Annotated in this window: 228 protein-coding genes, 7 tRNA genes and 1 pseudogene (2 of these 236 only partly in view); 134 read left to right on the forward strand and 102 right to left on the reverse strand. The window is 38.1% G+C overall.

Features of this window, described 5'->3' with window-relative positions:
* Both C4F49_RS16550 and C4F49_RS16555 read right to left on the reverse strand, forming a co-directional pair.
* Positions 1-632: the 5' portion of a cyclic GMP-AMP synthase DncV-like nucleotidyltransferase gene (locus tag C4F49_RS16550; RefSeq protein ID WP_196936946.1), read on the reverse strand. Its footprint begins 367 nt before the window's first position; 632 of the gene's 999 nt are visible here — the first part of the coding sequence; its start codon is at positions 630-632; its stop codon lies off the left edge, out of view.
* Between the two features lie 9 nt (positions 633-641).
* Positions 642-1,265: a Cap15 family cyclic dinucleotide receptor domain-containing protein gene (locus C4F49_RS16555; RefSeq protein ID WP_196936947.1), complete on the reverse strand. Its 624-nt coding sequence runs from the start codon at positions 1,263-1,265 to the stop codon at positions 642-644.
* Between the two features lie 156 nt (positions 1,266-1,421).
* Here C4F49_RS16555 and C4F49_RS16560 point away from each other — a divergent pair, with 156 nt between their 5' ends.
* Both C4F49_RS16560 and C4F49_RS16565 read left to right on the forward strand, forming a co-directional pair.
* Entirely contained in the window at positions 1,422-1,760 is a 339-nt protein-coding gene (locus C4F49_RS16560) for a helix-turn-helix domain-containing protein (protein WP_196936948.1), read from the forward strand.
* A 7-nt stretch (positions 1,761-1,767) separates the two neighbouring features.
* On the forward strand, positions 1,768-2,334 hold the full coding sequence (locus C4F49_RS16565; protein WP_196936949.1) for an ImmA/IrrE family metallo-endopeptidase: 567 nt from the start codon (positions 1,768-1,770) through the stop codon (positions 2,332-2,334).
* A gap of 869 nt (positions 2,335-3,203) precedes the next feature.
* Here C4F49_RS16565 and C4F49_RS16570 read toward each other — a convergent pair.
* From C4F49_RS16570 to C4F49_RS16595, 6 genes are all read right to left on the reverse strand, one after another.
* The gene (locus C4F49_RS16570; RefSeq protein WP_196936950.1) at positions 3,204-4,448 is read right to left on the reverse strand and encodes a sulfate adenylyltransferase subunit 1; all 1,245 of its coding nucleotides are present in this window, start codon (positions 4,446-4,448) and stop codon (positions 3,204-3,206) included.
* A gap of 69 nt (positions 4,449-4,517) precedes the next feature.
* Entirely contained in the window at positions 4,518-5,408 is an 891-nt protein-coding gene (cysD, locus tag C4F49_RS16575) for a sulfate adenylyltransferase subunit CysD (protein WP_196936951.1), read from the reverse strand.
* 9 nt (positions 5,409-5,417) lie between these two features.
* Positions 5,418-6,119 (reverse strand): phosphoadenylyl-sulfate reductase, encoded by a 702-nt coding sequence (locus C4F49_RS16580; RefSeq protein WP_196936952.1) that lies wholly within the window; start codon positions 6,117-6,119, stop codon positions 5,418-5,420.
* Positions 6,103-6,696, reverse strand: coding sequence for a precorrin-2 dehydrogenase/sirohydrochlorin ferrochelatase family protein (locus C4F49_RS16585; RefSeq protein WP_196936953.1), 594 nt, complete (start codon positions 6,694-6,696; stop codon positions 6,103-6,105). Before C4F49_RS16585 ends, C4F49_RS16580 begins: the two co-directional genes overlap by 17 nt.
* Positions 6,696-7,460 (reverse strand): uroporphyrinogen-III C-methyltransferase, encoded by a 765-nt coding sequence (gene cobA, locus C4F49_RS16590; RefSeq protein WP_196936954.1) that lies wholly within the window; start codon positions 7,458-7,460, stop codon positions 6,696-6,698. Before cobA ends, C4F49_RS16585 begins: the two co-directional genes overlap by 1 nt.
* A 9-nt stretch (positions 7,461-7,469) precedes the next feature.
* Positions 7,470-9,575 carry a HEPN domain-containing protein gene (locus C4F49_RS16595; protein ID WP_196936955.1) on the reverse strand — a complete coding sequence of 702 codons (2,106 nt, stop codon included), beginning with the start codon at positions 9,573-9,575 and terminating at the stop codon, positions 7,470-7,472.
* Between the two features lie 208 nt (positions 9,576-9,783).
* On the opposite strand from C4F49_RS16595, the gene C4F49_RS16600 reads away from it, so the two are divergent.
* Genes C4F49_RS16600 through C4F49_RS16615 form a run of 4 tightly spaced genes read left to right on the forward strand, consistent with a single transcriptional unit; the run spans position 9,784 to position 13,209 of the window.
* Positions 9,784-10,704 carry a PstS family phosphate ABC transporter substrate-binding protein gene (locus C4F49_RS16600; RefSeq protein ID WP_231388347.1) on the forward strand — a complete coding sequence of 307 codons (921 nt, stop codon included), beginning with the start codon at positions 9,784-9,786 and terminating at the stop codon, positions 10,702-10,704.
* Complete coding sequence (gene pstC, locus C4F49_RS16605) at positions 10,704-11,591, forward strand: phosphate ABC transporter permease subunit PstC (protein WP_231388348.1); 888 nt, start codon at positions 10,704-10,706, stop codon at positions 11,589-11,591. Before C4F49_RS16600 ends, pstC begins: the two co-directional genes overlap by 1 nt.
* Positions 11,591-12,445, forward strand: coding sequence for a PstA family ABC transporter permease (locus tag C4F49_RS16610; protein WP_196936957.1), 855 nt, complete (start codon positions 11,591-11,593; stop codon positions 12,443-12,445). Before pstC ends, C4F49_RS16610 begins: the two co-directional genes overlap by 1 nt.
* Positions 12,400-13,209, forward strand: a complete 810-nt coding sequence (locus C4F49_RS16615; protein ID WP_196936958.1) for a phosphate ABC transporter ATP-binding protein — start codon at positions 12,400-12,402, stop codon at positions 13,207-13,209. The genes C4F49_RS16610 and C4F49_RS16615 overlap by 46 nt, the downstream gene beginning before the upstream one ends.
* Positions 13,210-13,247: 38 nt before the next feature.
* Here C4F49_RS16615 and C4F49_RS16620 read toward each other — a convergent pair whose 3' ends face one another.
* The 3 genes from C4F49_RS16620 to C4F49_RS16630 all read right to left on the reverse strand — a co-directional run bounded on the left by C4F49_RS16620 (position 13,248) and on the right by C4F49_RS16630 (position 14,789).
* Positions 13,248-13,751: a hypothetical protein gene (locus tag C4F49_RS16620; protein ID WP_196936959.1), complete on the reverse strand. Its 504-nt coding sequence runs from the start codon at positions 13,749-13,751 to the stop codon at positions 13,248-13,250.
* Positions 13,752-13,849: 98 nt separating this feature from the next.
* Entirely contained in the window at positions 13,850-14,041 is a 192-nt protein-coding gene (gene rpsU / locus C4F49_RS16625) for a 30S ribosomal protein S21 (protein ID WP_196936960.1), read from the reverse strand.
* Between the two features lie 118 nt (positions 14,042-14,159).
* Positions 14,160-14,789 (reverse strand): HAD family hydrolase, encoded by a 630-nt coding sequence (locus C4F49_RS16630; RefSeq protein WP_196936961.1) that lies wholly within the window; start codon positions 14,787-14,789, stop codon positions 14,160-14,162.
* An 88-nt stretch (positions 14,790-14,877) separates the two neighbouring features.
* Between C4F49_RS16630 and C4F49_RS16635 the strand changes: the two genes are divergently transcribed.
* Positions 14,878-14,951 (forward strand) — tRNA-Ile (locus C4F49_RS16635).
* Between the two features lie 160 nt (positions 14,952-15,111).
* On the opposite strand, the gene C4F49_RS16640 is transcribed toward C4F49_RS16635, so the two are convergent.
* From C4F49_RS16640 to C4F49_RS16655, 4 genes are all read right to left on the reverse strand, one after another.
* Positions 15,112-15,939 carry a hypothetical protein gene (locus tag C4F49_RS16640; protein ID WP_196936962.1) on the reverse strand — a complete coding sequence of 276 codons (828 nt, stop codon included), beginning with the start codon at positions 15,937-15,939 and terminating at the stop codon, positions 15,112-15,114.
* 76 nt (positions 15,940-16,015) lie between these two features.
* Positions 16,016-16,531 (reverse strand): hypothetical protein, encoded by a 516-nt coding sequence (locus C4F49_RS16645; protein ID WP_196936963.1) that lies wholly within the window; start codon positions 16,529-16,531, stop codon positions 16,016-16,018.
* A gap of 208 nt (positions 16,532-16,739) precedes the next feature.
* On the reverse strand, positions 16,740-17,198 hold the full coding sequence (locus C4F49_RS16650) for a metallophosphoesterase family protein (protein WP_196936964.1): 459 nt from the start codon (positions 17,196-17,198) through the stop codon (positions 16,740-16,742).
* Positions 17,199-17,511: 313 nt separating this feature from the next.
* Positions 17,512-20,043, reverse strand: coding sequence for a tetratricopeptide repeat protein (locus tag C4F49_RS16655; protein ID WP_196936965.1), 2,532 nt, complete (start codon positions 20,041-20,043; stop codon positions 17,512-17,514).
* Positions 20,044-20,592: 549 nt separating this feature from the next.
* Between C4F49_RS16655 and C4F49_RS16660 the strand changes: the two genes are divergently transcribed.
* On the forward strand, positions 20,593-21,111 hold the full coding sequence (locus C4F49_RS16660; protein ID WP_196936966.1) for an AAA family ATPase: 519 nt from the start codon (positions 20,593-20,595) through the stop codon (positions 21,109-21,111).
* 196 nt (positions 21,112-21,307) lie between these two features.
* Here C4F49_RS16660 and C4F49_RS16665 read toward each other — a convergent pair whose 3' ends face one another.
* From C4F49_RS16665 to C4F49_RS16675, 3 genes are all read right to left on the reverse strand, one after another.
* Positions 21,308-21,709 (reverse strand): type II toxin-antitoxin system VapC family toxin, encoded by a 402-nt coding sequence (locus C4F49_RS16665; RefSeq protein WP_196936967.1) that lies wholly within the window; start codon positions 21,707-21,709, stop codon positions 21,308-21,310.
* On the reverse strand, positions 21,691-21,939 hold the full coding sequence (locus C4F49_RS16670) for a hypothetical protein (RefSeq protein WP_196936968.1): 249 nt from the start codon (positions 21,937-21,939) through the stop codon (positions 21,691-21,693). Before C4F49_RS16670 ends, C4F49_RS16665 begins: the two co-directional genes overlap by 19 nt.
* 87 nt (positions 21,940-22,026) lie before the next feature.
* Positions 22,027-23,331 (reverse strand): dicarboxylate/amino acid:cation symporter, encoded by a 1,305-nt coding sequence (locus tag C4F49_RS16675; protein ID WP_196936969.1) that lies wholly within the window; start codon positions 23,329-23,331, stop codon positions 22,027-22,029.
* A 126-nt stretch (positions 23,332-23,457) separates the two neighbouring features.
* On the opposite strand from C4F49_RS16675, the gene C4F49_RS16680 reads away from it, so the two are divergent.
* A complete protein-coding gene (locus C4F49_RS16680) occupies positions 23,458-23,991 on the forward strand; it encodes a hypothetical protein (RefSeq protein WP_196936970.1) in 534 nt (177 codons plus the stop codon).
* Positions 23,992-24,027: 36 nt separating this feature from the next.
* On the opposite strand, the gene C4F49_RS16685 is transcribed toward C4F49_RS16680, so the two are convergent.
* Entirely contained in the window at positions 24,028-24,588 is a 561-nt protein-coding gene (locus C4F49_RS16685; protein WP_196936971.1) for a DUF4230 domain-containing protein, read from the reverse strand.
* Positions 24,589-25,711: 1,123 nt separating this feature from the next.
* On the opposite strand from C4F49_RS16685, the gene C4F49_RS16690 reads away from it, so the two are divergent.
* Entirely contained in the window at positions 25,712-25,915 is a 204-nt protein-coding gene (locus C4F49_RS16690) for a hypothetical protein (RefSeq protein WP_196936972.1), read from the forward strand.
* 217 nt (positions 25,916-26,132) lie between these two features.
* Here the strand turns inward: C4F49_RS16690 and C4F49_RS16695 are convergent, their stop codons facing one another.
* Positions 26,133-27,623, reverse strand: a complete 1,491-nt coding sequence (locus C4F49_RS16695; RefSeq protein WP_196936973.1) for a succinate CoA transferase — start codon at positions 27,621-27,623, stop codon at positions 26,133-26,135.
* A gap of 296 nt (positions 27,624-27,919) precedes the next feature.
* On the opposite strand from C4F49_RS16695, the gene C4F49_RS16700 reads away from it, so the two are divergent.
* The gene (locus C4F49_RS16700) at positions 27,920-28,549 is read left to right on the forward strand and encodes a hypothetical protein (protein ID WP_196936974.1); all 630 of its coding nucleotides are present in this window, start codon (positions 27,920-27,922) and stop codon (positions 28,547-28,549) included.
* A 65-nt stretch (positions 28,550-28,614) separates the two neighbouring features.
* Here C4F49_RS16700 and C4F49_RS16705 read toward each other — a convergent pair whose 3' ends face one another.
* Both C4F49_RS16705 and C4F49_RS16710 read right to left on the reverse strand, forming a co-directional pair.
* Positions 28,615-29,391: a TIGR03915 family putative DNA repair protein gene (locus tag C4F49_RS16705; protein ID WP_196936975.1), complete on the reverse strand. Its 777-nt coding sequence runs from the start codon at positions 29,389-29,391 to the stop codon at positions 28,615-28,617.
* Positions 29,392-30,645, reverse strand: coding sequence for a putative DNA modification/repair radical SAM protein (locus tag C4F49_RS16710; protein ID WP_196936976.1), 1,254 nt, complete (start codon positions 30,643-30,645; stop codon positions 29,392-29,394). It abuts the gene before it with no gap.
* A 358-nt stretch (positions 30,646-31,003) separates the two neighbouring features.
* Between C4F49_RS16710 and C4F49_RS16715 the strand changes: the two genes are divergently transcribed.
* Entirely contained in the window at positions 31,004-33,193 is a 2,190-nt protein-coding gene (locus C4F49_RS16715; protein WP_196936977.1) for a glutamine synthetase III family protein, read from the forward strand.
* 53 nt (positions 33,194-33,246) lie between these two features.
* On the opposite strand, the gene C4F49_RS16720 is transcribed toward C4F49_RS16715, so the two are convergent.
* Positions 33,247-33,963, reverse strand: coding sequence for a class I SAM-dependent methyltransferase (locus C4F49_RS16720; protein ID WP_196936978.1), 717 nt, complete (start codon positions 33,961-33,963; stop codon positions 33,247-33,249).
* A gap of 76 nt (positions 33,964-34,039) precedes the next feature.
* Between C4F49_RS16720 and C4F49_RS16725 the strand changes: the two genes are divergently transcribed.
* The 9 genes from C4F49_RS16725 to C4F49_RS16765 all read left to right on the forward strand — a co-directional run bounded on the left by C4F49_RS16725 (position 34,040) and on the right by C4F49_RS16765 (position 42,188).
* Positions 34,040-34,876 (forward strand): MBL fold metallo-hydrolase, encoded by an 837-nt coding sequence (locus tag C4F49_RS16725; RefSeq protein WP_196936979.1) that lies wholly within the window; start codon positions 34,040-34,042, stop codon positions 34,874-34,876.
* A gap of 63 nt (positions 34,877-34,939) precedes the next feature.
* A complete protein-coding gene (locus C4F49_RS16730) occupies positions 34,940-35,656 on the forward strand; it encodes a YARHG domain-containing protein (protein ID WP_196936980.1) in 717 nt (238 codons plus the stop codon).
* Between the two features lie 48 nt (positions 35,657-35,704).
* Positions 35,705-36,664: a DUF2157 domain-containing protein gene (locus C4F49_RS16735; protein WP_196936981.1), complete on the forward strand. Its 960-nt coding sequence runs from the start codon at positions 35,705-35,707 to the stop codon at positions 36,662-36,664.
* A complete protein-coding gene (locus tag C4F49_RS16740; protein WP_196936982.1) occupies positions 36,654-37,721 on the forward strand; it encodes a DUF4401 domain-containing protein in 1,068 nt (355 codons plus the stop codon). The genes C4F49_RS16735 and C4F49_RS16740 overlap by 11 nt, the downstream gene beginning before the upstream one ends.
* On the forward strand, positions 37,714-38,202 hold the full coding sequence (locus tag C4F49_RS16745; RefSeq protein ID WP_196936983.1) for a GDYXXLXY domain-containing protein: 489 nt from the start codon (positions 37,714-37,716) through the stop codon (positions 38,200-38,202). Before C4F49_RS16740 ends, C4F49_RS16745 begins: the two co-directional genes overlap by 8 nt.
* Before the next feature lie 122 nt (positions 38,203-38,324).
* Complete coding sequence (locus tag C4F49_RS16750) at positions 38,325-38,993, forward strand: NAD-dependent epimerase/dehydratase family protein (protein WP_196936984.1); 669 nt, start codon at positions 38,325-38,327, stop codon at positions 38,991-38,993.
* Positions 38,994-39,000: 7 nt separating this feature from the next.
* Complete coding sequence (locus C4F49_RS16755; protein WP_196936985.1) at positions 39,001-40,038, forward strand: bestrophin family protein; 1,038 nt, start codon at positions 39,001-39,003, stop codon at positions 40,036-40,038.
* Between the two features lie 139 nt (positions 40,039-40,177).
* Positions 40,178-41,380 carry a porin gene (locus C4F49_RS16760; protein ID WP_231388349.1) on the forward strand — a complete coding sequence of 401 codons (1,203 nt, stop codon included), beginning with the start codon at positions 40,178-40,180 and terminating at the stop codon, positions 41,378-41,380.
* A 28-nt stretch (positions 41,381-41,408) separates the two neighbouring features.
* On the forward strand, positions 41,409-42,188 hold the full coding sequence (locus C4F49_RS16765) for a hypothetical protein (protein WP_196936986.1): 780 nt from the start codon (positions 41,409-41,411) through the stop codon (positions 42,186-42,188).
* Positions 42,189-42,240: 52 nt separating this feature from the next.
* Here C4F49_RS16765 and C4F49_RS16770 read toward each other — a convergent pair whose 3' ends face one another.
* Together C4F49_RS16770 and C4F49_RS16775 are read right to left on the reverse strand one after the other, a co-directional pair.
* Positions 42,241-42,687: a KTSC domain-containing protein gene (locus C4F49_RS16770; protein WP_196936987.1), complete on the reverse strand. Its 447-nt coding sequence runs from the start codon at positions 42,685-42,687 to the stop codon at positions 42,241-42,243.
* Between the two features lie 71 nt (positions 42,688-42,758).
* Entirely contained in the window at positions 42,759-43,403 is a 645-nt protein-coding gene (locus C4F49_RS16775; RefSeq protein ID WP_196936988.1) for a TetR/AcrR family transcriptional regulator, read from the reverse strand.
* Between the two features lie 163 nt (positions 43,404-43,566).
* Here C4F49_RS16775 and C4F49_RS16780 point away from each other — a divergent pair, with 163 nt between their 5' ends.
* Positions 43,567-44,676: a hypothetical protein gene (locus C4F49_RS16780; RefSeq protein ID WP_196936989.1), complete on the forward strand. Its 1,110-nt coding sequence runs from the start codon at positions 43,567-43,569 to the stop codon at positions 44,674-44,676.
* Positions 44,677-44,760: 84 nt separating this feature from the next.
* On the opposite strand, the gene C4F49_RS16785 is transcribed toward C4F49_RS16780, so the two are convergent.
* The 4 genes from C4F49_RS16785 to C4F49_RS16800 all read right to left on the reverse strand — a co-directional run bounded on the left by C4F49_RS16785 (position 44,761) and on the right by C4F49_RS16800 (position 48,280).
* A complete protein-coding gene (locus C4F49_RS16785) occupies positions 44,761-46,422 on the reverse strand; it encodes a hypothetical protein (RefSeq protein WP_196936990.1) in 1,662 nt (553 codons plus the stop codon).
* 22 nt (positions 46,423-46,444) lie between these two features.
* On the reverse strand, positions 46,445-46,612 hold the full coding sequence (locus C4F49_RS16790) for a hypothetical protein (protein WP_196936991.1): 168 nt from the start codon (positions 46,610-46,612) through the stop codon (positions 46,445-46,447).
* 668 nt (positions 46,613-47,280) lie between these two features.
* A complete protein-coding gene (locus C4F49_RS16795) occupies positions 47,281-47,697 on the reverse strand; it encodes an NUDIX hydrolase (protein WP_196936992.1) in 417 nt (138 codons plus the stop codon).
* Position 47,698: 1 nt separating this feature from the next.
* A complete protein-coding gene (locus C4F49_RS16800) occupies positions 47,699-48,280 on the reverse strand; it encodes an LOG family protein (protein ID WP_196936993.1) in 582 nt (193 codons plus the stop codon).
* A gap of 594 nt (positions 48,281-48,874) precedes the next feature.
* Between C4F49_RS16800 and C4F49_RS16805 the strand changes: the two genes are divergently transcribed.
* The 5 genes from C4F49_RS16805 (at position 48,875) to C4F49_RS16825 (ending at position 55,854) form a co-directional block, all read left to right on the forward strand.
* Positions 48,875-50,131, forward strand: a complete 1,257-nt coding sequence (locus tag C4F49_RS16805; RefSeq protein WP_196936994.1) for an MFS transporter — start codon at positions 48,875-48,877, stop codon at positions 50,129-50,131.
* Positions 50,132-50,144: 13 nt separating this feature from the next.
* Entirely contained in the window at positions 50,145-50,771 is a 627-nt protein-coding gene (locus C4F49_RS16810) for a hypothetical protein (RefSeq protein WP_196936995.1), read from the forward strand.
* An 84-nt stretch (positions 50,772-50,855) separates the two neighbouring features.
* Positions 50,856-51,467, forward strand: coding sequence for a hypothetical protein (locus C4F49_RS16815; RefSeq protein ID WP_196936996.1), 612 nt, complete (start codon positions 50,856-50,858; stop codon positions 51,465-51,467).
* A 149-nt stretch (positions 51,468-51,616) separates the two neighbouring features.
* On the forward strand, positions 51,617-52,996 hold the full coding sequence (locus C4F49_RS16820; protein ID WP_196936997.1) for an exonuclease domain-containing protein: 1,380 nt from the start codon (positions 51,617-51,619) through the stop codon (positions 52,994-52,996).
* A gap of 1,811 nt (positions 52,997-54,807) precedes the next feature.
* Positions 54,808-55,854, forward strand: coding sequence for a DNA topoisomerase IB (locus tag C4F49_RS16825; RefSeq protein WP_196936998.1), 1,047 nt, complete (start codon positions 54,808-54,810; stop codon positions 55,852-55,854).
* A 145-nt stretch (positions 55,855-55,999) separates the two neighbouring features.
* Here C4F49_RS16825 and C4F49_RS16830 read toward each other — a convergent pair whose 3' ends face one another.
* Positions 56,000-56,656, reverse strand: a complete 657-nt coding sequence (locus C4F49_RS16830) for a response regulator transcription factor (RefSeq protein WP_196936999.1) — start codon at positions 56,654-56,656, stop codon at positions 56,000-56,002.
* Between the two features lie 693 nt (positions 56,657-57,349).
* On the opposite strand from C4F49_RS16830, the gene C4F49_RS16835 reads away from it, so the two are divergent.
* From C4F49_RS16835 to C4F49_RS16865, 7 genes are all read left to right on the forward strand, one after another.
* Positions 57,350-57,652 carry a hypothetical protein gene (locus C4F49_RS16835; RefSeq protein ID WP_196937000.1) on the forward strand — a complete coding sequence of 101 codons (303 nt, stop codon included), beginning with the start codon at positions 57,350-57,352 and terminating at the stop codon, positions 57,650-57,652.
* A gap of 246 nt (positions 57,653-57,898) precedes the next feature.
* On the forward strand, positions 57,899-58,372 hold the full coding sequence (locus C4F49_RS16840) for an RNA polymerase sigma factor (RefSeq protein ID WP_196937001.1): 474 nt from the start codon (positions 57,899-57,901) through the stop codon (positions 58,370-58,372).
* 66 nt (positions 58,373-58,438) lie between these two features.
* Positions 58,439-59,065, forward strand: a complete 627-nt coding sequence (locus C4F49_RS16845) for a hypothetical protein (protein ID WP_196937002.1) — start codon at positions 58,439-58,441, stop codon at positions 59,063-59,065.
* A 69-nt stretch (positions 59,066-59,134) separates the two neighbouring features.
* On the forward strand, positions 59,135-59,635 hold the full coding sequence (locus tag C4F49_RS16850) for a hypothetical protein (protein ID WP_196937003.1): 501 nt from the start codon (positions 59,135-59,137) through the stop codon (positions 59,633-59,635).
* A gap of 159 nt (positions 59,636-59,794) precedes the next feature.
* Complete coding sequence (gene sbnA, locus C4F49_RS16855) at positions 59,795-60,778, forward strand: 2,3-diaminopropionate biosynthesis protein SbnA (RefSeq protein ID WP_196937004.1); 984 nt, start codon at positions 59,795-59,797, stop codon at positions 60,776-60,778.
* Positions 60,775-62,595, forward strand: coding sequence for an FAD/NAD(P)-binding protein (locus C4F49_RS16860; protein ID WP_196937005.1), 1,821 nt, complete (start codon positions 60,775-60,777; stop codon positions 62,593-62,595). Before sbnA ends, C4F49_RS16860 begins: the two co-directional genes overlap by 4 nt.
* An 18-nt stretch (positions 62,596-62,613) precedes the next feature.
* Positions 62,614-64,056 (forward strand): type III PLP-dependent enzyme domain-containing protein, encoded by a 1,443-nt coding sequence (locus C4F49_RS16865; protein ID WP_196937006.1) that lies wholly within the window; start codon positions 62,614-62,616, stop codon positions 64,054-64,056.
* Positions 64,057-64,300: 244 nt separating this feature from the next.
* Here C4F49_RS16865 and C4F49_RS16870 read toward each other — a convergent pair whose 3' ends face one another.
* Positions 64,301-65,014 carry a DsbA family oxidoreductase gene (locus C4F49_RS16870; RefSeq protein WP_196937007.1) on the reverse strand — a complete coding sequence of 238 codons (714 nt, stop codon included), beginning with the start codon at positions 65,012-65,014 and terminating at the stop codon, positions 64,301-64,303.
* A gap of 103 nt (positions 65,015-65,117) precedes the next feature.
* Here C4F49_RS16870 and C4F49_RS16875 point away from each other — a divergent pair, with 103 nt between their 5' ends.
* Positions 65,118-65,564: an SPFH domain-containing protein gene (locus C4F49_RS16875; RefSeq protein WP_231388350.1), complete on the forward strand. Its 447-nt coding sequence runs from the start codon at positions 65,118-65,120 to the stop codon at positions 65,562-65,564.
* A 68-nt stretch (positions 65,565-65,632) separates the two neighbouring features.
* Here the strand turns inward: C4F49_RS16875 and C4F49_RS16880 are convergent, their stop codons facing one another.
* Positions 65,633-66,742: a glycoside hydrolase family protein gene (locus C4F49_RS16880; RefSeq protein ID WP_196937008.1), complete on the reverse strand. Its 1,110-nt coding sequence runs from the start codon at positions 66,740-66,742 to the stop codon at positions 65,633-65,635.
* A 266-nt stretch (positions 66,743-67,008) separates the two neighbouring features.
* On the opposite strand from C4F49_RS16880, the gene C4F49_RS16885 reads away from it, so the two are divergent.
* The gene (locus tag C4F49_RS16885) at positions 67,009-67,797 is read left to right on the forward strand and encodes a PhzF family phenazine biosynthesis protein (protein ID WP_196937009.1); all 789 of its coding nucleotides are present in this window, start codon (positions 67,009-67,011) and stop codon (positions 67,795-67,797) included.
* 64 nt (positions 67,798-67,861) lie between these two features.
* Here the strand turns inward: C4F49_RS16885 and C4F49_RS16890 are convergent, their stop codons facing one another.
* Positions 67,862-68,737 (reverse strand): DUF808 domain-containing protein, encoded by an 876-nt coding sequence (locus C4F49_RS16890; protein WP_196937010.1) that lies wholly within the window; start codon positions 68,735-68,737, stop codon positions 67,862-67,864.
* A 395-nt stretch (positions 68,738-69,132) separates the two neighbouring features.
* Here C4F49_RS16890 and C4F49_RS16895 point away from each other — a divergent pair, with 395 nt between their 5' ends.
* The 11 genes from C4F49_RS16895 to C4F49_RS16945 all read left to right on the forward strand — a co-directional run bounded on the left by C4F49_RS16895 (position 69,133) and on the right by C4F49_RS16945 (position 78,855).
* Positions 69,133-69,804, forward strand: a complete 672-nt coding sequence (locus tag C4F49_RS16895; protein WP_196937011.1) for a YiiX family permuted papain-like enzyme — start codon at positions 69,133-69,135, stop codon at positions 69,802-69,804.
* A gap of 270 nt (positions 69,805-70,074) precedes the next feature.
* On the forward strand, positions 70,075-70,536 hold the full coding sequence (locus C4F49_RS16900) for a hypothetical protein (protein ID WP_196937012.1): 462 nt from the start codon (positions 70,075-70,077) through the stop codon (positions 70,534-70,536).
* Positions 70,537-70,777: 241 nt separating this feature from the next.
* The gene (locus C4F49_RS16905) at positions 70,778-71,461 is read left to right on the forward strand and encodes a hypothetical protein (protein WP_196937013.1); all 684 of its coding nucleotides are present in this window, start codon (positions 70,778-70,780) and stop codon (positions 71,459-71,461) included.
* A gap of 110 nt (positions 71,462-71,571) precedes the next feature.
* Positions 71,572-72,279, forward strand: coding sequence for an SIMPL domain-containing protein (locus tag C4F49_RS16910; RefSeq protein WP_196937014.1), 708 nt, complete (start codon positions 71,572-71,574; stop codon positions 72,277-72,279).
* A gap of 97 nt (positions 72,280-72,376) precedes the next feature.
* Positions 72,377-73,993, forward strand: coding sequence for a DUF4139 domain-containing protein (locus tag C4F49_RS16915; protein ID WP_196937015.1), 1,617 nt, complete (start codon positions 72,377-72,379; stop codon positions 73,991-73,993).
* A gap of 132 nt (positions 73,994-74,125) precedes the next feature.
* Complete coding sequence (locus tag C4F49_RS16920; protein WP_196937016.1) at positions 74,126-74,692, forward strand: DUF4256 domain-containing protein; 567 nt, start codon at positions 74,126-74,128, stop codon at positions 74,690-74,692.
* 34 nt (positions 74,693-74,726) lie between these two features.
* Positions 74,727-75,257 (forward strand): hypothetical protein, encoded by a 531-nt coding sequence (locus C4F49_RS16925; RefSeq protein WP_196937017.1) that lies wholly within the window; start codon positions 74,727-74,729, stop codon positions 75,255-75,257.
* An 8-nt stretch (positions 75,258-75,265) separates the two neighbouring features.
* Entirely contained in the window at positions 75,266-76,048 is a 783-nt protein-coding gene (locus C4F49_RS16930; RefSeq protein ID WP_196937018.1) for a hypothetical protein, read from the forward strand.
* Between the two features lie 41 nt (positions 76,049-76,089).
* On the forward strand, positions 76,090-76,971 hold the full coding sequence (locus tag C4F49_RS16935; RefSeq protein ID WP_196937019.1) for a tetratricopeptide repeat protein: 882 nt from the start codon (positions 76,090-76,092) through the stop codon (positions 76,969-76,971).
* A gap of 126 nt (positions 76,972-77,097) precedes the next feature.
* Entirely contained in the window at positions 77,098-78,255 is a 1,158-nt protein-coding gene (locus tag C4F49_RS16940; protein ID WP_196937020.1) for a vWA domain-containing protein, read from the forward strand.
* Positions 78,256-78,348: 93 nt separating this feature from the next.
* Positions 78,349-78,855, forward strand: coding sequence for a GNAT family N-acetyltransferase (locus C4F49_RS16945; RefSeq protein WP_196937021.1), 507 nt, complete (start codon positions 78,349-78,351; stop codon positions 78,853-78,855).
* 16 nt (positions 78,856-78,871) lie between these two features.
* Here the strand turns inward: C4F49_RS16945 and C4F49_RS16950 are convergent, their stop codons facing one another.
* Positions 78,872-79,924: an acyltransferase family protein gene (locus C4F49_RS16950; RefSeq protein WP_196937022.1), complete on the reverse strand. Its 1,053-nt coding sequence runs from the start codon at positions 79,922-79,924 to the stop codon at positions 78,872-78,874.
* A gap of 313 nt (positions 79,925-80,237) precedes the next feature.
* Between C4F49_RS16950 and C4F49_RS16955 the strand changes: the two genes are divergently transcribed.
* Positions 80,238-81,125, forward strand: coding sequence for an SPFH domain-containing protein (locus tag C4F49_RS16955; RefSeq protein ID WP_196937023.1), 888 nt, complete (start codon positions 80,238-80,240; stop codon positions 81,123-81,125).
* Between the two features lie 10 nt (positions 81,126-81,135).
* Positions 81,136-81,327 (forward strand): type II toxin-antitoxin system antitoxin, encoded by a 192-nt coding sequence (locus C4F49_RS16960; protein ID WP_196937024.1) that lies wholly within the window; start codon positions 81,136-81,138, stop codon positions 81,325-81,327.
* Between the two features lie 239 nt (positions 81,328-81,566).
* Here C4F49_RS16960 and C4F49_RS16965 read toward each other — a convergent pair whose 3' ends face one another.
* The 3 genes from C4F49_RS16965 to C4F49_RS16975 all read right to left on the reverse strand — a co-directional run bounded on the left by C4F49_RS16965 (position 81,567) and on the right by C4F49_RS16975 (position 83,828).
* Positions 81,567-82,484: an NAD(P)/FAD-dependent oxidoreductase gene (locus tag C4F49_RS16965; protein ID WP_196937025.1), complete on the reverse strand. Its 918-nt coding sequence runs from the start codon at positions 82,482-82,484 to the stop codon at positions 81,567-81,569.
* 134 nt (positions 82,485-82,618) lie between these two features.
* Positions 82,619-83,155: a MepB family protein gene (locus tag C4F49_RS16970; protein WP_196937026.1), complete on the reverse strand. Its 537-nt coding sequence runs from the start codon at positions 83,153-83,155 to the stop codon at positions 82,619-82,621.
* Position 83,156: 1 nt separating this feature from the next.
* Positions 83,157-83,828 carry a class I SAM-dependent methyltransferase gene (locus C4F49_RS16975; RefSeq protein ID WP_196937027.1) on the reverse strand — a complete coding sequence of 224 codons (672 nt, stop codon included), beginning with the start codon at positions 83,826-83,828 and terminating at the stop codon, positions 83,157-83,159.
* A gap of 215 nt (positions 83,829-84,043) precedes the next feature.
* Between C4F49_RS16975 and C4F49_RS16980 the strand changes: the two genes are divergently transcribed.
* Together C4F49_RS16980 and C4F49_RS16985 are read left to right on the forward strand one after the other, a co-directional pair.
* Positions 84,044-85,366 (forward strand): LamG-like jellyroll fold domain-containing protein, encoded by a 1,323-nt coding sequence (locus C4F49_RS16980; protein ID WP_196937028.1) that lies wholly within the window; start codon positions 84,044-84,046, stop codon positions 85,364-85,366.
* Between the two features lie 11 nt (positions 85,367-85,377).
* Positions 85,378-86,901, forward strand: coding sequence for a glycoside hydrolase family 76 protein (locus C4F49_RS16985; protein WP_196937029.1), 1,524 nt, complete (start codon positions 85,378-85,380; stop codon positions 86,899-86,901).
* Positions 86,902-87,277: 376 nt separating this feature from the next.
* Here the strand turns inward: C4F49_RS16985 and C4F49_RS16990 are convergent, their stop codons facing one another.
* The 8 genes from C4F49_RS16990 to fbaA form a co-directional block, all read right to left on the reverse strand.
* Positions 87,278-89,566 carry a GH92 family glycosyl hydrolase gene (locus C4F49_RS16990; RefSeq protein ID WP_231388351.1) on the reverse strand — a complete coding sequence of 763 codons (2,289 nt, stop codon included), beginning with the start codon at positions 89,564-89,566 and terminating at the stop codon, positions 87,278-87,280.
* Between the two features lie 66 nt (positions 89,567-89,632).
* A complete protein-coding gene (locus C4F49_RS16995) occupies positions 89,633-90,607 on the reverse strand; it encodes an NAD(P)H-quinone oxidoreductase (protein ID WP_196937030.1) in 975 nt (324 codons plus the stop codon).
* A 1-nt stretch (position 90,608) separates the two neighbouring features.
* A complete protein-coding gene (locus C4F49_RS17000) occupies positions 90,609-93,284 on the reverse strand; it encodes an outer membrane beta-barrel protein (RefSeq protein WP_231388352.1) in 2,676 nt (891 codons plus the stop codon).
* A 202-nt stretch (positions 93,285-93,486) separates the two neighbouring features.
* Positions 93,487-94,014, reverse strand: a complete 528-nt coding sequence (locus tag C4F49_RS17005) for a ferritin (RefSeq protein ID WP_196937031.1) — start codon at positions 94,012-94,014, stop codon at positions 93,487-93,489.
* 171 nt (positions 94,015-94,185) lie between these two features.
* Entirely contained in the window at positions 94,186-94,554 is a 369-nt protein-coding gene (locus C4F49_RS17010; protein WP_196937032.1) for a DUF6686 family protein, read from the reverse strand.
* A 128-nt stretch (positions 94,555-94,682) separates the two neighbouring features.
* Positions 94,683-95,024: a ribosome hibernation-promoting factor, HPF/YfiA family gene (hpf, locus tag C4F49_RS17015; protein WP_196937033.1), complete on the reverse strand. Its 342-nt coding sequence runs from the start codon at positions 95,022-95,024 to the stop codon at positions 94,683-94,685.
* A gap of 15 nt (positions 95,025-95,039) precedes the next feature.
* Positions 95,040-95,960: a tyrosine-type recombinase/integrase gene (locus C4F49_RS17020; RefSeq protein WP_231388353.1), complete on the reverse strand. Its 921-nt coding sequence runs from the start codon at positions 95,958-95,960 to the stop codon at positions 95,040-95,042.
* A 72-nt stretch (positions 95,961-96,032) separates the two neighbouring features.
* Positions 96,033-97,112 carry a class II fructose-bisphosphate aldolase gene (gene fbaA, locus C4F49_RS17025; RefSeq protein WP_196937034.1) on the reverse strand — a complete coding sequence of 360 codons (1,080 nt, stop codon included), beginning with the start codon at positions 97,110-97,112 and terminating at the stop codon, positions 96,033-96,035.
* 211 nt (positions 97,113-97,323) lie between these two features.
* On the opposite strand from fbaA, the gene C4F49_RS17030 reads away from it, so the two are divergent.
* The 5 genes from C4F49_RS17030 to C4F49_RS17050 all read left to right on the forward strand — a co-directional run bounded on the left by C4F49_RS17030 (position 97,324) and on the right by C4F49_RS17050 (position 101,511).
* Positions 97,324-97,671 (forward strand): Spx/MgsR family RNA polymerase-binding regulatory protein, encoded by a 348-nt coding sequence (locus C4F49_RS17030; RefSeq protein WP_196937035.1) that lies wholly within the window; start codon positions 97,324-97,326, stop codon positions 97,669-97,671.
* Position 97,672: 1 nt separating this feature from the next.
* Positions 97,673-99,628, forward strand: a complete 1,956-nt coding sequence (locus tag C4F49_RS17035; RefSeq protein ID WP_196937036.1) for a M1 family metallopeptidase — start codon at positions 97,673-97,675, stop codon at positions 99,626-99,628.
* A 12-nt stretch (positions 99,629-99,640) separates the two neighbouring features.
* Positions 99,641-100,339, forward strand: a complete 699-nt coding sequence (locus C4F49_RS17040; protein WP_196937037.1) for a hypothetical protein — start codon at positions 99,641-99,643, stop codon at positions 100,337-100,339.
* 105 nt (positions 100,340-100,444) lie between these two features.
* Positions 100,445-100,861, forward strand: a complete 417-nt coding sequence (locus C4F49_RS17045; RefSeq protein WP_196937038.1) for an Rrf2 family transcriptional regulator — start codon at positions 100,445-100,447, stop codon at positions 100,859-100,861.
* 2 nt (positions 100,862-100,863) lie between these two features.
* On the forward strand, positions 100,864-101,511 hold the full coding sequence (locus tag C4F49_RS17050; RefSeq protein WP_196937039.1) for an NAD(P)-dependent oxidoreductase: 648 nt from the start codon (positions 100,864-100,866) through the stop codon (positions 101,509-101,511).
* A gap of 59 nt (positions 101,512-101,570) precedes the next feature.
* On the opposite strand, the gene C4F49_RS17055 is transcribed toward C4F49_RS17050, so the two are convergent.
* Positions 101,571-102,371, reverse strand: a complete 801-nt coding sequence (locus C4F49_RS17055; RefSeq protein ID WP_196937040.1) for a GNAT family N-acetyltransferase — start codon at positions 102,369-102,371, stop codon at positions 101,571-101,573.
* Between the two features lie 153 nt (positions 102,372-102,524).
* Here C4F49_RS17055 and C4F49_RS17060 point away from each other — a divergent pair, with 153 nt between their 5' ends.
* From C4F49_RS17060 to C4F49_RS17070, 3 genes are read left to right on the forward strand one after another with little or no spacing between them, the layout of a single operon-like run.
* Complete coding sequence (locus tag C4F49_RS17060) at positions 102,525-103,049, forward strand: GNAT family N-acetyltransferase (protein WP_196937041.1); 525 nt, start codon at positions 102,525-102,527, stop codon at positions 103,047-103,049.
* Positions 103,046-103,699, forward strand: a complete 654-nt coding sequence (locus tag C4F49_RS17065) for a TatD family hydrolase (RefSeq protein WP_196937042.1) — start codon at positions 103,046-103,048, stop codon at positions 103,697-103,699. The genes C4F49_RS17060 and C4F49_RS17065 overlap by 4 nt, the downstream gene beginning before the upstream one ends.
* Positions 103,696-104,418, forward strand: coding sequence for a tRNA threonylcarbamoyladenosine dehydratase (locus C4F49_RS17070; RefSeq protein WP_196937043.1), 723 nt, complete (start codon positions 103,696-103,698; stop codon positions 104,416-104,418). Before C4F49_RS17065 ends, C4F49_RS17070 begins: the two co-directional genes overlap by 4 nt.
* Positions 104,419-104,477: 59 nt before the next feature.
* Here C4F49_RS17070 and C4F49_RS17075 read toward each other — a convergent pair whose 3' ends face one another.
* Both C4F49_RS17075 and C4F49_RS17080 read right to left on the reverse strand, forming a co-directional pair.
* Positions 104,478-105,347, reverse strand: coding sequence for a collagen-like triple helix repeat-containing protein (locus C4F49_RS17075; RefSeq protein ID WP_196937044.1), 870 nt, complete (start codon positions 105,345-105,347; stop codon positions 104,478-104,480).
* A gap of 260 nt (positions 105,348-105,607) precedes the next feature.
* Positions 105,608-106,078 carry a DinB family protein gene (locus C4F49_RS17080; protein ID WP_196937045.1) on the reverse strand — a complete coding sequence of 157 codons (471 nt, stop codon included), beginning with the start codon at positions 106,076-106,078 and terminating at the stop codon, positions 105,608-105,610.
* 919 nt (positions 106,079-106,997) lie between these two features.
* On the opposite strand from C4F49_RS17080, the gene C4F49_RS17085 reads away from it, so the two are divergent.
* The 7 genes from C4F49_RS17085 (at position 106,998) to C4F49_RS17115 (ending at position 114,217) form a co-directional block, all read left to right on the forward strand.
* Positions 106,998-107,630, forward strand: a complete 633-nt coding sequence (locus C4F49_RS17085; RefSeq protein ID WP_196937046.1) for a hypothetical protein — start codon at positions 106,998-107,000, stop codon at positions 107,628-107,630.
* A gap of 276 nt (positions 107,631-107,906) precedes the next feature.
* A complete protein-coding gene (locus tag C4F49_RS17090) occupies positions 107,907-109,994 on the forward strand; it encodes a M48 family metalloprotease (protein ID WP_196937047.1) in 2,088 nt (695 codons plus the stop codon).
* Positions 109,995-110,003: 9 nt separating this feature from the next.
* The gene (locus tag C4F49_RS17095) at positions 110,004-110,447 is read left to right on the forward strand and encodes a hypothetical protein (protein ID WP_196937048.1); all 444 of its coding nucleotides are present in this window, start codon (positions 110,004-110,006) and stop codon (positions 110,445-110,447) included.
* Between the two features lie 189 nt (positions 110,448-110,636).
* Positions 110,637-111,515 carry a carbon-nitrogen hydrolase gene (locus C4F49_RS17100; RefSeq protein ID WP_196937049.1) on the forward strand — a complete coding sequence of 293 codons (879 nt, stop codon included), beginning with the start codon at positions 110,637-110,639 and terminating at the stop codon, positions 111,513-111,515.
* 75 nt (positions 111,516-111,590) lie between these two features.
* Positions 111,591-112,670 carry an agmatine deiminase family protein gene (locus C4F49_RS17105; protein ID WP_196937050.1) on the forward strand — a complete coding sequence of 360 codons (1,080 nt, stop codon included), beginning with the start codon at positions 111,591-111,593 and terminating at the stop codon, positions 112,668-112,670.
* A gap of 27 nt (positions 112,671-112,697) precedes the next feature.
* Entirely contained in the window at positions 112,698-113,900 is a 1,203-nt protein-coding gene (locus tag C4F49_RS17110) for a porin (protein ID WP_196937051.1), read from the forward strand.
* Between the two features lie 20 nt (positions 113,901-113,920).
* A complete protein-coding gene (locus tag C4F49_RS17115; protein WP_196937052.1) occupies positions 113,921-114,217 on the forward strand; it encodes a DUF202 domain-containing protein in 297 nt (98 codons plus the stop codon).
* 74 nt (positions 114,218-114,291) lie between these two features.
* Here C4F49_RS17115 and C4F49_RS17120 read toward each other — a convergent pair whose 3' ends face one another.
* Genes C4F49_RS17120 through C4F49_RS17130 form a run of 3 tightly spaced genes read right to left on the reverse strand, consistent with a single transcriptional unit; the run spans position 114,292 to position 116,619 of the window.
* Positions 114,292-115,278 carry a DUF4097 family beta strand repeat-containing protein gene (locus tag C4F49_RS17120; protein ID WP_196937053.1) on the reverse strand — a complete coding sequence of 329 codons (987 nt, stop codon included), beginning with the start codon at positions 115,276-115,278 and terminating at the stop codon, positions 114,292-114,294.
* Positions 115,279-115,298: 20 nt separating this feature from the next.
* Complete coding sequence (locus tag C4F49_RS17125; RefSeq protein WP_196937054.1) at positions 115,299-116,069, reverse strand: HEAT repeat domain-containing protein; 771 nt, start codon at positions 116,067-116,069, stop codon at positions 115,299-115,301.
* Positions 116,059-116,619, reverse strand: a complete 561-nt coding sequence (locus C4F49_RS17130) for an RNA polymerase sigma factor (RefSeq protein ID WP_196937055.1) — start codon at positions 116,617-116,619, stop codon at positions 116,059-116,061. Before C4F49_RS17130 ends, C4F49_RS17125 begins: the two co-directional genes overlap by 11 nt.
* Before the next feature lie 277 nt (positions 116,620-116,896).
* Between C4F49_RS17130 and C4F49_RS17135 the strand changes: the two genes are divergently transcribed.
* Both C4F49_RS17135 and C4F49_RS17140 read left to right on the forward strand, forming a co-directional pair.
* Positions 116,897-118,012, forward strand: coding sequence for a TlpA disulfide reductase family protein (locus tag C4F49_RS17135; protein ID WP_196937056.1), 1,116 nt, complete (start codon positions 116,897-116,899; stop codon positions 118,010-118,012).
* A gap of 110 nt (positions 118,013-118,122) precedes the next feature.
* On the forward strand, positions 118,123-118,548 hold the full coding sequence (locus tag C4F49_RS17140; RefSeq protein WP_196937057.1) for a DoxX family protein: 426 nt from the start codon (positions 118,123-118,125) through the stop codon (positions 118,546-118,548).
* 44 nt (positions 118,549-118,592) lie between these two features.
* Here C4F49_RS17140 and C4F49_RS17145 read toward each other — a convergent pair whose 3' ends face one another.
* The 5 genes from C4F49_RS17145 to C4F49_RS17165 all read right to left on the reverse strand — a co-directional run bounded on the left by C4F49_RS17145 (position 118,593) and on the right by C4F49_RS17165 (position 124,166).
* Positions 118,593-118,997 carry a DoxX family protein gene (locus C4F49_RS17145; protein ID WP_196937058.1) on the reverse strand — a complete coding sequence of 135 codons (405 nt, stop codon included), beginning with the start codon at positions 118,995-118,997 and terminating at the stop codon, positions 118,593-118,595.
* Positions 118,998-119,033: 36 nt separating this feature from the next.
* Positions 119,034-120,026, reverse strand: coding sequence for a 1-acyl-sn-glycerol-3-phosphate acyltransferase (locus tag C4F49_RS17150; protein WP_196937059.1), 993 nt, complete (start codon positions 120,024-120,026; stop codon positions 119,034-119,036).
* A gap of 87 nt (positions 120,027-120,113) precedes the next feature.
* On the reverse strand, positions 120,114-121,319 hold the full coding sequence (locus tag C4F49_RS17155; RefSeq protein WP_196937060.1) for a hypothetical protein: 1,206 nt from the start codon (positions 121,317-121,319) through the stop codon (positions 120,114-120,116).
* Positions 121,320-121,547: 228 nt separating this feature from the next.
* Positions 121,548-123,332, reverse strand: a complete 1,785-nt coding sequence (locus C4F49_RS17160) for an ABC transporter ATP-binding protein (protein ID WP_196937061.1) — start codon at positions 123,330-123,332, stop codon at positions 121,548-121,550.
* Positions 123,333-123,494: 162 nt separating this feature from the next.
* Positions 123,495-124,166, reverse strand: a complete 672-nt coding sequence (locus tag C4F49_RS17165; RefSeq protein WP_196937062.1) for a tetratricopeptide repeat protein — start codon at positions 124,164-124,166, stop codon at positions 123,495-123,497.
* A 316-nt stretch (positions 124,167-124,482) separates the two neighbouring features.
* Here C4F49_RS17165 and lon point away from each other — a divergent pair, with 316 nt between their 5' ends.
* The 3 genes from lon (at position 124,483) to C4F49_RS17180 (ending at position 128,949) form a co-directional block, all read left to right on the forward strand.
* Positions 124,483-126,942 carry an endopeptidase La gene (gene lon, locus C4F49_RS17170; RefSeq protein WP_196937063.1) on the forward strand — a complete coding sequence of 820 codons (2,460 nt, stop codon included), beginning with the start codon at positions 124,483-124,485 and terminating at the stop codon, positions 126,940-126,942.
* A gap of 211 nt (positions 126,943-127,153) precedes the next feature.
* Positions 127,154-128,155 (forward strand): LLM class flavin-dependent oxidoreductase, encoded by a 1,002-nt coding sequence (locus C4F49_RS17175; protein ID WP_196937064.1) that lies wholly within the window; start codon positions 127,154-127,156, stop codon positions 128,153-128,155.
* On the forward strand, positions 128,152-128,949 hold the full coding sequence (locus tag C4F49_RS17180) for an integrin alpha (RefSeq protein WP_196937065.1): 798 nt from the start codon (positions 128,152-128,154) through the stop codon (positions 128,947-128,949). The genes C4F49_RS17175 and C4F49_RS17180 overlap by 4 nt, the downstream gene beginning before the upstream one ends.
* A 105-nt stretch (positions 128,950-129,054) precedes the next feature.
* On the opposite strand, the gene trxB is transcribed toward C4F49_RS17180, so the two are convergent.
* The 8 genes from trxB to C4F49_RS17215 form a co-directional block, all read right to left on the reverse strand.
* On the reverse strand, positions 129,055-130,023 hold the full coding sequence (gene trxB, locus C4F49_RS17185; RefSeq protein WP_196937066.1) for a thioredoxin-disulfide reductase: 969 nt from the start codon (positions 130,021-130,023) through the stop codon (positions 129,055-129,057).
* 21 nt (positions 130,024-130,044) lie between these two features.
* Complete coding sequence (locus tag C4F49_RS17190) at positions 130,045-130,983, reverse strand: 3'-5' exonuclease (protein ID WP_196937067.1); 939 nt, start codon at positions 130,981-130,983, stop codon at positions 130,045-130,047.
* Between the two features lie 186 nt (positions 130,984-131,169).
* Positions 131,170-132,366: an enoyl-ACP reductase FabV gene (fabV, locus tag C4F49_RS17195; RefSeq protein WP_196937068.1), complete on the reverse strand. Its 1,197-nt coding sequence runs from the start codon at positions 132,364-132,366 to the stop codon at positions 131,170-131,172.
* Positions 132,367-132,537: 171 nt separating this feature from the next.
* Complete coding sequence (locus C4F49_RS17200) at positions 132,538-133,641, reverse strand: formylglycine-generating enzyme family protein (protein ID WP_196937069.1); 1,104 nt, start codon at positions 133,639-133,641, stop codon at positions 132,538-132,540.
* A 35-nt stretch (positions 133,642-133,676) separates the two neighbouring features.
* Positions 133,677-134,789, reverse strand: coding sequence for a sulfatase/phosphatase domain-containing protein (locus C4F49_RS17205; RefSeq protein ID WP_231388354.1), 1,113 nt, complete (start codon positions 134,787-134,789; stop codon positions 133,677-133,679).
* Positions 134,782-135,381: a sulfatase-like hydrolase/transferase gene (locus tag C4F49_RS18055; RefSeq protein WP_231388355.1), complete on the reverse strand. Its 600-nt coding sequence runs from the start codon at positions 135,379-135,381 to the stop codon at positions 134,782-134,784. Before C4F49_RS18055 ends, C4F49_RS17205 begins: the two co-directional genes overlap by 8 nt.
* A gap of 477 nt (positions 135,382-135,858) precedes the next feature.
* Positions 135,859-136,953, reverse strand: coding sequence for a hypothetical protein (locus C4F49_RS17210; protein ID WP_196937070.1), 1,095 nt, complete (start codon positions 136,951-136,953; stop codon positions 135,859-135,861).
* A gap of 11 nt (positions 136,954-136,964) precedes the next feature.
* Positions 136,965-137,765: a sigma factor-like helix-turn-helix DNA-binding protein gene (locus C4F49_RS17215; RefSeq protein ID WP_196937071.1), complete on the reverse strand. Its 801-nt coding sequence runs from the start codon at positions 137,763-137,765 to the stop codon at positions 136,965-136,967.
* Between the two features lie 478 nt (positions 137,766-138,243).
* On the opposite strand from C4F49_RS17215, the gene C4F49_RS17220 reads away from it, so the two are divergent.
* The 5 genes from C4F49_RS17220 (at position 138,244) to smc (ending at position 146,630) form a co-directional block, all read left to right on the forward strand.
* Positions 138,244-138,714, forward strand: a complete 471-nt coding sequence (locus C4F49_RS17220; protein WP_196937072.1) for a helix-turn-helix domain-containing protein — start codon at positions 138,244-138,246, stop codon at positions 138,712-138,714.
* 636 nt (positions 138,715-139,350) lie between these two features.
* The gene (locus C4F49_RS17225; RefSeq protein WP_196937073.1) at positions 139,351-140,292 is read left to right on the forward strand and encodes a polymorphic toxin type 23 domain-containing protein; all 942 of its coding nucleotides are present in this window, start codon (positions 139,351-139,353) and stop codon (positions 140,290-140,292) included.
* Positions 140,293-140,368: 76 nt separating this feature from the next.
* Positions 140,369-141,022, forward strand: a complete 654-nt coding sequence (locus tag C4F49_RS17230) for a hypothetical protein (protein WP_196937074.1) — start codon at positions 140,369-140,371, stop codon at positions 141,020-141,022.
* 695 nt (positions 141,023-141,717) lie between these two features.
* Complete coding sequence (locus tag C4F49_RS17235) at positions 141,718-142,422, forward strand: DUF4397 domain-containing protein (RefSeq protein WP_196937075.1); 705 nt, start codon at positions 141,718-141,720, stop codon at positions 142,420-142,422.
* A 671-nt stretch (positions 142,423-143,093) separates the two neighbouring features.
* The gene (smc, locus tag C4F49_RS17240; RefSeq protein WP_196937076.1) at positions 143,094-146,630 is read left to right on the forward strand and encodes a chromosome segregation protein SMC; all 3,537 of its coding nucleotides are present in this window, start codon (positions 143,094-143,096) and stop codon (positions 146,628-146,630) included.
* Here the strand turns inward: smc and C4F49_RS17245 are convergent.
* Both C4F49_RS17245 and C4F49_RS17250 read right to left on the reverse strand, forming a co-directional pair.
* Complete coding sequence (locus C4F49_RS17245) at positions 146,627-147,445, reverse strand: polysaccharide deacetylase family protein (protein WP_231388356.1); 819 nt, start codon at positions 147,443-147,445, stop codon at positions 146,627-146,629. The two genes, smc and C4F49_RS17245, sit on opposite strands and share 4 nt — an antisense overlap.
* A gap of 309 nt (positions 147,446-147,754) precedes the next feature.
* Positions 147,755-148,162 carry a hypothetical protein gene (locus C4F49_RS17250; protein WP_196937078.1) on the reverse strand — a complete coding sequence of 136 codons (408 nt, stop codon included), beginning with the start codon at positions 148,160-148,162 and terminating at the stop codon, positions 147,755-147,757.
* Between the two features lie 454 nt (positions 148,163-148,616).
* Here C4F49_RS17250 and C4F49_RS17255 point away from each other — a divergent pair, with 454 nt between their 5' ends.
* Complete coding sequence (locus C4F49_RS17255; protein WP_196937079.1) at positions 148,617-149,081, forward strand: GNAT family N-acetyltransferase; 465 nt, start codon at positions 148,617-148,619, stop codon at positions 149,079-149,081.
* 71 nt (positions 149,082-149,152) lie between these two features.
* Here the strand turns inward: C4F49_RS17255 and C4F49_RS17260 are convergent.
* Positions 149,153-149,225, reverse strand: a tRNA-Thr gene (locus tag C4F49_RS17260).
* A 255-nt stretch (positions 149,226-149,480) separates the two neighbouring features.
* Between C4F49_RS17260 and clpB the strand changes: the two genes are divergently transcribed.
* A complete protein-coding gene (gene clpB, locus C4F49_RS17265; protein WP_196937080.1) occupies positions 149,481-152,099 on the forward strand; it encodes an ATP-dependent chaperone ClpB in 2,619 nt (872 codons plus the stop codon).
* A gap of 868 nt (positions 152,100-152,967) precedes the next feature.
* On the opposite strand, the gene C4F49_RS17270 is transcribed toward clpB, so the two are convergent.
* Together C4F49_RS17270 and C4F49_RS17275 are read right to left on the reverse strand one after the other, a co-directional pair.
* On the reverse strand, positions 152,968-153,822 hold the full coding sequence (locus tag C4F49_RS17270; RefSeq protein ID WP_196937081.1) for a flavin reductase family protein: 855 nt from the start codon (positions 153,820-153,822) through the stop codon (positions 152,968-152,970).
* Between the two features lie 57 nt (positions 153,823-153,879).
* Complete coding sequence (locus C4F49_RS17275; RefSeq protein WP_196937082.1) at positions 153,880-154,860, reverse strand: fumarylacetoacetate hydrolase family protein; 981 nt, start codon at positions 154,858-154,860, stop codon at positions 153,880-153,882.
* A gap of 398 nt (positions 154,861-155,258) precedes the next feature.
* Between C4F49_RS17275 and C4F49_RS17280 the strand changes: the two genes are divergently transcribed.
* Genes C4F49_RS17280 through C4F49_RS17290 form a run of 3 tightly spaced genes read left to right on the forward strand, consistent with a single transcriptional unit; the run spans position 155,259 to position 158,868 of the window.
* Positions 155,259-156,416: a homogentisate 1,2-dioxygenase gene (locus C4F49_RS17280; RefSeq protein WP_196937083.1), complete on the forward strand. Its 1,158-nt coding sequence runs from the start codon at positions 155,259-155,261 to the stop codon at positions 156,414-156,416.
* Between the two features lie 59 nt (positions 156,417-156,475).
* The gene (gene hppD / locus C4F49_RS17285; RefSeq protein WP_196937084.1) at positions 156,476-157,603 is read left to right on the forward strand and encodes a 4-hydroxyphenylpyruvate dioxygenase; all 1,128 of its coding nucleotides are present in this window, start codon (positions 156,476-156,478) and stop codon (positions 157,601-157,603) included.
* Between the two features lie 5 nt (positions 157,604-157,608).
* On the forward strand, positions 157,609-158,868 hold the full coding sequence (locus C4F49_RS17290; RefSeq protein ID WP_231388357.1) for a Glu/Leu/Phe/Val dehydrogenase dimerization domain-containing protein: 1,260 nt from the start codon (positions 157,609-157,611) through the stop codon (positions 158,866-158,868).
* Between the two features lie 77 nt (positions 158,869-158,945).
* Here the strand turns inward: C4F49_RS17290 and C4F49_RS17295 are convergent, their stop codons facing one another.
* From C4F49_RS17295 to C4F49_RS17310, 4 genes are all read right to left on the reverse strand, one after another.
* On the reverse strand, positions 158,946-159,533 hold the full coding sequence (locus tag C4F49_RS17295) for a hypothetical protein (protein ID WP_196937085.1): 588 nt from the start codon (positions 159,531-159,533) through the stop codon (positions 158,946-158,948).
* A gap of 92 nt (positions 159,534-159,625) precedes the next feature.
* Positions 159,626-159,967: a hypothetical protein gene (locus tag C4F49_RS17300; protein ID WP_196937086.1), complete on the reverse strand. Its 342-nt coding sequence runs from the start codon at positions 159,965-159,967 to the stop codon at positions 159,626-159,628.
* 11 nt (positions 159,968-159,978) lie between these two features.
* On the reverse strand, positions 159,979-160,494 hold the full coding sequence (locus C4F49_RS17305; RefSeq protein WP_196937087.1) for a hypothetical protein: 516 nt from the start codon (positions 160,492-160,494) through the stop codon (positions 159,979-159,981).
* A gap of 66 nt (positions 160,495-160,560) precedes the next feature.
* Complete coding sequence (locus tag C4F49_RS17310; RefSeq protein ID WP_196937088.1) at positions 160,561-161,181, reverse strand: NAD(P)H-dependent oxidoreductase; 621 nt, start codon at positions 161,179-161,181, stop codon at positions 160,561-160,563.
* A gap of 187 nt (positions 161,182-161,368) precedes the next feature.
* Between C4F49_RS17310 and C4F49_RS17315 the strand changes: the two genes are divergently transcribed.
* Both C4F49_RS17315 and trxA read left to right on the forward strand, forming a co-directional pair.
* The gene (locus tag C4F49_RS17315) at positions 161,369-162,217 is read left to right on the forward strand and encodes a glycoside hydrolase family 25 protein (protein WP_196937089.1); all 849 of its coding nucleotides are present in this window, start codon (positions 161,369-161,371) and stop codon (positions 162,215-162,217) included.
* A 33-nt stretch (positions 162,218-162,250) separates the two neighbouring features.
* A complete protein-coding gene (gene trxA, locus C4F49_RS17320) occupies positions 162,251-162,550 on the forward strand; it encodes a thioredoxin (RefSeq protein WP_196937090.1) in 300 nt (99 codons plus the stop codon).
* On the opposite strand, the gene C4F49_RS17325 is transcribed toward trxA, so the two are convergent.
* Both C4F49_RS17325 and C4F49_RS17330 read right to left on the reverse strand, forming a co-directional pair.
* Entirely contained in the window at positions 162,547-163,872 is a 1,326-nt protein-coding gene (locus C4F49_RS17325) for a hemolysin family protein (RefSeq protein ID WP_196937091.1), read from the reverse strand. The two genes, trxA and C4F49_RS17325, sit on opposite strands and share 4 nt — an antisense overlap.
* 88 nt (positions 163,873-163,960) lie before the next feature.
* A complete protein-coding gene (locus C4F49_RS17330) occupies positions 163,961-165,304 on the reverse strand; it encodes a Gfo/Idh/MocA family protein (protein WP_196937092.1) in 1,344 nt (447 codons plus the stop codon).
* Between the two features lie 239 nt (positions 165,305-165,543).
* Here C4F49_RS17330 and C4F49_RS17335 point away from each other — a divergent pair, with 239 nt between their 5' ends.
* The 6 genes from C4F49_RS17335 to C4F49_RS17360 all read left to right on the forward strand — a co-directional run bounded on the left by C4F49_RS17335 (position 165,544) and on the right by C4F49_RS17360 (position 169,619).
* Entirely contained in the window at positions 165,544-166,656 is a 1,113-nt protein-coding gene (locus tag C4F49_RS17335) for a phosphotransferase enzyme family protein (RefSeq protein ID WP_196937093.1), read from the forward strand.
* A gap of 15 nt (positions 166,657-166,671) precedes the next feature.
* Complete coding sequence (locus C4F49_RS17340; protein WP_196937094.1) at positions 166,672-167,316, forward strand: carbohydrate-binding family 9-like protein; 645 nt, start codon at positions 166,672-166,674, stop codon at positions 167,314-167,316.
* A gap of 272 nt (positions 167,317-167,588) precedes the next feature.
* The gene (locus C4F49_RS17345) at positions 167,589-168,179 is read left to right on the forward strand and encodes an outer membrane beta-barrel protein (RefSeq protein WP_196937095.1); all 591 of its coding nucleotides are present in this window, start codon (positions 167,589-167,591) and stop codon (positions 168,177-168,179) included.
* A gap of 165 nt (positions 168,180-168,344) precedes the next feature.
* Complete coding sequence (locus tag C4F49_RS17350) at positions 168,345-168,935, forward strand: outer membrane beta-barrel protein (RefSeq protein WP_196937096.1); 591 nt, start codon at positions 168,345-168,347, stop codon at positions 168,933-168,935.
* Between the two features lie 68 nt (positions 168,936-169,003).
* Entirely contained in the window at positions 169,004-169,411 is a 408-nt protein-coding gene (locus C4F49_RS17355) for a hypothetical protein (RefSeq protein ID WP_196937097.1), read from the forward strand.
* Complete coding sequence (locus tag C4F49_RS17360; RefSeq protein ID WP_196937098.1) at positions 169,395-169,619, forward strand: hypothetical protein; 225 nt, start codon at positions 169,395-169,397, stop codon at positions 169,617-169,619. The genes C4F49_RS17355 and C4F49_RS17360 overlap by 17 nt, the downstream gene beginning before the upstream one ends.
* A 149-nt stretch (positions 169,620-169,768) precedes the next feature.
* On the opposite strand, the gene C4F49_RS17365 is transcribed toward C4F49_RS17360, so the two are convergent.
* Genes C4F49_RS17365 through pdxH form a run of 3 tightly spaced genes read right to left on the reverse strand, consistent with a single transcriptional unit; the run spans position 169,769 to position 172,102 of the window.
* On the reverse strand, positions 169,769-170,956 hold the full coding sequence (locus C4F49_RS17365) for an NADH-quinone oxidoreductase subunit D (RefSeq protein WP_196937099.1): 1,188 nt from the start codon (positions 170,954-170,956) through the stop codon (positions 169,769-169,771).
* Positions 170,953-171,444, reverse strand: coding sequence for an NADH-quinone oxidoreductase subunit C (locus C4F49_RS17370; RefSeq protein WP_196937100.1), 492 nt, complete (start codon positions 171,442-171,444; stop codon positions 170,953-170,955). Before C4F49_RS17370 ends, C4F49_RS17365 begins: the two co-directional genes overlap by 4 nt.
* A 1-nt stretch (position 171,445) precedes the next feature.
* The gene (gene pdxH, locus C4F49_RS17375) at positions 171,446-172,102 is read right to left on the reverse strand and encodes a pyridoxamine 5'-phosphate oxidase (protein ID WP_196937101.1); all 657 of its coding nucleotides are present in this window, start codon (positions 172,100-172,102) and stop codon (positions 171,446-171,448) included.
* A gap of 121 nt (positions 172,103-172,223) precedes the next feature.
* Here pdxH and C4F49_RS17380 point away from each other — a divergent pair, with 121 nt between their 5' ends.
* Complete coding sequence (locus C4F49_RS17380; protein ID WP_196937102.1) at positions 172,224-172,790, forward strand: YqgE/AlgH family protein; 567 nt, start codon at positions 172,224-172,226, stop codon at positions 172,788-172,790.
* 73 nt (positions 172,791-172,863) lie between these two features.
* On the opposite strand, the gene C4F49_RS17385 is transcribed toward C4F49_RS17380, so the two are convergent.
* Positions 172,864-172,937, reverse strand: a tRNA-Arg gene (locus C4F49_RS17385).
* 178 nt (positions 172,938-173,115) lie between these two features.
* Between C4F49_RS17385 and C4F49_RS17390 the strand changes: the two genes are divergently transcribed.
* The 4 genes from C4F49_RS17390 (at position 173,116) to C4F49_RS17405 (ending at position 176,110) form a co-directional block, all read left to right on the forward strand.
* Positions 173,116-173,640 (forward strand): YceI family protein, encoded by a 525-nt coding sequence (locus C4F49_RS17390; protein ID WP_196937103.1) that lies wholly within the window; start codon positions 173,116-173,118, stop codon positions 173,638-173,640.
* Between the two features lie 92 nt (positions 173,641-173,732).
* Positions 173,733-173,817 (forward strand) — tRNA-Ser (locus tag C4F49_RS17395).
* Positions 173,818-174,569: 752 nt separating this feature from the next.
* Positions 174,570-174,654 (forward strand) — tRNA-Ser (locus C4F49_RS17400).
* Positions 174,655-175,093: 439 nt separating this feature from the next.
* Positions 175,094-176,110 carry a hypothetical protein gene (locus tag C4F49_RS17405; RefSeq protein WP_196937104.1) on the forward strand — a complete coding sequence of 339 codons (1,017 nt, stop codon included), beginning with the start codon at positions 175,094-175,096 and terminating at the stop codon, positions 176,108-176,110.
* Positions 176,111-176,265: 155 nt separating this feature from the next.
* Here C4F49_RS17405 and C4F49_RS17410 read toward each other — a convergent pair whose 3' ends face one another.
* Both C4F49_RS17410 and C4F49_RS17415 read right to left on the reverse strand, forming a co-directional pair.
* Positions 176,266-176,517, reverse strand: a complete 252-nt coding sequence (locus C4F49_RS17410; protein WP_196937105.1) for a hypothetical protein — start codon at positions 176,515-176,517, stop codon at positions 176,266-176,268.
* Between the two features lie 266 nt (positions 176,518-176,783).
* The gene (locus C4F49_RS17415; protein ID WP_196937106.1) at positions 176,784-177,023 is read right to left on the reverse strand and encodes a hypothetical protein; all 240 of its coding nucleotides are present in this window, start codon (positions 177,021-177,023) and stop codon (positions 176,784-176,786) included.
* Positions 177,024-177,635: 612 nt separating this feature from the next.
* Between C4F49_RS17415 and dcm the strand changes: the two are divergent.
* Together dcm and C4F49_RS17430 are read left to right on the forward strand one after the other, a co-directional pair.
* A pseudogene (dcm, locus tag C4F49_RS17420) lies at positions 177,636-178,532 on the forward strand (DNA (cytosine-5-)-methyltransferase).
* A gap of 130 nt (positions 178,533-178,662) precedes the next feature.
* Complete coding sequence (locus C4F49_RS17430; protein ID WP_196937108.1) at positions 178,663-179,142, forward strand: very short patch repair endonuclease; 480 nt, start codon at positions 178,663-178,665, stop codon at positions 179,140-179,142.
* Between the two features lie 223 nt (positions 179,143-179,365).
* Here C4F49_RS17430 and C4F49_RS17435 read toward each other — a convergent pair whose 3' ends face one another.
* The 4 genes from C4F49_RS17435 to C4F49_RS17450 all read right to left on the reverse strand — a co-directional run bounded on the left by C4F49_RS17435 (position 179,366) and on the right by C4F49_RS17450 (position 182,199).
* A complete protein-coding gene (locus tag C4F49_RS17435; protein ID WP_196937109.1) occupies positions 179,366-179,923 on the reverse strand; it encodes a hypothetical protein in 558 nt (185 codons plus the stop codon).
* A 268-nt stretch (positions 179,924-180,191) separates the two neighbouring features.
* Entirely contained in the window at positions 180,192-180,836 is a 645-nt protein-coding gene (locus tag C4F49_RS17440; protein WP_196937110.1) for a hypothetical protein, read from the reverse strand.
* 238 nt (positions 180,837-181,074) lie between these two features.
* Positions 181,075-181,752, reverse strand: coding sequence for an SMI1/KNR4 family protein (locus C4F49_RS17445; RefSeq protein ID WP_196937111.1), 678 nt, complete (start codon positions 181,750-181,752; stop codon positions 181,075-181,077).
* A 24-nt stretch (positions 181,753-181,776) separates the two neighbouring features.
* Positions 181,777-182,199 (reverse strand): VOC family protein, encoded by a 423-nt coding sequence (locus tag C4F49_RS17450; protein ID WP_196937112.1) that lies wholly within the window; start codon positions 182,197-182,199, stop codon positions 181,777-181,779.
* 827 nt (positions 182,200-183,026) lie between these two features.
* Between C4F49_RS17450 and C4F49_RS17455 the strand changes: the two genes are divergently transcribed.
* The 12 genes from C4F49_RS17455 (at position 183,027) to C4F49_RS17510 (ending at position 193,974) form a co-directional block, all read left to right on the forward strand.
* Positions 183,027-184,331 carry a hypothetical protein gene (locus C4F49_RS17455; RefSeq protein ID WP_196937113.1) on the forward strand — a complete coding sequence of 435 codons (1,305 nt, stop codon included), beginning with the start codon at positions 183,027-183,029 and terminating at the stop codon, positions 184,329-184,331.
* Positions 184,332-184,338: 7 nt separating this feature from the next.
* On the forward strand, positions 184,339-185,649 hold the full coding sequence (locus C4F49_RS17460; RefSeq protein WP_196937114.1) for a hypothetical protein: 1,311 nt from the start codon (positions 184,339-184,341) through the stop codon (positions 185,647-185,649).
* A gap of 18 nt (positions 185,650-185,667) precedes the next feature.
* Entirely contained in the window at positions 185,668-186,681 is a 1,014-nt protein-coding gene (locus C4F49_RS17465; protein ID WP_196937115.1) for an SPFH domain-containing protein, read from the forward strand.
* Between the two features lie 4 nt (positions 186,682-186,685).
* Complete coding sequence (locus tag C4F49_RS17470) at positions 186,686-186,925, forward strand: hypothetical protein (RefSeq protein ID WP_196937116.1); 240 nt, start codon at positions 186,686-186,688, stop codon at positions 186,923-186,925.
* A gap of 157 nt (positions 186,926-187,082) precedes the next feature.
* On the forward strand, positions 187,083-188,396 hold the full coding sequence (locus tag C4F49_RS17475) for a DEAD/DEAH box helicase (protein ID WP_196937117.1): 1,314 nt from the start codon (positions 187,083-187,085) through the stop codon (positions 188,394-188,396).
* Positions 188,397-188,687: 291 nt separating this feature from the next.
* Positions 188,688-190,451 (forward strand): hypothetical protein, encoded by a 1,764-nt coding sequence (locus tag C4F49_RS17480; RefSeq protein WP_196937118.1) that lies wholly within the window; start codon positions 188,688-188,690, stop codon positions 190,449-190,451.
* A gap of 72 nt (positions 190,452-190,523) precedes the next feature.
* Entirely contained in the window at positions 190,524-191,315 is a 792-nt protein-coding gene (locus C4F49_RS17485; RefSeq protein WP_196937119.1) for a response regulator, read from the forward strand.
* The gene (locus C4F49_RS17490; protein WP_196937120.1) at positions 191,284-191,688 is read left to right on the forward strand and encodes a hypothetical protein; all 405 of its coding nucleotides are present in this window, start codon (positions 191,284-191,286) and stop codon (positions 191,686-191,688) included. Before C4F49_RS17485 ends, C4F49_RS17490 begins: the two co-directional genes overlap by 32 nt.
* Positions 191,585-192,475 (forward strand): sensor histidine kinase, encoded by an 891-nt coding sequence (locus C4F49_RS17495; RefSeq protein WP_196937121.1) that lies wholly within the window; start codon positions 191,585-191,587, stop codon positions 192,473-192,475. Before C4F49_RS17490 ends, C4F49_RS17495 begins: the two co-directional genes overlap by 104 nt.
* Before the next feature lie 371 nt (positions 192,476-192,846).
* Positions 192,847-193,167, forward strand: a complete 321-nt coding sequence (locus C4F49_RS17500; protein WP_196937122.1) for a PIN domain-containing protein — start codon at positions 192,847-192,849, stop codon at positions 193,165-193,167.
* Complete coding sequence (locus tag C4F49_RS17505) at positions 193,157-193,321, forward strand: hypothetical protein (protein WP_196937123.1); 165 nt, start codon at positions 193,157-193,159, stop codon at positions 193,319-193,321. The genes C4F49_RS17500 and C4F49_RS17505 overlap by 11 nt, the downstream gene beginning before the upstream one ends.
* A gap of 119 nt (positions 193,322-193,440) precedes the next feature.
* The gene (locus tag C4F49_RS17510; protein WP_196937124.1) at positions 193,441-193,974 is read left to right on the forward strand and encodes an O-acetyl-ADP-ribose deacetylase; all 534 of its coding nucleotides are present in this window, start codon (positions 193,441-193,443) and stop codon (positions 193,972-193,974) included.
* 253 nt (positions 193,975-194,227) lie between these two features.
* Here C4F49_RS17510 and C4F49_RS17515 read toward each other — a convergent pair whose 3' ends face one another.
* Both C4F49_RS17515 and C4F49_RS17520 read right to left on the reverse strand, forming a co-directional pair.
* Complete coding sequence (locus tag C4F49_RS17515) at positions 194,228-194,668, reverse strand: type II toxin-antitoxin system VapC family toxin (protein ID WP_196937125.1); 441 nt, start codon at positions 194,666-194,668, stop codon at positions 194,228-194,230.
* The gene (locus C4F49_RS17520) at positions 194,658-194,912 is read right to left on the reverse strand and encodes a DUF6364 family protein (protein ID WP_196937126.1); all 255 of its coding nucleotides are present in this window, start codon (positions 194,910-194,912) and stop codon (positions 194,658-194,660) included. The genes C4F49_RS17515 and C4F49_RS17520 overlap by 11 nt, the downstream gene beginning before the upstream one ends.
* 164 nt (positions 194,913-195,076) lie before the next feature.
* Between C4F49_RS17520 and C4F49_RS18060 the strand changes: the two genes are divergently transcribed.
* The 7 genes from C4F49_RS18060 (at position 195,077) to C4F49_RS17550 (ending at position 198,281) form a co-directional block, all read left to right on the forward strand.
* The gene (locus tag C4F49_RS18060; protein ID WP_231388382.1) at positions 195,077-195,385 is read left to right on the forward strand and encodes a hypothetical protein; all 309 of its coding nucleotides are present in this window, start codon (positions 195,077-195,079) and stop codon (positions 195,383-195,385) included.
* The gene (locus C4F49_RS17525; protein ID WP_231388380.1) at positions 195,303-195,476 is read left to right on the forward strand and encodes an outer membrane beta-barrel protein; all 174 of its coding nucleotides are present in this window, start codon (positions 195,303-195,305) and stop codon (positions 195,474-195,476) included. The genes C4F49_RS18060 and C4F49_RS17525 overlap by 83 nt, the downstream gene beginning before the upstream one ends.
* A gap of 29 nt (positions 195,477-195,505) precedes the next feature.
* Positions 195,506-196,264 (forward strand): phosphatase PAP2 family protein, encoded by a 759-nt coding sequence (locus C4F49_RS17530; RefSeq protein WP_231388359.1) that lies wholly within the window; start codon positions 195,506-195,508, stop codon positions 196,262-196,264.
* Positions 196,265-196,275: 11 nt separating this feature from the next.
* Positions 196,276-196,692, forward strand: coding sequence for an EamA family transporter (locus tag C4F49_RS17535; protein ID WP_196937129.1), 417 nt, complete (start codon positions 196,276-196,278; stop codon positions 196,690-196,692).
* Between the two features lie 102 nt (positions 196,693-196,794).
* The gene (locus tag C4F49_RS17540) at positions 196,795-197,118 is read left to right on the forward strand and encodes an ArsR/SmtB family transcription factor (RefSeq protein ID WP_196937130.1); all 324 of its coding nucleotides are present in this window, start codon (positions 196,795-196,797) and stop codon (positions 197,116-197,118) included.
* 52 nt (positions 197,119-197,170) lie between these two features.
* On the forward strand, positions 197,171-197,641 hold the full coding sequence (locus C4F49_RS17545) for a DUF6428 family protein (RefSeq protein ID WP_196937131.1): 471 nt from the start codon (positions 197,171-197,173) through the stop codon (positions 197,639-197,641).
* Between the two features lie 10 nt (positions 197,642-197,651).
* The gene (locus tag C4F49_RS17550) at positions 197,652-198,281 is read left to right on the forward strand and encodes an arsenate-mycothiol transferase ArsC (RefSeq protein WP_196937132.1); all 630 of its coding nucleotides are present in this window, start codon (positions 197,652-197,654) and stop codon (positions 198,279-198,281) included.
* A gap of 6 nt (positions 198,282-198,287) precedes the next feature.
* Here C4F49_RS17550 and C4F49_RS17555 read toward each other — a convergent pair whose 3' ends face one another.
* From C4F49_RS17555 to htpG, 7 genes are all read right to left on the reverse strand, one after another.
* Positions 198,288-199,316: a threonine aldolase family protein gene (locus tag C4F49_RS17555; protein ID WP_196937133.1), complete on the reverse strand. Its 1,029-nt coding sequence runs from the start codon at positions 199,314-199,316 to the stop codon at positions 198,288-198,290.
* Between the two features lie 437 nt (positions 199,317-199,753).
* On the reverse strand, positions 199,754-200,188 hold the full coding sequence (locus tag C4F49_RS18065; protein ID WP_231388360.1) for a hypothetical protein: 435 nt from the start codon (positions 200,186-200,188) through the stop codon (positions 199,754-199,756).
* Between the two features lie 254 nt (positions 200,189-200,442).
* Complete coding sequence (locus C4F49_RS17560) at positions 200,443-200,925, reverse strand: hypothetical protein (protein ID WP_196937134.1); 483 nt, start codon at positions 200,923-200,925, stop codon at positions 200,443-200,445.
* Positions 200,918-201,367 carry a helix-turn-helix domain-containing protein gene (locus C4F49_RS17565; protein ID WP_196937135.1) on the reverse strand — a complete coding sequence of 150 codons (450 nt, stop codon included), beginning with the start codon at positions 201,365-201,367 and terminating at the stop codon, positions 200,918-200,920. The genes C4F49_RS17560 and C4F49_RS17565 overlap by 8 nt, the downstream gene beginning before the upstream one ends.
* Complete coding sequence (locus C4F49_RS17570; RefSeq protein WP_196937136.1) at positions 201,357-201,683, reverse strand: hypothetical protein; 327 nt, start codon at positions 201,681-201,683, stop codon at positions 201,357-201,359. The genes C4F49_RS17565 and C4F49_RS17570 overlap by 11 nt, the downstream gene beginning before the upstream one ends.
* Positions 201,684-202,034: 351 nt before the next feature.
* A tRNA-His gene (locus C4F49_RS17575) sits at positions 202,035-202,108 on the reverse strand.
* A gap of 109 nt (positions 202,109-202,217) precedes the next feature.
* A complete protein-coding gene (gene htpG / locus C4F49_RS17580; RefSeq protein WP_196937137.1) occupies positions 202,218-204,104 on the reverse strand; it encodes a molecular chaperone HtpG in 1,887 nt (628 codons plus the stop codon).
* Positions 204,105-204,434: 330 nt separating this feature from the next.
* On the opposite strand from htpG, the gene C4F49_RS17585 reads away from it, so the two are divergent.
* The 4 genes from C4F49_RS17585 (at position 204,435) to C4F49_RS17600 (ending at position 207,148) form a co-directional block, all read left to right on the forward strand.
* Positions 204,435-204,698 (forward strand): 5-oxoprolinase, encoded by a 264-nt coding sequence (locus tag C4F49_RS17585; protein ID WP_196937138.1) that lies wholly within the window; start codon positions 204,435-204,437, stop codon positions 204,696-204,698.
* Positions 204,699-204,900: 202 nt separating this feature from the next.
* Positions 204,901-205,848 (forward strand): DUF3667 domain-containing protein, encoded by a 948-nt coding sequence (locus tag C4F49_RS17590; RefSeq protein WP_231388361.1) that lies wholly within the window; start codon positions 204,901-204,903, stop codon positions 205,846-205,848.
* Positions 205,849-205,960: 112 nt separating this feature from the next.
* Complete coding sequence (gene map / locus C4F49_RS17595; RefSeq protein WP_196937140.1) at positions 205,961-206,725, forward strand: type I methionyl aminopeptidase; 765 nt, start codon at positions 205,961-205,963, stop codon at positions 206,723-206,725.
* A 24-nt stretch (positions 206,726-206,749) separates the two neighbouring features.
* On the forward strand, positions 206,750-207,148 hold the full coding sequence (locus C4F49_RS17600; RefSeq protein WP_196937141.1) for a DUF1801 domain-containing protein: 399 nt from the start codon (positions 206,750-206,752) through the stop codon (positions 207,146-207,148).
* A 68-nt stretch (positions 207,149-207,216) separates the two neighbouring features.
* On the opposite strand, the gene C4F49_RS17605 is transcribed toward C4F49_RS17600, so the two are convergent.
* Entirely contained in the window at positions 207,217-210,081 is a 2,865-nt protein-coding gene (locus C4F49_RS17605) for a M16 family metallopeptidase (RefSeq protein WP_196937142.1), read from the reverse strand.
* Positions 210,082-210,186: 105 nt separating this feature from the next.
* On the opposite strand from C4F49_RS17605, the gene xerD reads away from it, so the two are divergent.
* From xerD to C4F49_RS17630, 5 genes are all read left to right on the forward strand, one after another.
* On the forward strand, positions 210,187-211,080 hold the full coding sequence (xerD, locus tag C4F49_RS17610; RefSeq protein WP_196937311.1) for a site-specific tyrosine recombinase XerD: 894 nt from the start codon (positions 210,187-210,189) through the stop codon (positions 211,078-211,080).
* 53 nt (positions 211,081-211,133) lie between these two features.
* Positions 211,134-211,481, forward strand: coding sequence for a hypothetical protein (locus C4F49_RS17615; RefSeq protein ID WP_196937143.1), 348 nt, complete (start codon positions 211,134-211,136; stop codon positions 211,479-211,481).
* 47 nt (positions 211,482-211,528) lie between these two features.
* Positions 211,529-213,865 carry a TonB-dependent receptor gene (locus tag C4F49_RS17620; protein WP_196937144.1) on the forward strand — a complete coding sequence of 779 codons (2,337 nt, stop codon included), beginning with the start codon at positions 211,529-211,531 and terminating at the stop codon, positions 213,863-213,865.
* An 11-nt stretch (positions 213,866-213,876) separates the two neighbouring features.
* Entirely contained in the window at positions 213,877-214,503 is a 627-nt protein-coding gene (locus C4F49_RS17625) for a hypothetical protein (RefSeq protein ID WP_196937145.1), read from the forward strand.
* A gap of 68 nt (positions 214,504-214,571) precedes the next feature.
* A tRNA-Arg gene (locus C4F49_RS17630) sits at positions 214,572-214,643 on the forward strand.
* Between the two features lie 75 nt (positions 214,644-214,718).
* Here the strand turns inward: C4F49_RS17630 and C4F49_RS18070 are convergent.
* The 5 genes from C4F49_RS18070 to C4F49_RS17650 all read right to left on the reverse strand — a co-directional run bounded on the left by C4F49_RS18070 (position 214,719) and on the right by C4F49_RS17650 (position 218,596).
* Entirely contained in the window at positions 214,719-215,090 is a 372-nt protein-coding gene (locus C4F49_RS18070; protein WP_231388362.1) for a hypothetical protein, read from the reverse strand.
* A gap of 39 nt (positions 215,091-215,129) precedes the next feature.
* Positions 215,130-216,299, reverse strand: a complete 1,170-nt coding sequence (locus tag C4F49_RS17635) for a recombinase family protein (protein WP_231388363.1) — start codon at positions 216,297-216,299, stop codon at positions 215,130-215,132.
* Between the two features lie 26 nt (positions 216,300-216,325).
* Positions 216,326-216,496, reverse strand: coding sequence for a hypothetical protein (locus C4F49_RS17640; protein WP_231388364.1), 171 nt, complete (start codon positions 216,494-216,496; stop codon positions 216,326-216,328).
* Between the two features lie 195 nt (positions 216,497-216,691).
* On the reverse strand, positions 216,692-217,534 hold the full coding sequence (locus tag C4F49_RS17645; RefSeq protein ID WP_196937146.1) for an RteC domain-containing protein: 843 nt from the start codon (positions 217,532-217,534) through the stop codon (positions 216,692-216,694).
* 81 nt (positions 217,535-217,615) lie between these two features.
* A complete protein-coding gene (locus C4F49_RS17650; RefSeq protein WP_196937147.1) occupies positions 217,616-218,596 on the reverse strand; it encodes a hypothetical protein in 981 nt (326 codons plus the stop codon).
* A gap of 251 nt (positions 218,597-218,847) precedes the next feature.
* On the opposite strand from C4F49_RS17650, the gene C4F49_RS17655 reads away from it, so the two are divergent.
* The 7 genes from C4F49_RS17655 to C4F49_RS17680 all read left to right on the forward strand — a co-directional run bounded on the left by C4F49_RS17655 (position 218,848) and on the right by C4F49_RS17680 (position 225,559).
* Complete coding sequence (locus C4F49_RS17655) at positions 218,848-219,801, forward strand: AvrD family protein (RefSeq protein ID WP_196937148.1); 954 nt, start codon at positions 218,848-218,850, stop codon at positions 219,799-219,801.
* Positions 219,798-220,499: an ATP/GTP-binding protein gene (locus C4F49_RS17660; protein ID WP_196937149.1), complete on the forward strand. Its 702-nt coding sequence runs from the start codon at positions 219,798-219,800 to the stop codon at positions 220,497-220,499. The genes C4F49_RS17655 and C4F49_RS17660 overlap by 4 nt, the downstream gene beginning before the upstream one ends.
* Before the next feature lie 241 nt (positions 220,500-220,740).
* Positions 220,741-221,514, forward strand: coding sequence for a helix-turn-helix transcriptional regulator (locus tag C4F49_RS17665; RefSeq protein WP_196937150.1), 774 nt, complete (start codon positions 220,741-220,743; stop codon positions 221,512-221,514).
* Positions 221,515-221,842: 328 nt separating this feature from the next.
* The gene (locus C4F49_RS17670; RefSeq protein WP_196937151.1) at positions 221,843-222,136 is read left to right on the forward strand and encodes a helix-turn-helix domain-containing protein; all 294 of its coding nucleotides are present in this window, start codon (positions 221,843-221,845) and stop codon (positions 222,134-222,136) included.
* Positions 222,137-222,349: 213 nt separating this feature from the next.
* Positions 222,350-223,093 carry a DUF3945 domain-containing protein gene (locus C4F49_RS17675; protein WP_231388365.1) on the forward strand — a complete coding sequence of 248 codons (744 nt, stop codon included), beginning with the start codon at positions 222,350-222,352 and terminating at the stop codon, positions 223,091-223,093.
* A gap of 39 nt (positions 223,094-223,132) precedes the next feature.
* Positions 223,133-223,414: a hypothetical protein gene (locus tag C4F49_RS18220; protein ID WP_231388366.1), complete on the forward strand. Its 282-nt coding sequence runs from the start codon at positions 223,133-223,135 to the stop codon at positions 223,412-223,414.
* A gap of 57 nt (positions 223,415-223,471) precedes the next feature.
* Positions 223,472-225,559, forward strand: a complete 2,088-nt coding sequence (locus tag C4F49_RS17680; RefSeq protein WP_196937152.1) for a type IA DNA topoisomerase — start codon at positions 223,472-223,474, stop codon at positions 225,557-225,559.
* Positions 225,560-225,606: 47 nt separating this feature from the next.
* On the opposite strand, the gene C4F49_RS17685 is transcribed toward C4F49_RS17680, so the two are convergent.
* Positions 225,607-225,966: a VOC family protein gene (locus tag C4F49_RS17685; RefSeq protein WP_196937153.1), complete on the reverse strand. Its 360-nt coding sequence runs from the start codon at positions 225,964-225,966 to the stop codon at positions 225,607-225,609.
* Positions 225,967-226,692: 726 nt separating this feature from the next.
* Here C4F49_RS17685 and C4F49_RS17690 point away from each other — a divergent pair.
* A complete protein-coding gene (locus C4F49_RS17690; RefSeq protein ID WP_196937154.1) occupies positions 226,693-227,802 on the forward strand; it encodes an FG-GAP repeat domain-containing protein in 1,110 nt (369 codons plus the stop codon).
* Between the two features lie 266 nt (positions 227,803-228,068).
* On the opposite strand, the gene C4F49_RS17695 is transcribed toward C4F49_RS17690, so the two are convergent.
* The gene (locus tag C4F49_RS17695) at positions 228,069-229,871 is read right to left on the reverse strand and encodes a hypothetical protein (RefSeq protein WP_196937155.1); all 1,803 of its coding nucleotides are present in this window, start codon (positions 229,869-229,871) and stop codon (positions 228,069-228,071) included.
* Between the two features lie 235 nt (positions 229,872-230,106).
* Between C4F49_RS17695 and C4F49_RS17700 the strand changes: the two genes are divergently transcribed.
* Together C4F49_RS17700 and C4F49_RS17705 are read left to right on the forward strand one after the other, a co-directional pair.
* On the forward strand, positions 230,107-230,415 hold the full coding sequence (locus tag C4F49_RS17700) for a DUF4870 domain-containing protein (protein WP_196937156.1): 309 nt from the start codon (positions 230,107-230,109) through the stop codon (positions 230,413-230,415).
* Positions 230,416-230,434: 19 nt separating this feature from the next.
* Positions 230,435-230,686: the 5' end (the start) of a hypothetical protein gene (locus C4F49_RS17705; protein ID WP_196937157.1), read on the forward strand. 816 nt of this gene lie beyond the right edge of the window; the window shows 252 of its 1,068 coding nt (coding positions 1-252); its start codon is at positions 230,435-230,437; the stop codon falls past the right edge of the window.

Consider the following 230,686-nt stretch of genomic DNA (forward strand, 5'->3'; position numbering starts at 1 on the left):
ATTATCATACCAGTTGGCATTGACTTATTTTCATTATCGAATTCCCTTTTATCAATCCATCCTTTACCATAACGTGCCAGCCTTCTCAATTGTGGATTTGCTTCTGTTTTTGCGTTAAACCATTCAGTAAAAGCTCTAGGATCACTATCTGTCCAACCGTGTTTTTTATGGGCTAACTCTGGTATGTCTCCCGCTTTGTAATAAATGGGTTGATCTATATTATGACCATCCGCAAAAAGTGTTCTTATACACGTATTTTTATCGATAGGGTCTTTATCTGTGTGTCCTTTTACCGCTTCATACACCCACTGATGATAAGTAGCAGGTGTTGGCCTTTCATTAGCTTCCTTATCACCTTCGAAATAGATTCCATCATCAACATCATAATAAAGAACTGTTTTTTCTTCATTATTTTCTACTATTTTTCTGGGAATAGGATTAATGATTGTATCCATTGCCATCGAACCTTGTCCGCTAAATTTAGGTTTAGGTTCGTTGGGTTTATTATCCTTAAACCAATTTCTGACTTTATTCCTTAACTCTTTACGAGAAGCTTTTAACTTTTTTCTTCTTGAATCAGTCAACCTGATCTCTTCATTATAACTTTTAAAATGGGTATTACAATTTGCCATAATCTTAATTTATTTTTCGTGACACAAATCTTTGTTTATATATTTTAAATCAATTTTTCCTTTCGTTTGAAAAGGCATCCGCTCCGTATAATATTTGCCAACAAGATGTTTTCCTTCACCGTTCTCAATCAGCTTCAAAACTTCTGTGCCATAATGAGGGCAAAAGTCCAACTCATAATTTCCTTCATTCAGGTAGTTATAAATAATTGAGAAAGTGCCGTCTTTTTCTTTGAATATACTGGCTTCGATACTGGTGGATTTTGAGGATAGTTGACCATCCGAAAGTCTTGTCCATGAATTTATTACAATGTCGGAACCATTTTGATGTATTACTTTAATGTGTTGCATTTTATCTGTAACTACTTCACATTCTTCATTTCTGTATTCATAGAGGAGAGTGCCTTCATAACGACCTGAAAAATCAGGAACCGAGTACATCCAACAAAAAGGCTTTTTGTTCCATAAATAACTGTTTACAATACCGAAAATGCTACCGATGACAGCAAATACGGATATTGAAACGCCCCAATGGTATTGTATGTATTTATTAGCGGAAAATAATGCTAAAGCTAGTATAGCACACATAAATATAAATGCACTTGGCTTTAAATATCTTAAGTTAAATTTTTCCATTTAGTCATTTTTTGAGTTTTAAATACTGTATTTCAAACATTAATATTATATTTGTTGCATGAAAGAAACAATGTCTATTAATGTTGCACCAAAGATACGAAAAAATTTTAAACGTTTCACAAGTGAAACAGTGTTTAATTAATAAAACTTTTCAACATGCAATCAACACTTAATACAGAGTTATTAGGAAGTATGCTAAAAAACAAAAGGGATAAAAGAGGCTTGAGAGCGGTTGCGGAAGAAATAGGCGAGGTGAGTGCTGCAACACTTTCAAGAATTGAGCAGGGCAAACTCCCGGATGTAGATACCTTTATCCGAATTTGTAAATGGCTGGATGTTCCAACAGATACTTTTATTAACGATAAAAAGGATACTAAAAAGGAAGTTAGTACTAAAGACAAAGTCGTAGCACATCTTAGAGCTGATAGAGAGCTAAGTAAAGATACTGTCAATATGCTGATTAAAATGATAGATATGGCTTATAATTCTAAATGATTTTTACTTGGCGAAAAAGAGTATTTTCAAACGAGGTTTTAAAGCTAATGCCGAACGTATGGCTAAGCAATACAGAGAAGAATTAAGTATTCATCCCTGCGCTCCTTTATGTGCCTTTAAGCTTGCAAGCCATCTGAATATTCCTGTATATAATGCTACTGAATTTCTTAATTCTCCCGAAGATTTAAAGCTGTTATCGAATAATTGTGAATGGAGTGCCCTCACTATGACTACAAAATCAAATAACAGGATAATTATTCATAATGAATTTCATTCTGAAATGAGGCAACAAAGTAATATAATGCATGAGCTTGCTCATATCATCTGTGATCATCAACATAATCAAGTAGAATATGCTTTTGATATCCCATTCGGCATGAGAGAGTTTAATGAGTTACAAGAGGAAGAAGCAAAGTACTTGGGGGCAACACTGCAATTAGCTACTCCTGGTTTACTTTGGGCTAATAAAAGAAATATGACCCACGAAGAAATCTCACAACATTTTAATGCAAGTCAAGAAATGGTAACTTACCGTTTGAATGTCACTGGAATAAATAGACGGCGATATGCGTAATAGCAGCAAATAGTCCAGAAGATAATAATAACCTGCAATATATGTTGTGCTGTTGAATGGGCAGCAACCCCCTATAATGATTAAAGAATCAATTACAATATAGTTTCGCTAATCAAATTGCTATTTTTTCAATATATGTATTAAGGGAGCCAAGTCTTCACTGGTGAAATATCTTCTTAGCCTTAGGAATTGAATATTTTTCAATTCTTTCGGAACTTTCGTGAAGTCAATATCTCCAATTGAAACAGCTGTTTATGGACGAACGAGAACCAATATTTTACCTGATACCGTCCATTGTGTGGCGTACACCAGATGAATTATTTACTATTCCAAAAAATACGATCCTAAGATTGGAGGAGAAATATTGGTTCGAAAATATTATGTTAAATGATTTTTTGGTTCTTTTGCATCAGGGTAAAAAAAACAAATAAACAAATCCGTGAGCGCCAGCATAGAAAAATGCGAAATAAAAGCCTGATAAGGCACATAAGCATTTTTTGTATGCCATCGAATACCACGAAATAAAAATTTTCTTTTTTGTGCGGTGGAAAAAAACTAAATTGTCTTATAATTTATATTATGTTAAATAGAATCTTTCGGTTGTTCAATTCTGTCCTATTTCAAGCATCTAAAATCGAATAAATATAGAGCAATCAGATTTGATTAAAACGGCCATAGCTTAGCGATAAGCTCTAAGATAAATGCGACCAGAGCTTTCAAAAGCTCAATGAAAAACATAATCATATAATCTACAGTTAAATAATTTTGATTTTATGCTATAATATTACACAGAATCTTGGACTATAAAACTATAAATTAAAAAAGCCTGCAAATATTGCAAGCTTCTCCGATTATATGTATTAAAAAAATTAAACTTCCTGTTCCAGCCAAACTGCACCAACAGTGATGTTTGTGCGCGGATCAATCACAATGGCTTGCGCATTTTCAGGGAAATCGCTATCGGAATCAAAAACAATTTCTTCAGCTGATTTCAATGTGATTTTGCCAATATCATTCAGGTTAATTGAATCATCAATAATATGTTCTTGCGAATGAATATCGTATTTAAAATGTATGTTCTGAATCTTGATCTTGGAAACCTTGCTGTGATTTTGCAGTAAATAAGCTTGATTTGTATCCAATGGCTTTTGATCGAACCAGCAAATGTGCGCATCGATCTCTCGTGATGTTTTCGCTGGTGAATTTGCGCTCACCAATAAATCGCCTCTTGAAATATCGACTTGATCGCTCAAATGAATAATTACAGATTGTCCATTTTCAGCCTGTAATAGACTGTCTTGATTCAGTTCGATTGCTTTTATTGTAGTCTTTACACCGCTTGGCAAAACCAGTACCTCTTCCCCTATCTGCAATCCGTCACCGATTACGCGTCCCGCATATCCTCTATAGTCGGGTAAATCATCCGTTTGCGGACGGACAACCCATTGTACAGGAAAGCGCCAAGGCTGTGACTTTTTATCATCTAATGAAATATTCTCTAGATAATCCAGCAGAGAATCTCCCGTGTACCAATCCATGTGTTTTGACGGATTAACAATATTATCGCCACGTAAGGCGGAAACTGGAATAAAGTCTACATCAGTTAACCCTAATTTGCCAGCTAACTTCAAATAGTCCGCTTGAATAGCCAAATAAGCATTTTCTTGATAATCAACCATATCCATCTTATTGACGCAAACCAATACTTTATTCATTGAAAGCAGTTTCGCCAAAAAAGAATGCCTTTTGGTTTGTTCGATAACGCCCTTGCGTGCATCAATCAAAATAATGATCAAATCTGAATTTGATGCGCCAGTGACCATATTTCTTGTATACTGAATATGTCCAGGAGCATCCGCGATAATAAACTTGCGCTTATCCGTTTGAAAATATTTATAAGCTACGTCAATCGTTATGCCTTGCTCCCGCTCTGCTTTCAGTCCATCCGTCAGAATGGCTAGATCGACAGTGCCATCATTATTTTTGCGGTTTGCTTTCTGAATAGCTTCCAATTGATCATCCAAAATCGAATTTGTATCGTATAATAAACGACCGATTAGTGTACTTTTCCCGTCATCCACTGATCCCGCTGTTATGAATTTTAATAGATTCATGTATATAAATTTTGTAGCCTACTTAATTAATTTACCCAAAGCTTACAGCCTATTGCTTACCGCCTACAGCTAAAAATACCCCTGCTTTTTACGGTCTTCCATCGCCGCTTCAGAAACCTTATCATCCAATCGCGCACCGCGCTCACTGACCGTTGATACTCGGATTTCTTCGATAATATCATCCAGTTCAGTAGCTTCCGAATCTACAGAAGCAGTACAGGTCATATCTCCTACTGTTCTGAAACGCACTGATTTAAACGCTAATTTATCTTCTTGGTCAATGCTTAAAAATGGTGTCGAAGCCATCCATTGTCCATTTCGCAAAACCACTTCGCGTTCGTGGCTGAAGTAAATGCTTGGCAACGCTATTTTCTCTCTTTTTATGTAATTCCATACATCCAATTCTGTCCAATTTGAAATTGGGAAAACACGTACATTTTCACCTTTGTGAATGCGTCCATTTAAAATGTTCCACAATTCAGGGCGCTGTCTTTTCGGATCCCATTGTCCGAAATCATCACGGACAGAAAAAATGCGCTCTTTTGCCCTAGCTTTTTCTTCATCTCTTCTGGCTCCGCCAATGCAGGCATCAAAACCATATTTTTCGATGGTTTCCAATAAAGTGACCGTCTGCAAGGCGTTACGGCTAGCATTTTTACCTTTTTGCTCCACAACTTTTCCTTGATCGATGCTGTCTTGAACTAGACCGACAATCAATTTTTCGCCTAATTCTTCCACTAACTGATCGCGGTAGGCAATTGTTTCCGGAAAATTATGCCCAGTATCGATATGAACCAATGGGAAAGGAAATTTCCCTGGACGAAATGCTTTTTTTGCTAAATGAACTAAGGTTATCGAATCTTTTCCTCCCGAAAACAACAAGGCTGGATTTTCAAACTGCCCCGCTACTTCCCTTAAAATATAAATTGCTTCTGCTTCTAAATGATCTAAATAATCCATCTACGCTTCTTAATTTTTTGTAACACTATGTAATCCACACTCTTTTTTGCTCTTATCTTCCCACCACCAACGGCCGGCGCGAAAATCATCGCCCTCCTGAACCGCTCTTGTACAAGGCTGGCAACCGATACTCGGAAAACCTTTATCATGCAACGGATTATAAGGAATAAAATTTTCTTTGATAAAATCAACGACATCCTGATAGGTCCAGTAAAACAACGGATGGATTTTTATCAACTGATTCACTTCATCCCATTCTACCTGATGCATATCTTCGCGATTTTCGGATTGATCCGCTCTGATTCCCGTAATCCAAACGCTGTATCCTTGAATCGCACGTTTTAACGGCTCAATTTTTCGGATATAACAACATTCTTTTCGGTTCTCTACAGATTCATAAAAACTCGAAGGCCCTTTTGTTGTCACCAATTTTTCGACAGACTGGGTATTCGGATAATATGTCTTGATCGGCAATTTGTATTTATCCAACGTACGATTCCAAACATAATAGGTCTCTGGAAATAAACGTCCGGTTTCCAGCGTGAAAATATCAGCATGCGTATTTACGCGAGAGAGCAAATCCGTAATGACCTGATCCTCTATACCAAACGATGTAGAAAACACAGCCTTATTCGCGAATTTATTTTCGACGTATTGCAAAATTGCTAAAGCATCCAATCCCTCGACGTCTTGTCTAATCTGCTCGATCATATCCTGAATGACTTAATAATTCTTTTGTATGCTCATTGAGCACTTTTACTTTATGTTGAAAATCGCCTTTAAGCGAGTTCCGTAATTCTTGCATTAATTCCAATGTATCGTCCAATTCCTCTGGCAAAACCTCATTCAGCAATTCTTTTAATCGCTTCGCAATGGTCGGTGATTTTCCATTGGTCGAAATTCCAATTTTCAAATTCCCTTTTTGTACGACTGACCCTAAATAAAAGTCGCATAGTGCAGGCGTATCCGCTACGTTCAATAAAATATGCTGTTCGCTCGCCAATCTTCGGATTTGTTGATTTAAAAAATCATTGTTGCTTGCCAGAATGATTAAATCGATTCCATAAATATCTTTTGATTTAAATGTCCGCTTTATAAACTCAATATGCGAATGTTTTTTTATAAAATCATCAAAAGCTGGAATACTATGTTCTGCAACTACCTTAATTTTTGCCTTCGGCGAATTCTTAATCATTGCCTCCAATTTTTCCAAACCAACAGCTCCAGCTCCAACCAACAAGGTTTGGATCTGATCTAATTTGACATATATAGGAAACAATTCGTTCATTAAATCGAAAATGATTTGATTTCGTCTTTCAACAAGTTGAAATGTTGATGTTTCTTCACCACTTCGCCCAAGACAATAATCGCTGGCATCGAAAGGCGTTTTTTCTCGACTTCTTCTAAAATACTTGCAACAGTGCCCAATGCAATGCGTTCGTTTGGCAACGAGCCATTTTGAATGACCGCAATCGGCAAATCTTCTTTGCCATTTTCTTTATACAAAGAAACGATTTGAGAAAGTTTGGCGTAACCCATTAATACAACCACCGTTGCATTGGTTTGAACGGCTTTTTGCAAATCAGATGATAGTTCGCCCGATGAAGTCGAGCCTGTAATTACCCAAAAACTCTCGCTGATTCCACGATAAGTCAATGGAATTTGCTGTAATCCAGTCAATCCTGTAGACGATGAAATTCCTGGAATGCTCGAGGTAGAAATCCCGTATTGTCTAACGAAATCCAATTCTTCGCCCCCGCGACCAAAAACAAATGGATCGCCACCTTTCAACCGAACAACATGACCATGCGTCAAGGCATAATCCACTAATAATTTATTGATTTGGTCTTGTGAAGTCGATAGCGCTTCGGCACGTTTGCCGACATAAATTTTAGTACAAGATTTTTTTGCTTGCTCCAATAATTCTTCGTTGACTAATGCGTCATATAAAATAACATCGGCCGATTGAATGGCTTTAAGGCCTTTCAACGTAATTAGATCCGGATCGCCAGGACCCGCACCAACCAATGTTACATGTGCTGTTGTTTTCATTGTCATCACTTAATTTGATAATCTAATTTCTTCCCTTCTATTCAATGCTTCGTAATAAAAAGCTTTTGACTGTGTGATATAGCTTTTGGCAAACTCCTCTTCAGGCTCATATTTATTGATCTGCAATACACGATCTGAAAAACTTGTCGGAAATTCAAAAGTCTGTGTTGTTACAAATTGTGCGTCAAATTCTTGAATAACGGCACTTTGTGTGCTTACATTGATGCCTTTGTCCAATAACAAAGCTTTAGCGCCCCAAACGAATGAGCTGTAAGCATGATAAATCGCATCGGCATATTGTCCTTTTTCGAAGGCCAAATCTGCCCAATCCAATTTCTCTTCAGCTTCTAACAATAAGGTTGCTACTAAATCGATGACCACGCCAGCACATTCGCCCACACCGATTGCGGTAGCAAAAGTTTCCTGATGTCCCCAATCGACAAACTCATCATCTGTCAAGGTCGTTAAATCTGCCAAAGGCTTTAATTTCTGATAGAAATAATCTTTAGTCTGACGGTCATAATACGCATGAAATGTTTCATCTGCTAACCGATTGACTTTATAATCGCGCAACAAAACATCAATAACCTGAAGAACACGTTTTGTAGGTACTTTAATAATGCGTTCCGCCACACGTCCGTAGCCATTTCCTAAAGTGCCACCGGCTAACATCACTTGCGCCGCAGGCAATACCTTCCCATTCGCTTTTACCGAACTTCCATGAAAACCTATATGTGCCAAACCGTGCTGTCCGCAAGAATTCATGCATCCCGAAATCTTGATTTTCAGGTTCTGTTCGTAAATAAATTCCTCATGAAACTCATGAATGTATGTTTCAATTACACGAGCCATTTCGGTACTGTTGGAAATCCCCAAGTTACAGGTGTCTGTTCCAGGGCAGGTTGTCACATCCGATGTGCTTTCGAAACCTGGAGAAGCTAGACCCAAAGCTGTCAAGGCATTAAAAATATGAACCAACGAATCTTCACGCACATATTTTAACAACAAACCTTGATTTTGTGTAATGCGCAATTCATCTGCAACATGGTCTTTAATTGCATCAATTAATAACCTTGCTTTTTCCGTCGATAAATCTCCAGTCAATACTTTTACAAATACACCGTAAAATCCTTCTTGTTTTTGAGAAAATACATTGGTATTTCTCCATAAAACATAAGCTAATCCATCAATCGGTTCAGCTGAAGGATGTACAATCGCTAATGGAGGTTCGGGCTGAACAATCAAGTCGCGATCAACAAAATGTAATTTCGTTTTATTAGCAATTTTTTCCTGTTCGATTAAGTTCAGAACTTCTTCTAAACCGATTTTTTGAATCAGGTATTTGAATCTCGCTTTATTTCTATTGTTGCGCTCGCCATGACGGTCGAATACGCGCAAAGTTGTTTCTGTAAACGGCAATAATTCTTCTTCAGGAAGGAAATCATTGATTGGCGTAGCCACAAATGGTTGCGCTCCTAATCCACCGCCAATCATCACTTTGAACCCTCGGCGCTCTACCCCATTTTCGATTTTGACTTTAGGGATAAATCCCAAATCATGGATGTAGCTCATCGCAGTATCTTTATCGCTGGATGAAAAGGACATTTTAAATTTACGTCCCATCTCTGCGCACACTGGGTTACGCAATAAATACGCAAATAAAGCTTGCGCATAAGGTGCAACATCGAATGGTTCTTCCGGATCAATTCCAGCAGTCGGCGAAGCGGTAATGTTTCGAACTGTGTTTCCGCAAGCTTCGCGCAAAGTAATATCATCTTCCGCTAGTTTCGCCCACAATTCTGGGGTTTTATCTAAACTGACGTAATGGATTTGTATATCTTGACGAGTCGTTAAATGCAGGTTTTTGCTTGCGTATTCATCTGAAATATCCGCAATTTTCAATAATTGTTTGAACGTTACTTTTCCAAAAGGCAATTTTATGCGTACCATCTGTACGCCGGGCTGACGCTGGCCATACACTCCCCTAGCCAAACGCAGGGACCTGAATTTTTCATCAGGAATAGTACCTTGCTGAAAAGCACGAATCTTTTGCTCTAATTCAATTATTTCTTGTTCAACAAGAGGATTTTCTAATTCTGTACGAAAACTTTGCATTATCTCAATTTATTACCTTTCCAAAAACAAATAGCTCAATATCTATAGAACTAGTATGACTTTACAAATTTATAAAAAAATATGAACTAACTATATAAAGTCTATAATATTACTATATATTTGTGCTATAAATTTTAATTCAACGGTAAAATTGGTCATCGCGAAACGTAAAACAATACTAATCTGTAGTTTATATCTTCTCTTTAATTTGGGATGCGCTCCTAAGGTAAAGGAAAGTTACGATGAGAAGGAAGGATATGCGGGTAGTATTTCCGTTTCTGGAGCTTTTGCCCTCTACCCTTTGGTCATTTTGTGGAGTGAAGATTTCAAAAAATTAAACCCAAAAGTGCGCTTTAATATTTCAGCAGGTGGCGCAGGAAAAGGCATAGCGGATGTGTTGACCAACATGGTGGACATAGGTTTAGTGTCGCGGGATTTGCATGTTCAGGAAACCGAGCGAGGTGCATTTCCAATCGTTGTGGCAAAGGATGCCGTAATCGCCACCATCAATAGCGAACATCCAAATATTCAATTAATCAAAGAACGAGGATTAAAGCGTCAAGAGTTTATCGATTTGTTTATTAATCAAAAATATAAAAACTGGAACGACCTAGACAGCCGGTTTATAAAGCAGCCTGTAGAGGTTTTCGTTCGTTCCGATGCTGCTGGCGCAGCTGAAACTTGGGCGAAATACCTTGGTCAAAGCCAGGAAGATTTAAAAGGGATCGGAATTTTTGGTGATCCAGGTTTGGCCCAGTCCATCAAAGACAACAAGCTGGCGATTGGATTTAACAACATCAATTACGTCTATGATATCGTCAATAAAAAAACAAGCGCAAACATTACAGTTGTGCCTTTGGATATTAATGAAAATGGGAAAATTGACGCTGAAGAAAACTTTTACGATCATTTGGATTCATTGGTCAATGCCGTTTCCAAAAAAGTGTATCCTTCGCCCCCATCGCGAGATTTGCTTTTTGTGATCCAGAAAGATAATTCAAGTCCATTGGTGAAAGCTTTTATTGCTTTTGTCTTGGAGAAACAGCAACAGGCTATTCTATTGCCAAATGGTTATGTGCCATTGAATGAGGAAATAAAAAACAAGGAATTAGAGAAATTATCGAAATAATGAGTTGGCGTTTACTTAAAGATTTTCTATTTAAAAAAAGTGCAGCGGTTTTCTTGGCGGTAAGCCTTTCGGTTGTGCTATTGATTTTTGTTGGTTTGGGATACAAATCCCTTCCGCTTCTTCAAAGTGAATCAATAATCAATATTTTGACACAAAGTGTGTGGTCGCCTTTGAAAGGAAATTTTGGATTTCTTCCTTTTATTATGGGAACGATCTGGGTAACGTTTATTGCATTGATTATTGCCGTTCCATTATGCTTATTGGCATCAGCCTATTTGGCAGAATACGCTTCAGATCGATTGAAAAATTTTGTGCTTCCGCTGGTCAATGTATTAGCGGCAATTCCGCCTGTCTTATTCGGCGTTTGGGGAATCTTATTCGTTGTGCCGATTTTAAGCGATTACATCGGCCCAGCATTTGGCATTACGAGTTCGGGCTATTCTGTTTTTGCAGGTGGCATTGTATTGGCGGTCATGATTTTTCCAATCATGATCAGCATTATGGTCGAGGTTTTGAAAACCATCCCAGAAGAACTAAAAGCGGCTTCGCTTTCATTAGGAGCGACAAAATGGGAAACCATAAAAAAAGTAGTTTTCGTCAAAGCTAAGCCAGGAATATTCGCAGCGGTTGTGCTTGCGATATCCAGAGCATTCGGCGAGACGATAGCGGTATTGATGGTCTGTGGCAATATTCCTCAGATTCCAAAAGGTTTGTTCGATGCCGGATATCCATTGCCCGCATTAATTGCCAATAACTTCGGAGAAATGATGTCTATTCCATTGTATGATTCAGCATTGATGTTCGCGGCCTTGCTCCTGTTCGTTATTATTTTTGGATTCAACTTTTTGTCACGCGTTATTTTAAACAGATTGGAGGAGAAAGCATAATGGCATCGATAAAAACACGTTTACGCAGGGAGAAAATTGCTAAAATCATGATGCAGTTATCAGGCATTCTGATTACAGGTTCCTTGTTCTTTATCGTCGGAACGATTTTATTTAAAGGATTTCCTTACCTGACTTGGGAAATGATCAGTCAAGTTCCGCAAGGCGGATTTTACATCGGTAAAGAAGGCGGTATTTTAAATGCGATTATTGGTTCTTTGTACCTGGGCTTGGCCTCGACTTTTTTGGCTGCATTGATTGGTTTGCCAGTTGCGATTTATTTAAACATCTATGTCAAATCCGGTTCGTTTCTAGCACGCTCTTCTAAACTGCTGTTCGACGTTCTGTTTGGCGTTCCGTCGATTGTTTATGGCGCCATTGCCTTTAGCATTATGATTTGGATGGGGATTCGGGCGTCGTTATTAGGCGGAATTATTACGGTCACTTTATTGACGATTCCAATCGTTGTCCGCACAATCGATGAATTACTGAAAACGATTCCAGTTGATTTAAAACATGTAACGCAATCCTTAGGTGCCACAAAATGGGAAGTGGCTAAAATCTTATTGCTTCATATCAAACCAGGAATTTTCACGGCTTTATTATTGGCTTTCGGCCGCGCGATTGGAGATGTGGCGGGCGTATTATTAACCGCAGGTTTCAGCGATAACATCCCCAAATACTTAGATGAGCCGGCTGCAACATTGCCTTTGGCCATCTTTTTTCAGCTAAGCAGCCCCATCCCTGAAGTTCAGGGAAGAGCCTATGCTTCTGCTTTAATTTTAACATTGATCATTTTAATTATCGTGATATGCACACATTATCTAGCATCGAAACAAAGAAAACACAAAATATAGTTATGCCGAGCATTCCGCATATACGCATTGAGAATCTAAATGTGACGATCGATGGAAGGCATATTTTGAAAAATATTAATCTTGATATTCCGAATAATTCAATCACATCGATTATCGGGCCATCGGGCTGTGGAAAAACGACTTTGCTGAAAACATTAAACCGATTGGTCGATGATGCCAAAGGTGTGGAAGTCAATGGTTCGGTTTTGGTGAATGGCGAAGATATTTATGGTAAAGATGCTGAAGTAACCCATATCCGCAAGCAGATGGGCTTGCTGTCGCAAAAACCTTTTCCTTTGCCGATGTCTATTTTTGATAATGTGGCTTATGGCCCAAGGATTCATGGAACTCGCAATAAAAAAGTCTTGAACAGCATTGTAGAATTGCAATTGCGAAATGTCGGCTTGTGGGACGAAGTGAAAGACCGTTTGCATGCGTCTGCGACGCAATTGTCTATCGGACAGCAACAGCGCCTATGTTTGGCCAGAGGTTTGGCCGTGGAGCCCGAGATTATCTTAGGTGACGAATCAACGTCGGCTTTGGATCCTATCTCCACACAGACTATCGAGAATTTGTTGGTGGAACTAAAAGATCGATACACCATTGTGCTGGTTACGCATATTCTTCGTCAAGCAAGACGCGTGTCGGATTACATTGTGTTTGTGTATAATGGCGAAATTGTTGAATTTGGAAAGTCGGAAGATATTCTATTGAATCCACAGCATGAGCTGACACAGCAGTACGTCAAAGGTTTTATCGCATAATCAAACCAATCAATTCCATCTAAGGTCCAAATAACTGATCATAAATCGATGGGTTTGTAAGACGACGATGCGATAAGGTATCGATTAATTTTATTTCCCTGACGGAATACCAATTCTTCCCGGTTTACGGAATGTCCTGTATATCGAGATCCATTTCCTAAATACCATTCGCAACTCTTCAAAAACTGAACTTGTTGTTGGATTAACTTTTGCTTCCCATTTTCATCGATGCGATAATAGCCATCAGCTTCTTTCAATACAGAAAATGAATATAGGTTATTCACAAATGAACCAGTATAAACCAAGGAGATCTGAGCAGATTCTCCATTCCGCAAGAGCGAAATAAGCGTAGCTGATCCGTAATCTGTACACACAAAAGGATCGCTGTAAAAGGGATAAGGATTTACACGGAGCAATTCTGGAATACCCGTTATCGATGTATATGGATTGACTAAGGATGTCTTGTTGGATGCAATCTCCGATTGATTATTCTGGCAAGCCAAAAAATAGAAGGAGAAGAAAACAAGCAATAGGCTTTTCATGATTTACGTTTTATAAAATCAAGATGCAGATAGGAATTGGAATCCATAAAAAAAACCATTCCGGAAAGGAATGGTTTTATATAGTTTAAACGTGGAAATTAAACAGTCTCTTGGTTTAATCCTTGTTTGTAGATTGCTTTCTTAACCTGGATACGACGAGTAACAGATTTTTTCTCGTAAGCTTGACGTGAACGAAGTTCTCTCAAAACACCAGTTTTTTCGTATTTCTTCTTGAAGCGTTTTAACGCTCTATCCAACGATTCTCCTTCTTTTACATTAACGATAATCATGCTTGCTATATACCTCCTTTCGTAGCCCTTTAAATTGTGAGTGACAAAGGTACGGTATTAATTCAAAATTCAAAAGTAAAAATTCAAAAATATGAAGTCAGAATTCAAAGAACGTTAGTTATAATTCAAGTTTCTTTATAATCGCAGCTAAATCTTCTGTTTCTGTACATAAAGCCGTTTGAAATCCCATTGCTTCGGCACTTGCCAAATGCTGAGGCGAGTCATCGATAAATAAAGTTTCTTCTGGTACTATATGCTGTTCGTCAATTACTTGCTGAAAAATGGCCGGATCGGGTTTCCGTTTTCCCATCAGGTGAGAATAATAGGCTTTCTCAAAAAACACAGAATTGTCGGGAACGCCGTACGTATCTTGAATATGCTTCATGCAAAATTCATAATGCAAGGCGTTGTTGTTGCTTAATAAAAACAGGCGGTACTTTTCCTTTAACTGAAGCAACAATTCATGCTTTCCTTCGGGCACGCCGATCAATAAGGAGTTCCAAGCCTGATCGATTTGCTCATCGCTAAGGTCTTGCCGATGAGCCTTGTCCCTCACCCCCTGCCGGAATGCAGCAATGCTTATTTCGCCACGATCGAAAGCATCAAATAAAGAATCTTGTCCATGATGCGCAAAAAAATCATCTACATTTGTGATTCCTAGCGCGATAAAGGATTGGCGCACCGTAGGAAAGTCAATCATAAAGATTACATTGCCATAATCGAGGATAATATTTTTAATCTTTTGCATCTAAAAATTTTGTTTTCTCGCCGTAAATATCGATAATTGCATCGTCAAAAGGGAATATCCAATTGCTTTTTGACAAAATAAAATAACCGCGCCTATAGCTCAGTCGGTTAGAGTAGAAGACTCATAATCTTTTGGTCCCTGGTTCGAGCCCAGGTGGGCGCACTAAAAACCCCTGTAAGTTTTGAACTTGCAGGGGTTTGTTTTTTTAACGCACTATAAGGGGGCTGGATTGTAACAATGAAATCTACTTTCAATATCAAAAGTTATCAGGATTAGTTTTTCATCTGTATCAGAAATCGATTGTGAGTTACCAAAACCAAGACTACAAATTCACGATTGTTTTGAGTAATTCAAGTTTCTCATCCGATATTTTCAATGGAGAGAAACTATATTCTGCATTACTACCATCGTTATTAGAATAATATCCTGTATAAAACCATATTTCCTTAAATGGTGTTTCGGCTATGTAGTCATCCAATTTTTCAAAAGCACGTAATAAATCATTCAATTCGTATGTCACTGTTCTGTTGTCTATAATTAACGTTACATTTTCCTTGTTTGAATGTTTTTTGTTAATTTTTTTTTGAACAGCTTGTTTGATGATGTTATCTAGTTCATTTACTTTTTCATCTATTCTACTAGTGAAAATCAATCCCTTTCTATTAAAATAAGGGTTTGCAACAAAATCATCACTTTTCGTTCCTACTGATTTATAAAAAGCTATCTTTTCATTTAAGATTTCATTCGGGAAATTAAATGTAATTTTTTCTAATTCATGTAAAGTAATTTCTTCCTTATACAAGTTGGTGGCTAACCTTTCTTCATATTTTCGCTTTCTAAATTGCTCTTCGTTTTCAGCTATTGAAGTAATTTCAATATTTAAATTTTCAGAATTACTTAGTTCCCATTCAAAGTCCCAAGGGTTATCTCTACCGATCAAATTTGCTCCAATATCCTCCTTCACAAACCAATGTACATATCTGCTTAAAAAATGATTTGAAATAATCTCTTCTCTAAGCTGGATATCTGGCACGGAAAGTATAATACGTTCGACAGAAGTCCCATCGCGATTAATTAATATAAATCTTTGAAAATTATTTTTATCCTCAAGTCTTTTTCTTGGATTTAGGTCAGTAGATATAGAAGTCATGGTCTTAAGTTTTATAACTTTTAAATTTCTATGTTGTCAGAGTTTTTAAAAAATTATTTGCTTTCACTTTGCTAAGCTACTTGTGTATTGTTTCAATCACTTTTGACACATCGTTAATTAATTCTGCACAGTTTCTTAAAAATTTTTCATCTACTCTAATCAAAAGTATTACTTCATCGATATCTCCTTCATCAAAAAAGCTATTTTCATCACTTTTGATTGTAAAAGGTAAATTCTCACATTCTGCTAATAATTTTTCATAGCTTTTTCCCCTACCGTGTTTAAGTACATTTATTGCTAGCTTAAAATAACTAAAACGTGAAGTAAGATTTGCATTACCGTTATATTCTAATAGTTTTAATACTTCTTTAAAACCATCGGTACAATTTAGTCGCCTTTGTAATTCTGCATCGAAAAGTGAAAACATACCAGTTGCAATAATGGCTTTTTGCAAATTTATCATTTGTAGGGTCCTTACAGAACTAGTTGTCGCATTTTCCTCTAGAGGTCGTAATAAGTTATCCCTCTCATTATTTAGAGCATTTATTGTAAAATCTATGCTGTTGTAAATTAATTCATGGTAATCGTGCACAATAATGTTTTATCTAATTTGTTTAAAACTCTAATTCCGTAAAATTATTTATTTAAGTGAGTTAAAGCGGTTTATTGTGGTTTAAAGATAATGAAAGTTCGTGAAAATAAATCGAATTATCTGGTTAGTAATATTTAAAAACGCTAAAGGATGAAAATGCCTGCAATTAAAATTGGTTGAAATCGAATCAATCTGTATATTGATAATATTATGTGTAAAAATCTGATATAGATATGTTTAAAAAAATAGCGGATCGAAAATCTAAAATTACTGGCTTATTCTTCATCTCATACCAGTCATCCAATACGCTAATATTGACAAAAGAGGTTTCTCCCTTCGTAAAACTACCGTAATCCTCGTGTATATGACCAAAAATATGGTATTGGTGTTTCACTTGAAAGACTCGTAAAAGTAATTCCTCACATCCAGTTCGCTTTCCGTAAACGGTTTCGTCCAAAAGGCCAAAAGGAGGGCCATGTGTAATCAACACATCTGTATCATTTGGAATCAAGTCCCAATGTTTCTTAATTTCACTACCCCGATTACGGTTAAATGCCCAATTGTTGAACAACGGTGTAATGGGTGAACCCCAAAATTTGACACCATTTATATCAATACTAGAATCATTCAAGTAAACAATTCCATCAGGGATTACGCTAGATATCATATCAGAATCAGCCTGTTCAAAGAAGAAATCATGATTTCATGCAACAAATATTTTGTGTGTATGCGTTTGTTCCGCAAACAATTCCAAAAAATCAATAAACTGTTCTTTTGTACCACCTCGAGTAACATCACCAGTGTGAATAAGAACATCTCCATGAGGAATTTTAAGTTTCGATGCTTACAGTCAGTATTTGAAATAGCTACAATTTGCATGTCCAAATATATTGACATGCAGTTTAGACAATAGTTAATTCAGCTTTCAATCCAAACAGTATACCTATTTCAAATCTAATAAGATTAAACCTTCGTTACTATTATTTCAATTTCTTCAAACGTTCTTTTGCTGAAGGTATAATATCATCATCTTCTGCATAATTTTCAATAACACTTTCCAAGGTCTTCTTTGCTTGAAGCGCATCTCCTTTGCGCGCATAGGTGTCTGAAAGAAGGATAAAGCTCTTTGCCACCCAATAATCATGTGAGTCCATATTTTCGATCACATCAAAGGCCGACTTCTGCGCTTTGTCGTACTCCTTGTTTTCATATTGCAATGTCCCCACAAGGTACCTTGCCTCGGCGCTGTATTCCGAATTGCTTTTTAACGCCGCCAAGTTCAAATCCTTTATCGCGCTTGCCGAATTTCCTTTCTTTTGTAGGGCTTTAGCGCTGTACAAGTACGCTGCTGCAATTGCATCGTCAGATGCCTTATCGTAATTCCTAATCAATTTCACATAGTTCTCCATCTGTTCAAAGTCACCAATTTCGAAATAGCAGATCATCAGGTTAGTTACTGCGTAGCCATAGTTATCTTTATAATCCGCATTGATTTCTATCTTTTTGAGATGCACAATGGCTTCGTTGTATTTCTTCAAGTCCAGGTATAAGGTTGCAACCGTTAACAGGGTTTTCTCCGTATACTGGCTTGTCCAATCGTTCAGGATAATGTTCAGGTCGTGAAGTGCTTCCTCTGGATGCCCCGTATGGTATAAGCTCACTCCTCGGATAAAGCGAGCATATTTTTCCTGTCTGGCTTTCGGAAATTTATCAAAATACGCGTTGATTGCCTCGACTGCTGGACCGTATTGCCCTCTGGAAAATAAGGTGCGCCCTGCCTGAAAAGCCAAGTTATCCTGCTCTGCAGGACTCAGGTCGGTGATGTTGGTGCTAGTGGCGTACTGAATATAACTCGTTGCGTCACCTTGATCTAGGTAGATATTTTCAATGGAGCTTAGTGCTTGCGACGCTTCATTGGTTGTGGCATATTCGCTCACCACTTTCTGGAAGGTAGCCAGCGCAGCTTCGTTATCATTTTTATTGTACTGAACAAGCCCGATCGTCATAAGCGCCCTCGGCACATAGCTGCTGCGAGGGTATTTTTCGATCATTTGTTGTAGTCCCTTAATGGCGGCATCGTAATCCCCTGTAGTGAAATATAGATACGGGATCTCAAACGCTACATCGTCCGCATAGTTCGACTTCGGAAATTGCTTAACAACAGCCGTCAACGTCTTAAGTTTAGCTTCATGGTTTCCCTGTAAGCCCTGAATAATACCGTGCTGGAACAATGCGTAATCCTGATTGGGGGCTTTGCTTTTAATCAGCTGGTCATAATAGTCGTTTGCTCGACTATAATTTCGCAAAGACAAATGCGAATCGCCTAAACGAGCGATCACATCGAAACGTATATTTTCATCCAACGCACTTTCTTCAGATACCAAAAAGCGTTCGAAATACTCGGCTGCCACGCTATATTTGTTGCTGCGGAATGCAGCATAGGCTAAGGCGTAGTTCGCATAATTGTATACACTGGTGTTTCGTGCGGCCGGCGACTGAAGGAACTTGGAAAAGTTGTCCACCGCCTCAGCGTACTTGCGCACCTCATACATAGCTTCCGCTTTCCAATACGTGGCCAACACTGCCATTTCGGTATCAAACGGGAATTTTTCAGATCGCATAAACATGGATATGCTGTTTTCGAAAGCGCGTTCGTTATAAAACTCCAATCCGCGGTAATACGTTATCTTTTGGTAAAAAACATCTTCTTTACGCTCCCTGTTGGGGAATGATTCCAACAAGTATACTGCTGCTTGAAAATTGCTGGTCCCCGATAAGACCTCAACCATTCGTGTTTCTGTCGTTTCAGATTTCTTATCATCGGGATTAGTAGCTGCATTTTTAAATGCCAAGTACTCTTCAAGTGGCTTCAAAGCACTTTCGACCGAGTCCAATTCAAATAAGATTTTTGCATAATTATACAACCCATCCGCTTTAACTTCTTGATCGAAATTCATTTTGGATGCATTATAAAATGCAGTTCGCGCAGCTTGCTTATCCCCGTTCTTTAGGGCAATGTAACCCAAACCAATATTCGAACTTTGATAAAAGGCATCCGAACCCTTCACTTGTTGAAAGATCGAAGCCGCTCTTTCGTATTCACCCGCGCGAAAGGCCAAAACAGCAATTCTATTGTTGTCGATATTGCTGCGCAAAGCGTTAGGGTATCTTTCCGGCAATGGACTATGGAAAGGCTCTTTATATGTATTCCTTGAAAAATACATGCTGGCAGCGATGTGACGCAGCTCGATTTCCAGTGTTTTTCGGTCGATTTTCATCTCCGGGCTTCGGCGGACCTTTACGGCATCGGCCAGTACCGGACGATATTCTATCACAACATTCACGGAATCCATCACTCCTGATTGCGTTCCATTCCATTGCTTATTAACTTGTTGCTTCTTTTCCTCCTGTTTTTCATCTTCCTGAGCCTGTGCGATTACCAGAAAAAGTGAAAAAATCACCGTAGATACAGGTTTCACATAATTACAAACCATCATTCTTTTTAACATCATTGTTCCTTCCTATTTCTGACCTTTTCCAACTATACATTGTGGTTGGAAAATAATAAAAACATTATTTTCTCCCCAGCAAATGCTGTTCAAAGCTAAAAAATTCCAATCAGTATTGGGTAAATTGTTAGGCAAATTGAGAGCCAATTCAGTAATCCTTATGTATAAATTATGCTACAATCTTAAAACAGGTTTGTTTTCATCTAATCGTTATACTAGGTTGGTATATCAGAAAGGCTGTTTTTTGAAAATTCTTAATTTAATAAATTTAAAGAAATTAAGCTTAGGATCAGTGGTTCGGTCTAAAATCCAAATCAGTAACAAGTCTATCGGGATATAAAAGAAAATCGTGAAAATCTCTTTTAGGAGATCGCTTATATGACGTACAAAATTTGGACAAAGCGGAATTTAGGCTCAGAAAACAACAATTTCGTCCTTTTCCTGATGTCAAAAAGAAGAATAGTAGTATTATCAAATGTTGATAGAGAAAGGATTTCAGTTTATAAAGGAATTACCCCTAAATTTAGATTAAATTTTTAGTTGAATTAACCAATGAAAATAGCCATCACAGCAACCCACAGAGTTGGAAAGACAAGCTTAGCAGAAAGTCTCGTGGAGATTTTGCCGGAATACCAAATACAGCCTGAGCCTTATTACCAATTGGAAGAATCTGGGATCTTGTTTTCTGAAAGTCCAACTATAACTGATTTCCTTTTGCAATTGGACTATGCTATTGAACAATGCCACACAGACAATCAAAATATAATTTTTGATCGATGTCCTCTCGATCTGCTGGCTTATATCCATGCTTTGGACAAGACAAAAAACATTCAATTCCTGTATAATCAAGTCGAAAATGCATTGAAACAAATCGAATTCCTGATTTTTATTCCGATAGAATCTCCAGATTTAATCGGTTGCCCAGCATCTGCTTACCCCATTTTAAGAAAGCAGGTAAATGATATTTTAGAAGAATGGATTTGCGATTTTGATATCGAATTCATTCAAGTAAATGGAACAATCAAAAATAGAATTGATCAGGTATTGAAACGAATTAAAAAAGTTGTTTGAATTGCTGGCAACTATCTATTCTATTTACTTAATCCCCAAAGCTTTTATTATTTTTTTTTCTCAAGTAGTTCATCTTAATTATTCCCACCTGTAACTTAAGGGAAGCTTAATGTTATGTCTTTGAAATCGGCTGAAAAAAATGGCTATAAGTTAATGACTTTCCAGCGTTCTTGACATCAGATTAAAGGAATACAGACTAATTAAAGTTGTAGAGATTTAAGCCCTCTATAAACTTAAAATCTCGCAAATTGTAAGTAAATAGTTTTAGATTCGTTTCTAATGATGTAGCAGCAATCATTGCATCGGGGATTGTTAGTCCGTGCGAAAGATGATAAGTAGTTAATAATTCGATTGCGCGAAGTGTTATTTGGGGGCTTAATAAAATCGTATCTAACCGCTTTAATTTTTTCTGAATTTTTTGAAAATGCTCTTTGTTATGGGTGCCCTTAATTAATTCCATTTTGCTAACTCCAGAGATTAGAATGTTTTCAATCCCAATCTGGTTTATCTTAACTTCAGTTTGAGAATGAAACTTCTTATTTCCATCGAATAGCTCAATAATTACATCGGTGTCGCAGATTATTTTCTCCGTTTCCATGCTGATTCTCTTATTGACTTAGCATCCATATTTTCTTCTGTGAAAATATTGTTTAATTCCTCTATATCGACTTTCGGATCTCCCTTTTGAATTGGTACTCCTTCGATATGGTAAACTTCAGCATCTTCCATTTCTTTAGAATCTAAAATGGTAAAACCCAAGTAATCACTCAAAGCACTCAACACTTTTAAAGTCTTTTTATTTTTGAATTTTATAACTGCTTTGTGCATAACAATTTAATTGCTTATCAAATATATTAAATTTTTGTAAATTCAAAAAGCTTATAATCAGTGAATAAAAAGCATTCTACATACCAACTACACATTCCCAATCTCAATTCCTTTGGGATTTAAAGTTTCTTCAAGCTGTTGTTTATCTAGCTGTCCTTCCCAATTCGCGACAACAATCGTTGCGACAGCATTACCGACTAAATTCGTTAGGGCTCTGCATTCGGACATAAAGCGGTCGATGCCTAAGATCAAGGTCATTCCTGCGATCGGAACTTCGGGCACGACAGCTAAGGTTGCTGCCAGCGTAATAAATCCGGCACCCGATACGCCTGCCGCTCCTTTCGAACTTAGCATGGCGACCAAGAGCAAAACGACTTGTTGCTGAATGCTCAAATCAATATTGCAAGCTTGCGCAATAAACAAAGCGGCCATCGTCATATAGATATTCGTGCCATCGAGGTTAAAGGAATAGCCTGTCGGAATAACCAAGCCAACAACGCTTTTCTCACAGCCTGCCTTTTCCATTTTCTGCATTAAGGAAGGCAAAGCCGCTTCGGAAGAACTGGTGCCTAAAACCAATAGCAATTCATCTTTGATATAAGCTAATAACTTAAAAATGCTAAAGCCGTTATACCGTGCAACCGCTCCCAGAACCACAATAACAAATAAAATTGATGTGCCGTAGAATGTGATTACAAGCAAGGCGAGATTCGCAATGGATTCAATCCCGTATTTTCCAATGGTAAATGCCATTGCACCAAATGCACCGATCGGCGCAAGTTTCATTAATAATTCAACAATCTTAAATACAGGAAATGTCAATGCCTGAAAAAAGTCAATCACGGGTTTGCTGTTATCGGAAGTCAAAGCCAAACCTATACCAAACAGAATGGCGGCAAATAACACTTGCAGGATATTATCACCGGTCAGTGGACTCACCAATGTTTTCGGGATAATATTCATAAAGAAATTGAGCAAAGAGGAATTCTCGGCATCCGAAACATATTTAGCAACTTGGTTTTGATCTAGGCTTGCCGGATCAATATTCAACCCAGCACCCGGCTGTACCACATTGCTGACAACCATCCCGATAATCAGCGCTAAGGTGGAAAAAGTAAGAAAATAAATAAACGATTTCCCTGCTACCCTACCTACTTTCTTGAGATCGCTCATGCCAGCGATTCCCAGCGAGACTGTCAGGAAAATAACCGGAGCAATAATCATTTTGACCAAATGAATAAATCCATCGCCCAAAGGTTTCATCATTTCTCCGATATTCGGATAAAAATAACCAAGAGCTATACCGACGATAATCGCGAAAATAACCTGAACATATAAAATCTGATAAAACTTCTTTGCCTGCTGAGGTTTTGTGTCTACATGGATTTGCATAAATACGGTTTATGTTCTAAATATAACTTTTTGGAATTAGATGGCAAATTCTTGTTCATGATTTAAGCTTGATTCGGAAAATGAGTATCTTTGGTAACGAAAAAAATAAATTTGAAACAAAACCACATGCTGTCTATTCATAATTCTAAACTTATTCTTCTGTTCGTTCTTTGTACATTTTTTCAGCCTGATACATCTGTTGCTTATGCGCAGGATTCACGTGCCTACCAAGTGGATCGGGATAGCGATTTTGGGCGGACTTTTCAAAGCTCGGATTTAACGGAAGTAAAGTTTTTCGAAATTTATGGTGCTATGGCAACCACCGGCTTGATGTACGAGAAATTCGGGAAATGGGATCAGGCGGATTTAGTGCAGAAAAAATACCCCTTGTTTACTTGGACGTTCGTGAAGTTATTTGAGCATAGCGATGAAAAGTTCACAGTCTATACCTATGGGATGGAAACCGAGGATGATTATTATTCTTCGATCTTTATTGAGAATATGGATGGAGAAGACATGTTGGGAGACGAAAGCTACCGAGATGAGTTTATTGACTTATTCGATGGCAAATTAGATAAAGAAACGGATAATGATCAATTCTTTGAAGAATATTGGCGATTTAGCAATCCGAAACGTTACAAAGAATTGTATGGAGAATAGGGATTTAATAAGAATTAAACCCCTATAAATAATTTGTTAATCAAATGTGATGCGCACATTTGTAAATCCCAAACCTTCAATTATCGGTTTTAACACATTAGAAGCATTTGCTTTAGTCTGATTCAGGATATCAGATTTCTTTACTTCGGCAGTAACTTCACGTTCTGCGGCTTTGTAGGCTTCATCCACTAAATCCGCTTCGCGGAAAAATGCCATTTTTGTATCGTATACTTTTGAGTTCTTGTGATCTATCTTCACATAACAAATTTCTGGCTGAGGGAGATTTAAAATCACGGTATCCTCTTCGATTTTTAGATCTGTTGAGGTAAATTTTGCCAAATCAATACAACCGACCGCTTCTGCTTTGACAATCAAAAGCACACTGGCTTCTGGCAAGTAATCCGTTTTGTTGATGTGTTCAATGACATCGCTGATTTGATAACGCACCAATTCTAATTTTCCAATCGCTTCAATCTTTTCGACCATCAATTGATGTTTGCTTTCGACTGACGTATTGATGCTGAACTTCTGAGCAAGGAAAAAATATCCTGCGACCAGAATAATTAACCAAGGGAGAATACGTAAAACTATTTTCATATCGTTAAATTATGTACTTGTACTTCTTTGTAAATCAATTATTAATCCATTTACCCTAATTTCAATAATTTTGTTACAGCCAATCGATCAAATACGATTTAAATATCTTCGGGAACTAGATAAACTGACAAAACGTCTGTCTTCTAAAGCATAAGCTACAAATTCAAAATGAAAATAAAAATTTAATAAAGGATATAACAATATTGCATACATCTTAATTCCTTTAAAAATGCTGAAAAAAGCTCTCTATGATTGGTTTTGAAATAACCGTTAAAGCCTGGTAGAGGCTAAATATTTGTAGACAATACAATTGAAAATTAAATGCGTGCCGTAGGTACGCAATCGAATCAATGAATTTATAGTTTGTCGCGTACCTACGACACGCTTCTAATATTGGAAATCTTTTTCTACAAACATGTTGCTCCTACGGAGCAATCCTTCTCCCTAAGCCCAAATCTAAATACTATATACTAGCTACTAATTACTCAAAACGTATTCTTGAATTTCCCTCTGTGTCTTTTGTGCCTTCTCAGCGTCTTCTGCGGTTCTTTTTGGAAAGGCTGTAACGCGGAGTTTCACAGAGTGAGGCGCAGAGTTTCGCAGAGCTAATCCCCCTAACCCCCGAAGGGGGAATTAATTTAGAAAGACTTTCTAGCTTTTCAAACCTTGCTCTGTGTCTTTTGTGCCTTCTCAGCGTCTTCTGCGGTTCTTTTTGGAAAGGCTTTAACGCGTAGTTTCGCAGAGTTTCTCAGAGCTAAATCCCCCAACCCCCCGAAGGGGATCTTCAAAGTAAAAAGTAAAAATTCAAAAACCTTTCCGCGCCTTAGTTTTTCGCTGGTGCGCGTTTGGTGTGTGCTTATTCTCCCTAAGCCTAAATCTAAATACTATATACTAACTACTATATACTATATAAGACAATACAATAAACAAAATAAAAATATAAACTATTGTTTTTTAACAAATTAAATCATTCAACTAAAGTCAAATAGCAATTAAATCATGATAATTGTCATAAAAAAAGTCACTTTTTCATGATTCTTCGACGACTTCTCATAAATCTTCGACGACTTCTCATGAATCTTCGACGACTTTTCATAAATCTTCGACGACTTTTTATGAATCTTTGACGACTTCTCATAAATCTTCGACGACTTTTCATAATTCTTCGACGACTTCTCATGAATCTTCGACGACTTTTCATGATTCTTCGACGACTTCTTATGATTCTTCGACGACTTTTCATAATTCTTTGACGACTTCTTATGATTCGTCGACGATCATTTATCATCTATTGATCGCTTATAATGACTTGTTGGGGAGGGATTAAGGCTAGTTGTTGAAGGATTTCAAACTAACATTGAGAACTAATCGAGAATGTAAATCCTTTTATCCAAAGTTCGACATCTCCCTTAGGAAGATATCGAACAATAGTTTTCCAAGTGAAAATTCAAAAGCAAAAAGTAAAAAAGCTTTTCTGTTTGTCAATTAGATTACGGTTTAGTGCCTTCTGCTGATAGCGAAATGGCATAATAACCCGTATCAACCTACTTTTTCATCGTCCCCTTTTCTGCTAGGCGCAGATGCCAACTAAATGCTTCTTCCAGCAAATGGGGTGTATGTCCTCCCCTTTCTTTCGCACGGTCAAAATAAGACTGCAATTCTTGCCTAAAGTCTGGATGAACACAGTTGTCAATAATTTTCTGGGCACGTTCTCTAGGCGCTAGACCTCTTAAATCGGCTAAACCAATGTCCGTCACCAAAATATCGACATCATGTTCGGTATGGTCGACATGCGAAACCATTGGCAACACATGGGATATGGTATTTCCTTTGGAAGACGCTTGGGTTACAAAAATGCTTAAGTAAGCATTCCTTGCAAAATCACCTGAGCCCCCAATTCCATTCATGATTTTTGTGCCGGAAATATGGGTCGAGTTGACATTTCCGTAGATATCAAATTCGATAGCCGTATTGATGGCAATAATTCCCAATCGGCGGATCAGGCCTGGCGTATTCGAAATATTCTGAGGCCTTAATACAATTTTGTCCCTATACTTTGCCAGGTTATTGAATACACGGTCATAGCATTCGGCTGAAACCGTGATGGACGAAGCGGAAGCAAAACTCAAAATTCCTGAATCAATCAAATCAAACGTACTATCCTGCAACACTTCGGAAAACATCGTCAAATCGTAGAAATTGCTGTGTTTAAATCCTGAAAGAACCGCATTCGCAACCTTGCCAATTCCCGCCTGCAGCGGCAATAAGCGGTCGCTTAAATGGCCGAGCTGTACTTCATTCTCAAAAAAATGAAGAATATGCTTCGCAATGGATTCCGTTTTAGGATCCGTTTCGGCAATATCTGCTGGGCTATCCTGAATATTTGTGAATACGATACCGACGACTTTCGAAGGATCTAATGGAATGGATCGCCTTCCGATTTTGTTCCAAGGCGCAACGATTGGAATAACATTTCGATGAGGATAATTCTCTGCTTGATAAATATCATGGATTCCAAAAACCTCTTCGGGCACGGCTGTATTGATTTCAATAATTACTTGTTTGGCCAAGGCGGCGAAGGTTACCGAATTTCCGACCGACGTTGTCGGCACAATATTTCCATCGCGATCAATGTATGCAGCTTCTATGACAGCTAAATCCACAGAAGGCAAATTTTTATTGTGCAACAATTCCGCACTTTCGCTTAAATGCTGATCGATAAACAATACTTCTCCAGCATTGATTTTCTCCCGAAGAACCCGGTCAACTTGGAAAGGCATGCGTTTGTACAATGCGCCTGCGGCAGCAAGTTTTCCGTCTGTATCATGTCCTAAAGACGCTCCCGTCATCAATGTGATTTTGATAGGCTCTTGTTTTGCCCGTTCCGCAAAGGCTGGAAGAACGACTTTGCTATCGCCGGCTTTGGTAAATCCCGAAGAACCGACAACCATACCGTCTTCGAAAAACAATGCCGCTTCTTGTGCAGTGATGACTTTGTCTTGCAAGGGCGCAAACTTGATTCTTGATAAATCCATATGAGGTTCGTTTGTTATCGTTCGTTTAGATAAGTAAAATAGCAAAGCTAATAAATAAGCGTTGATTAAAATGCATGCCTATCCTATTCAATTAAAATAATTGCTTTAAAATAGATTTCGGCTTTAAAATATTCGAAGCATCGCCGTAGGCAATGAATGATTCTATTTATTAAGCAATAGCTTATAGCTTGATTAGCTTTTAATTAAATCTATTGTCATAAATAAGTCAGTCGACCAACAAACAATATGCTGTACATTTTAGTTATATGTATATGTTTTACTAAAAAATCGATTTTATGAAATACATTGCACTTAGTTTATTGCTTATTCCTTTTGTATTCCTTACTTCCTGCCAGTCCAATCAAACAGCCAAAACCGCTGGTACAGAATCGGACCTAACGGAGGTGAATTTTGGACAAGCAAGTGATACAGCTTTAGTTGATTTAACATTCGATATTATAGAAGATACGAAAACAGATTCAACGCATATTTACACGGTTCAGGCATTGAATAACAGCGAAACTGTAGGATTTCAGATTGAAATTGATGCCAACATTCCGGCAGGTACGGGAACTACTTCCGACGTTATTCTAAAGGACACGCTAATTGCAAATGCGATTACTTTCCGTTCCATCGGAGAAAATAGCAATGCTTTACTGGATGCTTTGGCAACCCGTTTTGGATTGACTCCGTCAAAATCTTTTGCTACTCAGGCTGTGCATGCTTCTGTATTTCCATTAAATACTGAAGTCGCCATTTTGGATAATTTGGGTGAATATAGTTTTCAGCTATATTTTCCAGAGGCCGAAAATACGTATGCGCCAATGCTGAATCTGAAAATCAATACGAATGACAACAAATTGGAATTAAAAGAAGTGGATGCCGAAAATAGAGCGAAATTGATTGAGCTATTTTCTCAGCAATAAGCAGATAAATCCTTAACTAATAATGGAGCTACATAAACCTTAGATCCATTAGTAGTTAAATAGCATTATTTATCCAATTCCTTTTCATTTAAATGTTTCCAATAGCGACGCGGAACATGTTGCAAATGCAATTTCATGTTTTTCCGTTCCTTGATATTGACTGCATTGAAATACCTTTTCCATAAATCGCTGTATAAATCTTCCTGTTCCTCCCATTGAATCGCAATCGTTTTATTTGAAATATTGACATCTTCGGTGAATGAAAATTCTTGAATGGATTCCAAATCGTAGGATAAGCCGTATTTTCGCTTACCGTCATAAATCATCCAATGCTGGTCGGCATAACGGTCTTTAAAATGCTTGCGGATTAAGGGCAAGACATCAAAATCAGGTTCAACCAAAGCGAAATAGATTCCATTATTCAATTTTTGAAAACGGATAAAAGCTTTCATGCGATGGCGTTCCCGAGAGACCGATTTAACAATCTGTTTTACCTCCAATACATCTTCATGGCCATAATTCAATCGGCTATTCTTATCCTGATTGAGGTAATAAACTGCTGTTTTTAAAATTAACAAAGGCGCATGGGGCAATTCCGAAAGAAAAACATGCCATAATTCGGTCAGTCCCTCCTTGCCTACTTTCGCTTCGAGCCCTTTCGCTACGCGATTTGCTTTTTCACTGTCAGAAGTGACTTGATGGGGCGAAGCAAATAAGGATAAATTTGCAAAATCCTGGTTCGAAGTAATAGACTCAACCTGTAATTTATAATCGAAATAGTCGAAAATGCAACAAAGCATTCCTTCCCAAGTTCCGTCGTATAATAAAATCCGAGAATTCATTTAGAATAAACTTAATTGAGATGTCGATTGCTTCAAATATTTACTTTGTGAGGAAGCTAAAATATAATGTTTGATTAAATCGGATTGCTTATCCGCAAAAACTTGCTGAAATCCGGCGCAGTTGATAAAATATTTTGCTCTATTCACAGCTACGCCTAATTTTTGGAGATTATCCAAACGCAATCCTCCAAACTTCCGAGCAGCCACTATTTTCTTTGCTGAATTTACGCCAATTCCCGGAACACGCAAAATCATTGCATAATCTGCTCGGTTGATATCTACTGGAAAAGAAGCCATATTTCGTAAAGCCCAGCCAAGTTTGGGGTCTATATCCAAATCCAAAGTCGGATGTGCTGTGTTCACGATTTCGTTTGCTTGATATCCGTAAAAGCGCATTAGCCAATCTGTTTGATACAAGCGATTTTCACGCACCATAGGAACGGCAGTTCCTAATGCAGGCAAGCGGTTATCATTTGAAATCGGAACATATCCCGAATAATAAACCCGCTTAAGATTAAAGTTTTTGTAGAAATATTGAGCCGTATTGACAATATGCTGGTCTGTTTCGCCACTGGCGCCAACAATCATTTGGGTACTCTGTCCTGCCGGAACAAATTTAGGAGTCGATTTAAAGATTTTTTTCTCCTCTTTGGTCTGAATAATGGTTTTCTTCAGATAATCCATTGGCTCAATCATATCTTTCCGGTTTTTTTCCGGAGCTAATAATTTCAAGCCCTCTTCGGTTGGGATTTCCAAATTAACGCTCAATCGATCGGCATATAATCCCGCTTCGTGCAATAAGTCATCAGAAGCTCCGGGAATCGTTTTAAGATGGATGTATCCATTGAAATTATGTTCTGTGCGAAGTTTTTTGGCAATCAACACCAAGCGTTCCATCGTATAATCGGAATTTTTGAAAATTCCAGAACTTAAGAACAATCCTTCAATGTAATTCCTTCTGTAAAAGTTAATCGTTAGATCAACGACTTCTTGGACGGTAAAAGCGGCACGTTTCACATCGTTGCTTTTGCGCGAAACGCAATAGGCACAATCGAAAATGCAATGATTTGTCAATAAGATTTTTAGGAGCGATACGCATCGTCCGTCTTCCGTGTAGGAATGACAGATTCCAGCACCTGTATTTCCTAATCCTTTGTCTTTGTTTTGCCTATTGCTTCCACTTGAACTACAAGAAACATCGTATTTCGCAGCATCGGCAAGAATTTCCAACTTATCCTTAATTCTATCTGACATAACGCTAATTTGATTAGCAAATATACTAATATATTTAGTAAAACTAAAATTTTTATATGAAGCCTTATTATTTTATAGCGTTGATAAAAAGATAAAACCTTTGATTAAGCAAATCGAATGGTTCAAATAGAAATTTGTCGAATTTATGTTTTGTTACGTTTAGTTACTTTAAAAGCTTTATCGGAATTAGAAATGCTGATTTTATGATATTATGTGAAGAAAAACGAAAATGTGAAGATTATTTGTGAGATAACCCTGTATTTTTATGCAAATTTTTAAAAAAATTAATCGTTTTATTATAAATAATATTTATTTTTACGACTATATATCAAAAACAACTAAAATAATCTATAAAAAAATGTCAAGTTTACGGTTTAAAGCAGTAGAAGTAGCTTCTAATAGGCACCAACAAGAAGAAGTCAAAGTAGTTTCTCAAAAATCAACATCCATTTATTGCAAGAATGTATTCACCATTGCAAAAATGAGAGATTATTTACCAAAAAACACCTATAGAGAGCTTGTTCGAACCATCGATGAAGGTACGCAGATCACTAGAGATTTAGCTGAGTACATTTCTCAGGCAATGAAAAATTGGGCTTTAGGTCATGGCGTAACTCATTATACGCACTGGTTTCAACCATTAACTGGAGCAACTGCGGAGAAACATGATGCATTCTTTGAGCCTGATGAAAACAATGAAGCTATTGAAAAATTCAGTGCTGAATCGTTAGTTCAACAAGAGCCAGATGCTTCATCATTTCCAAATGGTGGTATCCGCAATACATTTGAAGCTCGCGGTTACACAGCTTGGGATCCTTCCTCTCCTGCTTTTATCTTCGAAACAGGTTCTGGCAAAACATTGTGTATTCCTACTGTTTTTGTATCCTATACTGGAGAATCTTTAGATTACAAAGCTCCTTTGCTAAAAGCTATTAGTGCAGTTGATAAAGCAGCAACAGATGTTGCACAATATTTCGACAAATCCATTACTAAAGTAAATGCATCATTAGGTATCGAGCAAGAATATTTCTTGGTTGATCTTTCTTTATACTATGCTCGTCCGGATCTTCAATCTACAGGAAGAACTTTGTTCGGACATATTTCTGCAAAAGGACAGCAATTAGAAGATCATTATTTCGGAGCAATCCCTGAACGTGTTTTAGCGTACATGGTTGATTTGGAAAATGAAGCTTTGAAATTAGGTATTCCTTTAAAAACTCGCCACAACGAAGTTGCGCCTTCTCAATTTGAATGTGCGCCAATGTACGAAGAAATCAATTTAGCGATCGATCACAACCAATTGTTGATGAATTTGATGGAGCAAATTGCACTTCGCCACAACTTTAAGATTTTATTGCACGAAAAACCATATTCTGGTGTTAACGGTTCTGGTAAACACAACAACTGGTCGTTAATCACAAACACAGGCGTTAATTTATTGTCTCCAGGAAAAACTCCTAAAAATAATTTAATGTTCTTAACCTTTTTCGTAAACACGATTAAAGCGGTTTATGAAAATGCAGATTTATTACGTGCGTCGATTGCAAGTCACAGTAATGATCACCGTTTAGGCGCTAACGAAGCTCCTCCAGCGATTATCTCTATCTTCTTAGGTTCTCAATTGGATGAAATCTTAGAAGAAGTTGAATCGGCTCGTGTGGCGAAGAAAGTGAAAGCAGAAGCAAATCTATGGCATGGCATTCCAAAAATTCCTGAATTGAAATTGGATAACACAGATAGAAACAGAACTTCTCCATTCGCATTTACAGGAAATAAGTTTGAATTCAGAGCGGTAGGTTCTTCTTCAAATTCAGCTTTGCCAATGACTATTTTAAATACAATCGTTGCTGCGCAATTAATTGAATTTAAAGCTGAAGTTGATAAGCAAATCAAAAAAGGAACGAAAAAAGACCTTGCTCTTTTAAACGTTATCCGCAAATACATCAAAGAATCGAAAGCGATCCGTTTTGAAGGAAATGGATATAGCGAAGAATGGGAAATCGAAGCAGCGGCTAGAGGTTTATCAAATGTAAAATCAACTCCTAAAGCTTTGGACGTTTACGTAAAACCTGAGTCTTTAGAATTGTTTGAGAAATTAGGTATTTACTCTAAACGTGAGTCGGAAGCTCGCCACGAAATCTTGTTAGAGAACTTCTACAAAAAATTACAGATTGAGGCGCGTGTTATTGGAGAAATCGTTAGCTGTCAGATCGCTCCTGTATGTTTCGAATACCAAAATGAATTGATTGAAAACGTAAGAGGATTGAAAGATCTAGGCTTAAGCAAAGAAGCATATAGCTCTCAATTAAACTTAGTAGAACGTATTTCAAAACATACGAATACAGTTCTAGAAAAAGCTGAAGAAATGCGTCAGGCTCGTAAAAAAGCAAATACAATCGACGATGTTCGCGAAAGATCGATTGCATATGACGAAATTGTAAAACCTTATTTTGATGAAATCCGTTACCACGTCAACAAATTGGAAAAAATTGTTGATGATCAACGCTGGCCTTTACCAAAATTAAGAGAGTTACTATTTATTCACTAAGCTGAATAAAAATACATGAGCTAAGCTGTACTAATTTTTTAGTACAGCTTTTTTTATGATTTGAAGCCAACGAATGATGCAAAGCAAAGGTTCTTATGCAAGACGTCAACATGATGAAAGCCTGTTTTTTCCAATAAGTTCAATTGATAGATCAAACTTCTAGGCGAATCTTCTTTTTCAATATAATCGAATACATGATCCCGATAATTTTCATCTTTTAGTCCTTTCAGATAATCGCCATACTTTTCATTATAAACAAAATCTTGCAATCGGCTATTTTCTTGCTGGATCAAATCAAATATCCAGATGCTTCCTCCCGGCTTTAGTATTTTGTAGAATTTCTGAAATGCATTTTCCCAATCTTGGTCATTTCGAAGGTGATGAAGAACAGCCGTCGCGATAATCACATCAAAGGATTCATCCGCGAAATCAGCAGTTCTAAAGTCACCTTTCACCAATCGAACAGTACCGCTATTTATTGCTTCTATTCGCTCTTTTGCGCGATCGAGCATGGGCTGGCTTAAATCCACCAACGTGATTTCTAGCGGCGAATGAAAACGAAGCAGATTGACATCGTAATTGCCTGCTCCGCAACCGATATCAAGAACGGCGTTTAAATCAGGATATACTTTTGAAATGGCTTCACAGATCAGGTCCATATTTAATTTGGCATCCAACGTTGTCTGCTGGCCAGTATCTAAATTTGAAAAACGTTCTACATCTTGATCAAAACGAGATTCAATTTCTGCTAAACTGGATTTTTCTTTCATTATTCTAAATATTTATTTACCTTAAAAAGGTACAATTAATAATGCTTAAAAAAAATAGCCTTTAAAATCAATCGAGATGAAACTTTATAGCTTAGAAACGGGATTTTTTAAATTAGATGGAGGCGCGATGTTTGGTGTTGTTCCGAAATCCATTTGGCAACGAACCAATCCAGCTGATGCCAATAACCTCTGCACTTGGGGAAATCGCTTGTTGCTGATTGAAGACGGAAAGCGCTTGACCTTAATTGATACGTCGCTTGGCGATAAACAGGATGAGAAGTTTTTCGGACATTATTATCGACATGGAGAAGCAACGTTAGATAGTTCATTAGCAAAATATGGTTTTCATCGCAATGACATAACGGACGTGATCTTGACACATTTGCATTTCGACCATTGTGGTGGAGCAATCGTTCGCAATCGCGAAAAGCTAGTTCCAGCCTTTCCAAACGCAACCTACTGGAGCAATGAAAAACATTGGCATTGGGCAGTGAATCCGAATCCAAGAGAAAAAGCTTCGTTTCTAAAAGAAAATATACTTCCCATTCAAGAAAGTGGACAGCTAAAATTTATTGTAGAAGGAGAGAAATTTTCCGACTTGATTGACATTCGCTACGCGAACGGCCACACAGAATCCATGATGTTGCCACAAATTGAGTATAAAGGAAAAACAATTCTGTATGCTGCAGACCTGTTGCCTTCAGTCGGACATATTCCTCTGCCCTATGTGATGAGTTACGATGTGCGTCCATTGGTCACGATGGAAGAGCGGAAGAGCTATTGGACAGAATTCGTAGAAAAAGAATACGTAATTTTCTTTGAGCATGATCCTGTCAATGAATGCTGCACTTTGCAGCAGACGGAAAAAGGAATCCGTTTGAAGGAAACATTTAGGTTCAGTGATATCGCCTAAGTCGTTCCGAATGATTTAATTATACGCAATGTTTCGTACATTTAAATTAATAACAAAGTTAACATGTACAAAGCAGTCATCTTATTTATTCTATTTGCAGCTTACTGCCAAGCACAATCGTTGAAAGATTGTTCAAGCTGTTCAACCGAGATCATTAAACCTGCCCAACTAATAGGTTCGAGCATCGATGAGATTCGAATGTTGACCAATGAGATTTTTGCCAAAAATGGGCATCAGTTTGAAAATCCTCGCATACAAGAATTTTTCGAACAGGATCCAAACTATAAATCTTTAGGTGATAATAACAAGGTGACTTTTAACGCTATTGAAAAGCAAAACATTAAGCTTTTTCAAGAAACAACAACATCTCTGAAAGCAGCGCGCCAAGAACTTACCACTCAGCTCGAGAAGTTTAAAAACAATGTTCTTGGAGATGAACTAGTTGAATTAAAAAATTCATTTAATTTCAGCTATGAAGAAGGTGAACAGCACTATTTAAAAGATGTGGTCAGCAGGCTCGATTTGGACGATATCAATTATTATAAAAACACAGGCTTGCAAAAGGTTCTTGTGGATAATGGTTTTGTGAAGATTGTCTATGAACTGCGTATAGAAAACAACCAGATTCATCTAACTTACAACCACATGGCTCATTCAGAAATTATAAAGGATTTTGATGAATTTACAGATTATCATTCCGAAAATGAATTTACGTATAATTGGCAGTTTGAATTTGTAAATAATCAATTGAAGTTTGTCCGATTTGTTGTTGCTGGATAAAAATTATCCCGAAGTTTAATAAACTTCAGGAAGATAAAAATATAAGAAATGAATAAAATCCAACGTGAAGATCTATCTATCGTCAGGCAGCACAGCAACCTGAACGAAAAAGAAATTGAATCCATTCTTGAAGAATCTATTTATGCGAAAAAGGATGATTGGCAAAAATTTCTTCGCCTGTTTTTTATTGTATTGGGAATTGGATTTACCATAGCGGGTATCATCTTCTTTTTTGCATATAACTGGGCTGATTTAAACAAATTTGTGAAGCTCGGTCTTACGCAAGGTTTGCTGATCGTGACTACCCTATTCGCAATTTATCCTAAACTGAATACTCAGCTAAGGAAAATAATATTAACCGCTGCGTCTGTGCTTGTCGGAGTTTTATTTGCGGTTTTCGGACAGATTTATCAAACAGGTGCGAATGCCTATGATTTCTTTTTAGCTTGGACTTTGTTTATCACTCTTTGGGTTATTGTTGGGAATTATGCAACCTTGTATTTACTTTATTTAGCATTGATTAATACAACGCTGTATTTGTATGCTGATCAAGTCGCACAAGATTGGTCCTTTATATTCTTGTTCACCCTTTTGTTCTTGGTGAATACAACGGCATTGATGGCTGCCATCATTCTTCCTCAAAACAAGAAACACAAAATATTGCCAACATGGTTTTTGAATATCGTAGCGCTCGCAGCCATATCATTCGCAACAATTGCACTGGCGTACGGCATCGTTGATGGAAATTTGTTATCCATACTGCCTTTAGCTGTTTTTGTCAGCATTGCCTATTCGGTCGGCATTCGATATGGCCTTCAGATCAAAAGCGGATTCTATCTTTCGGCTATTCCTTTTAGTGTCATCATTATCTTATCTTCCTTGTTATTCAGGATATCAGATGATGAATTCATGTTTTTTATCAATGGCCTATTTATTATTGGAGGAGTAACTTTAGTTGTGACAAACTTAATCCGTCTGCAAAAGAAATGGAGGAAAAATGAAAACTAGAGAAGAGATCGATGAAATCTTATCAACGATCCAAGCGACATCTAGCAGAACGCTGCAATTTGATGAAGAAGCGATTTATGCAGAATATCAAAGAGATAAGGATGATCAATCGTTGTCCATAAAAATAATGACAATCCTTGGCGGAATTCTAGCCTGCATCTCGTTCGTCGGCTTTATTTTAATAGCTGGCTTATATGATTCCGAAATGGGCATGTTGCTTTTTGGAGGAATTTGTCTTGTTGCTTCGCTATTAGTCAGCAAATCTTCTGACAAAATCATTCTCGATACCATCGGCATTTCAGCATTTATTATCGGTTTTGTATTGATTGGAATAGGATTGTCTGGAATGGACGTTGATAAGAACTTGATCATCCTAAGTATCTTGCTTACAAGTTTGGCGACCTTTAGTCTAAGCAGGAATTACATCTTGACCTTTCTTTCGACATTAGTGATTAATGGAAGCATTTTGTTTTTCTGCATTCTGAATGATGAGGTTGTTTTGGTGCAAGCCTATTTATCCTTGTTAGCTGCAGGTATAGCCTTCATCTTCCTAAATGAGGCGAAATGCCTAGCTGCATCGCCAGCAATTTCTAAGCGTTATGAGCCTGTACGGATAGCCTCTTTGTTTTCTATTATTTGTGTCAGCTTATTTTTAAGCATTAATGGATTAGAAGAAATCGCTCAGAAATACATTATTGCATCTTCGGTATTTATCATCATCGTTATTCTTTATGTCATGTCGATTGTACTGAAAAAATTAAGCATTAACGATCAAAGCGGCAAATTGACAATTTATGGGTTAACCATTTTACTGCTCTTACCTACCCTCTTGTATCCTGCGATTTCAGGCGCATTTTTAATGATTCTATTGAGTTTTATGGTTTCATACCGGACTGGATTTTTCTTAGGAATTATTTCGTTCATCTATTTCATTGGTCAATATTATTACGATCTGAATTTCACCTTGCTAACAAAATCCATTTTGTTGTTTTGTTCTGGAATACTGTTTCTGTTGCTTTATTATTTTACCTCAAAAAAATCTTCAAAAAATGGCTAAGTATATCGGACTGATCATATTGGGAAATCTAATTCTTCTATTGATTTATTTTAATACATCGATTGCAAAGAAAGAAAAGATTCTGGATGACGGACAGCTTGTTTTATTGAATTTGGCACCTGTTGATCCGCGATCATTGATGCAAGGCGATTATATGGCTTTGCGCTATTCGATTGGAATGCTAGATTATAATGATTCAATTCCGAAGCGCGGATACATTGTTGTTACGCTGGATTCAACAGCTGTTGCCGACAGAGTACGTTTTCAAGAAGATCAAACGCCACTGAAATCTGGAGAGCAATTAATCGAATACAATGCACTGAACTCATGGAATGTTCATATCGGGGCTGAATCTTATTTCTTCGAAGAAGGACAGGCTGAAAAATATGAGAAGGCAGCATATGGAGGATTAAAAATCGATAAACACGGGAATAGTATTTTAATAGGCCTGTATGATGACAATAAGCAGTTAATTCAATAAAATCTGTACTTCTATACGTAATAAGTAAGCAATTCGATCGGTATTCTCTATTTGAATAAAAATAATTACTCTATAATAAAATCTTTCAAAAATTGATTAATTTGGCTGTGTAAAAAACACCTATGCAGTTAAAAGTTATAATCACAGGAAGCACCGGAATGGTCGGCGAAGGAGTTTTGCTTACTTGCCTTAATGACCCCCAAGTTTCGGAAGTTTTGCTGATTAATCGAAGACATTTAGATCGCAACCATCCAAAATTAAAAGAACTGCTTATTTCTGATTTCACCAAAATCAATGAACATGCCGAAGAGCTAAAAGGCTACGACGGATGTTTTTATTGCGCTGGAATTAGTTCGGTTGGCGTTTCGGAAGAAGATTTTACGAAAGCTACCTATAATACAACCGTTTCATTTGCTGAGCAGCTTGCTTCCATAAACCCACAGTTGGTTTTTACATATGTTTCTGGAAGCGGAACAGATAGTTCGGAAAATAGAAAAGTCATGTGGGCGAGAGTGAAAGGACGAACAGAAAACGTGTTGATGCGATTGCCATTTAAAGCGGTTTACAATTTCCGTCCAGGCGTCATGAAAATCGTCAAAGGACAGAAAAACACCAAAGGTTTTTTAAAAGTGATTTCAGGACTATATCCACTCTGGAATCTTCTCTTTCCAAAATTTAGCTGCACATTGGAAGATGTTGGCAAAGCCATGATTCATGCCGTCACAAACGGATATCCAAAACCAATAATTGAAGTAACCGATATTAAAATCTTAGCACAGAAAAACTCTTAGAAAAAGTATGTTAGTAAAAAAGAATGTCACATTTAAAGGATTGATGAGATTTGCAGGTCATCATTTGGTTTGGTTGACCCTGTGGGCCGTCATTGTTGCAAGCCTATATTATTTCACTGATTTTGGAGAATTTACCATACCTTGGGTTCCACTTTCTGTGATCGGTACCGCCGTTGCTTTTTATGTAGGTTTTAAAAACAATCAAGCCTACGACCGCTTATGGGAAGCCCGCAAAATCTGGGGCGCGATTGTAAACAGCAGTAGATCTTGGTCTACAATGGTGAAAAACTTTGTAGGAGATAATTTTACTGATGAATCTATTTCTAAAGAAGAACTTCTTCAGATCAAACTTTCCTTAATTTTTAGACATATTGCTTGGCTTTACACCTTGAGAAGCCAATTGTTATTAAGTACGCAATGGGAACATGCGAGTTTAAGGGGAACCTTTGGAAAATTCGCTCGGTTACAACAATCAAAAAACGGCGTGGGATTGTTCAATGATCAATTCGAGCATTTTAAAATGGAAAGATACTTATCCAATGACGAAATTGAAGATCTTAAGAGATTTGATAATCCAGCTACACAACTGATTGATAAACAAACAGAAGCTTTATCGACGCTAAGGCAGCAAAACCTAATCAACGACTTCCGTCAGGTCACTATGCAGAATACGTTGAATGATTTTTATAACCACCAAGGCATGGCCGAACGAATAAAGAAATTCCCCTTGCCACGCCAATATGGAAATATCACTTTTATTTTCGTCTGTGTATTTATCTTCATGTTGCCTTTTGGCATTGTTTCTGAATTTAGCAAAATCGGTGATTGGGGAATTTGGTTATCCATTCCCTTTGTCGTTATTGTTGGGTGGATGTTTGTCTGTATGGAACTTGTGGGCGATTATTCAGAAAATCCTTTCGAAGGTCTTCCTAACGATGTGCCAATGTTATCCATCTGCAGAACCATTGAAATTGATTTGCTTCAAATGATCGGTGAACAAGACATTCCAAAACCTATTCAAGTTCAAAGAGGAATATTGATGTAACCTTTTGTAAATTTTACATAGACAAACTCTTTTTTAAGGCCTCATGAGGCCTTTACTGTTTTTAGCTAGCTTAGTAATCCATATCTTTAAGAGTCACAATAATCTATTGAATATAATTAAACCGACATCATAGCGATTAATGAAAAATTTTATTACGTCCTTAGGAATAATCTGTTTTTGCACGACAGGTTATGCGGATTCTGACGAAAAGAGAAAATATACTAAAATAAATGTAACCAGTATGCAGCAAGATAGTATTATCCAAAGTCCAGCTAAAGCTAAGCTGTTCAATATGGATGTGATGCTTCGTGCGGGATTTCAAGCGGATAGCATGGGGTCTGACAACCCAATGAATCGTATGCATTTGGATGAAGCGCGAGTGGTCTTGCACGGAGATTATAACGACCGTCTCTCCTACCGAGTTCGTTTCAGATTAAATAGTTCATTTGGACGAACAAGCCAGGATAATGCGTCACGTGCATTGGACCATGCTTTTATCCGCTATAAATTTGGAAAGCAAAATGATTGGGCTGTAACGCTTGGAAAGCAAAGTGCGATGGTAGGAAGTTACGAGTTTGAGAATAATCCTATTTATGAGTACAAGTTTTCGGATTATGTCGGCAGTGTGTTAAATCTATTTGTCGTGGCAGGAACGCTTTCTTATACCGTAAATAACAACCATGCTGTGCATGCACAAGTATACAATACAACCAACGACAGATTTGGAGATCATTTGCAAAATAATGGCTTTCAAGCAGGAAGTCTCCAAGCTTCGGCAACGCCGATGGGTGCCTATTTTACATGGACCGGAAATTTCATGGAGCGAAAGCTTCAGACAAAATGGTCGTATAACAGCTCGCAATTTGCGAAAAGCCATACTAATCAAAGCATCTCTTTGGCGAATAAATTTAAAACGAATAAGCAAACTATTTATCTGGATCTTCAGCACACGAATTTAGCTGTAGATCATGCAATGCTCGCTTCTTCTGTCATCAATACGTTTTACGGAAATACAGGCGAGAATAACACTTTAAGTGAAGATGTCGTTTATCAATCAGCTATTTTGCGTTATGATCAATTTTTAACTAAAACTTGGGAAATTGCACTGAAAGGTGCATACGAAACAGCCAGTCAACAAAACAACGAAGAGTTAGGGAATAACTTCAGAACAAATTATACCTATTTTGCTGCTTTGCAATATAAACCTTATCAGAACCAAGACCTTCGCTTTTTTGCTGGTTATGTAGGCAATTCTACGAAGTTCGCTTCTGTATTGGAAAGAGAAAATCAGCAGTTTAACCGTTTGACGTTTGGAGCGTATTTTACTATTCCTGTTCTGTAAAATGAATTTATCTTAGACCGGTCTTACTATGTCCAAAACACGTTTATTTGCTTTTCTTTTTTGTTTGTGCTCATGCTCATCGACTAGCAGTTTGGATGCAGTAAAACTACCCATTACAGAGAATAAGGTAGGAATAGGTTTGCTTCACCTCAATGTCTCAGAAACTATTAGGCTATATACAACTGATACAGCCAGCAATCCCTACGATAGCATCAGCTTTCGTCGTATTGAATCCGGATCGAACAAAGGGAAGCTAGACTTTAAAACGACAAGATTGGGAAATAGACTTAAGCCGTATATTCTTTCGGAAGGCGATTCGGATGCAGATGGCGAAGATCATCGCAATATGGGACTTATTCATTTTGTTCCAGAGCTAACTTTCAGAGTAATTGAACAAACTGCTGCAGGTTTTACAATCCTTATCAACGAGGAAACATTTGAAACTAGTTTTATAAGCATTGATCCCGAAAATGATTTAAGAAAGAACAATAATTCAGACGAGCTATTTTTTAATCCTAATTTTATCGATTCGAAAATTAGTTCTTGGTTCTATTATGAATCATGGGAACAGGCGATAAAACGTGCTTGGTATATTGATTATGAAGACGAAAAGCTATTTGATCAGCCATTCGGAACGAACCTGAAAACCGATGTTGACTTACATCAGGCTGATAGCGTAGCAGGAAATTGGATAAGGGTTATTGACCCCCATAAACGAGGTCAGAAAAATGCGCCACACGGTTGGGTTCAATGGAGAGATACCGACAAAATCCTTGTCCACATCGTCCTAAATGGTGGATATGAATAATGTTAAAAGAACCAATATGCAAAAAAATATTGGTTCTTTCTTAACAAACAGATTAAGCTGTTTCAGTAACCTTTACCACATTACGATATGGGAAAGAGTTACAAATATGGCGACGTGCAAATCTTCCTGGAGAATCTGCATTTACGAATTTAGTGTAGATCGCTCTTGGAACATCGAAGTATTCGTATGAGCTGCCATCAAAAAACTGAATATTCAAAACCGATTGTTTGTATTCAAAATCAAGAATGTTTGAATTGGTAATCGTATTGGTATATGCTTCAGTGTTTAATGCATGCGTTTCAGGAGAAATGCTTACCAAAAAGTGATATGCTTCGATAATTTCTTTGCTTTTTACTTCGGCAACAGCCTTCTCTTCTTCAACCTGAAATTTATCAGGGTGATATTCTTTCATCATGTTACGATAAATGGTTTTTAGTGAGGACAACTCAACCGCTTTATCAACATTTAAAAGTTTTCTATAATCAACTATTTTTTTCATTTGGCGCAAAGGTACGATTTATAAGCTTTTGATTTTTAGAAAAGTTGCATTGATTCCAATCAAATTGAAATCTACTTCACTTGTTTAAAACAAAGTCCCAATAGTTTCTCTAAACTCCTCTTCACCCGGTCTTTGTCTTCTTGTTTTTGGAGATCTAGTTCACAAAAAGTTCCTCCTGTGGAATTCGTATGTAAAATCAAATAATATACACCAGCGAGCAAAATAGCATAACTAGCACGCAAATCGATATCAGATTTTTCAAAAAAAGGATCAGTAAGTTTAAAGTATTCGGTACTTATTAATTCTCTTTCATAGCTTAATTTTTTGATAAAATCATTCTCTTCGGACAATCCCCACACCAATATCTTCTGTGCTTCAACATTGCTGTCTAAATAATCCATTAGCTGAATTAGGAAATTTTTAGCTACAGATTCACCGAAATCTTCAAACTGATTTGGTATTTCATTTAATTTTTCATCCACTTCCGATTGAGACCAAAAATCACGCTGACGAAAATAGCTGGCAATCAGCTCATCCAAATTCCCGTAATAGCGATATATTAATTTTTTGTCAACTCCAGCAACTTTTGCAATTCGGTTGATACCTAATTTTGTATAACCGTCTTCCAAAATTATCTTCCCTACTGCGTCAATCAGACCTTTCTTTGTTTTTTCTTTGTTACGAATGGGTCCTTCAATGGTTTTTGGTATCGTCATATTTTATTTTAATTGGGTTCGAAATATTGCCTGTGCTTTTTTATAAAGCAATTTAACTATTTTCTTTCATTTTTTAACTAATAAAAAAGTTTTATGTCACCACTTTTATTAAAAACTAATAATAATTTCGCAGAATTTTTAATTTAATATTAAAGCCTCTAACATGCAATTCATTATCAAAAACGTTTGTTATCTAATAACTGCACTGATGGGGATGCTATTTGGATCTTGTAGCACAAGAAATTCTCCTGAACCATCGATTACTGATCAAGTGGAACCCAACAATACAGATTATTCTACTTATGATTTTGAAGAAATTGTTGCACTAAGCCTTCGCACGATTACGGACACCTTATGGGATAGCAAAAAGGATTCGATTATAGGATTTCAAGTAGAGAAATCGGCAAATCATGGCTTTATGTATCCAATAACAGCTGTGCATGAGAAACCGCTAATGAATTCATTTGTCTCACTTAAAGATTTGCCGGAATTGGAAGTTGCCAATTATGTTGAACAATCGAAATCAAAAGTTGAGTATTTAAATTTTTTGATGTATGATTGGAATCTGTTTGAAGTAAGTTCAATCTCTTCATGGGATGATTTAAGTAAGCAGGTTGAAAATCTGAGTGAGTCTATGAAAAATAGGAACATATTGGCTCACAAAGATTATACTTATAAATTCCAAAGTTATGAAAATCTGAAGTTACTTTTTGAAGAAAATGTCGATATCCGAGCGCTGTTTGCTATTTCTGAATCAGATTATCATAAATTGAAAAAAAGTGGCTGGTTACATTACAGTGAAAGAGAAACAATAACGATTCGTTCAAGGCTAAACGACCAATATAACTTTAATCCCTACTTTTCCTTAGAACAAATTAATCAATTAAAGATTGCTCGCGTATCAGAACTAAACTACGGAAAGATTGCTTATATGGTTTTGGACGCTGCTGAAAGTACAAATGCATTGGTGAATAAATTGTCATACAATCAAATGGCGCATTTAGATGAGGCGGAAATAGCAGAACTTAATACAGCTGATGTGCATTTCTTTTTTAGAGGATATACTGAGGAAGAAATCAATAACGTGCAATCCTTCAAAACTACTGCAGAAAAAATAGATGCCTATTTAACGCTGGCCGTTCGCAATTTCTCTCAGGCTACATTCGATTATGAACGTATGGGAGTTCCAATATCATTTAAGCTTTCGCAGCACAGTCAGACTACAGACAAATTAAGTAAACTCAATTATACAACGAAGGTTGATTTTAAGTAATTATTTCAATAAATTATCCAAATAACAAAAGGCTTTCTTTTGGTATTTAGAAGAAAGCCTTTTAAATAAAAATTGTATTATAGACTATGGATTTACTTTAACACATCTTACTTGGAAAGCTTCTTCTTTCAAAGCAGTTACAAAATCGAACGTATCCACATTACCAAATTGAACCGCTTTGTAAGCTGTTGAAGACTTAATTAAATAATATCCAAAACCGAATTCTCCAGGGCTTGTATGATTACTTCTAATAGCCCCACCATAAGTAAAGAACATATAACTATATCGGTTAGTTCCAGGATCCAGTTGAGTGCCAAGAAACATGCCAGAACTTGTGCTATTCGTACCGTCGTACGTAGCGACAAAACGAACTGGAGAATTGATGTTAGGGCCGGCATGTCCAGATATTCTGCTCGCAGTAGATTCTTTGATAGACATCAATTCTGTTTCGGTAGGCAAACGCCATGAATTTAAAGGAAGCACTTTTGAACAAGGGTCTCCAGAAGATCCATTAATAGTATTATTGGGTGTTATATTTGCGATATCAAGTCTTTTAGGCTTTGTATAGTTAGGAAAAAAGTAACTACCATAATCTGCCTGTGTTGTAGCGAAACTATACGAATCATTTGACCGATTGTATATCAAATTTCCAGGAGAAAATGCCTGGCCGCCACCACCGTTACTACCACTTCCGAAGCTCGTTAAATTCATTGTTAATACGTAGCGTCTTCCTGGTTTTAAAGAAATATTAGGAACTTGAACGTTATATTTTGTCATTCCTTTAATTGTAATATGTGGAAACGATAATGTACTAGTCGAAGATCCATTATTACAAACCATTATTGAATCGCTTACTACCTTCGATAAAGACAGGTTTGGGAATGATACTACACTTCCAGACGGTGTAGGATCTCCACTCCAAGTACCACCTTTTGCAAGATAATTTATGCTGCCATTATTTAATTTGATTTCTGGTACATTAAAATGTGGTTTAACATTAGCTGTTGCAGCAGTAACATCGCCTATCGCCGACGCATTTATGGTTGTTGTAATCTGGCTAAAGCTATGTTTCAACAAGACAGCTAAATCATTGACTCCGGCACTAACGGTCATGTTTTCTTTAATAAAATACATAAAATCAACATTTCCATTAACTGGTAAAATAGCACTGTTTAAACTCGCTGTTGGAGCAGCAGGGACAGACTCTTTGCTTCTAATTGAATATACAACAAAAGTATATTTTTGATTAGGAGCTAATGTGATTCCATTAGTTGGCTTAGCAGTTCCAACTACGTACTCGTAATTATTTAAGTAGTTTCCAGCACTGTTATAAACTACAACTCTATATTTAACACCTGCTTCAAGAAGCCATTTTACAGGACCTGTTGTTGTGGTCGAAGCAATTTTATTTAACTTTGAATTGCTAGAATTTACTGAGTTGCGCTGTTCAGTAATTGTAATCTGCACAGAGTGCGAATCATCGAAAGGAACTTCTAAATTTTGAACAACATCATCGCTAGTGTTTATTGCTTGTGTGCTCGCTAGCTTAGCAGGGTTTGTACTTGCAATTGAACCATTGCTCTCTGTTTGAGTTTCTATGCCATCTATTGAGATACGTACTATAGCATCTTCATTGCTTTCATTTACTATTTTTTCATCCTGACAAGAGAACAAACACGTAATCAATGCGATTACCCATATGTAATTTCTATTGAACATTACTTTATTTATTGATTGAATTTTCATGGTCTAGATTTAATAAGATTAATTACCAAGCAGCATCTCTATCGTCAGTGACGATACTGTCCCATTGATGCTCTACACCACCTTCATTCGCGGTAGGATATTGTGTGGTCGAACCGGCCGCAATTCCTTGTTCAAGTTCAATCAACATCACTTCGAAAGTTGGTTTTTGGTATTGGCGTAAATGCTTCATTTTATTGCTGTTATTCTAATAGATTAATCCTAATTATAAGTCAATAAGATTCCAGTGCCAATAAATTGGCCTTTTTTGAAACTTAGAGAAAGTTAAGTTGGAATATTATAGTATTTGATTACTATTTGGTTCAGGATGACTCAACGTTTTAGCGATTGAGATTCTTTATATTTTCAAATTAACGATGCGAAGATATAGCAATAGATGATAGAAAAATAGTATTGCAATCGTTTGTTTTCCTAATTGTCGATGTTACGCCACATATGTAGATGTTACGCCACATAAATCTTAATAAAGATTAAATTCTATCGTAAAATCTATCGAAAATAGCTCCATTAATCCGTTTTTAGTAAGATGTAGGAGCTATCATTTTTATGCGTGAAGTGTGTGGATAAAGGCTATTTGGCCCTGCCTAGCCTAATCGGTTTTAGAAGAGAGATCTTTTTATTTGGAGCTTATTATTGGACTAGAACTAGAGATTGTAATGCTATTAAATTCATATGCAAAAATGTCGCTCTAAAGATAAACCCTAGACGCGACAAAGCATTACACAATATTGTATGCAGTATTACTAGTTATAATTGAGGGATTTTATTCTGAAAAACTACTCGGTTTAGGATGCAGTGTTTTAGATTGTATCTCTACTAAAAGATCTCGTTTACTATTCTTTACAACAACTTGTCATTTTGTAAATTTTCAAAAACTTTTAGGACACCCACGACTTGAGCTGGTTCTTGAAGATAAGTCTCCAGATCAAAATATTTCAGTTCGCCAATTTCATTGCTTGCTTTGAACTCTTCTTCTAAATTATAAAGAAAGCAGTCTTGTTGCATCGTAATGTGCTCGGGTTCCCCATAAGCTGGAGCCGAAACATGGCAATAGTATTTTAATCCATCAGGTTTCAGTTCTACATTTAATTCTTCCAAAACTTCGCGCTGAACAGATTGCAATGCCGTTTCACCGATATCTACTTTACCGCCGGGTAAATACCATGCGTTCTTATTGATGCTGTACGCCAATAGAATTTTTTTGTCCTTAATGGCTATTAAGCCAGCCGTTGGCAGATGTATTTTTTCTATCTTCATATTAAACTTCTTCTTTTTCGATCCATTTACCAATAGTTGGTGCTTGGTAATTATTCATTTTATCCAAAAGATTTTCAATCGAGTCGCTTACCAAAAGCATTTCTTGATTGACTTGTTTTAAGAATCCTTTATCAACCATATTTTGTATCAATAACAAAAGATCATTGTAGAATCCATTGGTATTTAACAAGCCGATTGGTTTTTGATGCAAACCCAATTGAGCCCATGTCAACATTTCGAAAAGCTCTTCCAATGTACCAAAACCACCCGGAAGCGCAATCACTCCATCAGACAAAGCGTCCATTTTTGTCTTCCGCTCATGCATGGTGTCTACTAAGATAAGCTCAGTCAATTGATCGTGTGCTATTTCTTTTCCTTTCAAAAAATGAGGCAACACACCAATTACTTCCCCGCCATATTGCAGCGCACCATTTGCCACAGTTCCCATCAAGCCAATAATCGCGCCCCCATAAACCAATCCGATATTTTTTTTAGCTAATAACTTGCCTAATTCGTAGGCTTGTTCTTCATATACTTTATCAGTACCAAAGCTAGACCCACAAAAAACAGTAATACGTTTCATACACATCAGTTTCTTTAATAAACTTCGCAAAGATAGTCAATCTGAAAATGCTTAACTGAAAATTTTAAAGAGTTCTATGTTATCATTATATGAAATAGTAATGTAATCTACTTAAAGTGATTGCATAGATACCTTCATTTTAATTTTAGTATAGCTTCTCCATATTGGATCAATAACTGAATATGTTAGTTTTTCTTAAGGTGACTTTTTAGAAAATCATTCTTTTTCTTTCAGGATATCAGTACGTTGTCCTTAAATCCTTATTACAAATATAATATGGTGTGTTTTAATTTTAAAACCAAAAAATAATATATTTAAATGTTTACAATATTATGACAGTAATTTTGTGGATGCTTATAAAATTTTTATATGAATTTTAGATCTGCATGTAGAATTAAGTTTAATCAAAAGTTAATTAATTTTGAAATAACAATTAATCCGTTTAAATAAGGTTAAGGTTAACTGTTATTTTTTTGGATTTGTCTTATTTAGTTTTCGGTAAGCTATCCATGAATTTGATTTAGCCGCTAAATAATTTTAATTTCTATGGAAAAAATTATTAATTTAATCGCTTCATTATAAACCATTCATCAGATGACAGATAGCTTGACTAACCAACAAAAGCTGAAGTACCTATTTAGTCTACCCGTAATCGTTGCTGCACTAGGCTACTTTGTCGATATTTACGACCTGCTCCTATTTGGTATTGTCCGAATCCCGAGCCTGATCGATCTGGGATTGAATCCTGACACAACTGGGATCAGTATTCTGAACTGGCAGATGTTCGGTCTGTTGCTCGGTGGCATTCTGTGGGGTGTGCTCGGTGATAAAAAAGGTCGGCTTTCGGTCTTGTTCGGTTCGATCATCACCTATTCTTTAGCCAACATTGCCTGCGGTTTCCTACCCTATATTGATTCTCCATACATTGCTGAAATTTATATGGCGCTGCGATTTATTGCTGGCATTGGCTTAGCAGGTGAATTGGGCGCTGGGATAACCTTGGTTTCGGAATCGTTGCCTAAGGAACTGCGCGCCATCGGTACATCATTGGTTGCGGGCTTTGGTTTGCTGGGTGCGGTTGTCGCTAACTTTACGGTCGAACTGAGCGGAAGCTGGCATATTGCTTATTGGATTGGCGGGGCGATGGGCATTGCGCTATTGCTGCTGCGTGTAGGTGTGGTGGAGTCTGGTATTTACAAAGATGTTTCTAAGAACACCGCCATCAACAAAGGCAGTATCCTATTATTTTTTAACAACAAAGAACGCTTCATAAAATACATGAAATGCATAGCTATCGGACTTCCGACTTGGTTCTGTATTGGCATCTTGGCTATGTTGGGCAATGAGATTGGAAAAGCGCATGGTTTGACCGAAGACATCAAGCCTGGATTGGCAATTATGTGGGCTTATGTCGGACTTTCTGCTGGCGATTTTCTGACTGGATTTTTAAGCCATTGGTTTAAATCTAGAAAGAAAGCCATTTTATACATGATGATTTTCACTTTGGTTGGCGTTGCCGTGATGTTGTTTACGCCGATACAATCAGCTAATTGGTATTATTTCTACTGTGTATGGGTCGGTCTTGGTGCGGGTTATTGGGCGATGTTTGTGACTGTTGGCGCTGAACAGTTCGGAACGAATATCCGAGCAACAGCCGCGACGACAGTTCCTAATTTTGTGCGCGGATTCGTTGTGGTCATGACGCTTATGTATGAATTTATGCGAGATGCGAGCCACTCTGTGATTATTGGCGCAGCAGTTGTGGCTTTGGTTTGTTTCTTTCTTGGGATTTATTCGGTTATGACTATCCCAGAAACACATGGCCGGGATTTAGATTTTATTGAAGAATAAAAATAAACTTACGATGAGCATACTTTCTCGACTCGCTTCTTCGCTGAATAGAAAAGATGAAATTCCGAATCAGGAGCTCGCAAAGGAAATCATTGCGCAGCAGAATAAAGATGCTGTGAAGGAATTGATGGATAATCTGTCGAATAAGAACAAGGATATCCAGAGCGATTGCATTAAGGCGCTTTATGAAATCGGGGCTGTTGACCCATCACTGATTGCTGGTTACACTCCCGAATTTGTCGCATTGCTCAGCAGTAAAAATAACCGCTTACAATGGGGGGCGATGACGGCGCTGCATGCTATCGCAACGGTTAAGCCCGCGGTTATTTATCATGCATTGCCCCAAATCATTGCGGCAGCGGATAAAGGGTCGGTGATTACAAACGATCAATGTGTTGCAATTTTGGTTCAGCTGGCTTCAGTTCCAGCCTATGCTGATGATGCCTTTCAATTGCTGATCGAACGGCTTAAAAAATCTCCGACGAACCAATTGTCAATGTATGCTGAACAGATCTTTCCAATCGTTAGCGATTCCAATCGGCAGTTATTTGCGGAGACGCTTGCGTCCAGACTCCCAGAAGTTGAGAAAGAGAGCAAACAAAAACGAATAGAAAAAGTTATAAGAAAATGTAATCGCTAGATAGCTTCCGAAATTAATTCGAATCTGATTAAGCTATTTTTTGTATTATCATAAATTATCAGTGACCTGAATAACGAACGAACAATGAAACGATTACTAGTAAGAATTATACGGAACGCCAACTTTGTCGTGCTGATTGCGCTAATTTTCCTTTTGGTCCATGCTTGTCAGAATGCCAAAAAAAACAGGCATGCGAACGTGGTTGAAGAAGTTGAAACAGCTGATAAAATACAAGAAGCTACTTCCGCAAATCCTGATATCAAGCTCAAAGACTGCGAAATCAATGAGGCATATATGCAACTTCGTTTTCCATTGGCTCCTGCCCTTTCCGAACAAGAATTCGATGCGCTGGACTTTGGGCGTATCGAAGAGCTCAATCGCCTGCAGCATGAAGTCCCTGTTAAAATCATCGACACCTTACAATCCAGTATCAATCAACATGTTATTCTCGTCGCGTATCAAACAGATGGCGAAAGGTCTGCTTTCCTTGTCAACCTAAATAATCAACATAAAACTGAGCAATTTGAGCAGGTATATTACGAAGATTATGTGGAGTATATCTCCAACACATATACGCGCATCGCAGATAATAAAATCAACGTCACCGTCGAAACTTTTGACGAAAACCAAAAGACCACGACCTTTACAAAAGTATTTGCTTATAAAAATGGATTGTTCAGTTCGGCGATTAACTAATACCTAGATTTCCCTCTATAGGGCTTTTGGCCTCTCCACTTCTAGCGATTGGCATTTCATTCCGCCCCGCGAAAAATCCTTTATCTTACGAAAATCATATTTCCGCGATTTCATTTTGAAAACTAATATTTTTAGTATTATATTTGTTTATGCATGAGAATAAACAATTTGCGATAGTCGATATTGAAACGACCGGTGGGTATGCTGGCGGTAGCCGAATGACAGAAATTGCTATCTATATCCACAATGGAAAGAAGGTCATCGATAGTTATCAGACGCTATTGAACCCACAGCAGTTTATTCCCTTTCATATTCAGTCCTTGACCGGAATCAGCAATGAGATGGTCGAAGATGCGCCCTTGTTTCAGGATGTAGCGGCCAAAATATTTGATTTATTGGATGAGCGCATCTTTGTTGCGCACAACGTCAACTTTGATTATTCCTTTGTTCATGCACAATTGAAGGATGCGGGTTTTGACTGGAAAGCGCCGAAATTATGTACGGTGCGTTTGGCCAGAAAGTTTTTCTCCGGCCTTCCATCCTACAGCCTTGGAAAGCTATGCAACTCACTGAATATTAAATTAGAAAACCGCCATCGCGCTGCGGGAGATGCCGAAGCAACGGTAGTGCTTTTCGAAAAAATCTTAAAACAGGATAAAGACGATTTTATTTCACAATCGACCAAAGTAAAATCCAAAGAACAGCGGTTGCCGAACCACATCGAAGAAGAAGTTTTTGAGCGATTGCCAACTTCGGCCGGCATCTATATTTTCTTAAATCAGCAAGGCAAAATTATTTACGTCGGTAAAGCCATTAACATTAAGAAACGCGTGCTTGGGCATTTTACGGGAAATAATTCGACGCTTAGGCGCCAACAGTTTCTCAAAGAAATCTATAGCATCGATTACCAAGAATCAGGCACGGAGCTAATGGCTTTTCTGATGGAATGTCATTACATCAAGAAACATTGGCCCCGATACAATGCTGCCCTCAAAAAGTATGATCCGAAATATGGCTTAGTATTTTATGAGGATCAGAATGGTTATTATCGCTTAAGCATCTGCAAAGTCAACAAGAATACGCCTGCCATTTATTATTTCAACCAAGTTTCGGAATCGACGACCTTCCTGCGAAACCTAATCAATGACTACGAGCTCAACAGCCAGCTTTGTTCATATTTCCAATCTGCAGCTACGCCGTTGATCGAACGCATCCGCCTGCAGAACGACCAGCTTCCTGAGCTGGAAAGCTACAATCAAAAAGTCCAGAAAGCCATCAATGCGCTTGAAGAAAATAAATCTTCCTACGTCATCCTTGATAAAGGGCGCAATCAGCAAGAGAAAAGCTACATCTATGTCAAGGACAATAAAATCCATGCGCTTGGTTTTATTGCGAATGATATGGACTCCACGGATATGGAGAACCTGGTGAAGCAAGAAGACCTTGTCAGCAGCAATTATTACATGCTGAACCTGGCAAGCAGCTATGCCCTACGCTTTCCGCATTTGATTTTGCGCGTAGCGAATTAACTAGCTGCAGTTTATTATCCTTAACATGGCAGTCGAATACAAATATTGAGCAAAGCGAGGTATCTAATATCGAGAATCTTCGTTTTATTCAAATTGACAGATTTAATACTGGCTAAGCCATATAGATTATGCTTCGTAGGAGCTACAGCTTTGTAGCAAGATTAATTGAAAAATATATGCGTGCCTTAGGCACGCTCCTTTTGGAAAAGGATTGTACCTACGGTACAGAATATTTCGCAGGGATGCTTGCTACAAAGTGGTTGTGCTCAGGACAGATTGACTGGAAATTCTATTGTTTTTGAACTTGCTCCGTAGGAGCAAAATGGTTGTAGCAAAGGAATGCGCAATAAAAGCAGCGTGCCGTAGGTACGCAACAATTTATTTTTAAGCTATATGAATCTTTTCGATTGGGTTGCGTACCTAGGGCACGCATTAAATCTCTTACGTATTTCTACAAACATTCAGCCTCTGACGAGGCTTTAAAAGAGAGTATAATCCGAACTTTATTCTTTGTTTCACTTACTTTACTTCCTGTAGGTCTTATGCAACAAAACATCAATCAGCAAAAAATTGTCGTCCTATTCCAAAAGTTTTGTGAACAAAATTTAGCTCCTACCAATGACAGATTTAATACTGGCTAAGCCATATAGATAGTGCTCCATAGGGGCTACCGCTTTGTAGCGAGATTAATTGAAAAATATATGCGTGCCGTAGGTACGCTCCTTTTGGAAAAGGATTGTACCTATGGCGCAAAAGATTTCGCCGGGATGTTTGCTACAAAGCGGTTGTGCTTAGGACAGATTGACTGGAAATTCTATTGTTTTTGAACTTGCTCCGTAGGAGCAAAATGGTTGTAGCAAAGGAATGCGCAATAAAAGCAGCGTGCCGTAGGTACGCAACAATTTATTTTTAAGCTCTATACATCTTTTCGATTGGGTTGCGTACCTACGGCACGCATTAAATCTCTTACGTATTTCTACAAACATTCAGCCTCTAACGAGCTTAAAAGAAAGTGTAATCCAACCTCTATTCTTTGTTCCACACACTTTACTATCTGCAGTTCTTATGCAACAAAACAACAATCAGCCAAACATTGTCATCCTATTCCAAAGGTTTGTGAACAAAATTTAGCTCCTACCAATGACAGATTTAATACTGGCTAAGCCATATTGATAGTGCTCCGTAGGAGCTACCGATTTGTAGCAAGATTAATTGAAAAATATATGCGTGCCGTAGGTACGCTCCTTTTGGAAAAGGATTGTACCTACGGTACAAAAGATTTCGCCGGGATGTTTGCTACAAAGCGGTTGTGCTTAGGACAGATTGACTGGAAATTCTATTGTTTTTGAACTTGCTCCGTAGGAGCAAAATGGTTGTAGCAAAGGAATGCGCAATAAAAGCAGCGTGCCGTAGGTACGCAACAATTTATTTTTAAGCTCTATACATCTTTTCGATTGGGTTGCGTACCTACGGCACGCATTTAATTCTCTTACCTATTTCTGCTAACATTCAGCCTCTAACGAGGCTTTAAAAGAGAGTATAATCCGAACTTTATTCTTTGTTCCACATACTTTACTATCTGCAGGTCTTATGCAACAAAACATCAATCAGCCAAACATCAAGTAAATAAAATTTGATATCTTCCTAAGGAACACGATTCCACATAAGACTTTTGTCGGAGGATTTTTCTCTAGAATACGAACAAAGAAACTAAAATACCTAGGGTAAATAAATTTGAAGCGCTATATGAAGTAGCCAAACAATATGCAGATCCAATTTGTTTTATAGCTAAATCTAATGCGATTAAATTTATGCAGAAACCTGAAATACCATCACAGCTTGCGACTGATATGAAACTTCATTATGTATCAGGAAAGGAAAATGGCTATAGCCGAAGCTTAAAGGGCGGCAAATTCTGTTATCACCTAAATAAAAACCTGGTGAAGGACGTTGAAGTAATTCAACGGATCCATGCGCTGGTTATTCCCCCGGCTTGGACAGATGTTTGGATATGCCGTTGGAAAAATGGACATATTCAGGCAACAGGAATCGATGCAAGGGGGCGTAAACAATATCGATATCATAGCGAATGGGCATCCAGACGAAACCTCACAAAGTTCGACCGGCTAGAAGGATTTGCTAATAAGTTAGGCCTACTGAAGAAACAACTAGCTATAGATCTTCGGAAAAGACAATTTAGCAAAGAAAAGGTATGCGCCATTGCAGTCGATACAGTCAGCAAAACATTTATCCGTGTTGGCAATAAAGCCTACGAACGAGAATATGGTTCTTTTGGCTTGACGACGTTGAAAAATGCACATGTGAATATTGAAAGCAACAAGATATTCTTTAAGTTTAAAGGTAAAAAGGGCGTGATGCAAAAGATTTACCTGAAAGAATCTAAGACCGCCAAGCTATTGAAGAATGTCAAAGAGATTCCGGGACAGAAACTTTTCCAATATTATGATGCGGATGGCTCGGTACAGCAATTGGATTCGGGAGATATCAATGCCTACCTAAAAGACAGCATGCATGATGACTATACCTGCAAAGATTTCCGCACTTGGGCCGGATGTTTGCTCTGCCTCATGGTCATGAGCCGTGACCCATTTCCGGAGACGGCTACTGAACGTAAAAAAGAATTGGTTAGCATCATCGATCAGGTTGCCGAACGTTTAGGAAATACGCGGACAGTTACCCGAAACTATTACATTCACCCAGCCCTTCAAGAACGCTATCTTGATGGGAGCTTAGCCGAATTGATCAAGAAACTGAATAAAAAACAAGAGCATGAGCTCCCAGGCACACACACCGAAAAGGCGTTTGTGAGTTTTCTAAAGTCATTGAAAAAGAGCTAATTTGCTATAAAAATTAAGGAGTAGAATTGAGTATCTCTCGAAAGAAAGTATGATTTCTTTCCATTTAGACCATAAACTACAAAGGGTGAAAATCAAGTTTCGATTTTCACCCTTTGTTTGTACCATCATTAGGATGGTTTATAGCTTACGATATCAAGCCTTGCTTAACAGCAAACTTGATCAATGATGCCGAATTTTTAACGCCAATTTTATCAATTAGATTTTGGCGATGCCCTTCAACGGTGCGTTTACTTAAAAACATCTTATCCGCAATTTCTAAATTCGTGTATCCATCACTGATGTATTGCAACACTTCCATTTCACGGTCACTGATGTCATAATTCTTATCGCCTTGATTAATCGGATTTTGAAAGAATGGATTATTGCGAAGCTTGTCCAAAACAATCTTAGTCATTTCCCCACAAAGGTAAATGCCTCCTTTATGAATGTGATTGATTGCAAAATGAAGTTCATCATAGCCAACGCTTTTTATCAGGTAGCCTTTCACTCCTTTTTCAAAAGCATATAGCACGTTGTAGTTTTCATTTAACATACTGAGAATGATGACTTTTACCGATGGGTAATTCTGGCTTAATTCTACAGCCAATTCAATACCTTCCTTCCCTGGCATATTGACATCGGTGATAATGATATCCGGTATGACGTTATTTTCCAAATAGCTTAATACCTCTCTCCCATTGCTCGCTTCTGCGACAACCCGCAAACTTTCTTGAGATTCTAAAAGCAATTTGATTCCATTGCGGATAATCGAATGTTCTTCAACCAAAATTATCTTAATCATAGAGATTTAATTATACTTTGTATCATTATATTGATAATCTTTATTTCACACCAATTGAATCCCTTTCAATATGGTTTTATTCACCTATTTTGTAATTCAACATTTACTCGACGCTCAGCATTAAAACTTTAAATCAATTAGTCATCGATTTTTAGCTTATGAATAACCACTAAGAAACAGTTCTCAAAGTTTTATCGACATATAACAAAACCTGTTGAGGCAATACGAAACTTTCCCCTTGTCAACAATTTGAAGATTCGCTTAATCCAACTAATAAAATAAATGTTAATGATCATCCATTAGTTTAGGTAAGTCTTGAAAATTTTCTCTAACGTCCTGTAATCTACGTCAAAAATATTTCTAGCCGTTTGTTTTAACTTCAATGAATAATCGAGCAACCAAAATTACAAATTAAAGTCATTAAAAAGCTGTTGAACCCCTTCAAACGTCAATTTGCGTGTTTATACTCTCGGTTTAGGATGTTAATACGCCAACGCTACGTATTAGAACGCTTAATTGACCTATTTGTTTTCAACTGCAAGCATATCAAGAATATATAGGCACTTTCTATGTTCAGATGCCAAAGCCAACATAAGCACATTGAATTTCGTATTTATTCCGACAATCAGGTATTTGCACATCTAACTAAAATGATATCAACTTGTTATTACTCCACAAACAAATACGATTACCATGAAAACAACAGAAGTCCAAGCTACAGAAAGACAAGGTTTGATTGTAGCAATTAGTTTGCAGATTGTCGATTCGCCGACCGAGAGAGATGACAACGAATTGCCCGAAGAAAATGATATTCCTCTGGAAGAAGACGAAGAAGACCCGTTTACAGAACCATCTCCTGACATAGATGAGATTGACCCTGATGATGAAGATGGAATTGATGTAGATTTTCCAGATGACGAGGATCGTATCGACAGAGACCCTACAGTTCAGCCCGGAACAGACCCAATGAAAACGGATAATTCACAGATTATCTAATCTTTTTGCTTCACATAGGGAGACACAAAGCGCTTCCTATTTGAAAGTAAAATATAGTTTCTATTATCGCTGAATCGGAATCTACAGCACAATAAGATGCTATTCGCAAGCAATGTCTAGTCTCCGTAAGGCCTAAAAATGTAAGTATAAACAACAATTATGATGTAGAAAATACTCGTTTCATAATTCTCCTAAAGAATGTGCATAGTTATTGCGAATGCATTTTCACACCTAAACCAGAGAAACATGTCAAGCAAAGAATTAAACAGCGGTCTACTTCCTAAAGCCTTCGTTTTAACGGATTTAATCTTGAAACCTAGCATGGGTTTGCATGGAGTCGGACATTTTTTTAGGAAGATAATGAATAGCCTAAATCATTCTTTAGGCAAATCATTGGCTATAGCAAAAAACCTAAGCAATGACCGCGGGTACGAGCACCCCTCCTATTTTTTGGCTAACATTAATCAATCTTCATCGAAGCAAAATACTCAGGAACCTACGCCCGACGATAACGAAGCGTATGGACAACCGCAAATAGCAAAAAATATACTAAAGGCTTTGGAAGATTTGCCTAAGGAACAATATGATATTTTCTTAGACTATACAAGCGGTCTTAAGTATTGGGAAATTGCCGCGACCTATCACATGTCGACAGCAAAAGTGAAGTCACAAATCCTTCTAATCCGAAAGGGTTTAGAGGAAAAATGTCTATTAGATTAGGAAAATCAATAGCAACCTAAAACCTTTTTAACACATTAGTGGTTATCTATATAGCAGGATTAGTTTATGAACAGCAACATTCCAAAACAAATCGAAGGTAATCAAGTGGATTGCCGCGAATCAATTCAACTTCCGTCGCTTTATGAAGCGGAGCAATTCTACCGTGAAACAAGGAGCCGTTTGCTGGATGTCAATAATTGGCATCGCATCACAAAATCTCCATCGGCTAAATTCTGCATTATCGATGAGTTGGAGACCAAACATTACCGTCAGGTCAGGATAAATGATTTCATACGGATCGATATTCCGGGACCGGGACTTCCTTCGGCTGGAGGATTCGACTGGGTTCAGGTTGAGCAAATTGATGAGGAGAAAAAAACGGATTGGCAACGGATCACGCTGACCTTGCGCCCTTGCGCAGACCCGACCAATGACAACCCGGATACCGCCCATTTTTATAAGAAAATCTCTACCTCTACGCTTGTTGTTGAACAGAAAGCAACTGACATCAATCTTCATTTTGCTGGGCGCAATGAAGTTATCAATAAAGACAATGAACAGTTCAGCGACAACTTTAGAAATTTCCTGATTGGCCTATTTGCTAAGATGGGCATTTCATTCCCTCAATGGAAAGCATTGATCCAAGGCTTGATTGAACCAGCATGCGAAGAATATGAAGCTGATGAGTTATAAATACACAAAACGAAATTAGAAATGAACCAGCTATAGCATGCTCCTTTCTTCAACCCAAACCCGCATAACATGACATACTTATACCATACCTTGCTTTTCCTGATGACCTATTCAGTCACTATCGCTCAGCCTAATTTAGAGCGGTTGAGAATCGCATATCCTATTGCTTCGCAAGATGCAGAAGCTTGTAAGAAAGAATTGGATGCATTGGATGCAAAGAAAACTTCTGGTATTGAATTGGCTTATCATGCGGCATACTACATGGTTTATGCAAAACATCTTTCTTCGCCATTAAGCAAATTAAATACATTCAAGAAGGGAAAAACGTTGATGGACGAAGCCATTCGGCAGACGAATAAGAGCGAAGAAGTTCATTTCTTGCGCTTAACTATTCAAACGCATGCACCTTCGATCTTGGGATACGATAAAGACATTAAGCAAGATCTTAACATTATCCTTGCAAAGTGGGATGCTATTCCGGAAGGAAACCTCAAGAAAAATATGAAAGACTTTCTGTCACAGAATAAAAATCTATTGACAGACGAGCAGGCACAGAAAATCAAGACTTAAAAACCTCTAGGAAAGTTAAGACATCCATTCTTGAAAACCCAAGAATAGAAGATTATTATGCCATTGTTTTTAATAAATAAGTTTGAACTAAAATCATTAACAGAGCATAAAAACTATTTTCTTTTGAACTTGTTTAATGCTAACAGCTAATTTGATAACATGATAAAAGTAGACAGAGCAGTTGATGGGGTCTTGTCTCTAATTGGGAACACGCCTTTGGTAAATCTGAAGAATATCTTTGCGGCCTATAACTTTGATTTATATGGGAAGATGGAAATGCAAAATCCAGGAGGCAGCATCAAGGATCGCACCTCCTATCGCATAATCTCTCAGGCGCTCAACGAAGGTAAGATTAACGCGGACACCGTGATTATTGAATCGACCTCTGGAAACATGGGCATAGGCTTGGCGCAGATTTGCCTCCATTATGGATTGAAACTGATTTTAGTAGTCGATCCACATATCAATAAGCAAGCGAGGCAACTCGTGGAGACTTACGGAGCTGAATTCGTGATGGTCGATGAGCATGATGGAAAGGGAGGTTACCTCAACACACGCTTGAAGATGGTCGATCTGTTGTTAAAAAGATATCCAAACAGTTTTAACCCGGATCAGTACCACAATAAAAACAACCCTTTGGCGCATGCGGAAACGGTACGGGAAATAAACCAGTCATTGGGCTTTTTTCCAGACTACATTTTTGTTCCTACAAGCACCTGTGGCACGTTGATGGGTATCGCCCAAGAGTATAGGCGCTTGAATGCGGACACGAAGATCATCGCTGTGGATTCTGTGGGCTCGGTAATTTTTGATCAGAAACCACAAGTTCGGAATATCCCTGGAATGGGATCTAGCCGAAGTTCAGACTTTCTTGACCAGCGCTTGATCCATGATGTGATCCATGTCTCTGATGAAGAAACAATAATGGGCTGTCATCAGTTGCTCAATAAAGAATGTATACTCGCTGGAGGATCCTCTGGCGCGACAATAAAGGCTATTGAAAAATACACCGATAAAATAAATCCTAACTCAACAATAATTAGTATATTGAGTGATAGAGGCGAACGTTATCTCGATACCATCTATTCAAAAAGCTGGATCAACGAAACCTTCGGCAAAACTTTATCAATTACCAACATATGATTTGGACCTCAGAACACATTGACTCTTCCTGCTTACAAAATTCTAAGGCCTTACAAAACTTAACAAAAACAAGTAAAGATTTAGCGGCCGAGGAAAAAGATGCACATTATATTGCTATCATCGGTGGCGGTCCAAAAGGATTTTATGCCTTAGAACGCTTGATAGCTAATCTGCGAAAGGGCGATCTAAAGAAAAAGGTTATCGTGCATTGGTTCAATAACAATTCTTCATTTGGAGCTGGACAGAATTATCACATCGATCAGCCGAATTATCTGCTGATCAATTACTGCATTGGAAATATCACCTGCTGGGAAGATCCTGATCCATTGAAGTTTATCGACGTATATACGAACCTAACGGAATGGATCAATAATAATAAGAAGGTGCATTTTGATGCTGATCCAGAAGATTTCTCTTCCCGTGAGCTAGTCGGAAACTATTTGATGAACGCGGTCTTTGAGACGGTTCATTATGACATTCCAAACCTTGAGATCCATTTAATCAAATCGTACATTACTGATCTGAATAAAAGAAATACTCATTACGTTTTGTATTCAGATGGAGAACAGCTGTTGTATGGTTACGAATCGATTTTGTTAGCCACAGGACATGCATACAGCAATCGTTCTGCGAAGCTGCACGAACATTCGATAAACAGTAGCTTTTCTTATTTTCCTTCGGCCTACCCTATTCGGCAGCTGGATCAAATACCAGCAGAAGCTGAAGTCGCGGTCATGGGAATCGGTCTTACTTTTATTGATGTGATGTTGCAGCTTACTGAAGGCCGAGGTGGCAAGTTCATCTATAATAACAAGGAACTTGAATACATTCCGTCAGGAAATGAATGCATTATCTATCCTTTTTCGAGGAATAATTTACCGATGATGCCTCGCAATGCTATTCTGGAGCACACAAAATATCAGCTTAAATACATGACCGATGAATGGGTTGCAGGGTTGAAAGCAGAGAATAGGCAAATCGATTTTGAAAAGGATATTCTGCCGGTTTACAATCAAGAAATTCGCTATGCGTATTATAAATTGTTTTTCCGGGACGAAGCTTTGACAGATGATGAGTTATGGACTAAAATCGAACAACGGGATGAAAGTATCCGTTTGAATATCAGCCGATTTTTAAATCCGCAAATGTATCATCGCACCAACGATAATGAAGATTATAGCGCCTTTATATTTGATGTCAGCAATTTCGTGCTAACTGAAGTTGGGCACGGGGAATTAAAGAGCAAACTGGCCGCGGCTGCTGGTGCTTGCCGCGAAGGCTTGCTCCAAATCGGCAAACTCTATCATTTCGACGGCTTTCTTCCTGCTTCGCAGGAAAAATTTGATCGCGACTGGTACAGTTCTCTTTCGAGAATGAGCTTTGGTCCGCCGCTGATCAATAGCCAAAAGCTGTTTGCATTGATTAAGGCGAACATCATCCGATTCAAATTCGAGGAAGCGCCAGAACTTTCATTGACTGACAGCGGTATTCGCTTATCTACGCCGAAAGCATCCCATGATTTTGCTTACTACATCGACGCACGCATTGCCAAAGGCAGTATAAAAAAAGGAAATAATCCGTTGTACAAAAACCTGTACGAACGGTCGATTATTGAAGAGCGCTTCAATGGCAATTATGCGACCGATGCGATCGCAATTACGCCTGAAGGAAAATTGAAGGACAAAGAAGACTGGGTTCTCACGTTATACGGAACACCAACAGAGGGCAATGTGCTCGACAACGATTCCTTATCGCGCAAAACACATAATTTTGGAAATCTCTGGGCGAAGGAGACTTCTGACTTAGTTAAAAATTAACACAATAAATCCTGTAACATGAAAGCATATACACATTATCCGCTAACGCCTTTGATTCATAAATGGGTAACAGGACTTACTGAAGAACGAAACTTGCTGTTTGAAGCCATTGAACAGTATCAATCGCCAATCAATATTCAGCACACAAAACCCTTTAAAGAAAATATTAAAGGGTATATAGAAGTGTTCGAAAAATATGGACTGGATTACAAAATCTTCTTTGCCCGCAAGGCGAATAAGTCAAGGTGCTTTGTACGCAAAGCAGCCAAATTGAATCAAGGTGTAGACACGGCAAGCTATCGAGAACTGGCGCAAGCATTAGAACTTGGACTGAATAAAGAACATTTGATCAGTACGGCTGCAGTTAAGAATAAAAAACTGATCAGTCTTTGCGTAGCGAATCATATTCCGATTATTATTGATAACCTGGACGAATGCAAACTGATACAAGCTGTTTCGGAAGAATTAAATGCCAACGCAACGGTGATCGTTCGCTTATCTGGATTTCAATATGTAGGAAATACGCTTCCTACACGTTTTGGATTTCATCTAGGCGAAGCCACAGAATTTATTGAAAGCTCATTCGGCGAAGCCGGAATATTTAATCGCTTAACCTATTCGGGCCTGCATTTTCATTTAAATGGTTATTCCATTTCGCAGCGCGGTGAATGTTTGTTGCAATCCATTAAGCTGATTGATTCCTTAAATGAAAAAGGAATAGAAACAAAGAGCTTAGATTTTGGAGGTGGCATCCTAATGAATTATTTGCAGGACAAAAATCAATACGCTGCTTTTATGCAAGGACTAAAAGCTTCGGTTTTGCACCAAATTCCAGCCATTACGTACCAACATGATCCGCTGGGAATGGTTATTCTGGAAGGAACTATTTATGGAGAACCGACGGTATATCCTTATTATAATGAGGTAAATAAAGCATCTTTCTTAGATGAGGTATTGAATTATAAAAATGATCAAGGTCAGCCTATTCATGAATTGATAAAGGTTAGAAACCTGCAAATCAGAATTGAACCCGGAAGAAGTGCGCTTGATCAAGCTGGAATTACAGTAGCCAAAGTTGCCTTTCGGAGAAAGGATACCGATGGCGAATGGTTATTTGGATTGGAAATGAACCGCACGCAATTAAAAAGTGGCAGTTCTGATTTTCTGTTAGATCCAATCCATGTTCCAAAATTCAAATCAGAAAATCCAGAGAAGACGTACGGTTATTTAGTTGGCGCCTATTGTCTGGAACAAGAGCAATTGCTAAAGCGAAAAATCGAATTTGATCAGTTTCCCGAAGTCGGAGATCTGATCGTATTTGTCAATACTGCTGGCTATATGATGCATTTTTATGAATCTGAAGCCCATTTATTTGAACTTGCTGAGAACTTAGTGTACCACAGCGATTCACATACCTTTACTTTGGATGAAGAAACCAAAGCATTGTCTCAAGAAACTTAATGCAAAGTTAACAGGATGTTGATGTATAAATTACATCAACATCCTATATTTGAATAACATAAATAAAAAAGAAAATGATTAAAGACTTTGAACTTATTATTCCAGAATTCATCAATGAATTATTGGAATTGACATTCGACGGAGACGATCTACTAGTTATTGAAGACTAAGACCTCCAAATTTTAAATTCACTTAAAGCTGCTTAAACATGAACATGTTTAAGTTTTTTTTGCGCTACGAAATATTAGTCGCAGCCATCAGGCCCACAGCTTTCTCCTTCGATTATCGTTAAAGACGGTTGTTTCTTCTTCCATTCCGTAAACGTTTTATGCAACGTATCTTCAAAAACTTGTGCTTCCTGCGCTCCTGAAATTGCGTATTTACGATCAAAAACAAAGAACGGAACGCCCCTCACTCCAATCTGCTGGGATTCCAGAATATCTTCCTTTACAGCATCTGCATATGTGTTTTCAGCTAATGCCTTCAGCAAATCTTCTTTATTCAAGCCCAACTCTTCAGCCATAGTTGCTAAGACTTCGACATCGTCAATATTTTTGCCTTCTGTAAAATAAGCTTTAAACAACAGCTCTTCAGCTTCATTCTGTTTGCCAGAAGCTTTTGCAAAATGAGAAAAAGCATGCGCTTGGAATGAATTGGCAACAACAGCTTGTTTGAAATTAAACTCAAGCCCGACTTTTGAAGCCATATCGCTTACGTATTGATTCATCTCTTCGGCTTGCTCGGTAGAAATGCCTTTATGTTTTGCTAAAAATTCGGCTGTGCTGATTGTAGTATCTGTAACGAGATTCGGGTTCAGCTGATAACTCTTCCATTCGATAGCCACTTGCTCGCGATCTGGAAAATCGGCCAATGCTTGTTCTATCTTGCGTTTACCTATATAACAAAACGGGCACATCACATCTGACCATACCTCGATTTTTAGTTGATTTTTTTGCATAATCTTATTTAAAACATAAAATTAACAATCCTTTGAACAACAGTTTAATTCTTCCTTCTTTTTGACATATAAAACATAATTCCCAAATTTCGGAATAACGGATTTGAGGAAATCCTTGAAAAAGCCAATCCATTTCAGTATTTTTAGAACTATCTATCACTTTATTAACAATACCATGAACGCAAAAGGAACTCTTATTTTAGTTGGATTGGCGGCAGTCATCATTCTCGGATTAATGTTTGGTTTACCAGTTTATTCCGTGTGGCAGCAAGAGATGTCAGGAAAAGCGCGTTTAGCTGAGGCAACGCATTCACGTCAGATCTTGGTGGAACAAGCAAGAGCAGAAAAGGAAGCAGCTGTATTGCAAGCAGACGCCATCAAGATTATGGGCGAAGCAGCTCAGAAATATCCAGAGTATCGTAAACAGGAATTTATAGGCGCTTTCGGCGAAGCTTTGAAAGCAGGGACAATCAGTCAGATTATCTATGTGCCGACCGAAGCCAGCATTCCGATCGTTGAAGCTAGCAGAACGATTCCAGGCATCGAATAAAATCGCATTTACCCTAAAGAAATCCGTTTTGATCACAGTCAAAACGGATTTTTAATTCTTTATACTGGTTACTTCAATGGAATAACCATATTCCAAGTACGGTCAAACTCATAAGGACGGCTACCTGAACCTGTTGCCGCAAAAAAGTGCGTCGCTTTTCCATTTTCAAAAAGAAGGAAGGGACGTTCGAAATTCGCTTGCACAGTAGTCGATCCATCATCCCAAAGAATTGTTTTCGAATAAGCTTTTGCTTTTGACAAATCCCATGTGATTCCGTCTTTTGAAGTGCCATGGATCCCTCCGCCCTCTTCTCCGCAAATGTGTCCAAAACGGTCTTTCATAATTAATTCATAATGGTCTTTGTTGTACCAGACAAAAGGATCTTCCACATCATTATCCATCTGCCCGTCACTATGAAACTGAAACAAAGGTTCGTCGGATAAGCGCTCATAAGGTCCTTTAAAAGATTTTGCCATCGCGGCGCCCAGCATCAATGGCGGATCATAGTTTTTTGGCGAAGATTTATACATCAGATAAACCTTTCCGTTAGGAAGAACTACTGGCGAAGGATTCGACGTAATGGATGTGTCCCATTTTCCTGGACGAGGTTCGATAATAGGTTTCTCACTTCGTTCCCAAGGTCCGTAGATAGATTTTGACCAAGCCATTCCAACGCGTTTATTCATCCAATATTTTTGCGCAAGGCCAGTCGCCCACACATCTTGTTCTGGAGTCGGCACTTCATCATGCCTCGCCCCAAAGTAATAGAGCACATAGTATTCGCCAGATTTTACAATCCGTGCATTGTGTGTGGCATATCCGTCGAAAAATGCATTTCCACGAGCCGGCAACACCACCTCCGCAAATTCGTAAGGACCTGCAGGAGTTTTAGATACAGCCCGCACAATCTGGGAATTCGTTACCCAATTTCCAAAACCATAGTCTTTCGACCAGCGTGACGCAAACATGTGATACAATCCATCTTCGCCTTTGATAACCGACGGGTCCCAAACCCAATAATCATCCATAGCAAAACCGCCATTTTTCGGAGCGGGCAACATGCGTTCTAATAGATTGAATTTTTCAGGCATTGGAATACGGACAGATTTGGGATCAATCATGCTCACACCGATTCCGGCAGAAAACAGCTTAATAAAATCTCTTCGTGATGAACTCATATTTCTTTTCGGTTTATGTTAGTCTAGCAATGTCTATGCATTGATTGGACTAAAATAGACTTTTAAAATGATTTAAGACGGTATATCACAATTAATTTACATCAAAGTTTTATGCCGAGTTAATGCGCATCACCACAAATTAGTTTAACTTTTCAATCAAGTGTATTTGCAAAATCATGGTCTTTTCTTCGTCTGCATTTGATATTGCAAGGCAATCCGATTAATTTAGAAAAATAAGAATGGCATTCATTTTACACAAATAGCACATGAAACAAAAACTATATCAGGTAGACGCCTTTACGGATCGGGTTTTCTCAGGTAATCCAGCGGCAGTCTGTCCGCTTATGGAGTGGCTGGACGACAGCATTCTACAGAAAATTGCCATGGAAAACAATCTAGCGGAGACGGCTTTTTATGTGAAAGAAAACGATCGTTTTCAGATTCGCTGGTTCACTCCTGAGGTAGAAGTTGATCTTTGCGGTCACGCAACTTTAGCTTCGGCATTTGTTCTTTTCAATCTAGAAAATTACCAAGAAGAGGTTATTCAGTTTTATTCTCCAAGAAGTGGCGATTTAATGGTAAGCAAAAAAGAAGATATGCTTACGCTTAATTTTCCTGCTGATTACTATAAAGAAACAGCGCTAGCTGAAAGTCTTTTAGCCTGTTTTACAGCTAAACCTTTGGTTGCTTATAAAGGAAAAACAGATTATTTAGTCGAATTTGAGAATGAACAACTGATCCGTGAATTAAAGCCCAATTTAACAGCAATCGCAAAATTAGATGCTCGCGGATTAATTGTAACCGCGAAAGGAGAAGAAGTCGATTTTGTTTCACGCTTTTTCGGTCCGCAAGTTGGTGTCAACGAAGACCCAGTTACAGGTTCTGCACATACAACGCTAATTCCTTATTGGGCAAAGAAATTGCAAAAGAATTCCTTGACTGCCATTCAATGTTCGGCTCGTTCTGGTTATTTACTAGGAGAATATTTGGGCGACCGGGTAGAGATTAGCGGTAAATGTGTGCTGTATCTCAGCGGAGAATTATATTTAGATTAGCATTTACACAAAAAAAATAGGTTTCTAATTTTTAGTAGAAACCTATTTTCAGAACTTAATTATATTAAGTCGTCTTTTTAGACGGAAGCATTTTTTTTATTAAAGTCACCACAGCGACCACTGCTAATCCCATTATCAATCCTAAAGCGAATTCTTTCAGCATTGAAGGAATTTGAGGAAATAAGTGGTGGAAATAATCAATATTATGAGAAAAAATACCACCCGAAACCAATAGAAGCGCAATTGTTCCAACTACGGCCAGCACCTTAATCACTATAGGCAAGGATTTAACTAAGCCATGTCCTAGTTTAGAAACCACACCTTTGTCGTTCGAACGTTTAATAAGTCGATATCCCAAATCGTCCATTCGAACGATTAAAGCAACAATTCCATACACACCTACCGTAGCAATAATCGCAACGACAGAAACTGTGAGAACCTGAGTCATGAAATCATCGCTAGATGTAATCGCACTGTTCAAGGCAATAATGACAATTTCTACCGAAAGGATAAAATCGGTCATGATAGCTGATTTTATTTTCGCTTTCTCGGCATCAACGCCTTCTTCAGCGACTTTCTGAATAACCTCTTCGCCTTTTTTCTCCCTATGAAATATAAATTCAATGATTTTCTCAACCCCTTCGTAAGCCAAAAACAGACCACCTGCAATCAATATGTATTGTATGATTACCGAAAAATAAGCATTCAATAACAAGGCTATGGGCACAATGATCAATTTATTAATAAATGATCCTTTTGTTATTTGCCAAAGAACGGGTAATTCACGAGACTCTAAAAAGCCAGTAGCTTTCTCTGCGTTAACCGCTAAATCATCTCCTAGAATTCCAGCAGTTTTGCGCGTAGCAATTTTACTTGCCATTGCTACATCGTCCATCAACGCTGCGATATCATCAAAAATTGCAAAAATACCTGATGCCATATATTAATTTTCTAATCTTATTTTTTCTGTGAATGTATGATTTTATCATGAAATTTTGATTAAAAAATAATAAAATTTAACCTAAAATTATTTTGGCAAGTCGCTTTTGCAAATGTGTCCCATTTTGATTTAAATACCGAATCTAGATGTTTCGCAAAAATTTCAAGATCATTCAAACCCTAACTGATTTAATTGCCAATATTTCGCCAGAGGAACTTACTTCAATCTGAAGGGATATCTGGAATTTAAGTGTTTCGGGAGGTATACCGTTTCGATTAAAATAATCTTCGAAAATTGGAAATAAAATATTTAACTATAATTTAACTCTATCAAATATCAGATTTGTATTATCTTTAATTGTTATTACATAGATTCCAATTAATCATTTGAACGCAATGAAAAGAAGCAGCATAGTATTTATTTTATTAGCTTTAATTACTTTCAAAAGTTTTGGAGCTGGTTCGATTACTGAATCCGCAAGCTCTATAAGATATTTAATTTCGACGACCAAAATTGACGAGAGCAAACTAAAAGAAGGTGATTTAATCTTTCATGAGTCGGTATCTGAATTCAGCACAGCCATTCAGCTGGCCACCAATTCGATTTATTCGCATTGTGGAATCTTGGTCAAAGAAAACAATCGTTTTTATGTGCTCGAAGCGATTCAGCCTGTCGGAAAGACATTGCTCGCTGATTGGATTGCTCGAGGAAAAGACGGAAAATACGTTATTAAAAGACTAAAAGAAGCCGAGCAACTATTGACCGTACCTATGCTTAATAAAATAAAAGAAGTTGGTAAATCATTTGAAGGCAAGGATTATGACTCTTGGTTTGCCTGGTCTGACTCAAAAATCTATTGCTCAGAATTGATTTGGAAAATCTATAAGCGCGCCGCAAATATAGAAATCGGGAAACTTGAGAAGTTGAAGGATTTCGATTTCTCTAGCGATCTGGCAAAAAAGTATGTCAAATTGCTGTACGGAGATAATTTACCAAAAAATGAAACCGTGATTTCCCCCATCTCCATGTTCAACAGCGATCTTTTATATACCATTAGCAAAAATTAGGCTCTTCAAGAATAAATACTTCATTTACTTCTAGTTCTGCATTTATCCAAATGCAGCAGTATCACTACATTAAAGCTAATGTGGAGATGAAACTGGACTAATTTTAGAAATTAATAATAAATTAAATATTGTATATTTTAGGATTAAAAACTTACAATAGATTAACATAAGTTTAACGTATTGTTGTTTGTAATTAGTTAAATTAGAACTAGAAAACGGAAAAGCCGAACACCGTTCTAAAAAGTAGGCAAACACTATAAACTTAGTACAATGTCACAAAAATTATCAGAGTCATTAGCCTCATTATCTCAAAAAGCAAAAAGTGTAGAGGATAAAATCGCACATGCATCATCAGAAAATAAGCAAAAAATTGATGCAGAAATTGCAGAAGTAAAAGCAAAGGCTGAAGCAAAGCAAAACGAATTCGTCGCAAAGGCAGATGCTGCAAAAGCGAATGCAGATGCAAAATATAATGAAGGTAAGGACGCATTTCAAGAAAAGATTGCCCAGCTAAAAGCACAGGCAGCCGCAAAAAAAGTAGAAAGAGAAATTAAAAAAGCATACAACGAACACAACCGAGAAGTGAAATCTGCGGAAGCGGATTACGAAAATGCGGTAGCATATGCTGAAAATTCGATTGATTGGGCAATTATTGCCCTAAATGAAGTTGAAGAAGCTACATTAGAAGCTATAAGTGCAAAGCTGACACTTGAAGCTATAAAAAATTCTTAATAGTTCTTATAGGAGAATCGATTCTATATTCAGAACTAAAAAAATGTTGTTATAAAACATTTTTTTTTAAAAAAGCTGGGACAATTTAATCTTTCATTTGTCTTGGTATTGATTGGGTTTTATTTGAAGGCTGTGTTTTTTTCTGACTACATCCAACGGTAGTCAGAAAACACATCCTCAACTTGTAAAAAAATCAAACCTGCACCTATTAAAACCTGACCCAAATTCAGTATACTTGTTTATGATTAAACTAAGCCTGATTTCATTCATTTTCATTTTGTTGAACTCCAGCATTCTCGCGCAAGAAATTCCCGTTCCAGAAAATTATTCCATTATTCAATCGGCAAAAGGCGATTTAGATAAAGATGGGCAGGATGAGTTAGTAGTAGCCTACGAAACAAAGATTAATAGACAAACCGAAGAAAGTACTCCTCGCGAGTTGATCATCTATAAACTCGTGGATAAGCAATGGACTATTTTGGAAAAATCAAAAAATGCGCTTTATGGAAATCGCGATGGGGGCATGATGGGCGATCCATTTGGTCAGCTAGCAATTAAAGATGGCATATTGTTGATCGATCAGAATGGAGGCAGCAGCTGGAAATGGGGACACACCGATAAATATCGTTATCAAAATGGCGCCTTTATTCTGATCGGATATACAAGTGTATCTGGAAAGCCTTGCGAATATTGGACGAATATAGATTTTAACTTATCAACTGGTGAGCTTGTTATCGAAAAAGAATACGAAAAATGCACAGATGCCGACCAAGAAATCTACAAAACAGAGAATGAAACTTTCTTTAAAAAAGGGCTGAAAATCAATCTCCAAAACAGAAATGAAAAGGAAGTTAAAATCGTAAGTCCAAAATATCGACATGAGATTTACATAGCCATTAAATTGGTCAATGAGTTTGGCGAATAAATTTCCGACAAAATTATGGAAAACAGCATTCCATTGCATCAACCTTACATATGCCTAAAAATTAGTAACAATTAAGGCAGCACTGTTCATTTATCGTTAAACTTAAAAAAATGAAAACCTTAACAACTATTTTATCCGCTCTTATTTTGTTTTCCTCTTGCTCATCAAATGTGGACGAAAGCAAACGCATCCGAGTTTCGGGAGAAGGAAAAGTCAGAATGATGCCTGATATAGTCACATTGACTTTAAGTGTTGAATTTACAGAACCAAGAATGGTGGATGCTGTCAGAAAAACGCAGGAAACCGTCGATTCGGTATTGGTTATTCTGGCAAGGTTTGGAAATAAGGAAACTGATATCAAGACGAGCAGCATATCGGCGAATAAAGCGTATCGCTATGTCAATAACAGCAATCAATTCGCTGGCTATGAATCGAGACAGACCATTGACTTTGTGCTAAATGATTTGACCAAATTCACTGAATTGACTGGTAAATTATTGGAAACCAAAATCAACAGCATTTCACAAATACAGTTTAACCATTCGAAAGCAGATAGTCTGTTTAGAGAAGCCGACTTATTGGCTTATGACGATGCTTTTAAATCCGCCAATAAATTAACGGCAAGAGCTGATGTCAAATTGGGAAAATTATTATTTATTTCGAATAACAACACAACCAGCGAGAATCCGCAAGATTATTATTCACGAAGCAGTATCGATACCTATGGAAAAGGTTACGGCGGCCGTGGGTTTACGATTTCTCCTGAAGTAATTGAATTTAAACGAAATATAATTACAGAATTTGAGATTTCAAATTAGCTTTTTTCCATTTCTTTCATCCTTGATCATCTGGTTAATTTTGTACATTAGATTTTCAATGCATATCAATTTAGTATTTACAATTAACTGATCAACAATGAATAAATTCAATTTCTTTTGCATAGCTCTTTTGTTAATTGCTGGACAATCCTTTGCTCAAAAACCGATTTACACACAAGCGAAAGTAAATGCGGTCAATGTGTACCGCAATTCAGCTGAATTGCAGAATACAGTTAGTTTTTCTGCACCTAAAGGTGTTTCGGAAATCGTAATTGGGAATATCTCTCAGGAAATTGACCAAAAAACATTACAAATTGCGGTCAGCGATAAGCACACAACAATATTATCTTCTCAATTTACCGAGGATTACGCTTCAGATTTTGATATGGATTTAAGCAGTCCTCAGCTAAAACAAGTCAAAGACAGCATTACGATTGTTGAAAATTTGATAACAAAATCAACGATTGAATTGGACGCGAATACGAAAGCATTAGAGTTGTTGGATAAAAATCAGACGGTACTTGTCGGAAGTTCATCATCTTCGGTACAGCAGTTAACTTTGCTGACAGAATTTTACACAAATAAACGGATTGAACTTTCCACTAAAATTGAATCGATCAAAAAGAATGGGGAAGAATTACAGAAAAAATTAAACCGCTTAAAAAGCAGTTTAAAGATTAATGCAGAAGAGGAATTTGCAAATGGCGTCCTTGTTTTAAAAATAATGAACAACACCGCGTCGAACACGCAGCTTTCGATCAATTATCTTGCATTGAACGTTTCCTGGCAACCCTTTTACGAGATTAAAGGAAATAAAATATCCGAGCCTCTGGATGTTCTCTTTAAAGCGTCGGTGAAGCAAGCAACGGGTTTAGATTGGAAAGGCGTCAGCCTGACGCTGATAAATGGCTTCGCATCAAAAAACAACAGTGCACCGGTAGTTGAGCCTTGGTTCTTATATCCGCAGTCGAACCAAATGCTTGATGAAGTAGTTGTAGTTGCTGAAAGAGAACGAGCAAATAGCAGTAAATCTATCTCATCAAACCTGAGCGGAAGGGCTGCAGGTATGACAGTGAGTTCGGCAGGATTTGAGATTAATTCAAATGAACTTAATGTGAGCTACTCTGTGGATATTCCCTACGATGTTTTATCCAATAATCAAGATCATTTGATAACGCTTTACCAGCAGCAGATTCCTGTCGAATACTCTTATTTCTCTGCGCCAAATTATTCAACAGAAGCGTATCTGTTGGCCAAGATCAAAGATTTTAGCCAGTACGGATTTGTAACAGCCAACGCGAGCATTGTTTTTGAAAACATGTATGTCGGTGAAACGCAAATCAATCCAAATCAAACTGATAATGAACTAAATATTACACTAGGAAACGAGCGCAGGATCAGCATAAAGCGAGAAAATGTTCAAGATAAATCCGGGGAAAAATTCCTTTCTTCCTTCAGAGAGAAAACCGTCACCTATGATTTGGTGCTGCGCAACAATAAAAAAGAAAATATTTCGATTGAAATTCAAGACCGTATTCCATTGAGCACAGATAATTCCGTAAAAGTGGAATTACTAGAACATAGCAATGCAAAAGTGGATGCTGAAAAAGGATTCCTAAACTGGAAAGTTAGCCTCGCTCCTTCTGAAACAAAAAAAATCAGAGTGAGCTATAAAGTTCGCTCACCGAAAGACATGATCATCAACGGATTTTGAGGTGATCAAATAGCAAGAAATACCGATTTACTTTATACGTCATTTTAAATCGACTAGGTTTTGTAATTTAGGTTTGAATTATATTTTATAATTTTAAAGGGCAATAATTTATAAAATTTGTAAACTTTCGTTATGGCAAAATCCCAAAATAAACTTTCTGCAGAGCAGCAAGAAGAATTATTAAATACGTTGATGGCTCGTTTTGAAAAAAACAAGAACCGTCATCCGAATGCTGATTGGAAAAAGCTAAAAGATAAACTAGATGCTAATCCAGATAAATTATGGGTTTTGCATGAAATGGAAATTACGGGTGGCGAACCTGATGTTGTTGCTTATGACAAGAAATCAGATGAATACCTATTCTTCGATTGTGCTACAGAAAGTCCAAAAGGCCGTCGAAGCCTATGTTATGACCGTCAGGCTTGGGAAGCCCGCAAAGCAGATAAACCTCAAAATACAGCCGTCGATCTGGCCAGAACAATCGGCATTGACTTGCTCGACGAAGAGCAGTATCGCTATTTACAAAGTCTTGGCGATTTTGATTTGAAGACGTCCAGCTGGCTAAAAACGCCAGATGCAATCCGCAAACTCAAAGGGGCGATTTTTGGTGATAAACGTTATGACCATATTTTTATTTATCACAATGGAGCCGAATCCTACTATGCTGCGAGAGGCTTTCGTGGAAGTGTAAAGGTTTGATTGATTAACTAAATAGCTCAATAATTCTATTCGCATGAAAAGATTTTTACTTATACTCCTATTCTTAGGATTCTTAAACCATGTATTTGCTCAAAATTCGTCAGAATCCAAAACTGGTTTGCAGAATTTAAAGCCATTAGTAATTGTTGATGGCGTCAAAAAAAGCATAGAAGATCTTGAAATGTATCAAGCAGATTCTATCGCTACCATAACAGTTTACAAAGATTCAATAGCGCTTAAGCTTTATGGAAATGAGGGTGAAAATGGGGTGCTCGATATTAAGACGAAGGCATTCGTAAGAAGTTTTCTTGTAAGTCTGTTTAAAAAATCCTCGTCTGCATATGATAGTTTGTACACAAAAAACAGTGGAGATCATCAATTTGCTTACATTTCAAATGGCGTACCGGTAACGGAAAATTATTTAGGAAATCTCTCTGAAGTGGATGAAGATTCTTTAGATAAAATTGAAATAATTTCGAAAGAAGACCTTGCTTCAACCTATTCAATCGCGGATAAAGAATTTGGTATATTACTGTTTTGGACAGAACCTCAAAAATCAAAGTAGAATTGTATATGAAACTTCATAATTTCCTTCAAATTCTTTTTGCCCTGCTAATCTCTCAAGCTAGTTATGCGCAAAGCAGTGCAAACTCTAACATCCAAACCGATTTAAAGGATTGGTTTTCTGCAGGGACCGTTCTAGCAAATGTTGCAGAATATACCCCAACGAATCGACAACTTGAATTAACTGAGAAAATAAAAACTGCATTGAACGATAATTTAGATTGGTATTATAGTTATATCAAGGATGTTCCTCCAGTAGAACCAATGCCTTATCATGAAAATATCGGGTTATCTTTAGAAGAATATACTGAGTTTTTAGAATTAGGTAGTTCTAAAAATACATTCTCACGTTCATCTGAAAATCTTGAAATAGTATTATCCGATGGTATAATTCGTTTTGACTCACAAAACAAAATGGAAATACTTGATTCGATTCAGATTGACTTGAATAAAAACATAGTTTCTCTCGGCAAAATTAGAATACCATTTAAACAAACTGTTGATGTATCTTCAGAAGACAATTTTTTTAATAGCAAATGGTCTGGCTATTCTTGGGGTTTAGAAGAGCCTGACGGCTTAGAAGCTATGGGTTTGGAGGATTTGCTATCTGCTCACATCAAATCATACAATATATCCATAGGCAAAATAGAAAAAACAGGGCAAATATTGATTAATTTAAATTTTAAAGAAATCAATCAAGGTGAAAAATTAATGGATATAAGTCTTCCTATTTTTTTGATAAGAGATAAGGCCAATAGGCTTGAAGTCATTGATATACAAATAGCTATTTAATTAAACATTCGATAAACACACGATTTTTTCCGCATACTTACATGAAAGCATACATTCTCCTTCAAATTCTTTTTACCCTGCTAATCTCTCAAGCTAGTTATGCGCAAAATCAAAATAATGCTGAACTTCAAAAAATGGCTGATGAGGATCAGAAAGCAAGAGGCTCAGCAACTATCGATTGGAGTGTATTGAATCGAGAAGACAGCATTCGTCGCGAGAATGTATATGCTTTTTACAGAGAAAACAAAGTCATCACTGCTCAAGATTATTTCAATGCAGGCGTCGTTATGCAACATGGAAATGATACCGTCGCTTCGTCCCTAGCGGTAAGCAGTTTTAAAAGAGCATTGGAATTGGATTCCAATCTAAATCGATGGTGGTATGCTGCAGCTGTTGACCGAGATTTGATGCGACGCAATGAACCACAGATTTACGGTACCCAATTTATAAAAACTAGTGCAGACGGAAAATGGGAATTGTATAAAATGGATGCGACAAAAATTTCTGATGCTGAAAGGCTGTATTATAAGGTCGGAACCTATGCCGAGCAAAAAGAAAAAGAACGGAAAATGAATCTGAAATCCATTAACCAATTCTTTGCCCAAAGCAACAACATCGACGAAACCATCCAATTGATTCAGCAAGAATTTAAAAAACAGCAAGCTGCAGACTATAGCGTTGATGAAGCGGATATTAACAATTTTGGCTACCAGTTAATGAATAATAAGAAGCTTGAGGAAGCTTTAAAGATTTTTAAGCTAAATACAGAATTGTATCCTAAAGGATATAATACTTTTGACAGCTATGGAGAATGCTTACTTATCCTCGGTAAAAAAGATGAAGCTAAGAAAGCTTATGAAAAATCATTGGTATTAAACCCAGAGAACAATAACGCAAAAAAAGTGCTTCAAGAACTCGAATAATCAATCTAAAAAATCGACTCAGAAATATAAATCTGAATTATATATGCAGTGCTTGTCGCGGAAAGAAAATTTCATACGTTTTACTCGATAATTGATTATTACATTAAACTAGTAAAACCAAACCTTATGAAATTAACCAGTGTATTAGGCGCAGTCTTTTTCGCATGTCTAGCATTCACAAGTTGTGACAAACACGGCGACGATTCTCCCGAACTTTCAGCTGAATACTTGGGCGATAGCAACAATGGCGGTTCCGGAGACAATCAGCCAGGAGTAATTACGGCTGGAGAATGGAATGATTTGAATAATTGGAAATTTTGGGAATCCATTATCAGTTCAGAGGATTTCAAAGATTTTCCTGCTTATTGGTCATTTTTTAATACCAATAGAATTTCTGTCAACATCACAAGCGATGGAACTAAGCCAGTTATCAACGCTGTCGTTCAATTAAAAAATAACGGGACAACCTTATTCACAGCACGAACGGATAATTTCGGCAATGCTGAATTATGGCCAAATCTTCTTCAAAGCAACAATGAGTTAGATTTCTCAAAATTGTCTATTCAAGTAAATAATGGTGCTAAGATAGTGACAACGGTTAAGCCTTATAGTCAAGAAGTGAATAAAATCATCATGCCCGAAACGGCAGTAGATAATAAAATTGAAATTTCGTTTGTTGTTGACGCAACCGGTTCCATGGGCGATGAATTAGAATATTTGAAAACTGAATTATTGGATGTTATTTCAAGAGTAAAGACGGCCAATCCAAAGGCGAGCGTATACACTTCGTCGGTTTTCTATCGAGACGCGGGTGATGATTATGTAACTCGAGTTTCTGGATTCACGAATGACAATAGAATAACGACTAATTTTATCGCTGGCCAATCGGCCGCTGGCGGCGGAGACACACCAGAAGCCGTTCATTCCGCATTGGATAAAGCCTTGAATGAATTGCAATGGTCAACGAATGCCAGAACAAGGTTGCTGTTCTTGTTGTTAGATGCTCCGCCTCATTACCAACCGGAAATTATTCAGGATTTACATCGCTCAATCGGAAAAGCAACCGAAAAAGGAATCAAAATCATTCCAATTGCCGCCAGCGGAATTGATAAGAAAACTGAATTTCTGATGAGATTCTTTTCCTTAACGACAAACGGAACCTATGTGTTTATTACGAATCATAGCGGAGTCGGGAACGAACATTTGGAACCTACTGTTGGTCAATATGAAGTTGAATTCTTAAATAATTTAATGGTTCGACTAATCAATAAATATGCGCAATAAGACTGTTTAAAGAATTTTGAAGAAATACATTTCAACTATTTCTTCAAAATTCTATATTTGCACGCCGGTACCACAAGGCAGGCATTTGATAAAATGATTCGTTTAACATATAGAAATGCAATCCAAAGCGATTTGGCTAAAATCGTTGAGATTTACAATTCCACTATCCCTTCGAGATTAGTTACTGCAGATGTAGAGCCTGTTGCTGTAAGCGACAGACAGCGCTGGTTTGATGAACATAATGCAGAAAAGCGTCCGCTTTGGGTTGCTGAAAATCAGGAAAACCAAATCGTCGGCTGGATAAGCTTTCAATCTTTTTACGGAAGGCCAGCTTATGATGCGACAGTAGAAATCAGCATTTACCTCGATGAAGATTTTAGAGGTCAGGGATTGGGGAAGACGATGTTATCGTATTCAATCGAACAGGCAAAAGAGATGGGCATAAAAACTTTGCTAGGATTTATTTTCGCTCACAATCAAGCAAGTATTAGGCTTTTCAAATCCTTTGGATTTGAAGATTGGGCCCTCCTACCTAACATCGCGCTTCTTGACGGCCAAGAAAAAAGTTTAATGATCTTAGGAAAAAGAATCAGTATATAATTGATTGCAAAATCGATCAAACAGATCGCTTCGCGTTTAAATACTTTCGTAGCGGCAAATCATAAAATCGAAATGCGAAGTAAGCCAATGATATTAAGAGTATAACTCCTATAACTACTACGCCTATAAGAGTAATTCCCGATGGCGCATAGCTTGCATAGTATCCCCCGAAAAGCCACATCACGCAATAATGAGTCGTGTACAATGGATAGGAAATATTTCCAGAAAATTCACATATCGATTTCAGGCTTTGGGATATTAAGGTTCCCGCGCCTAAGGAAACCAATAAAGGGAAATAGAATAGCACAATCAGCAATTCCGTCGCCCAACTCCATTCGTTGTATGGAAGAATAAAAGCCAATACAAGCAAGACACTCAATCCAATAAATCCAAGTTTGTTTTGGATAATCCAATTAAAACGGAACAGAATCATCCCAGCAGTAAAGGAATAGAGCACGCGTGCGCCTCCATGCCAAAAAGTTTCGCCATTCCAACCTCCTAGAAGATTACCTGAACTATAACTGACGTAGGCTAAAATTCCGGATGCGATTAGCAGTAGAGCCATCAAGCTATATCTTGATAACCTAAAAAGGACCAAAACATAAAATATATTAATCACATATTCCCAAAACAGCGACCATGCTGGTGCATTCAGGCTAAAAAGATTGAAATAACGCTCTTCCATTACTGGGTATGGAATCATTAAGATTGAAGCCATAAAAATCACAAACTTCTCTCCAAATGAATAGCTTGCTTGATAGCTAGCAATAGGGTCGAAAAGAAAGGCAAACAATCCCAATAGGCTACCTAACACAACCAGCGGATGCAAGCGTATCAAGCGTCCGACCAGAAAATCTCCTATGCCCATATTCGCTATTCGATTTTGATAAGCATAAGCAATTACAACACCAGACAAGCAGAAGAAAAAATCCACCGCTAAAAATCCATGTGCGATAAAATTATCTGCCAAATCAGGAAAAATTATTTCTGCAAAATGAAAAATTAGAACTGCTAGAGCGGCCACCCCTCTCAATCCATCCAAAACAACAAAATGTTTCTTTGAAGACATTATTAGTAATTAATATATAGTATTTAGAATTGCTTGGTAAGATAGGGAAGATTATGGATTTTCAAAAACCAAACTATTGATGGGATCTATAGATAATAAGTAATTCCTAGCAAACATATAGTCAACCTCACTTATCATGGGATTTCACAACAGCTACAAACTAGAATTATGTATATAATTTTCTAAGCAATTGCGATGCTTGTACTTACCTAGAACTTTTGTCGGTCGATTAACCGATTTTTTTTAATCTTATTTTGAAATTCGAAAAAATAACATATCTTTATGATATCAATTTAATATCAAAATTTATATTATGAAAACTGAAAAAATCTTAAATCCTTTATCGGGATATCTAGCATTGGTTTTGTGCTTGGTTCTTTTTTGCGCTTCTGTTTATTTTTGTATAAATGGGGTTCAAGAAATAGAGAACAATCAAAATTTCACCTACATTATCCTTTCGGCTTTGTGCTTTATTGCGTTTGTTTTCTTTATCAAGGGCTTGATGATTATTCAGCCAAATCATTCCAGGGTATTGAACTTTTTCGGAAAATATGTAGGTTCGGTAAAAGACAACGGTTTGTTTTTTATCAATCCGCTTTATTCTTCCCAAAAGATTTCTCTACGATCTGAAAACCTTCAAGGCCAAACATTGAAAGTAAATGATAAAATGGGTAACCCAATTGAAATTGCTGTCGTCATTGTCTGGAAAGTTGGTGACACTTATAAAGCTGCATATGATGTTGAGCGCTACACGGAATTTGTCAGAATGCAAAGCGAGGCCGCTGTTAGGCACTTAGCAATGAGTTTTCCTTATGACAATTTGGAAGATGAGCATGCAACGATTACATTAAGAGAAGGCGGAGAAAAAATCAACTCCATTCTGGAACAAGAGCTGACGGATCGACTTGTTAAAGCTGGAATTATAATCCAAGAAGCTAGAATTTCCCATTTGGCTTATGCGTCAGAAATTGCTGGAGCGATGCTTCAGAGACAGCAAGCGACAGCGATTGTTGCTGCGCGTGCAAAGATCGTTGAAGGCGCTGTTGGAATGGTTGACATGGCATTAAAAAAGCTATCGGCCGATAACATTGTTGAATTAGACGATGAACGCAAAGCAGCAATGGTCACCAATTTGATGGTCGTACTTTGTGGTGAAAAATCAGCACAGCCGGTATTGAACACAGGAACTTTATACAACTAAAATTGAAGCAATGAGTGATAAAGAAACTCAAAAAACTTCAGGCAAGAAAAATTTCGTTTTGCGCATTGATGAACAGACATTCAAACTTTTGGAAGCCTGGGCGAACGATGAATTTCGCAGTGTTAATGGACAAATTGAATATCTTCTAAATGAGTCTTTAGCGAAATCTGGGAGAAAGAAAAAAGAGAAGCCAAAGAAATAATATTCGAATCGATGATTTCGATCATCTAACGCGAAACATTCACAGGAACGCTCTTCGTAGTATTGAGTTTACTGATGAATAGCGACAAGCTGTGCATCTCAGAAATTGTTGGCTGAGTGATTTTGGATATGGAACAGATTCAAGGCATGAAGGGTTATTCTTTTCTAAAGCCAAATTTTAAATAAAAAAGACGCTGGATTTCTCCAGCGTCTTAAAACAAAACAAATTATAACATCAACTTATTTTACGCGATTAAAAGATTCTTCGGCTAACTTGCTATTCACACTCGCGCCCGCAAAATTCCCCGTGTAAACTGCATTCGCGACCGAACGCATAGGATTCGAATTGTCTCCACAAGCAAAAACACCTTCTACTGACGTTTCTTGCATTGGACTAACTTCTACGAAACCATTTTTCGAAAAGGTACAGCCGAGTTGCTCAGGAATAGCTGAATGTTGTTTAAATGGCAATCGAGCGTATAGTGCTTTCAGTTTATGTTCTTGTCCATCAGCTAATTGTACAGAATTTAGATATCCGTTTTGATGGTTGATTTTCTTTATCGGAGTTTCGATGACGGCAATTCCTTTTTGATTGAATACAACTTTTTGTTCTTCAGTAAATAAAGCAGGACCATTCGTAAAAATGCTCAACTTATTTGTCAGTTGACTTAATAACTTTACGTAATGCATTGCTTCTTCCCCATTCGCAAAAATTCCGGTAGCTTCATTTCTAAATTCGTAACCATGACAATACGGACAATGAATAACTGAAATTCCCCAGGATGAAGAAAATCCATCGATGTCTGGCATTTGGTCTTTTATTCCAGAAGAAATTATAAGCTTTTTCGTGCTGAAGGTTTGATTATTTTTTGTGCGGACAGTAAAACCTGTATCGGTCTTTGAAGCTTCTGTTGCGAAATCCTCTAAAAAATCGATAGTCTTGTATTGGCGGACTTGATCAAATGCTTTCTTGTAAATATTTGCTGGAGTTTCTCCATCTTGAGTTAAAAAATTATGTGAATGCGGTGTCTGTTGGTTACAAGGCGAACCTGCATCAATGACCAAAACATTTCTTAAGGAACGGCCTAAAGCCATCGCAGCGGATAAACCTGCGTAGCTCCCCCCTATTATAATGACTTCATATTCTTTATTTAACATCGATTTAGTTCTAGTTTACTGCCTATTATTAATTTCTTTGAACCAAAGCTACTAAATAAATCGCAATTGCAATAAAGTTGCAATAAATAAAATCGTAGATTTACTTTATCATTACATTTTAGTAAAATGCAATACTAACTGGAATGGATATTGGGCTTAGGTTCAAATAAATGACTGAACTGATTGACTTCTATCGTAGGGTGAATCTGAACAAAATTGGGCAACTGCCATTTTTGGGTTTTTACGGCTTGCTTATTTGTTGGGCAATCCCATATTGGATACAATCGAAAACCTCGCTTTCCTTTTTTGTTTGGATTTGACACAATAGCATGTTCTATCAAACAGCTTTTAGAGAAAATAAATTGTGCAAACTTACCTTCATTCCGACAGGAAATAATCAAAAAGTCAAATGCATCGTTTTGATGAAAAGGTACGGTAATTCCAAGCGAATTTCTTTTCCAGCAAGTTACAAACTGCCCTACTTTCGTAGGAGTTATTTTAGAAGTCCGATAGGTTATTTTCCGATCATCGAGGTTAAATGTAGCGGCATGGTATTCCCTACTCTCTTTTTGAATCTTAAAATTATTCAAGTCGAGATTGAGTTTAGCATAAAGCTGTGCGTTGGCTAGTTTCAATTCTTCAAACCAGTCATTCCTTGAATCTGATGGCATATTAGTTCTGATTTTTTGAGAGAAGAAACACTGTATACATTCTCTGTACCTGTTCTCCCGTCTTGCTTTTTACCCATTCTGAATAATCCGTAACCGACACGGTATTAAATTCTGTTTGATTCAGCAAATTTTCCACGCTAGACGAATCGTATAACTGAAATCCATGTTCCGTAAAAGGCAATGAGGCCATAAACTCCTTTTGAGCAAAAACCAATGCGAACAAACCATTTGTACCAAGTACCCGGTAAATCTCCTTTAAAAACGAAAGTGGTTCCTGCCAAAAATATAGTGTATTAACAGTAAATATCTTTGAAAAACTATTCTCATTAAATGGAATTTGATTGCCATCGAATAATTGAAAATCGATTTTATAATCTTCGAACAATTCATTATTCATATCAATAGCTTGTTGCTGCATGGTGTCGGAAATTTCTAATCCGGTATATCGGAGTTTATCAGCTTTGCTCAATAACACTTTTAAATGTCCGCAGTTTCCATGTCCAAGTTCGAGAATTCGATCCTCGGATGCCAAATTAAGGGATTCGATAGCCGATAAAGTCATTCCAATATTGGTTTCGTTCATCATCTGACCAATCTCAATTCCCTTCTCACCTTGCGGACGTGCTAATTGCGAAGCAATAGCTTGAAGTTTTTCTTTAGATTGATTATCCATGAAGTAAATTTAGCTTAAATGAAAGCTATATTCCAAATTTACCTATCAAAACAGAGAGTCCGCATGCCTGCATAAAAATGTGTATGATGTCCAATTTTCAATTTCTATAATGCTATTTATCAAATTTTTACCCAAGCATTTCGTATTTTATTTTTTTTATGATATATTAGCTAAATCGTTTTATAAACTTAATAAACCAAACTACTAAAAATTTTATGAGATCCTATTCCATTTTTCGATGGTTAGTGCCTATTTGCTTATTTTTGGGCGTTACCCTAAATTCTTGTTCAGAAAAGTCTGACCCTATTCCTAACCTCGTCTTAGAAAAACAAACTGTTCAACTCAAACCCGGCGAAACGGTCAGCATAAAAATTCAGTCCGGAGGCAATACTTATAAAGCCATCTCTTCCAATCCAGAACTTTTAAAAGCGAGTATTACTAACGATGAAGTCGTTTTAGAGGCTGGAGAAATCGACGGTGATGCAGAAGCTAAAGTCTATATTTCAGACGCAAACTATAACCGAGTAGAAATAGAGGTTACAATTAGTTCTTATGAACAACTCGTAGTAAATAAAAGCAATCTTACTATTTCTCAGATTCTGTTTAAGGATACCCTAACAGTGTCGCATGGTGAAGCGCCTTACAAAGTAACGATTAACGAACCCAGTTTGGTCGACTTGACTCATGCAGGTAACAAAATTTATCTAACAGCGAGGGCGCAAGGATCTGGGATAATTCAGATTACAGATGCAAAGAGCAAGATTGTTGACGTAGCCCTCAAGGTGGAAGCGCCAAGGAAGTCTATGAATTTCTCCGACAGATATTTTGGACACGCAAACTTTGGAGACATTGCGGTAGTTGACCAGTCAGTCAAAAAACTGACTCAAGCTACTTTTGAGATGACCTGCAACCTGCAGGGCTATCGCGGTTTGCAAACGTTTATGGGTTTAGAAGGAAACCTTATAATCCGAGGAAAGAATGACGATTACCGGGAGACGCATCCTATTGAGATTGCAGGTCTGGGTGATAAAATCATGTTGGAAACGGCAAGTAGCTTTAAATTAAACACTTGGATGAACCTTGCATTGGTATTCGACGGAACAAAAACCGAACTCAACCAAAAATACAGGTTGTTCATCGACGGATTAGAGCAAACGTTGATTGTCAGACGTTCCGAAGCTAGCCACCAGACGATTGATCTGACTTCCAGCAATGATGGCGGTAGGTTTGAGATCGGAAGGGCTAACGGGCAAGAGTGGCGTGCGTTAAGAGGGATGGTTTCTGAAGCTAGAATCTGGACGGTTGCACGAACTGCGGAGCAGCTCAAAAATGAATCGTGTTCGTTGTCCGAAGATAAACCTGTAGGTCTTTTGGCGAAATGGGATTTTTCAATCGGCACCGATAGCAACCTGATTCCGGACAGCAACAAAGGTAAATACAAAACAGATTTGATAATTTCCAACACTAAGGCAGAAGGGTCTTACCTTGCGGTCAATGCACCCATAAGTATTTTTTCTGCTTTCAATTGTCCATTTTAACGAAAATAGCTATGAAACCACAAACTATAAAAATCAACCTTATCGCTTTTCTATTCCTCTTATTTAACGCTGCTTGTTCAAAAAATACCGAGACTCCGGTCGACGATATGCCGAACAGTATTGAGGCTGTTTCCAATGTTGCCGTCAGAACCCTGTCAGAAATAAATACGATCGAAATCAGCTGGAAAAACCCCGACGATGCGATGCTGGACAAGATAGAATTCATTTTGGAGCAAGCAGACGGGAAAGGAAATAGAAATGTTCAATTATTGGATGGCAAAGTCGCTGAAGTCGGGAAGATTGTTGTACAGCTAAGCAACAGCTCCGAGCACACAGTCAGCATAACCGCTTTAAATAAAGCTGGTATACGATCTGAAAAAGTAAGCAAATCCATTATCGGACAAAAATTAATGAGTTGGCTGCCTCGTGCCGATACCCTAATGAAGGCTTTGGTAAAAAATTATTTAGATGGAAAGCCTAGAGACATTTGGTCTTCTAATTTTCCACAGTCGAGCGGATATTGGGATGGTGCGGCAGTAATTTGGGGCCATGGAGGAGCATTCTCAGGATATACAACATTTAAAAAAGCAAGTTATACAATTCCTAGCTATAAGAAAGATGTTGAGCAGTTATACGACAACCGATTACTTATCGGAATCGACAAATTCAGAAACAAGCGTGACGGTGGCCCTGAGGCTTATGCGGTTTATCCAGGTGAAGGTGACGAGCGCTTCTACGATGATAACATCTGGGTGGGTTTGGATATGGTCCATTTATACGAGCTAACAAAAGACAGCAAATACTTGGATCGGGCAAAAATCGTTTGGCAGTTTGTGCTATCTGGAGCCGATGATGTAATGGGTGGTGGCGTTTATTGGAAGGAAGGACAAAAATCAAAACATACTTGCTCTACGTTTCCAGCGGCAGTATTAGGATTGACACTTTACAATGCGACGGGAGACAGCAAATACCTAGATCAAGCAAAAGATTGGTACGATTGGGGCATTCGAGTTTTCCAAGATCCTAATGATTATCTGTTTTACGACAACGTACGCCTTTCCGACGAGAACAACCCAAACTCTGCTTTGGTGACGGATAGAACCAAATTCAGTTACAATACGGGTCAACCATTGCAAGCAGCCTCTCTATTATATTCGATAACGAAAGAAACAAAATATTTAACTGCAGCACAACAAATGGCTAAAGCAGCTTATGGACGTTGGTTTGTTCCATTCCGTTCCTATTTGTTAAATGAGTCGTTTCAAATACTGGAACCTGGCCATGTGTGGTTTCAGGCAATCATGATGCGTGGATTCGTAGAACTTTATTTGTTAGATAATAACCGCGAATACATCAATGCATACGAGAAGACCTTGAACCATGCTTGGTTATCCCCAGCACGGAACAAATCTTCTAACCTAATTAATGAAAACTTCAAAGGAGTCACGACGCAGACGTCTTGGGAATTGATTCATCAAGGTGCTATTTTGGAAATGTTGTCTCAACTAGCGCTGCTGGAAATCGAAGAAAAATAATATTCCTCCGATATAAATATGTATTTAAAGGAGCTGCCCGAAATAAGGGTTCAGCTCCTTTTTCAATTTAGAAATAGTTATTTAATGAGCAGTAAAATGTTAGGTTAGATTATCTGAATAGTTTCCAGCGTGAAAGGTTGATACCTGCGAATCAGTTAATATCTCAACAGTCAGTGTTTGAGCCGTCTGTTATTTGGTTAGACACCGTAATACACGCGTTTTTCAATAACGCTATTCGTACGCGGAAATTCGAAATTTCGTATACGATTTTACTCCTCGCCGAGCATGCTAATAAAACAACAACCCCTATGTATTGCACATCGGGGTTGTTTTAGGAGACTTTACAACGCCTCGTATTCAATTAGTTGAGAACTTCTTATTGCGTACTCAAAGAGAATGGCAAATCACCTTTAGAAACACCTCTGTTCTTATTCGGCGTATTTGACATATCAAAAACGATATTCGTTCCTTTTATTAACTCGCTGTGGTTAATAAAGTTTTTGGTGTAATTTTTACCATTCCATTTCATGGCTTGAATGTATCTGTTTTCATCCGAATTATTGTTCGATTGAATCGTTACCTTCTTACCATTTGATAAATGCAACGTTGCTTTTTTAAACAATGGAGAACCTACAATGTATTCATCTGTCGCTGGAGTTACTGGATAAAACCCTATCGCAGAAAAAACATACCAAGCCGAAGTTTGTCCATTATCTTCATCACCGCAATAGCCATCTGGGTTAGGAGAATACATTCTGTTCATTGTTTCACGAAGCCAATATTGTGCTTTCCAAGGCGCACCAACATAATTGTACAGGTAAATCATGTGCTGGATAGGTTGGTTTCCATGAGCATATTGACCCATGTTTGCAATCTGCATTTCACGGATTTCATGTATTGGGAACCCGTAATAAGAATCATCAAAAATCGGAGGTAAAGAAAATACCGAATCCAACTTGATTTCCATTGCTTTGTGTCCACCCATTAACTTAGCTAGTCCTTCAATATCTTGGAAAACAGACCAGCTGTAATGCCAGCTATTTCCTTCAGTAAATGCATCGCCCCATTTGAATGGATTAAATGGAGATTGGAATTTTCCATCCTGGTTCTTGCCGCGCATCAATCCAGTTGATGGATCAAAAAGTTTTTGATAATTGTATGATCTGTTTTTGTAGAACGTCTGATCTTCTTCGGATTTTCCTAATGATTTAGCCAATTGATAAATTGCAAAATCATCGTATGCATATTCTAACGTACGAGCTGCGTTTTCATTGATTTTCACATCATACGGAACGTAACCCAGCTCATTGTAATACGAAGCTCCAGCGCGACCTACGGCCGTTAATGGGCCTGCATTATTTGCCCCATGCTTCACTGCTTCATATAATGTTTCAATATCTTTTGAACGGATGCCTTTAATCCACGCGTCGGCTACTACAGAAGCGGAATTATTTCCAACCATGACATTGCGCAATCCAGGGCTTGCCCATTCTGGCAACCAGCCACTTTCACGGTAAGCATTTGCCAATCCTTCTTGCATTTTGACGCTGACTTCAGGATACATTAGATTTAAGAACGGAAACAAAGACCTAAATGTGTCCCAAAATCCTGTATCTGTAAACATGTAGCCAGGCAAAACCTTTCCATTGTATGGAGAATAATGCATCACTTGTCCATTCGCATCAATTTCATAGAACATTCTTGGGAACAACAATGAACGATAAAGACTTGAATAAAACGTGCGGATTTGATCTACAGTACCGCCTTCAATTTCAACTTTTTTCAATTCTGTATTCCAGATTTCTTCGCCTTTAGCAACGCGCTCATCGAAATTAGTTCCATCCAATTCTTTTAAATTAAGTTCTGCCTGCTCCGGGCTGATAAATGAGGAAGCAACTTTAACTAATACTTGGTCTTTATTGTTGGCAATCTGAAATCCTACTAAAGCTCCAACATGGTCTGCTTTAATTACGTAGCGATCAGCTGTCAGAACCGAGTCTGCAAAAGTAGATACATTCGCAAAAGGCTTGTCAAATTTCAAGACAAAATAGTTCTTGAAATTATCAGGCACGCCACCGCTGTTTTTTGTGGTGTAACCAATGATTTTTTGTTCGCTAGGAATAACTTCAACATAAGAACCTTTATCGAAAGCATCTAATAAAACGTAGGCTTCATTTGTTTTCGGGAAAGTCAGCCTAAAATACGCCGCTCTTTCCGTTGGTGTAATTTCCGTAGTCACATCATAATCAGCTAAATAAACCGAATAGTAATGAGGTTTTGCAACTTCCGCTTTGTGCGAAAAATAACTTGCTCGTTTGTCTTGATCAAATTCTTTTTTGCCCACCATCGGCATGATAGAAAACTGTCCGTAATCATTCATCCATGGCGAAGGTTGATGTGTTTGTTTGAAACCTCTTAACTTTTCAGCAGTGTAGGTATACATCCATCCATCACCCATTTTACCGGTCTGAGGACTCCAGAAATTCATTCCCCAAGGCATTGCAATGGCAGGATAGGTATTTCCGTTTGAAAGTAAATAAGTGGATTGTGTTCCGACTAATGTGCTTACATAGTCAATTGGTTTTCCAATTTTTTCAATAATTTGTGCTTGAGATGTGAATATGGTTATACACAAAATCAAGGACATCATCTTTTTTAAGTTCATATTCTCGAAGGTTATAAGAACTTCGAAAATAACAGAATTTATTGATAAAACAAGTGCTAAAAGTATTTAGCACAAAATTTTTACAGCTAATTTGCCATAAACATTCCCCTCTTCCATCATGCGATGCGCCTCGCCAACTTCGTTTATCAAAAACGTTTTGTAAAGTTGAGGAACAAATTTCTTGCTTTCAACCAACGGTAAAACATGCGCGATGATCTCTTGAGTCAATGCGGATTTAAAATCCAGAGAACGAGCGCGCAACGTACTTCCTGAAATGAGAATCCTCTTTTGCATCAATTTTATGATATTTAATTCCACCTTATTGCCCATTGATGCATTAATGTAAATCAACCGCCCATCAGGCTCTAATAAATTGATGTTTTTAGCGAAGTATTCACCCCCTAATGCATCCAAAATTAAAGTAATCTCAGCTGCATTTAATTCTAATTCAAAATCATTTTCCTTATAGTTGATAGCAACCTCAGCACCTAATTCCATACAGTATTCTTGCTTCTCCTCAGAGCTCACGGTCGTAAAAACTTTAGCGCCAAACAAATTCGCCAATTGAATTGCAGTCGAACCAATCCCCCCTGCACCCCCATGAACCAAAAAATGATCTGACGCCGTCAATCCTCCCCGCTGAAAAACATTATACCATACCGTATAAATAGTCTCTGGCAATATACAAGCTTCTTCAAATGAAATGGATGTAGGCTTAGGGATACATAAGCTCGCTGAAACAACAGCGTATTCTGCATATCCACCACCGCTCAATAATGAAAAAACTTCATCTCCAACCGAAACTTCAGTTACGTTATGGCCGATTTCCACCACTGTACCTGAAATCTCTAAGCCAGGAATATCTTGGACAGTTCCCTCAGGCGCATTGTATTTGCCCATTCGCTGAAACACGTCAGGTCTATTGATTCCGGCAGCATGCACGCGAATCAAGACTTCATGATCCGCGTAGGTCGGAATAGCACGTTCTTGGACTTCTAGTACTTCGGGATCGCCAAACTTGGATATGACTACTGCTTTCATCTTATTTTTTTGGGAATTTTTGCAAACGCATATTTAGCGTAACCATAAAATAGCGGCCTAAACGGTTATTTCTTGCTTCATACAAATCGTTGCCTATGTATTCGGTATAGATTCCAATGTTCTTATTCTGATCCAATAAATCAAATCCTTGAAAACGAAGAAGTGCCATTTTATTCTGTAAAAATGTAAATTCTATATAGGCGTTGATGATTGTAGGGTTTACATTCAGTACATCAGAATCATACCCAGAATAAAAACGCTGGGAAGTTTCCGCTCCAATGGTTACGTAATCATTCAAGTAGCCCTTTGTTCCAAGACTTAGCAGGTAAGAATGCGTTGTGATTGAGCTTTTTGCTGGTTGCTGATAAACTGCATTATTTACAAAATAATTTGTCGCGAAAACAGTTTCTAGATGCTGATCGTAATTATACCTAAGCTGAAGTGTATGTGAAGATAAAATCTGCTGCGTACTTGTTTTATAGGAATTTACAAACGAAGGATAATTGTAGTAATCAACATTTCCATTCAAGTCCAATTGAAAATTATCATTGATAAACGGCGAATTAAAAACGTAAAATCCTTTGACATCATAATAGCCATCCGTGTTTCGATAAGTCGTACTTTGAACAACACCATCCGCACTCTTGTCGGTTACGATTTTATTCCTGATAAAATTATACGCCAAGTTTGCCTCTAAGTATTGCGACTTACTGGATATGGACTTCCGAAATGTAGTTGATATTTTATTGACAAATTCGGCTTTCAATTCCGGATTTCCGATAATAATGTTCCTTGAATTGGAATTATCAATAATCGGAAGAATGTACAGAAAGTTAGGCTCGTTATTTTGTCCTTGATAATTAATCTGCCAATCGAATTCATCGTTGAACCTGTACTTCATCATCGCTGAAGGAATCAGATTGATATTGTTGTACGTATACGTCGAGTCCCCATAATTCGGAAGCTTTCCAGTCAATGTCAAAGGCTGTACTCCAAAACCGATATTGACCCTAAATTTATTGTTCGGCTCGTATTGATAATTCAACGATGTTTTATTGCTGCTGTACAGGTAATTATAGTTAACACCTAAAGAATCGATAACGAATGTCGAATCTAATACAGTATGAATATAAGGTTGCTGAACCTGTCGGAATGAATTGATTTGATTGACATCAATGTTATACGCTAATTCCAGCAAACTATGCTCAAAGAAAGGCTCTACGTAAGAGAAAGAAGCCTTTGCCGTATTCGTTTCATTTTTGCTAATAACAAACTGACGCTGATTAAAATGAGAAATTGAAGGAATGGCCGTCGCCGAGTCAATGATGATATTTTCTTCCAAAATCTGGTCGTTGGTCCGGAACGAATTTGCATTCACATTCAAATTAGCCACCAATTTACGTTTTGGCTTATTGAAATGCTTAGAATAGAAAACATTCAGCTCCGCATTGGGATTATTGGTGATCGTACTGTCTAAATAATTTCCCTTGTTGGTAATCGTTCTATTTTGTAAATCCGTGTTTTTCTCGCTGTTTGCTTTCGAATAGCTATATGACAAGATTGGAGATATTTTTAAGATATCTTTATTTTTAAAGCGCGTATCAAATTCTAAATTTATGCGATGCTGAAAATCATTCGTCTTATTGACATATTCATCTTTCGTCAAAATCTTATAGCCATAATAATAAGAAGTCAGCTGTGAATTTCCTTCGGTCACGTTATTTCTATTGATGAAATTATACCCCCCGCTGACATTGGTATTGTCGGATAATTTATCCGAAAAACTAAATCCCAGAGCTTTTGTGTTATTCAGTCCATCGGTCGGATCCGAATAGTCTCCAATATCATTCATCGAACTCTCCCTTCCTCCTACACCATTTGGAGAACCATACGTAAATAAACTCGTGTTCGTGTTATTGATCGACCCTACAACAGAAAATTCTTGCCCATCGTTAAACTTATTGATCCCCACGCTTCCAATAAAACGGCTGCTTGTACCGCCTCCGGCTGTCATCTGACCAAATAAGATGCGCTTGCTGTCTTCCTTTAAGACAATGTTAATAATCTTCTCAGGTTCATTTGTTTTAATGCCGCTTTGCTCAGAAAAATCCCCGTAGGTATCAATAACCTGAATGTACTTAATGAAATCAGTTGGCAAATTACGCGTGGCTGTGATCACGTCACCGCCAAAAAACTTTTTACCGTCGACTTTTACTGAAGTAATTATTTTGCCATTCGAATATACCGAACCATCGCGCATAACCTGAAAACCCATTTGCTTTAATGACTCTTCTAGAAGCGAATTTTTCCGAAAGGAATAGGCAGCAAGATTATATTGAGTCGTATCGTCTTTGTAGATAATCGGAATAATCTTCGTGACTTTTACTTCGGGAATGTAAGATGTCTGAGGCATTAATCTGACGGTCGGGACTAATATGTTCGACAGACCATCGAAATTAGGAATGTTCTTAGTTGCAATCTGGTAACTGATCATGGAATAAGACAAACGCAGATCTTTGCCTCGCACATTCTTAAACGAATAGGTTCCTAATGCGTTCGTAGCGATAGTAAACGTGTCAAGCGTACTCGTAAGGCGTATATTCACACCTTTCAATGCAACTCCAGAGGAATCGGTAACCATACCGGAAATATCTTTATTTATCGACTGTGCATTCACATTTAGATTCAATGTTAAATTGAAAATGCAAGTAATAAATAGCAATATGAAAATCTTTTGCACTAAAATACGCTGCGTTAAAATTAAATCGACATAAGTCTTTATCGTAAGATAAGATATAAACGAGAAATTCTGAAATTTATGTACAAAAAAACGGGTTATTTTTAATAACCCGTTTTCTGATATATTTTAAGGATAAAGATTATTCTCCGTCGAAAGCAACTTTAACTAAATGTCTGTCAATCTCCCAACGACCTGTACCGTCTTCACCGATCACATCAAATAATTCAAGGATTCTACGAGCCACATATTCCTCTTCCACCTGCTCACTCAAAAACCATTGTAAGAAATTAAATGTTACGAAGTCTTTCGTGCGTACACATTGATCCGCAATGTTGTTGAATTGTTGCGTAACAAACATTTCTTGCTCTAAAGTTTGCTCGAATACACCTCTAAATGATTCGAAATCAACTGGGATGTTGCTGATCTCAGGAGAAATCGCGCGTCCACCTCTATTGCTTACATAGTTGAATAATTTAAGCATGTGCTCACGTTCTTCATCAGATTGCTTTGCAAAGAATTTCGCCGAATTATCTAATCCTTGATCATCACACCAAGCAGACATTGCTAAATACAATGCTGAAGAGTGAGCTTCAACTTTAATCTGTGCATTCAATATATTTTCGATTTCTTCAGCTAAAGAAGATTTCATTTTTAATAAATCTTTCATATTCTATTTTTTTACGGTTCTATTTAAAATAACAATATATATCCGATATTGTTTATACAAAGATACGTCAGTAGGAAAGAAAATGTGTAATCTATTTGTAATACAAATTCAGTCTAAATTAGCCTTTCGAAAGAATAACCTATTTAGAATCAGTATTATTACAAAGAAGAATTAGGAGAGTACGGAAACACGTCCGCGAAGCAAACATTGCTTCACTTGGCTGTTCAATTCGATCATAAATTTAGCGCCAGCAAGCACTTCTTTCAATTGCAAGATTTCATGAACGTTCAGAACAAAACATCTTTCGGAACGGAACGGCATGATGATTTCGAAATCAAATGTTCTGCCGGAGTTGCTTAGCATGTTTTCGATATCGATTTGATCAATCCTCTTCTTGAACAGAAGAAAATCATTTACTTTAAATGAAGTTGTTGTCTCTTTAAATTCTAACCAGTAGCAGTTTTTACGGCTGCATTGATACACACCGCCATGCTCTGTTTCAAAAACCTCTTCAACGCTCGCTAAAGGACAAATTATCATGGATTGTTCTTTTGATCTTAATTTGGAACAAATCTAATTATTATTAAGATTGATTCCAAATTAATTTAAAAAATTTAGGGTCAACTTTTCAGTTGACCCTAAGCCTAGATGTAAACTAGTATTATTTATTATAATTCATTCACGTCTGGAAGTAATTCTTTATGGTTGCTTGCGTTTGTTCTAGTCTTTGTCTTGTGTTTGTTAATCTGTCTTCGAATCGATTCAATGGCTGTATCTGTCGCTTCTTCAAAACTTTTCGCCTGGGCCTTCGCAAAAAGTTGATTTCCTGGAATATTAAATTTCAATTCAACAATTTTATTCGCTTCGTCGTCGACATTTTCTAATCGCAAATAACAAGCGCCTTCAATAATGTTGTCTAAAAATTGTTCCAATTTGTCTGCTCTTTTTTTGATAAAATCAACTAATTTTTGATCAGCATCAAATTTGATAGATTGCACAGTAATATTCATTTTTCCTCCTTTTTTTTAAGCTTTTGGATGAGCTTGTTTATAAATAGATTTTAAACGTTCTGCTGAATTATGGGTATAGACTTGCGTCGATGATAATCCAGCGTGACCTAGTAATTCTTTGATCGCATTTAAATCCGCACCATTGTCAAGCAATGAGGTTGCGAAAGTATGCCTTAATACATGAGGACTCTTTTTATTTTGCGATGTAATCAAAGTTAGATATTTCTTTACTATTCGATAAATTAATTTCGGGTAAGCGTCCTTACCTTCTTTTGTAACGATGAAACGGCTCGCTTTGTTTTGTAAAAGTTGATCTTTTTTTAAACATTGGTAAAGGTCGATCTCATGAACTAAGGTTTTATGCAAAGGAACAAACCGTTGCTTATTCCCTTTTCCCAAGATAAGAATTTTCTTATTATAAAAATCAATATCTTCATCTTTTATTTTTATTAATTCAGCCAAGCGAATTCCAGTTCCGAAAAGCAACTCTAAAACAATAAAATCTCTTTTCTCTTCGAACTCATTCGAAACCAAGTTTAGCTCTTCAAAATTATCCAATAAATTCACCAGCTTGTCTTTCTCGATAAGCGTTGGCAGTTTCTTCGGAACTTTTAGTGCTTTTATCAAACTCAACGGATTCGCTTTAACGAGCTGTTCGCGTTGCAGGTATTTAAAGTATCCTCTCAACGCCGATATCGATCGGTTAATGGATACAGCCAGTTTGCCGCTTTCCTTTTGCTGCGCAAAATAATGGCGCATAAACCGATAATCAACGGCGGCTAAAGCGACTCCTTCCCTATCCATAAACGCATGAAAATTTTGCAATTCCTTTTCATACGCTACAGATGTATGAACGGAATACTTTTTTTCATGGTTTAGAAAATTCAAAAAATCGCTGTAAGGCATATGCTCTAGTTGTGGAATAAATATAAGCATATCTACATAGACAAAAAAAAACTTGCACCATAATAGTGCAAGTTTTCTAAAAATATATTCTTTGTATGCTAATTACAATTTGCTATTTGCATCAATTGCATTTAGTTCTTCAAAAGCTTGTGTTAAGCGAGCTACAAAAGCTTCTTCGCCACTTCTTAACCAAACACGAGGGTCATAGTATTTCTTGTTTGGAGAATCTTCGCCTTGAGGATTTCCAATTTGAGATTGTAAGAAATCATGGTTTTTAGCTTCATAAGCACGAACGCCATCCCAGAATGCCCATTGCATGTCGGTATCAATATTCATTTTGATCGCACCGTAAGAAATCGCTTCTTTGATTTCTTCTGGAGCCGAACCAGATCCACCATGGAATACAAAATTAACTGGCTTAGCCGCTGTTAAATTGAATTTCTCACGGATATATTCTTGAGAGTTATGTAAAATTACAGGTTGTAATTTAACGTTTCCTGGTTTGTAGACACCGTGAACATTACCAAAAGCTGCTGCTACTGTGAATTTATCAGAAACTTTAGATAACTCTTCAAAAGCATAAGCTACTTCTTCAGGCTGTGTATATAGTTTTGAACTATCTACATCCGAATTATCAACGCCATCTTCTTCACCGCCAGTCACTCCTAATTCGATTTCAATCGTCATTCCAAGAGGTTTCATTCTTGCTAAATACTTCGCTGAGATTTCAATGTTTTCTTCTAAAGGCTCTTCAGAAAGGTCAAGCATATGCGATGAAAACAATGGTTTTCCATGTTGTGCAAAGAACTTCTCGCCAGCATCTAATAAACCATCAATCCAAGGCAACAATTTCTTAGCAGCATGATCCGTGTGCAGAATAACCGCAACACCATAATGCTCTGCTAATAAATGTACATGATGAGCAGCGGAAACTGCACCCAAGATACAAGCTTTTAAACCATCATTGTTTAACGTCTTTCCAGCATAAAATTGGGCACCACCATTTGATAATTGGATAATCACTGGTGAATTTACTGCTTTAGCCGTTTCTAATACTGCATTAATGGAATTGGTTCCAATAACATTTACTGCAGGAATAGCAAACTGATGCTCATTTGCTATCTCAAATAACTCTTGCACTTGATCCCCTGTCAAAACACCTTTAAAATCTTTTAGGCTCATACTATTTTATTAAAATTTAAATATTCTATATTAATTAGTTAAAGTTAGGGATAATTTTTTAAAAATGAACATCTATAGTGTATTTATTACACTATGGAACGGCTCTGAAAGCGCTATAATCGGCTCTCGCTAAATAATAAATAGCTTTTAAGCTAATAATTCCTAGAAAAACAATTATATTAATATCTTTATATTCAAAATTAATTACGCAATGATACAGGTTTACGGCATAAAAAATTGTTCAACAGTCAAGAAAGCATTAAATTGGCTAGAAGATAAAAAACTAGACTATCAGTTCCACGATTATAAAAAGGAGCCGGCAACTTTAACAAAACTACAAGAATGGGAAAAATCAGTTTCCTGGGAAGTTTTAGTTAATAAAAAAGGAACTACCTGGAGAAAATTTAGCAAAGACGAACAAGCAGCGGTTACAGATGCCAAAACTGCAAACGAAGCTTTGCTAGCGAATAATAGCTTAATCAAAAGACCAGTTTTAGAAATCGACAAGCAACTTATTGTAGGTTTTAACGAGGAAGAATATTTACAAAAACTAACATAACATGAGGGTAAACGCATACATTACTTTAGTTCTTTTTTTGTTCACTATACCGTACGCATCAAAAGCACAGACAGAAAAACCGAAGTCCATCTACAATTACATCGAAGCATTTAACCCTCAATTCTACACGTCGAATGGGTCTGTCTATCGCTCCGCAAGCGGAAAACCTGGTCATGAATACTGGCAAAATGCCGTTAACTACAGCATCAAGGCTTCTTTAAATGATCAGACAGATGAAATTAAAGGAACTGTTCAGATTGACTACACCAATAATAGTCCAGATGAATTAAAATTTATTTGGTTGCAATTGGATCAAAACCTGTTCAATCCGAAGTCAATCGGCCAAGCCGTAGTTCCATTGGAGAACAGCCGTTACGGCGATGCCAATTCGGAATTTAATGGAGGCTACACAATCAGTTCAGCAAAATTTAGCGACGGTCAAGCAATCAGCTATACAATAAATGACACTAGAATGCGCGTGGATTTACCGCAAGCATTGGCTGCCAAAGGTGGTAAAGTCAGCTTTACAATCGATTACAGCTACATTGTTCCGAAAGAAGGCGCAGATCGTACAGGAATTTTAGATACGGAGAATGGCAAGATTTATGCAATCGCTCAATGGTATCCACGTGTAAGTGTTTACGATGATGTGTTAGGATGGAATAATTTGCCTTATTCTGGACCTGGCGAATTTTACTGTGAGTACGGCGATTTTAATGTAGAAATCACAGCACCTGCAAACCACATTGTGGTTATGGGTGGAGAGCTTTTGAATCCGAAAGAAGTCTACACAACAGAACAGTTCAACAGACTGCAACAGGCTAAATCAAGTGATAAAACGGTGATGATCCGTTCTTTAGAGGAAGTGACACAGGCGAGTTCTAGACCGAATAAAAAAGAACTGACTTGGAAGTTTTCATTGAAGAATGCCCGCGACATCGCATGGGCATCGTCCAAAGCATTCATTCTAGATGCAGCGAAGATTAATCTTCCAAGTGGCGCGGTTTCTTTAGCTATGTCAGCTTATCCAAAGGAAAGCAATGGCGGAAATGCCTGGGAACGTTCGACAGAATACACCAAAGCTTCAATTGAATACTATTCAACTAAATGGTTTGAATACCCTTATCCTGTGGCTGTGAATGTTGCAGCGAATGTGGGCGGTATGGAGTATCCAGGAATTTCGTTCTGCGGATTCAAAGCGAAAGCAGGAAGTCTTTGGGGCGTTACCGATCATGAATTTGGCCACAACTGGTTCCCAATGATTGTTGGAAGCAACGAACGCCTGCACGCATGGATGGATGAAGGTTTCAACACGTTCATCAATGAACTATCGACGGAAGCATTTAATAAAGGAGAATACGTCAGAAGAATGGGAAGCCGCAACAACATGGCGCGTGCATTTGCCAATCCGACGTTGGAACCGATTATTTCTACACCACAGAACATGAAAGAACGCAACATTGGGGTACTTGCCTATTACAAACCGGGATTTGGATTGCGCTTGCTGCGCGATCAGGTGATCGGTGCCGAACGTTTCGACGCGGCATTTAAAAGTTATGTGCATCAATGGGCATACAAACATCCTACACCGGATGATTTTTTCAGAACAATCGAGAATGAAACTGGCGAAAACTTAAATTGGTTTTGGAGAGGCTGGTTCAAATACAACTGGTTGCTAGACCAATCGATCGACTCGGTGGATTACATTGACCTTGACCCTAAAAACGGCGCAAGAATAACCATCAGTAATTTACAGAAACTACCGATGCCTGTTGTGATTGAAGCTACAATGGAGTCAGGAAAAAAAATTCGTAAAAAACTGCCTGTTGAAATTTGGGAACGGAATACTTCTTTTAAATTTGTGTTAGAAAGTGATGAAAAGTTAGTCAAAGTCGTTATCGATCCGGATAATGTTTTCCCTGACATAAATCCTGAAAATAATACTTGGGGAAATTAAGTTAATAAGTATATGAAGAAAGATTATAAGCTAATTAAATTATTAGGTCTGCTGACCGTTTTGATGATCGGTTCGATAAGCTATTCCAATGCCCAAACAATTAAAGGAATAGTGCATGAACTCGAAAGCAGCCAGCGGATCAGAAGTGTGACCGTCAAAAATCTTCGGACAAATCAGGAAGTGGATACCGATCAGGAAGGCCAATTTCAGCTTGATGGTAAAATCAATGACTACCTGGAATTCAAATCCCCCGGCTATCAAACGGACACCGCCTTTTATTATGAAGAAGCGATCGTGCGTGTGTATTTGATCCGGGAAGACAATACCATTGTGATCAATGAGGTTTTGGTAACGCGCCTTACGGACAGTCGCCTGAATGTGGAAATTGAAAAAGCGAAACGTGAAGGCCAAGCCATAGACGTCAGTCAACAGCAAGGTGGGTTCCGCCTATCGCCTTCCCGCCTATTCGGCAAAAAAGGAAAACATGCGCGCAGCAATTTAGACCTGTTGCTTCTAGAACGTGAAAACCGCATGATCGACCGTAAGTTTACCAATCAACTGATTGCATCGCTTACGCCCCTGACAGAAACTGAAATCCCGCTTTTCAGAGAGCTTCATCGTCCAACATTGGATTTTATACAAAAAGCATCCCCTCAGGATTTGCAATTGTATATCATTGACGCTTATAAAAAATATAAAGAAGACAATTAATTTTTTTGACACAATGTAATCGTTGTGTCAATTTGGCTTAAACTGTAACATAAATTATTACAGTAACTTTATTCTCCCTACATTTGGACATTGATAAAGTAAGATATGGTATTCTCTAATTTAGAATTTGCAACGCTCGTACACATTATGTTGCTGCTGTACACGGAAAAAGAATCAGAAGACTGGTTGACATCCGACTACATCGCAGGCAGCGTCGGTGTGAATGCTGCTGTCGTTCGCCGGGAAATAAAAAAACTTAAGCAGGCCGGGCTTGTTGTAAGTAAAGAAGGAAAGAACGGCGGTGTAAAAATCATTCCTGACTCGGAGATCGACCTAGCAAAAATTTACCTAGCTAATGTTTCGGACAAGGAAGAAAAATACAACAATACCAATCCTAAATGTGCTGTTGGGGGTTCTATAAACGAACTCCTTGAAGAAATTTATCAGCAGACAGACTTAGAAGTTATTCAGTCTCTTCAAAAAATCAAATTAAGTTCCATGTACAAAAATTTAAAAAAATAGATATGAAAGTAGCATTAGTAGGCTCGACCGGCTTTGTTGGTCAAGCCATTTTAAAAGAATTAACAGATAGAAACCACGAAGTTACTGCCATCGCCCGCGATGTCACTAAACTAAAAGACCTTCCAAACGTTATCGCGATCCAAGCAGATGTGAATGATGTGAATGCATTGTCTAGTGCATTAAAAGGAAGCGACGCCGTAGTCAATGCATTTAATCCGGGATGGACGAATCCAAACCTGTATGAAGATTTTACAAAAGGAAGCCGTTCTATTTTAGAGGCGGTAAAGGAATCAGGCGTGAAACGCTACGTTGTGATTGGCGGTGCTGGAAGTTTGTATATTGGCGACAAGCAATTGATTGAGGACGAAAACTTTCCTAAAGCGATTAAGCCAGGTGCTTTGGCGGCGACTGAATATTTAGAAGTGATCAAGCGCGAAGATGAATTGGATTGGACATTCTTTAGTCCTTCTATCGAGATGAGTCCTGAAACTTCTGGAAAAAGAACCGGCAAATACCGAACAGGTTTGGAGAATCCAGTATTTAACGATGAGGGCCGCTCGGTAATTTCTGTCGAAGATTTAGCGGTTGCTATCGTTGACGAATTGGAAAATAACAAATTCGTTCAGAAAAGATTCACAGCAGGTTATTAATACAAGAAACTCCCGAGAGAAACTTTTCGGGAGTTTTTTTATAATCAGCGTCGCTGACCTTATCCCACATTCCCTCCTATCCGATTGTACATATTTTCAAATTTAACCTGCCTTTCAGTGCCTAACGCCATTCGCTTTGCGATATGATATTCCTTGTAGCCATTGGCATATAAAAAATCCAAAGCTACCTTATTTTCTTTCGGAAAAACAACCGTATCCAGCGATTTCAGATGAAGTTTTAAAAGTTCAACTCCCGCTTTGGGATGCGATGCAATGACGAGTCCCTTTCCTAATGTAGGCAGATAAAATCCCCTAACCTGCTCCTCTTCAACATACACAAACCCCGACTGCAGGTGATTTTGCAATTCGGATATACGATCCTCCCCACTGCTTTCTCTATCAAGCGCCAGAATTGCTTCTTTAAACTGTTCAGCATAGGGATGTATATAGTTGCCATTAAGAACAAGACCTGGGAGCTTCACATCTTTAAAGAAATAATATACTGTTGTCGTTTGAAAACCAACCTTTTCATAGACTGGTGCACCTAAATCTGTCGCTACCAAGTTAATAGTTTTGCATTGATGCGCATAGGCAATATCGATCAAGCTGTTAGTAATCAGCTTCCCAATCCCTTTTCCGCGGCTTTGGGAATGAACTATAATATGTCCTAACCATGCCGTATCGCCATGGACAATTGTCGACCCAACGCCGACAAGTTTACCCTCATCCAATACTTGGATCGGGAATGAATAAGCAGACCCTACATAGGAAAGAAAATGAGGTTTTATGTCATCCCATTCTTCTTGCTGCAAATCCTCAAGCGCTGGAATATCTTCTTCAAGAAATACTTTAATTTCCATACAAAATTCGTTCAAATACGGTACAAGATTGAAGCTTCAATATCCATACAATTTCATGAAAAACAAAATGGATAGGCCGAGAAATAGAAGAATTGACATCGGGATGAATGAGTTGGCATTTGTTAAAATCGGAAATGTCATTAACTTCGTAGTATGGCACATGCAGCAACTATCGAGCAAAGTACAATGGATGATCTGAAAGATATTTTCCATTTATACGATTTGGCTACGGCCTACCAGAAGACTCACATCAGCAATGGCTGGCCTTCTTTTAAAGAGGAAATGGTTGTCCAAGAAATAAACAAAGGTTATCAATATAAATTTGTCGCCGATGGACAGACGGCTTGCGTATTTGCCATTGCGTTGCATGATCCAGATATTTGGTTTGAGAAAGACGAAGACCCTGCTCTCTACATCCATCGCATTGCGACGCATCCGGATTATCGAGGCCAGCATTTTGTAAAGCAAATCGTCGAATGGGCAACTGATTTCGCCGTTGCGAACAAACTGCAATTTATCCGGATGGACACCACAGCCGGAAATCCCAAACTAATTGCCTATTACCAAAGCTGTGGGTTTGACTATCTCGGCGACGTAAAGCTGGGTTTGTCAGAAAACCTTCCAGCACATTATCAGAACGCGAGCATGTCCCTATTCGAAATTAAGGTCAACTTATGATCCCTTACGTCGACTGCCATACCCATCAATTTTACGAACCTTCGGATTCGGTCATTTCGATGCGCAACTGCATAGTGTCTACGGATTATTTTCAAAATCAGCTTTGCTCAGTCGGAATACATCCTTGGTATATCGATCAAGATTATGAAAATCAATTGAGCACACTTCGTAAATATGCCGCTAAAGAGAATGTGCTTGCTATTGGGGAATGCGGGCTGGACAAACTTTCTTCTGCACCGTGGGAAAAACAAGCCAAAGCTTTTCAAGATCAAATTGATCTTGCGAATGCCTTATCCAAACCATTGATCTTACATACAGTCCGAGCTTATCAAGAAACTGTCGAACAACTGCAAAATCAGAAACTGATCAGCAGGGTAGTTTTTCACGGCTTCAATAAACATGCACAGCTTGGCTATTCTCTCGTTGAAAAAGGTTATTTCTTAAACCTTGGTGCAGACATGTTGAAGGGCAACCTAACAGAACTAATCCATGATATCCCATTGACGTCTTTGTTTCTAGAAACAGATGATAAAAATATTTCAATACAAGAGATTTATACTTATTTTTGCGCCGTTCGAAAAATTAACGTCGAAACGTTAAAACAACAGCTTTACACAAATTTTTGTACTGTATTTAAATATTCAAAATGAAGGATTTATCGTGGCTATCTAGGACTGAAGCGTTGGTCGGCAGAGATGCTTTAGAAAAGTTAGCGCAATCGCATGTGATGGTTTTAGGCTTAGGTGGCGTTGGATCGTTTGCTGCTGAATTTATCTGTCGTTCGGGAGTCGGAAAGATGACGATCATAGACGGTGATACGGTAGACCCAACGAATAGAAACCGACAGTTGCCGGCTCTAGCGACCAATCATGGTGTTTCCAAAGCGAAGATTATGGAAGAACGCTTGAAAGCGATCAATCCAGAATTGGACCTGACCATTATTGAAGATTTTATTATCCCAGAAAAAATTCCTGCACTGCTAGATCTTCGCCCAGATTATTGCATTGAAGCTATTGATAGCATTACTCCGAAATTATTCTTTATCAGATTGGCTCTGGAAGCCAAAGTTCCTTTTGTGAGTTCGATGGGCGCCGGTGGCAAAATGGATCCTACGAAAATCAGGATTGAAGATATCAGCAAGTCTTACAACTGTAAATTAGCGCATCACGTGCGCAAGAAACTCCGCAAACATAACATCCGCAAAGGGTTCAAAGTAGCATTCTCAACAGAAACACCCAATAAAGACTCTTTGTTATATACCGATGGTAGCAATTTTAAAAAATCGGCTTATGGTACGATGTCTTATCTTCCGGCGGCCTTTGGTGGCGCCATCGCCTCTGTAGCGATCAGGGAGTTAATAGAAAACTAACCATCGGATTAAAAGGTTCAACTGCGGGAAAACCGAGATTTTCCCGCAGTTGAAAACTCTTATTCAAATTTGCTCAATTCTTGTTCTACTAAGCCCATATTGTTCAAATCAATCTGTTTTGCTTTCATTTTAGCAACGACAGCTCCTGGAACAATTACATAGCGGTATGAAATTCCTGTAGATAAGGATATGGAGTTTGATCCGTCATGTGTAAATCGTTGAACGACAATCTCCTGATTCTTTAGGTGATAAGCAATCGTACTTGCTTTGCCTGCCGCAAACGAAGTGTATGGCAATTGAAACGTACCTCCTCCAAAGTTTAAATACATTAGAACTACCGAACTATTCATCGTAGTAGCCGTGACTCTAGGTGCGTAAATATGTCCGACACGTTGCAGCGTTCCATCAATTGTACTATCTCTAAAATTTCTTGCCAATTGCCATCCGCTGTAAATTACGTTTGCAGTACCCGTAGCACCTCTCAAATTCACCGCAGTTCCCCAACCAGCCGCGGTTTTAGGACCATAAAAAAGGTAGTTATTGGTTTGAAAATAGAAATCACCTACTGCCCCTATCGTTGTTGCGGGGACAACATTCCCGCTTAATATCTTGGATCCGCTCGCGCCAGCATTGCCAGTCGCTCCTCGTAGGCTTACGCCAGTTCCCCAACCATCACTCGTTTTTGGACCATACAGCAAGGAAGTACTTGTACGGAAATAATAATCTCCATTCTTACCGATAGATGCTGTCGGAACTGCTGTACCGCTGTAGATAATCGACCCGTCATCTCCATTTGCTCCGGCAAGCCCCCGCTCGCCTTGTGCTCCTTTGTCGCCTTGAAGGCCTTGCGGTCCTTGATCTCCCTTTTTGCAGGATGTTAAATAGATAGCTACTATAGCTATGTAAATAAGTATACGTTGTGCTTTCATAATTCTTAACTATTAATCTTCATATTTTAATTTGATTAAAACTACCAGTAAACTAAATAGGTATTCGCCTGACTTAGTGTATCACCAGTTTGAATGAGCGAATCAGGAAGATGAGTGAGAGAAGGTTAGCGAGGATTATTAGCCAACGGTTAAAATTAGCCTAAGAACTTTTGTTTTAAGAAATAAAAACTGCAGACTATTTTGTTTCAAGCAACAAATAGTCTGCAGTGTTACGATAAGAATCGATTGGAATGCTTAGCTTATCTTTCCCAGAAGAAAGGTGGCTCAATGCCCAATGAACGAAGGTAAACAGTGCCTTGTCCTCGATGATGTATTTCGTTATCTATGAAATACATAATGTTATGGATCACAGGAAACTCATATTGTCCGAACAAGTTAAATGATTCATGGAAACGCTCGATTGGAATCTGATTATATAGGTCGATCAATTCAGGCGTATTAGCATCCCATTCTTTTAATAGATCTTCTTTAGTATGCAAATCTAAGTTATGGTTGTAAGGCTCCATCGATTTCGTGACGATGCCATTTAATCCTGGAACATCGATGCTGATCAATTCTTTGACTAGATCGGCGAATGTGCGCATACCACCAATAGAATACTCAAATAATTCTTTTTCAGGGAATGCTTCAATTACTCGTCTAGTCAATCGGCGATGGCCTAACCAATGCTCAAGGATCTCTTCTTTCGATAATACGTTTTGTGTGCTCATGTCTTTATTGTTTTTATTGCTAAATCTTATACAACAAATGTCGCTCCATCAAATGACAACCTTGTGTCACGCTAAAAATTGCTATAAACTTTTTTTTTGATGCCATGGCAATGCTATACTGGAGCAAAAAAAACAACATAGATAGTAGACAACATAAAGCCTCATAAGGAAAGGCGAAATCTGCAATCTCGCTACAACGTATTTAAATGCATATTTCTTCTTGTTTACAGCAAATTTGCTAGATGTTTATTCTGATTTCCTACAAGTTGTGTGCGACCTCCTATAAGTTAGACGTGAACTCATACAAGATGGATGTAAACTCCTATAAGTTGGAAGTGAACTCCTATAAGTTGGACGTGAACTCCTACAAGTTGGACGTGAACTCCTGCAAGTTGGACGCGAACTCCTACAAGTTGTGCACAAGTTGCTACTAGTTGCACGCGAGATCCTATAAGTTTATGACGATCTACTGGAACTTGCATTGCACTTTCTACCCAAGATACAAGAACTAATCTTAGCAGTTAAAGTCATGCGGAACAGTTTTGAGCTATTTAATTACAAATTTATTCGATGAAAATTACATGCTATATTTTTTCTTGTTACAATTCGAGGCATAAAGCCTATCATTCTTAAAATTTTTAAAAGTTTTTTGGGAGAAATTAGTATTAATCGCTGTGAAAATATTTTCACAGTTTTCAACATAAAAGAAATTTGATATTTCGATAAATAAAAATATTATAGTAAATAGATAAACCGTAGAATCAATTTTTACTTTACTGAAAACAAGAGATTTAGCTCTATAAATATTATTTTTTATTTCACTTTATTTATCTTATAAATTAGCATGATTAATTAATTTTTGCATACACTAACATGTAGCTGGTATATGCATTTTGTCAAACTTTAAATACAATAAATTATGAAAGCTACAAATGCATACAAGAAATACTCGTATCCGAAATTCGGTGAGTTTATGGTTAATACAATCAAGAAACAATCAGAAAACAAAATCTTCGAAAATGAATGGCCTAGAATGGCTCAACTAAAGCCGATTTGCGATCGCTACTTGGCTCTAATGGATGAAATTAAAAACAACAGGAAGCCAGAATCTGAAACACTGCGGGATGATGTTCGCACCGAGGCACATGAAGTGCTAAAGAAGAATGTGAATGCCGTAAATGGAATCGCTGATGGTGATGAAGCGATACTGATTGCTTCGAACTTGCCTTATACCAAAGTTGGGTCAGGAAAAGCAATCCATCTTGTTCCAGTGACTGAATACTTGGTGAAATATACGAGTGAAGTAGGCACTTATAATATCAAGTTCAAAGCACAGCACTCTATGAAACTGGTTTCTGTTTTTTTTACTACCGAAAATCCTTTCGTCAATGAAAAGGTAACTTGGGCGAGAGAAGATTATTTCAAAAGCAGTATCGTATTCAGGTCAGGGCTGACTTCGGGCAGGGTGTTTATCAAACTTGTCTTAAAAGGAAGTCTCGGTGATACGATTGAAACACCGATCCTAGAGTTCGCTGTCACCAAAATTATGTAATTGATAGTTCAATACGGTAAATAGGTGAATGAAGGGACTAGGCTCCCAGCCAATGTCCCTTCTCTTACTAGAAAAGTCTGCGTTCAAAGAGTCCCTCCTCTTGTATCGCGTGCTCAATAGCACGCCTTTTTCCAAATCATTGGGCACCAAAATAAAAAATCGAAAATTTGCATACAGCTATTTCAAAAAATAACAGACAATTGTATATTTGAATTCAAAGATTTTCGAAGAGAAAGTAACCATTATTAATTGTAAGTATATTTTATACCCGATTTCGTGAAAACAGCAGTCAAACTGTCTCCCGAGTTTAGATCTCAAACGACAAAAGCGATAACGTCCATCGTTATCTTTGCGCTAACTTATGGGCTTATTTTAGGATTAGCCATGGTACTTACAGGTTTATGCGTGTATTTTGCCATTCAGATTGTAATTTTGAAACCAACCTTTGTTACCGCAGGATTAGGTATTGGCTTAGCCAGTCTGGGTGTGCTGGTCCTTGTTTTTCTGATCAAATTTATTTTCAAATCCAACAAGTTCGATCGCTCCCACCTACAGGAAGTAACGCGCGAACAGCAGCCTCGCCTTTTTGCGATGATCGAAGATATTGTCGGCAAAGTCGAAACTGATTTCCCTAAAAAAGTCTATCTATCGCAGGACGTGAATGCTTCGGTATTCTATGATTCTAGTTTTTGGAGCATGATCCTTCCAGTTCGCAAAAACCTCCAAATCGGTTTAGGGTTAGTCAATACCGTTACAGAGAGCGAGCTAAAAGCGATACTATCGCATGAATTTGGACATTTCTCCCAGAAAACGATGAAGGTTGGAAGTTATGTGTACTACGTTAACCACGCCATTTACAACATGTTGTACGACAATGAATCGTATGAAACCATGATGGCAAATTGGTATAATGCAAGTGGCTATTTTTCATTTTTTGTTATCGCTGCGCTAAAAATAGTTCAGGGCATTCAATGGATACTGCGGAAACTCTATACGCAGATCAATAAGCATTATCTCGGATTATCTCGAGAAATGGAATTTCATGCCGATGAGATCGCGGCAACAGTTACGGGCTATGAACCGCTTAAAGAATCCCTATTGCGTTTGCCTCTAGCAGATTTATCCTTGAACAATGCATTGAATTTCTATGCTTCGGAAACCGAAGATCCAATTAAAACAGCAAATATCTATCAAGAACAGCAGTTCATTATGAATTTTCTGGCCGAACGAGATAAGTTGCCTATTATCCAACAGATCCCGATGGTAACGCTGGAAGATTCCAAGAAATTTAATAAATCCAAATTGCAGATCAAAGATCAATGGGCTTCCCATCCTAGTACAGAGGATCGCATCCTGCGCATGGAACAGACCCAGCTGCATGCAGAAGACGCTGCGAAACAACGAGCCGATCAACTCTTTGAACAGCTGGAAATTCTACAACAGCAATTCACGGCACGCAGTTTTGAACAGATTGACGCCGAAAATAAAGCCAAGCTAATCTCCTTTGATGAATTTAAAGAAAAGTACGTGATTGACTTTAATAAAAATAGTTTTCCAGTTGTGTATAATTCGTATTATGACAACAAAACGGTTACCCAAGTTGATATTCATGAGCCTATGCGTGTTGAAGCGACTATCGAGGAACTATTCTCCGATGCTAAAGTCAATCTAGTGTATGAAGAGTATGCAATTAAGATGGACATCGGTACGCTAAAACAAATCGCGGAAGGAAAATCTGAGCTCAAAACCTTTGATTATGACGGCATCAAATATGCTATTGAGCAGAGCGAAGAAGTAGCTAATAAATTAGCCGAACAATTGCCTTTGTTGGAGAAGGAGATTATAGCCAATGACACCGCGATTTACTGGAAGTTTAAACAGATCGAATCGGAACAGCAGAGAGAACCCCAGCTGGAACGGCTCTATACGGATATGATGGACTACGATGCCGGCTTTGAAACCAAATATAGCATCTATATCGACCTGCTCAATGGGTTGAACTTTCTCAACACCACGACAGAATACCAACAGATCAAAGAAAATCTTCAAAACTTAAAGCCACTGGAGGAATCTTTTAAGACAGAACTAAAAAAAGTGATGGATGGCAATGCAAACTATTCCATAGTCAATAAAGATATACATGACATTTTCGAAAAATACCTTGAGGGAAATTATACCTACTTCGACGAGACGATTTATCTAGATAATGAATTGAATTCATTTTTCCATTGCCTGCATAATTACGCCTATAGCTTAAGTATTTTACGCTTTCAGCTTAAGAAGAAGGCATTGGATTATCAAGAGTCGTTGATCAATAACGAACATCCCATCTCAGAGCAGCATATTGCGCAGCAAAATTTATAATAAAACGTTATGAAAATTATTCTTGTTATCTGCCTGTACTTAGGTACAGCTCTTCCTTCTTTCGGACAAATGATCCTCTCGGCAAAAGGTGTCAATCCGGAGAATGTATGCAAACCTGGGAATGTGTATTTCTTAGCTGAAAAGCGAGCTAAGCCGCTTGTAGCAATTGATTCGATTGGATTGCGGATAAATAAAGCTGTTCAATTTGCTAAAGAGAATCCCACTTTTGCTGCTACAGCTTCCATCCAATGTGCCGTAAATTGCAATGGCGAACTTGGAGGAGGTTTTCATGTCGTGACGTCTACTGCAAATCAGGCATTAGACGCTGCCCTTATGGAATTTCTTAAAAGCGTCAAAACTTGGTCACCGGGATACTTAAAGAAGAAGAAGGTCGACAGCTGGTACATGTGGCAACTGGAAATTAAAGATGGGCAAATCCTTATTTTAAACTAATGCATTCAAGCAGGTATAAGTATTTAACATGCTGCTGAATACCGACAACTGATTTCTAATAAGCAAGCTATGTCATATATGCTGTACCTGCATAAAATTAATTTTCGCTTAACATTCATATCTTTTGGGAATCGCTATATCTCAATCAATAATCTTATCTTTGTGTTTTGAAAATTTGACAGATTAGACATGAGTAAAGTAAAAGTTGGTTTGGTTCAAATGTCTTGCGTAAAGGATAAGACAGAAAATTTGAACAAAGCGATTACAAAAGTAAGAGAAGCCGCTGCAAAAGGTGCACAGATCGTGTGTCTGCAAGAGCTGTTTACTTCGCTGTATTTTTGTGATGTAGAAGATTATGACAATTTTGATTTGGCAGAAGCCATTCCAGGCCCATCTACGGATGCGCTATCGGTGGTTGCTAAGGAATTAGGTGTCGTGATTATCGCTTCTTTATTTGAAAAACGTGCACAAGGTTTATACCACAATACCACAGCTGTGCTTAATGCAGACGGTACGTATTTGGGCAAATACCGCAAAATGCATATTCCGGATGATCCTGCGTTTTATGAGAAATTCTATTTCACGCCGGGCGACCTAGGCTATAAAGTATTTGACACCAAATTCGGAAAGATCGGCATTCTGATCTGCTGGGATCAATGGTATCCTGAAGCTTCGAGAATCACGGCATTGAAAGGTGCTGAAATTCTTTTTTACCCAACGGCAATTGGTTGGGCGACGGATCAGGATGAAGAGACCAATGCGGATCAATATGGCGCATGGCAAACCATTCAACGTTCACATGCTGTCGCAAATGGCGTTCCTGTCGTATCCGTAAACCGTGTCGGCTTTGAGCAAGATGGCGCAATGAAATTCTGGGGTGGCAGTTTTGTGGCCAATGCGCAGGGAAAATTATTATACCTAGCTTCGCATGAAAAGGAAGAAGTAGAAGTGGTTGAATTGGACTTGAACCAAACGGATTATTTCCGCAAACACTGGCCATTCTTGCGCGATCGAAGGATCGATTCGTATGCGCCGATCACCAAGCGCTTTATTGATGATGAAAACTAACAGCGTTCTATAGAAAATTGAATAAGCTATGCTTTTAGATTTTGCTAAAAGCATAGTTTTTTATTTTAGTACCTAATGAAATTACATAAAGAATACCGAGCGTCAGATTTCAGCGAAACCCCAAAGGACTTGGGCTATTATTTTCCTGCCGAATGGGCAGAACAGGTTGCGCTATGGCTTAGCTGGCCACACAAAGAGGAATCTTGGCCAGGCAAGATCGAAAGCATTTATAAGCCTTACTCCCTTTTTATCAAGGCAGTGGCCAAGGATCAGCTGGTTCGCATCAATGTGAAAGACCAAGCGATGCAAGATGTAGCGATCAAGCATCTGCAAGCGGCCGAAGCCAATATGGACCATGTGGAATTCTTCTTTTTTCCGACCAATGATGCTTGGTGCCGTGACCATGGGCCTGCTTTTCTGTTGCACAAAGAGAAAACAGAGAAAGCAGTCATTGATTGGGGCTACAATGCTTGGGGAGATAAATACCCGCCCTATGATCTGGACGATGTGATCCCAACGAAAATTGCGCAGCATTTTGATCTTCCGCTGTTTACGCCAGACCTTGTTATGGAAGGCGGATCGGTTGAATTCAATGGCGCAGGTACGGTATTGACTACGACGGCTTGTCTATTGAACAAGAACCGCAATCCGCACTTGACCAAAGAACAGATCGAGCAATACCTCCTATCCTACTATGGACAGGAACAAGTGCTGTGGCTGGGCGATGGAATTGTTGGCGATGATACCGATGGGCATATAGATGACATTACCCGTTTTGTGAATGAAGATACCGTGGTGACAGTGGTAGAAAGCAATCCTTTGGACGAAAATTACATGCTCCTTCAGGAAAACTTACATACCTTGCGCAGCTTCAGGTTACCTGACGGAAGGCCGTTGAACATTATCAAACTGCCAATGCCCTCACCTGTAATTCATGAGGACACACGCTTGCCGGCATCTTACGCCAACTTCTATATTGCGAATAAAGTCGTGGTCGTACCTGTTTTTAATGATGTGAATGATCAGGTTGCGTTGGATATCCTAAAGGAATGTTTTCCAGATAGAGAAGTGATCGGCATCGATTCTGTAGATATTATTTGGGGACTTGGAAGCTTTCATTGTCTAAGCCAGCAAGAACCTGCGATTATCCGTTAAACTATAAAAGAATTTTTAGAAAGAACTATGAAAAGAAAATTAGGCATCGTACTGACATGTTTGTTGTACGCTGTATTTGGTTCGGAAGCTGAGGCTCAGGAACGTGACGACCGCGCTACGATCGTGAACTTTAAAGGTATTCAATACACGAGCAAAGACTCGTTGTTTTACACAAACTTTAGGTTCCGTATGCAGAACCGGCTTAAGTATACCGACGTGCTAGATGAGGTTTCCAATGGTTCTTGGGAAGCGCGGATCCGCAGGCTTCGGATGCGGATGGACGGATATATCTACACGCCGAGAATAAGTTATACGATCCAGCTAGCATTTACACGTGGCGATCAGGATTTTGACGATACCGGTATTCCAAACATTGTGCGCGATGCGGTGATGTTCTTTAACTTCACTGATGACTTTTATATCTCATTCGGACAGAATAAGTTGCCAGGTAACAGGCAACGTGTTAATTCATCAGGATCTTTGCAGTTTGCTGAACGATCACTGGTGAATGCGGCCTTTAATATTGACCGTGATTTTGGCCTTTCGGCCAATTACAGTAAAGAAGTAGGCGGTGTAGCATTCACAGCTAAGGCTGCGGTTTCGACCGGTGAAGGACGTGTGGCTGAACCAACAGACAACGGCTTAGCATATACGGGTCGCGTCGAGTTTTTACCTTTTGGAAACTTTACGAATGACGGCGACTATTCGGAAGGCGATCTGGAACGCGAAGAGCGCCCGAAATTGTCCATCGGAGCAGGCTATAGTTTAAATGAAAACACGACGCGTTCAGGCGGTCAGACCGGGAAGTTTATTGTCGACCCGATTACGTTAAGAACAGCTTTTGCAGATGCAATCTTTAAGTATCAGGGATTTGCTTATCAGGCGGAATACATGTCTCGGGATGTGGATAATGCACTCGTGACAATCGATGATGATGATCTTTCAGATGGTTTCGCATTTAAAGGCTGGGGGTTGAATCAGCAGACTTCCTACCTCCTTAATAAAGGCTACGAAGTCGCTGCGCGCTATACCTTAGTAAAACCAAATGAAGAAATCCGCGATTTTGAAAGACAGACGGAAGTCATTGAATTGGGCTTAACGAAATATATGAAAGCGCATCGCTTAAAGTTTCAGCTCAACGGAAACTATACATTTAAAGAAGGTGAGTTTAACAATGCGAACCAGAAAGCTGCTTGGGGCGGAACGTTGCAGGTGGAGCTAGGGATTTAAGCATACTAATTCGGAAGTATATGGGTAAAGAATTAATCTTACGTGAAAAATTGGCTATCGAGCGTACGCACATGGCTAATCAAACTACTTTTTTATCCTACCTAAGAACGGCCATGTATTTTTTTGTTGCCGGATTGACGATAGATAGTTTCTTTCCTATTTATTCAAGCCATTTGTTGCTGATCCTTTTCTTTTGCATTTCGATATTTCTATTGCTTTTTGGAGGCTATAGTTTTTATAAGAACAGAAAATGGATCAATAGAAACAAGATACATATCGGCGAGTATAAATCAGAATTTGAGGATAGCAATCGGTAATGTATTCACTAACCACAAATAAAAAAATCCCCTTTGAACAGATGCTCAAAGGGGATTGCTTATTAATTGGAATGTTATTTCTTATCTCTCAAATAGATTTTGCCATAAGTGGATTTAAGGATGATATGCTCTCCTCCACCATTTAATTTTCCTACGATTTTGTTTTCGCCAAAGGGCGAACCAAAACTAATAGGCAAGTTTTCAAGAGCAGCTGAGATAGTTTCATTAATATCTACATTGAAATTTGGAGGAAGCGTTGCTGCGGGCACTCCAGAACTAGCTAATGCAGAATCTAAATTAACAACTACTTTTTCAACACCGTCAGTCGAACGCTTATTCGTTCTATTGATTACGATATTGCGCTGATTGATTTTTCTAGTTGTATCAGCCTCTTGGTGAATAATATCAATATTTAATTTTTCTGACGCCAACAAAGAACCATAGGTCGTGCTTAAATTTAAATCCGTTTTTGACTGAGCGGGAATGCTGATGTCTACAAAACCATAAACCGTCACCAAAGATAATGGACCTTTAATCTTATCATCCAATGTCGCTTCGATATTGCCGTATAAGTTGCTGATGTTAGACGGACCAGTGATGTTTTCTAATTTGATATTGTCGTATTGGACAACGGCATTGATCTCCGTACTTAAGTTTTTAATCAAAATCGTCCCATCCCCATTGCCATAATTGAGGCCCTTGTTTTTGATCGATATTTTGACATTCTTAGGCAGTTTGATAAAGATTTTCTTTGCATTAAGCGGATCCAAACGTTTAAGTTCTGTTGTTTGATTGTCGATGTCTTTGACGTTTAATCCAAGCCCCGTATTATCTGTACCTCGGGAATTAAGCGTACGCAATCCATCTGCGCGTTCATCTTCTTCGACGCTGTCTTTTTCTACGCTCAAGACAATTTCATTACCGCCATAAGATTCGATTTCTACGGCATTGATATTCTCCAGTTGAAGTGTTCCCGCGTTTTTGTTGATTCGATACGTCTTTTGTGCGAAGGCTGATGTACAAAACAATAGCCCTGCGAGTACTAGTTGTATAATTTTCATGTTTCTTATTTTAAAATTAATTATAGTTGATGCGATGTATTTTGCGCTAGCGCTAGATAAGCTGCCTCTTGAACAGGTCTGGCCGTTTCCTGATCTTCGACAAGCGAGTAAAGTATCGCATTGATATTTGGGTTATTTAAACTCTCTGTCATTCGGATAATTTCCATCTGAACGATTGGATCGCGTTGATCGAGTAATGCATTTTTAATAGCAGATTGTACATTTGTCCGATCCGCATATGAGCTTAAGATTTCTAAAGCTGCCAAACGGACATTTCCATTCTCATCATGAGCAAGCTGTTCGCAAAGCCCATTGATCAGGCGATTATTTAGATCTGAACGTTCACCGATCTTTAGCACACCGTTCAGGCGTTCGGAAGAAGATTCATTATGCAAACTTGCTAATAGGTAATCTGTCTCGGTTGAGCGTTTCGGCTGGTTTGATTTAGCATGTTCCACAGCCAAAGCTTGATGATAGGCATTTGCTGCAGGCTGATCGACCTCAGGGCTAACGTTATTGTACTGTGAAGGTGCCATTTCTGCGACAAATGTTTTCGCATGATCCAGCTCGCCCAACTGTTCCTTATTTTGCATAAAGATCCAAGCAAATGTTCCGATCAAGAAAAGCATGGCTGCAACAGCGAAATACCGATTATTTAGTTTCCGAACCTTCGCTTTTTTGCGCTGTTCCATTTTTTCCTTGACTACGTCAAATGAAAAGCTTGGCACATGCCCATCTTCAAATGAAGCTTTATTTTCTTTTATAAATTCTTTAAAATGATCACGTTCCATAATACATCCTCTCTTTCAGTGATTCAACAATTTTCTTTTTTGCCCGATGGTACTGACTGCGTACCGTTCCGGGACTTAGCCCTAATTCTTTGGCAATCTCGTCTTGCGACATATCTTCAAATAAATGCAAAGAGATAATGGTTCTATACCCATCGGGCAATGCACTTATTGCTTTTTTAATATCTTCTACTTTATTCGCAAATAAAACTTCCTCTTCCATTGGATCTTCATCCTCGATCGATTCAGCATTTGCTTCATCCACAAAAACAAGTTTCCGTTTCCTAAGAAAACTGATGCTCCTGTTGATGGCGATTCGTTTGACCCAACCTCCGAACGTAGCCCTGTTCTTTAAATCGCCCAGCTGTTCGAATGCGATGCAGAATGATTCCTGAACAATATCTTCGGCCTCAGCCGTATCTGTAAGAATACGATTTACTGCATAATACACTTGCTTCGCATGTGCATGATAGAGCATTGCGTAAGCATGTTCATCTTTGTTAATGCAACGCTCGATCAGTATATCTTCTTGTATGGCCAATTGTAAGGTCAATTTTTTTGTTTCTGTTTACTATTAAGTCGAAGGAATTCGGGTTTTGTTGCATGAGATGAAAAATAAATTTTATTTTTTTTATCCCGACCCATAAATTCCTGCTCGTTTGCATCAAATTTACATACAATCGGGTGTAGAATAGGAATGGCTCGAAAGAAATAATCGCAAACACACACTAGAAAACAGGCTGCATGAAGCTTGGATTTATGCAGTAAAAATGAATGTTGAAAAGCTATGCGTATCTTTAACCTTGATTTTAGTATTAAATCCGACGCTGATGAAAATAAATATAGCCCTACTCCTGCTCTCTTTTATGTGCATAGTCCATACGCATGCACAGACATTTGTTATCAATGGAAATGGAAAAAAATTCAACGATCAGGATATTATTTACCTGACCTATTCGAAAGATGGGAAACAGCTCTTGGATTCAACTTATGTGAAAAATAAAACATTTCGTTTTGAGGGAACGATTGATCAGCCAATCAAAGCAAGCCTGTATCGCAATGAAAATCCTTTCTTGATTGACATATCTACAGACTCAAAGTCGATTTACCTAGAAGAAGGTACAATAGAAATTATTGCTAACAAAAGTTTGAATGATGCGCGTGCGAAAGGAACCTTGTTGAACGCCGATTTAGAACGCTTGAATAAGCAGACCCGTTATAACCGTTTGAATAGTGCGCGCGCCTCAAAGGAATATGAAGATCAGGCAGATCTGCCGGCAAGCGAGGAAAAAACACAATTAAGCCGGGAAGCAGCAGCTGCATATGACCGATACGTATTGGATCAATTGGCCTTTGCAGAAAAAAACCCGACATCAATCGTTAGTCTAGATATTTTAGTAAACGCAACAAAAATGAGCAAATACGCGGATCAAATTGCTTTAATTTACACTAAAATTCCAACGGAAGTTCAGCAGAGCGAAAGAGGTCAATTGATTGCGGCCAATCTAGAAAAAGCGAAGAAAACTTTAGTTGGCGATCCTGCTCCATGGTTTATGATTCCTGATCTGGAAGGAAATGGAGTAGCGTTACAGGATTTCAAAGGAAAGTATATTCTGATCGACTTTTGGGCATCTTGGTGCCTTCCCTGCCGGGAAGAAAATCCGAACTTAATCCATGTTTATAATAGGTACAAAGACAAAGGTTTGGTGATCATCGGAATTTCATTGGATACCAAACGAGAGGATTTGATCAAAGCAATTGAAGAGGATAAGCTTCCATGGTTGCAACTCGCCGATTTTCAAGGAAATTTGAGTGCCGTTCGATATGATTATGGAATCAATACCATTCCAGCCAATGTGTTGATTGGACCAGACATGCGTATACTCGCAAAGGATTTGAAAGGACAAGATCTGCAAGATCGATTGAAAGAAATTTTCGGAGACTAAATTGCAGATTAAGTGTTCTGTAACTAAAAATTAAAGATTATTATTTTAAAATAAGCTTGACCATTTGAATAGTTTATTCCGTAAATTTATTGTGATAAATCAAAATAATTATGAGAACAAATGAAACAAATCGGGTAATTCATATCAGTTTGTGGTTTACTCAACTATTATTAGCAAGCTTTTTTATTATCGCCGGAATTTCAAAGCTAACCATGTCCATCGACGACTTAAGTGCACAGATTGAATGGGTAAAACTGGTTCCGAGCCAATTGGTAATCACCATAGGGATCTGCGAAACTCTTGGCGGTCTAGGACTGATCTTGCCATCTGTCACGCGTATCTCTCCAATCTTAACTCCAGTCGCTGCAATCTGTTTAGCATTTATGATGATTCTAGCAATGATTTTCCACGTGATTTATAAAGAATACAGTGGGATTTTCCTTAACGTTATTATAGCTGCGTTATGTATTTTTATTGCTTGGGGTCGTTATGGCGAATATTCTATTGATCCGAAAACAGGCAAAGCTGATATCTAGAGTTGCTTAATAATAAGCGATCTCTCGGAGTAGTGAGAAGAAATTTATCGTCTTTTTTTATTCCAGAACCCTGTACTCCAAAGCGCCAAAAATATTAAGACCGGCTGAAAGAAAAGCCGGATTAAACGAATACGGTCATTGTCTAAGCCAAATGCATCAATCCCTTCGACATATTGATTGATGTTTCCTGGAAAGATAAGCACATAGAATATAGCTAATGCAATTCCGATTTCGCGACGTTTTTTTGTGTAGAAAAGCAAAAGCAATCCAAGCGTGATCTCAACAAATCCTGAAGCTAAGACCACAAAATCTTTGTCAATAGGTAACCAAACAGGTACTTGGGCTTGAAAATCATCTCTCAAGAAACTAAGATGTCCCATTCCGGCAAAGACCATAAACAGAGCTAGACCAATACGAGTAAGATTCTGAGCTGTGGATGTTGTTCTCATAGCTGATAGTTTTAAGGTTTACTTAAGGACAAATAGCTAATCGTTTTGTTTTTCTTTGGTAACAAAATAATTTTTCCGAATAACTTCAAAATCCTCTTCTGTCTTGATACGCTGCGCTTTAACCATGCAGTAAGATGTGAATGGCAATACTAAAAACACAAATAATCCCCACATAAAGCCAAAGAAACCACCGATCAGCAAACTGAATAATAGAACGACCAAAGGATAACTAAATAGCAAACTTCCAAACAACAAAGAATCAAAGAAAATCGTTCCTTCGGTTTTTTTGCGAATATAATCGCGCCATAGGCGGTAATACCAAAACTGAGTATAATAACCGATTTTTGCTGGAATCCAAAGAAACTTCTGTAAATCAGGTGGGTTTTCTTTTGGAACTAATGGCTGAACTAACATGTTTGCTGTAAGTTCCTCGCGAACTTTCTGTAGCACAGCTGTCATCTGGACAACATGATCTTCGATGTAATCTGTCGGGTCAATTGGAGGCAGTGCTTGAATAGCAACAGCTTTAGGCACGAAAGAAAAAGAACTGTATGATAGCGCAAAAGGCTGTATTTGAAGTGCAACCTCTTTTTTATAGCACATTTCCATTAAGCGATCACAGCCTTCCGGCATAAATTTGTGCAATGTGTATTGATTATGCGAACGTCCTTCAGGAAAAATCAGGATGTGCTTTCCATCTTTCAGCAAACGTGTACATTCTTCGTAAGTAAATGCATTGCGAACCGCTGCATCATCAACATCATTTTTCTTATAGATTGGAAGCATAAACAGGCTTCGCAATAGCCAATTGTTTACGGGCTTTTCAAACAGGTCGCCCCTAGTTAGAAATCTAATTTCTCCAGGAGCATGCACGGCAATAATAAGTGCATCGAAAAAAGAATTCGGATGATTGGCGACAATAAGCGAGGGTGTTTTTTCCTGAATAAGTTCCAGCTGTTCAGTCCTCAAATCGGTTATATACCACTGAAGCCCAAATTTAACAAACGATTTCACTAAAGAATAGAACATACATTTACTTTTGTTAACTTATTATAATGTTACATATTATCTGCTTAATGTCCAAAAAAGAATTAGTTAAATGGGCTAAAAATTCTTTTAAAGAGATTCGTAGTATGTTGTTCTAAATATATCAATTGTTTCCCAATATTTATCTTTAACGAAATCATAATCTATAGCTAAGGGATTTCCTACAACATCTTTTACGTTTTGAAACGTATAGGCTGCCAGCGCGACATCCTTACAGGCAAACGAGAAGACTTTTGTTTCTGAATAATCTCCTGAGACGTCATTAATAACCCTTTCGTCTAAAAAAATGCAATTAGTATCTATTGTCAATAGGTTTTTAAAATACGTCTTGACGAGGTTTGTTTGATAAAGAGCCAACTTCTTATCCGTTTCAGAATGATCGACGTGATTATAATACATATTAAATGATCCAATCCACGGATATGCAAATCGATTTTCATAAGTAAACACTTTTACATCGACAAAATCCTCAGTTAGATTACCTTCCAACAGCTCACCGCGGAACACATACCAATCTTTATCATCGGAAGGAATAAAAACTTCCTTCGTGTCTTTTGTCAAGTAATCTTTATACCTATAATTTAGGAAAGCCTCAATTTTGGTTAGAGGAAGGAGTGTTTGCTTTACATACCGAGGGTCTTGGAATTTTAATTTATCAATCTTAAGCAATAGATCCCGTTCACCAATATAAGCGCATAAATATTGTGTCAAAACCATTTGTACAGTATCCAAATAATCATCCTGATTAACAGCTTGATGTCTACCTCCTTCATGGTATGTATTCGATTTCATCGATTTTTTGTTTGCTGTTTTCCCGATCAGTTTATGAACAAAGACAAGTTCGACTAAATCGGGGTATTCTGGATTGTCCTTTTCATAGAAAAATAGCGTATCCATATCGATGAGCACCTCATCGAATTTATAATGCATGCTAAACCCATTGGGATGAGGATCTAAAGCTCTGAATGTGAAATATGCGGATTCCGGTGCTCGAACGATAAATCCTTCAAGAAATGCATATGCGACAGTAGATAGATTTCCGAAAAAAAACCATTCAAACTTGTCACCTTGCTTTTCTGAGTGAACATTTATAGAAATCCTAAAGTTCTCAAAAACATCAGTAAATCGCCTATCTGGATAATCTTTTGAATTGCGGTTTTTAGTGATGAGATCGGTGTACAATTGCTTCTCGTTCGCCTTGAACCAACTCCAGATTAGCTTATAATAGGCATTATAAACGTTTGATTTTCTTTTGTAGGACCGTTGTGTTTTCATAATAAATTAGTTTTTGTTATGAATCTTTCATCATACTAATTCATCAAACGAATTATAAACAATCGTGGCGCGGCATCCTTGCCGACCTGTTTTGAAAAGAAAAATATCTAAATCCAATTCTGGATAACATGACCGATTGTGCTGATTTTCATAGTATAAGATTCTTCGTTGTATAAATTTAAAGAATTTTACAGAACAACGAATAATTTATAAGAAAAAAATAAATAGTTAATCTAAATTCATCGAATGCGTAATCTTTTGAATATTCAGGCTATTCGCCATTGCTGAAAATATTTTATGATATACGCCATGCAAAGCATACAGATCTTCATGCGAACCATCCTCTACAACCTCGCCCTTTTCCATGACCAAGATATGTTCTGCGTCAATAATCTGAGAAATGCTATGCGAAACCGTGATGACCGTACGTCCGACCTTTATGGCATCTAAGCTATTTTTAATTTGTTCCGTTGCAATGGCATCCAAATTTGCTGTGGGTTCATCCAAGAAAATAATTGGAGGATTTTTTAAAAACATTCTGGCTATTGCAATGCGTTGTTGCTGTCCTCCGGACAATAAATTCGCTTGCGAATCATATCCATTCGGAAGTTCCATAATCTGTTCGTGAATAAAAGCTTGTTCTGCTGCAGCAATGATTTGTTCATCGGTTGCATTGACCTTTCCATAACGGATATTTTCAGCGATGCTTCCTTTGAAAATGTGATTTTTCTGCAAAACTAAACCTACATGTTCTCTTAAAAAAGCGGTATTGTACTCCCTTAAATCTACTCCATCCAAAAGAATCTGGCCTTTCGAAGCGTCATAAAACTTATCCAGCAAATTAATGACCGTGCTTTTTCCGGCACCTGAGAGACCAACCAAAGCGGTATTTTCATTTGGACAAATTGTCATCGAAACATTTCGTAAGGCTTCATGTCCATTCGGGTACGAGAATGACACATTTTTCAATTCAATAAGCCCTGTAATGGATTCAGGAATATAATTTCCGCTTGGCTCGATTTGATCATCCGCTTCTAAAATCTCAAAGAAACTTTCTGAATAAATCAACGCATCATTGACCTCATCATAGATTCGATGCAATTGACGGATAGGTGCTGACACATTATTGAACAACATAATGTGAAACATAATTGCTCCCAAAGTCATCTGCTCGTTCAAAACAAAATAAGCGGTCAGCACAATCACGATCACGACGCCGATTTGCTCAATGAAAGATTTAATGCTTTCAAAAACAAAACTTGTTTTTCGAGTTGCCAATTGATTTTCCGTCATGTCATATTGGATCTTCTGATGGCGTTCAGCTTCTTCTTTTTCCCGAGCAAAGGATTTAATGACTGTTATGGAATCAATCAGATTGATCAGTTGGTTGTTCTTGTTTTCCCGATAGCTCCGCATGTTTCGTCTAAAACCGCTTAACTTTTTAGCCTGTATCTGAGAAACATAAAAATAGATGGGAATAATAAAAAGTCCGACCAATCCAACATAGAAGTTGGCGATAAACATACAGACTAGCGCGACAATTGCATTCGCGAACAAAGGCAAAATGTCAATAAAGAAATTCTGTACCAAACGGGTTAAGCTGCTAATCCCTGCATCAATCCTCGTCTGCAATTTGCCAGACTCATTTTCGGTCGATGTAAAAAAGGCCATTTTATAAGTCAGTATGCGATTGACTATTGCTTGCGAAAAATCGCGCGCAATCATGATCCTTAATTTCTCTCCATAGAATTTCTGTCCAAACTGCACAATGGAATACACGATTTCTTTACCTAAAAGCACCGCCGAAATAACCGACAACAGGTACAACCCTTCTCGAAGCGGCGTCTTTGCGACCAGCAAATCAGAAATCGAATCGACCGTATATTTTAGGATAAATGCGTTAACCTGAGCAGCGAATGAACCGATAACAGTTAAGACAAGCGTGTAGAATATTAGGTTTTGATAAGGTTTTGCAAACGGTCTTATTTTTTTAAAAAGTTGTTTAATCGTCATGTGTGCGGATTTCGGGAAACTTCAATGCAATTTTAAAGATTAAACAAGATAAAGATTAATTGGTTTGTGTAAGAATTTGATTGTGATAAAGTAGATTTATGAACAGATAAAAAAAGTGGAGCCTTTCGAGCTCCACTTTCCGATTATATATTTGATTTTTAATTATTTCAAATTATCTCTATATACTTTCGCTTTTTTCAATTCTGTCTGAATATCTTTTCTTGAAGAATCGTACGTCAAGACTTTCTCGTAATCTGCAACGGCTTTGTTGTATGCCTCTGTAGCAGTCGCTTTGTTGTAGTTGTCTGTTCCAGAAGTTCCCAAAAGAATTCCTAAATCACGGTAAGCAACAGCACGGTTCTGGTATAATTTTGCATCATTTGCATTGATGGCAATTGCTTTTGTGTAATCAGCAACCACAGAATTCAACAATTCCTCACGTTGAGAAGTGCTTAATTTACTTTCTTTGCTTACTGCAATTGTATTATTCGCTTTTGCTTTGTAATAATAAGCTGAAGTATTTTTTGGGTCTAAGCTAATTACTTTGTTAAAAGTCTCAATCGACTTTTTATAGTCCCCGCTTTGAAATTGTGAATAACCCAATAAATATACAACATTTGGATCTTTTCCTTCAGCAGGTAAAGCTTTCTCTAAATAAGAAGCTGCATTTTTGAAATCACCTTCCAATAATGCTTTCTGTCCCATGCGCACATTTGGATTGCTGTGCTCATCTTGTGTTTGTGCTTGCGCAACATAAGTAAATGCTGATAAAGCAAAAACGGCTAAACCTACTTTGATAGATTTTAATGGAACATGGAATACATTAATTTTCATATTATTTTTCGTTATGTATAGTATTTATTAACTCAATAGAGTAAAAATGTAGCAAATAGTTTAATGAAGCAATAGATAGTTATAAACATTTCCACATTTTCCACTTATTTCATTTTCGAAACGACTAAATTCATCTTCCTTAAAATGTCATAAGCTGAAAACAATCTGCCTTTTTTACATGTATTACCTGTAACTTAGCATAAATTATACCAAGTTTAAAGCTTGGCATCCTGCTTGCACCTACTGATAGTATTCACTAACGCATTAAATAGAAAAAAAAGTTCTGACAACATGGCGGAATTTTAAAATATAATATATGAGCAAAAAAGAACCATTCGATTTTAATATAGGTCTACCCGTGATTAATGAAGATACTGAATTTTTTCCTTTACTAAGCCAACAAGATGAAGATGAAATGAGTAACGCTGATCTTCCAGAAACATTGGCAATATTACCTTTGCGCAATACTGTTTTGTTTCCGGGTGTTGTTATTCCCATTACGGTTGGCCGCGATAAATCAATCAAATTAGTTAAAGAGGCCTATAAAGGCAGCGATGTTATTGGTGTCGTTTCGCAGACGAATATGTCTATTGAAGATCCATCGTTTGACGAATTGCATAAAATAGGTACTGTAGCAAGTGTGATTAAGGTTCTTCAGATGCCTGATGGCAATACAACCGTGATTATTCAAGGTATGCAACGTTTTAAATTGATTGAGTTAATCGAAACGGAACCTTATATCAAAGCTAAAGTTGAGCGTTTTGTGGAATTGAAGCCCAAAACAAACAGTAAAGAATTTAAAGCCTTAATTTCTTCTATCAAAGAATTGGCTTTGCAGATCATTAATCTCTCTCCTAACCTTCCCAGCGAAGCAGGGATTGCGATTAAGAACATTGAAAGCCCAACATTTTTGGTCAATTTCATTTCTTCAAACCTTGCATTGGACACTGAATCCAAACAGAATCTGTTGGAAACAAAAGATTTTGTAAAACGTGCGAAAATGTTGTTAGAGCATTTGACAACAGAAATTCAGATGCTGGAATTGAAGAATCAAATCCAGAATAAAGTACGCGTTGATTTGGATAAACAACAGCGGGACTATTTCTTAAATCAGCAATTGAAAACCATTCAAGAGGAATTGGGCGGTAACTCACCTGATCTAGAAATTGAAGAACTGAATCTTCGTGCGAAATCCAAAAAATGGCCCGAGGACGTTAATAAACATTTCACCAAAGAGCTTGAAAAATTAATGCGGATAAATCCTGCGGCAGCAGATTATTCGATTCAATTAAATTACCTCGAGCTTTTATTGGATTTGCCTTGGCGTCATTATACGAAAGACAATTTCGATCTAAACCGAGCAGTTAAGATTTTGGATAAAGACCACTATGGCCTTGATAAAGTAAAGCAGCGCATTATTGAATATTTGGCAGTATTGAAGCTAAAGAATGATATGAAAGCGCCCATCCTTTGCCTTGTCGGCCCTCCGGGAGTTGGTAAAACTTCATTGGGAAAATCCATTGCGAAAGCCTTAGGAAGAAAATACACGCGCATGGCTTTAGGCGGTATTCATGACGAAGCGGAAATCCGAGGACATCGGAAAACATACATCGGCGCGATGCCGGGACGGATTATTCAGTCAATTAAAAAAGCTGGTTCATCGAATCCAGTTTTTGTATTGGATGAAATCGATAAAATCGGAAGTGATTTTAAAGGCGATCCTTCATCAGCATTGTTGGAAGTATTGGATCCGGAGCAAAACACCAACTTTTATGATCATTATGTCGAAATGGAATATGATTTATCGAAAGTCATGTTTATTGCGACAGCGAATTCATTAAACAGTATACAGCCTGCCCTGCTTGACCGTATGGAAATCATCGAGGTCAACGGATACACTATTGAAGAGAAAATCGAGATTGCTAAAAAACATTTACTTCCAAAGCAACGTGAAATGCATGGCTTAAAAGTAAAAGATGTTGCACTGAAACCAAAGGTTACGGAAAAAATAATCGAGGAATATACACGTGAGTCAGGTGTTCGTGGTTTAGAAAAACGGATAGGTTCAATCGTTCGCGGAATCGCAACGCGTATTGTGATGGAGAAACCATACAATGCTTCGGTTACAGAAGCAGATGTAGAGGAAATCTTAGGAGCTCCGATTTTCGATAAGGATTTATACGAGAACAACGAAGTTGCCGGAATCGTTACGGGTCTGGCTTGGACTTCGGTTGGCGGTGATATTCTATTTATCGAATCGAGTTTAAGTCCCGGAAAAGGAAAATTAATGCTTACCGGAAATTTAGGTGATGTGATGAAAGAATCGGCGTCAATTGCAATGGCTTATTTACGTTCGAACTCAGAGCTTTTCGGAATTGACTACAAGCTGTTTGACCAATGGGATGTAAACATTCACGTTCCAGCGGGTGCAACTCCAAAGGATGGTCCTTCCGCAGGTATTACGATGCTAACTGCTTTGACATCCTTATTCACGCAGCGCAAAGTCAAAGAAAAATTGGCCATGACAGGTGAGATTACCTTACGTGGACGTGTGCTTCCCGTTGGCGGAATTAAAGAAAAAATTCTAGCGGCAAAACGTGCGAACATTAAGGAAATTATCTTGAGCAAATCCAATAAAAAAGATATTTTAGAAATTAAGGAAGATTATATCAAAGATTTAAAATTTCATTACGTGTCTGAAATGTCAGAAGTTATTGAACTGGCCTTATTAGATAAAAAAGTGAAAAACGCTAAGAACTTAGTCGTTGTCGCTTAATAATTTTTTAATTGAAATAGAGTTTATGAAAGAGCCGAAAGGCTCTTTTTTTATTCTTATACTTTCAAAGATACAAATACGATATTACTCCAAATAATCACAAATTTCTAATATAATATTCCTGTCAAAACAATAATCAAGGGTTTTAGACAAAGCGAATCTAACATTCCGATTACATTCCCTTTAAGACCGCTTACTACCTTTGTTTTATATGGGATTATTGAAAATATCGACACTTGAATTAGCGAATGTTGTCAAAGGGGGAACAACATTGGATGCCATCAACCGTTCAGTAGAATCAGCTCAAGTTTCAGAACAATTGGGTTACGAACGTATCTGGTTTGCGGAGCATCATAATATGGAACACATTGCGAGTAGCGCCACATCGGTTTTGATTGGGCACGTCGCTGGAAAAACGAAATCTATACGGATTGGTTCGGGTGGAATTATGCTTCCCAACCATGCGCCCTTGGTTATTGCAGAACAGTTTGGAACTTTAGAAGCGATGTATCCAAATCGCATCGATTTGGGTTTAGGCCGCGCACCCGGAACTGACCAATTAACAGCAATGGCTTTGCGACGCAACAATTTAAATACATCTTTTTATTTTAAAGACGATGTACAAGCTTTGCAGCAGTACTTTCATTCAGATAATGCAATAAGCAAAGTTCGGGCACACCCAGGTGAAGGATTGGATATTCCAATTTATATTTTGGGCTCGAGTACCGATAGCGCCTATTTAGCTGCTGAATTGGGGCTGCCTTATGCTTTCGCTGCTCATTTTGCTCCCGCAATGCTTGAACAGGCCGTACAGATTTATAAAACGCATTTTAAACCCTCCGAACAGCTTGCGGAACCCTACATGATCGTGTGTGTCAATGTTGTGGCAGCGGAAACTACCGAAGAAGCGGAAGTATTGGCTACCAGTCTATTCAATATGTTTGCTGGCATCATTACCAATGTTCGCCGGCCACTTTCCCCTCCTACCGAAAAACCGATTTATCATGGTATTCCAGAAATCGAACGTGCGGTAGACCAGATGGTTTCGTGTACTTTTATGGGCGATAAAGCTAAAATCACTGAGGAATTGGGTACATTTGCTAAAACGTTGGGCATTGATGAAATTATGACAACAAATTATATCTACGATTCATCCAAACGTTTGAAATCTTTTGAAATCATTGCGGAAGCAGTACAAGAAATCAACAAATGAACAAAAGCCATGTAATATGCGGTATCCTTATCTTATTTAGTTTCGTTGCTTGTAATCCTTTTGAAGATAAAAAGGGGAAGGAACAAGATGACGTGTCGCAAGACAGCCTGACCACAGAAACGGCGGCAGCTATCTATCAATTCAACAAAGATTCTATCGCTGAACATCAATTATTTATGATTGATGTGTTTAGGGTTTTTGATGATGAGAAAAAGCCTCAAGATATCATCAACAATTCTTGGCTCGATTTGCACACAAAGGATAATAAATATTACTTGGATTCTTTAGATTATTCAATTGAAATGGCTGGTGAGGATGCTTGTTCTGGATACCCATTGCAAGAGGTAAAGTCCAATCGGAACAGCCTATTGTTTATGAATATTCCAAGTTTGCATAAGGGCGAAGTCGAAACGATTTTTAGCATGTCGAAGGTAATGTGTCCCAATGAATCATACAGTTTCCAGTTTAATAACAATGGTTACGAATTGAAAGCTACGGGCGAGATTTCCCTTCAGCAGAATTATGTAGACGATTTCGGAAAACAGGTCCAGTACTGTGAATCAACTGATTATTCGTTAGCGATTTACATGAACGGAAAGCTACAGAATAGAATTTTAGACAACGAGACATTTGACCAAACTACCGTCTCGTTGGTTTTCGTTGGGGATTTAGATAAAGACGGTTACGCTGATTTTATTATTTCTGCTCCTAGACATTATGAAGAACAACGCTATCTTCTAATACTTTCCTCAGATAATAAAATTTATGAAGCTTACAATTCGTTTGATTGTTAGTTCGTAACTGCCAAATGTGATATCAGTCAAGCTTCTAAAAACATTAAAAAAAAGAAATCCTGAAACGTTATGTTTCAGGATTTCTTTTTACAATAAGAATTGCTGTTAATTTTCTACAACATCTTCTTTCGCCATTAAATAGCGTTCGGCTTCAAGAGCAGCCATACAGCCAGTTCCCGCCGCCGTAATTGCTTGACGGAATACATGGTCCTGCACATCGCCACATGCGAATACTCCTGGGATATTTGTTGCTGTGCTATCTGCTTTTGTAATTAAATAACCGGTTTCATCCATATCCAAAAATCCTTTGAATAAATCTGTGTTTGGTTTGTGTCCGATGGCCACAAAAAATCCTTCGACGTTCAAGACCTTTTCTTCTCCTGTCACATTATTTCTCACACGAACTCCTTGGACAACTTGACCATCACCAACGATTTCTTCCGTTTCTGTATTGTAATGGATTTCAATATTTGGTGTATTCAACACACGGTGAACCATCGCTTTAGAAGCTCTGAATTCATCGCGGCGAACCAACATATGCACTTTACTTGCTAATTTCGCTAAGTAAGTAGCTTCTTCTGCTGCCGTATCCCCTGCTCCTACGATTGCGACATCTTGGTTTTTAAAGAAAAAACCATCACATACCGCGCAAGCGGAAACACCAAATCCATTGTATTTCTCTTCGGAAGGCAAACCTAACCATTTCGCGGTAGCGCCCGTCGCAATAATTACCGTATCTGCTGACACTGTTTTGATGCCGTCGATTTCCACTTTATGAACGCCTCCATCTGTAGAGAAATCTACTTTAGTTGCGTATCCAAAACGTACATCCGTACCAAAGCGTTCCGCTTGTGCACGTAAATCTTCCATCATTACCGGACCGGTAATTCCTTTCGGATAGCCAGGAAAATTATCTACTTCTGTTGTTTGCGTCAATTGACCTCCCGGAACGATTCCAGTATATACGATGGGTTTCATATCTGCACGAGCAGCATAAATTGCTGCTGTGTATCCTGCAGGACCTGACCCGATAATCAGGCATTGTATGTGTTCAATTTCTTGTTCTGTATGCATAAAATTGTGTATTCTATTCGATTAATTGCCAAACTTACCTTGTAACTGCTGAAGCATGTCGTTGGTAATAGGCTTTGCTTCTTCTTTCTTTTGTTGAAAAGATTTTTTAGCATCCTTCTTTTCATCGGATGTATTGATTGGTTTTTGAGCTCTTTTGGCATTGCGGTGTTCGTTCCAGATATCTTCCAAAACCTTTTTTGTATACAAAGGAAAATCACCGTTCTGCATCCAAGCATAATAACTTGGTTCTACATCAAATACATCAGTTACTTTTTTACCTTTATGTTTACCAAAGTTAATGGTTGCATCTCCATCAGCATCATATACTAAACGACCTGCAAAATCAACTGGTTTGCTCATGTTTGTAAACTGATGCAATGCTTCCACATCATTTACTACCGGCTTGGTAATATTGCCTTGCTTATCTTCAAAATCTACCTGCTCGTATTTATCTAACTGTGCTTTTAAAACCTCGTAGGTCGCTCTAACATCCGCTTCAGCTTGATGTGCATTCGTTAGGTCTGTTTCACAATAAAACTTATACGCTGCTTTTAATGTACGTTGTTCCATCTGATGGAAAATATTCTGCACATCCACAAAGGACCTTCCTGCTAAGGTAAAATCAATTTTTGCGCGCAAAAATTCTTCCATTAACATCGGAACATCAAATTTATTGGAGTTGTATCCGGCTAAGTCGGCATCGCCGATAAAAACGGCAACTTCAGCACCAATTTCCTGAAACGTTGGTAAATCTTTGACATCTTCATCATAAATTCCATGGAACATCGATGATTCTGCAGGAATTGGAATTCCAGGATTTACTTTAGCGGTGAACACCAATTCTTCTCCACCAGGCATCACTTTCAAAATAGCGATTTCAACAATTTTATCGATGGCAATATTGACCCCTGTCGTTTCTAAGTCGAAAAATGCTAATGGTCTTTTAAGATTTAATTTCATTCAATAATTTAATTGATATTCTATGCAAAGTTACATAATTAAAGATGTTGCGCAAAGCCATTGAGATGCTCTATTCTTAGCTTAACGTCATATTTATTTTGCAGAAATCGATTGAATACCTGTAAAAAGAAAGAGGCTGTTTTTCTTAAAATCAAAAAACAGCCTCAATAGTAAGATATGTTGGAATTAACCGATACTCGGTACGCCAACTAATTCATTTGTATCGGCATTGTAGTCAATTCCATTGAAATTGAATCCAAATAAATGAAAGAATTCATCTCTGTATCCTTTGATGTCCGATATCTCTTCTAAGTTTTCTGTTGTAGCTTGTGCCCAAAGTTTGGAAACTTCTTCCTGCACGTCTGCTCTCATTTCCCAATCGTCTACGCGGATACGTCCTTCGCTATCCAATTGAACTTCACCTTCCGTGTACAAACGGTCGGTAAATAAACGCTGCATCTGTTCGATTGTTCCTTCGTGAATGCCTTTTTCTTTCATGACTTTGTACAACAAAGAAATGTATAAAGGAACTACTGGAATTGCGGAACTTGATTGCGTAACCAACGCTTTGTTAACAGACACGTAGGCTTTTCCATGTAGGTCTTTTAATAAATCATCCAATACAGGAACCGTATTCTGCAAATCTTCTTTCGCACGGCCGATTGTTCCGTTATGGTAAATTGGGTAAGTCAATTCTGGGCCAATGTATGAATAGGCAACCGTTTTCACGCCTTCCGCCAATACACCAGCTGCTTTCAAATCTTCTAACCAGAATTTCCAATCTTCGCCACCCATTACGGCAATGGTGTTCGCGATGTCTTCTTCATTCTCCACCGGAGCGATTGAAATATCAGAAACTACGCCGGTATGAAAATCGACAGTTTTATCCGTGAAAGGCTGACCAATAGGTTTTAAAACCGATGAATAAGCTACGCCTGTTTTTGGATGCGTTCTTCTTGGCGAAGCCAATGAATACACCACTAAATCAACTTGGCCTAAATCTTTTTTGATTAAATCAATGGTTTGTTTTTTTATTTCGTCAGAAAATGCGTCACCATTAATACTGGCAGCGTATAATCCAGCATCTTTCGCTGCTGCTTCAAATGCGGCTGTATTATACCATCCCGCAGTACCCGTTTTACCTTCAGCTGCAGGTTTTTCAAAAAACACACCTACCGTAGCTGCGTCTGAACCAAAAGCTGTTGCTATGCGTGAGGAAAGTCCAAATCCTGTAGAAGCGCCGATTACCAATACCTTTTTAGGGCCATTAGCAATTTTACCTTTTGATTTTACATAATCGATTTGGTCTTGAACGTTTTTTGCCGTTCCTTCAGGATGAGCAGTTAAACAGATAAAACCTCTTGTTCTTGGTTGGATAATCATTTTGTAATATAAATAAGTACTTGATTCTTTACTTTAATAATTTATGCAAATTAACTAAAAATAATAGATAATATTGGATTAGGCGTAAAATTGATAAACTAAATTCAGTATAATAACATGCTCCGAACATGAATAGCAACCCATAATTTTTTACTTTTTAATTTTTAATTTTTACTTCCCCACCTCCATCACACATCGAAAACCGGTATGCTGGCTTCCGGTATCTGGAGAGGCTTTCATCCGAGCGGCAACGCGATAACCGCTGCAATAGGACGAATGGCATAAGAACGAACCACCTCGCAAGACACGCTTGGCTAAATTCGGCTCGTCAGGGTCATATCCCTGATTCGGTCCAGAGGGATTCGTAGCAATTGCTTCATCGAAATTCTGATAGTAATTCGCGTCATACCAGTCGGAGCACCATTCCCACACATTGCCAGCCATATCGTATAGTCCATAGCCATTTGCTTCAAAACTTTTCGCCGGCGCTAAGGTTTCGTAGGCGTCCCAGATTGTATTTTTTATCGGAAAAGTTCCTTGCCAAGTGTTCGCCTTGGCTTTTCCAGCTTCTGTTTCTTCCATGCCCCATGTAAACGGCTGTCCGTCCAAACCGCCCCGTGCCGCGAATTCCCATTCTGCTTCTGTAGGCAATCGTTTTCCTGCCCATTTTGCATATGCATTCGCATCATCCCAAGAAACATGCACGACAGGAAAATTGTCTTTTCCTTCAATGCTGCTGCCTTCGCCTTCCGGCTGACGCCAATTTGCATTCTTTTTCCATACCCACCAGCTTTGGTAATTCTGCATGGAAACCATTTCCTTCGGGGAAGTAAAAACCAACGAAGACGCAACCAAAAGACTATCATGTGGTTTCGGAGTTCCTGCCGGAAATTGAAGTTTAATTTCTTCCCAATCGGGAGCGACTTCTGCCGTGGTCACATAGCCTGTCGCTTTAACAAATGCAGCGAACTGTGCATTGGTTACTTCAGTTTCGTCGATGTAAAAGTCTGACAGTTCAACGGAGTGTGTCGGATACTCATCGCGTCTGCCCTGATTATCTGAAGAACCCATTTTGTAGATACCGCCCTTGATAAATTTCATTCCTTTACTAGAGGGTTCGGCGCTTATCACAGATTGATTCGCATTTGTTTTCAAACTGGCGAAACGGTCGGGAATCGACTCCTGACAACAGCTCATTAACTCTTGCGCGGGTTTTTCCTGCGCTTCGCTACCTGTAGTTAGGATAAGATATATGCTGATTAATATGCTTTTCATTTAGATAAGATGTTACGGCTCAATGCAGTCCTTTTCTATAGTTGTTTGTTAAAAATCGCAGCCGCTTCTTTATCCTGATACTGGTCAATCAGGCCCTTTAATTTTTCTTTTAAGTCTTTGGTGACAGCTTGATACGCCTGGTTTCCAAATACGTTGTGAATCTCTTGCGGGTCTTTTTCCAAATCATACAGTTCCCACGTTTCTTGTCCTTTGTAAAAGCGGATTAATTTATAGCGTTCCGTTGTCACACCAAAATGCGGAGAAACGCGATGTGGCTGTGGAAATTCATAATAATGGTAATACGAAGCCTCGCGGGTTTTAACGTTCTTTCCATTTGCTTTCAGCAACGGCAAAAAGGATTGGCCTTGTATGTCTTTTGGAACAGACAATCCAGCGATTTCCAGTAAAGTTGGTGCCCAATCGATATTCAGCACATGCTGATTTAAAACCGTTCCTGACTCCACAACGCCTGGATAGCGAATTACAAATGGCGTTTTAATCGACTCTTGGTACATAAAGCGCTTGTCAAACCAACCATGTTCGCCTAAATAAAAGCCTTGGTCAGAACCATAGATAACGATGGTATTTTCTTCCAAACCATTTGCTTTCAGGTAATCTAAAATTCGTCCGATATTGCGGTCCAGTGCATTGGCTGTCGCCAAATAATCTTTCAAATAGCGTTGGTATTTCCATTCCACGAGCGCTTTTCCAGTCAATTTCTTATCATCAAACTCCTTTGAAATCTTTTCATAGTATGCTTTAAATTTTGCTTTCTGCTCGGGATTCAAACGAATAAACATCCCCCGCAGAAAATACGCATCCAACCGAGCTTCTTGTGCTTTCGTTAATTCCTTATCGCCATACCATCGTTTCTGAAGTTCGCTTCGCTGTTTCTGGATATTCTCATCCGATAATTCAAAGTCCGCATGGATTTTAAGGTCTTCCAGCAGGCGCATGGTCTTATCGATTGTCATGTCTTGGTCTGCCGCCGCTAAGCGCCCATCATAGGAATCATAAAATGTCTCCGGAATCGGAAAATCTAGATGGTCGTAAGCACCCAAATCCTGTATATCCGGAAACCATTCGCGATGCGTAGCCTTCTCCCCGACGACCAAAAAGAAAGGCTTGTCTTTATCCCGATTATCCAAAAAAGAAAGGCTTGTCTTTATCCCGATTATCCAAAAAAGAAGTCGCCAGATCCGTAATGATATTTGTCACATACCCTTCTATCCGCGCTGTGTCGTTCTGCTGATTAATAAATTCAGGATTGTAATAATGACCCTGCCCCGGAAGCACCTGCCAATAATCAAAAGCATCTCCAGGCAGCGAACCCAAATGCCATTTCCCGATCCAAGCGGTTTGATAATCTGCTTGCTTCAGCAAACGGCTAAACAAAGGCTGTTCCACATTAAACTTTTCTTCATTGGCAATATAGCCATTCAAATGGCTGTATTTCCCGGTCAATAGATTTGCACGGCTCGGCCCACAGATCGAATTTGTTACCAAAAAATTGGAAAACAACGCGCCTTCTTTTGCAATCCGGTCAATGTTTGGTGTCTGCGCTAGCTTGTTACCGTAGGCACCGATCGCTTGATAAGCATGGTCATCCGAAAAAATAAAAACAATATTGGGCTTTTGCGGATCCTTTGACTGCGCATTTGCCGAAAGCAGCAAACTCGACGCACTGAGCAATAAAAGCGAGCAAACGAAAGATTTATTATATAGGAAGGTCAGATTCATTTTGAATGGATATGTTTATCAAAGATAATAAAAAGTAAAAAGTAAAAATTCAAAAGTAAAAAGTAAAAAAACTTTCTGAGTGTTAGACTCCGCTAGCGCACGCGTTTCAAAGTAAAAAGTCAAAAGTAAAAAGTAAAAAGTAAAAAAATCTTTCTGAGTGTTAGACGCCAGCTAGCGCACGCGTTTCAAAGTAAAAAGTCAAAAGTAAAAAGTAAAAAAATCTTTCTGAGTGTTAGACGCCAGCTAGCACACGCGTTAATTCCCTTAGCCCCCGAAGGGGGAATTAATCCGGAAAGACTATTCAGCCTCCGCTAGCGCACGCGTTTCGCGTGTGCTTTCTCTGACCCCCAACTCCGCGAAACTCCGAGCCTCCTCCGCGCCACTCCGTGGGACAACTTTCAAATATACCATACGCCAATAAAACCCTTCTTCACTGTTCCCTCTTTCGGGGGCTAGGGGAAACCCTTGCTCCCTTCATCATTCAACAATAACATAAATACCAGCGCGTTCAGCCTTATATTTGATCTTTTCAATCAACCCATAATAGCTCCAGTTACGTAGCAAAAACTCGTCTTCTTTAGCAATTTTTTCCTTAGCGCTCTGGTTCAGCAATAGCAACGTGCCCGCTTCAGATTTCACACAGATATCAATCAGCCTCCGGCTATACAAATGCAGCCTGCTGTCAACATAGCGCCATTCCATTTTCTTAAAATGCGACAGGCATTCCAGCTTCTTCTTGCGTCCACGACCCCCCTTATTAAATGTGCAAGCCTTCTGAAAGCGTCCCCTTGCAGCCTGTATGGACATTCGGCGGTAAAGAAACTCTTCTTTACTCCCGATTTGATGGTATTCCTTCCCTATACATACTGTTATCGGATATTCCATCGAAAGCGATGCCTCGGCGATAATGTGTTCGCTAAGTTTATGCTTTTCCTTGGGCAACTCCAAAGTCAATAGCAGGAATATCTTCCCTTTTACAATCTTGATAGCACTTGTACAGATTTTAATCTGTCCGACCAACGCCTTTTGCAACAGAACCTTTTTGTCGGAGCAATCTTTTCCGAGGTAAGTACGAAAGGGAATTTTAAAAAGCACCAGCTTGAAATTATGCCCCTTTTCGTCATTCTTCAGTTTCACCTGATCGCCCGGAAATGGAATCGGTAAGTCCTGTTTATAGCATTTTAACGATTTCTCCCCTTTCCAGTAAGAAATTCGCTCAGCCGCGAACACCCTGTTCAACGTCATATTCATCGATGATATAATTTTTGACGGCAATTTTCCTTTAAAATAAAGGGATAGAATGCGGTAAGTGGTATTGAGTTTCGATGAGGTAAATATGCCATCCGGATCCTTTTTAAAATCGGCCAATTTTACCTTGACATCATCCCGCAGATAGATCAGGTCTTTGATCCGCTCTTGTATATAATGATGAGACATCACCATATTGGAGCCGCGGTAGACCAAGTCGCGCCAGTCAAATAACTGCTGGTAGTAAGCCAGGCGTTTCTCTTTGTCATTGCAATCCAGATGCAACTGAATTTTTCGCGATAAAATAATAGTATCCTTTTCCATACGCTTCGTTTTTATGCCCTTTTCTTGATTTTCTTGATTTTGCTGTGCGCTTGCACAAAGATCGTTTTGACAGCGGAGCAATGTAGCCCTAAGGCTTCAGAAATCTGCTCGAATGACCATTGCAGCTCATAGCGCATGCGGAAAATTTCCTCCTGTTGTTTATCAAGTGTGCCCTGGAGTACAATCCCCGGAGGCTGGCTCAACAGATTCATTTTCTGAACACTAAAGAACACCGACCGCAAAGTCTCTATCGTTTTTTCGACCTGCAGGCCGACTTCGTATTCGGAAATACCTCCCAAATAGTAAGCGATTCGCTCGTAGTTAAAACTATAGTGAAGACAGAGTTTGATAAACAATTGCTGCTGCTGGCCGAGGCTTGGCAGTAAACTGTTGAGCTTATCGAGCTGTTGCTGTTTTTCCTGCTCCAATTCTTCGCTGTAAATCAGATCCGATTCTTCGTCGTCAGCTGGGTCAATGCCAAGCACAGAATGCTGAAACTCTTGCAGCGCATCCAAACTCAACAAGCTTCGGTAGAACCGATTACCAGACTTTGAATAAAATGCCTGTATCGATACATTGACCTGTAATTTTAAAAAGCTTAAAATATCGCTAGCATCTTTCACCTGTTGCCGGCATAGCCACAAACGCAATAGCGCTTCCTGGGCGATACTTGCCGCCGCACAATCGTCTTTGGTCGCGCGCAACGTTTTAGCGAAAAGATAAGCGTAAAAGCGCTGGTAGAAAAAAGCCAATCCCCTTTCGTCTCCCTCCCGAAGAAAAGAAACGTGTTTTTCCGTCTGCTGCTGGTACATAGTTTTGTTCATAGGTCACCCTTCGTCATGCGCCTAAACAGACCCCGGCAGGCTAGCGGATTTTGTGGAAACCGAGATCCCGTGTTAGGCGAAATATTGCGCCGAATAAATCCTTTTGCTATGGAGATTGAACGAATTAAATATTAGTGTGCAAGCAATAAAACGAGATTGGCAACCCAATGTTAAGCGATAAATTTGTGGTACCGCCAAGGAACGATGTGTATTTTTAAATTAAAAATTTGGCGAGTGAATGCATCCTCACCTTAAGGCGCCACATGTAGCCCCATAGTATTATCATGCTGCCAAAGAAAGGCCCGCGATTTCAATCAATGCTCCATAACTCAAAGAACATTCAGCTATTGCTGTTGGTCACAATAATCCGTAACTTTAGACCAAAGTTATTTCATTATATTTTATTTTTGGATACGGTATCTTACCGATTTACCGGTAAAAAACCAGTCCATAATTTTCGTTGGTTATGAATACTATTTTTAAAGAAAAAAACGACAACATGCACATCGGCCACAACATCAAACGTATCCGAGAAATCCAGGGAATCAAACAAGAAGCGTTTGGACAGCTTTGTCGCAACAAGTATTCGCAACAACGGATTTCGGACTTTGAAAATATGGTTGCGCTAGACGAACCGCTTTTGGACGAATTAGCCACAGCATTAGGCGTAACGCCTGAATTCGTTAAATCGTTTAAAGAGGAAAATGTAATTTATAACATTCAGAATAATAGCAATACTTTTAACGACAACGCTATTGACCAAAGCCATAGCCAACATACGCAACCGACCTTTAACTCCGACGGTTCGGACAAGTTGCTTGCTCTATTAGAGAAATTTATGGAAGACGACCGCGCAAAAACACAGTCCATTTCAGACCTCAGCAAAGCCGTATTGGACTTAAGCAATGAGGTTAAAAAGCTAAAGGAAGGAAAATAGCTATACGGGATCCGGCTTATGCTCTTCCTTTATAATTTTTTGGAATCTCTTCGTAAGAAAAACTCAAAGCTTTTCGCTTAAAGCAATCTTGAATTTTTACTTTTGAATTTATAACCCGTCATTCCGAACTCGTTTCGGAATCTCACATCATTTACCGCCGCAATCATTGCTCCTCACTCCTTCTTACGGCCTAAAGTATTTTTACTTTTGAATTTATAAACCGTTATTCCGACCCACCAGTTGAAGCACCACCCTTTTTTGAATTTTTACTTTTGAATTTATTAACCGTCATTCCGAACTCGTTTCGGAATCTCACTTCACTTGCCCACAAGTCCTTACTCTTTGCGTCTTATTTCCTTCGCTAGCGCACGCGTGTCGCGTGTGCTTTTCCCAATCCCTAGCTCCGCGAAACTCCGTCCATCCTCCGCGATACTTTGCGGAACAGATTTCAAAAATACCTTATGCCAATATTCCCCTTCGGGGCTAGGGGAATCCTTACTCCTTGCTCTTTATTCCTTACTCTCTAAAAACATAACCTCCATCACCCTCATCACAGAATCAGTAGCCCCTGTTGAAAAAAAAAAACACATACCGAATTAGATTATTTAGTAAATTTGATACATCCAATTATTGCATATGAAATTATTCTTTGTCCTTTCCATTATTTTGGCTGGATTAAAACATGCTAATGCTCAAATTTACAAGAACGTTGACAATTTGTATCAGTATGGTGTTTCAAGTTCCATAACAATCGGACTTAAATTTGGTAAAGATGTAAAAATCACAAACAGCTTTTATAGCTACGGAAGTGTAAATTTTGCTGGAAGCATCAATCCCGATTACGCTGGAATTGTAGGGCAAATTGGGGTCAGTGCGACATATAATTTTCTATCGAGTAAAATTGGATCATTCTCCTCACAAATACATTCCAATATACAACCAGTACTTTCTCCAAACAAAGCCAACAAAAGGGAAGATTTTGCAGCTTACAATCAACCATTTTATGGCTTAGCAAATCTGTCCTATCCAGCAGTGAAAAATGTCTATCCAACATCTGTATCTTTAGGAACTGGCTTCATCTGCTTGCTGTCCGAGCCAATGACTATTAAAAGAAAAACACAACAAGTAGGCTCCATTTATTTAAAATTCGGTCACGTTCACGTTTTTTATCAGAATGATGGAGTTTTGTTCAAATTTATGATCGATGGGAAAGATCGTTGGTATACCTCAAGCGTGTTAATAGCTTGGCACTCCAATAAAGAGAATGTAGAAGTGAATAATGCAATCTTCGCCTACAATCGGTTTACTGGCTATTCGCCCAGTAGCTATGAGATTGCTGGAGCTTTAAATAATAATCTAGTGGTTTACGACGATCCCGAACAAACTGCTTTTAATTTAGATTATACAAGGTTTGGGATCGGGTTAAAAAGTAATCAGCAGATTAATTTCAATTTGCTAAACTTTAAATATAAAGGTTTTCAAGGTCAAAAACTGGTTCATCACTTAAGAAATTTTCCTTATCATCCAGACAACTCAAGATCGCACGTTAGTATAGAAACAGGAATAAGAACAAAATAAATTAAAAGCTGTAAGCACTATGAAAACATTATTATTTTTCCTTCCTTATCTTATACTTTTTTTATCTAGTTGTTCAGTGTATACAATACCCTTTGACAGAAAAGAAGACCTTGTCAACTACAAAATTCTAGACACGTTGAATTTTAATGATTTCACATTTTATGCACGCGATGAATTTTATACTTATCTTGGACAACAGCGTCAAACCAAAGTCGGCATTCACTACCTACTAATTGAAAAATCAAACGACTCTTCGCATCGCGTACTTAGTATGGCCCCTATAAAGCCTTTTAGATCAAGATTAAATGCTCCGCAATATGAAAGTAATTTTGATAAGGTAAATTCAGACACTGTGGACCTAGCGAGTTTCATAGTCTTCCAAATGGGCATCTTAAAAGATAATCAAATCGAGTTCTTAAATAATCGAAAAAAGAGAACAAGCCCACCAACTTATTACATCGACACGACAAATACTAATCTTCTTATCAACGAAATAAGTACTGAAAAAACAGGTCGAGTCCAATTAAATAATCATTTTAAAAAAGGAGTTAATTTCCGTAAAATTAACCAAAACGTCATCATCACATTAAATCCTAGAAAGAATTGCGACATTTCCGTTTGGGCTGTCGATAATGAATTTTATGTTACAGATCAGAATATTTTGTTCCAATTTTTATTAAAAACATGTGACAACTATAACTATTTCTCCTTCAAACGCTATCAGGATTAGTCAACAATCCTCGCTCCTTATTCATTACTCTTTAATCCTAAAACATAGCCTCCGTAACTTCCATCACCCTCATCACCCAAACATGAGAATCCCCCTTTCACTCAGATTGACAAACCTACAATCCCTATTTCTTAATCTTTACTCCTTTATCCCAACCCATCGCTAGCGCACGCGTCTCGCGTGTGCTTACTCATCAGTAATCCGCGGAACCAATTTTCAAAAATACCTCCCGCCTATAAACCCATATCAATCCTCCTCACTGTTCCCACTTCGGGGGCTTAGAGTGACAATTCCTTCGAGGGCTAGGGGGAATCCTTGCTCCTTATTCTTTGTTCCTTAATCCAGTTACGGTTTAAAGTCCAGCTCCGCGAAACTCTGTGCCTCCTCCGCGCCACTCCGCGGTCAACCTTTTCAAAATTTAAGACCGCAGAATCCACATAGAAGCCACAAAAGACGCAGATTTCCTTAGTCCCGCTTACAGCCTAAAGCCTAAAGCCTATAGCTACTTAACCCCAATTCAATTGTTCCCCCTTCGGGGGCTAGGGGGAATCCTTACTCTTTGCTCCTTACTCCCTAAAACCCTCATCACCCATTTTCACCGCCTACAGCCTTTTAAATTTTTACTTAAAAAACTGTAGCACCTTCTCCCTTTCCCTCGTATTAGTAGTATTGTTAGAATAAATTATAAAAATGCTATGAAGATAACTACACTTAAACCCCTACTATTTTTAACGCTAGGTATAACCCTTTTTACCAGCTGTTTAAAAGACGACGGAGAATACATCACTCCACCCGTAGCCGCATTCACGATGATCAATGGATACGTCGAAGAACCCGGAGTAATTTACAGAGTACATCAAAATGGATACAACGATCCGCTTTTTCGGTTAAACTATAAATCATACCTAAAAAACACATTGCTGTATGCAGGATCAAGACAATTAAGCATCTATTCCGGAGTCAACAATGCCAAAATCGTTGATACAGTCTATACATTCAAAGACAGCACCTCCTATTCAGGATTTGTATACGGATTGCCAGGCGATGCCAAATTCATTGTCAGCGAAGACAAATCCATTGCCGATTTAGGAGACAATGCAGGACTGCGTTTCTTCCATTTAGCCGACGGAGTTGATGACGTCAACATCACGATTGGAAATGAAACATCACCAGTATTTACAAGAACCGAACAACAAGACAGCACAAACATCGCTACAAATCAAGTATTCGTTGCCAAAGCCAGCGGAAGCACAACCATCGTAGCCAAAAACGCAGCAGGAACAGAAATCGCCCGCCGCGAAAACTACGACCTAAAACCAGGACGCTACTACTCCATCATCCTGATCGGCGACGCAACAAGCACCGAACTGCCTTTGTACATCGGACTGATCGAATACTAAAACAAAATAATCACTATAGCAAAAGGCTTCTCCGGAAGCCTTTTTTTGTATACATCCCCCTTACCCCCAAAGGGGGAATAAATAGCTCATCGCTTACAGCCTAAAACTAATTAGGCCTTTTTGAATTTTTACTTTTGAATTTTGAATTGGACAAGTTCCGCAGAGCCATCCTGAATCCCTGATAAAAGCGGATTTGCAATCCGCAACAGCCCTAAAAACCATCACCTCCATAACCCCCATCACCATCATCACTTAAATAATAGAATCCTTGCTCCTTACTCTTTCCCCCTTATTCCCACTTACAGCCCAGCTCCGCGAAACTCCGTGTCTTCTCTGCGCCACTCCGCGGTCAACCTTTCCATAAAAAAGACCACTAAGAAGACACATAGACACCTTGCCTTTTTAATCTTTTTACTTTCCATGATTGTTCCCCCTTCGGGGGATAGGGGGATATGCCACTCCGCGGTCAACCTTTCCATAAAAAAGACCACTAAGAAGACACATAGACACCTTGCTCTTTATTAACCTTTTTACTTTCCACAATTGTTCCCCCTTCGGGAGCTAGGGGGATAATCCCTTCGGGGCTATTGGGAACAACGCTTACAGCTTACCGCCTAAAGCCTACCGCTTTTTTACTTTTGAATTTTCCTTATCTTTACCCTAACATCACGATGCAGCTAAATAAGTTGGAAATAAAAGGCTTTAAAAGTTTTGGCGACAAAGTCACCATTAACTTCAACGAAGGCATTACCGCCATCGTAGGGCCTAACGGTTGCGGAAAATCCAACGTCGTCGATGCCATCCGCTGGGTTTTAGGCGAACAGAGCACCCGCATGCTCCGGTCAGAGAAGATGGAAAACATCATCTTCAATGGAACAAAAAACCGCAAAGCATCCAATTTGGCAGAAGTCTCCCTATCCTTTGACAACACCAAAAACATACTCCCGACCGAATTCACTTCCGTAACGATTACCCGCAAGCTATACCGTTCTGGCGAAAGCGAATACCGCCTAAATGATGTCAAATGCAGGCTCAAGGACATTACCGACCTATTTTTAGACACAGGCATCGGGGCAGATTCCTATTCGATAATCGAGCTCAAGATGATTGATGAAATCATCAACAACAAAGACAATTCCCGCCGCAACCTCTTCGAAGAAGCATCAGGAGTGTCGAAGTACAAAGTCCGCAAGAAGCAGACATTGAGCAAGCTAAGAGATACCGAAGCCGATCTATCGCGGATTGAAGACCTCTTGTACGAAATCAACAAGAACTTAAAAAGCTTGGAAAACCAAGCCAAAAAAGCCGAGCGATACAGCCAGGTCAAGGAACAATACAAAGAAAAAAGCATCCTGCTGACGCGGCATAAGCTAGTAGATTTTCAGGAAAAACTGCAGCACATCGAACAGCGTGAGCAAAAGCAAAAAGATAAACTTAGCACGTTTCAAGCAACGATTGGACAAGATGAAGCATCCCTGCAGAAGCTGAAATTAGATTTGATAGCTAAAGAAAAAAACCTGTCTGTGCAGCAGAAAGCGACCAATGAGCATATCCATCGGATACGGACTTATGAATCCGAAAAGAAGATAAAGAACGAACAAATGCGCCACTTGGAGGAACGTTCGGCAAAAGTTCAAGAAGAGATAAAGAACGATAGCCAACAGCTCAACCATGTGCAGTACAACCTCAAAAGGTTGCTCGAAGAAAGTTTTATTGAAGAAGAAAAATTACAGAACAGCACCGCTGGCTTTGAAGTCCTGAAAAGCGAACTGGAGGAATTGCGCCTGCAGCAACATAGCGCAAAAGCCAAAGTCGATGCCGCTGCACAGCAGGCAAAAGACAAGCAACAGCAGGTCTATGCTGTCGAAAAGGAACTCACCATCTTAGATATTCAAAAGCAGGCTTTAAAACAAGAATCCGAGCGAGCGATCAATGATTCCAAGTCCCGAGAAACCGAGCTTACGCATTTCACCGCTAAAGTAGATGAGTTGGCAGAACAGCTGGCGACACAGGAAGATTTGCTAACTAGCCTACAGGAACAGGAAACAGATTTAGAAAGCAAAAGACTAAGCCTCACTGCCGAGCTGAATGAGCTAAAGGAATTGTTGACCAAAGAAAGCCGAACGGTTGATGCAAAGCAAAATGAATACAGCCTGACGAAATCACTGGTTGATAACCTCGAAGGGTTTCCTGAATCCATCCGTTTTCTAAAAAAGAATGCCGGCTGGAAGACCGCTTATCCCCTATTTTCAGATATCCTTTTCTGCGAAGAAGAATACCGAATAGCCATCGAAAATTACCTCGAACCGATAATGAATCATTACGTGGTCGATACCTATCAAGATGCGATTCAAGCAATCGACTTGTTAAGAGATGCTTCACGTGGAAAAGCTCATTTCTTTGTCTTAGAGCCAATTACCGAACAGCATGTGGAACAACAGATTAATAAGGATTTAATTCCAGCCTTAGCTGTAGTCTCTTTCGATAGCAAATACAAAAACCTTTGCGAGCTTCTATTACAGAAGGTATTCATCAGTTCGGAAACACAGCTAGCCACTGTACTTTCCAAAGAGAGTGCGACGGATCATGTTATCCTACAAGCGAAAGGAAATTTCACGGTCAATCATGTAAGCGTCAGCGGCGGTTCGATCGGTCTATTCGAAGGAAAGCGCATCGGACGAGCTAAAAATCTTGAAATCCTAGCCAAAGAAATCCAGAAACTCAACCAGCAGATTGAGCATAAAAATGAACAAGCTGTCCTATTGGCAAATAACTTGGAAACGCTTAAGGCTGCGTCCAGAAAAGCAGAAATCGAAGAATTGACTTTGTTGATTAACCGAATAAACAGCGAATACATTGCGATTAAAACCAAGCAAGAACAGTACCTCGGTTTTATGGCGGAGAATAAATCCCGTAAGGAAGCCATCGAATCTAAACTGCTGGATCTAGAACATTCCCTGTCGGAAAATTTCCCCTTGCTCGAATCCCACAAGCGCGCATTTGCGGAACAGCAACTTGTGCTAACCGAACTGCAGGAAAATTATTCTGTGCTTGCAGAAGATGTGGTAGAGAAGTCGAATACCTACAACCAGACCAACATTGCGCAGCACCAACAACAAAATAAAGTCTCTTCAATCCAAAAGGACATCGAATACCGAGAGGCACAGCAGCAAACTTTTGAAGATAGGCTCGAAAAGAACAACAAAGAACTAAAGGTTCTGCAAGCTGAAATGCAGGATGCTTTGCAATTTGTCGACTTGAATGATGTCGAACTGCTTGATTTATATAGCCTAAAAGAAACCTTGGAGCAAGGGCTCAAAGATTTAGAGGAAGAATACCACGAAGAAAAGAAACGTGCGATCGACCTAGAAAGTAATATCCTCGATTTCAGAAAAGAAAAGGATGCTTTAGCTGAGGAAACCGAACTCTTGCGTGATGAGAAAACGAACTTAAAAATCGAGCTTAATGCACTGAAAGAACGCCTATCTGTAGAATTTTCGCTGGATATCGAAGTGTTGCTGACGGAAATGGAAGAAGAACTGACTGGTGATTTCCAACAGATTAAAGCAGAATGCGATGCACTCAAGCGCAGGCTAGATGAATTCGGAAACATCAATCCGATGGCCAAAGAGGCTTATGATGAAATTCTCGAACGCTTCAACTTTATCCAAAAGGAAAAAGACGACCTGATCAGTGCGAAGAACTCCCTGCTGACCACCATTCAAGAAATTGACGAAACAGCCAACCACAAGTTCATGGAATCGTTTAATATTGTTCGCACAAATTTTATTGAGGTATTTAGGTCTTTATTTAATGAGGAAGACAGCTGCGATATTATCCTGAGCGATCCTAAAAACCCTTTGGAATCCGATATCGATATTATGGCGAGGCCAAAAGGAAAGCGTCCTTTATCGATCAATCAGCTTTCTGGTGGTGAGAAAACATTGACATCCACTGCCCTATTATTTTCTTTGTACCTACTGAAGCCAGCGCCATTCTGTATCTTCGATGAAGTCGATGCACCCTTGGACGACACCAACATCGATAAGTTCAACAACATTATCCGCAAATTCTCTGGCCAATCTCAATTTATTGTGGTGTCCCATAACAAACGCACAATTGCCAGCACTGATATCATCTACGGAGTCACCATGGTCGAACAAGGCGTGTCGCGTGTAGTTGCTGTGGATCTAAGAGATGTCGCTTAATACTTGAACGGATAATCCCGCATAAATTCAAACGTATAATCTTTATGCTGCTGCAAACTATCCAGCAAAGCACTAAGCTGTTTCTGTCCTAATTTATTTTGGAACATATCATCATGCATCAACAGAACAACGTTATTTGGGAATAACGAACTCTTATTATTCATATAATTCTTAATGCGCGTATACACTTGGTCAACAGTCTGAACAGGTTTTCCGGTCACGCCATTAATGCGCCATTCCACATCCCATCCATAGATTTTATAACCATGGCTATAAAGCATATCTGCAGTAGAACCGCCAGTCGAAAGGTCAACACGTCGTATATCATCAAAATACCAGATATTACGTCCCGGCATGCGGACAATCTTATACTTCAATTCTAAATCCTTCTCATTGCGGTCGAAATCCTCAAAAGCGCTCTGTGGATTGCTGTAGAAAAACTGAAACCGATTATTTGCATGGGTAAAGCTATGGTTATAGCAGTCAACCAACGGATTGTTATAATAAATCTGGTAAGATTTATTCAAATGCTTACTCATGTGTGCATGTTTGCCAATCAAAAATGCATTTATTTTTATATTTCTAGCCGTGATAATTGAATCGATTGCTCGGCTTCCGATCAAAGGGCCGTCGTCAAATGTCAAATAAATATGTTTTGGCTTAGTATCCAATACCCGTCGCAACGAATCAGTTATTTTCCGATTAGTTAAAACCAGAGGCTTTTTCGGCACCGTATCCTTAACCGCAACGATACGTAGCGAATCTGAATCTTTTGGAAGGATCGGCAGTGCATCTAACGCAGAATCAATAGTCAAAGGGTCAATAACAACAACAGGCTGCTCTGTTGGAGTATCGATTTCATTACTCGTTTTAGTTTGCTTATTTGTAGTGGTTTGTGGTTGACATGAAACAAATATGAAAAGAAAAACTATACACTTGGTGAGTATTCTGCACTGATTATGACTGCTGCCCATTTGAAATAAAAATCCCTAATTAATTTCTGCAAAAATAGGTAATAATTTAACAAAACAAGTTAAAGTTTTTAATTTGTTTTTAAAAAGAAAGAGAGCACACGAATAGGCGTGCACCCTCTTGCTAGTAATGATTTAGGCTCTACAAACTTTCTACTTTTTCTTGCTTTTCTTTGTGTTTTTCTTTTTGTCTTTTATGCTAACTTGACTGCGGTCTTTCGCGTATTTTGAATACTTTGCTTTGTCCGACGCATGGCTATTCCAAGGATTTTTATTGTTCATGACAACTTTGTAAGTTTTGTTCATGTCCACATTCGCATAGCGGCTCGGTAATTTGGACTTGTGCACCCAGGCATTATTTTCCCAATATACGTAGCGCTTATTGACAACGTCGAAATAAACATCGATCTCAGGCAAATAATAATACTCCACATAATCATAACCTGAAGGCCCCCAATCTGGCTGAATATTCAAGTTGACACTCACTGCTACTTGCGCCTTTGCTGGCGTCACGAAGGAGATTATACCTAGTATAATTCCCAAATAAATCATTTTTTTCATCTTTAGCTTTATTGTAGATGGTACTTTAGTGTAGCATCTTGTCGTAAAGACTTGCCCTCCATAGAAAAGGATTAATCGGCAAGACACTGCAAAATCGTAACAAATTAAATACCAAAACACCCGAAAAACAACACATTAAACAACTGATTATCAATATTTAACCTAAGATTTAGTTTTGTTGATTTTATCAATAAAAAACTAACCAATAGTTCTAAACAATTCGTAAAGCGAAATCCAAATCGGAATAAAAATGTATGTCAAAATGTATATTTTTTGATTCGATAAAGAAAAATAAATGGATGATGTATTTTCTCGTAGCTAGTTTAGGACAATGTGGCTTTCGCATAGCTCCAGAAATAAGGTATCTTAGTCGTGTGGGGGAAATAATGAAATCATAAATATAGGATAAATCAATGGCTTGATAAAAGCAATGATCTACTAAAATAGAAGAAATATGAGTTTAACATTTAAAATTGCCGAAATAGAACAGGTATCCGAGATTGTACGATTATTAGCTGAAGATAAGTTAGGCAAGCAGCGGGAGAATTATACGGAACCCCTGCCCGACGTGTATATAAATGCCTTTCGAGCAATTTCGCAAGACCCAAATCAAGAACTGATTGTTGTGTTCAATGCCGAGAATGAACTCGTCGGAACATTGCAGCTTAGTTTTCTTCAATACCTGACTTACCAAGGCGGACTGAGAGCACAGATTGAGGCAGTTCGCATTCGAGAACAAGACCGTGGTAAAGGATCTGGAACTTTATTCTTCGAATGGGCGATTGATAGAGCTAAAGAAAGAGGTGCGCATCTCATTCAATTAACGACAGACAAACAGCGGCCAGAAGCCTTAGCATTTTATAAGAAATTAGGTTTTACCAATTCCCATGAAGGAATGAAGATGCAGCTAAAAGCCTGAACAAGCTGATTCTCTTTCCAAAAGAAATCAAATCGTTAAACTAAAAAGTTAATGGGGAATAGCATATTTTGAGCCTCCTATCGGAATCGAACCAATGACCTACTGATTACAAGTCAGTTGCTCTACCTGCTGAGCTAAGGAGGCTTTTTGAGAGCCACAAATATCTGATTATTGATAAATAATTCAAAATATATTTGAAAATAAATTAACGCTGACAATTCTTACCCTAATTACCAGGGATTTAGCTAAATTTAGTTTAGAAAACTTACCGTAAGTGCAATATTGTCAGGTGAATACAAAAGTATAAGACAAAATTTCATGTTAACAGATTCAAAACCGAAAGGGCATATAAATTGTTATTCATATAGGGTAAATACAAATCTAACATAACACATAAAAATGAATTTTAACAACTATACAATTAAAGCTCAAGAGGCTATACAAAAAGCCTCGGAAATAGCTGTTGGAAATCAGCAACAAGCTATTGAAACTGGCCATATATTAAAAGCATTGCTCACTGTCGATGAAAATGTAACCAATCATTTACTGAAGAAACTAAATGCGAATGTCAATTACATTTCTTCCGAAGTGGATAAAATCATCGAATCATATCCAAAAGTTAGCGGAAGCAATGTGTACCTAAGCAACACGGCCTCTTCTGTTCTTCAAAAAGCACAGTCTTATCTAAAAGAATTCAATGATGAGTTCGTATCCATTGAACATATTCTAATAGGGCTTTTAAGTGCAAACGATAAGGTTTCAAATTTATTAAAAGACCAAGGGGTAAATGAAAAGGACCTTAAAAAGGCCATCAAAGAATTGCGTGGCAATACACGCGTGACCGATCAGAATGCAGAAGCAACATACAATGCCTTAGGGAAATATGCGCGTAATCTCAACGAATATGCAGAATCTGGGAAACTGGATCCCGTAATTGGCCGTGATGAAGAAATCCGCCGCGTAATGCAGATCCTATCAAGGAGAACAAAGAACAACCCAATTTTAGTGGGTGAACCTGGTGTTGGTAAAACGGCAATTGCGGAAGGAATTGCGCATCGCATTATCCAAGGGGATGCACCCGAAAACTTAAAAACCAAAACGGTGTTCTCGCTCGATATGGGTTCTTTGATCGCTGGTGCAAAATACAAAGGCGAATTTGAAGAACGTTTGAAAGCAGTCGTTAAAGAAGTTTCAGACAGTAACGGAGAAATCATTCTCTTTATCGATGAAATCCACACCTTGGTGGGCGCTGGTGGCGGTGAAGGTGCAATGGATGCAGCGAATATTCTTAAGCCTGCTCTGGCGAGAGGAGAATTGCGCGCGATCGGTGCAACGACCTTAAATGAATACCAAAAGTATTTTGAAAAAGACAAAGCGTTGGAACGTCGTTTCCAGAAAGTCATGGTCGAAGAACCGGATACGCAAGATGCGATCTCAATTTTAAGGGGATTGAAAGAGCGTTACGAAACACACCATAAGGTGCGTATACTTGACGAGGCGATTATTGCAGCAGTGGAATTGTCACAGCGCTACATTACCGACCGTTTCTTGCCGGACAAAGCAATTGACTTAATCGACGAGTCGGCTTCTAAATTACGTTTGGAAATGGATTCCGTGCCCGAAGCTGTCGACGAATTGGACCGCCGCATTATGCAGCTTGAAATTGAGCGCGAAGCAATCAAACGGGAAAATGACGATAAGAAGGTCGCTGAGCTATCAGAAACCATTGCGAATCTATCTGCTGAACGGGATTCCTTAAAAGCAGCTTGGCAATCGGAAAAAAGCTTAGTTGATCAGGTCAATCAAGAGATTGAGAATATAGAAAACTTCAAATTGGAAGCCGATCAGGCCGAACGTGCCGGAGATTATGGCCGCGTAGCGGAATTGCGCTATGGTAAAATCAAGGAAGCGCAAGATCAGGTCGACAAGCTGAAAGCTGAATTGGCAGAGAAGCAATCTGGCAGCCGCATGCTGAAAGAAGAAGTGACTTCCGAAGACATTGCCGATGTTGTTTCGCGATGGACAGGCATTCCAGTGAATAAAATGATTCAGTCTGAGCGTTCCAAATTATTGAATCTCGAAGGCGAATTGCACAAACGTGTTGCCGGACAAGATGAAGCGATTGAAGCCATTTCAGATGCGATCCGCCGTTCGAGAGCCGGTTTAAATGATGCTAAAAAACCGATCGGCTCGTTTATCTTTTTAGGAACTACGGGTGTTGGTAAAACGGAATTGGCGAAAGCGTTGGCTGATTACTTATTTGACGACGAACAGGCCTTGGTACGGATTGATATGTCGGAATACCAAGAACGCCACGCGGTATCGCGTTTAATCGGTGCGCCTCCAGGTTATGTGGGTTATGATGAAGGCGGTCAACTGACGGAAGCCGTCCGACGCAGACCGTATTCGGTAGTGCTGTTAGACGAAATCGAAAAAGCGCATCCGGATGTATTCAATATTCTGTTGCAGGTTTTGGATGATGGACATTTGACCGATAACAAAGGTCGTGTGGTGAATTTCAAAAACACGATCATCATCATGACCTCGAATCTAGGCTCGCACATTATCCAAGAGAATTTCGCAACGCTAAATGACGATAATCGTGATGAAGTCATTGCGAAAACCAAAGATGAAGTTTTCGAAGTCTTGCAAAAATCTATCCGTCCAGAATTCCTAAACAGAATTGACGAAGTCATTATGTTTACGCCATTAAGCAGGGATGAAATCGGTTCGATTGTACGCATGCAATTTACGCGCGTACAGAAACAGCTGGCTGAGCAGAATATCTTCTTAACCGCAACGGATGATGCATTGGATTGGTTAGCACAATTAGGTTATGACCCGATTTACGGAGCTAGACCTCTAAAACGTGTTATCCAGAAACGGATCTTAAATGAACTTTCCAAAGAGATTATCTCTGGAAAAATCACCAGCGACTCCATCATCCAATTGGATGTATTCGACGGACAGTTTGTGTTCCTCAATAAAAATGAAGAAGTCACTGAAGACTCCAAATAATAATTTTAATTTTTCAGAAAACAGCCAGCGCAATCGCTGGCTGTTTTGTTTTGCTTTGCAAAGTAAAAAGGAAGAAAGACTTACAGTAGTTAGTAGTTAGTATATAGTAGTTAGTATATAGTATTTAGACCTGCCTTCCGCAATAGTTCCCCCTTTGGTGATTAGGAGGATTTAACTCCGCGAGACTTTGCGCCTCCTCCGCGAAACTCTGTGGTTAACCTTTCTAAAATAAAAGGACCACAGAAACCACGGAGAAGGCACAAAAGACACAGAGAAAAAGTAAAAAGTAACAAATGTCGAATGATTGCTTTCCGAAATAGTTACCCCTTCTGGGGGTTAGGGGGATTTACCTCCGCGAAACTTTGCGCCTCCTCTGCGAAACTCTGTGGTTAACCTTTCTAAAATAAAAGGACCACGAAAAAATTCAAAAGTAAAAATTCAAAAGTAAAAAAAGTAAAAAGCCTGCTTTCCGCAATAGTTCCCCCTTTGGGGGTTAGGGGGATTTAACTCCGCGAAACTCAGCGCCTTCTCTGCGAAACTCTGTGGTTTACCTTTCCAAGTCAAAAGACCGCAGAAAACACAGAGAAGGCACAAAAGACACTGAGAAAAATTCAAAAGTAAAAAATGTAGAAAGATTGCTTTTCGCAATAGTTCCCCCTTCGGGGCTTAGGGGGATTTAACTCCGCGAAACTCAGCGCCTTCTCTGCGAAACTCCGCGGTTAACCTTTCCAAAATAAAAAGACCACGGAAACCACGGAGAAGGCGCAAAAGAAACTGAGAAAAAGTAAAAATTAAAAAGTAAAAAGTAAAAAATGTCGAAAGATTGCTTTCCCCAATAGTTCCCCCTTTGGGGGTTAGGGGGATACCCCTAAACCGTTCTCAATAGGACACGCCAAGCTTCAAAAACTTTACCCTCATTAAGATATGCCGCAGCAACTTGATGGATTTTATCCACATCCGACTCCTTGCAACAGTTTACATTGGGAAGAATTTCTTCCACAGCCGGAATACGCTCCACATTCGCTAGCATAGCCAATTGATTTCCAGTAAGTATAGATGACTTCCGAATACTTTCGGGCAATTGGTCTACCCCTATTCCTAAATTGCGCAAAGGCTTTGGCACTTCGAAAAGATTTTCTTGTGTAACCCGGCAATACCAATCGCCACCCAATCGAGCAACCAAATCTAGTTTGTGCTGTTCGATGGTATTCGTCGAAGACAAATACTCATCCTGCACATGCATGCAAAGGATTTCCGCCAAGACTAAATTTCCTGCGCCAGGAAGATTGCTTAGTGGAATGACTTGATTGACCTTACACTCAAGCTGTACCGGAGATTCCGCAACACGTGGAGGTTTGACCAAGGTCGAAGCTATTGGCGTCAAGCCAGATTTCTCAAACTCATTAATGCCTTTTGCATATTCCGTACTCGCTAACGATTGCTGTTGGACGATGGCATAGTTCACCAAATTGATAACCACCTCAGGAACTTCTTGTATATTTTCAAGCGTATGTTTGGTCGAACCATCGCGCATGCGTCGCAAAGGCGAGAATACGCATATTGCTGGATTATGCGACATCAAGTTAAAATAGCTAAACGGACTTAGATTGACTTGCCCTTCCCTGTCAATTGTACTGGCAAAGCAAATTGGCCGAGGTGCAATTGCATATTTTATTAGGTTATCAAAGATTGCCGAATCGTCTTGCGCTGTAAATGTTGCCATCGAAAATTAATTAGTAAACGTATGATTAAAATGCCTTCATCTTCTTCAAATGAAATTTTAGCTCTGCGACGAAACCAAAGAAACGGTATTGCTTAATGTCCCCAAACCTTCAACTTCCATTACAACCTCATCGCCAGGCTGAAGCCATTGCTCTGCATAATTAGGGTCATTCAGCTTTCCTGTGCCATTTAATTCTAAAAAACAGCCTGTACCGACCGTCCCCGAACCAATCAAATCACCGGGAAATAAATCAACTCCGTCCGATGCACGTTCAATAATCTCTGCGAACGTCCAATGCATGCTCGCCAGATTTCCTGATGATACTTCCACGCCGTTCACCGAACAGCGCATGGGCAAATCATAGCAAATTCCGACATGCCCTTCTGGAGCATCTACTTCGTAAGCCGTCAACTCATCTTTAGTTACCAAATAAGGGCCTATCGCGCTAGCAAAATCCTTTCCTTTTGCCGGTCCGAGATTTAATTTCATTTCATCCATTTGTATTTTTCGGGCGCTCAAATCATTTAGAATCATAAAACCAGCAATGTATTCATCGGCTTTCGATGCCGGAATGTTTCTCCCTTTTTTATTGATGACTAGAGCGACCTCCAATTCAAAATCAAGCTTTTCAAAATGATGAGGTAAGCAGTCAATCCTTCCTGAACCGAATATCGCCCGATGATTGGAAAAGTAAAAAACTGGAAATAAATCGAATTCAGGAATCATTTCCAACCCGCGGTTTCGGCGCGAAGTTTCCACATGTTGCCGAAAAGCATATGCATCGCGGAAGGAACCGGGATATGGAACAGGAGCTAACAAAGTCAGTTCCGATGCACCATGAGATGGATATACATTTTCATCTTGTTCCAACTTTTGCTGATACCCTGCCAATTGATTCATCGCTTCTTCTCCCTCTTTGAGAAATTCATCCATCGTCAATGGAAGCGATTCTGATAATTCTGAAGTCAGGTAATACCGTTCTTTATAAAAAAGGCCAAGCTGTTCGGCTTGATTAAACAAACATGAAATTATGCGCATATCGTCATTTTAAGAAATGATTACCATAAATTAGTCATAACAAATATAGGGATGATTTCAGATTCGCAATAGAATTTCTAAAATAATGAAAAGTAATTTCATCAATATTTAGCGCACAGCAATTGATGAGATGAAACGATAAAAAAATCATCTTTGATTTTGAATTATAAAAATAAATACTGTAACTTTAATTAAATTATAAATTTAAACGTTCCCTATGTGCGTTCATGGAGTTTTTTTCCAACAATTATCTTTCGGCATGATTGCATTTACAAAAGCAATGATTGCTGACCTCGTATTTGCGCAATACTAATTTTTTTATTTCGGGCTTTTTTATTTAAAGCAACTCCAATCTCCTACAATTTCTTGATTTTTTAACTGACTTAATTTATTTTGTTATGTCATTTTACCATAAACTTGGGAATATCCCAACTAAAAGACACACCGTATTTCGGAAGCCGAATGGTGAACTTTATGCGGAAGAATTGGTTTCAACGCATGGTTTTTCGAGCGTTTACTCATTGGTCTACCATTGCCATCCGCCTACGTTGGTCAAACAGATTGGCACTCCTTACAACGTCGCTCCAAAAATCGCTTTGGAAAAACATTTAAAGCACACGAGTCTAAGAGGCTATCAGGTCGCACCAGTAGATGATTATCTAGAAAGCAGAAAACCTGTATTAGTCAATGCGGACTTGCATATTTCTTTGGCTTCGCCAAAAAAATCAATGACAGATTACTTCTATAAAAATAGCCAAGCTGATGAAATCGTTTTTATCCACGAAGGCTCTGGAAAGTTGAAAACCGGCTATGGCTCAATTCCATTTTCTTATGGAGATTATGTCATCATTCCGCGAGGAACAATCCATCAATTTGAATTCGACAGCACGGAAAACCGCTTGTTTATCGTCGAATCTTTTTCACCGGTGCGCACACCAAAACGCTATCGCAATGAGGTCGGACAATTGATGGAGCACGCGCCATTCTGCGAACGCGATATCCGCGTTCCACAAGATTTGGAAACCTTTGATGAGCATGGTGATTTTCTAGTCAAGATAAAGAAGCAAGGTTTGATTTACCCCTACACTTACGGAAGCCATCCTTTTGATTTTATAGGTTGGGATGGATATCATTATCCCTATGCATTTTCCATTCATGATTTTATGCCAATAACTGGAAAATTGCATCAGCCCCCTCCCGTTCACCAGACGTTCGAAACCGATACTTTCGTGCTCTGCAGTTTCTGCCCGCGTCTCTACGATTATCATCCAGATTCCATTCCTGCGCCTTACAACCATAGCAATGTCGATTCAGATGAAGTCTTGTATTATGTCGATGGAGATTTTATGAGCCGTAAATCTGTTGAAAAAGGACAGATTACCTTGCATCCAGGTGGAATACCTCATGGCCCACATCCAGGCGCAGTCGAGAAAAGCATTGGTCAAACCAAAACCGATGAATTGGCCGTCATGATTGACCCATTTCGCCCTTTAATGCTTACAGATGATGCATTAAAAATTGAAGACCCAGATTATTATAAATCATGGCTTAGTTAATGTATAATTCTCAAATCTATTGTCTAATATCTAAATACTAACTACTATATACTAAAAATATGTCACAAACTTTTGCAGAAAAAATTGCTTTAGCAGAAGATTTTCTACCCATCAATGGAACAGATTTCATTGAATTTTATGTTGGAAATGCAAAGCAAGCAGCACACTATTATAAAACAGCATTCGGCTTTCAATCCGACGCTTATGCCGGCCCGGAAACAGGCATTCGCGACCGCGCTTCTTATGTTCTGAAACAGAATAAAATACGCTTGGTATTGACGACCGCGCTAAAGTCCGACTCTCCAATTGCAGAGCACGTCAAAAAACATGGCGATGGTGTAAAAATCCTTGCCTTATGGGTTGATGATGCATTTAAATCCTTTGAAGAGACAACCAAACGTGGCGCAAAAGTCTATCAAGAACCTACGATTACGACGGACGAACATGGCGAAGTGCGCACAGCAGGAATATACACGTACGGTGAAACTGTTCATCTTTTTGTTGAACGCAAAAACTATTCAGGTGTATTTATGCCTGGTTATGAACCTTGGATAAGCGATTATAATCCTGAAGATGCAGGCTTACTGTATGTCGACCATTGTGTAGGCAATGTCGGATGGAACAAAATGAATGAAACTGTTGAATGGTATCAGAACGTGATGGGGTTTGTCAATATCCTTTCATTCGATGACAAACAGATTAACACCGAATATTCCGCTTTGATGAGCAAGGTCATGTCCAACGGAAATGGCTATGTGAAATTCCCAATCAATGAGCCTGCCGAAGGCAAAAAGAAATCGCAGATTGAGGAATATTTGGACTATTACGAAGGCGAAGGCGTGCAACATGCTGCATTGGCAACACATGATATTGTCAAAACGGTTAAAGCTTTGAAAGCACGTGGCGTCGAGTTTTTAAGTGCGCCGCCAGAAGCGTATTATGAATTGTTGCCTGAGCGTGTAGGACAAATCTATGAAGAGATAAAAATCATTCAAGACTTGGGGATTTTAGTTGATTGCGACGAAGAAGGCTATCTGTTGCAGATATTCACAAAACCTGTGGAAGACAGGCCTACCCTTTTCTACGAAATCATTCAGCGGAAAGGAGCCCAAAGTTTTGGAGCAGGGAATTTTAAAGCCCTTTTTGAAGCCATTGAAAGAGAACAAGAAAAACGCGGAAACTTATAAGAACTATGGAAGCAATCGCTTTGGATTCTTCGCTGAAGATGAAAGAATTACTGAAAAAATTTGAGTTAAAACGTCCTGAATTAGTATTTGAATGGAAAGATAACGAAACCGAAGCCGAAGGCTGGGTGGTCATCAATTCGCTTCGTGGCGGTGCCGCAGGCGGCGGAACACGCATGCGCCTAGGCTTAGATAAGAACGAAGTCGAATCACTTGCTAAAACCATGGAAGTAAAATTTACGGTTTCAGGCCCCGCAATTGGCGGTGCGAAATCGGGAATAAATTTTGACCCATCCGACCCACGCAAACAAGAAGTACTCGACCGCTGGTTTAAGGTTGTCACTCCACTGTTGAAAAATTATTATGGTACAGGCGGCGATTTGAATATCGATGAAATCCATGATGTAATTCCGATTACGGAGCGTTATGGATTGTGGCATCCTCAGGAAGGCGTGTTAAATGGACATTTGAATGTGCGCGAGAGCGAACGGATTCATCAAATCGGACAGCTGCGCTATGGCGTCTCAAAAGTTTTGGAAGACGCAAGTTATTCACCAGACCTGAAGCGCAAATATAAAGTCGCTGACATGATTACCGGATACGGTGTTTCCGAATCGATAAAACATTACTACCGCCTGTTTGATGGCTCTTGTCGGGGAAAAAGAGCCATTATTCAAGGTTGGGGAAACGTAGCGGCTTCAGCAGCATTCTATTTGGCAAGACTAGGTGTGCAGATTGTGGGGATAATAGACCGTGCTGGCGGATTGATCAATGAAAAAGGTTTTTCAGAAGAAGAAATCATCAAGTTATTTTTAGATAGAAATGGAAATGAATTGCTGGCAGAAAACATGCTTTCTTTTGAAGATATTCAGCAACAAATATGGAAAGTAGGTGCGCAGATATTCGTTCCCGCAGCAGCTTCTCGATTGGTATCCAAAGCACAAATAGAGCTTATGCTGGAAAATGGTTTGGAAGTTATTTCCTCTGGAGCGAATGTCCCTTTTGCAGACAAAGAAATCTTCTATGGACCAGTAATGGAATTTGCAGACGAACATGTATCGGTCATACCTGATTTTATCGCAAACTGTGGCATGGCTCGTGTCTTTGCCTATCTGATGCAATCAGATATAGAAATCAGCGACGAAGCGATTTTCGAGGATGTTTCAAACGTTATTTTTGAAGCTTTGCAGAAAATACGCGCTCGCTCATCTCAAAAGACAGCGATATCATCCAGAGCATATGAAATTGCATTAAAGCAATTGCTTTAAACTTACCAAATACAAAACGGGCTTCATTTTTAAATGAATCCCGTTTTTTTAAATTAGTGAAGTTAAAGGAAAGCGAATTAATTAACCCTCTTTTCAATAGCGCCTTTTTCGTCTATGTAATAGTGAACGATATCTGTCTGTTTTAGGAATTGAGTTTTTACGGCGATGTTGTAATCCTCATCGATAGTAAATGAGGTGTATTCGATTTCCGAATAATTTTCGGGTTCATACCATTTGCCTTCGGCGTAAAAACCTGAAACAACTGCGTTATTTTTAACAGTCACCAACATGTAGCGGTACGGAAAATCACCGCAATCCTGCGGAATCAAAAATAGTTTTACGTCTCCTTTTTGTGGGAATGGAAGATAACGAACTACATCTTCCCCACAATTGTAATTTTCTAAACCTTTAATTTCATCCGACTTCATCGTTTTGTATTCCACGGTTTCTGGGTCAAGCCTCGAATTGTATAGAAACTTTTTAGCCTGTGAGACAGCTTCCTTAAGCGTGTCTTGTATCACGATATTAGAATCAGTTTCTTCAACGTCCGTAGCATTTCCGATTTCTGCAGAAAGATTTGTCGATTCGTTTTGGTCTTGTGCGTTTCCGCAACCCAAAACGATGGAGAATAAAATTGGAGCTAGTAAAACTTTTATCAGATTCATAATCGGTTTGGTTATATCTGTTTTAAAATTAATCAAAAACCAAACAACCAGCCTATTCGGATGGTTGTTTGTCGTTTTTTTAGATTATTGTATTAAGGATTCAGTTGATGGACTAGGATATAGTTCTCTTTCGCATCATTCTGAAAACCCTCGCCCACTACGGTAATGGTTTCTCCGACTTCATGCCGTTTAAACGTTCCGTTAAATTTCTGCATGTTCACGATGCTGATTGTAGCGATGTACGTTTTCCCTTCGCTTGTCACCAAGGTGGCCATGTAGCCATCTTTTCCGTTTTCGATATTTGTTATTCTTCCGGTAACCGTTTGGATACTATCTTTCGAATCGACTGCATCGCTAGTCTTTTTTGTTGTGGAACAGCTATAGCAGATAAACAACAAAAGAGACGCACATAAAATATATTTTAAATTCTTCATCGATAAAAAGATTAATTGCTAGTTTTTTCAAGAATTAGTCCATCCGAGAAATTTAAGTTTTCCGGATTTTTGAACACAAATTTACCATTGCTTTCCTCGACATCGCCGTAACCTTCAACCAATCCATTTCCCACTTTTTTGAAAGCGACTTGACGAACCGATGTTACCCCTTCCGATTTGAAGGTATAATCAGCAAACAATATGGAATCTTTAAATTCTCCCTGAATTTTCCCAATGTTTGCATCTTTTTCTTTTAATCGATATACCAAATCCCCCACAATCATGTTGTTCGTGTCACATATTGACAAGTGAATTGTGTCTCCATTCTTCGCGTAGTCATAATTTTGCGTCTCCGCAGTAGAAAGGCTAGCTTCAGAAGCTACCTCGGTACTTGCCGACTCTTTCGGCTTTTGTTCATTACATGAAAAGAACAAACCCGTAATTAAAAAATAACTGGCTATTTTGCTGATTTGATTTTGCATAGTGTCGGTTGTTTTAGTGTATGGATTAAACAGTACTAATTTCATTCCAAAAAACAATTTTACACAAAAGATTAATAAAACAAGTGCATTATTCCCTAAAAGATATCAAGCCTACAGGCCAATTGCCGACTCTTGCAACTCCTTTAAAAATACATGCTCCAAGTGTTTCGTATACAATTCCATATCCCGAGTGACGTCTGCATTTTTCTCCACGTCGTGAAAACTGAAACTTTCTAACTTTTCTAAAGACACAAAAGCATTCATCCGATGAAATCCAAACAAAGGACCATCATCGACGCTAGTTTCCATAAAAAATTCTCCAGGTAATGTAAACGCCGTTATTGGCGCATTCCAACTTGTTGTCACCATGTATTTTCTTCCTTGAAGCATTCCGCCGGTTCCGTAATTCAAATCTGGATTTGCCGAACGTCTGCCATCGCTGAAATAAATTCCTTTTTGGTGTCCTGCCGTAAAGACTTTGTCAATGTATTCTTTGAATTTAAACGGAACCTGAAACCACCATACCGGTGTATGATAAATGATGTAATCCGCCCAAACGTAATTCTCTACTTCTTGAATTTCATCATAGCCATTTTGTACATACGTTACCCGAATTTCAACATCTTCGAATTGTTCAAAAAACTTAACCGTTGTATCCGTAATTGTTTGATTGAATAATCCACCTGAATGATTGAAATCTTGCCCTGCATTGATTATAAATATATTTTTCATCTTATTAAATTTTAAACCATGACAAAAGTAAAGGGTTTTATAGCATTAGTAAAATAACCATAATAATGATTTCATATCAGAATAATAATACAATAACTTCTATTCAATTGAAGGAGATTTGCGAAATAGTCTAGTTTTGAAATAATTTTTTGCGCATGCTGAAATTATGTAGTAATTTCATTTCCGAATGAAAAAGCCTGTTTCTAGAGTCAGAAAAAAGAGTCCGACAAAAAAGGAAAATCTGAACGTTTATTTATTCTTAAGCATTTTAATTCCAGTCTTTATACTGATTTTGGCATTTTCATGGTACCATCGCGTTGCCATCAAAACATTTTTTATTTCTACGTTCTCAAAATCTGCTCCGAGCGAAGTCGATAACAAAAGCCATGAGATAAGAAATGTGGAGCTTATGAAAAGGCACGCCGATAAAATTTTCGGAATTGACATTTCCCAATACCAAGGAGAGATACGATGGAACGAAGTCAACACCATTCATTCTGATTTTCCGATTGATTTTATTTTTATCCGTGCTACGATGGGCGAAAAAAATGTGGACAAGAAATTTAAGAGCAATTGGAAAAGTGCGTCTTCCAGAGCTAAGCTCCGTGGCGCCTATCATTATTTTCGACCGAATGAAAACTCGGTAAAACAAGCTAGAAATTTTATTAAGCAGGTTAAATTAAGCCCGGGCGACCTTCCTCCTGTTTTGGATATTGAAGAACATCCGCGCAATCAGCCAATGGACAGCCTCAAAATGGGATTGAAACGCTGGTTGGATTTGGTGGAAAAACATTACAACATTAAACCAATTGTCTATTCGGGAGATAAATATTATTCTGATTTTTTGGAAAAGGAATTTTCGGAATACACGTTATGGATAGCGAACTATAACTTTTGGATAGAAACACCAAAAAATCATTGGAATTTCTGGCAGTTTTCTGAAAACGGTTCGGTGGATGGCATTAATGGAAATGTTGACCTCAACTTATTTGACGGAACAATTGAAGAGCTCGAGTCACTTTGTCTACCCTATTAAAAAACCGAAATCACATTTAATTGTTAACTAACTATGGCAAGTTTTCAAGATATCATCACAAAAAACAATTTGGTGCTCGTAGATTTTTCTGCGACATGGTGCGGACCCTGTCAAGCATTAGCTCCAATCTTAACAGAAGTGAAACATCATTTCGATGAAAAATTAAGTGTCATCAAGATTGACGTGGACAAAAACCAAACTTTGTCTTCACAATATCGCGTCCAAGGCGTACCTACTTTAATTTTATTTAAAGACGGACAGCAAGTGTGGAGACAAAGCGGTGTTTTACAAAAGCAAGAGTTGATTGCTATTGTTAATCAGCACGGAAATTAATCCGTAAACTCTTTATTGTCATCAGCATCTTCAGGAGGCAAAGTCATGCAGACTTTGTCAATGCGGTTTCCGTCCATATCCAATACTTCGAATTTGTATCCGCGGTAATTGATGGTTTCACCTTCGACGGGAACCCGGTCAAGCAGTAAAAATACTAAGCCGGCTACGGTTGTGACGTTGCGTATCTGCTCTTGTTCGGAGTCAGATAATGAAATATTAAATGAGACAAAGAAATCATCCAGCTGATAACGGCCATCGATAATAAATGTCCCATCCTCTCTCCTACGGATATTGCTATTCGTAGTTTGTTTGGTCGTTTCATTTCCTCCAACAATTCCCGAAACTAAATCTTTCAGCGTGATAATTCCCTGTGGCGTTCCATACTCATCAATAACAACGGCTTGCAGAGCGGTCGAATTGCGAAACATTTCCATCACGGAATAGGCATAGCTATTTTCATTCACGAAAGGAATCGGCTGAATCAATTTCTCTAAATTGAATTCATCTTTCGTTAAATATTGTTTTAAAAGCGTTTTCACATGTACCACACCTTTGATGTTATCAAAATTCCCATCACAGACAGGATATTCGGTGTGCTCATTTTCCAAAATCAACGCCCTATTTTCTTCGAATGTATTTTCTAAATCCAAATAGGTAATATCACTGCGGTGAGTCATCAGGTTGATTGCCTTTTTATCGCCGAAAGTTAACATCCGGTCAATCATATCGTGCTCATAATCTTCGATAATTCCACTATCAACTCCTTCGTCCATTAACGCTTTAATTTCTTCTTCGGTAACGGTGTTTTTAGAAGTTTTAATGTTCAATAATTTCACGATAAAATCCGTCGAAGCGCTCAATAACCAAACGAATGGTTTCATGATTTTGCTCAGCAAAGTCATCGGATAAGCGATTAACATGGCATAAGTTTCTGGAATCGCCATACCGATGCGTTTCGGCACCAATTCTCCAATAACCAATGAGAAATACGTGATGACCAATACAACTAAAGCAACAGAAATCTGAGCGCTATAGGGTGCCAGCAACGGAATTTCATTTAGCACAGTTGCCAAATAGGTTGAAATCGAGCCACCGCTAAAAAAACCGGTTAAAATACCGATTAACGTAATTCCAATTTGAACTGTAGAAAGAAAGTTATTTGGGTTTGACTTTAGGTCGAGTGCTAATTCTGCAGATTTATTATTTTTATCACTTTCAGCTTGAAGCCTTGCTTTGCGACTCGAAACGATTGCAATTTCTGAAGCCGATAAAATACCATTTAATATAATTAATAATAAGATTATAAGAATCTCTGTAGCCATAAAGGATAAAAAAAATTTGATTTACTGTAAATGTAATAAAAAAAGGCATCTGTTGGGATGCCTTTTTTTATCTATGTGTCAATAATTACTAAAAACCGCTATCGTCTAACATAAAGGTATTCTTTTTTGTTTTCCATTTCCCACGAGTGAAATCAGGAAATTCAATTGTTTTATTTCCTTTCTCGATAGATTCTGTCGATAATGAAAATACGGCACTCATTGTAACAGAATCGTACACATCAATTGGCGTTTGGCGCTTTTGTTTCACCGCTTGGATAAATCCGTTGAACACGAACCAATCCATACCTCCATGGCCCGAACCCGTCGCTAATTCTTCATATTTTTTCCAGACCGGATGGTCGTATTTTTTAACCCAATCATCCACTTTATCCCATTGATGAGGTTTCGATTGGCCTTCGATATGAATTCCATTAGCGACATCCATCCACAAACCTTCTGTTCCCTGAACGCGGAAACCAATCGAATACGGACGTGGCAAATGCGTATCATGAGTCAATAAAACGGTCTCCCCATTTGCACACTGAATCATTGTTTGGTTTATATCTCCATTTTTATAATTCAGCTTGGCATTTTTATGTCCCGGAGATTTTTTCTCAACATACGCCGCCAATCCTCGAGCTTTGCTTGAATAGGTCGTCAAATGCGTAAAACGATTTCCTGCATTGATATCTGCAAAAGGCATAACTGGACCTAATCCGTGCGTTGGATATAAATCACCGGCGCGATCAATATTGTATTGTGTACGCCACTGTGCCTCGGAAAGTGCATTCGGCCCAAACTCAACTCCATTTCCGATATAGCTTTTTCCGTCGTTGAACAACACTTCGCGCAAATCATGCTGATATCCGCCTTCCAAATGCAAAATCTCTCCGAACAATTTTTGGCGATGCATATTCAATACAGCAAGAACGTCTCTGCGGTAACATACATTCTCCAAAGTCATATAAGGAACCTTTGTTTTTTCGTAGGTATCGACGATTTCCCAATGGTCTTTTGTGGTTATTCCGGCAATCACTTCACAACCGACATACACGCCAGCTTTCATCGCATCGATTGCTTGTGGCTTATGAAATTCCCACGGAGTCGAAATAATCACAGCATCCAATTTTTCCGTCTCGAGCATTTTTTTATACGCATCTAAACCACCCGTATATTCTTTAGGCAATTTCACACCTTTTTTGTCAAATTGTTTACGACATTCTGTCAAGGATTGAGCTTGTGTATCACAAATAGCAACGATTTCAACATCGTCTCTATTTAATGCGATAAACACATGATTTCTCCCGCGCAAACCAACGCCGATAAACCCCAAACGAACCTTGCCGCCCTGCGCAAATAATTCGGTTGGCGACACCATCATAGCTCCTGCAGTTGCTGCCGCGCCACTCAAAATAAAATTTCTTCTATTCATAATTGATTGAAAATTTTTATATAACTTCAGGTTAAGGCTAAAGTTACTATTTTTATGTATTTCTTATTTACTGGTTAATATTACAAATAGTATTTGACAAAATTTCATTTTAACAGCTGAAAATCAGTAAAATTTTCAACGCAAACGTTTGTTTGAAAATAATATTTTATTAATTCACAAGATATATTGATATTGCGTCCTTTACAAGAGAAACTAATTTTTGCTATTTATAAATTCTAATGATAGATACTCATTTCAATAAAATCAACCCTCCTGCCAACCAGTTTAAACTTAATGGTCACGTTGTTTCCATAGTCCCTTTCGGTTCTGGACATATAAATGATACGTTCAAAGTGCAGACCGATTCCGATGAAAAAAATGCTTATTTACTTCAAAAAATTAACCACCAGATTTTTCAGGATGTCGATGGATTAATGAACAACATTAAAGAAGTTTGCAAGCACATCAAGTCAAAGCTTTCACACTTGAATGCCGAAGAGGTAGAAAAACATTCGATGACATTAATCGAAACGAAAAATGGAGAAAGTTTTTGCAAAGATGAAGAAGGCAACTATTGGCGTGTATTTAAACTTATAGAAAACACCAAAAGCTACGATATCGTCGAAACCCCGGCTCAAGCTTTCTCAGGCGGAAAGGCTTTTGGGCAGTTTCAGAAGCAGTTGTCTGATTTACCTGCTGAAAAATTAACAGAAATACTCCCAAATTTCCATAACATTGACTTTAGGCTCGGCAATCTGAAAGAGGCGATAGCGAAAAACGAAGCAAACCGTGTAGGTCAAGTCGAAGATTTACTAAGCTATATTTCTAATCGCGAATCAAAAATGCGTACGATTTTAGAAATGGGAAATCGCGGTGAATTGCCAGTCCGCATTACTCATAACGATACAAAATTTAACAACGTACTGCTTGATGAGGATGACAAAGTTCAATGTGTAATCGATTTGGACACGGTTATGCCTGGATACATTGCTTACGATTTTGGAGATGCGATTCGTACAATCATAAATTCCGCCGCCGAAGATGAGGCTGATTTGGATAACATAAAATTAAATATTCCTTTATTCCAAGCTTATGCGGAGGGTTATTTGAGTGAAGCGAAAGATTTCCTGACAGAAAATGAGTTAGAGACCTTATTGCATGGCGTATATTTATTGCCTTATATGCAAGCGGTGAGATTTTTGACGGATTATCTAAACGGCGATACGTATTATAAGGTGCATTATAGCGACCACAATCTTGTTCGGACAAAATCCCAATTAAAACTTGTTGATGAACTGGAGAAACACCATGAAGAATTAAAGTTAATTTTGCACGATAGCATTTCCGTTTAATTAGATAAGTCGACGATGAATACTAGCTTAGAAGTACAATTATTAGATAGCGAGTTTGCGCTGCAGGATTATTTCGCATATCAAAACCTCCTTTCGGCAGTAGATTGGAATGCGCTGAATATTGCGAACTGGGAAGCGCTATATCCAGACAGACCGAAAGTAGATTTTCAGATTGCGCATAATAATAAAGCGATTGTACTCCATTATACGGTCGAAGAACAGTTTATCAAAGCTCAGTACGTTCGCCCAAATGAAGCCGTCTGGGAAGATAGCTGTGTGGAGTTTTTTATTTCATTTGATAATAAAGAACATTACTATAACCTTGAATTTAATCCATTAGGAACTGGCTTAATCGGCTACGGAACATCTGACAAGCAAAACAGAAAAAGATTATCAGCAGAAGACATACGGACCGTAGAAACTTTCACAAGCGTAACGAGTACGTTATCAGCCAAAAGATGGTCGATGGTTTTAGTTATTCCCCTATCTGTTTTCAGCCAATCGAGTATTGACTCCCTCTCGGGGAATGAATTCCATGCTAATTTTTATAAATGTGGTGACAATTTACCGAATCCACACTTTATTTCATGGACAAAAATTGACAATGGCACGCCAAATTTTCATCTACCAGAATATTTTGGCAGTATAGTTTTCAAATAAGTCAGAAAGTCAAATTGAACTAATTACCTTGTAGTTAAAGAAATAAATTGAATTTCATTTCAATGTCATAACTTATTATGTCATTTTATTTTACAATCAATATACTTACAATCAGACTATTAAATAAAATAATTTAATGTTTTTGTCAATTTGACGTGAATAAACATTCATTTTCTAGGAATCCATCATTTTAAATATAATTTACTTTTGGCACAGGAATTGAATAGACTAACTTAATTAATTAAAAAGTCAAAAATTAAAATTTTAAAAACATGAAAAAAATTTTACTTACACTAACAGCAGTTGCTGGAATCACATTCGCTTCACAAGCACAAACAGAAGCAGGTAAAACAATGATAGGTGGCGGTGTTTCTTTCGAAACTCAATCAGTTAAAGATTCAGATTATAAAAACAACTCATTTTCTATTTTACCACAAGTTGGTTTCTTCGTAGCAGATAACATCGCTGTTGGTGCTCGTTTAGGTTACGCTTGGAGTGAAGAAAAAGAGTCTTCTGACGATAAATTTGCTACTAGTGAATTTGTTGTAGCACCTTTTGGACGTATCTACCAAGGTGACGGACAAGTTAAATTCTTCGGACAATTATCAGCTCCAATGTCATGGGGAACTGTTAAAGAAGATGGCGACAAAACTGCAACAACAGCTAATTACGGTGTTGCATTAGCGCCAGGTATTGCTTACTTCCCAACTGAGAAAATCGGGATCGAATTATCAGTAAGAGGTTTATATTTTGAATCTCAAACTTCAAAAAATGAAGCTACGGACGCTAAAAGAACTGTAAACAACTTTGGCTTAAATGTAAACTCATTAGCGCCTACTTTAGGAGTACAATTCCACTTCTAAGAATTAGAAATAATTTTATTGAAAGGCTTCCCTCGGGAAGCCTTTTTTATTGATTTTTTTGAACGTGGTATTATTTCAAGCGGATGAATATTAACATCAATTTAACTAAAAGATTAACTTAATGTTATTATATTGCAAAAATATTAACTTCTAAAAAATTTAGATATGAAAAAATTTTTACTCACAATTACAGCGATTGCTGGAATTACTTTCGCATCGCAGGCACAAACAGAAGCTGGAAAAACAATGATTGGTGGAAGTATTCGCTTTTCGACCACTTCTGAGAAAGATTCCGATGAAAAGGAAAACTCATTTAGCATTGAGCCTCAAATTGGTTACTTCGTAGCAAATAACATTGCAGTTGGGACTAGAATAGGCTATGGATGGAGCAAAGATGAATCAGGCTCTGGTCAAGAGACAATTAACAATTCGTTTTCTGTATCGCCATTCGGTCGTATTTATCAAGGAGGCGGTCCTGTTAAATTTTTCGGTCAGTTGTCAATTCCCATTTCATGGCGTAAAGCAAAACTAAACGATGATGAAGTTGGAACAAACTCGAGTTATGGTGTCGCGCTTTCTCCTGGCCTTGCTTACTTCCCAACTGAAAGGATTGGAATAGAATTCTCAGTAACAGGATTATATTTTAACAGTACTAAGCACGAAAGCGACGTTTTTGACAATAATTGGACTAGGAATGACTTCGGTTTGAACGTCAATTCGCAAACTCCGAGCATAGGAGTACAATTCCACTTCTAATAGCTTCATATTATTCGGGATAAAACAATCCTCAACTTACTCATACTTTTAAAATTATCATAAATTACGTGAAAACAATTTTATTGACACTATCGCTCCTCGCTGGAATCATATTTACGACGCAAGCTCAGACAGAAGCAGGTAAAATAATAGTCGGCGGTAGAATTAACATTAACACATCGAAAATCAAGGATTCAGAGGATAAAAATAACGGTTTCTCGATTTTACCTCAAGTTGGATTCTTCGTCGCAAATAACATAGCAATCGGAGCACAAATTGGATATTCTTGGGGTGACGCAAGGACATCTTTAACCTTTGATGAATACAGCATTCTCTTACCTGACATCAGCAATAGCACTTTTGTAGCAACTCCATTTGGTCGCCTATATACAGGTGATGGTTCTCTGAAGTTTTTTGGACAACTATCTGCTCCTTTGCTTTTCGGAAGTTTTGAAGTTGATGGAGAAAAAAATTGATTCTTATAAAAGTTTCGGCGTCGCGCTTGCTCCAGGCTTGGCTTATTTCCCTACTCCAAAAATCGGCATCGAATTATCTGTTAGAGGCTTGTACTTTGACTCTGCAACTAGTAAAGAGGAATCAAACGGTGAAAGAACCACCACTGCTAATTTTGGATTAGACGTTAGCTCTTTAGCGCCATCGGTAGGTGTATCATTCCATTTTTAAGTAGAGTATCATAAAAAAAGCTTGCAACAAAATCTGCTGCAAGCTTTTATTAACCAATTATAAACTTAAATTATGAGACTACAAAGGTAATCGTAAACTTAATTTAATCCTTTTCTTTCCTGTAACTTTTTTGTGTTACAACAAACATTTTATCGATCTACCTCTCCAAGCACAATGTCTATTGAACCCAAAATTGCAATTAGATCAGCAATCAGAACACCTTTCCCTAATTCCGGAAGTACTGACAAATTATTAAAACTCGGACCTCTGGCTTTCACGCGCTTTGGAATATCTGTGCGGTCTTGCGTTGCAAAATAAAAACCAAGTTCTCCCTTCGGATTTTCAGCCCTGACATAATAATCTTGTGCTTTTAAATTCACTTTTTTGGGAACCAATGCCCGTGGATCAAATTCAGGACTACGTTTGAAATCTTTGCTTAACCGATCGATGCATTGTTCGATAATCCGCAAAGATTCTTTGATTTCATCTACACGAACTTTGTAGCGATCCCAGCAATCCCCCAACTGCCCCATTTCACCATTCCCAACAGGAATATCAAATTCCAATTCTGGATAAACTGAATAGCCATCAATCCGGCGCAAATCCCATTTTATTCCTGAAGCACGCAACATCGGGCCACTGCATCCATAATTTATTGCTAAATCTGCTGGAAGCACCCCAATATTTGCAGTCCGTGAAATAAAAATCTGATTGGTAGATAATAACTCGTCAAGCTCTTTTAATTTGGGCTTGAAATATTGAACGAATTCAGTACAGCGCTCTTCAAATCCGACGGGAAGATCATAAAATAATCCGCCAATCCAAATGTAATTGTACAGCATCCGCGACCCCGAAGCCCATTCCAGCATATTCATAATATGCTCCCGGTCTCGAAAACACCACATAAATGGCGTAAATGCGCCAATGTCAATTCCGTAAGTACCGATTGCAATTAGATGAGATGCAATTCGGTTCAGCTCGCATACCAAAATGCGGATATACTCCACCCGTTTTGGGATTTTAGCACCCAAACCGAGCATTCGCTCCACTCCCATCACATACGCATGGCTGTTGTTCATCGAAGCCAAATAGTCTAACCGATCAGTAAATGGAATCGTTTTGGTGAAATTCACAGACTCCGCATGCTTATCAAAACAGCGATGCAAGTAACCCATATGTGGAATTACTTCCTTGACAATTTCACCATCCGTAATTAATTCTAAGCGCAAAACTCCATGCGTTGATGGATGTTGTGGTCCCATATTAATTACCATTTCCTGCGAAGTAATACCCGAAATTTTTTCCTGATATCTCGCTAAAGCATCATTGTATTTCATTTGACAGGTATTTCGTGATAATATTCTGGATCAGTGTAATTTTTTCGCAATGGAAAGCCCTCCCAATCATCTGGCATTAGAATTCTTCTCAAATCTGGATGGTTGACAAAGAAAACTCCCATAAGGTCATAGGCTTCCCGCTCATGCCATTCTGCTGTTTTCCAAACTTTTGAGACAGAATTCAGTTCAGGCAAAACATCTTCCGTTTCAGGTTTGTCCACCTGAACTTTCAATGTTAACTGCGTTTGGTAAGGAATAGAAGCTAAATGATAAACAACAATAAATTTTCCATTTTCAGAATCATCCACAGCAGTCACATTCGAAAGGAAATCAAAATAAAATTGTTCAGAATCTCTTAGATAAAAACAGACATTTTCCATCTGATCTTTCGCAATGTACAATGCAGGTTGCAGACCTTCCAATTGGGTATCTTCGATAACTTCAAGACCGAAAACTTCGATCAGTGCAATCTTTACTTTTTCAATCATGTTAAGGAGCTAAACGTTTAATAAGCCAATTGGCTTGATCCCTTAATTCATACACTATGCGGTCATGCAAGCGACTGCTTCTACCCTGCCAGAATTCAACTAATGTCGGCTCTACCAGATAGCCACCCCAGAATTCAGGTCTTGGGATAATTTCAAGATCCGAAAATTCATTTGTAACTAAATCCACTTTTGCTTCCAATTCTTCCCGATTGACAATTACCTGGCTTTGAGGCGATGCAATTGCACCGATACGGCTTCCTCGAGGTCTGGAAGAAAAATATTCGTCCGAATCTGAAGAGGGCAACTTGCTAACGACCCCTTCTATACGTACTTGGCGTTGAAGTTCTTGCCAGAAAAACAGCAAACTTACTTTCGGATTCTCTAGCATATCTTCGGCTTTCCGGCTTTCGTAATTTGTAAAAAAGCTAAAGCCATTATCTTTAATATCTTTGAGCAACACAACTCTGGATGAAGGCGATTGAAATTGATTTACGGTACTTAACACCATCGCGTTTGGTTCTTTCACCTCTGCAGAAATGGCTTCTGAAAACCATTTCTTAAATTGAAAAATAGGATTTTCAAGCACATCATTTTCCAAAAGATATCCTTTAGAATATTCTTCACGAATCGCGGCTATTTCTTTATGTTGAATGGACATAGTGTATCTGAATCTTTCAAATTTAGCCAAAAAAAGATTCTTTATGTACTATTCTCGTAAAACTTCAAGATTTTAAGTAAGAAATTCTTAACTTAAACTATTATTTATCAATATTTCGATTATGTTCAATGACTCAAATCCCCAAACAGGCAGCTTGTTAATTTCAGAACCTTTTATGCTGGATCCGAACTTCGAGCGCTCGGTATTGTTGCTTTGCGAACATAATGAACTCGATGGAACTTTTGGCGTTATTTTAAACCATAAATCTACCGCATTGATATCTCTGCAGCACGATGAAATTGAACCCATCAGTTTTCCTTTGTTCACTGGCGGGCCTGTTCAGACGGAAGACCTGTTTTTTATCCATCGAGCAAATGATCGCATTCCGGGAGGAAAGTTAGTCTATGATGATATTTATTTTGGTGGTGACTTTCAGGTGCTTATCGAATTGATTAAGAATGAAGAGCTATTGCCTGACGAGATAAAATTTTTCAAGGGCTATTCGGGCTGGCAGCCGAATCAGCTAGAAAGTGAGTTGCAAGAAAATAGCTGGGCAGTACACAACCATTTTAAAAGCGATCTTCCATTCTTCGATGACGGCGAAAACCTCTGGAAGCAAGCTCTAATCGACTTGGGCCCGAAATATGCACATGTCGTAAATTTCCCTAAGTCTCCGAATATGAATTAGCAAAAAAGGCAGAAAAATCAATCCTTTGGATAAAACAAAAAAGCCTCCTATTTTGCAATAAGAAGCTTTGATGTACGCCCATTAGGATTCGAACCTAAGACCTACGGTTTAGAAAACCGTTGCTCTATCCAGCTGAGCTATGAGCGCATTTGTTGGTGATGCAAAAGTAGAAAATTACTGCATTATTCCAAAATATTTAAAACAAAATAGCATAAAAATTATTTTTATTTCTTGATGTATGTTAACGGCCAGACCTAAATCATCAAGTACCTTTGCAGTACAAAGAAACAAACAATCTGATACAAACACATTTAATAAAAAAAATATGGCAACATTTAATTTAGACAAAGCGCACAGCGAATTAGAATTTAAAGTAAGACACATGATGATTTCATCTGTGAAAGGGTTATTTGGAGATTTCGATATCGAATTGACTTCTGACTCGGAGAAATTAAGCGGCGCTCAAATCGACGTAACGATCCAAACCGCTTCAATCAACACAAAAAATGAACAACGCGATCAGCATTTAAAGAGCGCTGATTTCTTCGACGTAGCTGGTTTTCCTGAAATCACATTTAAATCGACTTCAATTGACGAAAAATCAGATACTGATTTCGTAGTTAAAGGTGATTTAACGATTAAAGGCATTACTAAGCCTATCGAATTTGATGTAGAATGTGGTGGTGCGGGAAAAGACCCATGGGGCAATATTAAAGTCGGATATACAATCAATGGTAAGTTAAACCGTGAGGATTTTGGATTGACGTGGAACGCAGCTTTGGAAACAGGCGGTGTTATGGTCAGCAATGAAGTGAAATTTTCAGGAGAAATACAGTTTGCAAAAAGCTAAATATCAGCTTAGTTAGCTATTAAAGGCTATTTGTTAAGAAATTATTATCAAATAAAATTTGGAGATAAGGCTAATATTTGTACTTTTGTCGCGGAGAGCTGGCAGAGTGGTCGAATGCGGCAGTCTTGAAAACTGTTGACTGTCACAGGTCCGGGGGTTCGAATCCCTCGCTCTCCGCTTAACAAAAGCAACCTTTTTAGGTTGCTTTTGTTGTTTTACCTATATCCGCATTTATCAAAAGCATAGAATCCGGGGTTCGATCCGAAGGAGGTTCAAGGATGTGTTGGGGGATTGAGCGACTGAACCAATCCCTCGCTCTCCACATAACAAGAGGCTGTATCAAAAGTAAAATTGAAGTTGGCTTTACAAAATAAAATTTCGCCATCAGATTAAGGTGACTGTTTACAAAGAAAAAACGGACAATTTTCACATCGAAAATTGCCCGTTTTACTAACTTTAATCATTTGCTCAAAACTTAATTTGGCAAAAGATGTTCAAAATTGATTTATGATACAGCCTCTTGTTGTTTTACCTATATATGCATTTATCCAGAACAGGGTCCGGGGTTCGATCCGAAGGAGGTTCAAGGATGAGCTGGGGGATTGAGCCACTGGACCAATCCCACGCTCTCCGCTTAATAAAAGCAACCTTTTTAGGTTGCTTTTATTGTTTTAACTATATCCGCATTTATCCAGAACAGAGTCCGGGGTTCGTCCGAAAGAGGTTCAAGGATGTGCTGGGGGAATGAGCGACTGAACCAATCCCTAGCTGTCTATATACTATTTTAAAGCAAGCTCTCAATAAGTTTTTCTCTCCCTCAAATCATGATTTTTTAGAAATTTTAAAAATATACCCTTGAACATTAAGTCATTCCACAATTAGAATAAAATAGATTTTGTAATAAAACCGCATTTATCTACTTTTGTCGCGGAGAGCTGGCAGAGTGGTCGAATGCGGCAGTCTTGAAAACTGTTGACTGTCACAGGTCCGGGGGTTCGAATCCCTCGCTCTCCGCTTAATAAAAGCAACCTTTTTAGGTTGCTTTTGTTGTTTTACCTATTCCCCATTTATCCAAAGCACAGAGTCCGGGGTTCGATCCGAAGGAGGTTCTAGGATGTGCTGGGGGATTGAGCGACTGAACCAATCCCTCGCTCTCCGCTTAACAAAAGCAACCTTTTTAGGTTGCTTTTGTTGTTTTACCTATATCCCCATTTATTCAGGACAGAGTCCGGGGTTCGATCCGAAGGAGGTTCAAGGATGCGCTGGGGATTGAGCGACTGAACCAATCCCTCGCTCTCCGCTTAATAAAAGCAACCTTTTTAGGTTGCTTTTGTTGTTTAGTACATCTTATTTTGATTAAAGAAAATTTTTTCGCGATGATCAAAAAATACCTCTATTTAGGTATTTTTTCTTCTACAATCCTTATTTAATTTAGCTTCAAATTAATCTTTTTATGAGCAAGACCAGAATATTTTCATTTATAGCAATTTGGCTGTTGCCACTTCAAACCGTAGTTGCTCAAGACGCATTAAAAGATGCTGAAAAGACGCTAAAAGAGCTAGCTAATTTGCTTCTTGAGGGAACTGTTTGGTCATCTGACCTGAAATTTGCTATGGTAGACTATAATATGGGCTTGAGCAATGAAGTACAGCTTATAGGAGATCATATTTTGAACGGAGAGGGAACTATTTATTTTGTAAATGATTCTAAACTAGATTACAAATTCAAAGATAATTTTTACGAATTTTCCGCTAAGAACAAGGAAGCTTCTATTACTGATCAAGATGGAAACGTAACTAAATCAACGGTTCTATTTAAAGTGGAAGATATAAATAAAGACCAAGCAGATAGTTTGGTATTACTATTTCAAAAACTTTACGATAAATTACAAATAGTTAGCAAAGAAAACTCACAAAAAGAAGCCTTAAAGGCTGAGGCGGAAGCAACATTACTGGAAAAGAAAAATACAGATAAAAAGGTATTCTATCAAACGATAAAAACACTTAACACAGAAAAACACTTTATCAGAATCCCAATTCCAAACACCCCCAATAAAGGGTTTAAATCGTACACTTTTTTCGACAATCCTTTGGAACTAAATGGAAACTTTTATTCTGGATTTAGATTTACACCTGATATAGATGGATATTTATATTGGTACTTCAAAAAAATAGAGGGGGAACGCGGAGATTTTTACATAGTAAATGTAGATAAAAATGTAGATGATTCCGCTTTGCCATACCTGTCGAGAATGGCATTCCACAAAGACGAGAATGGGAAATTATCTTGGATCATTCAAAAATCAAACGAAATGCTGAAGAAAGGCAATACATATATCCTCTGGTTCGTATCTGACACCAAAATACCTGCATACAGCAAAAACATATCTATTCAAATGGAAACCACAGCAGATGCCAAACTTAGCGAGTATTTCAAAGATCACTTTAAGTCAACCCTTTACGACTATTAGGAAATTTTTATGGCCAGAAAATAAATTTCAAGATCTTTAACTGCGCCAGATCTGATTGAAAACGTTTAGCTATAAATAAAATTTTGAAGGTTTTTTTATTGGCAAAAAGGTCTGAGGTTTCTCCGACAATAGAAAACAAAAAACCAAATAGGTTTTTATTGATATTCTTTTAACTTTTTAATTAGCATTTCGTAAGTCGCCATATCAGCGGCTTGACAATAGAAATTGGAGGCATCCATCATAGTTTCGCCATTCAACTTAGTGCCTTGAGGTACAATATATTCATGGTCAATTATGTATGTAAATGTTTTACGACTAATACATCCAGCGAAATCATAGGTCCATAATTCCTGCAAAATCCATTGTTTGACATTCGCTAAATCCAATATCTCGTCTGAATAGAACATTTTCTTAGCGATAAACATCGATTTTATATCGGGCTTAAATCGCATTAAAACAAAAAAATCACACCGTGTTATTTTGCCATTTTTTAAATCCGGAATATATTGTCCGTCCTTATTCCAATCATCGCACTCAAGCAGTAGTAAGTTAGAAAAAAACGCAGCCGATTTAATATTTATTTTTTTCCCATTAGCAATTAAATCGCAATCGTCCCAAATCAGTTCACCATGGATTCCAAAATCGGGTTCACTAACTTTGATTCCATCAGATTTTATAGGTCGACAAGAACAATTTCGGCAAGTTTACCTTGAAACGTATTGCAGAACTTTTCTCCTCTTTTTCTCGAAATTTTTCCTCCTGTACGATGGCTTCGATGATGACCTTTGCCATAAATCATCTGATAAGCAAAGTCAATAGCCTGCAGAAGCTGCTCTTCGGTGGTCTGAACAGTGGCAAACTCCTTTCGATGAGTTATTCGATAAGAATCGCCTTGCTTATCTAGTTTGTTCATAATTAATTCAGTTTTTCGGAATTCTTTGCAATATCGATTAGCATAAATCTTTTTGTTCCGCTCGATCAGAACTACAAAAATTCGATACAGAACTAATCTAAACGAAAGTTCTGTTTGAGCAATTTAAAGTTATTTCCAGCTAGTCAAACCTTATCCAAAATTTTAACAAAAAACCACATAACCAAGTGGTTAAACTTAATTAATACACTAATTTAAGGCAAGATAATTTGTCTAGCAAATCAGTCGTGCTAAATCGCTATATTTGGTCGGAATACAAGGTTTCAGATGGCAGTAAAAAGTACAATTCATAAATTTTCAATTGAAGAATTAATCAAAAAAAAGCATCAAAGCAAAAAGGAACAGCTAGACATACATGATGCTTACCTAACTCACTCGTTTGATGTTGAAAACGAAAAAAAATTTCAAAACAAAGCTAGTGAATACGCCAATGCACTAATCGATGTACAATTTGAGAACGAGAATAGCAAGCGTCCTCAGAACATGAACACATTCGATTATTTTTCACCAATAAATGCTCCTTTCAAATCTAAAAGAAATCCTGACTTCAATTTTATCGATCTATTCGCTGGCGTTGGCGGCTTTAGGCTTGCTATGCAAAACATTGGTGGGAAAGCGGTGTCCTCGAGTGAATTTGAGCCCAATGCAAAGTTTACTTATGCAAGGAACTACGGTCAAGTCCCATTTGGCGATATCACCAAAGAGGAAATTAAGGATGCGATTCCAGCAAAATTTGATATTCTCTGTGGCGGATTTCCATGCCAGGCTTTTTCTATTGCAGGACATAGAAAAGGTTTTTCTGACACTAGAGGCAACCTATTTTTCGATATTGAAAAAATTGTCGCTACGCACAGACCTTCCGTCGTATTTCTTGAGAATGTAAAAAACCTATTAACCCATGATCATGGAAATACATTTCGGGTGATCAAAGAAATTCTTGAGGAAAAATTGAACTATGTCGTCAAAGAGCAAGTACTAAACTCTATGGTTCATGCCAATGTGCCTCAAAATCGAGAGCGTATTTTTATTGTTGCTTTCGATCCATCCCAAGTGCCGAATTATAGTCAATTTGAGTTCCCTACTCCTATTCCATTGACGAATACGATACATGATCTTTTAGAAAAAGGAAAAGTAGCGGATAAATATTATTACAGTAAAAGCCACATGTATTATCCAGAACTGGATAAGTCAATGACTTCAAAAGACACGCTGTACCAATGGCGCAGAATATATGTTCGCGAAAATAAAAGCAACGTTTGCCCTACCCTTACAGCGAATATGGGAGCTGGTGGGCATAATGTTCCCTTAGTCCGTGATGAATTCGGCATCCGAAAACTGACTCCTCGGGAATGTTTTTCTTTTCAGGGATATCCGTAAGATTTCATCCTATCGCCGATACTTTCTGACAGCAAACTATACATGCAGGCAGGCAACTCGGTGACAGTACCGTTAATTCAGCGTATAGCAGAAAATATAAAAAAAGTATTGTAAGCGATGACAGGAAAAATAAAGGACAATACGATAATCACTAGTTGATAGGTACAGCTATAAAGAACTATTTTTTTACCTTTTTTGAATTACAATAAACCAACTAGCGTTTTACTTGTTGTTTATCTAATCAATGAAAAACGAATACGATCAGGATAGCATTAAAGTTCCTCGCTTTGAGGAATCAGCAGGATTCTACACCAGTCCTGCGCGAAGATATACGATGTCTCGAATTAAAAATAAAAACACCAAGCCTGAAATACTGCTTCGCCGAGCACTATGGTCAAAAAATATCCGATTCCGCATACATGATAAATCACTTCCCGGAAATCCAGATGTTGTAATTAAAAAGTACGAACTTGCTATTTTTGTGGATGGAGAATTCTGGCATGGCTTTGATTGGAAGCAACGCAGGAATCAGATCAAATCCAACAGGCGCTATTGGATCCCTAAAATTGAACGAAATATGCAAAAAGATGAACTGACCAACAGAGCGCTCAGAAACATGGGCTATACGGTCTTTAGATTTTGGTCGCAGGATATTATTAAAAACCTCCCAAAAGTACTGAACCAAATCGATCTGTATTTAGAAACTCGAAAACTTTGGAGGTAATACCTTTTTTACCAAAACATCCAAATTATCCACTAAGCTCAAAAATGCTAGCGAGCAAAGTAGCATTTAGTAACCGAATTCTTCAAAGTTTGCCTTTTCCATTTCAACCCAGCTTGACCAATATGATTTTCCCGTAGAACCAGCTCCAAGGGGATCAATTGTATAGAAATCGGGAATAATTTCAAATCGCTTTCTTGTTGCTGACTCGCTTAAAATCTGATAATTAAGAAATTATTTTTCCGTCGAAGTCAAATTTATATTTCCTGTTTTCGAAATCAGTTGCTAGGATATAATCGTCATTGATTACAAGGTCAGGATTACCGTCCAGAGTTGTAAATATATCTGCACCACTTTGTTGCCAAAGGATTTTTCCATCTTTGTCAAGTCGTGAAATCTCAAGTTCACCATGAATGATATAACTGTCTTTGTATTTGTAAATTGCAAAACAAGTCACTTCGTCGGCTTTTGTCCTCCATAGCAAACTCAAGTCGGGAATAGACAAACAAAAAACGCTATCCGAACAACAGACTAAAAGTCTGTCATTTTCGATAATTGTTGACTTAGCATGAATGCCAGTCGAACCACCGCTGGAACCGATTACGGTACTTTTTATTAAGTGATCATATTGAAAGGTTCTTATCCCGAAAATCGACGATAGTTTATAATCCGATTTGTCAGAGTAAACAAAGTCATATAGATAAACATTGTCAGGTGGATTGCCTGTAAAAGTCTCGTCGGCAAAAATGTCGATGCGAAATCTCTCTGTCGTGTAGCGTTTCATTTTAATGAATTCAAATTTGGCAATCTTGTAATTCAGTTATTTTAGAGTAAATAGTTATCCATGTGTATTAGACTTGTTAACCTATTATTCAAGGGCTATTTTTTATTCTATTTCAAAATAATTAAACATTGCTTTTCGTGGCAAAATTTTCCTATTTTTCCTTTTACAAAAAACGAATATTTATTTTCGTAGACAGTTATACATCTAGAATTAATAGAATTTTGATTTCTGAACAGTGCCTAAATAATTAATAAAAGCATGCTGACACCTATTCAATAAATCCAGTTCTCTTATTCGATTTATCTTTTAGTTTATGTAATTCATTTTTCGTAATCCATAAGCCGTTACCGACTGTATCGGTCAGACTTTCGTATCGTACGAAGTCAAAATGATTTTCATCTTCGGTTTTGATAACAGCAAATTGATAATGGTAGTCGTTAAGTATAGAAGTTCTAACATTATCAAAATAAATCGTATCATTTTGTATGTAATATTTTCCCGTTGATTCCATTACACCGAAGCAAACATTACGTTCTTTAAAAGTAAAATCATCTTTAAGTTTTAGCACAGTCTTACAATTTGCTACACTTTCTCTCTCCGCAATCAAAAGATTGTCAGCTTCAAATTTTTCAAAGTCAATCAGCCCATAAGGCCTAAAAAAAACGACTATGAGCACAGTAGTTAAAAATCCGCTATACAACAGTCTTGATTTGTCAGCAAATTTCTCTTTTAGCAAAAAGAAAAACTGGATAAGCAGTTCCGCCGCAAGAAATAAATAAACAATGAATAACAACAAAAAAACAGGAAATGCAAAAAGCCCAAGTTTTCCTTCCCAATAGTAAGATGTATTTACTAGTAGAAAGAAAATAATTGCGATTTTAAAAAGTCCTTTACTTTTCCAGTTTATCTTCATCGCTAATGCTTCTGGTTGGTAAATGTTGGCGTATAACAGCGTTGTTCCTTATGAGAATTTACAATAAAATTCTTTACATATTTTAACTGTCGTCTATTTATTTCCATTCTATTTAGCTTTTAAGAAAACTGACACACTAAACAAAAGAGCTTCAGGTCAGTCAGATTCACAGCATCCAATTATTATTCTTAATTATTTATTCTTTAAAAAAGATAGTTTGAACTCAATACGAGCACAGCTAATAACCGAATTCTTCAAAGTTTGCCTTTTCCATTTCAACCCAGCTTGACCAATATGATTTTCCCGTAGAACCAGCTCCAAGGGGGTCAATTGTATAGAAATCGGGAATAATTTCAAATCGCTTTCTTGTTGATGACTCGGTTAAAAGATGAGCAAGACATGCTAATAATTTATCAAAAGAGGAGAAAATAATTTCACTTAAGCCCTCTAAGTCTCCGCCATACTCGTGATCATAAACCCTTATTGGAAAATCTTTGTTGTCTTTTTTATTTCGAGTGTCAAAAACTAAAGGACCTGTATCATTACCTTCGTCTGCAAAGGGAATAAATCCAAGCGGAATTAATTCTTCCGCTATAAACCAATCCAGATTATCTATTATTTGTTCCAACGGATTTGTAGGCATCGAATTTGGAAGTCTAACATACGGAAAATCACAATCTTCGAAGAAATAACGTTTGTGCCATGCAATAAAGCTGTCTGGAAATTGAATATTAAACCTCATTTCAACGTTCTTATAATCATCAGAAGTTAATGTTCCAGGAATAAGCTTCCATTTATACCAGCCATTGCTGTTAACTGGAGATGCCATCATTTCTTTTGGAACGTTGTCAGTATAAACAGACATCATACCTGTATGGCTTAAGTTTTCGAAAAATTGTTCAATTATATCAGGCATAATATTGTTTAATTTATTTCCATTCTATTTAGCTGGTGAAAAGTCCACGATCCATTCGATTCCGAATTTATCTCTAAACATGCCATAATAGCCCCAATTGCTTTCCTCAATGGGTACTTCCACCTCTCCGCCTTCTGAAAGTCCGTTAAATAACTTATCAGCTTCTTCACGGCTTTCTGCTCGGATGGCTATTTTAGATCGGTTTTCAGTTTCGCTTACGCGACCCAAAACTTCAGGAACATCGTTTGCCATTAATGTATTGTTGCCGATAGGCAATTCGATATGCATGATCTTATTTGCCTCATGTGCTGCGACGGGAAATTCAGCAGTTGAAATATCTTTGAAACGGATAATTCTTGCAAACTCTCCACCAAAAACTGATCTGTAAAAATTAAATGCTTCTTCGGCATTTCCATTGAAATTAATATGAGGATTGATAACTGCCATAGTTTTAGTTTTATAATAGATTTACTGAAAGAATAATTTATTAATACAGATTATTTTTGTGATCCAAATTCAATAAAAGTCCTAAACAAATATACTGAAATACTAGATATCAAAAATCTGCGAACAGGAAAACTTCAAGCCTTAGTCTTTGAATATAAGAGTTTTTCAAAATACATTCGCTTTTGATTAAAATCTAAATACTATCTTAGCTGATAGAAATTATGTATAATAAATTTATTAAAGTTGTAATTATCTTGGTTCTCATAGTGATCTTCTTTGGCCCAAATCTGTCGTTCGTTATGGGAGAAAACCAAGAATTTGGATTTCCCTTTGCCTACCTCAGCCGTAAAACCTTCGAATCCAATATAGGAAATAGCCTGACCTATGGCTTTAACCTGAACTCTTTCAGTTACAATCTTCTTCTTTTTATCGGTTTAATTGCCCTATTTCTTTTTATAAACAAGCGAAGAATAAAAAGTAAAAATTTAAAAGTAAAAATTCAAAAGTAAAAAAACCGGTCTGGCTGTTAATAGATGGCAGATAAAAGCTTTACGCGACTTCACATCCAAATATTTATTTCTTATTCTTTGCTCCTTACGGCACCATAACCATCTTCACAATCATCACTTTGAACAAGTTAAAAGGCAAAAGAGTACTTACAAAATTGTTCGTTGAGATAAAATTGGTTGAGTTTAAAGCAACGAGTGATCTTAAATAATTTTGATTAAAATCAAGAAATAGCACAACTTTTTAGGAATATTTATGTTAATAATATTTATCTTATCGAATCCTATTCTATTGTGTAAATGAAATTATCGAATTTTTAAATGGCAAAAAGAATTAAAGCGATTAAATGTCCACAATGTGGCAGTACAAAACAGAAAGAAATTGACGAACATCACTTCAAGTGTTTGAACTGTGATACAGAGTACATTTTAGATTCAGACGATATCAATATTATACATCGGTATGATTATCCTTCGTCTGGCGTTGCTCCTGTAAATAGCAAAAAAATTATTTATATCATCCTTGCATTACTGGCGATTCCTTTATTTATATTTATATTTTCATCTATTTTTTCTACGGATAATGCAATCGTTAAAGAGTTAAGTAATAAAAAATATACCTGGGAAAGCGGTTCGGAAATGCTTGCTTTTGTTGATGAAAAAGGAGATATAAAACAGTTTATTGTTGGTTCTATAGACTATCCCAGTGGCCAAGGTCGCGATGAACGAGTGAGAGGAGAACTTTATTGGTCCGTTTACGACATTAAATCTGGCAAATTGGATCAAGTGATGAAGTTTAATGACATAAAAGAAAATGGCTTTATCTCGTCTACAGATTTCTCATTGAAAAAATTCAATGATGGCGCAATCTATTTTGTTTATAAAAAGAACAAAATCTATAAGTATGACATCAAATTGAAGAATTTAGTACAGATAAATGCAGTATTGCTAGAAGATATTCCTCAACTCAAAAGCGGAATCGGAAATATAATTAGCGAAGATTACTATTACGCTTTAAGCATTACGTCCAATACGGGCAAAAAAGTTATCTATTTTCCATCAACAAAGATTTATGTGGAAGGAGATATTTACAGCATGGCCAGAAGCAATGACATAAAAATGCCAAATCCAACTGTAGTTACTGAGTTTACCCACTCAAATTCGAATCCGAGTTATGTGATAAAATACCAGGTGTCAGAACAAGTTGGCTATCCAATCTATATAGAGCCTCGATTTAAAGTAAGTTTCGACGAGAATGAAAATCCGACTGAAGTCACTATAGACAAATACGATAGCGAACGCAGTTTCGTCCAAAACTATAAAATTATAAATCCTGAAAGTGTTCATTATAAACTCAAAATTTTGGGATACACAGATAAATACATTTTCATTTGCTACAAAAACAGCATTCAAGGAGGAGAAAAATTTCATATTCAAATGCTTGATTATACAGGCAAAATTCAATGGAGTACGGTTACCGATTACGAATATATTTATGACGATTCCGCCGTTTCAGAAAGCATGGGAGTATTTTTCAGGTCGCATCAAGATTTCATTTGGATGAATAATAGCGGTAAGATTGAAAAAACATTTAGGAGAAACGATATTACATTTGACATAAAGTAAAGAGAGCATGAATCCTAAGAAATCAGTAATTCGATGTCCAGAATGTGGCTCGAAGAAAACAAAGTACATCGACGATCAGGTATTTTCTTGCCTGAGTTGTTCAGCCTCGTTTTATGTTGAAACAAACCAGACGACAGTCAACCACAAGCACACGTATAATGCTACACCAAAACCAGCTCCTGTCAGTTCACAAGCAAAAAAGACAATACTGGTCTGTTTGGGAGTTTTTGCTTTGTTATTTCTATTTTTTATCTTCATGATCAAGCCAGGGGATAATCCTGAACATGGATTAGGGCCAATAACTAATGATAAAGCAAAGTACACATTTGATGTAGCTGACTCAAAAGCTTTTATTGACCAAAGTAAAAATCCAAAATTATTTATAACGGGCAGTATTCAATCATCAGACTACCAAAACAATAAATACAAAAATCAGAATTATTGGGCAGTATATGATGTTGTTAAGGGAGCTTATGAACAGATTGCGCCTGTAGATAATAATGCTAACGGATCGATCGGGATTAATAGGTTAAAATCTTATAAGCTCGATGATGGAAACATTTATACGATTGCAGGTGAAACGATGTTGTTTAAGTATGATTTAATTACCAAAAGCATGCAGTTATTAAATAGCGAAATCATTGGCAACGTGAAGGAGCTGCAAAGCGGTATCGCATCGATTGTAAAAACATCACATAATTTTTCTGCTTTTGAAATAAGGTCAAATAGCGACAAAAGAGTCACTTACTACCCTATTTCTAAGCTGTATAACACCGATAATTTCGACTACACAATAAAAAATCATTCCTACCCGAACGATAAGCCTACAGTGTTCTTTTATCCAACGGCTAACCAGCCATCATTCTTGGTTCGTTACACCGCCAATTATAGCGTGGGTTATCCATTTTGTTTCAATCCGAGTATCGACTCGGAATTCGACGAAAACGAAAACTTTAAAAGCGCATCATTTAGCAATTACTGGGTGACGGCATCGCGATTAATCGACATGCAGGCGCTGAATACCAGCAACAAAGTCTACGACATGACTTTGCTAGATTTCCGCGATGGAATTGTCGCAGTCGCTGTCAAAACCAGCAATGTCGCCACAGAAAAATTAATGATCCAATGGCAAGACTACGACGGCAAATTGCTTTGGTCTTCGCCTTCGGATGTTACTTATTTATATGATTATAGCGGAACAATTAGTAAAGAACATGGTTTATTAGTAGGTAGCGATGATAAATATTATTTTTATGACAACCAAGGTACGCTCGTAAAGGAATTAGAATTAGAGGAATTGTCATTTGATTTAGATTAAGAACAAAAAACCGAGACTATGCTTAAGAAATTTTTCAACAAACAGTTAGCTAGTGTAATAGAATGGAAAAATCCCGATGTAAACACTTTGCTTTATAAATTTCCATCGACACACGATGAAATCAAAGATGCGAGCAAACTCATTCTTGCTCCAGGGCAAGGTTGTGTGCTGGTTTACGAAGGCAGGATTAAAGATGTACTAACAGAACCAGATACCTATAATCTTGAAACTGACAACCATCCTTTTGTCACGACATTGCTCAAGATTCGCCAAAATTTTGAAAGCGAACATAAGCTGAAAGTATATTTTTTCCGTACAGCAGATGTTGTCAATCAATATTGGGGTACAGCTTCGCCAATAAAATACGTTGACGCATCTTATAACCTTCCAGTCGAATTGGGATTAAACGGCAATTTCTCTTACAAAATAAACCAGCCCCTATTTTTGTTTACCAACATCATCGGTGCACAAGACGAATTTTCGACCGATGCGATGAAGCAAGTGATTGTTGAACGGATTATCAATCAGTTGCGAAATCTTTTTGCGAAGCATAAATATGAATACAATTCGATTGATGCTAAGCTTATTGAGATTGAAGAAGAAATAGGTACGCAGATTACTCCAGACTTTGAGAGCCTTGGATTGCAGCTTACGGATTTTAACATCACGGGTACGCTGTTCGATGAAAACACCATGGAACGCATCGGGCGCATCGCAGATATTACGACCGACACTGCAGCCGCGGCGCAAGCGGGTTTATCGTATACCGAAATGGAAAAATTGCGTGCGTTGAGGGATGCAGCAAAAAACGAAGGCGGTTTGGCGGGCATGGGAGCTCAGCTAGGTGTAGGCATGGAAATAGGAAAGTTATTTTCGACGGAAAAAGACAGCTTTACGCATAAGATTGCTGAAGAAAATAGCGACGCTATTTCAAAGCTTCAAAAACTAAAAGTGTTGGTCGATGAGCAAATCATCACGCAAGAAGAGTTTAACGAACTTAAAAAACAAATTTTAAACAACATGAACCTGTAGTCTTATGAAATACATCGTGGCCTTTATACTTACATTATTAATACTAACTACGCTAACGTATTTTGTATTATTGACATGGGATATCAATTTATTTCATGCAGAATATCTGGGCAAAGCATATGCTACATTCGGTCTATTAGTTGCTGGTTCCCTTTTGTTGACGTTAGTTATCGCGCTATTCTTTGGCGGTAGCCGAAATAAATACGACAAATCAGCTACCGGAGTAGCGCAACGGAAATTATAGTTATTTCAACATAAAAGCTTTTTCGATTCGTGCCTTATCATTCTTTGCATTGATAAGGCTTATCGAAGCGCAGATGACGCTAAAATTAAGCTAAAAAATCACTTGTTATAAATTGTGTATCTTTGTAGCTTATTTAATAGCTCCGCAAGGAAAATTCATGCAATCAAATTCCAACAAGAAATCCTCTTCAAGTACCTCAGGTACTTCACGTAATAAAAAACAAAACGCATCTAACAGACCCGGTTTCGGGAAATCCGCAACTTCTAAAGACCGAAGAAATGATAAGCCAAAGCAATTTGGCCAATCAGCTGCGCAAGATGCCAATCCTAAAAAATCTTCTAAGAAAGATGCTAAAAAAGGCAAAGAATTAGATTTTAACCTATTAATTCAACCTGCTAAGCCAGTTGTTGAAGAAAAAGTGACTATCGAAACCCGCTTTGACGAAATGAATATCCATCCGGCTATTCTTGGTAATTTGGGTAAAATGGGATTTGTACATCCGACAGAAATTCAGGTAAAAACTTATGATCAATTGGTCGAGGGAGAAAATCTTATTGGCATAGCCAATACGGGAACCGGAAAAACCGGAGCATTTTTAATTCCAGTTTTACAGCGCTTGTTAAAAAATAACCAACGTTTCTTAACGCTGGTAGTCGTGCCAACGCGCGAATTGGCTTTACAAGTTTTTGAAGAATTCAACAAGCTGACTTTGGGCATGAAATTCAAAGCGACCTGCTTTATTGGCGGTACAAATATCGAAAAAGATTTACGCGCATTAAAAAGCCCTTACGACATTGTAATAGCGACTCCTGGACGCTTGATCGACCTGAAAGACCGTGGTGGCATCAAACTGACTAATTTCGAAGTTTTGATTTTGGACGAATTTGACAAAATGCTTGACATGGGCTTTATTAGAGATGTTCGTCGGATTGTCGATCAAATGCGCAACCGAAAACAAACACTTCTATTCTCAGCTACTAAAGACCCTAAGCAAGCGACGATTATTGATGAAATCATCAGCAAGCCCTTGTTGGTGCAAGTGAGTTCAGGTACAACGAGTTCGACTAACGTGGACCAAAACGTGATCCATGTCAAGAAAAGTGAAAATAAATTTAATCTCTTAGTCGGATTGCTTCGCAAAGAAGAATTCTCCAAAGTGATTTTATTTTCAGAAATGAAACACGTAGCCTCGCGCTTAAGCAAAAAATTAAATGCTAGCGGCATCAAGTCTGATTGCATTCATGGCGACAAATCACAGAACTATCGAGTCAATGCTTTGGATAAATTCAAAAATGGACAGATTAGCGTTTTAGTAGCCACAGATGTTGCTGCACGCGGAATTGATGTGAGTGATGTAACCCACGTTATTAATTACCAGCTTCCGAAAGACTACGACACCTATATTCATCGTGTAGGAAGAACCGGAAGAGCTGGCAAAACAGGAATTGCATTGACTTTTGTTGATGCTTAATTCATAAGTCCTACTCATTTGATAAAACATGCCTGCTCTTTAGCAGGCATGTTTTGTTTGTGGGCTATTCCGACAGAACCTTTTCATCTCGTAAGGTTGATGCAATAACCAATATTCTTTAACTGAAAATTGGATGATGGAAAATTCAATTTTAAAGTTTTAGGACAATAAGATAATCGAGGTGAGAATTTCTGATATTGAGACTTAATTGATATCTTTCATTTTCAAATATTTTCGTTTTTGATAACAATTCATGAAAGGAGTATGAGATCAAATTCTAATTTAGATGTTATGGCAAACTACAAGCAAATATTAAGTATAGGGATTTTCATGCAATTCATGATGATGAACTTTCTTTATGCTCAAGATTTTGATCAAGTATACGTTTTTAAAGGCCCAGTTAAGACCTTATCCTTAGAAATGCCCAATTATGGTGATCATGAAAACACGCTGAACACGATCGTAGAATATGACAGATCTGGAAGAAAAATAAAAGAAACATCGCCCTATAAGTCCGTATCGGAATTTCTGTACAAAACAACTTCTGATAAAAAACCATTGCTCACAAAGCAATACAGTTCAATCGATAACAAAATTACGGGTATCGAAATTGAAGATAGAAATTCGAATGGAAAAACATTGCTCAGCGGAACTTTAGCAAGCGATTCATGGAGCTACTATTACATTCATGATTATGCTTCAAATCTGCAAAAAATCAGGTGGTTTACAGATGGTGAAATCTATTTAGAAAAAACGGAAGAAACCATCAATCTGAATACGTTTAAGATTCCTGAAGGATTTGTTCCTTTTAAATGGGATCGAAAAACATCTTTTGGTGTAATAAAAAAAAGCAAAGAATTTGCTGATGACAGATACGAACATGATGTAACCTTTGAATTTGTCGAAAAAAACAAGCCAGAAAATAAAGTCATATTTCGATACAAAGGTGCTGATGTTTATGATGCAGGGAAAGGCTATTGGAACAGGTATGAAGATGGCAAAGAGATAGAAGAACGATACATCTATGATGCTACGGATATTTCAGATTTCGGACATCGCTACGAGTACGATGAAGAAGGAAAGTTGGTCAGTGATTATTACGGTTATTTTAATCAGATGCCAACTACATTCATGCAAAGAAACCGCTATATCTATAATGAAAACGGAGACTGCATCCAAAAAATTTCAGATGCAGAAGATGCCAAAACAAACAGCATAAATTACAAATACACGTACGATAAAAACAAAAACTGGATCAGTAAAACCTCGACATATGAAGACGGATCGGGAGGCACCATCAGACGAAATTTCACCTATTACAATCCTGATGAACTAGATTTAAAAAACTCACTTTCAGAGTCAATTTATGCTGCTTATTTGAAGGAGCTTAAGGCTTACAAACCCATAGCAGAAAAGCAATTTCAGGACTATATTCTGGCAAGAGATAAAAAGCAGGATTCACCCTTAGATCAGACAGATTATCAAACACTACGCTCTAAAAACTGGAAGGACTTTTTGCCGAAAGGCCAGGTTTTAGACTCCTTAACCACTGGAGACTTGAACAAAGATGGTCTGGACGATTTGGTGATGGTATATGAATCAGAGAAATTGCTAAAACAAGAAAAAAATGACTGCAGAACACTAATAATCCTACTAAAACAAAAAGATGGATACTATCAGTTAGCTGCGGAAAGCAATGGAGCTATATCTGGCGAAAATATGAACAATGTTTTTTTCAATGGCTTAGAAATTAAGAATGGAATTCTCATCATTCAACATGATTTTCTACGTGGCGGATGCGTTCATAAATACCGATACCAAAACGGAGGATTTTACTTGATCGGAGCCGAACAAGCACAAGGCGACGCGGAACATTCTTCTAGCGTGGATTACAACCTGAGCACTGGAAAATATATTTATACATATCACGATTATAGTGAAGATGGAGATTCCGATGAATCGAACGAGAAAGAGGGGTATAAAACATTATCGGCTTTGCCGAATATTGAAACGTATGAAATAATCAGTTTAGAATTAGAGGGCTTTTATCTATAAAAGCACAGCAAAAACTGATCTGCATATTTTCAATTCAAAATTTCTTCTAAATTCAATGCGTACATTTGAGCTATGAAAATCTTGATCGTTGAAGATGAAAGGGAATTGGCAAAAAGCATGGTGGAATATTTGTCCGCCGAGCAATACCTATGCGAAGTAGCCTCGACTTTTAAAGATTCTTTGATTAAAATTGAAAGTTTCGACTACGATTGCATTTTATTGGATATTTCGTTGCCAGAGGGCAATGGATTAATGATTTTAGAAGAGTTAAAAAAAGCGAACAAACAAGATGGCGTCATTATTATTTCAGCTAAAAATGCACTCGATGATAAGATTAGAGGACTTCAGATTGGTGCCGATGATTATTTGACCAAACCTTTTCATTTGCCAGAATTAAATGCTCGAATCTACTCCATTATCCGCAGAAAGCAATTCAACAATTCGAATATTGTCAAACAGGAAGAATTAGAAATCAATCTTCTGGCAAAAACTGTTGCCATAAACAATGAGCTCATAGCCTTAACCAAAAAGGAATTTGACTTGCTGATTTATTTCATCGGCAACAAAAATCGCGTATTATCCAAAAGCACGCTGGCAGAACATCTTTCTGGAGATTATGCCGATATGCTGGACAACCATGATTTCGTACACGCACATGTCAAGAACTTAAAGAAGAAGTTAAGCGATGGTGGAAGCAAACAAACCATAAAACAGTTTATGGAACCGGATATAAATGGGAAGGATGAAAAATTTACTGCAGAAGTCGCTCAAACAGCTCAGCATCTTTGCATTCATCGTTTTTGCATTGAGCATCCCCTCCTATTTTCTGCTCGTGGATTGGATTTGGCTAAAGGAACTGGATGAAAACAACGAACTTATCGCAGAACGGATTGAAAATGAATTCAATGAACAAAACATAAGCGACGAAAGATTAGCAGAAAGCATCCGCTTTTGGAACGAAATCCAGCCGGTAAGCACAATAATAGCTTCTCAGCAATCAGTCCAAGACAGCGTCTATACCATTACCAGGCAGAATCCTTACGCCAAAAGAGAAATTATCGACCGCTTCAGGGGTTTAAAAACGACAATCAAAATCAACAAAAAAAAGCTATCTTTTAACGATCGAAACCAATGTGGAAGAGACCGAAGAAACGGTTGCTTACATCGCCATGATTACATTGGTTTTCTTTCTTATCTTGATTTTAGGTTTTTGGATATTGAACAGAAGGCTTTCTAAAAACCTGTGGCAACCTTTTCAAGATACGCTACAGAAACTTAAAACCTTTGAGCTTAACAGCCAAAAACAACCTGAATTTCAGGAAACGGATACGATCGAATTTGCCGAACTAAATGCAACACTCAATAAGCTGATTCAGCATGGCATCAGTACCTATAAAAATCAAAAAGAGTTTACGGAAAATGCCTCGCATGAATTGCAAACTCCTTTGGCAATTCTGAAAAACAAGGTGGATATCCTATTGCAAAGCGATGACCTGACGGAAAAGCAGTACGAGATCGCGGAAGAAATGAATAAGGCTCTAATTAGAAGCTCGCGAATAAACAAGAACCTATTGCTTCTAGCAAAAATCGAAAATAGCCAATTTGATCATTCCGAATTAATTGATTTTGACGAACTAGTAAAACATAGTAAAGATTCCCTGCAAGAATATTTTGAGGAAAAACACCTAGCTGTCAGGTTGGATTTGATGTCCCCTATTCAGATTAAAGGGAATAATGGATTGATTGATATCTTGCTAAATAACTTGCTGATTAACGCTATCCGATACACTTCCAAAGCGGGCGAGATATACATACGTGCAACGCAGTCAGGTTTTGAAATTGCAAATTCTGGCCAGCAGAAACTCAACGACGAATTGCTATTCAAGCGTTTTTCAAAAATTTCGACTGAAAATAGCGGAAGTGGATTAGGTTTACCAATCGTTCAAGAGATTTGCAGATTGCATCATTGGCAAGCCAATTACCATTTTGAAGGTGGGGAACATGTTTTTAAGGTAATATTTTAATGCATTTTTTTTAATAAATACTGACTTAAATTTCTTCTAAGCATTTATAGTGTAAAATATAAATGGAGACCGCGTTAAAACGAACTCAAAATACGCGATAGAAGATTCGTTTAAATGGCATGAAGCCAATTGCTATTTGTTGTTTAGCGCATACTAGAGGTGCAATTGCCGACGCAACGCCCAACGGAAAATAAGCAGAATAAAAATACTAGTATTTTTAGTATATTTGAGTGATGAATAGGATTTATCTTGATACATCTGTTTTTGGTGGCTACTTCGACTCAGAGTTTGAACTTTGGACTAAAATTCTATTCGAAAAAATAAAAAATTAAGAATTTAAGGTAATTTATTCTCGTTTAACTGACATTGAATTGACACCGGCACCTAAAAAGGTTCGAGAATTAGCAAACCAAATACCAAAATCTCAAATCGAATTTATAAATATTACAGAAGAAACAACTGAACTTGCGGAACAATATTTGAAAGAAAATGTTGTGGGTACAACGAGTCAAGCCGATTGCATTCACATTGCTTTGGCGACACTTTCTAATGCTGATATTTTGGTAAGTTGGAATTTTAAGCATATTGTAAACGTAAATCGCATTCGTGGATATAATGCTGTAAATTATAAGTACGGACACAAAATTTTAGAAATTAGAACGCCAAGAGAAATTTTAGACTATGAAGACTAAGGAAAAAAAAACAAAAAAAGAATTGTCAGTTGTTCAACAACTTCGACAAGTGCGTGACAAGATTAATGATGAAATCAAAGATTTGTCGCCAAAAGAATTAATGGAATATATCAAAAAACAAAAAACGCTCCGCCCAACATCGGTTTGGCAATAGTGACGGTTGGGTACAGAAACCTAATAGTTGTACAATTGTACAGAACACATTCGTACTAAAATTCCCCGCCTTCGCAATTCCGCCAGAAGTTAGTGGCAATATAAACCAAACACTTCGCAATGAACAAAATCACAGTTGAAAAAGGTGACATAACAAAATTTGAAATTGACGCAATTGTTAATGCGGCAAATACTTCACTTTTGGGAGGTGGTGGTGTTGATGGAGCAATTCATAGAGCTGGGGGAAGTGAAATATTAGACGAATGTAGAAAAATTGTAGCAAGACAAGGAGGCTGTAAAGTTGGAGAAGCTGTAATCACAACCGCTGGAAAACTTAAAGCTAAATATGTTATTCATACTGTTGGACCAGTTTGGAATGGGGGAACAAAAAATGAAACTGAAAAACTCGAAAAATGTTATTTAAACTCCTTAAAACTAGCAGTTGAAGCAAATTGCAGGACAATCGCATTTCCAAGTATTAGCACAGGAATTTATAAATTTCCTAAAGAAAAAGCTGCGCAAATTGCAATTAAAATAATAAGTGACTTTCTTCAATTCAACGATTCAATTGAAAAAATAATTTTGGTTAGTTTTGATGATGAAAATTTTAAGATTTTGAAAAATGAATTGGAAATTAATGAAAACTCAATCTAAAATTATCTCCATCCCATCCTACAGCTTTAATACATCGCTGTAGTTTTTTAGCAGAGCCCACAAACATCTGCAATAGAATTTTTCACGGATTTTCTCTTGCTTTAGAATTAATTTAAAAAATTGTTCTCATTAAACGGTTTGGATTCGACGCATTTTGAAGTTAGCCTAAGTATATCCCGCAAAAAATTGACAAAGCATTATCTTTTTAAAGTTCTAATAAACCTTTCTCCAATAAAGCAGAACCGACTAAATTTTAAAGCAATGAGCCGTCGCTTTTTTCTTTCATTTTTAAGAAATTTAATGGCGTCATGACTGCAATGGAAGAACTTCGATAATCTTTAATGTTTCGAGTGATAATGGCATCTAAATCTTTAATTGTCAAAGCAGAAGAATATTGAATAGAATCTTCGTAATCTGAAAATTCATTTTTTAATGCTTGGATAATTTCATTTCTTGTAGTTCCAATGATTTCAACCATTTCAATTAAATTTTCAATAACTTCAAGCGTTTTTTTATGACCTAAAAATTTTCTTACAATATAGTAGATATTATTAATGCTTATTGCTGATAGATAAAGTTTTACAGTGCCCTGTTCGCTTAGGTCAAATAATTCGCTTGCCGGATTTACGTGTGGCTCTCGGTCTGTAAAAAAATCAATCACTACGTCTGAATCTACGAATAGTTTATAACCCATATTTTTTTGAAAGTTCCTCTGTCAATATTTTTTTATAATCAAAGGTTTCATCGACTTTAATAATGCCTCTTAATTTTCGAACTTTTGGTGAAAGTTGCTTTTCTTTCATTTTCTTTCGATTGACAGTGACGAATTTGAAATAATTTTCAACCATTTCTGAAAGGCTTTGCCCTTTTTCCTTAGCATACTCCTTAGCAATCTCAATTACCTCTTTTTCAATTGTTAAAGTTAGTTTTGTGTTCATACTATACAATTTTATTAACAAATATACGTACTTGTTTTTTATATCACAACACGTGTCTTAACATCAACCGTTCCTTTCCAAAAAATCCAAATTTTCAGCACATCATCTTCTAAATTTCTTCTAAATCGTCGCTTATTATAGTGATATCATTAAATTTTTAAACGATGAAAAAAATTATTTTTCTATTAGTTGCAGTGGCAAGTGTGTCATTCGCTAATGCGCAAAAGATTGCCGAAAAAGATGTTCCAGCAAATGTGAAGTCTTCTTTGAAAAAACAGTATCCAAACGCCAAAGAAGTAAAATGGGAAAAGGAGTCTGGAAATTTCGAAGCCGGTTTTGAACTGAAAGAAGTCGATTATTCGGTACTTCTAAATGCTTCTGGAAACATACATGGGATTGAAAAAACCAATTCAGAAAGGCAATGGAGAGATATTCTTCAACGCGACAGATTTGCTAAATACAATGGTTATTAGGAAAAATGTTAATGGTTTAGGCTTTAGCTACAGCAGTGACGACTATTACGAAACTCAGGTCGTAAGATTAGGCTACACTTATAAATTCTAACGATGATTTTCAACCCAAAATCCCTGCTAATGGCAATTGCATTTATCTTGTTTCAGCTAAATCAAGTTTTAGCGCAGAACGATTCTAAAGCGGTGGATTTGCAAGATTCGGCTTCTTCTCGCAATCGCCAAGATTATCAATTGGACTATCGGCATTTAATCGCTCCAGCCGTGTTTATTGGATTTGGAGTCGCTGGTTTGGAAAGCGATGCGTTGAAGGAATTAAATTCTTCTACGCGATTTGAAATTCATGAGCATGCTTTAGATAAACTACACTTGGATAATTATACACAATATGTCCCTGCGCTTCTCGTCTACGGCTTGAACGCAGCTGGTGTAAAAGGAAAGCATAATTTTAAAGAGCGAACAATCATTTATGCGACCTCGCAACTAATTTCAGCAGCATTTGTCGTCCCGCTAAAGCATATAACAAATGAAGAAAGGCCCGATGGTTCAAACAACCTCTCCTTTCCATCAGGACATACTGCAACAGCATTTTCATCCGCTCAATTTATGTTTATGGAATACAAAGACAGCAATTTTTGGCTGAGTATCTCAGGTTATTCCTTCGCAGTGTTTACAGGCGTGTACAGGACGATAAACGACAAACATTGGGTTGGAGATATAGTTGCAGGTGCAGGCTTCGGAATTCTATCTACTGAAATGGCCTATTGGTTATATCCAAAAATCAATGGTATTTTTGATAAGAGAAATGGAAAGTCGTCGACGATGCTTATGCCTTATTATCAAAACAAAGGATTTGGTATCAGCTTGGTAAAAAACTTTTAAAACTAAATGGTATGTGGATATTTTATGCGTTACTATCTGCTTTTTTTGCGGCCCTCACAGCAATATTTGCTAAAATTGGAGTTGCAAACATCAATTCTAACCTGGCAACAGGAATTCGGACAATTGTAATTTTACTGATGGTCTGGTGCATTATTTTGACGAAAGGCGAGGCCAAAAATATTCAAGCCATTCCGAAACAAACCTTGCTTTTCTTGGTGATTTCGGGTTTAGCTACTGGCTTTTCTTGGCTATTTTATTTCAAGGCATTGCAAGCAGGAAATGTTTCGCAAGTAGCGGCCATTGATAAATTGAGCGTTGCCTTTGTGATAGTGATTTCGGTATTTTTGCTGAACGAACCGCTTACTTTAAAAACGGCCTTAGGCGCAGGATTGATTATTCTAGGTTCTGTTGTTTTGGCGATTAAATAATACCGATAATTCCCTGTTAAAGAAAAAAAAACATCCTGTCGAAAATATTATTTTGATAAACGAATACAATATCGTAATATTGCAATATAATAATTTATTAACATGGGCGCTTCGAAAACTGAGCATTTTTCCGAACATCAAAATCAAATCGCTTTAATAGCAAAGGCATTGGGCCATCCGGCAAGGATTGCCATTATCGACTATTTATTAACGGTCAATCAATGCATTTGTAATGACATCGTCAATGAGTTGCCTTTGGCACAGCCAACCGTTTCTCAGCATTTAAAGGAACTGAAAAGCGCTGGACTTATTAAAGGCAATATGGAAGGAAATGCTATTTGTTATTGCATTAATGAAGAGACATTCGATGTTGTCAAAAACTATTTCAACAACGTAATAAAAAGCACTAAAGAAAAATGTTGCTAACTTTTTTCTCCACTTTTATATCGTAATATTGCATTATTTAAATTAATTAAAAATGAAATTATCAGAAATCAAACAAATCCTCTCCAAAGTCGAAAATGTAGAATTCCAATTAGAGAATGGCACTTTTGTTCCAGAACATTTTCACGTAACCGAAGTCGGTCAGATTACAAAACGGTTTATTGACTGCGGTGGCGTAATTCGAGATGAGAAGGTCGTCAATTTCCAATTGTGGGATGCCAATGATTTCGAACATCGCTTAAAACCTCAGAAGCTATTAAACATTATTCAGCTTTCTGAAGATAAATTAGGCATAGAAGATGTCGAGATTGAAGTCGAATACCAAGGAAGCACAATCGGCAAATATGATTTAGGTTTTAATGATAAGAATTTTGTATTGCTGAATAAGAAGACGGCATGCTTGGCCCAAGATGCATGTGGAGTTTCTCCAAAAGAAAAAACGAAAGTGAACTTAGCTAATTTAAAAACGCTTTCAACTTGCGACCCAAATGCTGGCTGTTGTTAACGCTATCACTATGAATACATTGCTTTCTAAAACAATTCAAGAGATTTTGAAAAACAATAATCCTGATGCAAGTCGTCGACTACGTTTAGAACCTCTGATTGATTACATGCAACAGAAAATGGATAAGCAAGAGGATATACATCTAAATTTTATTTGTACGCACAATTCAAGGAGAAGCCATTTGGCTCAGATTTGGGCGCAAACTTCGGCAAAGTACTTCAAGATTAGCAATGTATATTGTTATTCTGGAGGCACAGAAGCGACCGCCATTTATCCTCAGGTCATTAAAACATTAGAAAAACAAGGGTTTAGTATCCTTCCATTAGCGACTGCCGAAAATACGATATACGCAATTAAAGTGGATTCTAATGCTTTTCCCATTATTGGTTTCTCCAAAAGATTTGACGATACTTTTAATCCAATTTCAGATTTTGTTGCGGTCATGACTTGTTCTCAAGCTGACCAAGAATGTCCTTACATCGCTGGAGCGGATAAGCGATTTAGCCTACCTTTTGAAGACCCTAAAAGTTCAGATAATACTCCTCAAGAAAGCGAAGTGTATGAGCAACGAAGTCTTCAAATCGCAAACGAAATGTTTTACATCTTTTCGAAGCTAAATACGAACCGGCAGAAAAATTAGCATTCGCTACAAGTATTCTTCCAACTCTTCGATAAATTGGTCAACCACTTCTTCGTCAGTATTCCATGAAGTAAGTATTCGGATTGCGGAGCAATTATTTTCCAAAGGTTTCCAAACATAGAAATCATAGTGTGCAGTCAACTTCGCAATCGCGTCATTTGGAAGAATCGGAAATAGCTGATTCGTCGACGATTGAGTCAGAAATGTATACCCTTTATTTTCTATGACCTTCGCAATTTTCATTGCCATCGCATTCGCATGCGTCGCTAAGGAAAAATACAAATCATCTTTAAAAAGCTCCAAAAACTGTATTCCAATCACACGACCTTTAGCAAGCAACGCTCCTTTTTGTTTTAAATGGTAGTCAAATTCAGTAGCAATATCCGTTCTATTGAATACAATAGCCTCCCCTAGCAAGGCTCCGTTTTTGGTTCCGCCGATGTAAAAAACATCAGTAAGTTTGGAAACATCCGCTAAAGTCAAGTCATTGTCCTTTGCCATCAGCGCATGTCCTAGCCTGGCGCCGTCCAGAAACAAAAACAAGTTTTTCGATTGGCAATAGGCGGAAAGTTCGGTTAATTCAGTTTTGCTGTAATGCGTTCCGATTTCAGTAGAATTTGAAATATAAACCAATTTTGGTTTGACGACGTGTGGCCGAAGTGAATAATCAGCTAACACCTGCTCAATATCTGCTGGCTTTAATTTGCCATCTAAAGAATCAACCGGAATTATCCGATGACCTGTCGCTTCTATTGCACCTGTTTCATTGGCATAAATATGGCCAGTTTTCGCACTGATTATGGCTTCATGCGGACGCAGTAAATAGGAAATAACCAATAAATTTGTTTGCGTTCCTCCTGAAACAAAATAAATTTCTGCTTGCTGATTCCCGATGATATTCTTAATCTGCTGTTTTGCTTCGGAAGAATAGGCATCTTCACCATAGCCATCCTGCTGAACTTGGTTCGTATCCATCAATCGCTGAAGAATAGCCGGATGCGCCCCTTCGGAATAATCATTTTTAAAACTGTACATAGTTCACAAGATATAAACGATTTTCAAACTTAGCAAAATATAAAAACTGAAAGCCCTTTGCTTGAAAAATTATATGAGAAATAAGGAAGTAGAAATAAAATTGATTCTTGAAATATTTTTAAAATTCAAGCCAAAAAAAAAGCTTTCCAATAAATTGAAAAGCTTTTGGGTAAATGATGAGGCTAGAACCCACATCCCTCGGTGCCACAAAACATATTTAAATCCTCTTTGCTTATCTCTTAAGGATACTTCGAAACTCTAAATTTTAAGCAATAGCTTGTATTCATTAGTGATTTTCTAATAAGACAACGATGTACATTACTTAGTTTGGCAAAAAAAATGTGTTTAACATTTGAATTTTGTTAACTAAATTGAATGGTATAAAAAATCCCCTACTAATTAAGGAAGGGGATTGGTTTAAAGCTAAAAGTATTATCTTATTTTGCCAATAAACTATTAAATATACTCCCCGAAATAATTATTAAAGTGCATATAAATAATAAATTAAGAGCCCAAGCATCCATGGGTTTTTTAACATATTTTCTCTCCCATACGATGTCATTATACCATTTTATCAGCCTTTTTAAAAAGAAAGTGAGACTTACTAAACATATTATGACTATGGCTATATAAGTGATATAAGTAAATGCATAATTTAAGAAAATAGCTAGAAACTTTGGAATGGCTACATTGTCAAAATCTCGAGGTTCCCTATAAGTAATGTCATCGACATTTATGACTTTACGCCCCCAAAATCCTTCGCTAAGATTTTCAGGTAACTTTGATCCGTACACAAATAAAGATCCGTATAGTGAAAAAAATGAAATTAAAATGCCAAAAGTGGAAACTATTTTTTTAATTATTCTAAACATTCAGCCTCATTATTTAATATTTCATTTTGTGAGTTATATTATGCTAATATAAGCAATCAAAGGCAATACTAAATCATCACATTAGCCATAAAAACAAAAAAGCTTTCCAATAAATTGAAAAGCTTTTGGGTAAATGATGGGGCTCGAACCCACGACCCTCGGTACTATCACTGTGGTTAAGCAGACTTTTAAACAAATAAACTAAGATTATATCGAAAGTATTTCCGAAAAAACACAGCTTTCTAAAGATTACTTTAAGTATCAGTATCCTTTATGGTTATGTTATTTTCAGACTCCAAAATCAAATTCGGGTCTACAATAGGTATAAAAAATTTATCTTGATAATCAGTATTTTGTAAGCTTACCGCAAGCAAAGCTCTCGCATGTGAATGAGACAATCCGTACATCGACGCTATTAACTGATTAGGAATTTTAACATCTTCTGATACGCCATTTGTTTTTGAATCGCTGTTTTTTAAATTGACGACCTCAAATCTGGTTCTTCCACTATGCTCAATTATTTTATTGCCAGTTAGCCGAGATACTACTGTAGTTATTACATCGAATGAGAACTCTGCTCTTCCCTCAAGCATTTCGGTCATAAAATACTTAACAGTTCCATCTACGTCAATTTTATCAAAATCTAAATTGTCTTCAGCGTTTACGCTGAATTTCAAATTTTTAATTTCTATTACGCGATAAGCTATCTTAGTTTCTTTTCTAGTTTTCTTACTCATATTCATAAAAGTAATCCGAATAATCAACGTCTTTTTGATATGTCTTAGACTGATTATTTGGGAAATGCATCAATTCCGCGTTAGCATGTATTGTCGCATCAAGCTCAATTGTTTTGAATTTATCGTAAGTATGTTCGTAGTAATGCACCTTATAGGCTTTTTCCAACTGTTTGATATAATCAAGTTTATCTTCAAAAATAATTTGCGGAACTTTATCAATTTTTAAAGCTATATAAAATAGCTTTTCTAGACTAAAATTGACCTCTCCACTATTCAAGATTTGAGATAATCTTCCTTTCGAAATGCCTAAATATTCGGCGAATTCAGTACGATTGAGTTTTTTATGCTCCATGTAGCGAACTATTCCATCATAGAGTATATTATTTACCTCTTCAACCCAATAGCTTGGTTCTTCAATAATCGATAAAAATTTACTTTCCATTGTAATATTCAATTAGCAGATTTACTATACTATGGATATCTCTTTTTTGCGTACTTTTCTTTCCTCCAGCAACAATGATGCGACCCGTTTTTTCTTCATGGAAGCAGTATATCCTAATATCGTCTTTTTTAGCTTCGTACAATTTATAGGGCAATCGCTTATGTTCAATTATTCTAAATTTAGTTTTTGGCAATAGGAGGCCATTCGCTGAAGATTTAAGAATACTGATTGCGCCTACAAAATCTTTCTTTAAATTCCCACTTTCTAACACTTCCCGATAAAAAGCATCTAACAAACATTCGCCATCAACCAACAAGTCATAAACTTTTATTTTAGTTGCTGGATGAACATATTTCAGACAAATGTATAGAAAATTTTCTCATAAAGTTTAGCTATAACTAAATTTTTGAAAACTTTAACATATCTTTTAAGGCAGATTATCCAAAGTCCTTATTATCGCTTTGTATTCTTAGATAAAGATAATCTTCATCGAATTTAAAAACAAGAATTTGATGTTTATGTAAAATTAAGTTTTTAAATGCTGGTGCCTATATTTGAAACATTTTTAGCACATGTTATCCTTATCAAGCTGATTTTTGAGATATTTTGAAATTGTTGGCAAGGCCATAAAAACAAAAAAGCTTTCCAATAAATTGAAAAGCTTTTGGGTAAATGATGGGGCTCGAACCCACGACCCTCGGTACCACAAACCGATGCTCTAACCAACTGAGCTACATCTACCGTGTTTGTGCTACAAAAGTAGAATAATTATTCATTCGTACCAAATGTTTTGCAACAAAAAAATCTTCATTGAGAGTATCTCAATGAAGATTAACTACTTATTTTTTGTTTAAATCATTTCAACACTTCTTTTTACAAAAGAAGTCAGTTCTGAACCTGTCAAAAGTCCTCTGGAAAGTAGAGCCAAATCAAAAGCTTGCTTCGCTAATTTCGCTCCTTCTTCATCCGAACTTTCTACAATACGTTTCACCAACGGATGGTTACCATTCACCGTAACTTTATAATTATCCGGCAAACTGCCATAGAAGCCCATGCCACCGCCTGTTTTTGCCATCTCTTTCATACGGCGCATAAATTCATCCAAAGTAACCGACACAGGCAAATCTTCTGCATGCAATGCATCTACTTCCACTTTCATATCTGCGCGAGAAATTGCTTTCTCGAAAACTTCAGTCGCTTTTTTGCTTTCGTCTTCTGACAAGGTCAATTCGATTTTCTCATCCTTCTGAATCAATTTGTCGATGACATCAGCATCCACACGTTTCAGCTGAATTTTCTCACCGCCTTTTTGCTCTAGGTACGAAGTCATGTGCGTATCCAACGGACCATCCAACACCAAGACATCATATCCTTTTGCTGTCGCTCCCGCAATAAAACTATCTTGCTGTGCAACATCATGCGTATACAAATAAACGATATTGCCATCTTTGTCGACTTGAATATCCTTTACTTTTTCATAATATTCTTTCATGGTATAGCTTTCGCCTTGCGTATTTTTCAATAAGCAAAACTCATTGGCTTTTTCAGCGAATTTCTCATCGCTCAACATACCATATTTGATAAATAGACCGATGTCGTTCCATTTTTCTTCAAATCCTTTTCGGTCAGATTTGAAAATTTCCTGCAACTTATCAGCGACTTTCTTGGTAATGTAGTTGTTGATTTTCTTCACATTGCTATCCGCTTGTAAGAAACTGCGGGAAACGTTCAACGGAATATCCGGTGAATCAATCACGCCATGCAACAACATTAAAAATTCAGGAACAATATCTTTTACTTCGTCGGTAATGAATACCTGACGGGAATACAATTTGATTTTGTTGCGCTGAACTTCTAATTCATTTTTGATTTTAGGGAAATAAAGAATACCCGTTAGATTAAATGGATAATCCACATTTAAATGAATCCAAAATAAAGGCTCATCCATCGGATATGGATACAATTCGCGGTAGAATGCCAAATAATCTTCATCCGTTAATTCCGAAGGCGATTTTGTCCAAGCTGGTGACGTATTGTTAATGATGTTATCGACCTCAACAGTTTTGTATTTCGGTTTTCCTTCTTCGTCCTCCCCATCTTCTTCTTGCGTAGATTTTGTGCCAAAACGGATTGGAACAGGTAAGAATTTACAGTATTTGTCAAGAATGGTCTGAATGCGCGATTCCTCTAAAAATTCTTCTGCATCTTCATTGATATGAAGAATAATATCTGTTCCGCGCGTGGTGCGCGTTCCTTCAGAAATCTCATACGAAGTCGAACCATCGCAAGTCCAGTGCGCAGGCTCTGCTCCTTCTTGATACGACAAAGAATCAATCTCCACTTTATCCGCAACCATAAATGCAGAATAGAAACCAAGACCGAAACGGCCTATAATTTCGTTCGCATCATTCGCTTCTTTGAATTTTTCCATAAATTCAGTTGCTCCTGAAAAAGCAATCTGATTAATGTATTTTTTGATTTCTTCGGCAGTCATACCAATTCCGTTATCGGAAATCGTAATGGTTTTGGCTTCTTTGTCAACCTTAACATCGACTAACAAATCACCAACTTCGCCTTGGTATTGACCTAGAGAAGATAATCTTTTTATTTTTTGAGAAGCATCAACGGCATTGGAAACCAATTCGCGTAAAAAAATCTCGTTGTCTGAGTATAAAAACTTTTTAATGACCGGAAATATATTCTCGGTGTGAATGGAAATACTACCTTTTTCTTGCATATTTTCGATTTATTTTATTTTCTGTTATACCCTTGTTCATCAAGATACATTCCAAAATCAGATAAGCGACAGCTTGTCAGAAAAATGTATTTTTTTATTTCATTTTGTCAGAATCAAAATAAAAAAGAAGAAAATTGTTGCAATTAAAATAAAGTCTACTATATTTGTAGAGTATTCAGAATTGCACGAGCAATACCAACCGAGTGAAGTCGCACCGCGGTGGTAAGTTAATACGGACAACATGTCAAAATAAACGGTGGAAACCTTGTTTACCTGTCCAAAAGAATTTAGAATACAACATGTTTTAATCATTTAAATTAAAAAAATTGTATGTCAGCACCAACTCAACTTTACCAACACTTAGTAGAAAAATTCAAAAATTATTCTACCCAAGAATTAATTACGTTAAACAATGATGTCGTCACCAATAATGCTTGGGGTTCGACTAAATCAGCTTTCAGGACAGCAATCTTAGATGCGTTCTCGAAGAGAGGATTAGACCTTTCGCATCTGGTTTCGAAAGAAGATGGATTTACGAGCGTAAAAGTCACTCAAATTAAATTGGATAAAAATGTGCTATTGCCCTTATGCTAGGGCAATGCATTTTATTTGAATCTATTGCCTGAATTCTTCCTGAGAAATTTTATATTTACGCTCAGATTAGTAATTTAAAATGTCTCACCATCCCTTACGAAACGAAAAAAACTGCTTGAACTGCGGGCATGTAGTTGAAGAGCGCTTCTGTCCCAAATGCGGGCAGGAAAACGTCGAAAACCACCCTCCTTTTCATTATTTGATGACTCATTTCGTCGAGGACCTTGTGCATTATGATAGTGGATTTTGGAAAACCATTAAACTATTAATCCTAAAACCTGGGTTTGTTATCCGAGAATATTTAGCCGGAAAAAGAAAGTCATTTGTCCCTCCCGTTAAATTTTATATTTTCATAAGTTTCGTTGCATTTTTGATTCCATTTATCTTACCGAACACCAAGAAGAAAGAGAAATCGAAAACGGAACAGACACAAAATCAAGAACTTTCCGCGAGCCAAAAAGATTCATTAGTTCTCTCTGTTCAGCAAAATGAATATATTCCAGATAATATTAAGGGTTCGATTGTTGAAGAAATCGAAAGCGATACGAATTCGTCAAGTTCGAATGCGATTAGCTTTAATGAGTTCTCCACTGGAGGCTATAAATCGAAAGCTGAGCTAGATTCAGTATATCAAAATTTAATACCGGGAAGACATGCGGGCTGGTTCGAATACAAAGCGCATTCAAAACTTTTTGAGTGGGAAAGCAAATCGTATAGCAGTGAAGAATTCTCAAAGAAAGTCATTGATATTTTTGTTCATTCCATTTCAAAAGCACTCTTTGTATTTATGCCCATATTTGCTTTTGTTCTCTGGCTGTTCCACAACAAAAAGCGCTGGTATTTTTACGACCATGGAGTGTTCACGCTCTATTATTTTTCAACGATTCTAATCGTCGTTACTTCTGCCATCTTGATTACTTGGCTATTGAATCTGTTTGGACCAAACTCATTTATCAATACGACAAAAGATATTCTGTATTGGATTTGCGGACTATTTATTTTATTCGCTTACTTAAAATCCCAACGCGTAGTGTATCAAACAAGCCGAAGCCAAACCATTATGAAGGGCATTGCGCTATTTTTTGTCAATTTTATCTTAATTCTGATAGGGATTCTAGTTCTATTGCTGTTCACGCTAAACAGCATTTAGATAGTCAGATTAATTGCAATTAAAACGTCAACATTTCTCTCGTCTTCGTTTTTAAGGATGCGATGCAATGGGTATCTGCTTGTTATTTCTTAATTTTGATAAAATTACAATTATGTCAATATCAAGTGAAGCGGAATTATTGGGAATGCAAAAAGCGAGCGAAGCTGTAGCGTACACCCTAAGGGAAATGATTAAATATGCCGAAGTCGGAATGACCACAAAAGAATTGGACGCCTATGGCGAAAAAATCTTGAACGAGTACAAAGCGAAATCTGCACCTTTTCTCACCTATGGTTTTCCTGGTTTCACATGCATAAGCATCGATAATGAATTTTGCCATGGGATTCCTTCGGACAAACGTGTTTTGCGCGAAGGCGAACTAATCAATATAGATGTTTCAGCGGAGCTGAATGGCTACTGGTCGGATAATGGAGCTTCTTTTGTCCTGGGCCAGGATGTGAATCAACATCAAAAACTGGTTGATGCTTCGAAAGAAATTTTAAAGAAAACGTTGGATAACATTAAAGGCGGAGTTAAAATTTCGGATATCGGACATTTGATGGAAACGGAAGCAAAGAAACGAGGATACAAAGTCATCAAGAATTTAGGCGGTCATGGAATCGGTCGCGGGTTGCATGAAGCTCCGGACGAATTGCTTAATTACCGCAACGAAAATGACCAACGCCGTTTCAAAAAAAATTCTGTCGTTGCCATCGAAACTTTTATTTCAACGACTTCCACTTATGCAGATACCTTGCAAGATGGCTGGACGATGGTCGGAAATAAAGGCGGTTTTATGGCGCAACATGAACATACGATTGTCGTTACCGATGGCAAACCAATCATCCTGACGGAAGTCAATGGAATCTTTGCATAATTCAATAATATTCTGGTAGCTAATATGATGATTAATCCTGAAATAGAGCATTACAACGAGCTAAAGGAAACTGAAGATAAGTTGATTTGTGATGCATTGGCAATGCAGATTTCGTCAGTTCTTCCAGAAGCCGAAAATAAAATTTGGCATGCCCATCCAGTTTGGTTTTTGGATGGAAATCCAATTGTAGGTTATAGCAAACAAAAGCATTTCGTAAGGCTGATGTTTTGGAGCGGACAATCTTTCGATGAAGATAGACTGAATCTGAAAGGAAAGAAATTTAAAGATGCATCTATTGGATACACATCCCTATCAGAACTGAATAAAGAAGACCTTTCCCGCTGGCTGACCAAAGCCAAAGAAATCCAATGGGATTACAAAAACATCGTCAAACGCAAAGGTGTTTTGGAACGAATAAAATAATTCCCAAATAGTATAGAAATAAAAAATGCGAGGCTTTCACCTCGCATTTTCTATGTGTTAAAGAACGATTACTTAACCTCGTCTGGCAATAAGATGAATTTAAATAACTGCTCGTCTTTCAAGTATTTATTAGCTACTTCTTTAACAGATTCTACAGTTACTTTGCTTAAATCATCTAAGTAACGCAAGATGTAAGTTGGGTCTTCCTGATTTTGGTAAGCACCAGCAATCTGTCCTAACCAGAAACCATTCTCACGCAATTGAGTTTCTAATTGACGTTTTTGTTCGATGACAAATTTGTCTAAATCAACTTGCGTAGGCCCGTCTTTCTTGATTTTGTTCACTTCGTCCAATGCAGATGCAAGCAATGACTCATATTTATCAACGCCTGTTCCATAACCGATACCGAAACTGTATCTGTTTTTAGGGAATTTGCTATAGCTAGCACCGGCACCAACACCATACACACCGCTCTCATCTTCGCGCAAGCGTTCGATTAATTTGATATTTAGCACACCTTCTAACGCGTCTAAATTCAAGTTTTCCATTTCCGAATATTTGTAATCGCCATAGTATGACAAACGAACATTGGCTTTCGCTTCTTTTCCTTTGTGTACAACTTTTTCGAAACCTTTAGCTGGCTCATAAAGTCCCAAATCTTTCGATTGCTCATTTCTTCCCAAATTAGGCAATGAAGCTAAATATTCTTCTAAATAAGGTTTGATTTCATCTTCGGTAAACGAACCAACGAATGTAAAGGTAAAATCAGAAGCATCCGCAAATCGATCCTTGTAAATTGCTAACGCACGATCCTTATTAATCTGTCCGACTTGATCTTTAGAAATTGGTGTTCTACGAATATTGTTGTTATACAAACTTTTTTGAATCGCCTCCGAAAACACGAAGTTCGGATCGCTATCTCTATTTTCTAACGAAGAAAGTGCTTTTTGAATTGTACTTTGGAAAATATCATCCTCGATGCGAGGTTCTGTAAAATATCCATAAATCATCTCAAACGCTAGTTTCAGGCCTTCTTTATCTGAACTTCCTGACAATCCCTCAGAACGTTCACGGATGTAAGGACTAACATTCACATTTTTGCCCGTCATGTATTTACGTAACTCGGTATTGTTCAATTGGCCTAAACCGCTTCCATTAACCAATGAGCTCGCATTGCTTGCAGAAAAGTAATCTGCATCTGGATACAATGAAGTACCGCCTGGACTGAATGCACTGATTAAAATCTGGTCGTTTTTAAATGTTGTTGGTTTTAAGATAACCTTGATGCCATTGCTTAGAACAATCTCTTTTGCGTCGATTCCTGCAATCGCTTTTTCCGATTTGATAGTTCCTTTAACAGGAGTCTTTGCTAACAAAGGCAATTCAGAAACATTGTCTTCGTAAGCTGTTAACTTTTCAGCTTTCAAATCTGCAAACCAAGTGTTTACTAAAGCTTCTGTTGGAAGAGTCTCCTTTTCTTTGTCAGGCCCCATGATGATTACATCTCTGTTTATATCTTCATAGTACAATTTACCGATTGCATCCACTTCTGACAAAGTCAATGTTGGCAATAGCTGTTTCGTGATTTGGTAACGGTCTTCATTGCTTAAAGAAGCACCATCATTTAAGAAATTATCTAAGTAAGATGATACATAACTATCCGATTTTTTCTTATCGCGCTCAATATAAGATGTTTCATTATTTTTAGCCATCGAAGCGACCGCACGTTGGAATTCAGTTGCTGTGAAACCAAATTGGTCTACGCGTTCAACTTCTTTCACCGTTGCTTTGAATCCTTCTTCAAACAAGCCAGGTTTTGACACAAAGTAGATTGATAGATTATCCAACCCGCCAATAAATTCGCTGATACTTACACCAGCTTGTAAGAATGGTGGATTCGCTGATTGCGAAATATCTCTCAAGCGCGCATTAATCATTTGATTATATGCACTTTTCAACAAACTTCTTCTGTAATCACCAACAGTAACCACCTTTTCTTCAGGTCTCTTAACCAAAATCTGACCGACAGTCGCCGTCATTTCTGGGTCTGTAACCGCTATAAATTGGTTTTTATTGATTAAATCAACTGTGAATTTCTCTCTTTTGGGCGCGTTCGCTGGCGTAGTCAAATCAGAAAACAAGCGTTTTACTTCGCTTTCCATTTCCTTTACATCAATATCTCCAACAATGATGATGGACTCTAAATCTGGACGATACCAATCTTTATGGAATCCACGAATCACTTCAGGGTCAAAATTAGTAATGATTTCTTCCGTACCAATTGGCAAACGGTTCGCATACAATGAACCATTCAACAAAATAGGAAAATACTGGTCGCGCATACGCTGTTGTGCTCCGCGACCTCCACGCATTTCTTCTAACACGATTCCACGTTCTTTGTTGATTTCATCCGTATCCAATAATGCATCTTGCGCCCAATCACGCATTACTTGCAATCCATTTTTCAATAATTCCGGGTCGTCCGAAGGAATTGGCAATTGGTAAACTGTTTCATCAAAACTTGTGTATGCATTTAGATCTGAACCAAAACGAACACCGGCTTTCTGTAAATAATCCACCAATTCATTTTTTGGGAAATGCTTAAGGCCGTTGAAATTCATGTGCTCTAAAAAGTGAGCCAATCCAAGTTGTTGTTCAGTTTCAAGAATAGAACCTACTTTAACAGCTAGATACATGGTAACGCGCTTCTCAGGCTCAACATTCCGACGAATGTAATATTTAAAACCATTCTCTAATGTTCCAGTTAGCACCTCATTATCAAAAGGCAATTTAGTATCCCAAGAAACCGTATCTTGATTTAAGATGGTTCTAGCTTCTTGTGATAAAGATGTCGGTGCTTTTGCATGTGCATCAGCGATTCCCCAACTCAGTGGTAAAAGAAACGCAATTGCAATTGTTTTAATAAATTTCATATAAATTAATACGTTAACTTTTTTATTAATAATCGTATGCAATCTACGATTATTTCCGAAAATTATCTACTAATCAAATTATTTTTCAATCTGTATCTTTACAAGATGGAATGGGAACAACTTTTAAAAGATTTTAAGCGGTTTTTACTGCTTGAACGCAGTTTAGCGGACAATTCCATTCAGTCCTATTTAAACGATGTACGCCATTTGCGAACCTATTCGGAGATGCTAATGCGCTCACCGGATAAAATGACGACCAAAAACCTTCAAGATTTTTTTATTTGGGTAGACTCTTTTGGCATATCGCAATATACGCATGCGCGATTGCTGTCAGGAGTCAAAACTTTTTATCATTTCTTGCAGATTGAGTACGCTTTGGAACTTAATCCAGTCGAATTGATTGAAGCCCCGAGATTGCAACGCAAACTCCCTTCGGTACTTAATATAGATGAAATCGATGCATTGATTTCAGCGATTGACCTATCCAAAGCGGAAGGAATGCGAAATAAGGCAATCTTAGAAATGCTCTATGGATGTGGCTTGCGTGTTTCTGAACTGGTCAACCTAAAAATCTCTAACCTCCATCTGGATGACGAGTTTATCAAGGTCGAGGGTAAGGGAAATAAAGAACGCCTTGTACCTATAGGATTGCAAGCGATTAAATACCTGCAAATTTACCTGAACGAAAACCGCGTGCATCAAGCAATAAAATCTGGAGAAGAAGATTTTGTTTTCTTAAATAGACGCGGAGCACACCTTTCTCGCGTAATGGTTTTCATTCTCATTAAAGATTTAGCCAATAAAATCGGTTTAACAAAGGAAATCAGTCCGCATACGTTTCGTCATAGCTTTGCGTCGCACTTAGTTGAAGGTGGAGCTGACCTGCGCGCGGTACAGGATATGCTTGGACACGAAAGCATTTCGACTACCGAAATTTACACGCATATCGATACGGATTACCTGCAATCAGTCATCACTCAATACCATCCTCGTTCTTAATTGATTTTTTATTTGCAACAGTATTGCATTTATTCTATCTTTGCGATGTGTATATGAAACAATGTATAACGAAGCTTTATTTGTTGGGCTTGCTCATCATTTCCGTTTTGGGAATGACAAGCCTTAAATACACGCACACTCACGAAGTTCTTATTGAAGAAAGTGCTTGTCATTCTGACAAAGAACATCAGCATCAGCATACCGATACTTCTACGCATAGCGATTGTGCGCTATGTTTGCTGTTCCATCATCAGCATGCAACAGCTCTGCATTTAGATTTTATTAAACTTGAAGACTATGCATTGGAAAACCGACAAACGGTTATGCCAATCATTCATTTTCATGCACAAGATTATTTAGCTAAAAAATCGAATAAAGACCCCCCGTATTTTCTATCCTAGAAAAGCTAAAAAAACACACTCACATTTATTTATAATACATTTTTGCTATGCATAAGTTTTTGCTATTGCTGATAGGTCTAACCTTCGCAATAGGTCAAAACAAAGCACAGTCTTCAGCTTGTCAATTGACTTTGGAAGGTTCTGTTATCGACATCTCGTCTCAGAAACCAATCAATGGCCTGAGCATTCGCCTGAACGACTCTGTTTATTCAACTACAACAACACAGGACGGCCGTTTTCTTATTGAAAATGTCTGCCCCCGAAAGTATGTCATTTCCATCCATGGAATTGGCTATGAACCATTTGTTGAAACGATAGAATTGAAGAATGGAAAGACTGTTTTGCAATTTTCTGTACAGAACAACAGCATTGCAATCGAAGAAGTTGCTGTACAAGGAAAACAGGCAGAATCAAAAACCTTACAAACCTATCGATTGAGTGAACAGGAAAAAGCAGAGCGAAAGGGTAAAAATCTAAGTGAGCAATTAACTGCTTTGGCGGGCGTGACTTTATTAAGTACAGGAACAACCATTCAAAAGCCAGTTATCAATGGTTTACATAGTCAGCGAGTCTTGGTTTTAAATCAAGGTGTCCGTCAAGAAGGACAGCAATGGGGCGCAGAACATGCTCCGGAAATTGACCCTTTTACGGCGGGATATCTTGAAGTCAGCAAAGGTGCTCAAGCCGTACGTTATGGTGCTGATGCATTAGCGGGTGTTGTTTTATTGACTCCTTCAAAAATAGATACCACAAAAATACTAGTGGGTCAAGTCGATGTAATTGGCATAAGCAATGGACGAGGCTTGACAAGCAATGTTCAGTTGGAAGGCAATCGATTTTTTGTCCCTAGACTTTCATGGCGACTGCAAGCTTCTGCAAAGAAACAAGGAAATAGCAAAACTGCGGATTACTATTTAGGCAACACAGGGGTCGAAGAATTAAATTTTTCGGGCTTATTTCAATATGCTTTACCGAAAGGTAAGTTAGAAGCATATATCAGTCGTTTTTCAACAAGCATGGGTATTTTCGCAGGTGCACATGCGAGTACGGGTGAAGACATTCTGGCAAGAATTGCCAACGGCAGGCCATTTGAAACCTATTCATTTTCGTATGACATTGGGGCACCTAAACAAGAGGTTTCGCACACCTTAGCCAAGTTGAAATATGACCATCATTTTTCTCCAAATTCATCATTATCCCTTCAATATGGTTTTCAACAAAACCATAGACAGGAATATGATGTGCGCAGGGTGGAATCGGATGATGTGCCAATGGCTGACATGTTGCTAAGAACGCAAACATTGGATGCGATTTATGCGATTTCGAATTATAAGTTTGGTTTGCAAGGAACGATTCAAATCAACAACAATGTTCCTGGAACGGGTACAACGCCCATCATTCCGAACTTTGATAACCACACTCTCGGAGCTTTTGCGATTGGCGAATTTCAGCGCAAAAACTACTTGATTGAACTTGGACTTCGATACGATTATCGGTATTTTGATGTAGCTGGTTATCGGTATGACTATGCCAATCCGGATGAAAATGGCGTAGTTCAGCAATATTTGCTGACCGACCAGCGCCAGTTCCATAATGTATCTGGAACAGCTGGAATCTCCTACCCTATTTCAGAGCGATTAATCTGGAAAAGCAATGCAGGTTTGGCTTGGCGTGCGCCTTCAGCGAATGAATTGTATAGCGACGGACTGCATCACGGAAGCGGAACGTATGAGATTGGCGACCCAAATTTGAAAAGCGAGAAAGGTTTGAAATGGGTAAATCATTTTGGATACCAATGGAATAGATTACAGGTTCATGCAGATGTATATGGGCAATACATTGCGGATTATATTTATGCCAATCCAGACCCTGATTCAATCCGTCAAACCATTCGCGGAACGTTTCCAGTATTTACTTTTCATCAAAATAACGCGTTATTTTATGGGATAGATGCGCAAGCTCGCTACAAGTTTTTGCAAGAAAAGTTGATTTATTCTGTACAGTTTTCATTGGTTAGGGCAAAGAACATTGATTCAAATACATTCTTGCCCTACATTCCTTCAGATAGGTTAAGCCAAAGCCTGCAATGGAACCTGTCGGAAAATAACCTGCTGACAAAAAACTATCTCAAGCTGACACATGATTATGTAAGTCAACAAACTCGGTACGAACCTGAATCGGACTACGCTTATCCGCCAGGAGCCTACCATCTTTTAGCTTTTCACGCAGGAACAAGCCTGCCTATAAAACAACAAGCGTTGGCAATTCATTTTGCCGTAGAAAACTTAACAAACAATTTATACAAAGACTACATGGATCGCTTCCGTTATTATGCTCATCAGCTTGGAAGAAACATTAGCCTGCGTATCACGTACAATTTTTAAAAATTAATGAAATGAAAAAAAATAACTTTTACATAGTAGCATTCGCATTCATCGCTCTGTTTACCTCTTGTTCTAAAGATGATCCGACTCCAGAAATCGATCAGGAAGAAGTATCTACGGCTACATTGACATTTACCGAAGTAGAGGGTGAATTGCATAACGACCATTATCATTATAACCCGATCACTGATGCTGAAGTTGAAGTGGTTGAATTCGGAGCTGATGGTTTGCCTCCTGCTGGCGTACATCTTCATCTAGAGGTAGGCAAAACGTACAAAGTAGCTTTGGTTGCAAAAGATTTTACGGGCAGAGAAACACAGCAAACGTTTGTCGAGCGCCATGACATCCACCAAGCTTTCTTATTGGGTGCTCCAGCTGATGCGTTAGAATATGTTTATGCAGATAGAGACGCGGAAAACAAAAAAGTAAGTGTTGGAGTTACGGGATATATTACGGTGTTGAAAGCATCAAATACATTTGTTTTCCGTTATGTAATGCGTCATTTGAACGAAGGTGTGAAGGCAAACATCACAGCGGACGACTGGAATAATGCAAATTATACGCAATTTACAGGAGCAAATGATTTGGATTTAAAAGTTGAGCTTCATTTAGTTGAAGAAGACGAACACGGACATTAATATTATAATAATGGAATTTTAAAATTAACTTCAAAAGCTACGCAGAAAAATGCTATTTTTGGCTTCTCGTTCTCGTAGTTCAATGGATAGAATTTTAGATTCCGGTTCTAAAGATGGGGGTTCGAATCCCTTCGGGAACACAAAAGTCACTCCAAAAGAGTGACTTTTTTTGTTCGAAGAGGAATGAGAACTATTGGGTTCGATTCGAAGAAGGCTCAGGGTCGTGCTGGGGGATGGCGGGGCTGAGCCAATCCCTTCGGGAACACTTCACGGGACAAGTCAAAAAAAGAGAGACTTGTCCCATTTTTTTTGCGCTTTAACTTGTTGGTGTTCTGATAGATAAGAGAGACGACGGCATTGACTCTCGGAGTTCGATGTTGTGTTCCGTCAAATTCCAATAATTCAGGGAACATCGAACTCACTATCAAACGTTTTTCTTCAATATCTCCGTTTTTGTAGCATAAATACACGTCAGCGAGCCTTTCTACGGCTGTTTTGAGCAATTCCCTTATTTCTACATGGACGGTTGCCAATTTGTTTAGCTTCATTTCTAGTTCTTTCAAACGTGTTCCTATGAGCGTTTTCATTTCCTGATATTCTTAGTTGTCTATTTCGCCATCAATTTTCTAAACAAGCGCATTTTTTAATCGTTGGTTTTGTGTTTCAATCTGCTTCAGTAAATCCATTCGTTCGTTACTCTGCATTTTAGTTTGTTGCTCAAATTCGTTGACAAAAGCTTCGGTAAATAGGTCCAGTATGCCTTGTTTGGGCACCAGGTTTCTAAGTTGGTTTATAAAGGCATCGTTCGCAACTTCAGCTTTGAACCTTACTCCGCAGGTACTTGAACAATGATAATAATGATAATACCTTCCCATCTTTCCTTTGGACGCGCTACCTGTCATCGTTTTACCGCAATTTGAACATTTTAAAAAACCTCTTAGCGGCAGGTGGTTTGGAGAAACGACTTTAGGTTTTAATATACGCTTTCTGCCATCGAGTACGCGCTGTACTTCATCGAACATATGCTCGCTGATTAGCGGTTCATGTTGCCCAACTACGAAATGCCCATCTTCATCTTTATAAGGGGGAATAAAAATCTTGCCGCAATACAATGGATTTCGCAATGCTCGCCAAAAATTATTCTTGCTGAACCGTACCCTGCTTTGCGATTTCTCCCGAAGCAGCTTCCAGACTTGTTCTGTGTTAAAGTTATTTTCGATAATTTGCTCGAATGCCCATCGCAGCAGCGGCGCTGCGAAATCGTCAATAGCAATGTACTTTCTTTTGTCTTTCGCTATTTTGTTGGTGTAGCCCAATGGTGCAGTCCCCATGCAGCGTCCCTCCTTTTTCGCCCTGCGCATTCCATGGAATACATTCAGTGATCGCCTATCGTTTTCCACCTCTGGAGTAGCCAAATAGAAAGCTAGCATAATCTTATTTTCTGGGACAGAGAGGTCTAGCGGTTGCTCTATTGCTTCTGGCTCTACGCCAAACGCCCTGAGCACTTTAATCATCTGATACGCATCAGCGGCATTGCGGCTAAACCGATCCCATTTCGTAAACAGCAATGCTATGGGAACTTTGTTATTTTTTGATTTTCGTAAGATAGATAGGTAATTTTTCCATTCCGGACGTTCGAAGGTTTTTGCCGAATGATCCTCAATGAAGACATGCCGAATATCAAATCCTTTAATTTTACAATAATGGCGAAGCCTATCTTCTTGATCACGTTGGGAATATCCTTTGTCGGCCTGCTCATCAGTGGAAACACGGATATACAAATCTGCTATTTTCATACCGGTAGTTATTAGTTATCACCTGCTTAATGACAGCCTCTAATATACTGAATAACTGATACATGAGCAAGATTTGTAATAAATTTCAATATGGCTTCCGCTTCTTGAATTGTCACATCAGTACCCTTATTCTTAAGAATATCTACCACCATTTCTGGGCTTAGCTTTTTAGACTGTGCTTCTTCAATTCTATCCATTTTATCTACGAGGAAAATGATGCACCATAAACTTAGAGAAGCTGTTTGTGACGACCTTCCCATTTGTAGCGGAAGACTGCATTTGGCGTCCATTAACATCGTACGCTACTTTTAGAGAAAATCGAATTAGAACAGTTTCCTTGGCGTGTACCGGTAGAGCACGCCAATAACATTTTGGAAAATTAAGCTCGATAATTAAAGTCCTTTGTTCATGTATTCTTCCAGGGAGCCTTTGAGTTGGTCTAAGAAGATGGTGCGGGAGCCTGCCCTCTGTTTCATCCGATGAAAAGCATGATGGGGATCTGTCATTTGAATTTTGAAAAGCTTTTGAAAGACCAAGACCATTTTTCGAATCTCGAGTTTGCCGTAAGAGATTGCACCTGAAGCCTGGAGCGCATAAATCAGCTCAATTAATGCATTTTTTGATTCTGTCCAGCTGAAATCTTTTTCAGCCTGCACATCGCCCAGGTTGAAGTCATCGTTGTCACTGGGATTAATTTTGGCGTGCAAATACACGTATAGGAGGTCATTCGCAATAATCCGTGAAATTATTCCATCGTAGTAGGTAGAGAAGTTGATGTCTATTTCAAAAACAATACTGCATAGGCCGTCAAAATAATTGATGTTGCCCATGCGAAAATAGGTTTGGTCGTTGTCCGACCTCCCTGAACGATAATATTTAAAAAATTCCAGCTTGCTTATTTCCTCATACTCCTTTTTTAATTTCCTTAATTGAAGACTAAAAAACCTTTTGTAAATCTTTCCTTTTTGGTTGGGGCAGGCAATCTCTAAGCAATACACATTGTTGTAATATATTAACTTGCCTAAAATTTGCGGTTTTACCTCTCTAAAGAAATAGATTTCTTCTCGCTCAGAATCAAATCCATTTGTAGCAATCGATTTTTTGAGCGACCGCAATATTTCTTGAAGGTATAGCATCATTTCATATACTTCTCCAACAAGCTTTTTGTCCTTGGCGAAAATTTTTACCTTTCTCGCTTCGACCTCTGAAATGATAGTTCGCCATGCGTATTCCATAACCGTTACATGAATACTTGTTTTACTAAAAATAACTGACAAGCGCCTGGTAGGCAACATCATACACAGCACTGTCCTTGTTTACACAGAATTGCTAAACTTTTTCTGCAATAACGAAACCTCGTCTTGCATGCTTTTAAAAAACTGCACACGTTCTTTTTCAGACGTCCTGCTTAGGCACGAAGATTTGTTCATAATCGCTTTCATCCAGTTTATATTGTCTTCTATGTATCTTGAATCTGTTGTTGTTATGCTGTTTATTGTATAGAGCTTAAGCGAGGCAAAGTATTTGCCGTCAAACACGCATAGCATTTGACTTAGCCCCAAATCAATGGGCGTCAAATACAGGTCGAAAAATACATTTCCATTTTTGCTTTCCTTTAATGTCCATTCCTGAAGGCCTGCAATCAAAGAGCGCAACTGTTCTACTAGTCGCCTTTTTGTCAGTGGGTCAGAAAAGCTGCCAATTTGGTCATAGTATTCTAACAGTATGAGCGTAGAATCAATTGTCGATTTGGTCCAGATTTCTCTGGATGGCACCTTTTTGTAGAGCTCGACAATTTCATAAAAGAGAGCTTCTAGGTTGTACTTTTTCATCTCGTACACGAAATCCTCAAATGGCAACGCATTATTTATGTTTTTTAGCGATTGGCTCCAAACGTATAATTTAAAATAGGTCAGCTCTGGAAAGCCCATGAAATGAAAAATAGGGATATCATCGGCACAAAAGATTATTTCCTTTTTCTCCGCGCTGTACATTTGCTTCAGCAGGGATTTGATATCTTCCAGGTAAGATTTATATCTTTCGATATGTGAAATATTAATATTGACAAACCTAAACCTTAAATTATTGCTTCCAAGATTAAACAAATCCTCCGCATCGATTCCATAGGTAGTGATAATTAGTTCTAGCTCATCGATGTTCAATAACACTTCTCCCCGTTCTCTGCGGTACACCGCATCTCTAGTCAAACATAATAAAGAAGCAAGTTGACATGCCCAATTAGCAGTGGATTCTATCTTTCTTTTGACTTCATCAAACACACGTTGTTGTAATTTCATAGACATAGATTTAGTGAGTAAAACCTAATTACTATACAAAATATTAAAAACTAACGAATTAACCCAAATTATTTGTGGATTTAGACAATGCAAAAATACAGCAGGGCATCTAAGTTGCGCATTACGCAATTCACCATTGAAAAATTAAAAATAGTTTGCGTTTTAAGCAAATACGAAATAAAAAGTTGCGCAATAAGATTATAAACAAGGAAAGTCTTGACCTACTTTTGTTCAATCAACAATTTCTACAGATGGATAAAGAGTCCTTATTTACAGAAATAGATAGTTTTCTAGGTGATCACCGAGAGCGGTATTTCGGTTCTGGATTCAAAAATTTCAGCTTCGATATTTTAAATTTTTCCACTATGGAAAATGAATTGCAAGGTGAGATTGGCATACAGTATACAGGTCCCTCTAGGCCCAGAAAGGAAGTGCCTCATATAGGCAGCATAGAATTTATGGCAATTTCTCTATTCATATGCGAGCTAGGGCTCACTAAACTACTCGGATTGTCAGCCCGTGAAGTCAGCCAGTCAATCCCTCTTTTCTATTCTATGCGTATTAAGGAAAATATCTGCTTAGCCGATACGTTCACTACAATAAAGTACACCTGCCTAAAAGAAAGTACCAGATTAGATCTTTCTGCAGTAAATATTGGCATCAGCATCTTTAAGATTTCCATTGGCGAAGCGTTGATCGAGTTGTCCATCGATCATCCAGGACCTACCTTGGTGAATATAAAGAAAAAGTCGAGATGGCCTCCTTCGGATAAAGCTATGCACCGTGAGGGCTATAAGCAAAGAGCAATTGGGCTCTATGATATCAAATTCAATGTTAAAAGCGAAAAAATAACTGCCAAAGTCGATCATCCAGCACCCATACCCGTTCGGCATCAAGGAATCTCTTCGTCAAGAAATTTAGTTAGCCCTATTGATCTGCTCGTATCAACCGGCCAATTGATGCAGGTTCTTCTGTACAGCATCTTAAAAACCAATCGTGCATCCTGCCCGAACATCTGGCTAAGGTCAATGGTTATCTCTTTTGAGAAGCCCGTACTGGAAAGCCTATATTTAACTTCTGTGCTTTTTAAGGATCGCAAGCAGCTATCTATGCATACTAAAAAATGGCATTTAATCGTGGTCCATAGCCAATTAGCTAATATGCAAGCTGTCTTTAATATCTGTCATGAACTACCAAACGCATGAAACGCATCGTCATCAGCGGAACCTATTGCACAGGAAAGACTACCCTATCTATTGCCTTGTCGTTGGCTACGGGCATTCCTACAACGCATGCACTTATTATGCGAGAAATACTCCCTGTATTATTTCCGACCAAAACATTGAGGCAGTGCAGTTATGCGCAATTGCTTTGCTTAGGCATGAAACGTTTTGAAGAGCGCATACGATTTGAATCCCAATTTTCCAGCGGATTTATATCTGATGGATGTACCTTGCAAGAATGGCTCTATGGGAGCACGAGAATCTATACGGGAGTCTATCCTGATGAGTATCCTTGGAAGTTATGGATCAAGCGAAATCTCCATTTTAAATCGTACCGGAATTTTAAGCTCTTGCTCCGCAGTTTTGAAGGAATGGCAAAATCCTATGCGAAGACCCATTATGATCTATTTGTACATTTACCAGTGGAGTTCCCTTTTGTTCCCGACAACCATCGACCGACTTCAGAACGTTTTAGGGAGCATTCCGAAATGCAACTAGTACAAACGTATCAAGAACTCGGCATTAAACCTCTAGTTGTTTCAGGAACGCTCATTCAGCGACTTGAAAAATTAGTAAGCTATCTTCATATTGATCCGATCCTACCGCTCCCTTTGGCGATTGCACAGGCTGAAGAAATTCGTACACTAAATTTTGATCAAATTCCACTTGAAAACACCTAACTACGTGTTCAGGTAAAAAAAACAAAACAGAAGAAACTAGGCTATACTTATGCATTTCTCGTTACACTTCTTTGAACCGACCTGTCAGCAGACAAACCTTGATCAGCAAAGCCATTTCCCGTTCAGCGTTGAAAAGAACTACGAAAATTCAGGCATGAAAATCCAGCACTTTCACTACAGCCTGCATACCATTCAGCTAGATCATTACGTCACATCTAACGTTAAAAATTACAGGCTCCTTGTGAACGTTGAGAACGCCTGCTATTTCCTCCTTGCGCTTAAAGGTGGCCACATAGCCTATAGCAGTTTAAACAAACCGAAAAAGGTCATCCCCGTCCGCAACAATAGCTGCATGTTGCTTTATGCTGGTCCCGGTGATTACCAAGTGGAGCTCAAGAACGAAGCAAACGATTATGTTGTTATTTGCATTGCGCCCGATCTCTTGTATCCATTAAGCCAAGATTTCCCACAGTTAACAGCATTTATGCGTACTAGCGAACAGGATGTATTTTCATCCCTGGAGAGCTGTACTATGGACCATAAGTTCCTGTATCGGTTGCAGCGAATTACTCAGGTTCCTCCCATGCGTGCAAAAGATTTCAATAGGCATCTGCTCTACGAATTACCAGATTTGCTATCCGCCTATAAAGGACTATTGACTGGCAAGGATCGGCATTCTTACGACAAGAAACTATTCGATAATATTGTGCTTTACATCCAACAGGCACTCGATGAGGGCCGACCTGTTTCGCCTACTACAATCTGCAATCAATTCCCTTTGTCCCGAAAAAAGCTAGAGCGTCTTTTTATAGCAAATTTAAGTACCTCACCCGGTAAATATATAAGCGCTGCAAAAAAATTGGTTATTGCTAAATTGCTGGCAAACAGCAGCATGAATCTATTAGCTATTGCGCATATGTATGGATACAGCGATGTAAGCGCACTCAATAAAGCATATAAAAAACAGTTTGGCATTACCGCTAACCAATACCGTAAGTTAGCGAAAACGAGTTAGCTCGTTATTGTTCCGTTATGTAACTGAAGGCAGCAGGCAAAGTACTTTTGTGCGGTTGTTGAAGGTTCAGCACACTATTTCTTACCCTTATCCGCCAATTGGCTAAAGCGATAAGGCTATTTTCTTATCGTCCAAAACGATTTTCTTCTTCCGTTGCAGACAAAAAAAGCATAAAAATTTATTAAAAAAATTGCTAATCAATTGGCATAGCTTGTCAAAACAGCGGTAAAAATAACCCCAGTTTTGTCTTGTGGGTTCTAATCGAAAAGAAAATCACAGAGGCGGGCAACTGCCGATAGAGACAAAAAAAAACAAAAATAATTTCGACATGAATATTGACAGAATGGAATTTATTGCGTGGATGGAACGGATTATGGATCGTTTCGATCTGTTGCGCGAGCATGTCACTGAGGTCAAAAACCAGCACCTGAGTGTAGACGGAGATGAATTATTGGATAACCAAGATGTGCTTCAATTATTAAAGATAAGCAATCGATCCCTACAGCGCTACCGATCTAGCGGAAAGCTTCCCTATTATACCATTAGTGGCAAGATTTATTACAAGTTTTCCGACGTACATCAATTTATCCGAGAAAGTTTTACTGCTCCGGCAAGAAAATAAAAACCAATGCCTGACAAATACTGCCTTTCAAAGCATAGTAGGTGGCTGACATTCCGATCGCTGCTAGATTTGGGCATTGATACTTTTATGAACGCAGGGAAAATGAAACGATACTGATTTAGGTATAGCAAAAGACAATCTCCAGACCATTCAGGCAGGCGATAATCTATACCGTCGAGGTAACAATTAAAAATAACGTTAAATCATAATAAAATGGAAACAGCACAAGTAACAGCAGAGAGCGGCGAATACCGCTTCAAACCAGAACAGATCGACTGGGAAGCGATGAGCAGTATGGGTCTAGGCAAGGAACGTCTAGAGAAACTAAATGTATTAGAGCCTTTATTGAAAGGCTACAAAACCAGTGAGCTAATTCCTGTAAGCCTTAATTTGGGAGGAGCAATTGTTCGCACCGACGCCCGATTGTCTCTACAGCCGGACGCCGATGGCAAAATCGTCGCGGCCATACACGGCATTAGAAAAGAACTGAACCTAAATTTTAAATTCTTTGAACATAAATTTAGGGATGAAGACAAGAAAAACTTGTTAGAAACGGGCAATCTTGGGCGTGTGGTCAATCTCACTAATCCTAAAACAGGAGAATCGATTCCCTCTATTGTCAGCGTTGATCGGTTAACGAACGAATTGATTGCTTTAAAAACTGAGTTTATTAAGATTCCCGATGAAATAAAAGGGGTGAAATTAAGCGATGCCCAGAAGCAGACTTTAATGGAAGGCAAGCCGCTAGAACTAGAGGGAATGATTTCTAAGAAAGGGACAGAATTTTCTGCAACGGTACAGTTCAATGCAGACAAGCGCTATGTCGAATTTCTATTTGATAGAGGCACACAAAACCAACAGACGCAAAGCAATCAGACTGTTCAGAAAGACGGGGCCGCTACCTTGCAAGAAGCACCAAAAACATTCCGAGGCAAAGAATTGAGCGATGCCCAATAAAAGGATTTCAAAGCTAGGCAAACCATTTACCTTGATGGATTGATAGACAAAAAAGGGCAATCCTATCAAGGTTATGTCACGTTCAATCAAGAAACCGGCAAGGCGACTTTTGAATTCCCCAATCAGTACAAGGAAAGAGTCCAGCCTACTTATGCCCATAAAACGCAAACTGCCGTTAATTCTGAGGGCAAGACGAACGAAGCAACAAAAAACATCGGTGAGCCTTTGAAGAAAGAGCAACAAGCCCCGAAAAACAAAAAGCAGCAGGAACTGCAGGAGAAAGCGGCAAGCCCTGCAAAATCCAAGGGCAGAAAAATGTAATCATATTTGAGGTGCTTTCAGGCATTCTATGGCAACAACAATACTTCATTCATTCACATGAAAACAATTCTAGCAGAAAAGCCAAGTGTAGCACGAGAAATTGCCCGACTTGTAGGAGCCTCTGAGAAAAAGGACGGGTATATGACGGGCAACGGTTATTTCGTTACTTGGGCATTCGGCCACCTGATCGGATTAGCGATGCCTGAAGATTACGGTATTGGTGAATTTGATCAAGCAAATTTGCCCATATTGCCACAGCCTTATCTACTGACTGTGCGAAAGGTCAAAACCGACAAAGGATATGCGGCCGATCCAGTGGCATTAAAACAACTAAAAATTATCGAACAGCTTTTTAGCGGTAGCGACAGCATTGTTGTCGCTACCGATGCTGGTCGTGAAGGAGAATTGATCTTTCGATACATCTATGCCTACCTGAACTGCAGAAAGCCTTTTGAACGTCTTTGGATAAGTTCGCTGACCGAAAAAGCCATTAAGCAAGGCTTTTCCCATCTTCGTGAAGGGACAGTCTTTGAGGGATTGTATCGAGCAGCCCAAGGGCGGAGCCGTGCTGACTGGCTTGTAGGAATTAATGCGACACAAGCACTATGCATCGCAATTGGGAATGGCATTTATTCTTTGGGACGCGTACAAACGCCCACCTTGGCATTGATTTGCAAACGTTACTTGGAGCATCGCGATTTTGCCGTTAAAAAATATTGGCAGGTGCAATTATCGCACGAGAAAGAATTTGTGGGCTTTAAAAGTCTCTCCAGAACCAAATGGGAAAGCCAGAAACTTGCCGAAGACAGCTTAAAATCTATCCAAAGGAATACAAGTCTAGCGTTTGTTACCTCCGTAGAAACAAAAGTTATCACAGAGCAGCCCCCCTTGTTGTTTGATTTAACAGGCTTACAAAAAGAAGCCAACAAAAGGCTGAGCCTTAGCGCGGAGGAAACCCTACAAATCGCCCAAAGTCTTTATGAGAAAAAATTTATCAGCTACCCACGTACGGGAAGCAAATACATTCCTGAAGATGTGTGGGCAGAGGTACCGAAACTCGTCAGTGCGTTGCAGGACAGGCAATCCTGCAAGCCAGCCATCTCGCTGCTAAAGTGGAATCGTTATACTAAGCGTATTGTAAACGATTTGCGCGTTACCGACCATCACGGCCTATTGGTGACCGAAAAAATTCCATCCTCACTGGCGGCTAAAGAAAACTCGGTTTATGACCTAATTGCCTTTCGTCTGCTTGAAGCCCTATCGCAGGCCTGCGTAAAAGAAATAACCGATATCAGCTTACAAGTATTGCATCACGATTTTACCGCAAAAGGTTGCAGGATTATAGAGGCAGGTTGGCGTTCGGTTAAAGGCAACTTTTCGGATGATGACACCGAACTTGTGCAGGATCTGCCCGAATTAAGAACTGGCAATGAGCTAAAAATCAAGGAAGCTACAGTCATGGAAAAGAAAAGCAGTCCACCAGCACTTTATACCGAAGCCGGGCTTTTGTCGGCTATGGAACGTGCGGGGAAAGAAATCGAAAATATGGACGAGCGTAAGGCATTACAGCATATCGGCATTGGAACGCCTGCTACCAGAGCTTCGATTATCGAAACCCTTTTTAGCAGGAATTATGTCCAACGGGAAAAGAAATCTTTGGTACCCACCGAAAAGGGCTTGCAAGTCTATGGATTGGTGAAGGATCAAAAAATTGCCGATGTAGCCATGACTGCGGAGTGGGAATTGGCCTTGCAGAAAATCGAAAATAATGAAGGCGACGCAGCTGCATTCCAACAGGATATGGAGCAATATGCTTCCACTATTACCAAAGAACTGTTGCAACTTTCAAGTCTACCAGACAAGCTCCCCATATTGACTTGTCCGAAATGCAAACATAAACAACTTCTGATCCGTGATAAGGTTGTGAAATGCCCTGATGAGGCTTGCCATTGGGTACAGTTTAGGAATGTATGTGGCGTACACATCAGCATAGGCGATATTGAAAACCTTGTCCACAAAGGAAAAACCTCGCTTATCCGCGGAATGAAAAGCAAGGCTGGAAAGAAATTCGATGCATATATCGTATTGAATGAAAAAGCAATAAGCTGTTTCCAGTTTGAAATCGGGAAGACAAAAAGGAAATAATTTATCTGGGGGCAAGTTTACATAATCATTTTGTGGATATCGCCATTCTATTCGGTCCAAACTGCGAGTTCATAGCCGTCTAAATCTGTGAATTGAAAACGTTTGCCTCCTGGAAAACTAAATACATCTTTTACAATCGTCCCTCCCGCATTTACTACTTTGCTTTTAGTCGCTTCAATATCTACAGAGTATAGAATGATTAAAATGCTGCCGTTGATTGGTTCCCCGTATGCAAATCCACCATCGACATAGTCGCCCGCAAATGCAGTGTACTGTGCGCCGTAATCTGTAAACTTCCAGCCAAAACAATTTGTATAAAAGTTTTTGGCTTGGACAAGATTCTTTGAGAGAAATTCAATGTATTGTATTTGCTCATGTTTTAATTTTTGCGAATTAAGGGCTGTCATATTCTCGTAGTTTTTTTTGTAAAAATAAAACATTATTGCACTTTAAACTTTGGAAAAAACGACAAAATCAAAATTTTGAGGGAACTATCTCTGCATATCATTTTACTTCATGGCTTTCCATGCCATATCTTTTGAACACGCAGATCAACTCATCCAGGGTATGACTACATAGTCCCTAAGAGTACTACAGCCATTGCTGGAAATGTGCTCCAATATCAAGGTTAATCGTTTATTTCTATAGTTTGCTTAGCGTCATAATTATGTATGGTTTATTAAACTTAATATAGAAAGAATAGATATAGATTCTCGTAAAAGAGTGATTGAAAAAGGAGTTGAATTAGACAAAGATTATTTGATAACCGCTCCTAAAAAGTTCGAAAATTAAAATAATGAAGATAGACAGTGTTTACTATAAACAAGTACAACTTTTAGAACGAGTACTCCCACACCGACAACCTTACATGAAGTAAAATCAAAAACCCGCAAATTGAACGGATTTGTTGGGATTTTTGTTTTTTCCAAATTAATAAACTCCATACAATATCAATCAATATGAGCTATTCGGCGAATGATTTTGATACCTTAGTTTTACTCAGAGATTAGCACTTAATCAACTGCATATCAATTTATTGAATACTTTTATTTTGGTACTTTTCGCTCTTGTTTGATTAGTATACATATAAAAATACTTTTTTCAGTAAGTTTGGGAACTAATTTTGTATAAATATGAAAAAGTTACTCTTACTGAATATTTTAATCCTTACATATTATTGTGGTTTTTGTCAAAAGATTGATTTCGTGAATGGCGATGGAGCATTATCCATCGGTACGCAATCAAATAGAACAGCATGGGTTACGTTAGCAGACATTGACAATGATGGCGACCTTGATGCATTGGTTGCAAATGGGAGGCATTGGGCGGAACAGAGCTATGTCTTTTTTAACGACGGGAGCGGTAATTTTAAATCTGGGCGACCATTAGGTAGATTGCTTCAAGCATCGTATTGCATAAAAGCAGGAGATTTGAACGGTGACGGGTATTTGGATATTGTCTTAGTAAACGATAAGACTCCAAATAGAATTTATTTCGGGGATTCCACAATGTCATTTGAAAGGTATCACGAATTTGGAAAGGCATCTCCATCGAGGCATGTAGAAATAATTGATATTAACAAAGATGGTCATCTTGATTTAGTTGTATCGAATAGGAAAGCTCAAAATGAAATATGGATAAATGACGGGGAAGCTTCATTTACTGAATGTGTTTATTTTGGAGATGAAGAATCAGAGACTATACAGACTGTTGTCGTAGACTTTAACATGGATGGATATGTTGATTTGGTTACAGCGGAACGAGGTGGTAAGAATAAAATCTTTATAAATAATGGTCAGCAAATTTTTAATAATGTTGAAAGCTTTGGTGATGAAGAAATAGAATGCCGTTCCATAGCTGTTGCCGATATTAACAAAGATGGTTTTTCGGATGTGATAGTAGGTTATTTAGGTGTTGCAAACCGAATCTATTATGGAGATAAAAACTTGAAATACGATAATTTTGATGAGTTTGGAGATTCGACAACAACAAGTTCAATTGCAGTGGGTGATTTGAACCAAGATGGTATTATGGATATCATTGAAGGCAATGTTGAATCTGTAAATCGAGTTTTCATCGGAAAGGTACATGGCACTTTCGAAATACGAAATCTTCGAGAGGATTTAAAGGACGATACTTATCATGTGGAAATTGGGGATTTAAACAATGATGGCTTGTTAGATATTGTTGAAGCTAATTCCGATGCATGGAATCTTTACTATTACACGATTCTTAAAAAATAATTGTTTCCTTTTGTTAGTTTAGACCGTTATGTTTGTTGCAATCACCGAGCAAACAATATGTGAGCAAAAAGCTGAGCGGTTCTTCAAAAGTATTTTCAACAATTTGATTGATAGTTATTTGCGGAGGTATAAATCTTCTTACCACTATTAGATAGTGAAAAGCGTTTCGCTCTAAAAGGAGGAACAGCCATCACCAACTTTCACGTTAATTGTTTTCATAGCGGCAAATTGCATCAAGTTGTTAAACTAAATGAATAAACAGAAGCCTACCTCTCCAAAAAACCCTCCAAATCATCCTCTTTCCCTAAACCAAACTTCTGTTTCAGCCGGTATTTGAACATACGGACACTCTGCGGTTCGACATGCAAAGCCTGTGCAATCTGCTTGGTAGTCATTTTAAGGTAGATATAGGTGCAGTATTTCAGATCAAGGGGGGTTAGTTTCTGAATTGCTTTTTCGTTTAACCGGTTAAAGAAATCGGGATGTAATTTGTGTATCTGCATTTTGATATCTTCATAATCCGTCTGCAGAAGCATTTCTTCCTTAATCAGTTTCTGTATATGTTTGGCTTCGCCACTATCTATTTTATCCTGAATCTGTTTAAGCGTGTCATTTTTTCTATCTATGATTAGTGAATTTGCCAAGGCTTCTTTTTCCAACTGTTGCCGTCTTAAATCCAGCACTTCCTGTTCAGCTTTCAACCTCGCTTGTTCTTCTTTTTCCAATTTAAGTTGCATAGCAGCCTGCTGTGCCTGATCTTCTTTTTCCTGAGCCAATTGTTTTTCACGCTCTATGGAATATCGTAGTCGGAAGTGATAAGATACGAACATACATAGGAGTCCGAACAACAGCGCAATAGCAATTCCTCCGTAGAGGTAATTTTTTCGTTTCCTGAAATTTTCACGTTCGGTTAGAAGTTCAAGCTCACGGTCCTTTTTTTCGGTTTCATACTGCACCTCTAACTTCTGTGCGTTGTAAAGCTGTTGTTCGTTAAACGATTTTATTAATAAATCTTCTGCGCGTTGCTGATAAGTCAATGCCGACTTAAAATCTTGTTTTCTTAAGGCAATATCAGCTAAATCCTGATTAATGGCATACTCTAACCTAAAATGATTTCCGCTGGAACTCATTATTCTACTAAGCCCTTGTAAAAGATATTTTTCCGCAAGTCCCAAATCTTCTTTTTGCTTTGCAAATCCACTTTTAATACCAAATATATTACCCCATTTATCAGCAAAAGCTTCGCTATTATCTAGTTTTTGTTCTGCAAGTTTGAGGTAATCAAATGCTTTCTGCTCTCTATACGGCAATGCTTCAACCGAATGCTCCAAAAAATAATTTGCCAGGTTAATACATGTAATCACATATGTATTAACACTTATTTTATCCGGTTGCTTTTCCAATAAATTAAAAGACTTATTCAGATAATGATAACTGCTGTCCAAAAGATTTCGCTCTTTACTTCTTTTGTATCTTGTCAGATACATACTTGAAATACCGTTGTTTACATTCGTTTGTAAATTGATGTTGTTTGCTTCAATAGCACAGTAACGAGCCTGATGTATATAGTGTTCCATCTTTTCACTAACGTCCCATTTGCTGTAAGCTCCGTACAGCAAATAGTTTAGGTGGTATTTGGTAGAAAGATCCTCCTCATTATTTTCCACCTGTTTTAGGCCATAAAGGGCATCTTTTACAACCGCATCCGGCAGATTAAGTGCATTATTCAGGAATGCTCTAGCCCTATAGGCCACCGCTAAAGATGTTTTTTTCTTCGACTTCTCTGCATTTTCCAAACTTAAGTCAATGAGTTTCTTAGAAAGTAGAAGACTATCCATCGAAGTATATATACTGCTTTGATAAGCATACAGATAGGCTAAATCAGCAGGCGAACTGGTGGACTCAATGCCGGCATCCAAAATCTTAATAGATTCTTTTTGCTGGTTTTGCAATTGAAGCCGATCCAGTTCATCCAGAATTTTTTGCGTATCGGAATGAATGTGCTGGGCACTAAGCTCTACACATGCTAGAAAAGCAACTATTAAACAAAAAACATATCTAAACCTCATACAATTTCTATATACATACTCCTACAAAGTAATAAAAAAAACGAAAGACATTCGAACGAGATACCGTTAAACTTCTTGATGACTTTATTTTCAATTTATTGAAAATTAGCTAATTAAAACACACGTAGATACTTTGTATATACATTTTAAAAAGTTGTAGATGGTTTGTTCGGTTAACCAGATCATTAATTCTTAAGAATCTTCCGATTTTTGTTTAAGATTAAATTAAAAAATTATGACACCGAAAGTACAATCTATTTTAAGGTATCTTGGCATTTTGTTGCTTATTTCTTTTTTTGTAGGAAAAGACCAACGAAAGGACCTCAGCAAATATCATTTAAAACAAGGTTTGGGGCTATTCATCACTGCTATTGTTTTTAACCTTTGTGCAGGAATACTAGTACCGATCGTGCCATCACTTACATTTGCCATACATATCATTGTTTTTCTGATAATGATGGCGTTGGGTGCAATACCAGCAGTCAACGAGGTTAAAAAGCCAGTGCCGGTAATCGGAAAGTTATTTGAAGATAAATTTAATTGATAACTAAGTGATTATAGATATGAAAAGATTTTTTTTCTTAGTACCGATGTTACTGACGTTTTTCATTTCTTGCTACAAAGATGATGAACATCATACAGAGGAAGATCCGCTATCGGTTTATGTATATGCGGCCGGGACGCGCATGCATCAAGATAGGCTTCAGGCTCTCTACTTGAAAAACAAACTGGTAATAGAACTTCCGTATACAGCAGGAGTGGCTACTGTTGCCAATGACATTCAGGTTTCAGGTGATGATGTTTATGTAGCAGGT

Source organism: Sphingobacterium hungaricum, from assembly GCF_015210005.1.
Classification (GTDB): domain Bacteria; phylum Bacteroidota; class Bacteroidia; order Sphingobacteriales; family Sphingobacteriaceae; genus Sphingobacterium; species Sphingobacterium hungaricum.

What these genes read in the sequence shown, in the direction of transcription:
- C4F49_RS16555 (WP_196936947.1), bottom strand. Translation starts at nt 1,265, where the DNA reads ATGGAAAAATTTAACTTAAGATATTTAAAGCCAAGTGCATTTATATTT.
- C4F49_RS16560 (WP_196936948.1), top strand. Translation starts at nt 1,422, where the DNA reads ATGCAATCAACACTTAATACAGAGTTATTAGGAAGTATGCTAAAAAAC.
- C4F49_RS16570 (WP_196936950.1), bottom strand. Translation starts at nt 4,448, where the DNA reads ATGAATCTATTAAAATTCATAACAGCGGGATCAGTGGATGACGGGAAA.
- cysD (WP_196936951.1), bottom strand. Translation starts at nt 5,408, where the DNA reads ATGGATTATTTAGATCATTTAGAAGCAGAAGCAATTTATATTTTAAGG.
- C4F49_RS16580 (WP_196936952.1), bottom strand. Translation starts at nt 6,119, where the DNA reads ATGATCGAGCAGATTAGACAAGACGTCGAGGGATTGGATGCTTTAGCA.
- C4F49_RS16585 (WP_196936953.1), bottom strand. Translation starts at nt 6,696, where the DNA reads ATGAACGAATTGTTTCCTATATATGTCAAATTAGATCAGATCCAAACC.
- cobA (WP_196936954.1), bottom strand. Translation starts at nt 7,460, where the DNA reads ATGAAAACAACAGCACATGTAACATTGGTTGGTGCGGGTCCTGGCGAT.
- C4F49_RS16595 (WP_196936955.1), bottom strand. Translation starts at nt 9,575, where the DNA reads ATGCAAAGTTTTCGTACAGAATTAGAAAATCCTCTTGTTGAACAAGAA.
- pstC (WP_231388348.1), top strand. Translation starts at nt 10,704, where the DNA reads ATGAGTTGGCGTTTACTTAAAGATTTTCTATTTAAAAAAAGTGCAGCG.
- C4F49_RS16610 (WP_196936957.1), top strand. Translation starts at nt 11,591, where the DNA reads ATGGCATCGATAAAAACACGTTTACGCAGGGAGAAAATTGCTAAAATC.
- C4F49_RS16615 (WP_196936958.1), top strand. Translation starts at nt 12,400, where the DNA reads ATGCACACATTATCTAGCATCGAAACAAAGAAAACACAAAATATAGTT.
- C4F49_RS16620 (WP_196936959.1), bottom strand. Translation starts at nt 13,751, where the DNA reads ATGAAAAGCCTATTGCTTGTTTTCTTCTCCTTCTATTTTTTGGCTTGC.
- rpsU (WP_196936960.1), bottom strand. Translation starts at nt 14,041, where the DNA reads ATGATTATCGTTAATGTAAAAGAAGGAGAATCGTTGGATAGAGCGTTA.
- C4F49_RS16630 (WP_196936961.1), bottom strand. Translation starts at nt 14,789, where the DNA reads ATGCAAAAGATTAAAAATATTATCCTCGATTATGGCAATGTAATCTTT.
- C4F49_RS16640 (WP_196936962.1), bottom strand. Translation starts at nt 15,939, where the DNA reads ATGACTTCTATATCTACTGACCTAAATCCAAGAAAAAGACTTGAGGAT.
- C4F49_RS16650 (WP_196936964.1), bottom strand. Translation starts at nt 17,198, where the DNA reads ATGATATCTAGCGTAATCCCTGATGGAATTGTTTACTTGAATGATTCT.
- C4F49_RS16655 (WP_196936965.1), bottom strand. Translation starts at nt 20,043, where the DNA reads ATGATGTTAAAAAGAATGATGGTTTGTAATTATGTGAAACCTGTATCT.
- C4F49_RS16660 (WP_196936966.1), top strand. Translation starts at nt 20,593, where the DNA reads ATGAAAATAGCCATCACAGCAACCCACAGAGTTGGAAAGACAAGCTTA.
- C4F49_RS16665 (WP_196936967.1), bottom strand. Translation starts at nt 21,709, where the DNA reads ATGGAAACGGAGAAAATAATCTGCGACACCGATGTAATTATTGAGCTA.
- C4F49_RS16670 (WP_196936968.1), bottom strand. Translation starts at nt 21,939, where the DNA reads ATGCACAAAGCAGTTATAAAATTCAAAAATAAAAAGACTTTAAAAGTG.
- C4F49_RS16675 (WP_196936969.1), bottom strand. Translation starts at nt 23,331, where the DNA reads ATGCAAATCCATGTAGACACAAAACCTCAGCAGGCAAAGAAGTTTTAT.
- C4F49_RS16680 (WP_196936970.1), top strand. Translation starts at nt 23,458, where the DNA reads ATGCTGTCTATTCATAATTCTAAACTTATTCTTCTGTTCGTTCTTTGT.
- C4F49_RS16685 (WP_196936971.1), bottom strand. Translation starts at nt 24,588, where the DNA reads ATGAAAATAGTTTTACGTATTCTCCCTTGGTTAATTATTCTGGTCGCA.
- C4F49_RS16695 (WP_196936973.1), bottom strand. Translation starts at nt 27,623, where the DNA reads ATGGATTTATCAAGAATCAAGTTTGCGCCCTTGCAAGACAAAGTCATC.
- C4F49_RS16700 (WP_196936974.1), top strand. Translation starts at nt 27,920, where the DNA reads ATGAAATACATTGCACTTAGTTTATTGCTTATTCCTTTTGTATTCCTT.
- C4F49_RS16705 (WP_196936975.1), bottom strand. Translation starts at nt 29,391, where the DNA reads ATGAATTCTCGGATTTTATTATACGACGGAACTTGGGAAGGAATGCTT.
- C4F49_RS16710 (WP_196936976.1), bottom strand. Translation starts at nt 30,645, where the DNA reads ATGTCAGATAGAATTAAGGATAAGTTGGAAATTCTTGCCGATGCTGCG.
- C4F49_RS16715 (WP_196936977.1), top strand. Translation starts at nt 31,004, where the DNA reads ATGTCAAGTTTACGGTTTAAAGCAGTAGAAGTAGCTTCTAATAGGCAC.
- C4F49_RS16720 (WP_196936978.1), bottom strand. Translation starts at nt 33,963, where the DNA reads ATGAAAGAAAAATCCAGTTTAGCAGAAATTGAATCTCGTTTTGATCAA.
- C4F49_RS16725 (WP_196936979.1), top strand. Translation starts at nt 34,040, where the DNA reads ATGAAACTTTATAGCTTAGAAACGGGATTTTTTAAATTAGATGGAGGC.
- C4F49_RS16730 (WP_196936980.1), top strand. Translation starts at nt 34,940, where the DNA reads ATGTACAAAGCAGTCATCTTATTTATTCTATTTGCAGCTTACTGCCAA.
- C4F49_RS16735 (WP_196936981.1), top strand. Translation starts at nt 35,705, where the DNA reads ATGAATAAAATCCAACGTGAAGATCTATCTATCGTCAGGCAGCACAGC.
- C4F49_RS16740 (WP_196936982.1), top strand. Translation starts at nt 36,654, where the DNA reads ATGAAAACTAGAGAAGAGATCGATGAAATCTTATCAACGATCCAAGCG.
- C4F49_RS16745 (WP_196936983.1), top strand. Translation starts at nt 37,714, where the DNA reads ATGGCTAAGTATATCGGACTGATCATATTGGGAAATCTAATTCTTCTA.
- C4F49_RS16750 (WP_196936984.1), top strand. Translation starts at nt 38,325, where the DNA reads ATGCAGTTAAAAGTTATAATCACAGGAAGCACCGGAATGGTCGGCGAA.
- C4F49_RS16755 (WP_196936985.1), top strand. Translation starts at nt 39,001, where the DNA reads ATGTTAGTAAAAAAGAATGTCACATTTAAAGGATTGATGAGATTTGCA.
- C4F49_RS16760 (WP_231388349.1), top strand. Translation starts at nt 40,178, where the DNA reads ATGAAAAATTTTATTACGTCCTTAGGAATAATCTGTTTTTGCACGACA.
- C4F49_RS16765 (WP_196936986.1), top strand. Translation starts at nt 41,409, where the DNA reads ATGTCCAAAACACGTTTATTTGCTTTTCTTTTTTGTTTGTGCTCATGC.
- C4F49_RS16770 (WP_196936987.1), bottom strand. Translation starts at nt 42,687, where the DNA reads ATGAAAAAAATAGTTGATTATAGAAAACTTTTAAATGTTGATAAAGCG.
- C4F49_RS16775 (WP_196936988.1), bottom strand. Translation starts at nt 43,403, where the DNA reads ATGACGATACCAAAAACCATTGAAGGACCCATTCGTAACAAAGAAAAA.
- C4F49_RS16780 (WP_196936989.1), top strand. Translation starts at nt 43,567, where the DNA reads ATGCAATTCATTATCAAAAACGTTTGTTATCTAATAACTGCACTGATG.
- C4F49_RS16785 (WP_196936990.1), bottom strand. Translation starts at nt 46,422, where the DNA reads ATGAAAATTCAATCAATAAATAAAGTAATGTTCAATAGAAATTACATA.
- C4F49_RS16790 (WP_196936991.1), bottom strand. Translation starts at nt 46,612, where the DNA reads ATGAAGCATTTACGCCAATACCAAAAACCAACTTTCGAAGTGATGTTG.
- C4F49_RS16795 (WP_196936992.1), bottom strand. Translation starts at nt 47,697, where the DNA reads ATGAAGATAGAAAAAATACATCTGCCAACGGCTGGCTTAATAGCCATT.
- C4F49_RS16800 (WP_196936993.1), bottom strand. Translation starts at nt 48,280, where the DNA reads ATGAAACGTATTACTGTTTTTTGTGGGTCTAGCTTTGGTACTGATAAA.
- C4F49_RS16805 (WP_196936994.1), top strand. Translation starts at nt 48,875, where the DNA reads ATGACAGATAGCTTGACTAACCAACAAAAGCTGAAGTACCTATTTAGT.
- C4F49_RS16810 (WP_196936995.1), top strand. Translation starts at nt 50,145, where the DNA reads ATGAGCATACTTTCTCGACTCGCTTCTTCGCTGAATAGAAAAGATGAA.
- C4F49_RS16815 (WP_196936996.1), top strand. Translation starts at nt 50,856, where the DNA reads ATGAAACGATTACTAGTAAGAATTATACGGAACGCCAACTTTGTCGTG.
- C4F49_RS16820 (WP_196936997.1), top strand. Translation starts at nt 51,617, where the DNA reads ATGCATGAGAATAAACAATTTGCGATAGTCGATATTGAAACGACCGGT.
- C4F49_RS16825 (WP_196936998.1), top strand. Translation starts at nt 54,808, where the DNA reads ATGCAGAAACCTGAAATACCATCACAGCTTGCGACTGATATGAAACTT.
- C4F49_RS16830 (WP_196936999.1), bottom strand. Translation starts at nt 56,656, where the DNA reads ATGATTAAGATAATTTTGGTTGAAGAACATTCGATTATCCGCAATGGA.
- C4F49_RS16835 (WP_196937000.1), top strand. Translation starts at nt 57,350, where the DNA reads ATGAAAACAACAGAAGTCCAAGCTACAGAAAGACAAGGTTTGATTGTA.
- C4F49_RS16840 (WP_196937001.1), top strand. Translation starts at nt 57,899, where the DNA reads ATGTCAAGCAAAGAATTAAACAGCGGTCTACTTCCTAAAGCCTTCGTT.
- C4F49_RS16845 (WP_196937002.1), top strand. Translation starts at nt 58,439, where the DNA reads ATGAACAGCAACATTCCAAAACAAATCGAAGGTAATCAAGTGGATTGC.
- C4F49_RS16850 (WP_196937003.1), top strand. Translation starts at nt 59,135, where the DNA reads ATGACATACTTATACCATACCTTGCTTTTCCTGATGACCTATTCAGTC.
- sbnA (WP_196937004.1), top strand. Translation starts at nt 59,795, where the DNA reads ATGATAAAAGTAGACAGAGCAGTTGATGGGGTCTTGTCTCTAATTGGG.
- C4F49_RS16860 (WP_196937005.1), top strand. Translation starts at nt 60,775, where the DNA reads ATGATTTGGACCTCAGAACACATTGACTCTTCCTGCTTACAAAATTCT.
- C4F49_RS16865 (WP_196937006.1), top strand. Translation starts at nt 62,614, where the DNA reads ATGAAAGCATATACACATTATCCGCTAACGCCTTTGATTCATAAATGG.
- C4F49_RS16870 (WP_196937007.1), bottom strand. Translation starts at nt 65,014, where the DNA reads ATGCAAAAAAATCAACTAAAAATCGAGGTATGGTCAGATGTGATGTGC.
- C4F49_RS16880 (WP_196937008.1), bottom strand. Translation starts at nt 66,742, where the DNA reads ATGAGTTCATCACGAAGAGATTTTATTAAGCTGTTTTCTGCCGGAATC.
- C4F49_RS16885 (WP_196937009.1), top strand. Translation starts at nt 67,009, where the DNA reads ATGAAACAAAAACTATATCAGGTAGACGCCTTTACGGATCGGGTTTTC.
- C4F49_RS16890 (WP_196937010.1), bottom strand. Translation starts at nt 68,737, where the DNA reads ATGGCATCAGGTATTTTTGCAATTTTTGATGATATCGCAGCGTTGATG.
- C4F49_RS16895 (WP_196937011.1), top strand. Translation starts at nt 69,133, where the DNA reads ATGAAAAGAAGCAGCATAGTATTTATTTTATTAGCTTTAATTACTTTC.
- C4F49_RS16900 (WP_196937012.1), top strand. Translation starts at nt 70,075, where the DNA reads ATGTCACAAAAATTATCAGAGTCATTAGCCTCATTATCTCAAAAAGCA.
- C4F49_RS16905 (WP_196937013.1), top strand. Translation starts at nt 70,778, where the DNA reads ATGATTAAACTAAGCCTGATTTCATTCATTTTCATTTTGTTGAACTCC.
- C4F49_RS16910 (WP_196937014.1), top strand. Translation starts at nt 71,572, where the DNA reads ATGAAAACCTTAACAACTATTTTATCCGCTCTTATTTTGTTTTCCTCT.
- C4F49_RS16915 (WP_196937015.1), top strand. Translation starts at nt 72,377, where the DNA reads ATGAATAAATTCAATTTCTTTTGCATAGCTCTTTTGTTAATTGCTGGA.
- C4F49_RS16920 (WP_196937016.1), top strand. Translation starts at nt 74,126, where the DNA reads ATGGCAAAATCCCAAAATAAACTTTCTGCAGAGCAGCAAGAAGAATTA.
- C4F49_RS16925 (WP_196937017.1), top strand. Translation starts at nt 74,727, where the DNA reads ATGAAAAGATTTTTACTTATACTCCTATTCTTAGGATTCTTAAACCAT.
- C4F49_RS16930 (WP_196937018.1), top strand. Translation starts at nt 75,266, where the DNA reads ATGAAACTTCATAATTTCCTTCAAATTCTTTTTGCCCTGCTAATCTCT.
- C4F49_RS16935 (WP_196937019.1), top strand. Translation starts at nt 76,090, where the DNA reads ATGAAAGCATACATTCTCCTTCAAATTCTTTTTACCCTGCTAATCTCT.
- C4F49_RS16940 (WP_196937020.1), top strand. Translation starts at nt 77,098, where the DNA reads ATGAAATTAACCAGTGTATTAGGCGCAGTCTTTTTCGCATGTCTAGCA.
- C4F49_RS16945 (WP_196937021.1), top strand. Translation starts at nt 78,349, where the DNA reads ATGATTCGTTTAACATATAGAAATGCAATCCAAAGCGATTTGGCTAAA.
- C4F49_RS16950 (WP_196937022.1), bottom strand. Translation starts at nt 79,924, where the DNA reads ATGTCTTCAAAGAAACATTTTGTTGTTTTGGATGGATTGAGAGGGGTG.
- C4F49_RS16955 (WP_196937023.1), top strand. Translation starts at nt 80,238, where the DNA reads ATGAAAACTGAAAAAATCTTAAATCCTTTATCGGGATATCTAGCATTG.
- C4F49_RS16960 (WP_196937024.1), top strand. Translation starts at nt 81,136, where the DNA reads ATGAGTGATAAAGAAACTCAAAAAACTTCAGGCAAGAAAAATTTCGTT.
- C4F49_RS16965 (WP_196937025.1), bottom strand. Translation starts at nt 82,484, where the DNA reads ATGTTAAATAAAGAATATGAAGTCATTATAATAGGGGGGAGCTACGCA.
- C4F49_RS16970 (WP_196937026.1), bottom strand. Translation starts at nt 83,155, where the DNA reads ATGCCATCAGATTCAAGGAATGACTGGTTTGAAGAATTGAAACTAGCC.
- C4F49_RS16975 (WP_196937027.1), bottom strand. Translation starts at nt 83,828, where the DNA reads ATGGATAATCAATCTAAAGAAAAACTTCAAGCTATTGCTTCGCAATTA.
- C4F49_RS16980 (WP_196937028.1), top strand. Translation starts at nt 84,044, where the DNA reads ATGAGATCCTATTCCATTTTTCGATGGTTAGTGCCTATTTGCTTATTT.
- C4F49_RS16985 (WP_196937029.1), top strand. Translation starts at nt 85,378, where the DNA reads ATGAAACCACAAACTATAAAAATCAACCTTATCGCTTTTCTATTCCTC.
- C4F49_RS16990 (WP_231388351.1), bottom strand. Translation starts at nt 89,566, where the DNA reads ATGAACTTAAAAAAGATGATGTCCTTGATTTTGTGTATAACCATATTC.
- C4F49_RS16995 (WP_196937030.1), bottom strand. Translation starts at nt 90,607, where the DNA reads ATGAAAGCAGTAGTCATATCCAAGTTTGGCGATCCCGAAGTACTAGAA.
- C4F49_RS17005 (WP_196937031.1), bottom strand. Translation starts at nt 94,014, where the DNA reads ATGAAAGATTTATTAAAAATGAAATCTTCTTTAGCTGAAGAAATCGAA.
- C4F49_RS17010 (WP_196937032.1), bottom strand. Translation starts at nt 94,554, where the DNA reads ATGATAATTTGTCCTTTAGCGAGCGTTGAAGAGGTTTTTGAAACAGAG.
- hpf (WP_196937033.1), bottom strand. Translation starts at nt 95,024, where the DNA reads ATGAATATTACTGTGCAATCTATCAAATTTGATGCTGATCAAAAATTA.
- C4F49_RS17020 (WP_231388353.1), bottom strand. Translation starts at nt 95,960, where the DNA reads ATGCTTATATTTATTCCACAACTAGAGCATATGCCTTACAGCGATTTT.
- fbaA (WP_196937034.1), bottom strand. Translation starts at nt 97,112, where the DNA reads ATGAGCCTAAAAGATTTTAAAGGTGTTTTGACAGGGGATCAAGTGCAA.
- C4F49_RS17030 (WP_196937035.1), top strand. Translation starts at nt 97,324, where the DNA reads ATGATACAGGTTTACGGCATAAAAAATTGTTCAACAGTCAAGAAAGCA.
- C4F49_RS17035 (WP_196937036.1), top strand. Translation starts at nt 97,673, where the DNA reads ATGAGGGTAAACGCATACATTACTTTAGTTCTTTTTTTGTTCACTATA.
- C4F49_RS17040 (WP_196937037.1), top strand. Translation starts at nt 99,641, where the DNA reads ATGAAGAAAGATTATAAGCTAATTAAATTATTAGGTCTGCTGACCGTT.
- C4F49_RS17045 (WP_196937038.1), top strand. Translation starts at nt 100,445, where the DNA reads ATGGTATTCTCTAATTTAGAATTTGCAACGCTCGTACACATTATGTTG.
- C4F49_RS17050 (WP_196937039.1), top strand. Translation starts at nt 100,864, where the DNA reads ATGAAAGTAGCATTAGTAGGCTCGACCGGCTTTGTTGGTCAAGCCATT.
- C4F49_RS17055 (WP_196937040.1), bottom strand. Translation starts at nt 102,371, where the DNA reads ATGGAAATTAAAGTATTTCTTGAAGAAGATATTCCAGCGCTTGAGGAT.
- C4F49_RS17060 (WP_196937041.1), top strand. Translation starts at nt 102,525, where the DNA reads ATGGCACATGCAGCAACTATCGAGCAAAGTACAATGGATGATCTGAAA.
- C4F49_RS17065 (WP_196937042.1), top strand. Translation starts at nt 103,046, where the DNA reads ATGATCCCTTACGTCGACTGCCATACCCATCAATTTTACGAACCTTCG.
- C4F49_RS17070 (WP_196937043.1), top strand. Translation starts at nt 103,696, where the DNA reads ATGAAGGATTTATCGTGGCTATCTAGGACTGAAGCGTTGGTCGGCAGA.
- C4F49_RS17075 (WP_196937044.1), bottom strand. Translation starts at nt 105,347, where the DNA reads ATGAAAGCACAACGTATACTTATTTACATAGCTATAGTAGCTATCTAT.
- C4F49_RS17080 (WP_196937045.1), bottom strand. Translation starts at nt 106,078, where the DNA reads ATGAGCACACAAAACGTATTATCGAAAGAAGAGATCCTTGAGCATTGG.
- C4F49_RS17085 (WP_196937046.1), top strand. Translation starts at nt 106,998, where the DNA reads ATGAAAGCTACAAATGCATACAAGAAATACTCGTATCCGAAATTCGGT.
- C4F49_RS17095 (WP_196937048.1), top strand. Translation starts at nt 110,004, where the DNA reads ATGAAAATTATTCTTGTTATCTGCCTGTACTTAGGTACAGCTCTTCCT.
- C4F49_RS17100 (WP_196937049.1), top strand. Translation starts at nt 110,637, where the DNA reads ATGAGTAAAGTAAAAGTTGGTTTGGTTCAAATGTCTTGCGTAAAGGAT.
- C4F49_RS17105 (WP_196937050.1), top strand. Translation starts at nt 111,591, where the DNA reads ATGAAATTACATAAAGAATACCGAGCGTCAGATTTCAGCGAAACCCCA.
- C4F49_RS17110 (WP_196937051.1), top strand. Translation starts at nt 112,698, where the DNA reads ATGAAAAGAAAATTAGGCATCGTACTGACATGTTTGTTGTACGCTGTA.
- C4F49_RS17115 (WP_196937052.1), top strand. Translation starts at nt 113,921, where the DNA reads ATGGGTAAAGAATTAATCTTACGTGAAAAATTGGCTATCGAGCGTACG.
- C4F49_RS17120 (WP_196937053.1), bottom strand. Translation starts at nt 115,278, where the DNA reads ATGAAAATTATACAACTAGTACTCGCAGGGCTATTGTTTTGTACATCA.
- C4F49_RS17125 (WP_196937054.1), bottom strand. Translation starts at nt 116,069, where the DNA reads ATGGAACGTGATCATTTTAAAGAATTTATAAAAGAAAATAAAGCTTCA.
- C4F49_RS17135 (WP_196937056.1), top strand. Translation starts at nt 116,897, where the DNA reads ATGAAAATAAATATAGCCCTACTCCTGCTCTCTTTTATGTGCATAGTC.
- C4F49_RS17140 (WP_196937057.1), top strand. Translation starts at nt 118,123, where the DNA reads ATGAGAACAAATGAAACAAATCGGGTAATTCATATCAGTTTGTGGTTT.
- C4F49_RS17145 (WP_196937058.1), bottom strand. Translation starts at nt 118,997, where the DNA reads ATGAGAACAACATCCACAGCTCAGAATCTTACTCGTATTGGTCTAGCT.
- C4F49_RS17150 (WP_196937059.1), bottom strand. Translation starts at nt 120,026, where the DNA reads ATGTTCTATTCTTTAGTGAAATCGTTTGTTAAATTTGGGCTTCAGTGG.
- C4F49_RS17155 (WP_196937060.1), bottom strand. Translation starts at nt 121,319, where the DNA reads ATGAAAACACAACGGTCCTACAAAAGAAAATCAAACGTTTATAATGCC.
- C4F49_RS17160 (WP_196937061.1), bottom strand. Translation starts at nt 123,332, where the DNA reads ATGACGATTAAACAACTTTTTAAAAAAATAAGACCGTTTGCAAAACCT.
- C4F49_RS17165 (WP_196937062.1), bottom strand. Translation starts at nt 124,166, where the DNA reads ATGAAAATTAATGTATTCCATGTTCCATTAAAATCTATCAAAGTAGGT.
- lon (WP_196937063.1), top strand. Translation starts at nt 124,483, where the DNA reads ATGAGCAAAAAAGAACCATTCGATTTTAATATAGGTCTACCCGTGATT.
- C4F49_RS17175 (WP_196937064.1), top strand. Translation starts at nt 127,154, where the DNA reads ATGGGATTATTGAAAATATCGACACTTGAATTAGCGAATGTTGTCAAA.
- C4F49_RS17180 (WP_196937065.1), top strand. Translation starts at nt 128,152, where the DNA reads ATGAACAAAAGCCATGTAATATGCGGTATCCTTATCTTATTTAGTTTC.
- trxB (WP_196937066.1), bottom strand. Translation starts at nt 130,023, where the DNA reads ATGCATACAGAACAAGAAATTGAACACATACAATGCCTGATTATCGGG.
- C4F49_RS17190 (WP_196937067.1), bottom strand. Translation starts at nt 130,983, where the DNA reads ATGAAATTAAATCTTAAAAGACCATTAGCATTTTTCGACTTAGAAACG.
- fabV (WP_196937068.1), bottom strand. Translation starts at nt 132,366, where the DNA reads ATGATTATCCAACCAAGAACAAGAGGTTTTATCTGTTTAACTGCTCAT.
- C4F49_RS17200 (WP_196937069.1), bottom strand. Translation starts at nt 133,641, where the DNA reads ATGAAAAGCATATTAATCAGCATATATCTTATCCTAACTACAGGTAGC.
- C4F49_RS18055 (WP_231388355.1), bottom strand. Translation starts at nt 135,381, where the DNA reads ATGAATCTGACCTTCCTATATAATAAATCTTTCGTTTGCTCGCTTTTA.
- C4F49_RS17210 (WP_196937070.1), bottom strand. Translation starts at nt 136,953, where the DNA reads ATGGAAAAGGATACTATTATTTTATCGCGAAAAATTCAGTTGCATCTG.
- C4F49_RS17215 (WP_196937071.1), bottom strand. Translation starts at nt 137,765, where the DNA reads ATGTACCAGCAGCAGACGGAAAAACACGTTTCTTTTCTTCGGGAGGGA.
- C4F49_RS17220 (WP_196937072.1), top strand. Translation starts at nt 138,244, where the DNA reads ATGAATACTATTTTTAAAGAAAAAAACGACAACATGCACATCGGCCAC.
- C4F49_RS17225 (WP_196937073.1), top strand. Translation starts at nt 139,351, where the DNA reads ATGAAATTATTCTTTGTCCTTTCCATTATTTTGGCTGGATTAAAACAT.
- C4F49_RS17235 (WP_196937075.1), top strand. Translation starts at nt 141,718, where the DNA reads ATGAAGATAACTACACTTAAACCCCTACTATTTTTAACGCTAGGTATA.
- smc (WP_196937076.1), top strand. Translation starts at nt 143,094, where the DNA reads ATGCAGCTAAATAAGTTGGAAATAAAAGGCTTTAAAAGTTTTGGCGAC.
- C4F49_RS17250 (WP_196937078.1), bottom strand. Translation starts at nt 148,162, where the DNA reads ATGAAAAAAATGATTTATTTGGGAATTATACTAGGTATAATCTCCTTC.
- C4F49_RS17255 (WP_196937079.1), top strand. Translation starts at nt 148,617, where the DNA reads ATGAGTTTAACATTTAAAATTGCCGAAATAGAACAGGTATCCGAGATT.
- clpB (WP_196937080.1), top strand. Translation starts at nt 149,481, where the DNA reads ATGAATTTTAACAACTATACAATTAAAGCTCAAGAGGCTATACAAAAA.
- C4F49_RS17270 (WP_196937081.1), bottom strand. Translation starts at nt 153,822, where the DNA reads ATGGCAACATTTACAGCGCAAGACGATTCGGCAATCTTTGATAACCTA.
- C4F49_RS17275 (WP_196937082.1), bottom strand. Translation starts at nt 154,860, where the DNA reads ATGCGCATAATTTCATGTTTGTTTAATCAAGCCGAACAGCTTGGCCTT.
- C4F49_RS17280 (WP_196937083.1), top strand. Translation starts at nt 155,259, where the DNA reads ATGTCATTTTACCATAAACTTGGGAATATCCCAACTAAAAGACACACC.
- hppD (WP_196937084.1), top strand. Translation starts at nt 156,476, where the DNA reads ATGTCACAAACTTTTGCAGAAAAAATTGCTTTAGCAGAAGATTTTCTA.
- C4F49_RS17290 (WP_231388357.1), top strand. Translation starts at nt 157,609, where the DNA reads ATGGAAGCAATCGCTTTGGATTCTTCGCTGAAGATGAAAGAATTACTG.
- C4F49_RS17295 (WP_196937085.1), bottom strand. Translation starts at nt 159,533, where the DNA reads ATGAATCTGATAAAAGTTTTACTAGCTCCAATTTTATTCTCCATCGTT.
- C4F49_RS17300 (WP_196937086.1), bottom strand. Translation starts at nt 159,967, where the DNA reads ATGAAGAATTTAAAATATATTTTATGTGCGTCTCTTTTGTTGTTTATC.
- C4F49_RS17305 (WP_196937087.1), bottom strand. Translation starts at nt 160,494, where the DNA reads ATGAAATTAGTACTGTTTAATCCATACACTAAAACAACCGACACTATG.
- C4F49_RS17310 (WP_196937088.1), bottom strand. Translation starts at nt 161,181, where the DNA reads ATGAAAAATATATTTATAATCAATGCAGGGCAAGATTTCAATCATTCA.
- C4F49_RS17315 (WP_196937089.1), top strand. Translation starts at nt 161,369, where the DNA reads ATGAAAAAGCCTGTTTCTAGAGTCAGAAAAAAGAGTCCGACAAAAAAG.
- trxA (WP_196937090.1), top strand. Translation starts at nt 162,251, where the DNA reads ATGGCAAGTTTTCAAGATATCATCACAAAAAACAATTTGGTGCTCGTA.
- C4F49_RS17325 (WP_196937091.1), bottom strand. Translation starts at nt 163,872, where the DNA reads ATGGCTACAGAGATTCTTATAATCTTATTATTAATTATATTAAATGGT.
- C4F49_RS17330 (WP_196937092.1), bottom strand. Translation starts at nt 165,304, where the DNA reads ATGAATAGAAGAAATTTTATTTTGAGTGGCGCGGCAGCAACTGCAGGA.
- C4F49_RS17335 (WP_196937093.1), top strand. Translation starts at nt 165,544, where the DNA reads ATGATAGATACTCATTTCAATAAAATCAACCCTCCTGCCAACCAGTTT.
- C4F49_RS17340 (WP_196937094.1), top strand. Translation starts at nt 166,672, where the DNA reads ATGAATACTAGCTTAGAAGTACAATTATTAGATAGCGAGTTTGCGCTG.
- C4F49_RS17345 (WP_196937095.1), top strand. Translation starts at nt 167,589, where the DNA reads ATGAAAAAAATTTTACTTACACTAACAGCAGTTGCTGGAATCACATTC.
- C4F49_RS17350 (WP_196937096.1), top strand. Translation starts at nt 168,345, where the DNA reads ATGAAAAAATTTTTACTCACAATTACAGCGATTGCTGGAATTACTTTC.
- C4F49_RS17360 (WP_196937098.1), top strand. Translation starts at nt 169,395, where the DNA reads ATGGAGAAAAAAATTGATTCTTATAAAAGTTTCGGCGTCGCGCTTGCT.
- C4F49_RS17365 (WP_196937099.1), bottom strand. Translation starts at nt 170,956, where the DNA reads ATGAAATACAATGATGCTTTAGCGAGATATCAGGAAAAAATTTCGGGT.
- C4F49_RS17370 (WP_196937100.1), bottom strand. Translation starts at nt 171,444, where the DNA reads ATGATTGAAAAAGTAAAGATTGCACTGATCGAAGTTTTCGGTCTTGAA.
- pdxH (WP_196937101.1), bottom strand. Translation starts at nt 172,102, where the DNA reads ATGTCCATTCAACATAAAGAAATAGCCGCGATTCGTGAAGAATATTCT.
- C4F49_RS17380 (WP_196937102.1), top strand. Translation starts at nt 172,224, where the DNA reads ATGTTCAATGACTCAAATCCCCAAACAGGCAGCTTGTTAATTTCAGAA.
- C4F49_RS17390 (WP_196937103.1), top strand. Translation starts at nt 173,116, where the DNA reads ATGGCAACATTTAATTTAGACAAAGCGCACAGCGAATTAGAATTTAAA.
- C4F49_RS17405 (WP_196937104.1), top strand. Translation starts at nt 175,094, where the DNA reads ATGAGCAAGACCAGAATATTTTCATTTATAGCAATTTGGCTGTTGCCA.
- C4F49_RS17410 (WP_196937105.1), bottom strand. Translation starts at nt 176,517, where the DNA reads ATGTTCTATTCAGACGAGATATTGGATTTAGCGAATGTCAAACAATGG.
- C4F49_RS17415 (WP_196937106.1), bottom strand. Translation starts at nt 177,023, where the DNA reads ATGAACAAACTAGATAAGCAAGGCGATTCTTATCGAATAACTCATCGA.
- C4F49_RS17430 (WP_196937108.1), top strand. Translation starts at nt 178,663, where the DNA reads ATGAAAAACGAATACGATCAGGATAGCATTAAAGTTCCTCGCTTTGAG.
- C4F49_RS17435 (WP_196937109.1), bottom strand. Translation starts at nt 179,923, where the DNA reads ATGAAACGCTACACGACAGAGAGATTTCGCATCGACATTTTTGCCGAC.
- C4F49_RS17440 (WP_196937110.1), bottom strand. Translation starts at nt 180,836, where the DNA reads ATGAAGATAAACTGGAAAAGTAAAGGACTTTTTAAAATCGCAATTATT.
- C4F49_RS17445 (WP_196937111.1), bottom strand. Translation starts at nt 181,752, where the DNA reads ATGCCTGATATAATTGAACAATTTTTCGAAAACTTAAGCCATACAGGT.
- C4F49_RS17450 (WP_196937112.1), bottom strand. Translation starts at nt 182,199, where the DNA reads ATGGCAGTTATCAATCCTCATATTAATTTCAATGGAAATGCCGAAGAA.
- C4F49_RS17455 (WP_196937113.1), top strand. Translation starts at nt 183,027, where the DNA reads ATGGCAAAAAGAATTAAAGCGATTAAATGTCCACAATGTGGCAGTACA.
- C4F49_RS17460 (WP_196937114.1), top strand. Translation starts at nt 184,339, where the DNA reads ATGAATCCTAAGAAATCAGTAATTCGATGTCCAGAATGTGGCTCGAAG.
- C4F49_RS17465 (WP_196937115.1), top strand. Translation starts at nt 185,668, where the DNA reads ATGCTTAAGAAATTTTTCAACAAACAGTTAGCTAGTGTAATAGAATGG.
- C4F49_RS17470 (WP_196937116.1), top strand. Translation starts at nt 186,686, where the DNA reads ATGAAATACATCGTGGCCTTTATACTTACATTATTAATACTAACTACG.
- C4F49_RS17475 (WP_196937117.1), top strand. Translation starts at nt 187,083, where the DNA reads ATGCAATCAAATTCCAACAAGAAATCCTCTTCAAGTACCTCAGGTACT.
- C4F49_RS17480 (WP_196937118.1), top strand. Translation starts at nt 188,688, where the DNA reads ATGGCAAACTACAAGCAAATATTAAGTATAGGGATTTTCATGCAATTC.
- C4F49_RS17485 (WP_196937119.1), top strand. Translation starts at nt 190,524, where the DNA reads ATGAAAATCTTGATCGTTGAAGATGAAAGGGAATTGGCAAAAAGCATG.
- C4F49_RS17505 (WP_196937123.1), top strand. Translation starts at nt 193,157, where the DNA reads ATGAAGACTAAGGAAAAAAAAACAAAAAAAGAATTGTCAGTTGTTCAA.
- C4F49_RS17510 (WP_196937124.1), top strand. Translation starts at nt 193,441, where the DNA reads ATGAACAAAATCACAGTTGAAAAAGGTGACATAACAAAATTTGAAATT.
- C4F49_RS17515 (WP_196937125.1), bottom strand. Translation starts at nt 194,668, where the DNA reads ATGGGTTATAAACTATTCGTAGATTCAGACGTAGTGATTGATTTTTTT.
- C4F49_RS17520 (WP_196937126.1), bottom strand. Translation starts at nt 194,912, where the DNA reads ATGAACACAAAACTAACTTTAACAATTGAAAAAGAGGTAATTGAGATT.
- C4F49_RS18060 (WP_231388382.1), top strand. Translation starts at nt 195,077, where the DNA reads ATGAAAAAAATTATTTTTCTATTAGTTGCAGTGGCAAGTGTGTCATTC.
- C4F49_RS17525 (WP_231388380.1), top strand. Translation starts at nt 195,303, where the DNA reads ATGGGATTGAAAAAACCAATTCAGAAAGGCAATGGAGAGATATTCTTC.
- C4F49_RS17530 (WP_231388359.1), top strand. Translation starts at nt 195,506, where the DNA reads ATGGCAATTGCATTTATCTTGTTTCAGCTAAATCAAGTTTTAGCGCAG.
- C4F49_RS17535 (WP_196937129.1), top strand. Translation starts at nt 196,276, where the DNA reads ATGTGGATATTTTATGCGTTACTATCTGCTTTTTTTGCGGCCCTCACA.
- C4F49_RS17540 (WP_196937130.1), top strand. Translation starts at nt 196,795, where the DNA reads ATGGGCGCTTCGAAAACTGAGCATTTTTCCGAACATCAAAATCAAATC.
- C4F49_RS17545 (WP_196937131.1), top strand. Translation starts at nt 197,171, where the DNA reads ATGAAATTATCAGAAATCAAACAAATCCTCTCCAAAGTCGAAAATGTA.
- C4F49_RS17550 (WP_196937132.1), top strand. Translation starts at nt 197,652, where the DNA reads ATGAATACATTGCTTTCTAAAACAATTCAAGAGATTTTGAAAAACAAT.
- C4F49_RS17555 (WP_196937133.1), bottom strand. Translation starts at nt 199,316, where the DNA reads ATGTACAGTTTTAAAAATGATTATTCCGAAGGGGCGCATCCGGCTATT.
- C4F49_RS18065 (WP_231388360.1), bottom strand. Translation starts at nt 200,188, where the DNA reads ATGTTTAGAATAATTAAAAAAATAGTTTCCACTTTTGGCATTTTAATT.
- C4F49_RS17560 (WP_196937134.1), bottom strand. Translation starts at nt 200,925, where the DNA reads ATGAGTAAGAAAACTAGAAAAGAAACTAAGATAGCTTATCGCGTAATA.
- C4F49_RS17565 (WP_196937135.1), bottom strand. Translation starts at nt 201,367, where the DNA reads ATGGAAAGTAAATTTTTATCGATTATTGAAGAACCAAGCTATTGGGTT.
- htpG (WP_196937137.1), bottom strand. Translation starts at nt 204,104, where the DNA reads ATGCAAGAAAAAGGTAGTATTTCCATTCACACCGAGAATATATTTCCG.
- C4F49_RS17585 (WP_196937138.1), top strand. Translation starts at nt 204,435, where the DNA reads ATGTCAGCACCAACTCAACTTTACCAACACTTAGTAGAAAAATTCAAA.
- C4F49_RS17590 (WP_231388361.1), top strand. Translation starts at nt 204,901, where the DNA reads ATGACTCATTTCGTCGAGGACCTTGTGCATTATGATAGTGGATTTTGG.
- map (WP_196937140.1), top strand. Translation starts at nt 205,961, where the DNA reads ATGTCAATATCAAGTGAAGCGGAATTATTGGGAATGCAAAAAGCGAGC.
- C4F49_RS17600 (WP_196937141.1), top strand. Translation starts at nt 206,750, where the DNA reads ATGATGATTAATCCTGAAATAGAGCATTACAACGAGCTAAAGGAAACT.
- C4F49_RS17605 (WP_196937142.1), bottom strand. Translation starts at nt 210,081, where the DNA reads ATGAAATTTATTAAAACAATTGCAATTGCGTTTCTTTTACCACTGAGT.
- xerD (WP_196937311.1), top strand. Translation starts at nt 210,187, where the DNA reads ATGGAATGGGAACAACTTTTAAAAGATTTTAAGCGGTTTTTACTGCTT.
- C4F49_RS17615 (WP_196937143.1), top strand. Translation starts at nt 211,134, where the DNA reads ATGAAACAATGTATAACGAAGCTTTATTTGTTGGGCTTGCTCATCATT.
- C4F49_RS17620 (WP_196937144.1), top strand. Translation starts at nt 211,529, where the DNA reads ATGCATAAGTTTTTGCTATTGCTGATAGGTCTAACCTTCGCAATAGGT.
- C4F49_RS17625 (WP_196937145.1), top strand. Translation starts at nt 213,877, where the DNA reads ATGAAAAAAAATAACTTTTACATAGTAGCATTCGCATTCATCGCTCTG.
- C4F49_RS18070 (WP_231388362.1), bottom strand. Translation starts at nt 215,090, where the DNA reads ATGAAAACGCTCATAGGAACACGTTTGAAAGAACTAGAAATGAAGCTA.
- C4F49_RS17635 (WP_231388363.1), bottom strand. Translation starts at nt 216,299, where the DNA reads ATGAAAATAGCAGATTTGTATATCCGTGTTTCCACTGATGAGCAGGCC.
- C4F49_RS17640 (WP_231388364.1), bottom strand. Translation starts at nt 216,496, where the DNA reads ATGGATAGAATTGAAGAAGCACAGTCTAAAAAGCTAAGCCCAGAAATG.
- C4F49_RS17645 (WP_196937146.1), bottom strand. Translation starts at nt 217,534, where the DNA reads ATGGAATACGCATGGCGAACTATCATTTCAGAGGTCGAAGCGAGAAAG.
- C4F49_RS17650 (WP_196937147.1), bottom strand. Translation starts at nt 218,596, where the DNA reads ATGAAATTACAACAACGTGTGTTTGATGAAGTCAAAAGAAAGATAGAA.
- C4F49_RS17655 (WP_196937148.1), top strand. Translation starts at nt 218,848, where the DNA reads ATGGATAAAGAGTCCTTATTTACAGAAATAGATAGTTTTCTAGGTGAT.
- C4F49_RS17660 (WP_196937149.1), top strand. Translation starts at nt 219,798, where the DNA reads ATGAAACGCATCGTCATCAGCGGAACCTATTGCACAGGAAAGACTACC.
- C4F49_RS17670 (WP_196937151.1), top strand. Translation starts at nt 221,843, where the DNA reads ATGAATATTGACAGAATGGAATTTATTGCGTGGATGGAACGGATTATG.
- C4F49_RS17675 (WP_231388365.1), top strand. Translation starts at nt 222,350, where the DNA reads ATGGAAACAGCACAAGTAACAGCAGAGAGCGGCGAATACCGCTTCAAA.
- C4F49_RS17680 (WP_196937152.1), top strand. Translation starts at nt 223,472, where the DNA reads ATGAAAACAATTCTAGCAGAAAAGCCAAGTGTAGCACGAGAAATTGCC.
- C4F49_RS17685 (WP_196937153.1), bottom strand. Translation starts at nt 225,966, where the DNA reads ATGACAGCCCTTAATTCGCAAAAATTAAAACATGAGCAAATACAATAC.
- C4F49_RS17690 (WP_196937154.1), top strand. Translation starts at nt 226,693, where the DNA reads ATGAAAAAGTTACTCTTACTGAATATTTTAATCCTTACATATTATTGT.
- C4F49_RS17695 (WP_196937155.1), bottom strand. Translation starts at nt 229,871, where the DNA reads ATGAGGTTTAGATATGTTTTTTGTTTAATAGTTGCTTTTCTAGCATGT.
- C4F49_RS17700 (WP_196937156.1), top strand. Translation starts at nt 230,107, where the DNA reads ATGACACCGAAAGTACAATCTATTTTAAGGTATCTTGGCATTTTGTTG.